Raw genomic sequence first — 219115 nt, 5'->3', positions numbered from 1 at the left:
CTCATTTTTACTTCATAGACATTATAGTGTTCCATTTCAACCATCCATATTTCAGCTTGCGGATAGGTTCTTTTAGCCGTAGCTATTACCGCGGCTGGCACTTGGTCTAAAGGTATATACCAATCGGCAAACAATGAAGCCGAAGTTATAACCGTTAGAATCGCCAAAACACAAATTAATCTTTTCATTTTAATCACCTCCTTAATAAAAAATTAATCGTCCCATTTTTGATATAATAGATTACCGTTAATATCAATATAAAGTTCCATGAAATTACTCATTTTTACTTCATAGACATTATAGTGTTCCATTTCAACCATCCATATTTCAGCTTGCGGATAGGTTCTTTTAGCCGTAGCTATTACCGCGGCTGGCACTTGGTCTAAAGGTATATACCAATCGGCAAACAATGAAGCCGAGCCGATAACCGTTAGAATCGCCAAAACACAAATTAATCTTTTCATTTTAATCACCTCCTTAATAAAAAATTAATCGTCCCATTTTTGATATAATAGATTACCGTTAATATCAATATAAAGTTCCATGAAATTGCTCATTTTTACTTCATAGACATTATAGGCTTCCATTTCAACCATCCATACTTCCGCTTCTGGACAAGTCTTTTTAGCGGTAGCCTTTACAGCCGCTGGCACTTGGTCTAAAGGTATATACCAATCGGCAAACAATGAAGCCGAAGTTATAACCGTTAGAATCGCCAAAACACAAATTAATCTTTTCATTTTAATCATCTCCTCTAAAATTAATCGTCAAAATCTTGTCCTAAAAGATTACCATTAACATCTATATAAAGCTCCATCATATTAGACATTTTTACTTCATAGACATTATAGTATTCCATCTTTACAGCCCATACTTGAGCTTGCGGATAGGTTTGTCTTGCCGTATTAAGAACGACAGCTGGCACTTGGTCTAACGGAATATACCAATCGGCAAATAATGAAGCCGAAGTTATAACCGTTAGAACTACTAAAACGCATATCATTTTTTTTGATACTAATTTAAATTTTTGCATTTGCATTCTCCTCGTCATTTCTGACTATGTTTAATTATTTATTCTATCTACTTACATTATAGGAATTAAAATTAATTTTGTCAAGTATTTTTACAAAAAATTTACTATATTTTTACCTATTTTAGAAAAATTAATAATAATTATAATACATTTAATACATTTTTAGCCGTTAAGAAAAATATTTTTTAATGAATGTAAATCATTTTTACTTTTTAATTATCAATTTTTATATATTTTAATTTTGAAAATATATGATAATATTAAAAATAAAAAAGGTAAAATTATTTATGAGAAAAAAAATTTATTCGTTTATTCCAATTATCGCCGTAGCTTTAATTATAATTTTTTCTTTATATAAAAACAAAGAAGATTATATAAAAAAAACTATAATAATAAGCGACACGATATTAAATATAACGGCGGATACTACAGAAAAAAAATTTAATCAAATTATAAATTCTATAACAAATGAAATTAACAGAATGGACAATATAATAAATCCTTATAATCAAAAAAGCGAAATTGCAATAATAAATAAAAAAAGTTTGCAGGGAATTAAAGAGATTGAAATATCGAAAGAAATCGCTCATATTTTTGAAACGGGATTAAAATATTCTAAAATTAATTCTTCTTTTGATATAACAGTTCGTCCTTTAATAGAACTTTGGGGATTTGGAATAAAAGAAAATCAAACTGTCCCTAAACAATTTGAAATTGATAAAGCTTTAAAAAATGTCGATTATTCAAAATTAAATATAATAACCAATGAGAATAAAATATTATTAAAGCTTGAAAAAAAATTAACTTTCGATTTTGGCGCTTACGGAAAAGGATATATTATAACAAAATTAATTGAAATTTTTGAAAAACAAAATATAAAAAATTATTTAATCGATTATGGCGGAGACACTTATGCAAACGGAGTAAATAAAAAAGGTTCGGATTGGATAATAGCGATAAGAAATCCGAGAAACGATGCCAACGGTTTTTTGGCTTTAATAAAATCAACGAATTCGGCGATATTAACGAGCGGAGATTATGAAAGATATTTTACTGAAAACGGAACAAATTACCATCATTTAATAGACGCTAAAACGGGCTATCCTGCATATAATTCAATTTCGGCTACGATAGTTCATACAAATTCTGAAGAAGCCGATGCATTATCGACTATTGCATTTTTAATGGGAACGAATTTTTTTACAAATGAAAATTTTAAATATAAAGAAGCTTATATAGTATCGCCAAACGGTGAATTATTTACAATCACTAATGAAAATTTTTAAATAATAATTTCCTTTAATTATATTATGATTTTCTTTTTGAAAGCCCAAAGGTAAAAGCTAAAGCGGTTACTAAAACGCAACCTTTAATAAAATCTTGAGTATAATAAGGAACATTAAGCATTGTAAGTCCGTTTATAAGCATTCCTATAAATATTGCTCCGACTATAGTGCCGAAAGGATTTGGTTTTTGCGCTCCCAAAACGGCATAACCAATAAGAGCGGAAGCTATAGCGTCCATTAATAAAGTTCCACCTGAAGAAACATCACCTCTTCCCACTCTTGCTGCAAGGACTATACCAGCAAAACTAGCTACAAATCCAGATATTATATAAGCAAGTATTCTATATTTATAAATATTTACTCCTACAAGTCTCGCCGCTTCGCTGTTTCCTCCTATAGCGTAAAATATTCTTCCGTATCTTGTTAAAGATAAAACTATAAAAACTATTACCGCTATTATAAACATAAACGCTACGGGAATAGGAATAATATCAAATAATCTACCCTGTCCTAAAAATTTAAATCCTTCGTCAAATACTCCTTTAGCCGTCTCTCCATTTGGCAAGCTCATTCCGTTTCCTATGGACCTACCCGCGGAAGGAATGAGTTGCAAACCTTGAACTAAAAACATCATTCCTAAAGTGGTTAATAAATCGGGTATTTTTAATTTAACAATCAATAATCCGTTTATCAAACCTATCATAGCTCCCATAAGCAAACATATAATAATTGCATAATATCCTTTTAATTCCAATATTACCATACAATATGACGAAACCATTACCGAAAGCGAAGCGATAGCTCCAATAGACAAATCCATTCCGTTTACAATTAAAGGAAAAGTCTCTCCAAGCGCAAGTATGGCGTATATCGTTAAACCAAGAAGTATTGATAATAAATTTGAAGGCGTAAGGAATACGGGTCTTGTTATCGAAAAAAATATAAACAATAAAACCATTATTATTAAAAATCCGTATCTTATTGAAAAATGCGTTAAAGTTTTTTTATTCATTTTTTCTCCTTAAAAATTAATTTACAATTCTTTTATATCACAACTTATATAATGCAATAATTTATCTCTGTCTATATTGTCTCCATACTGCTCGAAAACCATTTTCCCCGAATTAAAAATTATTATTCTGTCGGCGACTTCTATAGCCTCGTCCAAATCGGCTACTAAAATTAAAGCCGTTTTATCTTCAATATTCTCTCTTAAATATTTTCCTATATCAAATCTCGAAGCTATATCTACTCCTTGAAAAGGTTCGTCTAATATTATTAAATTATAATTTTGAAAAATCCATCTTGCAACAATAACTTTCTGCTGATTTCCTCCCGATAAACTATCCATTGAATCTTTTATTGAAGAGTATTTTAAAGATAATTTTTTAGCTATATTTATAGACGCTTTATCTTCCAATTTTCTTTTCATTATAAGTTTAGGACTGAATATTTTAAGAAAAGGAATCGTTATATTTTCCGATATGTCGAAATTTGGAAATATTGCATTATTGCTTCTATCTTCGGGTATTAAATGTATTCCGTTATCTACGGCGTCTTTAATTTTTTTATATTCCGATTTTTTGCCGTTAATAAATATTTCTCCGCTTATAGGTTTTCTAATAGAAAATAATGTCTCTCCAAATTCGCTTTTGCCCGCTCCGATTAATCCCGCTATTGCGGTAATTTCTCCTTTGTATAATTTTAAATTAAGAGGATAACCGTTCTTTATAAAAACTAAATCTTTTGTTTCTATTAAAGGTTCTTTATTTATATTCTCTTTAGATTTTGCTTTAATCGTTTTAGGAACAGAGCCTATCATTGCCGTTACTATCTCTCCTACTTTTATAGGCTTTTCCATTATATCCGAAATTTTTCCGTCTCTTATTACGATTAATTTGTCCGCTATTCTTTCTATTTCATGAAGTCTATGCGAAACATACAAAATAGTAACATTCTTTTCTTTTAAACCTTTTAATTTTTCAAATAATATTTCGGTTTCTTTTTCGGATATTGCGGCGGTAGGTTCGTCTAATATAAGAAGTTTAGGATTCGATTTTAAAGCTCTCGCTATTATTATAAGTTGTCTTTCGCTTTGGCTTGTGTAAGAAACTTCTTTATTAAGTATGCTATGTTCTATTCCCATTAAATCGGCTATTTTTTCGGCTTCTTCAATATAATTCTTTTTCTTTATTAAAAAATTTTTTCTGTTAGTTAGCAAATCTTTCAATACCAAATTTTCCGCAACCGTCATATTTTGTATAATTCCTTGATTTATAATTTGATGAACGGTTTGTATTCCCTTATTATAAGCGTCAATCGGGCTTGAAAATTTTACTAACTCGCCTTCTATAAATATCTCTCCGTCATATTTTGTATGATAACCGCATATTATTTTTATTAAAGTAGATTTTCCCGCTCCGTTTGCTCCGACAATAGCCGTAATATCGCCTTTGCTAAAATCAAAAGATATTGATTCTAAAGCTCTTGTAGAACCGAAAGATTTTCCTATATTTTTTAAACTTACTATGGCTTCTTTATTCATAATTTATTTACGGTTTTTTATTTTATAGGCGAATATTTACTAACTATATTTTCTATCTCTTCTATATTATTTATTTTATTTCTATTAACCAAAAATTCTCTTCCAATTTTTAAGCATATACAATCTAATCTCGCTCTTTCATTTAAATCTTCTATTCCCGCTATATCTTTATTTTTAGCGAGTCCTAATGTTCTTCTTATTAAAACGCATCCTGCAAATCCTACAGAATCTTTAAAAATTCTCTCTAAAACCGTTTTAATATATTTTTCAGAATGCTTTTTTCCTTCGGGATATTGCCAATATAAAGGATTCGTATCTTCCAAATGTTTTTTCCATAATTTTTCAAATTTATTTAAAGTTCCCGTTAGCATATATTTAGCCGTTTCAAATAACCATTTTCTAAACTCTATTGAATTTGTCCCCAATCTTTTTTGATGATATTCTTGAGAAATATAAGCCATAAAGAAATTTGCCATAACCTTTCCTACATCGAATCCTATAGGTCCAAAAAATGCAAATTCTGGGTCGATTATATAAGTTTCGTTTTCATTTCCCATAAAGCTTCCCAAATGAAAATCTCCATGCAATAAAGCTTCGGCTTTCGTCATAAATGCGTATTTCATTTCCGCCGCAGCCGTTTTTAATTCTTCGTCTCTTTGGAATTTATTTACTTCTTCTAAATTAAATTTTTCATTGTAAACATTTGTATCCGAATCTTCAAAAGGATTTGTAAAAATAAAATTTTCCGTAAGTTCGCATAAATCTGGATTAATATATTCTACAGCCATAGATTTTTTTGTCTTGCTATCAAGATAATAATCGGAAGTGAAAAATAAAGTTCTCGAAAGAAAATCTGTTAAATCTTCAGCCGCTTTAGGAAACTTTTTGCCTTCTATTATCTCTCCTCTTAAAACTTTATGCCTATTCAAATTTTGCATAATTACTACGCACATCTCTTCAGAAAAGTAATAAATTTCAGGAACTAAATTCGGACATATTTTATATTCTTCTTTAAGCGCTTTTATTTCAATTTTCATTCTGTCTTTTTCTAAAGGATAATTTTCTCCAACGCATCTTAAAAAAGGAACGGATTGTTTTAATATAACTGTTTCTTTATCGTTATTTTCGTTAGTTATGCTATATACAAAGTTTAAATTTCCGTCTCCTATTTCGCTAACATTTAAATTATCAAAACTGCTAAATATTTTTTTCATTTCCGAAATTGATTTTAAATATTCGGGTATAGTTTTTAAAGTTAATTGTTTATATTCCATAAAAAATTCTCCTAAAATATTAATATTTTTTAATTAATTAAAAGCCTTTTTCAAATTCTCTTTATAAGGAGGCTTTATTATTCCTTTTTCGGTTATAAATCCCGTTATAAGTTCGTTTGGCGTCACATCGAAAGCTGGATTTTTCACTTTCACATTTGAAGGAGCGGTTTGAACTCCCGCAAAATTTATAACCTCTTTAGCGTCTCTTTCTTCTATAATTATATCCGCGCCTGTTTTGGCATTCAAATCAAAAGTAGTAGAAGGACAAGCTATATAAAAAGGAATGTTAAAATATTTTGATAATATTGCAACTCCCATAGTGCCTATTTTATTAGCCGCATCGCCGTTTTCAGCAACTCTGTCGCAGCCCGTTATAGCTATATCTATTAAACCTTTAGACATTATAAAAGCCGCCATATTATCGCATATTAAAGTTACATCGATTCCCGATTCAAATAACTCGAAACTTGTTAATCTCGCACCTTGCAAAAGAGGGCGCGTTTCATCGGCATACACTCTTATTTTAATATTTTTTTCTTGCGCTACATACATTGGAGCTAAAGCCGTTCCTATTCCGCTTACGGCAAGCCTTCCTGCATTGCAATGCGTGAGTATTCCGAAGTCGTTTTTCAAAAGCTCAACTCCGTATTCGCCTATTTTTCTGCAAATATTCTCGTCTTCAGAATGTATATTTTTAGCTTCATTTTCAAGGATATTATACAAATCCAAAGAAGAATCGGTTTTTAGAGATTCAATTTTATTTACCATTCTATTTAAAGCGTAACTTAAATTTACCGCCGTAGGTCTCGAAGAGTTAAAATAATCCGCTCTCTCTTTAACGATTTTAAAAAATTCGTTAGTCGGTAAATTTGTTTTTTCTCTTAACTTTATTAAAAGAGAGTAAGCCGCCGCAACTCCTATAGCTGGCGCTCCTCGAACTTTTAATTCTTTTATAGAATTATAAGCTTCTTCTACAGTATTTAATTTTATCTCTTTAACCGTTATCGGAAGCAAAGTTTGGTCTAATATAAATAAATCTTTGCCGTCCCATCTTACTGTTGGTATTTTTGTATTTGACATATTTTTATTTCCTTAAAAATAAATTTATTATTATAAAACAAAATTCTATTTAATCATAGGAATCCATGAAGCCGTCATATTTGTAGTTTTATTAAATTCGGGAAATTTTATCTCCAACTCTTCCATGTTTTTAACTCCCGCTTTTCTTAACATATCTTGCGTAAATAATGTTGGTGTAATAAATATTTCATGAGGTATAGGTTCTCCCGCTACTTTTAAAGCCAAAGCTCTAACGGATAAAGCGCCTATTAATCTTGGACTTGTCGCAGCCGTTGCCGCCCAAGGGCTTCCGTCTTTAATCATTAATTCTATATCTTGAGTGGTTATATCTACGCTATAAACTTTTATTTTATCGGTTAATCCTTCTTCTTCAAGCGCCAATACCACGCCTTTTGCAAATTCGTCAAACGGAGCAAAATAAGCGTTGATTTGAGGATGCGTTTTTAACACAGCTTTAACTTGCTCTGCATTTTTTACTGCAAATGGAGATTCTAAAGTTCCAGAACGAGCGACTTCTTTCATATTTGGAAATCGCTTTTTTAAATCGGTAAAAGCTTCGTCTCTTTTATCAAGCGGAAGTTGTCCTGCAAAATAAATGTATCCTATATTTGCCATCTCATTATAATCTTTAATCATAGCTTCTAACGAAGCCTTTCCGAGAGCGTAATTGTCTTGGGTTATTTGATTAATTTCTGGGTTATTAACATCGACTTCAAAAGCTACAACGGGTATTCCCGCCGCTACAGCGTCCGCCGCTGGTTTTTGAAGAGTTTCAGGCAAACCATGGTCTAAAATTATGCCGTCAACTTTCATATTTATGGCTTGATAAACAAAATCGGCTTGAGCTTGATTATCCATATTCTTGCCTAATACCGTAAGTTTTATTCCCATTAAATCAGCCTGTTTTTGCGCTCCGTCCTGCCACATTTGTAAAAACTCTCCTTCAAGAGCTTGTCTAATAACTGCAAAATGCAGTTTTTTAGAACCGTCAAAAGGCGCTGGCGCTCCTTCTAATTTTGTAACATCGTTTGTATTATTTTTTCCGCAGCCTATTAATAATACGGAAAAAATTATAATAATTAAATGTTTCATTGTTTTAATCTCCTTTTATTTATGAATTTTTTATTTAATTATTTTTAAAAATATTTTTTGCTTCTATAAATCTTTGTAAAGCCGTAAAAGATATTAATATAGAATAAATTAAAGTTATAATATTAATATACTTTTCAAGAATTATCATTAAACTAAACATTATAAAGCCTTCCGTTCTCTCCATAAGTCCCGCTTGATAATAAAAACTTTTTACTCCTTTCTTTTCGCTCATAGCTCCTACGGTTAAAAATATAGTCATAGATATTATTATTGAAGAACATAAAAAAATCAAATAAATTCTTGCATTTTCAAATTTTAAAGCCGCCGATATTATTATAGATATTTCTACAATTCTATCAAAAACAATATCTAATATAGTTCCAAATGAAGAAGAATTATTTGTTAGTCTTGAAAGCTCTCCGTCAACCGCGTCAAAATATCCTGAAATCCATAAAAGAATAACAGAAACTATATTATAATTATAATAAAATAATATTGCGCTAAAAATTCCAATTATAAGAGCGATAAAAGTTATAATATTCGGAGTAAAATGCATTTTATTAAATACATAAGCTCCAAATACAAAGATTTTATTAAAATATTTACGGGCATGAGTGTCAATCATAATTAAAAGTTATAAACTCCTTAATTTGTGATTTATATTTATTTTTTATTGTTTTAAAATTGAATTTTGATTTCTATAATCTCACGGATTATTAATTTTTAATTATGAGGAAACGCGTATTTATCATAGAATAGATTAAATATTTTATAATACTTTATGAAAAATAATTTATTCATAATTTTTCCTAATTAATTTATATATTTTATTATAAATGTAATATATAAAAAAGCAAGCGATTAAACTAAATTTTTTAATTTGTAGATTATAAATATTATAAAATTTTGATAATTCGCCTAAAATTAAATATAATAGTTGAAAATTTTAAATTCTATGTTATAATTAAAAAATCAAAAATTAAAAAAAGGTTTTAACGGGTTCTAAAAATAAATGGAAAAAATTGAAGAAATGAATAATATTGACAATTCTACTACTCAAAAAGAAGAAATTGAAAAAAACGAAGTTGATAACGAGTTTATCAATATTCAAACTGAAAATGCAGAAAATAAAGAAAAATTTGAAATAGACGCCTCCATACTCTCCGATAAAGAAGAGCTTGAAAAAGTAATGGAAGCTATTATATATGTCGAAGGAAATGTTACTATAAGCAGATTGAGAAATCTTTTTAAATGCGAAAATTCGGATATAAGAAATCATATAGAAAATATAAATAATAAATATAGAAGCTCTAAAAGTGCAATCGAAATACTTGAAATTGGCGACAGCGTTATGATGACAATAATTCCTTCAACTTTTGGGACTTTATCTGCAATATACGATAAAAAAAGAAAAAAGAAAATTTCAAAAGCAATGCTTCAAACTCTTTCAATAATAGCTTATAAACAACCATTAACAAAAGCGGAAATTGACGATATAAGACAAAGCGATAGCGGTTATCATTTAAGAGTTTTAATGGATGACGGTTTTATAGCTTGGAAAGGAAGAAAAGATTATTTGGATAAAAGACAAACTTACGGAACTACCGATAAATTTTTAATGCATTTCGGAATAAACACATTGGAAGACCTTCCTAAATTAAGAGAATTAAAAGATTTAGAATTCAATAGATATGAATAACGAAGAGATTAGACTCATAAAGGTTATATTAGAATCGGGATTTGCCAGCAGAAGAAAATGCGAAAAAGCGATATTGTCGGGAAGGGTTAGAGTAAATAATGAAATAATATTAGAGCCAGCTTATAAAGTAAAAGAAAAAGATACCGTTTCATTAGACAGAAAAATCATAGAAAGACAAAATAAAAGATATATGGCTTTATATAAACCTCTCGGAGTTGTAAGCACTACAAAATATTTGCCAGGAAGAAGAATAATTACGGAATTTTTTAAAGGCATAAAAGAGAGATTATTTTATGCGGGAAGATTGGATTCGGAATCTCGAGGAATTATGATTATAACCAACGATGGAGAGTTTGCAAATATTATAACTCATCCTTCTTACGAAATATTAAAAGTTTACGATGTTACGATTAATGGAAAAATAGATTCCGAAAAACTACTTGAAGCAAGCAAAGGAATAACGATTAAAAATATAAATTATTCGACTTTTAAATTCAAAATATTATCTAAAGGCAGAATTCAAAGCAAAATAAGATTAACCATAAACGAAGGAAAAAATAGAGAGATAAGAAAAATATTCGAACATTTGGGTTATAAAGTAATCGATTTGGAGCGAATTTCCGTAGGATGCGTGAATAAATATAGCGAATCTGCGGGAACTTTGGAAGCGGGACATATAAGAGATTTAACCGAAAAAGAAATTGCATTTTTCTTTAATCAAAAAGATAAAAAATTAAAAGAGATAGAAAATATTTTTTCTTCTAAAAATATTGGGAATATTGATAAAGATTATAAAGAAGAAATAAAGATAAATGAAAAGACGAATATTAAAAAACATAATAAATCGAAATTGGCAAAACCAAAAAATCTTAAAAAGAAAATTAAAAAAGCAAATTTTAAATAAATATAATGCAAATTTATCTATTATTCGTTATTTCTTTGAATACAAATAAAGAAAATTTTGAATAAATTTTTATGAATAAATTTAAATTTGTTAAAAAATCGATTTTAACGCCATTGTGTATGCTATAGAATTTCTTTTTCTAAAAACCATAATTGCAAGCCTAAAGCATGACAATACACACTTAAAAAAATTAATTTTAAAAATTTAGTTTCATTAATAAATAAATTTTATTAAAATAGTATAGTTTCGCTATCGTTTGCTATGACAGTAAAGATAAGAATAAACATTTTCATGCTTTTAGCAAAAATGGACACATAGCATAAAAAGTAATTATTTAATACAAATTAAATTTTACTATACGCCATCTATTTTATAATAATAAATAATAATTTAAGTTAACATACTTTATAAATTTATTAATAAAATATTCGATAATAATTTATATATTTAATAAAGGGATTTTTATGAATTCAAACGCTGCAAAAATGGATTACGAGTATATATATTTTTTGCTTGATGATTTTAGCGATTATTTACAAACTTTAAATTATGCCGCATTTACTATAAATAGCTATAATAAAGATTTGAGAGAATATATAAGATTTTTAGAAAAGAGAAATATTGCATTTGAAGAAGCAAATCATTATTCGGTTAGGGATTATTTAAGTTTTCTGCAAAATAAAAAATTAACCAACACAACTATGTCGAGGCATTTATCTTCTATTAAAAAATTTTACAAATATATGTTAAGAAACGGTTATTCGGACAAAACTAAAATAGTTAATATGAGAAACCCAAAGAAAGAAGAGCATGTCGCTAAATTTTTATCAATTAAAGATATGAATAGAGTTCTTACGATAAGAGATAATGAAAATTTTACATTAGTCAGAGATAAAATGATGGCTTTATTTATGTATACGATAGGTTTGAGAGTGTCAGAGCTTGCTTCAATAAAATTAAATATGATAAGAAAAGGCGCAAAAAAATTAAGAATACGAGGAAAAGGTTCAAAGTCTAGAGATATTCCTTTGCTTCCGATTATATATGATAATTGGGACATATATATTAGAATAAGAGAAACCATACTTAAAGAAAACGGAATAAAAAACGATTATCTTTTTATTAATAGATTCGGAAAACCTATAAGCGATAGAAGTATAAGAGTATCAATGAAAAGATTAATGAGAAATTCGCATTTAGCAATAGATTTTTCGCCGCATACTTTAAGACATACTTTTGCAACCCATCTTCTTAATAACGATGCCGAAATAAAAGGCGTTCAGGAATTATTAGGACATAAAAGCATTTCTACAACTCAAAAATATACTCATGTTACAAATGCAAGATTATTTGAAGTTTATAATAAATTTCATCCACATTCGCATCATTAATTTAATATATTCACTAATAAATTAAAATTTCTAATATTATATCGCTTGCTATATTTTATTATATAATATACAATATATCGACATTAAAAAAATTATTTTTTTGGAGGATACAATTATGACTGATAAAAAAATTGATATATTTGAAAATTATCCCGTATATAAATCTTTAATTTCTTTAGCGATGCCAACTATATTGGGCATGCTTGTAAATGTATTTTATAATATGGTTGATACTTTTTTTGTAGGACAGACGGGAGACCCAAATCAAGTAGCCGCAGTTTCTCTAACTATGCCGATTTATTTGCTTTTAATGGCTTTCGGAAATATCTTCGGAATTGGAGGAGCTTCATATATTTCAAGGAATTTGGGAGCTAAACAATTTGATAAAGTAAAGAAAATTTCCGCTTTCGGATTTTACGCGAGTATTATTGTCGGATTTATAAGTATGGCTTTATTTTTAATATTCATGCCTTTTATATTAAAAATATCGGGAGCGAGCGAAAATACTTATCAATTTGCAAAAAATTATTTAATAATTGTTGGAATTGGAGCGCCTTTCGTAGTTAGTCAAATGGCTATGGGACAAATAATTCGTTCTGAAGGAGCTTCAAAAGAGGCAATGATTGGTATGATGATAGGGACGATTGTAAATATAATTTTAGACCCGATAATGATACTTTATATGAATATGGGAGTCGCTGGAGCTGCGCTTGCCACGATAATAGGGAACGCATGTTCTACGATTTATTACGCTTGGCATATTTTAAGAAAAAAATCTTTTCTTTCGATAAGTTTTAAAGATTTTTCTATGCAGTCGGATATATTAAAAAATGTATTCGCTATAGGAATTCCCGTTTCAATAAATAATATTTTAATGAGCGCTTCAAATATTCTTATAAATAATTATGCGGCTGGATTTGGCGATAATGTGGTAGCTGGACTCGGAGTCGCTCAAAGATTATTTACGCTCGTTATTTTAGTTTTTATCGGGTTAGGACAAGGAATACAGCCTTTTATAGGATATAATTTCGCCTCTAAAAATTATAAGAGAATGAACGCTTCTATAAAACTTTCCTGTTTGGTAAGCGTCATAACGGGAATAATTTTACTTATTCTATCTTTTATATTTTCAAATCAGTCGGTTAGACTATTTATAGATAACGAAGAGGTAATAAACTACGGAGTTAAATTTTTAATCGCCTGTTATTCTGTAGCCCCGATTGTAGGATTTCAATTTATATTTATGTCTACTTTTCAAGCTTTGGGAAAGGCTATTCCTTCTTTATTTCTTTCATTGAGCAGGCAGGGAATCGCTTTTATACCCGTTATAATATTAGGAACAAAATTATTTGGCATAAATGGAATTGTGTGGGCGCAACCTATAGCAGATTTAGTTTCGGTTATTTTAGCTTCTTCAATGTATATTTATATTTACAGAAAAATGAAAAAGCAGGGATTAAAAGAAGATAACGGTAAATTAAAAAAAGACGATATTAAAGAAATGGATAAATCTCATAATGATAATATTTCCATTAAAAAAGAACATGCATTTAATGAGACTAATTAAAAAATAATTTTGTTGTTTTTCATTTTACTCTTAATAATATAAATTTTAAACGAGGGGTTAATCCCCTTGTTTTTTATTCTATGTAACAGAATTTTTATTCCATAGCTGAGTAGACTACCCTCAAAAGAGAAGCGGGATTTAACCTAATTTTAAATTTATTAATTTTTTTATTTATAAACTATTGACATATTTAAAAAATATGTTATACTTTATCTATATTGATTGTCAACTATTCGGCAAAGGATTTTTTTAATGTATAGTAATGTATTTTCAAGTGAAATTCGTCAACAGAACAGAACAGAACAGAACAGAACAGAACAGAACAGAACAGAACAGAATTATTACAAAACTTATTTCAATTGCAAAACAAAATCTTGCAAAGTTTATTTCAGTCGTTTAATAGGACTATTATTAGCTATACGAAACAAAATATTATCTTTAATTATTTTAAATTTTTTTATGCAATTTTCTAAATTTCTAAATGCTCATCCCTCAGGGCATAAAGCGAGGGGGTATGCGTTTTCGTCCTTATCAAATACGGGTTTTGATTTTAGGACAACCCCCTTGTTATTTAATTTTAAAATTAAAAAAATATTTTTCGCTTTATTATCGTTTTTTATTTTATTTACAATAAGTTGCGGTAATGAAAATAAAACAAAAAACGAAATATACGAAAGAAACATATCTTATTATGCGGGCGATTGGATTAATAGCGATACGAAAGAAAAAATATTTATTATAAACTCTAACGGTTCTATTATTGTAAACGGAGAAAATATACTTCCAAAGTCCATAAAGAAAAATAGCGAAACAAATTATACTTTTAAGGTAATGCCCGAATGGATTAATAAATCGTCATATACATTTAATATAAACTTTATTAACGATGCCAAAGGTAAAGTTAATGTTGGAAACTTATATTTTGAAATTAATAAAATAAATTAATTATAAATTATCTATAATTCGTAAATTGCAAAGGAATCGGATAATCTTTTTCTTTTATCATATTAATCACGGCTTGTAAATCGTCTTTTTTCGCGCCCGACACTCTAACTTGCTCGTCTTGTATGCTCGCTTGAACTTTTAATTTCATTTCTTTAATATCTTTCACTATAACTTTAGCCAAATCTTTATCTATTCCGCTTACAACTTCGTTTATCTCTCTAACCGAATCTCCCGCCGCTTTTTCTTTTTTCTTCTCTCTCAAACATTTTTGATTTAATCCTCTTTTGATAAATTTTTGAAATAAAATATCTCTAACTTGATTAAGAACAAAGTCTGCTGGAGCGTTTATTGTAATAGTTTTCTCTCCTTTATTTAATTCTATTGTTATATTTTGTCCCTTAAAATCAAATCTGTTATTTATCTCTTTAAGAGCGACATTAACGCAGTCGTCAATTACCTGCATATCTACTTCCGAAACTATATCGAAACTTGGGTCTTTTGCCATAATTATCTCCTTTTGTTTTATATTTTTATTTTAATAATCTTTTATATAATTTTTTATATTCTAAAGCCGTTTTCAAAAGCGAATAATCTTTATTCATAGCGTTATAAATAAGTTTATTCCAAATCTTTTTATTATTATATAAATTAAAAGCCAAATCCATAATATCTACAAAATCCTTAACGGAATAATTATTAAAAACAAATCCCGTAGCTTTATTTACAGATTTATTTCCGCTATAATTTATAACCGTATCTTTAAGTCCGCCAACAGAATGAACTATTGGAAGACTGCCGTATTTCATGCTATAAATTTGATTGAGTCCGCATGGCTCGAATTTGCTCGGCATTAAATACATATCGCTTCCAGCCGTTAATCTATGAGCAAGCGCTTCGTCAAATTCAAATACTACTTTTATATTTTTAGTTCTATTCGCTCTCTTTATAAAATCTTCTTCAAAATTTTTAAAATAATTATCTTTGCTAAATAAGAAAATAAAATTTCCGTCATAAGTTGAAAGTTCAAAAAATGAAGAATATATTAAATCTAATCCTTTTTGCGGGTCGAATCTTGAAATCATAGTTATTAAAGGAAAAGAATTATTTTTTAAGTTAAACTCTCTATATAAAGAATTTCTTATAAGTTTTTTATTTTTTATGCATTCTTCAACAGATTTTATATTTGAATTTATTTCATAATGATATTTTATATATTTATCCGTTTTTGGATTCCAAGATTTATCATTAACTCCGTTTAGTATTCCAAATAATTTTTCCGATTTTTCCGAAAGCAAATTATTAAGCCTAAAACCGTATCCTTCGCTTTGAATTTCTTTTGAATATGACGGACTTACCGTAGTAATTATATCCGATAAAATAATTCCCGCTTTAATAAAACTAACATCGCCGTAAAATTCCAATCTATTATAAACAAAAAATTTCCAAGAAATATTAAGCAAATTATATATATCGACTGAAAAATTTCCTTGATAAGCAAGATTATGAATCGTAAAAACGACTTTTAGATTTTTTAAAGCTTCTTCATTATTATAAACTTCTTTTATATAGAGAGATATTAAAGCCGTTTGCCAATCGTTTAAATGAATTATATCAAATTTAAATTTTTCTTTTTTGTATAAATGAATTAGTAATTGAACTATAGCTTTTGAAAATAAAATAAATCTGCTCGCATTGTCTTTATAATCTTTTCCGTTTTCGGAATATAATCCGTTTCTCTTAAAAAAATTATCCTGCTTAATAAAATAAACCGTAATATTAGAATTTTCAGGATGTTTAATTTTTATAATTTCAACTTCAATATCGTCTTTATTATGTTTTATTTTAAATTTTGCAAATAAGTTTTTTTTGTTTACGAATTTATAATTTTCTTTATAAAGAGGAATCGCCAATGAAGAGTTAATTTTTATTGAGTCGAATGCAATAGGCAAACTTCCCGCAATATCTCCCAATCCTCCCGTTTTTGAAAATGGGAACGCTTCGCTTGATACCATTAATAGTTTCATAAAAACAATAGCTCTAAATTTATTTTTAATTTATAATACTATATTACTATAAAAATAAATAAATGTCTATTATTATTTTTTGTTAATATGTTTTTAAATGTTTATATAAAATAAAAATACCGATAATATTATTTAAGATATAAAAATAATAAAAACATATTTTTTAATTAGAATTGACACTTTTAAGGATTATCAATGTATAATTTCTATCTTTATTCCGTAGCTTTTATATGCTTTTTGCTTGTTATCTTACTTGCAATGAAAATACTTTTCAGAGATAAAAATAAAGTAAAAATAAAAAGAAACACTTTAAAGAAAATAGAGGAATTAAAGAAAAATTTAACCGATAATTTTAAAGATTATAATTCTATGCATCAACTCGCTTTGCTTGAAGATGAAGCGGGAGATTATGAATCCGCTTTAGATATATACGAAAGACTTGTTGAAGTTGGATATTTAAGAGATTTTGAAGAACTTCAAATATGTAAAAGACTCGAAGATAAATACGATAAATTAAACGAAAAAGAAAAAAGTTTTATATATTCTTCAAAAATAATTAAATTAGAACCAGGTAATATTTTTTATATTATAAAAATTGGAACTATATTGGGAGAAAACGGTTATAATTTAGTAGCTTCAAATTATTTCAATAAAGCTTTGCTTTCAAAAAATGAATTTGAATTGGAAAGTCTTAAAGTCGCCGCTTTTTGTTTTTTCAATATTAAAGATTTTAATAAATCGATAATGTTTTTAGAAGAATTTTATAAAAGAATATTAAAGTATTCAAATAGAGATTTAGACGAAATTTATAATATTGAAAAAAGTTTAATATCTATGTATATAATTTCAGATAAACTTAATATTGCAAAATATTTTATAGAAAAACTTTCAATAGAAAAAAATATAAGCGATGATTTTAGATTTTATATTAATAAAACATATTTATTTATTCTTTATAAACTTGGCGATAATGAAAGATTTAAAAGAATTTACGATAGTTTATACGATTTATATTTATCGAAAGGCGTTAATATTAATTATGCCGATTTAATTTTGGATTATTCTTTTTATTCTTATTTTTTAAGAGAAATGGAACTTTCAATAAAATATTTTGAAACTATTGAATCTTTTAATGAAACTAAATTTAATATTTATAATATAAATACGATATTAAAATATTTGTATCAAATTAATAAAGCAAACTATCAATTATCGCTTTTAAGAAATTTAAAAAATTCAAACAATAACAAATATATAAACGATAATTATGAAAAATATATAGATAAAGAAAATATAGAAACTTGGGAAAATTCAATTAATATGTGGGAGCAATCTTTTTTAGATTTGTCTTATATATCAAATTTAATACAAATAGAAAAAACGGTTAATATAGACGGAAGAATATTAGAAGATTTGAAAAATGCAGTCGACTCAAACGAATCTCGTAGCTCGATAAACATTACAAAAAAAGTGGATAAAATATACGATTTGGATATTAACGAATTTAAAAAACTTTGCAAAAATATAATAACTACAAAACTATCTTATATTATAACGCAAGAATACGAAGATAAATTTAACGATACTAATAAAGACGAACTTAATTTTTTAGCTTACGATATTAAAGGCAGTAAGAGAGAGTTAACTTTAATATCATTTAAACGATGGAGAAAAACTTCTATAGGAGAGTTAATGGTTAGAGATTTTTTTATGCTCGTTAATGAAGTTGACGCTAAAAACGGAATATTGATAGTTCCTAACGAATTAAGCAATAGCGCGAAAAGTTATGTTTTCCATAACGACAGAATTATAGTTTACGCTAGAGACCAATTTAATAATCTTTTGAAAGATGAAAAATTATAGATTTAATTTAACTTCGTCCTCGCCCGCGTAACAATATCTACAAACGCATTTATAAATATCATCTCCTATAACTATTCTGTCAATATCTTTTGCTATTCTTTTTGAGTAAATTCCTTTTCTTCCGCAATCGCATTTTCCGAAAACTTTTATATGAATATCGATTAAATCTTCTTCGATTAAATTTGTAACGCTTTCCCAATAATTTCTTTTATAATCCATATCAAGCGAAGCTATATAAAAATCTATATTATTAAAATTTTTTATTAAACTTATAAAATTATTAGTTTCTTTCAAAAAACAAAACTCGTCAATTCCTACAATATCATAATTTGAAATATAATTATAAATATCTTTTTTATTTAAATCTTCTTCAATTATAATATCGATTCTTTTGTCTAAAATAACGGTTTTATCTCTACAAAAATATCCTCTGAAAGACATCGCGGGATAAATAAATAAAATTTTAATATCGCTTTTTTCCATAAGCAAATAATCTAAAGACTTTATTAAATATTTTGATTTTCCTGCAAACATAGGACCTGTTATTAAATAATTCATAAAATAAAAATCCGAAATAATATAGAAATTATAATTTTTAAATTTTATCAAAAAAATAAACTTTTGCAATATAAACAATATAAGAAATTATTTTAAATTGTTAAAATATTTATTTCCTCTTAAAATATCTTCCGATAAAATTCTTTGAGCGTAATTATATTTAAATTATATTTATAAGATAAACTTTCTTTATTTTATAATTTAATTAACTTAAGAATTTTCAAAAACTTGTAATTTTTCTTTAAATAAATCCAAATCGATTTTAAAATTATTTTTATTTCTGTCTTTAATTATTTTATTAAAATAGACGATATTATCTGGATTATTTTCAACATATTCAAAATATTTCATTCCTATAGTTTTGCAAATATTGCGATGACAGTCTTCATAACTTGCATAAGATACTATTCCTAAAACCGAAGTTTCCTTATCGCAGCAAACTAAATTTGTAAGTCCACTTCCCAATACCGATATAATTTTTTTAGCCTTATTAAATATGCAAAACTGCTCTTCCAAAGAATAATCTTCTGGATATATTACTTTATAACCTAACGGAGATAAAATATTTATTAGTTCGTTTTCATTCAAAATATTCCTCGTTTTAACTCTTTTACGGCTTATATAAATTTTATCGTAAAAATGAAAATTATTTTTTGAAAGCAGTTCTTTAGTTAGATTTAAATATTTATCGCATACCCATTTTGGAGGATTTGCAACTGAAATTCCAGGAAATGACGAAAAATATAAATTGTCGCATATTATCTCTTCTTCATCTTCAACTAATATAATTTTTTTCTTATCCAAACTGAATAATTTAAGCCCTTTCAAATAAAATTTAGCTTTACAATGTTTACTTAAAATAATTGTATCTATCTCGTCAAATAATTTAGAATCTTTAAGTAAAAATATCCGAGATAATATTTCATGTATCCAATGTCCGTAATAAACATGCCATTGCGATTTTAAAACGAATATGTTTCCTTTAATTTTTCTTCTTTTTCTGAATTTATAAAATATAAATCTGCCAAACAATTCTTGCGGACTGTAGATTATGTTTAGCGGCAAAACATCTTTTATATAAAATCCGTCTTCCGTAAAAATAAATCCCCAATCGGCAAAAACTCTTCCATTTTCTATTTGACAAATAAATTCTTCTTTTTCTTCGCAATCATATTTTAGAGGAATATATTTTTTATATTTTATTTCTTTAGCCGATACGGATTTATTTTTTAAAGTTTGACTTATTTTTATTCCAAATTTATTTCTTATTTTTGAATGCAATAATTTATTAAATAGAGGCATAGAATAGTCCCCAAATTGCAATGATAAATAGCGAAAGTAAAAAGAGCGATAAATTAAATTTTAAATAATTATTGATTGTAAGATATAGTTGTAGGTTGCGTTGCGTTGCGTTGCGTTGCGTTGCGTTGCGTTGCGTTGCGTTGCGTTCATGAGAATTTATCTCCCGTTAAATAGATTTAATCCGAAAGTTTCTCTCTTCGGTTGTTCGTTTATTCATTATTTAATTAATTTACAGGAATATTATACAATATTTAGAATTTTTGTCAATCATTTTAAGAAAAAAATTATCGAGTTATTATATCGTTAAAATATTTTTCGCCTCTTAAAATATCTTCCGATAAAATTCTTTGAGCGTAATTATATTTATAAGACAAACTTTCTTTACTAACTTCTATTCGGATAATTTTATTATTTTCGTTCGTATAAAAATTATTATAAAATCTTATAATTCCTTCCGTTTTATCTTTATATAAAAGCGAAATTATAGAATTCGTCCAATTAATTTTAGTATTTACGGCTATAAATAACGGAATATTTTCGGGCGGAAATCCGTCTTCCAACTTAAAAGCTCCGTTTCTGCCATTCCATATTAAAAGCGGACTAATAGCGTAAGATTCAAAAAATTCTTTTTTTATATTTTCGTCTACAGAAGAATTATAAATCATTCCCGCCAAATAAGGATATAAATGGTCATGCTTAAAAATTATAATCGCATCGGGATATTTTTGAAGAATTATATTTTTAGTTTCTATTATATCAATTGCAGCCATAACGGAATTTTCCATAGTTTCAAGCAAAACTTTTTTATCTTTTCGATTAATTTTTTCGTAAAATCTTTTATTGTTTTCAAAAATATTAAAATCATTTTTTATATGACTTCCAGCATGCCCCAAAAATGTAAATCCAGAAACGAATACAGGCTCTTCAAAATCGTTATTCTTTATATAATTTTTTATGTTTGTTAGTCCCAAGTTAAATATAATTTCTTCAAATCCAATATTTGGAAATAATTTGTCTAAATTAAAAGTTATTCCGCATTCTTCAAGCGCGATTGTTTTATAGCCAGCGTTTTTCATTAAAAAAGGCAAAGCGGTATTTACCTTGCTTTTTTGTTTTTTCGGATAAATCGGCGAAGTTCCAATTAAACCCGAAAGCCTTGCAAATAAACTTCCGTTCCCATCGTTCGGTCCGACTTTTGACGACTGTAAAGCCCATTCTCTATATTCTTTTGGAAAAGGGTCTTTATCAAACAATTCTAAAAAATGACTATAATCGTAAAATGATTCCATAAAAATTATAAAAACATTTCTTTTATTAGTATAATCGTAAGGCATAATTAAATTTGAAATCTCTCTTTTATTTTGAACTTCTTTTAATAATTCAATCGCATTTTTAACATTATCAATATTTGCAATTACTTTATTATTTTCTCTGTCGAAAGAAATTCTATAACTTATTGAATTTATTATTCCAAATTTATTTACTCTTTCAATATAATTTGGATATATAGAATTAATTTTAACTTCTCTAAAAAACGATAAATAAGTAGTAATTAAAATTATAAAAAATAATATAATTCCTTTTTTCTTATCAATCAAAAATATTTTAATTAATCTATATAAAAAATATATTGAAAATGCAAAAAGCGAAGAAAAATATAATATTGTAGCCGCTATCGTAATTATTTGCATATAAAATGGCAAAACTTCAATTAGCGAAGGATATAAATATTCCATATCTGTAAAAAATATCGGTTTAGTTAAAATAGTTATTCCTAAAGGTTCTATTGTAAAAAATGAAAAAACCGAAACTATAATAAACAAATAAGAGATTACCAATTTTTTATTTGAAAGAAAATAAGAAATTAAAGAAAATAAATAAATATATAATATATCTATAAAACTTATTTTAAATCTGTCAATCGAAAGTGACGGAAGTAAAAATTGAGTTATCGTAAAATATAATATTGAAATAATTATAAAAGAGTTAATATAAAAATTATATAATATTTTTTTAATTTTCAATTCAATCTCCGCAAATTATAAAAGTTAAATATTGATTTTAAATGATAATATATTTTATTTTGTAAATCAAGTAATTTTTAAAAATATTTTAGAGCTATTATTTTGCAAAAAAGACTGCTTTGAATTATTATAAATAAAACTACAACGGATAAAATCATTTTTACTCCTTAAAATTCTTTTAAAAAAATTTAATCACTTTAAATCAATTTCTTTTATTTTTTTAGTCTTCCAATTAATTTGTAAAACAAAAAATATTCATAAAAATTTTTCCTTAAAATTAAAAATATTAGAATTGTTTAATATTATAAATAATTAAAGAATTTTATCAATATAATTTTAAATTTAATATCTTAACTCTGAAATTATAACGCCAGCTAAAGTTAATGCAATGCCTACAATTGCAATAATCGTTATATGTTCTTTCAATACTATTATAGAAACAAATATTGTAATTACGGGAGTTAAATAAACATATATATTTGTTTTAATAACTCCTATCAAATCGGTAGCTTTATTCCATATTATAAAACATATTCCAGAAGCAAATGTAGCCAAGAATATCATATTAAATAAAGTTATAGGATTTGCAAACGCTTTAAAATTAGGGTGAAAATCTAAAAATAGAAAAGACGGAATCATAAATATTATTCCATAAAATATTACTTTTCTTGTGGATAAAATAATATCGTATTTCATATCCGTTATATTTTTTATTATAACCGAATAAAGTCCCCAACCTATGCTTGAGACTATAGCTAAAATATCTCCTAAAGGATTTAATTTAAGTTCGGCTTGTCCGTTAAAACTTAATATAGTAATTCCAATAATAGAAACTATAAAACCTATAAAAAAACTAATATAAGGCTTTTCAATTCTCAATATAAACGAAAATATTCCCGTGAATAATGGAGCTGCGGCGATTATAACGCTTACATTTGAAGCGAGCGAATAACTCATAGCTAAATTTAAAAATAAATTATAAATAGTTATTCCCGTTAATCCCGCGAGAGCAAAATATATTTCTTCTTTTTTATTATTTAATTTTAGTCTTTTAGGTTTAATTATGAGCAATAGAATATATCCCATACAAAATTGCAAAACCAACAATTCAAGCGGATTAAAACTTTCAAGCAGTATTTTTGTAGAAACATATAAAGAAGACCAGAATAAAACGCTTAAAAATGCAAAAGTATGTCCTAAAATTTTATCTCTTTTCATTATATTTTATCCTAATTACTTTTCATTAAATAATTTAGATTATAATGAAATCTTGTTAAATAATTTCTTCCCAAATCTATTGAATCGTAAATCCATCCCCATAAAGCCCATACATAATTAGACATTAATTGTCCTTCGATTATTTCTCTATAAGTTATGTCTTTATATAATTCTATAAATTTATTAATTTGTTCGTCATTTAATTCTAATTCCGCCGTAAAGTTTCCGATTTCCCAAAGTATTGAAGAAAATCCAGAATATTCAAAATCTACAAATTTTATTTCTTTGCCGTTATACATTATATTAGGAAGTTGCAAATCTCTATGGCATAAAACTTGTTTACCCTCGTCCATTTTTCTTGCTATATTAAGCAAAAATTTATGTTCTATTTTTGTAACCAAAATTATATTTGCAAGTTTCTCGTATTTTTTAATTTCTTCTATCATAGATATAACATTAAAATTTTTATAATTATCGTGTGGCATAGAATGAAGTTTTTTCATTTGTTTAATTATTAAAGGAAAAATTGTCTCGTAATTTTTTAAGTCGTCAAAATCTAAAGACCTATAACCTTCTAAATAATCGGTTAATTTTATATCGCTATCGTAAAAATCGCTTTTAGGAACTATATCTTTATCGTATAAAATATTTAAAATTTCTTTTTCCGAAGTTCTGTCTATTATATTTTCAGTTCCTTTGCCAGGAATTCTTATAACCTTATATTCATTTAAAAATTTAATCTTATAATTAATATTTGTTATTCCAGCGAGTCTTTCTATTTTTCCATCGTCACTGCATTGTTGTGCTATCTCTTCGGGAGTTAATAAATTATGATATAAGGCGTCTTTAAACGAATCTATTTCCGTATAAATATCGTCATAATTAAAAGAGTAGAAATTTATTTTATCAATAGCTCTTAATATACAATATTCCCAATATTCTTCATCGCTGCAATTTATTAATTCTTTTTTCAAAATCTTTAAATCTTCTTCATTATCAAATATCGCTATTCCGTCTCCGTATCCGTTTATAGCGTTTGTATCTATATCTATTAATTTAAAATTGCTGTCTATTATATATCCCCAAGAAATTACTCCTTCGGTAATTTGTTGAGATAATAATTGAGAAATATTCGGTTTTATATATTCAATAAAAGATTTGTTTATAAATAAATCTCCGTTCAATATTATAGTTCCTTTTTCTATTTCGTCTATTACAAATTTTAGAGAAGAGCTGCTATTTTTATTTTTATAATCTTTATATACGACTTTTTTAAATCCTAATTTTTCTTTATATTCGTCAAACAATTCATGTTTATAACCCGTAACTACGGTAATATCGTTTATTCCTCCACGATTTAAAAATTTTATCATATTTTCTAAAATGGTTTTTCCTTTAATTTCAAGCAAAGGTTTTGGTTTTAATAAAGTCATAGGAGAGAGTCTCGTTCCCATACCAGCGGCTAATATTATAGCTTTCATTTTAATATCCTCGCTAATTATTAATCGTTATAAGCATATCGTTTAGAAATTGAGCCGCTCTTTTTGAAGCCTGCCCTTCATACATATACGCTTCTTCTTTAGCTTTTAAAATATTATTTTTTAATGTTTCATTATTAATAGAATCTTCTATTATTTGTGAAATATTAGAAAAATTATTTTCATCTAATTTAAAACTTATTTTAGGGATGGTTTCAAAAGTCCAAACTTCCTCGTCTATTTCTATAGCGTCCGTTCCTCTTTTATCGAAAGTAAAACTTGGTATTATTACGGGTTTTTCAAAAAGAAAAGCGTAATCGAATATTACTCCCGAAAAATCTGAAATCATTATATCGGCTTTAGAAAGAGAATAAATATTAACTCTATTGAAATCCCACTCTACATTATTTTTATATTTATATCTGTTTTGAAATTTATCAATAATATCTTTATCCGATATTAAAGATTGAGGATGAGGTCTTATAATAATATTATAATCGGAGTTAACTATATTGTCTAATAACTTTTCGCCAAACCTTCTAAATAAACAATTCATTCCCCAAGAAGGAGCTATAAGAATAGTCTTTTTATTATTATTTTCTTTTGTTATCGTTTCTTTCATTTTTGAAAGTTCGTCCAAATAAGGATTTCCTACCACATATAAATCTTTAATTATAGTATTTCTTTTATTTTCCAATTCTCTAATATCTCTTATTTGATGTTCGCCATTTAAAAATACCGCATCGAAAAAATCTAAAGAATATAAACAATATGTTGAAGTTTCCGCTGACGAATGCGTTATATGAACATATTTCTTAACTCCTTTAGAGCGCTTTAATTGAAATACATCTAAATTCGGAGTCGTCATTAAACAAATATCCGCTTCTATAAAATTTAATTTCGCATAAGCTTTATTTCCCGTTCCTATAAATTCGCTTTTAAGAAAATCGCTTTTTATTTCAAAAATTTTATCGTCATAGCTTGAGCTATAATAAATCGTAGGAATTTCTAAATTTATTAATTCTTCTATGATTGGCTTAAACACATTATAATATCTTTTATCTTCGCCGTAAATTATTATTTTAGCTTTAGAGATATTTTCTTTTTTATTTATTTTATCAGCAAAAGAAAAAGTCTTTAATTTTATTAAAAGCGCTTTCGACAAAAAGAATAAAGTTCCGATTATTCCAAATAATGCCGAAAAAAGCAAACTTCCTGTGCCAGGGTCAATATAGCAAAAAAGACTGCTTTGAATTATTATAAATAAAACTACAATGGATAAAATCATTTCTACTCCTTAAAATTCTTTTAAAAATTTATTAAAAAATTTAATCATTTTAATTCAATTTCCTTTGTTTCTTTAGTTTTCCAATCTACAACAAATTTTTTCCAATTATTAATATCAAAAATATTATCTTTAACATAATAATATTGGTTAAAATTATAGCGATTTGAAAATTGCCCTTCAGGTCTCCAAGAATTAACTCTTATTAAATAAACACCTTTGTTTTTATAATCGTTGGTAATCAATTTATTATTAAACGGATTTTGTATATTCGGTATATGTTTTGTGGCTAAATATGGAGTATCGGCTATTGTCATGAAATTTGTTTCTATTTTGATTTCGCCTCTAGAATTAAAATCTTTATACATTAGTAAAGCGTTATAAGGATTAATAAAATTTATATTTTTATTTGTGGAAGTAGTATTAACTCCAGCCCCATGGTCCGAAACGATTATTATTTTAGTATTATCATAAATATCGTTTTCTTTTAAATAACTTATAAAATTTGTCATACAATTAATAGAAGCAATATTTGCATAAAAATGTCTGACTGAATTATCGTCTTTAAAAATAATCATATCCTTATTATCAACTTCATTTAATTCCAAATGAGGCAAAAAATCCGAAGAAAAGAAAGCAGGTTCATGAGTTATAATATTGTATATAACATTACAATAATTACCGCTTTTCTTTGTATTAAGAAAATAGGGGGTTGATAATAACATAGAATAATATTTTATGCTTGAGTTAATTCTTATGAAAGATGAAGAAGTTAAAAACCATCTTTTATCTCTATAAAAATCAGCTCTAAAATTAATTGGAAGCATTCTAAATATGGAAAATCTTATTATTTTATTTTTTTGTTCTAATTTAGCTAATTCTTCTATATTAAAATTACTATCCAAATTTAGGTAATTATTCAAACTATAATTAAGTATTGAAGAACTATTATAAACTGATATATTAGTATAATCTTTAAATACTTTCTTATATGTATCACCCAATAAGTTTTCATATGGAGGGTCAATCACAGAAGATTTATAATTATACTTTTCTAAAGCCAAAGGAATTGTAAGCAACGCTTCGTTATGGAATTTAGTAATATTATAACCGCCGTCAATACTCATTTCATAAGGTAAATAATCGTATCCGCCATATAATGAGCCAATACTTATGGTTGACTGTGAAAAAGAAACATTATTAGGATAAAATACAAATCCGTCAAAATCTTTTTTATAATTAGTAAATCTCTCAAAAGCGTCAAGCCAATACGAATTAATCGCTCTGTCCAAAACAAATACAAATACATTTTCGCCAGTTTTTGAAATATTAAATATTTTTGTAGTGGAAGGTTTATCGCTCTCTATTTGGCTATCGCTCAATTTATTATGTTCTTTAATTATTTTTGAAATATCAAATATTGAAATGCTTATTAAAACCAATAAAACTATAGAATAAATATTAATTAAAAATATCGCTTTATTCTTTTTAATGATTAAAATAATTATTGAAATTAAAACAACTGCTAAAATAATCGTTAATAATATTTCTTTTAATGAAGCTTTCAATAAATCTGTATTATCAAATACAAAATCCGCGTTAATATTTATATAATTTCCTTTCATTATAAATGTATTTACCAAAACAAAAGAAGCTACGAATATTAATAATAAAGTTAAATAATTTTTTATATTTTCTGAAAATAAAACATAAATAAATAACGGATAAAATAAAAATAATCCCAAACTCATAGATAAATCATTTATTATTAAATCGAAAGGACTTTTAAATTCTGTCGGCGAATTTCCGATTAAAGAACTTGAAATAAATAGCCCCGATAATACGCTTATAACCAAACAGGAACTTATAATCAATAAATTTCTTTTCTCTAAAAAACTATCCGAAAATATTTTTAAAATGTATTTATAACTATTGAATAATATAAATAAAATAAATAATATTATAAGAATATTTATAATATATTTTTTAATAAATAATTTATAATAAACTTCTATTTTTCCTATGTTTTCAATATAATCCTTTAATATTATATTTCCATAAGGACTGCCATTATAGTCAAATTTTATATCTATAATTGAATCGTTATTTAATTTATTCGTATCAACTTTAAGTCCATAAATATCGCTATTTCTAAATATTTTGCTATAAAAATTTAATCGGAATAAATACATCATATTTTTTTCTTGTAATACTTCTTCAAAAGAAAAATCGTATAAATAAGCTTTTCTCTCAATATTTCCTAAAGATAAAAGCAAAATAAAAATAATTGTTAATATTATAAAAAATATATTATAACCTCTTAAAATCTTATATTTATTCACTACAAAGACTTTATATAATTTATATTCTATAAAAATATTTTTTATCAATGAAAATAAACAATTCAATGTCCAATAAAATACTAAACCAGAAGGCGAATTATAAAGCAAAACTAAAAATATTAACGAAACAATATATAACGGCAAACTTTCCTTAAATCTTAATTTTTTGCTATAAACCAAACCAGCTAATAAACTAAATAATGTCATAATAAATGGCAAAATATTAACGCTAATATCTCCAATATTTAATATTCCGTCAGGCTTTGAAAAATCTTTTATAAATAAAAAACTGCCGAGTTGCAAGCCCGAGAGATTATGAATAAAATTATAAGCAGCCAAGAAAAAAGGAATTTGTATAAGCAGTCCTAAAGTTCCTCTGAATGCATAAATTGTTTTATAGCCGTTAATTCTTTGACAAGCTCTAATTAATAAATATCTTTGGTCGCCTTTATAAACCGCTTTTATATTATCAATCATAGGTTTCATTTTTTCTTGAATAGCTCTTTCTTTTGCCTGCCAACTTTCTGCTATATTGTATAAAGGTAAAGAGATAAAATTTATAATTAAACTTAAAAAGAATAAACTTGTAGCATAACCAGATTTGAATACATTATTAAATAAATAAAATACAATTTCTATTATAAACTCTATTGGATAAATTGTTATATTATATAATATGTCGAAAAGAATCATGATTTAACTCCAAAACCATGCTCTTTCAGATTTCTAAATATATAATTAAATTTTGTAATAAAAAATTTAAAATGACAAAACTTGCTATAATTATAGCAATGAGATGAGATGAGATGAGATGAGATGAGATGAGATGAGATGAGATGAGAATTTATTCACCGTTATCATTTTTGTTACCTCAATAATTATTTATTTAATTTATTCTAACATATTTAATAAAAATGTCAATAGTCTAAAACTTATATTTTTCCTATAAAACCTTTTATACGATTAACGGCTTCTTTTAATAAAGGCATATCTTGAGTTAATGCTATTCTAAAATATCCGTCTTCGGCAAACGCTTCTCCAGGAACTACAGCGACTCCAGTTTTATCCAATAATTCTAAAGAAAAATCTAAAGAAGATTTTTTTGAAAATTTATCGTATCCGACAAATAAATAAAAAGCTCCTCTCGGTTCTATAATTTCAAATCCCAATTCGGCTAAATCTTTAGACATAGTCAAAGCTCGCTCTCTATAAGTATCTCTAAACTCGGTAATAACAGGAAATTTTTCTAAAGCGTATTCGGCGATTGCGCAAGATAAAGAAACCATACTTCCGACATTATTAAAACTTGCATTCAAAATATATTTTCTAATTTCTGCAGGCGCTATGCTATAACCGATTCTCCAGCCCGTCATAGAATGCGATTTTGAAAAACCATTTAAAATTATAACTTTATCTTTTATCGATTCGTAGGATGCGAAAGAGATGAAAGGATAAAAAGAAATTGCAGAGTAAATTTCATCAACCATTACAAAAATATTTTTCTTTTCAAAATATTTAACAAGCTCGTCAACCTCTTCCTTTTTTAGCATATATCCCGAAGGATTTCCAGGATTGCTGAAAAGAATCGCTTTAGTTTTATTCGTTAAAACTTTTTCTATAGATTCGGGCTTTATTACAAAATTATCGCTTCTTGTATCCAAATAAACGGCTTTTCCATGAGCTATTTTTATTATCTGTTCATAAGGAGAGAAAAAAGGAGTCGGAAGTATAACCTCGTCATCGGGATTTAATATCGTCTTTAATATTGAAGAAAGTCCTTCCATAGAACCTATATGCATAGTCACGCAATTAGCGTTAGTTTTAGCTTTGTAATATTTATTATAATGTTCGGCTACCAAATTTCTTATTTTCTCGCCGCCGCCCGCATGAGTGTAAGGTAGTTTATGAGTTTTAGCGTATTCGCATGCATATTCAATAAGTTCTTTCGGAGGCTGTAAATCTGGCTCGCCAATCGTAAGCGTTATGCTGTCTTTAATTTTTTCCGCTTTTTCCGTTAAATCTCTTATCAAAGAATAAGGAACCGATATTATATTTTTATTTAAATAACTACTATCCATAATTTATCCTTCTAATTAAAAATTATTTATTTTAAAAATCTATTTTCTTAAATCGTCAACCAATTTTGTTTTATCAGCCGTTTTTTCATCTACATTTTTTATAACTTTCGCGGGATTTCCAACAACAACTTGATTATCGGCGACATCTTCTATAACAACCGCTCCCGCTCCGATTACCGCGTTTTTTCCAATATGAACTCCCTCGATTATAACGGCATTAGCTCCAATAATCACATTATCCTCTACTATCACAGGTTTAGCCGAAGGAGGCTCTATTACTCCCGCCAAAACCGCTCCCGCTCCGATATGGCAATTTTTACCGACTATAGCTCTTCCTCCCAAAACCGCTCCCATATCAATCATAGTTCCCTCGCCTATTTCAGCTCCTATATTTATAATCGCTCCCATCATAATAACGGCATTGTCTCCAATTTTTACTTTATCTCTTATAATCGCGCCAGGCTCAATTCTTGCATTAATATTCAAATAATCTAAAGTCGGAACTCCAGAATTTCTTCTATCGTTTTCCAAATGATAATATTCTATCTTATTTTTATTATTTTCTAAAATTGATTTTATATCTTCGTAATCTCCAATTATAAAATGAAAGTCTCCAAATGAAAAAACTTTAGCGTCAGTTTTTATATTTTCCAAATTTCCTTTTATATAAACTTTAACGGGCGTTTTCTTTTTGGAATTTTTTATATAGGCTATTATATCTTCCGATTTTTCCAACATATTCATTTTTATTCCTTATTTTTATAATTTATTATTTTAAATACTTTATATAGTATCATAATAAATAAAATTATGCAATAGAGTCTAATAAAAAGACATACATTAAATTATAATCTAATATTTAATCAATTTATCTTTATCAAAAATATACTTATCTTTATAATTTTCAATAGAATTATCTCCGTAAATATCGACTCTCACTTTTTTATTTTTATTCATAAATTTTCTAACTTCGTTTAATAAAATATTTTCATCTCCGCTTTTATATAAAATTAGAATATCGATAAAATCGCTCGTTTTATTTTTTTCGTATAATTTATCCATGTAAATTGCAAAACCAATCGCGTTTTTATTTGAATTAAATTTATTAAGAAGTTTATCGTATCGTCCGCCCGAAAGAATTATATCGTTACTTTCTTTAATATAACCTTTGAAAATAATTCCGTTATAATATCCTAATTGACTTTCAATAGAAAAATCAAGTAAAATTTTATCAAAATTATTATAAAGTTCAAAAACGAAAGACAAACTTTTTAATTCTTCGTAAGATTTTTGCATCTTTTTATTTATTATTAAACTTTTCAATTTTTTTAAAATATCTTTATAATTTCCAGAAAGTTCAATAAATGATAAAATATATTTTTTATATTTGCAATCGACATTTTTATTTAATAATTTTTCCAAATCATGCTTATTTTTTAAATATATATTATTAAGAATTTCTATTTTTAAATTTTCTTCTAAATTAATTTCGTCAAAAATGGCGGAGATAAAATCTATATTTGAAATTTCCAAAATATAATTTTTATTTATCGATTTCAAACTTTCTATAGCCATACTTATAATTTCCAAATTAGAATAATTATTTAACTTGCCTATAATTTCTACTCCGACTTGCGGAATTTCTTCGTATTCGTTTGAAACTATTTTATAAATATCTTCTATATAATATATTTTTTGAGTTTCTTTTTCATTGTCTTTAAGAACTTTTTTTACTATCGATAAAGTTACATCGGGGCGAAGAGATTTCAAATTCCCGTTCAAATTCATAAAAGTTAAAATATGTTCCGTTTGAAGAAAATCTTTATTATTATTATATAAATTATAATCTTCAAATTTGCTTAATTTAATTTTTTTGAAACCAAATCTTTCGTATATGTTTATAAGATTCGATACTATAGAATTTTCATTTATTAAATTCGCATTCATTTTTACATTTCGGATATATATTTATAAATTGGATATTTTTTGCATAAAGCGTCAACTTTCTTTGCAACCGAATTAATAATTTTTTCGTTATCGTAATTTGTAAGCGCTTCGTCCATATAATTAACCAATTCTATAATATCTCTTTCTTTTAATCCTCTTGTGGTAATTGCGGGAGTTCCGAGTCTCATTCCGCTTGTAACCATAGGAGATTCGCTATCGTAAGGAATTCCGTTTTTATTTATCGTTATATGCGCTTTATCTAAAACCGTTTCGGCAATTTGTCCCGTAATTCCTTTTGAAGATTTAACATCAACCAATATTAAATGCGTGTCAGTTCCGCCCGAAATGATATTATAATTTTTAGATATAAATTCATTCGCCATAGTTTTAGCGTTATTTAAAACCTGCTTTTGATAATCAATAAATTTTTTATCCAAAGCTTCTTTAAAACACACGGCTTTTGCAGCAATAACATGCATTAAAGGACCGCCTTGAATTCCAGGAAAAATTGTTTTATCTATTTTTTTTGCAAGTTCTTCGTTTGTTGAAATAATATAACCGCCTCTTGGACCTCTTAAAGTTTTATGCGTAGTTCCCGTTACAAAATGAGCGTATTCTACAGGATTAGGATGCAAGCCCGCCGCAACGAGTCCAGCAATATGCGCCATATCGACTAATAAATATGCTTCGACTTCATCTGCAATTTCTCTAAATTTTGCAAAATCAATAAATCTTGGATAAGCGCTTCCGCCTGTCACTATTATTTTAGGGCGATGTTTCAAAGCTAAATCTCTAACTTCGTTATAATCTATTTGCATCGTTTCTCTACTTACGCCGTAATGCTCAAAATTATAAATCTTTCCCGAAAAATTAACTTTCTTTCCATGCGTTAAATGTCCGCCCGCATCCAAAGACAATCCCAAACAAGTATCGCCCGTTTGCAAAATAGACATATAAACTCCCATATTTGCCTGCGAACCAGAATGAGGTTGAACATTTATAAAAGGCGCTTTGAATAATTTTTTCGCTCTATCTATTGCAAGATTTTCTATAACATCCGCTTCGGCGCATCCTCCATAATATCTTTTTGCAGGATAACCTTCCGCATATTTATTTGTAAATATTGAGCCTTGAGCTTCCATAACCGCTCTAGAAACTATATTTTCGCTCGCTATAAGTTCCAATACGGATAACTCTCTTTTATATTCTCTTTTTATTGCTCCAAATATTTCTCTATCGGCATATTTTAAAGGAGTTTCAGAAACATAGTATTTTGTAGTCGCTATTTTTTTTGTATTTTTTGAAACAACTTTCTTTATAGAATTTTTAGCAAGATTACTTTTTTTATTGCTATTTTTATTAATAATTTTTTTAACTGATTTCTTAATTGTAGAAACCGATTTTTTTGATTTAACTTTTTTATTTACAGGCATATTATCTCCTAATTTTTGATAGAAGAATAATATACTAATATTAGTTTTTTTTCAATTACAATTATGATAAATATTTTATGAATAGACGCTATTTTGTAAACATTTTTATATATCTTTCTCTGTATTTATAAGCGAGTAGTTTTTTATTGTATAATTTTGAAAGAGTTTTAATTTCAGTTTCGTCCATATTATCCGTATTTATCGCATATATAAAATTTTCTTCTTCAAAACCTTTAATTATTATATCGATATAAGAGTTAAATTTTTGCTCTAAAAATATTTTAAAGAATATTATTGAAAATGTTAAGACGATAGAATTAACTATAATATAAATAAGTATAAACATATAGAAAGGATAAATAAATTGCTTTCCGCTTATCATAATAAAAAATCCGTTTCCTTGAATAATCGCTGCTTCAAATAATAAATGTTTGCTTTCAAATTCGTCCCAATTATCCGATTGATATTTTAATTCGTTATCGTAATAAAGCAAAGCTATATTTAGAGATTTTGCAAAACTTTCGTATTCAAAACCTTCAGAATTATGCTCTCTATAAAAAGTCGTATCGGCTTCGTATATAATTTCATTTTTTGTATTTTGATAAGATTTAATTATATTATTATCAAATATCCAATTAAGCACCGCATAAATTATAATAAATATAATCGCCATAGCCGCGGATATTATTATTATAAAATGCGAAGATATGCTTGAATAAAAACTTTTCTTATTTTCTAAAACGAATAAATAAAAGAAATATATTATATGCGTTATATAAAATATAAAAAGAAAATGATAACCGCGCGTAAGAAAAGAAGAAATTATATTTTCTTTCAAAAATACTCTATTCAAAGAAAAAAAGTTTAAAGCGTAAAATATTCCAAGTATCGACATCATAAAAGGAATTAAAAAAGTTATTAAATAAAAAAATAATTCTATTCTCGAATATTTTGAAATTCTATAAAAAAATACGCTAACAAAATAAAAAGAACATAGAAATTCTAAAATTATTAAAACTTTCATTATAACTGTATTTGAATTTAATATCATATAAGCTGACATTGATATTATAACTAAAGAAGATATCGCCGCCACTATAAAATCAATATTATATTTGGCTAATTTTTCCACCGTATTTCTCCGCATTTCACTTTATCATATAATTGTCTAATCATTTTATAATCAATTCCTAAAAAAGAAGCGTTATTTGTCAAATTATAAATTGCGCTTAAAAAAATTGGTTGCGTTCTTTCGCTATTGTTTTCACAATAAGGATAAGCGCCTATTATTCTAGATATATTAAATAAAATCGATATTAATTTTGACGAACTTGATAATTCATCGCTTTTTATAGAAAAAGGCAATATGCTTTTTGCGGCAATCGCTATAAAGATTGGGTTTATATTTCCTAAAGTCGATATATTATCTATAGAGTTTTCTATCATCTCTTTTGCTTTATCGCAAAATTCTTTTTGATTATATTTATATTCGTTGTATATCGGAAGAGAAGCAATATAACTTGTATGCATTATATCTCTTATAACTAAAAGTATAGATATATAATTTATTTTTTGATTAATATTAAGTTCAAATTTATCGTCATTAATAAAACTGTCTTTCATTCCGTTAGGTTTTTCCCAAGATAGAGATATAATTTGTTCTATAATATCGCTTCTTAAAAGAGAGTATGTATAAGAAATATAATCTAAAAAAGTATCGTTATTATCCGAATTTTTTATTAATTTTAGTATTGATTCTTTTTGTATTTTATAATCTTCTTCATATCCAGGTATTTTTGAAAGAAAATCAAAATTAAAATTATTTTCTATATATTTTACGAATCCTGAAAATGAATCTTTATCCAAAATCACTTATAATATCCTAAATTATAATTTCGATATAGTTTTATTATTTTTCGGCATAATTTACAAATATTATATAATTTTAAATTTGACTTATTATAAAAAAGATTTAATATATTATATAAAGGAATATATAAATGTCAAAAAGTATTTTGCCGCATGAAGAAATATTAAGAAGTTCTTTTTGGATAAGCAATTTTCTGATTCGAGAAGGCTATCATATAGATTATACTTTAAAAAGTTTATTAGAAATAGATAAATTTTTTAGCGAGAAATTAAATTTAATTTTAGAAAATGACAATAACAGAAATATTATATTTTCAATAAGCGCGTATATAGGCGAAGTTATTAGAATGAAATTTAAAGGCAAATGGGAATTATCTCGCTCAATAGATTTGGACGATGAATCCGTAGCAATAAATTTTAAGAATCATAATAAAGCTTATCCGCTTAATATAACTTTGGAGGTTATACAGAAAAAATATACAATGCGGCAATATTTGAAGGAAAAATTTAATACTGAAATTTGAAAATTTAAAATTTGAATAAAAATTAAAAAGAAGGTTATAAAATGATTTCATTAAAAGAAGTGTCTAAAATAATAGAAAGTTCTTATGTTTTGCTAAACTTAAAAGCTAAAAATAAAGAAGAAGCAATAAGCGAAATGCTGATTTATGCCGAATCGAAAGGCTTGAGAATCAATATCGACAAAACTATAAAATTTATGTATAAAAAAGAAGAAATAATAACAAGCGGTTTAGGTTATGGCGTTGCTTTTCCGCATGTGAGGACAAGCGAGGTTGAAGAAAACGAATTAATATTTGCGGTTTCTAAAAAAGGATTAAATTATTACGCTTTGGATAATAAGCCCGTTCATTTATTAACTATATTTTTAACTCCAATCGGTAAAAATGAAAAATATCTTAATCTGCTTTCTATATTTACAAAAGTCTCAAGATTTAGTATGTATGCGGTTTTACTTTTGGAATCTAAAAGCGAAGAAGAGTTTAAAAGCAAATTATATAAAATGGTAAAAGATATAATGGAGGAAAAATAATTATGCCTAAAACGGTGGCGATAATTCCCGCAAGATACGATTCTTCAAGATTTCCAAAAAAATTAACTTATGAATTATTAGGAAAGCCAATAATAATCGCCGTTTACGATAATGTTAAAGCGGTTTCGGAAATTGACGATGTTATAATAGCGACAGATTCAAAAGAGATAATGGATATATGCTCAAAAAATAACGCCAAAGCTATTATGACTTCAAAATCTCATACTTCGGGAACTTCAAGAATAATTGAAGCTGCAAAAAAAATCGACTGCGATATAATTATAAATGTTCAAGGAGACGAACCTTTAATTAACGAAGAGATACTTTCGCCGATTATAAAATGTTTTGAAGATGAAAAAGTAGATATTGCGACTATAAAATCAAAAATTGAAAACGACAGCCATTTAATAAAAGACGAAAACGCCGTTAAAGTAGTTTGCGATTCCAACGATTATGCGATGTATTTTTCAAGAGCGACAATTCCGCATAAAAGATTTGATAACGATATTGAAGTAAAATATTATAAACATATAGGAGTTTACGCATTTAGAAAAAATATTTTATTAAAAATTGAAAAACTTAAAGAATGCGACTACGAGAAAATAGAAAAACTTGAACAGTTAAGATGGCTTTATAACGGAATGAAAATTAAAGTTTTAGAAACGAATCAATTTATTCATGGAATAGACACGATTGAAGATTTGGAATTTGTGCAGGAATATTTGAGACGACATGCTCAAAGCGAATTAAATAACTAATATTTATATAAGAAAAATTATTAAATAAAGATAATCCTATTAACTAAAAAACTTTTCGATAACAAATTTTTAATATTTATTGATTTTATTTTTTAATTAAGAAATAAAATGAAGTTCTTGATTGTTTTTAAAATAGTTCTTATATTTAAAAAAAATTACGATTGGATATAAAAATATTGTAAAATTATTTTAAATGATATAAAAGAAGTTGATAAAAAGAATAGAAAAGATTTTGTAGGCATCATAGTTTAATATTAATATAACAATGTTAATAAAACTAATGTTAAGAAAACTTATAATTGTTGACGACAACAAAGAATAACCTATATTATATTACGATTTAAATATGGATTGGGAATAAATAAAAAAGACGACACATTTTCATGCATCGTCTTCTTAATTCGTTTTATCTAACTATTAGATTTTATTAATATAAACCTTTTCGCTGTGAAGCACTGAAAATGGAAGATTTAATATAATTTGATTTCCGTTTATAATAAAGCTAAATGTCATCCATGAGCCTTTAATAGTAAGTGTTCCATCAACTCTTTTTCCTACTTCCCATTTATCTTCTTTTCCACTGTCTACATATACTTTATAGAGCGTAACATTATCGCCGTCTAATACAGCTTTAAATTGGTAAGCACCTTTTCCATCGTTATTGTCATATCTGTATTGGCTTATATAACTGCCAGAATATTTAGAAAAAGTTCCCTCCGTTGGTTTAGGCACTTCAGGCGTTACAACTTCTTCAGAAGAACCTTCAGAAAATGAAGGCGCCGTTACTTTTTTCTTACAAGCTACTGATAATAACGCTATTGTCATTATAATAGCAAATAGACATAAAATACCTTTGTTTTTAATCATAATAACTCTCCTCGTTGGATTTAATCCAAACATTTTTTTATTTATTTTCTATACTTAAGATAATAAACTTTTTAAAGAAGTCAACAAATTTTTTTAATTTTAACAAGTATTTAAATGATAAATATCTAAATATTAATTTATAAAATTATGTCTATCGTATAAAATCTAATAAAATATTGATATATTTTCAATTATCTATAGATTAAATTATAAATTTGTATATACTTAATAATATAAGTTATTTTATTTTAAGGAGAATTTTATATTGATAATATTTTTTAAAAATATACTATAGTGATTATAAATAAAATTAATAAAAAAGCGCTCCGTTATAACAGAACGCTTTTATTTTCAACTTAATTATAATTAAAATTAATTTTCTACCCAAATATCAGGCGCAAGAGATTTTATATTGTTATAATCTACTATATCTATTCCTTTATAGTAGAATTTTAAAATATCTTCATAATCTTTTTTTACTTGAGACATTCCATAAGCGCCCCATTGACACATTCCGACTCCATGTCCGCTTCCTTTTCCCGTTATTATAATGCCGTTGTCAATTTTGTTTATCGTAAAATTAAGCGAAGGCACTAATTTTGGCGAGAGAATGCTTCTAAAATCTCTTGAAGAAATATCGTTATCGTCAATTTTTATATTTACGGCTTTGCCAGATTTTGGGTCCATAGTCATTCCTATAGAAGATTTTTCATCCGCATTAACCGAATAATTTGCCAAATCGTTATTGAGTTCTTTATAGCTTAAAGCGTTAGTCCAAGTTTTGATTTGAGCGTTACAGTAAGGACATTGAACGCCTTCCAAATAAGGCACTGCAGTTCCGAAAACATTTTTTGCGCTGTCAGTATGTCCTCCGCATAAAGCGCTAAAATATGTCGCGATAACTTTATTTTTATAAACCGCTATTTCGTATTTTGTTCTGTCAACCGCCTGTTCTACAGTCCAATTAATTTTTTCTTTTCCGTTATAAACTTGATATTTTGTAGTATTGTCAACATCGTAAGGAAGCTCGCCATTATTTTTTAATATATGAAACATAGCGTAAGTTCTCGCCGCAACCGCTTGAGATTTCAAAGCTTCGATTGGCCAATCGGGAGACATTTCATGAGGCAAAACGCCTTTAACATAATCTTCAATATTTAATTCGTTTATCGCTATCATATCGCCTTTATAAGGAATAAATTTTAAAGAACCGTAATATTCTTTTCCGTTTAATATAAATCCGTCCGCTGTTTCAAAAACTATTCCTTCTTTATAAATGCCGACATTATTTACTTTAAGCCCCAATCTATGCTCGACAACCATAACCGTTTCGTTTGTCAATGCCGATACAATTTCGCTTTCGTATTTGTAATTATAAGCTTTATAAGGTCCTTTAATATTAATCGTATAAGGCGCTTTCACATCGGTTAAATGAACTCTTATAGTAGTTGCAAAAACGGATTCGCTCGCAATAAATAAAAAAACTATGATAAGTAAGGATTTAATTATTTTCATAATATCTTAATACTCCAAAAATGATATAAATTTTAATATCAATATCGGAAGATTAATGATTTTTCTTTAAATAATATATCTATTATAAATTATTATTTAAAATATAATTATGGCTTTGCTTTGCTTTGCTTAACAAAATTACAGTATTTTTATTCATTTTTTTATAATACATTATTATTTAACTATAAATACAATAAAATATAACATAGATTAAAAAATATGTCAAGCCTTTATTTGAAAAAATTGATAAAATAGGCAGAAATTAAACAATTCACACAAATAAAACTATTCCATTAAATAAACCTCGCCCTGACGAATAACTTTTTTATTAATAGAATCGTATAAAGTCGAAGGAAGTTTTTTTTCTATTATTCCGCCGTTTATTATTAAATCTACTTTATCTTTAAAAATTTCAACTAATTTATCTCCGTCATATATAATGCCTTGCCCAGAAAGATTTGCTGAAGGAGCGACAATCGGCGAAGTTTCTTTTAGAATAATATTTATATAATAATCTTTTGGAATGCGAATAGCTACGGTTGATTTTAAAAAGCTAAATTTATTTTTTGCGCTTTCGGACATTGGCATAATAAAAGTTAACTCTCCAGGAATATTTTTTTTTATAATATTTGGAATTGGAATATCGCAAAAACTTTTTACCGATTTTTCATCTTTAAGCAAAACTAAAAAAGGTTTATCTCTATCTCTTCCTTTGATTTCATATATTCTGTTTATAGCTTCGTTATTAAAAGCGTTAGCAAGCATTCCATAAACCGTATCGGTTGGAGAGATAACGATTCCGCCGTCTTTAATAACTTTTATAACTTCGTTTGCTGCATATTTCACGCTTTCAATATCATTTTTATTAAGATTGATAATCATTAATTTTTATTGCCTTATTACCGTTGGATGAGTAAATACCGTTGCAAAACCTCTTCTTTTAGCGTTATGCAAAGCCAAAAGAGCGGGCGATATTTCTTTATCTACATTATTTTCAAAATGATAATTTTTCCTGTAAGCCGAATAAGAGATTCCCGCCGAGATTGTATATTTTATAACCATTCCGTTATAATCGAGTTCGTTTTTATTTACGAGTCCTTTTATCTCTTCTACTTTTTCATCGTATAATTTTATATCCATTCTCTTAAAAGCGACTATAAATTCATTATTGCTTAAACGAGCTATTAAATCTTCTTCTCTGCTTGCATTTTTTAAAACTTTTGTAAATTGAAGAATTATCTCTTCCGCCGCCATAATTCCAAATTCGCTTACTATATTATCGAGTCCGTCTATACAAAAACATGATAATATAATCGTGTCCTCATGCCGTACGCTTTCAAAAACCAATTTTTTAAACTGTTTATAAAATTCTTTTTTATTATTTAATCCCGTTTCCAAATCGTAATTAAGCAAATCGTCATATTTCTTTTGAGTTTCTTTATAAGATTTATAATGTTCTTCCGAAACATCTTTAAGATTATTTAATTCTTCAGTAATATCGTTATTTTGCTTAACTAATTTATTATTTTCAATATATAATTTTCTTAATTTTAATATTCCATTAACCGAAGCTATAAATTCCATTTCGTCAAAAGGCGTAAAAATTAAATCGTCAATTCCCAAACTCATAGCTTCTTCTATAAACTCCATTTTTCTATAAGGCGTGCTTAATAAAATAACTGGAATCTCTTTAGTTTTTTCGTCTTTTTTGAAAGTTTCAAGAAGTTGCAATCCTTGAGAATCTCCAATATCCGCGTCAAGTATTATCAAATCTATCGAGCCTTCATTAGCAGCCACTATTCCTTGAGAACGAGATTTTGTTGGAATCGGATTATAATGTCTTTCTTTTAAAATATCTACCACTTTTTCGATAAGTTCGTTTCTATATTCTACGACTAAAATATTTTCATTCATAATAAGCGCTTTTTATAATTTTATTAATTTAAATATCGTAAATAAATGAAATATATTAAATAAAAAATGTAATATTATCATTCCACAAAATTTATTAATTCTCCAATATTTTCTATATGACAAACTATTTTATCTCCCGACTTCATATATTTTGGCGGATTAAAAGACATACCGACTCCGCCAGGCGTTCCCGTAGCTATTATATCGCCCGCTTCTAAAGTCATTCCTTTTGAAATATCGGATACTAAATTATATATATCATGAATCATATATTTTGTATTTGAAGATTGTCTTACTTCTTCGTTTAATATGCTTTTCACTTCCAAATTGAAAATATCTTTTATATCGTCTTTATAAACTATGCATGGTCCCATTGCGCTATAATAATCTAAACTTTTTCCTTTATACCATTGAGAATGTTCTTTTTGTATAGTTCTTGAAGAAATATCGTTAAAAATGCTGTAGCCAAATATATAATCTTTCGCTTTTTTTACCGAAATATCTTTTCCTTTTTTGCCTATTATAATTGCAAGTTCGACTTCATAATCTAAATATTTATCCAAATCGAATCTCGCTTTAATCTTATCGCCAAGTCCTATTATTTCAATCGCTCTTTTAGAAAAATAAACGGGCTTTTTAGAATTATTTTTATCTATAAGTTTATTGCCTTCAATTTCTTTTAAGTGGTCGCTATAATTTACTCCAACGCATATTATATCATGAATAGGTTTTCTTATAGGCGATAATATTTGAATATTTTCTATAGAATAAGCGGGATATTTATTAAAATTTTCGCTTGCATTTTTTAGAGTTTTTAATAAATCTTTATTCATATTTTTTATTAATTTAATCATAGGATTTTCGCCATATTCAAAATCATGTATAATTTCTTTTATGGCAATTACTTTTTTATTGTCCTTGCTTACAATTCCTATAGCTTCCGTATTGTTCCATTCTGTGAAAGAAACGAATTTCATTTTATAAACCTCTATTCATTTACATTAATGTATTATTGTAATAAATTTTAATAAATTTTCAAGTTTAACTTATAATTACATATTGCATTTTTATTTGTAGTAATGTAAGATATTTCAAACAAAATTAATTTTATTTTTATGGAGGCAAACAATGCTATATAACAATACCCTCGAATTAGTGGGAAATACTCCGATTGTTAGATTGGGGAAAATAGAAAAAAAGTTTAATTTAAATGAAAAAATTAAGCTTTTTGGAAAGGTTGAAAAAAACAATCCAATAGGTTCTGTTAAAGATAGACCTGTCAAACAAATGCTGCTTGATTTATTTGAAAGCGGTAAATTAAAAGAAGGTTCTACTATAATCGAGCCGACTTCTGGAAACACGGGAATCGCTATGGCGGCTATAGGTTCTTATTTAAAGCTTAATGTCATAATAGTTATGCCGTCTTCTATGTCGCAAGAGAGAAGAAAGCTTATAAAAGATTATGGCGCTAAATTAGAGCTTGTTGACGGAGGAATGAGCGTTGCGGTAGAGAGAGCGAATCAATTAAATAACGAAATAAAAGATTCGGTTATACCTGGGCAATTTATAAATCAATCTAATGTTAAAGCTCATTATAATTATACCGCTCCCGAAATATTTAACGATATTCCCGATGTTGACTATATAGTCGCTGGAATCGGAACGGGCGGAACTGCAACGGGAATCGGAAAATATATCGTTGATAATAAAAAGCAGACAAAAGTTGTAGGAGTCGAGCCTGAATCTTCTCCTTTGCTTACAAAAGGCAAGGCTTCGCCGCATAAAATTCAAGGAATAGGCGCAAACTTTATCCCTGAAATTTTAGACCAAAAAGTTATAAGCGAGATAATAGATGTTTCTGACGATAACGCTATAAACACGGCGAGAGATATTTGCTTAACGGAAGGCTTGCTTGTCGGAATATCTTCGGGAGCGAGCGTTTACGGAGCTGTGGAATTAAGCAAGAAAATAGAAGTCAATAAAGAAATAAAAATAGTTTCAATTTTGCCTGACACAGGCGAAAGATATACTTGGAGTTAATTTTTTATTCTTATGAAATTAAAAACTTTTAGAGAATTGCCTAATAAAAAAGATATAAAAGATATTGTAAAATATATTAGAGATTATATTTTCCCCGATTTCTTTCGGGAGTCGGGGAATATTAATAACACTAAAAAAAATATATCCAAACTTTATTTAAAAATAGTTTCTAAAAATTCCAATTTGGAAGATTTTATAAAACGGCTGGACGAAATTAAAATAATCTTAAAAAAAGATTTGGAATTCTTTTTTGATTCGGACCCAGCTTGCAAATCTTATGAAGAGATTATTTTAACTTATCCAGGTTTTCGGGCGGTATTTAGTTATAGAATATCTCATATATTTTATAATCAAAAACAATATTTAACGGCAAGAATAATATCGGAATATACGCATTCAAAAACGGGAATAGATATTCACCCTGGAGCTAATATAGGAGAATACTTTTTTATAGACCATGGAACGGGAATAGTTATAGGCGAGACTACTATTATTGGGCATCATGTAAAAATATATCAAGGAGTTACTTTGGGAGCTTTATCTCTAAAAAACGGAAGAGGATTAGAAAATGAAAAGAGACATCCTACGGTTTGCGATAATGTTACTATTTATGCTAACGCTTCAATTTTTGGAGGAAAAACCGTAATAGGCTCTAATGTTATAATTGGAGCAAATTGTATAGTTTTAAAATCCGTAAAAGAAAATGAGAGAGTGACTTTAAGTTAAAACTATAATGAAAATATTGATTTATTTTATAACGCTTTTTATTTTTTCTACTTTCGCTTTTGCATGCGATAATAAAAATAGCAATATAAATTTTAATAAAGAAAATAAGGAAAATAATATGAATAATGATAATATGCCAAATAATCCTAAATATGCTTATTTTTCATCGGGATGCTTTTGGGGAGTGGAATATTGGTTTGAAAAAGCCGAAGGAGTATTTTCAGCGATAAGCGGATATGCAGGCGGACATAAAGCTAACCCGACTTACATAGAAGTTTGCACGGGATTAACGGGACATTTAGAAACCGTTAAAGTCGGATACGATGCCGATAAAACGACTTACGAAGATTTGATAAAATTATTTTTTGAAACGCATAATTTTACCCAAAAAAACGGACAGGGACCGGACATTGGCTCTCAATATTTATCAGCAATTTTTTATCAAAACGAAGAAGAAAAAGAGATTGCCGAAAAGTATATTAATATTTTGAAAGAAAAAGGATTTGATGTAGCGACTACTTTAAGAGAGTTTAAAAATTTTTACGAAGCCGAAGATTATCATCAGGATTATTATTCTAAAAAAGACTCAACTCCTTATTGTCATTTTTATAATAAGATTTTTTAGTAAATATAATAAAATCATTTTGACAAATTAAATTTATTCTGTTATAATATCATTATGAAAGAATTTGAATATTTAGAAAAAAGCAAAAACGAAATTATTACCATTGATAGTTTAAATAAAAAAAACGACTGCTTTATTCGTTATCTTTTTTCTGACGAAGGAAACGAAAATATTGTTTTAGACTTCATTAATGGAGTAATGATTGATTTAAATTTTCAAACTTTTAATAATGTTGTAATTCTTAATCCATTTAACCTTACAAAATATTTGGACGGCAAAGAATCAATTGTTGATGTGAAATGCATTACCGAAGACAATCAAACCGTTATAATTGAAATTCAATTACAAGGAAATCAATATTTTATTCGTAGAAGTCTTTATTATTGGGCAAATAGTTATAGCTCACTTTTAAATAAATCGGAAAATTATACAAAACTTTCGCCCGTGATTAGCATTAATGTTTTAGATTTTGTTTTATTTAACGATATTAAAGATTTTCATTCTTGCTATTTATTGAAAGAAATTAAGCATAATAAAATATTAACCGACCATTGCATGTTGCATTATATCGAATTACCGAAATTTAATTTAAATAACGATAAAGAAAAATTATCAAGTTGGATAAAATTTTTTAAGGGGGAGAATATGTCAAACTTAATAAAAGAGAATAATATTTTTGAAGAAGTTGAGAAGAGATGTAAAAGTTTTATCGATAGCGACCCATTGATAAACGCTTATAGGAAAAAGGAATGGAATGAATATTTTTACAAAGAAGAGTTATCAGGAGCTATAAAAGAAAGAGAATTTTCAATGGCAAAATCAATGAAAACTAAAAACCTGGACATTAACCTTATAAGCGAAATCACTGGCTTAACCATAGACGAAATAAATAAACTTTAATATCTCACTTTTAAAACTTTTAGATTAATTCATTTATTATAATCGTAAAAAATAATTTTAAAAAATATTCAATTAAAATAAATATGCAAAAATAAAGCGCCCTCTGTCCGCAACAAATGAAAGACGCCAAAATTATAGGAAATACAAAGGATTTGAGAATAATATTTTCCATATAAGTAAGAAATATTTGTTTGAAATATCATTTTTGAAATAACTATAATTAGCTAAGTATATTTTTTAATTGAATCCAATTTAAAAATTATACGGGCAAACATAATACTTTTGATATTATTTATTAAATATAAGAATAATTATATTTTTTATCTTCTATGTTTTTCTATTATTTTTTGTATTTTATCGCAGAATATTTCTGAAAATAATTCATTTCCTTTTTTATTTAGATGCAAACCGTCTAAATAATATTCTTTGTAATCTAAATTATTATTTAAAAAATGTTTTCTAAAAATATTAAAAAAATCTATTACATCTATTCTAAATAAATTAGAATATTCTATAATCCAGTCTTTATAATTATTAAGCAGACTTATACTATAGTTAAAGTCTATAAAGTCTTTATAAATATCCGATATATCATCAATATAAAATGGTATAGGAGTAGCTATAATCGGAAGTATTCCGTTAGAAAAAGATTGCTGAATAATTGATACTAAACTTGATTTTATATTTTCAAAACTATTAGATAATAATATATCGTTACTTCCGCCCATTAGGAACATTATATCTGGATTTTCTTTAATGACATCTCGCTCGAATCTGCTTAACATTCCTATAATAGTATCTCCGTTTATTCCCTTATTTGATATTATAAAACCCGTTTTTTCTTGAGATAAATGAGTCCAAGTATCTTTTCTATTTAAGGAATATCCATATGTTATGCTATCTCCTATACAAACTATTTTCATTATATTCTTGTATTCATTCTTTCTTCATAGATTTTAGATAAGCAGCAATGGTCTTCTTCAGAACATCCTTTTTTTTCCATTTCGTTCCAATAACCTAAAGTTATTTTAGAAATAGGTATTTCCACTCCCATAGATTTTGCAAGCTCCGATGCATTTTTTAAATCTTTCTGATGAACAGCCATTCTTGCATTTGCAGTAAAATCATGAGCTATCATTTTTGGCGCCTTGATATTTAGCATATAACTTCCAGCTGCACCATCTTTTATAGCATTAAATAAAGTAGTAGTATCGATACCAGCTTTAGACGCAAATGCCAAACCTTCGGCAACAACCGCAATATTGCATCCAGCTATTATATTATTAGCTAATTTAGCTATCTGTCCATTTCCTGAAGCTCCCATATAAGTAGCTTTAGAACCCATATATAATAGGAAAGGTTCAACTTTATCAAATATTTCTTTATCTCCGCCAGCCATTATAACTAATTTGCCTTCAATAGCTCCGACATCTCCTCCGCTAACGGGAGCATCTATCAAAGCTATTTTTTTAAATTTAGCCTTTTCATAGATTTCTTTTATAACTAAGGGAGAAGTTGAACTCGTGTCCACTATAATGGTATTTTCTTTTGAATTATCTATTATCTCTGATAAAATTTTTTTAACAAGTTCATTGCCAGCTAAAGATATAAATATAATATCGCAGGAATTAGATATTTCTTTAATGTCCGCTGCTATGATTCCTCCTTTATCCGAAAATAGTTTATTTCTTTCTTTAGAAATATCAAAACCTATTACTTCCTTTCCGCTTTTATTCAATAAATTCAAAGCCATAGGAAGTCCCATAATTCCAAGTCCTATAAATCCCAATTTCATAAAATTACTCCTTGTTTATATTATTTTTTATTTGGAATATGTATAGCAATTTTATCAGAAGAGAGGGCAGCCTCAAATATAGCCTCAGATATAGTAGGGTGAGCATGTATAGTAGATATGATATCCTCAATAGTAGCTTCCATTCCTAAAGCCAAAGCACATTCTCCTATTAAGTCAGTAGCTCTCGGACCTAATATATGAACGCCCAAAATATCTTTATATTCTTTTCCTACTAAAAATTTAACGATTCCTTTACCTCCATTCATAATTAATGATTTTCCATTTGCCATAAGAGGAAATTTACCTACATAATATTCTATTTTTTTGGCTTTACATTCTTCTTCAGTTAATCCAACAGAAGAAAATTCTAAATCTGTATAAACGCATGATGGAGCCGTCTTTTGATTATATGAAGTGTGATGTCCCATAGAGTTTTCCGCAGCAACTTCGCCCTGTTTGGACGCTATATGAGCAAGCATAATCTGACCCAAACAATCCCCTATCGCATATACATTCTTAAGATTAGTCTCCATTTTTTCATTTACTTTTATTTTTCCTCTATCATTTTTAATACCTGCAGCATTAAGATTTAAATCTTTAGTATTGGCTATTCTACCTACGGCGACTAATATATTTTCGGCATCGAATATGTCAATTTTACCTTTACTTTCAACTTCAACTTTTTCTCCGTTTATTTTTTTAACTTTAGTATCCGTAAGAATTTTTATTCCAGAATATTCTAAATAAATTTTTAACTGTTCGGAAAGTTCTCCGTCCATTAAAGGCAATATTTTAGGTAAAGCTTCAATAACTGTCACTTTTGTTCCGAATCTGTTAAAAGCGCACGCAAATTCTATGCCTATAACCCCTCCGCCTATAACTATTAAACTTTTAGGAATTTTATTTAAAGATAAAATGCCAGTAGAGTCTATGCAATGAGGATTATTATTAATTCCTTCTATAGGAGGTATAGCAGGTATAGACCCAGAAGCTATTATTATTTTATCCGCCCATACATTTTCTGTTTTACCATCTTTATAAGTTAATTTTATTTTTTCTTTAGATATAAATTCTGCTTTTGCGTTTATAACTTTTATATTATTGACTTTCATAAGCCCAGAAACTCCGTTTACCAACTGATTAACTATTTCTTCTTTTTTATTCTGCACTTTTTGAAAATCTATAGATATATCTTTAACATTAATTCCATATAAAGATGCTTCATTTAAAGTAGAATAGATTTCTGCGGAATGTAGTATAGATTTTGTTGGTATACATCCTATATTTAAACATGTTCCGCCTATTTTATCTTTTTCAATTAAAGTAACTTTAGCTCCAAGCTGAGAAGATCTTATAGCGGCTACATATCCGCCCGGACCTCCGCCTATAACTATAATAGATTTTTCAGACATTTAAATCTCCTTAAAAATAATTTGCATTATATTAATATACTCATAGGTTCTTCTAATATATTTTTTAAAGTAAGCTGAAATTCGGCAGCTACAGAACCATCAATTAACCTATGGTCATAAGTAAGCGATATTCTCATTATATCGTTTTTATATATGTCGCCTTTATCGTTTATATATAACTCTTCATTAATACCGCAAACTCCCAAAATAGCGGCATTGGGCATATTTATAATAGGAGTGAACGATTCTATTTGATACATTCCCATATTTGAAACCGTAAATGTAGAACCGCTGTATTCGTCAATATTTAATCTGTTTTCTCTCGCTTTAATCGCAAGTTCTTTAGCTTGATTAGACAATTCTTCCAAACTTATTTTATCGACATCCTTTATAACGGGAACTATCAAACCATCGTCTAAAGCTACCGCCATACCGATATTTATACGAGCTCTTTTTATAACTTTATCGCCGTCTATGCTAACCAATAAAGCCCTATTAATTTTTAACGCTTTTCCAGTCGCCTTTAATAAAAAATCGTTAACCGAGAATTTTAAATCTCTATTTTCATTAAGTTCTTTTCTAAATTTTAATAGTTTAGAGACATTTATCTTCATTGTCTGGGTAACGCAAGGTATTTCATTATGAGACTTTATCATATTACTTGAAATAGCCTTTCTCATAGCGGATAATTCTTCAACGATATCGCCTTCCATTAAAGCAATATTTGACTTTAATGTAGCCTGGTTAATATTATTTTTATTTGAATAAGATTTTGCATTTAATATATCGTTCTGTATTATTCTTCCACCGGGACCTGTTCCAGTTATATTTGTATAATCAATTGACATTTTTTCAGCGGTTTTTTTTGCCAAAGGAGATATTTTTATTCTGCCGCTATTTTTAGATTTTTCGGCTTTTATATTAAATTCATTTTTTAATCCTTTTGATTCTTCAACTTTTTCTACGGGCTTTTCCATTTTTACAGATTCCGATATTGAAGATTCGTCAATTTTTTCTCCAACATTTCCTATTATGCATAACAATCCTTTTACAGGAATATCTTCTCCTTCCTTTGCCAATATCTTTAATATAACTCCGTCTACTTCGCTTTCTAATTCGTTGGTAAGTTTATCCGTTTTTATTTCAAGAATAACTTCGCCTTTTTTAACGGCATCTCCTTCAGATTTTAACCATTTCTCTACTGTGCCCCATTCCATAGTTAATCCTAATTGGGGCATCCTAACTTCTGTAGCCATTTTAACCTCCTATTTATTTAATAACCTTCTAACGGCATCTATAATATCCTTAACTTGAGGAAAGCCCTCGTCTTCAAGCGCGGGACTAAAAGGCGATACTATATTTAATCCAGCCACTCTATACGCCGGAGAATCAAGCTCATCAAACAATTCTTCAGTTATTTTAGCAGAGATTTCAGCTCCTATTCCGCCTCTCTTTACGCCTTCCTCAACTATTACAACATTATGAGTTTTAGACACAGATGTTTTAATAGCTTCAAAGTCCAAAGGCACTAAAGTTCTTAAATCTAAAATTTCAACATTTATGCCTAATTTTTCAAGCTCTTTAGAGGCATCTAATGCAAAATATACCTGTCTTGACCATGTAATAATAGTTACATCTGTTCCCGCTTTTTTTATATCCGCTTGTCCTAAAGGTATTAAAAAATCTTTTTCATCAGGAACTTCTTCTTTTTTTGCGTATAATAATTTATGCTCCAAGAATACCACGGGGTCGTTGTCTCTTATAGAACTTTTTATAAGTCCTTTAGCATCTTTAGCTGTTGACGGACATACGACTTTAAGCCCAGGTATATGAGTGAATAAAGCTTCCAAGCATTGTGAATGCTGTCCCGCATTTCTTCTTCCTGCTCCCATAGGCGCTCTAAATACTACGGGTATGGTTATTTGTCCTCCTGTCATATATCTTAATTTAGCGGCTTGATTCATTACAGGGTCTAAACAGCAGGTTATAAAATCATTATACATCCATTCAACGACTGGTCTTAAACCTCTCATAGCTGCACCCACCGCTATTCCCGTAAATCCGGCTTCGCTTATAGGAGTATCTATTACTCGCCATTCCCCGAATTCTTCCAAAAAACCTTGAGTAATACCAAAAACGCTACCCATAATTGCCATATCTTCTCCAAGAACTATTACATTCTCATCTCTTATCATCTCTTCATGCAAGCCCTCTCTGATGGCTTTACTTATACTTAAAACGCTCATACTAATACGCTCCTTTCGTTATCTGAACTATATACATCCGTTATAGCTTCTGATTTATCTGGATATTCAGAATTATTTGCAAATTCATAAGCTTTTTCAATTTCTTCTCTTATTTCATCTTCTATCTTTGCTATATCTTTTTCTTCTATTTGATTATTTAGAATATAGTTTCTAAAATTTAGAACTCCGTCTTTTTTAAGTGCTTCTTCTAAATATTCTTTTGGTCTATATGAAGCTGGGTCTCCGCAATAATGTCCTTGTTGCCTAAAAGTTTTACACTCTATAAGTGAAGGTCCTTTTCCGATTCTTGCATATTCCACGGCCTCTTTTACGGCTTCATATACTTCCAATACATCGCTACCATTTACGGTTTTACCAGGAATATCGTAAGCTTTTGCTCTTACAGATATATCTTTTGTATTTGTAACACTATGTATTTCTACAGATACTCCATATTCGTTATTTTCACATATATAAACTACGGGCAATTTCCAAGTAGCGCCCATATTTATAGCTTCGTGAAAGAAACCTTCGTTTGAAGCTCCGTCACCAAAAAAACATAATGTAACATCGTTTGAACCTTTAATTTTAGAATATAAAGCGGAACCCGTAGCCAAAGGTATTCCTCCTCCGACTATTCCGTTAGCTCCTAAAATTCCAAGACTAACATCGACTATATGCATTGAGCCTCCTTTTCCTTTGCAATAACCTGTTTTTTTACCAAATAGCTCCGCCATCATCTTGTCAGTTTTGGCTCCTTTAGCTATACAATGTCCATGCCCTCTATGAGTCGAAGTTATATAATCGCTATCTTTTATAGCATTAATTGAACCTACGGCAACAGGTTCTTGTCCTATGCATAAATGTATATTTCCCGCAAGCATACTTTTAGAGAAACAATAAGCGGCTTTAGTTTCAAACTCTCTTATTCTAAACATTTCCGCATACAATTTTTTTAAAAAATTCTTATCGTATTTCAAAATTACCTCCTTAAAAAACGATATATTTATTTTTAATTATATAAATTTTATTTTAGTTGTCTTTTAAAATATTATCTTTTTTATTGTTAAAAATTATTATCATTAATTTTATATAGATAATTTTTAACAATAAAAACATTAATAATATCAAGGAAAAATGTATATTAACGACTATACTAATATTATAATAATATTAATTATTAAACATATTGTTTAAGGATATTTTATTTTAATATTAAGTGCTTTAGGAATTATATTAGGTTTTAGAATATTGATATTAATAGCTTATAAAAATATAAATATGCTCTTTGATTTTAATATTAATGGAGGTAATTGAAATGATATATTTTTACAATATAGATTCTATAGACCCGTATTATAATCTTGCATTTGAAGAATATATATTAAAAAACTATTTGAAAGATTCTTATTTTTTACTTTGGCAAAATGCAAATACTATTGTTGTAGGATTGCATCAAAATACTATAGAAGAGATAAATAGAGAATTTGCAGATAAAAATAAAATTAACATTGTAAGAAGAACTACAGGAGGCGGTGCGGTATATCATGACCTTGGAAATTTAAATTATTCTTTAATAACCGATTATAATGAAAGAGAGCATATATCAATGAATTTTTTTATTAACCCTATAGTAGAAGCTTTAAAAAATATGGATATTAAAGCAATTTCAAGTGAAAGAAACGATATTTTAATAGATGGTAAAAAAATATCGGGAAGTGCCCAAAGGCTTTACAAAAATAGAATATTGCATCATGGATGCATATTGTTTGATTCCGATTTATCCGTTTTATCTAAATCGTTGAAAGTTAAGCCTGAAAAATTTCAGTCAAAATCGGTAAAATCTGTTAGAAATAGGGTGGCAAATATATCAGATTTTCTTAAAGAGCCTAAAAATATATACGATTTTAAAAATTATATTTTAGATTCTATATCAAGAAATAACGAAATAAAAAATTTAAATCTAACCAAAAAAGACATTGAAAATATTAACAAACTTAAAGAGAATAAATATAAAACATGGGAATGGAATTATGGCAGGTCTCCAAAGTTTAATATAAACAATTCTAAAAAATTTGAAGGTGGAATAGTTGAAGTATATTTATTAGTAGAAAATGGATTTATAGAAACTTGTTCAATATATGGAGATTTTATGGCTCTTAAACCCGTAAGCGACATTACTAATAAATTAATAAAATGTAAATATGATGCAGACGATATAAAAGATATTATATTACAATTTAATATAAAAGACTATTTTGGAAATATATGCATTGACGATATAGTCAAACTTATATCTTGTCTTTAGAATTTATTAATTCTTTTGGCGTTACTCCATATACTCTCTTACAAATTGTTATAAAGGATTTTACATTAGGAAATCCAGCAAGATAAGAACTCTCAATAACGGTTGAATTTGAATTTCTTAAATTATCTATAGCGTAATCTAATCTCACCATATTTAGAAATTGATGGAAAGTATAATTTGTCTTTTCCTTAAAATAACGACAAAAATAATTTGGATTTAGTCCAACTATTTTCGATATTCCAGAAATATTAATATCTTTATCGTAATGATTTCTAACATATTCTAATACTATTTTTATATAAGTCCAATCATTATTATAGCTTCTTATATTGATTTTGTCGTATGGATTTCTATGCAAGCATTTTTTTAATACTTTGTATAATATGCTATATGCTAAATATTTTATTTTAGTTTTGTAAAATATATTATACTCATAATTTATAAATACATTAAATATTTCTTTTAATCTCTTTTTTATAAACTCATATTCTTTAGAGTTATCATTTGATATTTTTATTCTATAATTATCTATATCGGCAAATTCTTTTCTTAAAAAATCATAGGATATATACATAGTCATCATTTCAAAATGGTTTAAATTATCTATATACTTTACAAAATGCGGTTCGGAGCTATTAATAAATAATAAATCTCCGCTTTTGAGTTCTTTTGTAGTTCCGTTTACATTAAAAACTATATTTCCACATAGACAATAACTAAATTCTATGCTTCTATGCCAATGATTTTTATAACTTAAATCAGAATTATTTATATTTTTATAATTTAATATTTTATAGAAATTATCTTTATAATCAATTAATTTATAATAAATCTTCATTATTCATTTAACTACCTTCATCATTACAAAATCTGTTTCTTCATCATATTCTCTTATAATATTTACATTAGAAACTTCACATAAAACAAAATCTAATGTAGCCATTACTATATTTCCTCCTTTTGTTAGGTGTCCACCCACTATAGTTCCGTCTTTCCTTGCCATATGATAATGAATGTGAGAAGCGTAATCTCCGTTTTCTAATCTAAATATAGTACCTTGCATTCCAAGAACTTCCGCTCTTTCATTAACTATTATAGGGTCTCCGTATACTACGCCTAATTTTTTATTTTTATCGCTGTCTATAGGTAAAAGATACGAAGCCTGTCTTAAAAGTCCGAGTCCGCAGGATACAAAAGCGACTTTAAAACCGTTATTTTTAGCTACGATTTCAATGCCTGTCATAATATCGCTTCCTGGTTTAAGCCTTCCAATTGCGACTCTTTTAATCTCGCCTAAAGCGGAATCAAATCTTATTTCATTTTGCATATAATTTTATCTCCTCATATTAAAAATATTATATTTTTATAGCAAAAAATTATCATAATGTATTTCAATCCATAAATAATTACACATTCTTATATTATCTCCTTAATAAATTTGGAAGAAAATAAACTATTTGAGGTATATATGTTAATATAAGTAAAACTGCTATAGATACTATAATAAAAGGTCCTATACTCAAACATATTTCTTTTAATGAAATTTTTGATATGCCACAAGCGACATATAGATTAACTCCAACAGGAGGAGTAAACTGTCCTATAGCCATATTAACTGTCATAATTATTCCAAATACTAAAGGGTCATAATTTATAGCCTTTATAATAGGAAGCAATATAGGAACAAATATATAATAAGCTGAAACGGCGTCTACAAAACACCCCACTATTAATAGCAATATATTTATTAATAATAAAATTAATATAGGATTGCTACTCAAACTTTTAATTAATTCTCCAGCTTGATTAGCTATATTTGCTGTTTGTATAATCCAAGAAAATACACTGGCTGCAGCGACTACTATTAAAACCACTGCGGAAGATTTAGCCGATTCTACCAAAACCTCTTTAAAATTTTTAAAGTTAATTTCTTTATAAATAAATATACCGATTATTAATCCATATACAATTGCAACGGCAGCCGATTCTGTAGGAGTAAAAAAGCCTAAATATATGCCTCCTAATATTATTACAGGCGTCATTAATCCCCAGATAGCATCTTTAAAAGAAATTAGAACTTCTTTAAGAGATGCTCTATTCATTTTAGCTATTTTTAATTTTCTACACATAATTAAACTTACTGTAATTAATCCTATTCCAAATAATATACCAGGAACAATACCTGCCATAAATAAATCTGTTATTGAAATTTCGGCTATAACGCCATATATAACCAATGGTATACTTGGTGGTATTACAATGCCTATAGAACCTGCAGAGGACATTAAAGCAGACGACATTCCAGATGGATAATTATATTTTATCATAGCAGGAATCAATATAACTCCTAAAGAAGCTACAGTAGCGGGACCAGAACCAGAAATAGCGGCAAAAAAACAAGAAGTTATAACCATACAAATAGCTAAACCTGCAGGTAAATGTCCAACTAATTTATTTGCAAAATCTATTAATCTTTTAGATATGCCTGCTTTTTCCATAACTATTCCAGCGGTTATAAAAAATGGTATAGCTAATAATGTAAATTTTGCTATAGATGCATACATAATATCAGATACCAAAGTTAAAGGAACTCCCATAATAATTAAAACTGCAATACTAGACAATCCCAAACTTATAGCTATTGGTACATTAATCATAAGTAATATACCAAAAATTAAAAAAATTAGAACGCCTTCCATAAATTTTATTCTCCATTTACTTAATTTATTTTTTCTTAATTAAATCTATTCCTATTTGAATAAATCTTATTAAAATAATAAATGAACCCGCCGGAACAGATAAGCTAAATAACCATTGTGGCCATCCCAAAGCGGGAGTCATTTGTTTTAATCCTATTTGAGCCTTAACCGTGTTAATGCCTTCATAGCATAAAATACTAAAAAAAATTATGACGGCTATTATAGAGATAAGACTCAAAATTTTGGATATTCTTTTAGGTAAGATGTCCACCAAAATAGATAAACCTAAATGGGCATTATATTTAGCGGCAACCGAAGCTCCTAAAAATACTATCCATACCAATAAATTAACGGTTATCTCTTCTGTAAAAGCCCAAGACATATGTAAAAATTTTCTTGAAACTACATTTCCAAATGTAATGACAGTAATAATAACCATCATAATCGATATAAGTATCTCTTCCGCTTTATCTATAATATTTAATAATTTTTTCATTTTAATAAAATCCTATTTAATTTTAATTAATCTAATTTCTAACGAATAAATCTACTAAATCTTTGCCCATTAGAGGCTCGTATTTTTGATATATTGGTCTAACAGTTTCTCTGAATACAGATATTTGTTCATCCGTTAAATAAGTTACCTGTATAGTAGGCAAAGCTTCTAACTGCTTGAATTGTTTTTCAATAATTTGCCTATTTAAACTTTTTTGCATTTGAGCAGCCTCTAAAGCTGAATCTCTTATTATTTGTTGATATTCAGAACTTAAAGAATCCATTTTCTTTTTATTTATGCCTAAAATTAAAGCATCATAACAATAATTCCATGCCGTTAAATATTTTTGAACTTCCTCTATTTTGGCTGACATCATAACATCCAATGGGTTTTCTTGACCGTCTATAGTATTTTGCTGCAAAGCGGTAAAAACTTCAGACCAATTCATTCCAACAGCATTAGCTCCCAAAATCCTAAACACATCTACAAGCATACCTATATTTGGAACTCTCATTTTTATACCAATCAAATCTTTTGGAGTTAATATAGGTTTTTTATTATTACTAACTTGTCTAAAACCGCTTTCGCCAAATGCCAAACACTCTACGCCTTTTTCTAAAGTTAACTTTTTTATAGCATCTCCCGCCTTTCCACTCAATACAAGTTCAGCTTCGTTTTCATCTTGATAAATCCAAGGTAAAGATATTACACCAAATTTAGTATCTATAGAAGCCCAAATTAGATTAGAATGCCAACTTAAATCTGTAATGCCACTTGAAAGCATCTCTATTCCTTTAGATTGGTTACCACCCGATAGCTGTTCATTTGGATAAACATCAATTATTACTTTACCATCCGTTTTTTCTTTAACAACTTCAGCAAATTTTTTAGCAGAAATTACCCAAGTTGAAGTTTCACTAGTTGTAACACTCATTTTTAATCTAACGGCATCTTTACCTCCTCCAGAACATCCAATATTAATTAATATGGAAAGCAAAGCTATTGTTGTTAGAAAAATCTTTTTCATTTTCTCTCTCCTTTTTAAAATTTTTTTTGATTTTTCGTATTAAATAAAAAATCCTTCAAATTATCGCAAATGCAATAAATACGCCAAAAACCATAACAAGAACCATTTAAAGAATTATAATTTCCGATTTTTGACAAATTATAATTTTTGCTTTCAATGTTTACAAAATCGTAATTAAAAGATTTTACGAAATTGCAATTTTCACCGAATGCAAAATTATAATTTTCATTAACCGAAGAATTATAATTTTTTAGATTATTCTCATTATGATTAAAGCCGTAATTATAGCAAAAGCCATAATCTAAAAGACTTATTATTTCAAAATTATTAAAATTAATTTTTTTAAAAGTTGATTGCCAAGCCTTAAATTTTTTAAGCCCGCAATGAATTACATTAAAAAATAACTGAACTAAATTATATAAAAATTTTGCAAAGAATAAATTTATCTCATGTTGACGGTTGACGGTTGACGGTTGACGGTTGACGGTTGACGGTTGACGGTTGACGGTAACCCAAACTATAAGATAAATATTTTACTATCATAACTCTATCAATAAAATTAATATTTAATTAAATTATACAATATTAAAAAAATTAGTCAATAACAATTTAAATATTTTTTAACTAACTTTTAATTTATACAATAAGTTTAAAAATTAGTCAATAGTTTATTTAAATTTTTTTTCAATATTGATTAATTAATTTAATTTAACAATATTTTATAATATTTAAAAATTTTTGTCAATAATTAATTTAAATATTTATTAACTATTATACAATATTTAAAAATAATGTCAATATAAATTTAAATTATTTATTAATTAACTTTTATTTTAGATATTTTTAACAATTTAATAATACATTTCATACATATTTTTAATTTTATAGAAAAATTATTATTATAACTTTATCAAATCGTCATTTATAGTGATTGAAACGAGCTAAGCAATCCATCTTTAATAAAATTCATTTACTAACTAAACAAAATTTTTAAAGTTAAATTTTTTAAATCTATATTACAATGTCTTACGCTATGTTCCTATGGCAACACTCACAATGATAATATTTTTATAAAATATCAATAAACACAGAAAAATCATTACTTAAATATTCGTCCGATATATTCAAATTATATTTTATATTTAAAGATTTTAGTATTTCTTCTGTCGCTTTTAATATATCTTCTTTTTTGTAATAATAATATTTGTCTCCGTATTTTTCTTTGCCTGAAATATCGAGCAAATTAAAACAGACTCCTTTTCTTGCAGCCGTTAAAAATAATTTAATAGCGTCTTTCAAAAATTTATCGTTATTTCCTAAATTCAAATTAAAAATCCCCGAAGAATATATATAATCGAATTCTTTTTTTATATCGTTTATATCGTTATTATTGAAAAAATCTAACGACATAAATTGCGGATTTATATTTTTAAAAGTTTTCGTTTTCGCTCTTTCAATCATTTCGGGCATTATGTCGATTCCGATATAATAAAGTTTTATATTTTTATTGTCTAAATATTCCGCCAAATTTCCAAGTCCGCAACCGACATCGAGAAGTATTGAAGATTCCATATTAAAATGTTCGATTAAAGCTTTAAATCTCAATTCCTGCGCTTCTTTCGATTCCCAATCCAAAACCTGATATTCTGGTATATTAAAATTTTTTACTCTGTTTATATAATGTTCTATTATTGCAGATTTTTTATTTTTCATTTTTCAACTTTCTAAACATAATTTATATATTGTCTTTTGATTATATTCTTCATTAGCTTTTAATATTATATTAGGGAAATGAATAAAATTCAAAGCGGCTGGCAAAAATTCCGTTTCAAAACAAAAAGCGTTATGTTTATTTAAAATCGCTTCTCTTGTCTTTATGCCGTTAAGCATATTTCCCGAATAAAAATGCATTGCTGGTTTTGTAGTATAAAGCTCCAAACTTATTCCCGTTTTTTCGCTAAATGCTTTCGCTCTCAATTTATTTATATCTTCGCTATCGAATATAAAGCAGTTGTCATAACCTCCAACTTTTTCAATATCCGCTCCAATTTTTTTTGTTTTATTAAAATCGAAAGGAGTATTTTTAGTTTTTAAAATTTCTCCCGTTGAAACATATTCTTCGTTTACGGGCAGATAAAATTTTGAATCTATAAATAAATCATGTTCGTATATTAATCCTTCGCCATTTAAATTCCAATAAGAATGATTCGTTAAATTAATCGGAGTAGGCGAGTCGGCTTTTGCAAAATATTTTATTATTATTTCGTTATCTTCAGTCAAAGAATAAGTAATTTCTATTTTTAAGTTTGCAGGATAACCTTCTTCTCCGTCTTTAGAAAGATAAGAAAATAAAACCGTTCTATCATCCAAATTTTTTGAATCAAATTTTTTAAAAGATATTCCTTCAATTCCGCCATGTAAATGATGTTTATTATTGTCGTTTTTGGCAAGTTTGTAGATTTTATTATTGAGTTTAAACTCTCCGTTTATAATTCTGTTTGCAACTCTGCCAACCGAAGAGCCGATATAATCATGCGCTTTCAAATAAAAATTATAATCATCGCTTCCAAAAGAAATTTGAATTTCGTTATTATTTTTATCTTTCATAAAAACTCCCGAAATTGAAGCGCCAATATCGGTTAATTTTAATATAATTCCGTTTTTATTTTTTAATTCGTATAATAAATATTTTTCGCCAAAATTTTTAATTTGCATAATTTTCCTTTTTTATAATTTTATTTTTAATTTACTTAATTTGTTTAAGTTTAATTATAATTATAAACCGCAATTAGTCAATGAAAACGCTTGACATATTTTCCAACTCATGCTACAATTTATAAAAATTATTAAATTTAATAAACAATAAGGTATAAAAATATGATAAATAACAAATACTGTAAATTTGTTAAGCAAAGCAAAGCAAAGCAAAGCAAAGCAAAGCAAAGCAAAGCAAAGCAAAGCTATTATTATATATTTTAATTTATAATTATTTTAACTTTTTATTTCAAAAATATTTTTTAAATTTAGTTAAATCTTTTTTAACTTTAATCAAATTTAATTTTGATAGCTTATCAAGGAAAATAAAAATTTCTTGTTTAGTTATAAATAACTTAAAATTTTAAGGAGAATAAAAATGAACGAAGTAAATAATACTCAACCCTATCAAAAACAATTAGACGAGGTTTTTTGTAGCTCTTGTGGGAAACCTATTAAAAAAGAAGCCGAAATATGCGTTTTCTGTGGCGTTAGAGTAAAACGATATGGAGGCGAGAATACTTCCGATAAAGATTGGACTACTTGCCTACTTTTATGTCTATTCTTGGGAGCTTTTGGCGGGCATAGATTTTATGTCGGGAAAACGGTAAGCGGTATATTATATTTATTTACTCTTGGCGGATTTATAATCGGAGCGATTATAGATTTAATTTGTATAATTAGCGGAACTTTCAAAGATAATGAAGGTAAACTTATAAAATTAAAAAACGATTAAGATTTTATAAAATTTTTTTAATATATTAATTTTAGGAGAATAAAAATGAACGAGTTAAATAATACTCAACCTTATCAAAAACAATTAGACGAGATTTTTTGTCGCTCTTGCGGGAAGCCTATTAAAAAAGAGGCTGAAATATGCCCTTATTGTGGAGTTAGACAAAAAGCGGATAAAAAGAAAAAATCAAAAAAGAAAATATTTATAATAATAGTTGCATTAATATTTATTTCTATCGTTATAGGAATAATAGCGGGGGAAGAAAATAATAATTCATCAAGTTCGTCTAATTCAAATTCAAAAGAAGATAGAGAGGCAAGAGAAAATTCAAGGATAGTAGAAATGAAAGGAGCTCTATCGGAATTAAAAGATGATTATGATGAGTTTAACCAAACAATATTTTATAGTCAAAAAATATTTACCGCTTATAGAAACGCTAATCATTTTGAATTGAATTTAGCTATATCTACAGATTATAAACTTAAATCGGTTAGCGTTAATTCCTGCATAGTTTATAAAGATACTATACTTGGTATTAGCGAATTGGTATTTTTATACGGAACAAATACTTATAAGTTTAATACGGGCTTTCAATCGTTTGACGCTGGATTAACTCCCGATTGGAAATACTATTCATATTTTGGCAAAACATTAATATTTGAGGAAGAGAAGTTTATTAACTATCTCGAAAATTTTTCTAAAGCAAATACGGCAAAAATTCAATATAGAGGTTTAGGAGGTATGCGAACTGAAAGAACCCTAACAAAAAATGAAAAATTAGGACTACAAGATGTAATTAAAGCGTATAAAAGAATAAAAGAAATTAATAAAGAATACGGTATATAAATTTTTTAAGGAGATTAAAAAATGATTAAAAAATTAAGTTTAATTGGTGGACTAATGATAATGTTATCATTAAGTAGTTTGTATGGACAAGGTGGACGGTTATCTATTCATCTGAATTCAGCACAAGTTCAAAAATTTAATAGTATTACCAATAACTATAAAGTTGAAAAAGATGCATTTGGTAATACATATTCCATTACCTCTAAAATAGATTTAGTTAAAGACATGGCAAACGGTATAATCGATAATAAACTTTTTATATACCCTCAGACTTTGTATGGAACAGTGGACGGTATTGATAATGTTTTAGCTTTTAAGTTAAATATTTTTCAATTAAATACATTTAATACAGGTGCTTTAAATATTAATTATATAATTTTTTCAGATGGTTCTAATTATATAAAATGGGAATTAGGGACATTTGGAGAAACAGGACAATATAAAAACATGGGAAGTTCGTCTTATGTTATAGTTCATAATTTATTTTTACCAATACAATATATAGAAGGGTTATATAACATTTTAAGAACATTAAATGTCCCCCCCTTTTTAGTTCGTATCGGTTCAAGTGTAGGTGGATTTGATAGTAAAATTGAGGGTAGTGCGGTTCAATCGATACGGGATGTTTTAGATATTTATATGCAGATAAAATAAGGCGGTTAAATATATTAGAATTAATAATAATAAAATGTATAATAGCTATACGACATTAATAATAAAAATATATTTACATCAAAAAGGACAGTTTTTATAAATATTTGTTTAATTGAAAGATTATGAATAATAAAATATTTTATTAATAAAAATAAGCTATACAGATTGTAATATTTGTATAGTTTATTTTTATATAATTTGAAAATAATAAATATATTGAATTTTTTATATTATAAATATAGAATATTGCAATATTTTAATTTAGTTTTTATAAGGAATAAAAATGAAAGATTTATTAATTGAAATTTTAGTTGAAGAAATACCCGCGGATTTCGCATATCCTGCAAGTTTGAGTTTTAAGAAAATTATTGAAAATACATTAAAAAATAACGGACTTAATTTTAAATCGATAACTTCTTTTACGACTCCAAGAAGATTGTCTATTTTAGTAGAAGAAGCGGAAGAAAAATCAAAAGACGATATTATAGAATCAAAAGGTCCTTTGCTTGAAAGCGCGATTAAAGACGGAGTTTTAACAAAAGCGGGAGAAGGATTTTTGAAAGCGAATAATATTGAAATTAAAAATATAAAAGATATTGACGAAAAAGAATCTTTTGACAAACCTTACTTAAAAGAATTAAACGGTAAAAAATATATTTATGTCAAAAAAGAAAAAAAAGGAATAGAAACAAAAAAATTATTTGAAGAGAATTTAGAAAATATAATTGCAAATATAGATTTTAAAAAGAAAATGCGTTGGGGCGATAAAGATTTTGCTTTTGTTCGCCCGATAAGAAATGTTGCGGCTTTATTTGGAGGCGAAATTATAAAAACTTCGGTTGCTGGAATTGAAACTAATAATAAAATCACGGGACATAGATTATTATCTCCCGAATTTGTTGAAATAAATAATCCGAAAGATTACGAGGAAATTTTATCGAAAAAACATGTTATAGTTTCGAGAGAAAAAAGATTGGAAAATATAATTAATCAACTTGAAAAAATCGAAAAAGAAAATAATTTTGAAGCCGTATCGAAAAATAAAGTTTCGGAGATTGTAGTCGATTTGGTTGAAGAGCCTTATTTACTTACGGCGGAATTCGATTCTAAATTTTTGGAAGTTCCTAAAGAAGTTTTAACGAGCGAAATGATAGAGCATCAAAAATATTTTCCATTAATGAAAAAAGACGGAGATTTGACTAATATATTCGTCATAACGGCAAATCAGCCGAAAACTCCTCAAATAATCGCGGGAAATATTAGAGTTTTGACGGCGCGACTTTCAGACGGAAGATTTTTGTATCAAGAAGATATTAAAAAAGGAATGGACGAAATGAATACTCGTCTTGCAATGTTAATGTTTAGAAAAGAATTAGGAAGCGTTGCGGATAAAGTAAAGAGGCTTGAGAAAAACGCTGCAAGTTTAATTGAGGCTTTAAATTATAACGAAAATAAAGATAATATTTTAAAAGCAATAAAATATATGAAAGCCGATTTGGTTAGCAATATGGTTTATCAATTTCCTGAACTTCAAGGAATAATGGGTTCTTATTTTGCAAAAGAAATGGGATTAGGCGAAAATATAGCGACTGCGATTAAAGAACAATATAAACCTTTATTTGCAAATGACGATATTCCTTCAAACGATACGGGAAAAGCGATTGCAATTTTAGATAAAATTGACAACATAGTCGCTGGTTTTTATGTCGGCGATATTCCTACTGGTTCGCAGGACCCTAACGCTTTAAGAAGACAAGCGCTTGGAATAATAAATATTTTAGTTAAATCACAAAAACATTTGAGTTTGAAAAAATTAATTGAAGAGACAATTAACTCTATGCCGAAAGAATCGAAAAATAATAAAAGCGAAAATTTGATTAATGATATATTCGACTTTTTTAAATCTCGCTTTGAAAACGATTTGCATTTTTCTAAAGATTCTATTTCGGGAGTTCTTTCAACAGAAATTGACGATATATATGACGCTTATTTGAAAATTTCGGCAATAGACGAATTCAGAAAGAAAAACGAAGAATTATTTTCAAATCTTTTGCTTGTATTTAAGAGAGTAAAAAATATTATAAAAACTTCTAATACATTGATTTTTGAAGAATCTATTTTAGAAGAAAAAGCGGAGAGAGAATTATATAAAATCTATAAAGAAAAAGAAACTCAAATAAAAAAACTTATAGAAAATAAAGAATATCAAAAAACTTTTTCAATGCTTTCAAGTTTATACGAACCTTTAGATAATTTCTTTAAAGAGATTATGGTTATGGTAGATGACGATAAATTAAAAAATAATAGAATCGCTTTGCTTTCTTTGGTTGATAAAATATTTAAAAATATGCTTGATTTTTCAAGTTTGATTAAATAATTTTTATATATCAATCTCAAGCAAAATATTTTGATTAGTGTCAAAATGGTCCGACAAAAAAATATTATAATTTTCTCTCTTTATTACCGAATAAGGTTTAACTCTATTATGTCCGACAATTTGATTATAATTTATCCAAGCGTCTTCAATTAAATCTTCAGTATCCGCCCACAAAAGCCCAGCAAAATTATTAAATCCGCCTCTTCTAAACGAAACAATATTGCAATCTTCTTTATTCGATGCATAAACTTTATTAACTTCTTCCTCTAAATTATTTATCGTTATATTTTCTACATTATATTTTTTCTTTATAAAATCAATCCAACCGTTAGTTATTCCCGCATGAGAGAAAATACAATTATTTTTTATAAATATTATTTTAAATAATTTTTCGTTTTCGTTAAATATTTGATGCATTTCTTTTGCATAAGTTTCTCTGTATCTGCTAGCCGTAGGATAGCCGACAATATATTGAAAATCATGATTTCCAATTAATAATTCTACTTTTTCATTATATTTTTTCTTAAAATCAATTACTTCTTTCAAATTAGAAACAATCTCTTTGTCGGTAAATGTAATCCAACTATCATCGCTATAATCTCCCATAAAAATAATTTTGTCTAAAGAATCAATTTTATCTTTAAGTAATTTTTTCCAGCAATTTTTACCATGCAAATCGCCAATAATTGCTATTTTCATTTTAACTCTCCTTTTTTTATTTTTTAAATTGTTTTCATTTGTGTCGAAACAAAGTGATTCGAAAACGATTTTTCATTTTCGCAATTTCCTCTTTCGAAATTTCCGCAACTACTTTGTCATCTAGACAAAGACTATTGATATTCTTTTCGATAAATTTTTCAATCTTTTTTATCTTTCGGTAAAAACGAATACTATCAAACAAAGAACCAATTATGTATCCTTTTACAACTTTAAACGCTTTGGGTTTAAACCATCTCGGTAAACAGTCGGTTCTACAATATTCCCTAAGATTGTGAACCATGCGTCGTCCGATTATACCAGCTACATAATAGTCGTATACAAATAGAAACAAATCCTCTTTTAAAAGTTTATCTTCATCGAGACATAACGATTCTTCTCGATATTCTTTTGAAATTGCTTCGTACACATCACGACGTGTTATTTCCATTTTCAATCCTCCTTTTTTACTAATATAAAATTTTTAATCTTTTTTAATAAATCTATCAATATTAGTTAACTTTACATCCCTACTTCCGCAATTAGGGCATTTTACTTTTTTAAATAATCTTGCCAAAATTCCGTTATTATCCGAAATAAATAATTTTCCGCAAGTATTACATTTATAAAAATAATCCGTTTTGTCAAATTCATTGTAAAACATAAATATCTCCTTAAAAATAATTTTATTAATATTCAGTCGTTAATAAAATTTATTTGCTTTTTTACTAACGACTAAATATTATATCATAAATTTAATTAATCGGGGTTTTTATAATCTTCGGGTTTCTTTCCGCTTTTATAATAATCGGTTGCATATTTTTGAACCATATCTCCAAACATTTTCATTTGCTCTTCTATATTTTCGTTTCCGTTAAGAACGGACTCGTATATTTTATAGCAAGAAATATTAACCGCTTCTCCCAACGCCGAAGTTAATAAAGTGGCAACTCCTCCGTTTATCAATCCTTTTACTAAAGTTCCAATACCTGGTATGAATGCCAATATATTTACGGCAAGCGTTTTTCCAAGATTCGATATTAATTGTCCTATTATTCCTCCTCCAGCTCCGCCTTTAAGCATATTTTCCAATCCGCCCAAATCGTAAATATATAATATTCTCGCTATCATTCCCATTTGATTTGCAACCAATATCGGAGCGTCTGAAAAAGGAATAGGATTGAAAGGCACGGCAAAAGCTATAGCTATATGTTGAAGTATAGCTCCATGCGCTCTGTTCCATTTTTCATCTAAACTTATTTTTTGAGCCGAAATAAAAGCGTCTCTTAAAATATCGGGAAGTTTCTTTATCGCATCCGAAATTAATCTTTGCAATTCTTTTGTATAGAATTCGTCTTCTACAGTAGAGGACATTTCATAAATATCAATTTCGCCAATCCTTTTATCAATTACTTCTTTTAATTTTTTTCGTTCTTCCTTTGGTTCTAAATCGCATTTTGTAAAAACTATACTTACGGGTAAATTATTTTCTCTGAATTTTTTAATCGTCTCAATATCATAATCGGTTAATCTATTTCCAGAGGCTTGAATACAATACCAAACCAAATTAACGGCTTCTTTTTTCTTAATATCGATAACCTCGTCCTCAAATTGTTTGACTTTGTCTACTTCATAGCCCGGGCTATCGTATAGAATTACGCCCAAATCTTCGCTTTCAAATTTTTCTATTAAAGAAGTGACAGGTTTTCCAATTTCTACTTTTGCCACATCTCGCCCGAAAATCTTATTGATTAGCGAACTTTTCCCAACGCCCGTGCCTCCAGCAAGCAATATGCTCGGTTTTTTCAAGTTGTTTTTCAACTCCTCGAAAGATTTTTGAAGTTTTTCGTTTAATTCTTCAGTATTCATTTGTTTCTCCTTAAAAAATTTTAATTTAATTTAATTATTTTTTTATCAATTTCATTCAAAGCGTTTATAATAATTTTTCTAATTTCGCTCTCAAATTCTTCTTCGCTTATTTTATCTATGATTTTTTGGCTTACTTCGTTTATAAACTCGTTTATTTTGTCAGATTTTTTTATATTGAAAGCTATAAGTGAAATTAAATCGAGCAAACCACTTACTATAGTAAGTGGAGCTAATAATAACATAAGAACTATGTTTCCTATACTTTCAAGCACGCTAGAATCAAAATCAAATGCACTAAATATATATGTAGTATCATCTATGCTTCCATACATATTTAAATTAGATATATCTATATTTTTACTTGCAACAAGAATATCTTCAGTAATTTTATAATATTTTTCAAAATTATCTTTTACATGATTTTGAACTTTTTCTTTTACTACATTAATAAAATATTTTTGTATTTCTTTAGCCAATTTTTCTAAATCTTTGCCTTCTTTTGGAGCGTTAGATTTTGAATTTTCTATATCTTTTTTCAATTTCTCTATTATATGAATAGGAATTCTATTTATAAATATTTCTCTCCAAGATATTAAAATAGCCGCTTTATATTCTTCAATCCCATAAGGTTTTGGAGCTTCAGTCATATAGTCTAATTTTTTGGGAGACGCCGATACCGAAACGACTATAATATCGTTTTTTGCATCTTCTTTTTCTATTTCTTTTTTTATTCTTTCTTTAATTTTTTCTGTAAATTTTTCTCTATCCTCTTTACCCATTTGTTCGGCTTTCGTTAAAGCTACGATTACATTATATTTATCTTTTATAAATTTTGTTATTATCTTTGCATCAAAATCTTCAATTCTATTGCCGCCAGCTTGTATGCAATATGTGACACTATGAAACCAATCTTTAATATCTTTATCAATTCCTTTTTCTTTTAATTTTTTGTTTATAATATCGTCCCATATATCTTCTTTGCCGACTTCCATTCCCCAGCTATCATGTATAATGATTTTCTTTCCGTCTATTTCAGCGGAATATGGGTATATATCTTCTGTTTCAGGTTCGGCATCTCCTACTTTTGCTACCTCTTCGCCGACTAAAGCGTTTACTAAACTACTTTTGCCAGTTCCCGTTTTTCCTAAAATTAATAAGTTTAATATTAATTCATCGTCTAATTTATCTACTATAGCCCAACTTATACTTTCAAAATCTTTATATTTTTCATCATCTCGATTTTCTTTTAAGTCTTCTTTTAATTCAAATATAATTTTTTTCGCTTCTTCTTCGCTTACATCTTTATTAAATACTTTTGCCAAAGATATAGTCATGTGTGTGATTTCTACATATTGATGGGCTGATTGTAAAATACTGAAAATACTACTAAAAGGATTTGCTAATAAACTAATATCAACATCTCCAAGTTTTGATTTGTAGGAGTTAATAATCTCCTCGCACTTCTTTTTTTGTTCTTCTGTCATAATTTTCTCCTTCGCCGTATTTTCTACGACATTATTTATTTTATTTGCTTCTTTATTGCCGTTATCAAAATAATTGGCTATTTTCCAAAATATATCTTTATAATAGGATTGACTCATTAGATTTATTCCTATAGGTAGAAGTATAGCCTTAGCCTTAACGCAATTCATTTTACCAATATTATTAAAAATATTATCAAAAATTTCTCCCGCTTCTTCTTCGGTTATGTTTTTATTAAATACTTCCGCTAAAAGCATGGCAATTTTAACCCATCCAAATTTAGGTAAAAAAATAGGTCTAATTTTAAGAGGAAAATCAATATGTAAATTATATATTTCCTCGCATTTTTTCTTTTGTTCTTCAGTCATAATTTAATCTCCTTAAATAATAAATTATTTATATAAAAATATTTTGAAAACAAAAAGAAATTAATTTTTCTTTTAATAATATTAAATATAGACTTAAAATATTTTTTAGAAAATAAAATATAATATTTATTAAATAAACATAATGTTGAAAAAAATTTAAAGGTTTGCTTTGCTTTGCTTTGCTTTGCTTTGCTTTGCTTTGCTTAACGAATTTACAGTATTCTTAATTATCATATTTAAATCTCATTTTTAATATTTTTGATAATTTATTTTAAAATAATTTTAACATAAATTAAAAAATATATCAACTATATAATTAACTATTTGTATTAATATAAACAGTCCAAGTATTGTCAGGTAATTGATAATAAGTATTATTTATAAGTCTTTGTATATTTCTTCTATATAAAGCCAATTCCACTTCTTTTATATTTGCCATAGTTAATTTTGGGTCCGATAAAATTAAATATTCCGCTATCGTTCTTCTGTCGGTATTTTCTTTTTCCATTATCTCTTTTATATATTTTATTCTCTCTTCTCCATATTGAGTTTTTGGATTTGATATTTCAAATGCAATATACGAAAGATATCCTTTATTATTTTCGCCTATATAAGAATTGGTTTTATATAAATTAATTTCATCTTGATTAAACATACTTCTAATTAAAGCCTCTTTATAATCGGTAGCAATCTCCTCTGAAATATTTGTGCTTACCATAATAAGACTTAAATCTTTTTCGCTCGATAAAGTCGATATTTGATAGGCGCTTTCGTCTATTTGTCTATATCTTCCCAAAACTTGCGCCTCGATTAAAGTTTTTCCTCCCAAAACTCTCATCTCTGGCTCTCTAACAAGTATTAATTTTGAGCAACTTAAAATAAATATAAAAACTATTATAATTAAACTATATAATTTCATTTTTTAATCCCCTACAAATTTTTAATTATTTCCTTCTAAATAAGATATTACATCCGAAAAAGGCATTGGCTCTAAACCGAATTTATCTCCTTCAAAGGCTATAAGTTGTTGTTTATGCTGACTCGCTTTATCCAAATTTTGGTCTCTAAAATAAAAAGTAGTAAATACTTTATTTGCCGAAATGCTAACTTCAACCGCGTTTGCATCATAACCAAATTGAACTATATTCTCAACCGTAGATATTCCAGGGTTAATCGGTCTTATAAGTTCTATTAAAAATTTTGAAAATTCCGTTGACATTTTGCTTATTCCTACAAAGAAAGTCGCGGGTTTTATAGCGCTTAAAGGATTAATTCCAATTCCCGAAATATCGCCCGTAAGATTAACCAATAATTTATCATCGTCTATTTTGCTTCTGTTTTCGGGCGAAAGCAAATACTTAAAATTAATATCGCTTGCCAACATACGCATATCGTATTTTATACTGCTTGCATTAAAACTTCCCAAATCTAAATTAAGCCAAGGCAAATGAATCGCTCCTCTTCTTGGCGCGGTTTCATTAGATATTGACGCTAAAAATAAATTGTCGTCAAATTTTTCGCCTCCAATATATAAAGAAGATTTTAAATCCTGTATTGTAAATCCATGTCCTTGCACTTTAACCGCCGAAGAAAAATCGGTTATTCTTATACTGTCGTCTATAAAAGGAGCTATTTTCAAATAAACTCGTAGCTGCTCAAAAAATAGATTCGGAACTTGACTAACTAAAGGAGTATATCTCGCCGCTGTCGATATTGCTTGATTTGTAGTCGGAGTTAAATCAAAATGATAATCTATATTCGATTTTAAGCCTTTCAATACTATAGACATTTTATCTGAAGAATCCATATTAACAAAAAATTTATCCGTTATAAAATCTCCGTTTGCTATATTGTTTTTTAAATTTCCAATCAAACTTAATAATCCTCCAATTTCAACTCCGAAAGGAAGATATAAATTTTCCGTGTTTAATCCTATTTCATAATTTAAATTTGCATTTTTTATTGTTGGCGTAAAATATCCATCAACGCTAACTTTTAAATTATTAGTAGGACTTTCCAAATTAAATTTTCTTATATTGGCATGCAAATTTTCTCCAAAATTAACATCCGCATCGGCTTGCAAAAAAATATCTTGAAGTTTATATTTTTCTTCAGTCGCGTAAAAAGTGCTATAATTTGTAAAACTTGCAAAAGTATTTTCTAAAGATAAATTATAACCTAAAGCGCTCGTTATACGAACATCGTCATCAAAAGGCAAATTTTCAAGCAATTCTGCAAATTTTGGCGAAAGCCATCTTTTCATTGAATAAGGCGCTATTCTTAAAGTATGGATATTAACGAAACCTTTTTTTAATCCCATTCCTCCCAAATCAAGATGCGATTTAAAATTCAAAAAATTATCCAAATCTAAATTAAGTTCTGAAACTTTAATTCTTTGAGAGAGCAAATCGGCATTTGCTAAAAGTTTTAATTTTGCTTTTGCCGTAGAAGAAACTTCTCCCGATAAATTATAAGAAAAATTATTTACTATAGCGTTAAGGTTTGCGTCAATATCGTTTATCAAATCTCCGAAAATATTTAAATCGGCATTCAAAGAACCTCTTGCAAGTCCTCCGCTTAAATTAGCCAAAGGAAGAGTTTTAAGATTAATATTTAAATCGGTTGGTTCGTCAAATTTTACCTCTCCGTTCATAATTATATCGGAGGAATTCATATATTTTGTAGAAATATTATCGACATAAATAATAGTATCCGATTTTTTATTGGGATTATTTATAGCGGGAGCGATTTCCAAAAGTCCGTTTAACGAAGAGATAACTCTAAAAGTTAAATCGGTATTATTTATCATATATCTATTTAATGCAAAAACTCTATCAATCGTTGTATTATGATTTATTTTTATATCGTCTCTTGAATTTTTATTTTTGTTATAATTATAATTTATTTTTGTAAGAGAGTTTAAATTATTTATAGCTATTAAATTAGACATTGATAAATTTATTTTTTCTAAAGATATATTAACATTATTATCAATATTATTTATAGTTCCCGCAGTTTTATCGGCGTTTGCATTAACTAAACCGCTCATATTCAAACCTAAAGAAGGCATAAATATTGAAGTTAGGCTATTAACTTTTTTCAAATCTATTTTTGCATATAATGTCTCTAAATTAATTCCAATATTATCTGAAAATATTTCCGTTGCGGATGCTATGATTTTCAATATTTCGTCATTTAAAAGTTCCGAAGAAATATTATCTATATAAACGGTTTGATTTGTTATATTATATCTTGCAAGCAAATTGAAAGCCGTTTGCATATCTTCTTTTTTAATTCCGTTATATTTAAAATTTGGCTTTTCTATTTCAAAATCAAATTTTAATTCAATTTCGTCTTTATTATTTTTATTATCAATATTTAAATTAAATAGCGGATTATCTTTAAATAAAGTTTTGCTGTCGTTATAAGTCAAACTATCGCTTATAAAACTTTTTATATCAATATCTTTCAATATTTCGGGAGCGTAAACGCTAATCGCTTTTGATAATTCAAATCTTTTTGTATGAACATCCAAATGCAAATTAAAATTGCTTAAACTTGCGATAAGTCCGTTATTCGGTTGATTTGTTATATAAGAAAAACTATCCGCTTTAAATGACAAATTATTTATTCTTATATTTTCAATATTCGCTTTTAATTTAAGAAAATCCAATTTATGAAAATCGAAAGGCTCTTTATTAGTTTCTTTAATTTTTTCAGAAGGAGGCAAATCGGGCAAATTCCAATTTCCGCTTTCATCCGTAAACATATTAATATATAAATTGTCTATTGAAAATTCTTTTATATTTAATTTTAATAAAAATAAAGAAAATAATGAAAATCTTAATCTCAAATTATCTATAGAAATATTTTCAGCTTCGTTAAATTTTGTAGAATTATAAAGCATAATATCGCTAGCTTGAATATTTGGAAATAAAATAGAATATTTAAAATCTCCAATTTCCAATTTTCTATTCATTGAAGAATAAACAATATTTTCTATTAAATTTTTTACTCTTTCGTTATTAAAATATATTCTCGCTCCGATTATTCCGATTATCAAAACGATTAAAATAATTAAAGGAATATATCTTTTCTTGAATTTTCTTTTAGCGTTATTATTTTTAATTTGATTATTATTAATATTTTCGCCCAAATGATTTTCGGCATTTGTTTCATTTTCTTTTTTTTTCTTTAAATTTTTAAATAAATCTTTTATCTTCATAATTTATAATTATATATTATATTCTTTATAAATAAATTGATATAGTAATTTTTTAATATTCGTTATAATAATCATAATTGTTGCTTTCATCTTCATAATAATAGTAATAATAATCAGAATTATAATCTTCTTCAATCTTATTATTCGTATCGTTAAAATTATTTTCTAAATTTTCTTCAAATTCTTTTTGGCTTTCTTCATTATAGTAATAATAATTATATTCGTCTATATTTTCCGTTTCATCCTTATAATCGTAATATCCGTAATTATAATCCATACTCATTTCATTTGAAACGCTTAAATTGAATTCATAATTTCTCGCTTTTGAGATTCCTTTTTGCCAAGCTTCTTTGGTTAAATCTCTTTCAAAAATTAAATAATATTTTCCTTGAGGCAAACTAAATATATTTTCATCGTCCGTTTGTGGCATCGTTTTTATTTTTCCGTCAATATTATTTGAAACGGATATATTAACCGCTTGAGAATCGATTAAAAAATATTTTAATTTTATGCTTGATTGAATCGGAATATTAAAAGAAAAATAATCTCTATCAAAAGAATAATCTATAGCTCCTTTATAAGTTTTGTTAAATTCTATATTTTGAGCTTCTTCAGGTTTATTGTTAGGCTCGTTTTCCGTATATTTATCATAAGGTTTAGCTATTATATTTAATCGATATGGAATATTTAAAACAGTATTATTTGCCGATAAAACAAAATAATATGAAGAGTAGGGATATAATATTAATTTATCAATCGTCTCTCCGTCTCCCGTATTATTTATATCTTTAATAGTTATCCAATTTCCTTTATAATCGTATAATCTTAAACTTGCGTCAATAGAAGGCACGCCCGAAAGTTCTATTGAAATCGAATAAATATTAAAAGAACCATTTGTAATTTTATAAGCGTCTATTTCCATATTTTTTAAATCTCCCGAAGTTAAAGCGGGATTATAAGTTTGACTATAATATCCTTCTATCGTGTATAATCTATTATCGCTGTTGACTTCAATAATTTGAGCGTTGCCTATTTTATCGTTTGGCTCTTTTTCATCAGTTTCTTTATATTCTCTTTTTTGAAGTATTAAACTATATTCCGTTTTTTCTCTTGATTCTATTGTTATATAATATTTTGGAAGCGTTGAAGAAAGCATATCGTTATGTTGTTCAAAATACATTCCTTTCATAATTTGAATATCTTTATTTAATTTTATCATTTCGTTTGTATTTGAGGCGTTTACAATATAATCAGGTTCGCTTATAACTTTTATAATATTTTTTTCGTTGTCGTATAAAGTCATAGCGATATGAGATTTTGTAGAATTTGAAATATAAAAATCTATAATTTGAGTTTTTTCAATACCAAAATAATAATAATCTTTTTTTCCCGCTTCAATCTCTCCGTTTATCCCGTCTTTTGAAATATATTGAGCCGTTTCAAAACTATAATTTTTTTCGTTTTTATTTTCTAATTGATATTTAACTTTATTGCATGAAACAAATAATATAAAGGTTAATGAGATTATTAATTTTTTATTCATTTTTATTATTATATATTATAAAAATATATATGCAATAAAAAAATATAACTTTTATAAGTTTTGGAATTATAAAATACTTGAAAATAGATAAATTTAATATAATATTTATTTATGTTTATTCTAAAAATGAAATTCAAAGGCGATAAAGTATATATAAAAGTTTCGGGCGGAAGCGTTTTTAGTATTCCAAAAAATGGAGTTTATGAACTCGATATATACGAAGGAATGGAAATCGAATACGAAGAAATTCCGCATATAAGAATGAGAGCTTATGAATCTTCCGCTAAAAAATCAGCCGTCAATATTCTAAAAAGAAGTTTTGTAAGCGAAAATATGCTTAAAGAAAAACTCGCTCAAAAAGGACATAAAAAAAGATTTATAAATTATGCGATTAAATATTGCAGAGATTATGATTTAATAGACGATAAAAGATTTACAAAAATAGCCGTTAATTCGTTAAAGCTAAAAGGAAAAAGCAAAAGATTTATAATAGATTATCTTAAAAAATCCAAAATAAAAAATTCTTTAATAGAAAGAGCCTCAAACTCAATAAGTTATAGAAGCGAAAACAAAGCCTTAAAAAATGCAATAAGAAAATATTATAAAGTTTATGAGGATAAAGAAAATAAAGAAGAATATATTATAAGAACCTTAATGAGAAAAGGTTTTAAATATGACGATATAAAAGATTTACTTGAAAGATATATAAAAAATAAAGAAAAATAATTTTACTTCTTTAATTTGTATTAAATTCTACTTGCAAAATGAACAATTTAAATATATTATTAATAAGCTAAAGTTATTTAATTTTTTAGAATATTGGAGCTATTATGACACATTTAGAATTAAGGGAAAAATTTAAAGAGTTTTTCAAGAGCAAAAAACATGCTATAGAAAAATCTTCTTCCTTAATACCGATAGACGACCCGAATTTATTATTCACTACGGCGGGAATGCTTCAATTTAAACCTTATTATGCGGGAATAAAAAAAGCTCCATATTCGAGAGTAGCCACAATACAAAAATGTTTTAGATTATCCGATTTGGAAAACATAGGAAAAACCGCAAGGCATCATACTTTTTTTGAAATGTTTGGGAATTTCTGTTTTATGAGCGATTATTTTAAAAAAGAAGCGATAGAATTCGCTTGGGAATTTTCAACCGAAGTTATTAATTTGCCTAAAGAAAAAATATATGTTTCCATTTACGAAAAAGATGACGAAGCTTTTGAACTTTGGAATAAACTAATAGGAATTCCAAAAGAAAAAATTGTTAGGCTTGGAAAAAAAGATAATTTCTGGGGACCTGCGGGAGATTCTGGAGCTTGCGGACCTTGTAGCGAACTTTATATTGATATGGGCGAAGAAAAAGGCTGTCATAAAGAGGGCTGTTATGTCGGTTGCGATTGCGAAAGATATTTAGAATTTTGGAATTTGGTTTTCAATGAATTTTTTCAAGATACTGACGGAAAATTATCTCCTCTTCAAAATGTCGGAATCGATACGGGAATGGGACTCGAAAGATTATGCTATATTATGCAAGGAGCGGAAAGCAATTATCAAACCGATGTTATGAAGCCGATTGTAGATTCTATAACAAAAAAATTAAATATAAAATACGAAGATAAAAATAAAACTAAAATAAATTTAATAGCCGACCATTTAAGAGCTTTAGTATTCGTTATAGGAGAAGGATGCATTCCTTCAAACGAAGGCAGAGGTTATGTTTTAAGAAGACTTTTGAGAAGAGCTTTGAAAACGGCAAACGATTTTGGTTATAAAAACGCTTTTCTAAATGAAATTACGGATTCGGTTATAAATGTTTACGGATGCATATACGATAATTTGCCTAAAGAAGAAAATAATATAAAAAGAATTCTAAAAGAAGAAGAAAATAAATTTATAAATACGATATCGGCTGGAATCAATAAACTTTATTCGGTAATGGAAGATTCTAAAGATAAAATTATAAAAGGTTCTGACGCTTTTATGCTTTTCGACACTTATGGATTGCCTTTAGATATAACGGAAGAAGAGGCAAGCGAGCATGGTTTTACGATTGATAAAGAAGGTTTTGAAGAAGCTATGGAATCTCAAAGAAATAGAAGCAGAGGAATTGATAGCGATAAAAAATCTAAATTTGATTATATTGAAAACTTTGAAACTAAATATACGGGCGAAGATTATGATTCTATTATAAACGGAGTCGATGCAAAAATTGTAGCCTTATACGAAAACGGAAATAAAAAGGAAAGCGTTTCAAATTCTAAAGCTATTGTTATAACCAATATTTCGCCTTTTTACGGAGAGATGGGCGGACAAGTCGGAGATACGGGTTATATTGAAAATTCAAAATTAGAAAAAATTAAAATCATTGACGCTCAAAAAAAAGAAAATACGATTATTCATATTGTCGATTGCGAAAATTATTCTTTGAAAGCGGGTGAGGAAATAAAATTATTTGTCGATTTAGATAGAAGAAACTCAATTAGAAAAAATCATACGGCTACTCATATTTTACAAAAAGTATTGGAATTAACTTTAGGTAGTCATATAAATCAAGCGGGAAGTTTCGTCTGCGAAGATTATTTAAGATTTGATTTTACTCATCCCGATTCTATAAACGAAGAAACTTTAATTTCTATAGAAAATCAAGTTAATGAAATAGTATTTAAATCTATGCCCGCTGAAATAAAATTTATGCCAAAAGAAGAAGCTATATCTTCGGGAGCGAAAGCTTTATTCGGAGAAAAATATCCCGATACGGTTAGAATATTAAATATTGGAAACGGTTTTTCTGTGGAACTTTGCGGAGGAAGTCATTTGACAAACACGGCTCAAGTCGGTTATTTTCATATAGTCGGCGAAGGTTCGATTGCAAGCGGAGTTCGTAGAATAGAGGCAATAACGGGAATTAAAGCGGCAAAAGAGGCTACAAATTTGTTTAATAAAGTAAAGAGTTTAACTCATATACTTGGAGCTTCAAAAATAGACGAACTTAATATAAGAGCGGAAAATTTGCAAAATGAAATAAAGAAACTTCAAAAAGAAAATAAGAGTTTAAAAACTTCAGGCTCTTCCTCAAGTTTGTTTATGGAGAATTACGAGGACTTAAACGGAATAAGATTTTACAATTTGGAGTTTAATGAAGATATAAAAGATATAAGATTATACGCGGATACTATAAAAGAAAGAGTAAAGGATTCTGTCTCTATAATGATTAGCAAAATGGATTTGTCAAATTCGATACTTGCTCAAGTTACGGGAAAAGCCTTAAAAAATATATCGGCTAATTCCATAGTAAAAGAGATTATTTCGGCTGCGGGAGGACGAGGAGGCGGAAAAGACGCTTTCGCTCAAGGCTCGATTGAAAATATTGATAAAGCTAAAGAAGAGATAAATAAAATAAAAAATAAATTATTGTAGGATTTTTTAATGAAAAACAATTTTTTTGTATTTGCATTATTTATATTATTTTTAATTTCATGTTCTCAAAAAAATGTGACGCTACGAAGAATCGAAGATATAAATAGAGCGGAAAGAAAATTGGCAAAAAATCCTAAAAACGAAGAGGCGCTTTTGGAAGTTTTAAACGCAGCTCAAAATGGAAATAGAGAAGTGCGAGCGGAAGCTATGTGGGTTTTAAGCAATTTGGAAACTGAAATTGCATATAGCGATTTCTTAAAAGCTAGCGTTGAAGACCCTGATTTTAATGTTCGATGTATTGCCGTTATGGGACTTGGAAAACTCGCGGCAAGCAACCCAGAAGCTATCGACAGCATCAAAAGAGCGATTTCAGACACAGATTTGCAAGTTCAAATGGAAGCCTTAAAAGTTGCGGGAAATATAAACGCTCCCGAACTTTTAAATCCGATTTTAGATAGTTTATCGAGTAAAAATAAATGGGTTAGAATGACTGCTATAGAATCTTTGAAAGATTATAAAGATGCAAAAGTCGATAGAGCTTTAAATTTATTATCTTCGGGAGACTCCGATTATGCGGTAAAATCGATAGCGGAGCAGGTTATAGAATATAGAAAGGGAAACGCGTATGAATAAACAAAAGAATAAAAAAATACTTAAAAGATTATTTATATTTTTTATTATATTAATTATAATATCATGCGCAAATATGAGGAAATCTTATGTCGTTGTCGACAATATTATAAGCAAAGAAAGAAATATTGTTATAGCTTCGTTTACATTTCCTAAAGATATGACTAATCAATATTTTGATAAATTAAAATATTTGAATACGGAAATATACGCCGATTATGTATTAGAAAGTTTTATAAGCAATTTTAACTCTCAAAACGAATTGGTTAAACTTATAACTTTAGAAGAAGCTTTAGGAAAATCGGAATTTTCAAAATTATCAAATCATTCTATATTAGGAGCGGATTATGTCGCGGCTACGGGAACTCTGCCTTCGGGAATATCGGACGAAACCGCGATAGAAAAAATATTTAACGATTATGACGGAATAATGTATGCAAACTCTTATATGTCTTTTTGGTCTCAAAATATTATAGTAGATTTTAGAATTTATGACGCTAACGGAGAATATCTTTGGGTTGACACTTTAAGTGGAAAATCCTACCATATAATAGGCGATACGGGTTCGCCGACAAAACAAACGGCTTATGAAATAGTTATTGCCGATGTCGTAAAATATCAGCAAAGACATGGCGAGGAACTTTACACTATAATAAATCAGGCTATATCCAACGGTATAAGAGGGCTTAAAGAGAGAATTCCTTACGCTTTTAATACCAACGATATTCCTTTTACTCAAAAAACATTTAGTTTGACTAATGAAAATTATTCAAAAAAGGCGGGTATATACTAATGGCTAGAAAAAAATTAGAATTAAATTTTAACGATACGGACGATTTTCATTTTAAAACCTATTTAAGAGGCTATTTAATTGAACTTGAAGACGGAAATTATTTAATAGTAAATGACGATTTGGCTATAAGAGCGAGCGGAAAAACTCCAAAAGAAGCGGCGGAAAATATAAAAGAGCAGTTTATGTTTTTAGCAAATGAAATCGTTTATAAATCAAAATATGCGGCTTTAAGCGAGAGAGAAAGAAAAAAGTTCAATATCATACAATCTATATGCGACATTATATAAATCGTATATAGATTTTTTAATTTAACGGGAATTAATATGATTTTAAACGAAGAGATTAAAAAAAATATTTTAAAAAAATTCCAAAATAAAAAAATTGCAGTTCTTTACGGAGGAATAAGCGAAGAGCGAGAAGTTTCTTTAAGAAGCGGAGAGAATGTTTATAAAGCTCTTACAAGTTTTAACGAAATTAAAGATAATTGCATTTTAATCGATGTTAAAAATCATTATGAGCTTGTGGAAATTCTAAAAAAAGAAAAAGTAGAATATTGTTATAATATTTTGCATGGTTCTTTCGGAGAGGACGGCTCAATTCAAGGGCTTTTAGATTGTCTTAATATAAAATATACGGGAGAGAATACTTTGGTAAGTTCAGTTTGTATGAATAAAGTTTATACTAAAAGAATTTGGCAATCTTCTAAAGTTCCGACTGCGGATTTTATTTTGCTTAAAGATATTGTTAATGAAAATAATAAAATAGATTTTCCTTTAATATTAAAACCTATATCAAACGGTTCAAGCGTTGGAGTTTCTTTGATAAAAACAAAAAAAGAATTTGAAGAAGCTATAAAAAAAATTGAAAAAATTTCGGATTATTTTATCGAGCCTTATATAAAAGGAAAAGAGATAACGGTTGGACTTGTAAGAGAAAATAACGGAATATTTACTTTGCCAATACTTGGAATAAATACTAAAAACGAAATATACGATTATGATGCAAAATACACGCCAGGAAAAACGGAGTTAGAAGTTCCCGCAAAAATAGATAAGAAAACAGAAAAAAAAGTTATTGAAATTTGTTCTTTGGCTTATGAAGTTTTAGGATGCGAAGGACTTTGCAGAATTGACGCTATAATAGACGAAAATAATAAAGTTTATTTAATGGAAGTTAATACGCAAGGCGGAATGACGAACACATCCGATATTCCCGCTATGGCAAAAAGCGTAAATATAGAATTTGAAGATATAGTTTTATATGTTTTGAATTTAAGTTATTAAAATTTAATTAAAAAATAAGGCATAAATTATGAATAAAATAAATAAAATATATATAGGCTATCCGCCTTTTGAAAGCGATAGAGGAGTGGCTCTTTTATCTCAAAATAGACAGTTTCAATGGTTTAAAAGTCCGACTTATATTTATCCTGTAGTTCCCGCGACTGCGGCTACAATGATAAAAAATGCGGGATATGAAGTCGATTTTATTGACGCTATCGCAAGAAATATGAGCGCTTCTCAATGGTATCAATATTTAGATAAAAATACTCCCGATTTATTATTTTTTGAAGTAAAAACTCCCGTAATATATAAGGCTTGGAAAATAATAAACGCCTTAAAAGAAAAATATCCTAAAACTATAGTAGTTATCGGAGGAGACCATATTACGGCGATGCCCGAAGAGACAATGCAAAAATCTAAAGTCGATTATTTATTATGCGGAGGCGATTACGATTTTCTTTTGCTTAATTTAATTGAATATCTTAACGGAAAAAGCGAACTTGAAAAAGGAATATATTATAGAGAAAACGGAAATATAAAAAATACGGGAATGTTTGAATTGAGACATGATTTGAAAACTTTGCCTTTTATCGACAGAGATTTAACTGATTGGAAAAGATACGCTTACGATAACGGAAATTTTAAGAGAATTCCTGGAACTTATATAATGGCTGGACGAGACTGTTGGCATCATCGTTGCACTTTCTGTTCTTGGACGGGAATATATACTAACTTTAGAGTTAGGACGGCGGAAAATGTAGTAGACGAAATAGATTTTTTATACAATAAATATAATATAAAAGAGATAATGGACGATACGGGATGTTTTCCGATAAAGAAATGGCTAAACGATTTTTGCAATATTATGATTGAAAGAAAATTAAATAAAAAAGTAAATATAGATTGCAATATGCGTTTTGGTTCTGTAAACGAAGAAGAATACAGATTAATGAAAAAAGCGGGATTTAGATTTTTATTATTCGGATTAGAATCTGCAAGTCAAATTACATTAGACAAATTGAAAAAAGGAAATAAAGCCGAAGAAATATTAACTTCTTGCAAAGCGGCTTCGGATGCGGGACTTTCTCCTCATATAACCGTTATGTTAGGCTATCCTTGGGAAACGGAAGAAGATATTGAAAAAACTTACGAGCTTACAAAAAAACTTTTGCTTAAAGGATACGCGAAAACAATGCAGGCTACTATAATAATTCCATATCCTGGAACGGAATTATTTAATAATTGCAAAGCGGACAATTTGCTTCTCACGGAAAATTGGGAAGATTACGATATGCGTCAGGCGATAATGAAAACGGAAGTAGGCGAGCAGAAAATAAAAGAATGGATACAGAAACTTTATAATTTGAGTTTTACCCCGAGATTTTTGGCTCATAAAATTTTATCTATAAGAGATTTGGACGATATTAAATATTATTTGAGAGCTTTTAAAAAAGTTTCAAAAGGACATTTGAAAGATTTCGCTTAAATTATCTTATTTTTAATAATATATTCTGGTCTCTTTTTTACTTGATTAAACATATTAGCCAAATATTCGCTTATTACGGATAACGATATTAATTGAACGCCTCCCATAAATAAAATTATTATTATAGTAGACGCCCAACCTCTAACTAATTCTGCAGAAGAAAATAAATATAAATAAAATACTCTTAATGAAAAAATTACGGCTATCAAAATTGATATTATTCCAAAGTATAAAGATATTCTCAAAGGCTTTACTGAAAATGATAATATTCCCGTTAATGCCAATCTCAACATTTTCTTTAAAGTATATTTTGTAGTTCCCGCAATTCTAGATTCTCTTTTATATTCGAAAGCTTTCTGCTCAAATCCCATCCAACTTATCAAACCTCTTATATATTTTGGATTTTCGCTAAAACTTTTATAAGCCTCAATTACTGTTTTATCTATCAATCTAAAATCGCCCGTGTCTACGGGAAATTGAACTTCCGAAAGCAAATTAATTAATCGATAAAATATTGAAGCGGTTAATTTTTTAAATAAACTCTCGCCTTCTCTCGATATTCTTTTTCCGTAAATAATCGGGCATTTGTTTTTTTCGTATTCTTTAATCATATCGGGAATAATTTCAGGCGGGTCTTGTAAATCGGCGTCAATAATAATTGCAATATCGCTTTCGCAGTTATGTATTCCGCAACTAACGGCAGCTTGATGTCCGAAGTTTCTTGAGAATGAAAATAATTTTACTCGATTATCATTTTTATTTAAGTTTTCAATAATCTCTTCGGTTTTATCTTTGCTTCCGTCATTGATAAAAATAAACTCGCATTTATAATTATTTAATTGATTTGCAACATTATTTAATCTTTGATATAAGATTGGTAAAGATTCTTCTTCGTTATAGCAGGGTATAATAAAACTAACTTTTTTCATTTTCATTCCAAAATAATTTATTTATAAGATATTATTGCGATATTCCAACAGTATCTTTTTAAAAATGGGAATACTTTTTTAAAAATATTATCAATCTTTTCTAATCTACAATATAATTTTTCTATATCATGCGCGTCTTTTATTATCTTTTTCCAATATCTTTCTTCATTTGGATTAACTTTATCTATAAAATAATATTTAACAAATATAAAATTAGTAAATAACCAAAAACAATCATATTCAACATTATTAAAATATTTTTTGAATAGTTTTAATTCGCTCATTTTAATAGGATGTTCGTCTTCGGTTCTAACTTCTTTGGCTAATTTTCTATAAATATTAATTGCAGGATTATGCGCTAACGGGTCCATAGAAACGAATTGCCCCCCCCCCCACGCAAAATGCGATGAATTTCTTTTATAGTATCTTCTAGATTAACATGGTGCAAAATATTACCCGCATAAATTACATCGTAAGAATTATCTTCTACGGGTATTTTATCCGACTGACATTTTAATGTTTCTATATTAACATTATGTTTTTTGGCTAATCTCAAAGATAAATTCAACATTTCCAAACTAATATCGCTCGCCGTTACAATAGCGCCTTTTTTAGCAAAATAAACAGACGATTCTCCTAAACCGCAACCTATATCAAGCAGTTTTTTACCTTTCAAATCTCCTAATTTATTTATTATGTATTTATTTTCAGGCGTTGTGCAACTTTCAAAATATTCGTCTACTAATATATTATCTAAATCGGTTTGTTTAGCCCAATTATCGTGAAAATCTTCTTCTTTTTTTAATATCGTTTTATCCATCGTAAAAATCCTTATTAAATTAATCTTCTACTCTAATTAATATTAATTTTTTTGTATAACCGTAATATAGCATCCAATTAGATATATATATGTTTGGCAGTTCCTCGCTATAATTTTTTATATTGTGAGATTCTAAACTTAAATTTTTTATATCCTCTTTTGTTAATATTATTTCGCTATTTCCTAATTTATCAGCTTCAATAAAAAGTTGAAGAAGTTTATAATCCGATTTACCATCTTTATAAAATGAAGATTTAAAATGATTATCATAATCTATATAAACTTGCATCCCCATTATTATAATTAATCCTATAATGATAAAGGAAGATATAGCATTCCATATAGTTTTATTATTTATATTTTTTAATAAAATTAATAATAAAACTATAAATATTAATAAAAATTCTAACAATATATTAGAGGTTGTTAGTTTTATAGCGGAAAATCCAAATATTCCTAAAAGAGCTACAAATAATACAGAGAAACAAATATAATCAATTTTAGATATTTTTTTTAATTTGATAAATTTACTTATTAAGAAAATTATATATATAACGGCAAATAAAATAAGAAATTTTTCAAATATGCCGAAATCTGCAAAAGCGTTTATAATATTATTAATAGGTGAAGAATTATCTACTACTTTTATTTGAGTTTGTCCTCTACCAGAAAATAAAGTTAAAAGAAATGCAATAACTGTTGATATTATAAATAAAATCAAAAAGAAAATTATATATTTTTTAGGTTTAGAAGAATGATTTTCAGCAAATATTTTTTTATCTATGTTTATATAATATATCAAAATAAATAACGATAATCCCGATATAGTAAGAGATGTAGGTTCAATAGTAAAAGTCGCAAAATATATTAAATAAGTAAATATAGAATAATATAAAATTTTATTTCTACCTAAAATAAATTCTTTCTCATAAATGAAATAATATAACATAGGTAACCAAATTAATAATGCTATTCCAGCTGACGCTATATAAGCTGCTAAAAATGTCCAATTGCCTTTAAGTCCTGTAAGACATAGCGTAAATAAAAATGTAGTCAACCAAGTCAATTTATAATTCCTTTTGTTATTTAATATCCATATAAATAAAGAAACGGATATTGATATTAAATAATAATATATTAATATAAAGACAGCATTTGATATTTTTAATGCATAAAAAGGTTCGATACCAAATGATATTAGTATATTTCCAAAAGGTCTCATACTCAATGCTATTAAAATTTCTACAAAATGCCTACCTCTATGCCAAAAATATCCGTAAAAATTATAAATATTATAAAGTCCCCAATTTGAAGAATAGACCCAGTCATCAACAGTTATAATTGTAAATAAATTCGATGATAAAATAATTATTGACAGCAATATAATATAAATATAAAAAGCAATATTTAAAATTTTATTTGTGAAATTAAAATTATTATCATTAAAATCATTTTCTATTAGAATATTTGCTATTTCTATTAAATATGGCGATAACAAATATATACACAATGTAGTCAATATTATAACTGCCAAAATTATAATAAAGTTAATTTTTATTTTCAAAATATAATTAATATTATCAATTTTCTTTTCAATCTCTTTTTTGTCAGAAATAAAATTTCCGTAAGGACTACCTCCCTCGTCCATTTCTGCATTTTTCATATAATCAGGCAAGTTTGATAAATCGGGATAAACTCCGTAAATATCGCTGTTTCTAAAAACTTTATCATAATATCTAATTCTAAAACCATAAATACAGTTTGTTATACTATCATTAGTTAATAAATAATTTTTAAATCCTTCTTCGGTAAAACTGTATATATTTAAATTATTTAATTCTAAAGTTTTAGCAACATTTAATTTGAAGTCGGTTAAATATCCAACTCTCTTTTTAGAACCCAATATTTGTAAAACGACTAAAGCGATAATCGTAACAATCACAAACGGAATATAAATTTTTAGAAATAAATTTTTACTTTTAGATTTCATAGAGTTATCTCCTTGATAGTTAATTTTTGTAGACGCCAAAAGTAGCGTTTAAATGTTTCAAATAATTCTTTAGTTTTGCAATGAAAAAACAGCCAAAAATTATAATAATGGCTTGTATTGTATTGTATTGTATTGTATTGTATTGTAGAATTTACATCCGCTCATTTTTCATGCTCTCCTTTTTCGACAATTACAATCAATTTTTTAATATTATACATGTTTTATAAAAAATGTCAATAGCATAAGTCATTTATATGATAAAAAAACCGATAATATTACAAATGGATAATATGGAATCTCAAATAATTCATAAACCTGTTATGATTAAAGAAGTTTTAAGTTTTATTCCCGAAAATTCAAATATAGTCGTTGATGCAACTTTGGGAGAAGGCGGACATACTAAAGCTATGCTCGATTTGAATCTTGAGGTTTATGGTTTTGAAAGAGATAAAAATATTTTGGAGATAGCGAAAAAAAGATTGGCGGACTATAAAAAATTTTATTATTATAATAACACTTACGATAAAATGATTGATTCGCTTCCAAAAAATATAATTGGAAATGTAGATTTTATTCTTTACGATTTGGGAGTTTCAATGTTTCATTTCAAAAAAGCCGAAAGAGGATTTTCTTTTAACGAAAATAATAAACTCGATATGCGACTTGGAATAAATAAAATAAACGCTTATGAAGTAATTAATAAATACGAAAAAAAAGATTTGGAGAGAATATTTAAAGAATACGGAGAGATAAAAAATTCTCCAAAAATAGCGGACGCGATAATAAAAGAAAGAGAGAAAAAAAATATAGAAACGGCAAAAGAATTGGAAAATATTATATTTCATAATTCTGATAAATCTAAAAAATACGGAAAAATTAATCCCGCTACTTTAATATTTCAAGCTATTAGAATTGAAGTTAATGACGAACTTAATATATTAAAAAAATCTATAGAAAATATAAAAAATATTTTAAAAAAATACGGAGTCGTAGTTATAATAAGCTATCATTCTTTAGAAGACAGAATTGTAAAAAGATTTTTTAAAGATAATGAAAAAACAAAAAATAAAGACGGAATATTTAAACTTTTAAATTCTAAAGTTTTAAAACCGACAAATGAAGAGATAAAATTAAATATTGCAAGCAGAAGCGCTAAATTGAGAGCGGCGCAATTATTATAAATAGAGGTAATCATGAGAAAAAGATTAAAAGAAAATAAAACAAAAATCGAAAATAACGAAATTAAAGAATCAAAAACTTATTCTATAGGTTCGCTTTTTATAGTTATAATATTATTCGTTATAATTATAAGCGTATTTACATTTATAAGAAATATAAAATCGGATGAAATTTTAATGGAACTTTCAAGGCTCGATAAAGAAATCGAAAAACTTGAAAAAGAAGTTAAAGTATTAAACGCTGAAGAAGTTAAATTATCTTCTCCAAATAGATTTATAGAAACTGCGATAATAAACGGATTTAGTTCGGCTGCAAGCGATAACGATATAATTTACTTAAAAATAAAATCGAATTAACATGAAATATTTTAAAGAATTAATTAAAGGTTATAATAATTTTGATTCAAAAAATATAACAAAAGAATGTTTTAATACAAAAATTAAAAATATAGCTTATAATTCAAAATTAATTAAAAAAGATTATATATTTGTTGCGATTAAAGGAACTAAAGACGATGGACATAAATATATTGAAAATGCGATTGAAAATAAAGCGAATATTATAATATACGATTTTCGATTTGATAAAAAAAAAATAAAAGAATTAAAAAATAAATATAATAAAATATTTTTCGTATCCGCTAAAAATCCAAGAGAAACTCTCGCTTTTATTTCGGCAAAATTATTTAACGAACCTACAAAAAAAATAAAAACAATCGCAATAACGGGAACTAACGGAAAAACTACAACGACTTATTTATTAAAATCGGTTTTAGAAAATAATAAAAATAAAACCACTTTAATTGGCACTATAAAAAATATGATTGGCAAAAGAGAGATAAAAACGAATCTCACTACTCCCGAATCTATAGATTTAGAAAATATATTTAATAAATCTCTCAAAAAAAATATTTCTAATATAGTTATGGAAACTTCTTCGCAAGCTTTGGCAATGAATAGATGCGATTATTTGCAATTTGATACGGCGATATGGACGAATATAACAGAGGACCATTTAGATTATCATAAGAATATACGAAATTATTTGAAAGCGAAATTAAAACTTTTCGATTTATTAAAAGAAAGTTGCAAAAAGAAAAAATTAGCTATAGTAAATATCGACACGGATTATTTTAAAGAAATTTCAAATTATATAAAAAAATTAAATTTAAAAATTATAACTTACGGATTAAACGAAAAAGCGGATTATTACGGAAAAATTATATATTTAAACTCAAAATCTACCGAATACGAATTTTATGCAAAAGGAAAATTTATTTCAAAAGTAAAATTGTCGATGCTTGGAAGATTTAATATATTAAATTCTCTATCCGTTTTAGCTTATGCTTGCGAGTATAAATTGGATATAAAAAAAGCGATAAAATCAATAAGCAAAGTTCAAGTTGCGGGAAGATTTGAAATAGTGACAAATGAAAAACATGATTTTATAGTCGCAGTCGATTATTCTCATACTCCCGATAGTTTGAAAAATATTTTAATAGAAGCTAAAAAATTAAATCCAAATAGAGTAATAGTAGTTTTCGGATGCGGAGGCGATAGAGATAGAAAGAAGCGTCCGATAATGGCAAAAATCACGGCAAAATATTCTGATGTTTCAATTCTAACTACAGACAACCAAAGAAACGAAAGCATAGAGCAGATAATGTCGGATATTGAAGTTGGTTTTAAAGGATTAAATTTTAATTATAAAAAAATTATTGACAGAAGAGAAGCAATAAAAGAAGCGATAAGAGAAGCGAAAAAAAACGATATAGTTATAATCGCTGGAAAAGGACATGAAACTTATCAAATATTTCCAAATAGAATTGTAGATTTTGACGATAGAAAAGTAGCGAGAGAATGTTTGAGGGAAATTTATTATAATAAAAAATAATAATTAGCGATATATTTATTCTACTTCATTTTTATTTATTAAATTATTTATCAAAGCTATTTTAATATCTTTACTTCCGCAATTTGGACATTTTAAAAATGGATTTATTATTTTTCTTATATTAAATATTTCTAATATCGGATTAACTTTAATTTTGGAATTAAAAATTTTTCCGCAAGAATTACATTTATAAAAATATGGCGGTTTATTTGGCAACATGAATACTCCTTATAATACATAAAAATAAAGCTATTCCAATTCCCGCAAACGCTCCCGTGATAACTCTTCTAAAATTATTGCTTTCTTTTTTATATAAAAATTGGCACATATAATCTATTGTAGTCGGCGTTATAAAAATTAAAGATAAAATAAAAGCGATAATATAATTTATTTTTAAATTAATAAATATAAAATAAAAAATTATCATTGAAAAAATTATCGAAGAACATCTACAACATAAAGGAAAACAAAAACCTTTTATAAAAAATCCTCTCGAAGCTATTTTATTACAAAGAGGCGCTTTTCCAAAATATTTTATCATACTGATTAATTACCTTGAATTTAAATAGGAAAATATACAACATAATACAACAACTATAACCGCTATTATAATAATTACCATAAAATACTCCCGAAAAATTAATTATAAGCGAACTGATTCCATTCTTTTTCTAAATCAATTCCCATATTAAAAGTTTTATTTATAATATCAATTTCATCTTTCAAATCTTTTTCGTTTATATCGGCGGAATATATATCCGTAATTACATTAAAAATTTCAAATTCTGTTTGTTCTAATATTTTATCAATATTTTTATAAGTTTCATCTTCTAATTGTTGTAATTGCTCTCTGTATTCCGCTCTTCCTTCTTCAAATATTTCTTTAATTTTGGCTACCATTAAACCGTATCGAACATTGAATATATCCATTTTTTGTAATATAAGCATAACTATATTAGTTGTAAGTATAGTTATAATTACTTGCAAAGGGTCGGTAAAAGGTTTTAAAAAAGGAAATTGAACTTCAAGATATTCTATTATAACATTAACGGCAATAGAGGAAATAGTTATTCCTAAAGTATTAACTATTGCATCCGCTTTTTCCGCAGCCGTTCTATTTTTATCTCCTAAAATTTTAATAGAATTTACAAAAGACATAACCACTTCTTTTATCATTATAAATATTTTTTTAACGGTAGCTTTAAGCAAATCTATTATTATATAAAAGAAACTTCTTAAAAAACTTTTTAACGAATTATGAGCAATATTTGAAAACATATTCGATAACTTGCTTTGCATATATTCAATAATTCTCTTAAAGGCTTTTTGCAATTTTATAAAAAAATTATCTAAATCAACATTTCTATTTTTTATGATGCATTTAGTCTCGTAAACTATTGGCGGAATTCCATAATACATAATCTGTCCTGCAAATATTTTTGGAAAAGATGCGGCTGTGCTTTTCATGGCGGTTTTTCCTACGGAATGATATTTTATATTTTTTAGAATAACTCTACTTTCTTCATTCATAGATTTTTCATATTGTTTTTCTAATTTTTCTTTTGCCTCTTTTTTTACTTTGCAATTTTTATCTAAATATCCTGCCTTTTTAAGTGTTTTAATCTTTTTTTCTGATTGTCCCTTTCTACCTTCGTCTATTTTTTCCCACATTTGACATGTGACTTCTGCCATTTGTTCAGGCGTGGCTTTATATGTTATATCTACTCCTTTGTCTTTATCACAATATACCTTCCCATCTTTACCTAAATAAGCTCTAACATCACCTTTTGAAGTATTTGCCGAAGCGTGAATTATTTGAAAATTATCATCGCTATTAATAAATTCTTTCAATTTTTCCACTCCTTTCTCTGTAATATACTCCGAATTATATCGGGCGGCTTCTCTCGATTGAATATGGTCGGCATGCATATCGCTTTTTTGATATTTTTGCCCGTTCTTTTCGTATTCTAAAAATTCGCCTTTTTGTCCCGTTAATTCGTCAGTTAATATTCCATTTTCATCTTTTTTACTTTCTCTATATTTTAATTTTCCTTCTCTATCTAATTTATCTTGGCTTCTATCTTCGGTAAAAAGTTGTTTTTGGGCTTTTTGAGATTCTTCAGCTATTTGATTAAAAATTTCGGAATTTTCATTATTATAAAGCATTTTCCTTATTTCCTCGTTTGAAGAAAGCGGGTCTATATCGTTATCGTATCTAAAATTTATTATTCTATCAAACATTTGGTCGGTGGTTATATACATTTCGCCCGTATTTACGGGTAAATAATTTCTAACAATCTCGCCCGCAAAATCTCTGGCACAATTATTAGCAAGTTGATTTCCTAAATCATTTTTTAATAGCTCTTTCATTTGACTATTGATTTGATTAACCATAGCCAAATATAGTTTTTCTTGTTCTTCAAAAAACTTATCTCGCAAATTTATAACTTCTTTTAAATCGCTCATAATAAATTCTCCTTAAATATTTTATATTTTATTGTTTTCTAAAAATTTCATTTGTTTTTGACATAATAATTTTTGTCCTTCAAGCTCTTTTATATCGTCCTTTGTTAATCTCTTATTTTTTAGTAATTTTGTTAATACGGGCGAAGAATATATATTTGCCGATAATATATAAAACCAGAAAGCGTTTCTTATAAAATTAAAATGCTTTTGGTATATTGTATTATCATAAAGTTTAATATCTGTTTCATATTCTACATTTTCTATAGTTTTAGCTTTCGTATCCGCAATATAAACATTTTTTACGCTTTCGCATTCTAAAAAACTCTGTATTACTTCTATTTGAGGAATAATTTTTAATTTTATATAATCGCTTATTTTTTCTATTATCTCTATGTATAAATCGCATATTCTCATATCCACTTTTTTAATCATTTTGATTTTATTATTTAATTTATCTTTTTTATCTATCACACTATTTTTAAATTCTTCAAGTCTTTCAAGCATTTTTATATTTTGCCTTCTTGTAAATATTGCTGCAAATATACCGCCTTGAAAAAATGTTCTGCAAAATACTTCGTCATTACTCCAATCTATATCCTCTATATAATCTTCAACTTCTTCAAATAATCTTGATGGTATTTTAATAAATATTTTCTTCTTTTCTTCAGAATATTCCGACATATCTTTTATATTCCCAAAGGTTGATAAAAAAGAACCTAATTTTTCCACATTTAATTTTACTCTATTTCCTCTAATTAAATTTAATTCTAATATTTTTCCATTAAATTCGTCTATTGTATTATTTAATTTATAGACAATATCTTCGATTTCTTCTCTCGATTTAATATATTCCTGTTTAGTCTCCTCTACTATTTCTCTTCTTTCATTTTCCCCTGTAAAATTTTTAACTGCATTTGAGGCATTGTCCAAGATATTTTCAAACCAATTAGAAGGCTCTTCTTCGTAGGAATTAAGGTCTACACTGATTATTTCATCATCATCCGAATTTTTTTTTAAAAAGTCAAATAAACCCATAATTATCTCCTTATCTTTTTTTATAATATTTAAATCTACTAAATAATTTAGTTGGTTTATACGCAATAATCATTCCGTCTTTAACTAAAAATTGATGTTTACCGTTTTTAGTTATAATAAAATTGTCTTTTTTGCCTTTTAATTTAAAAGTATCATTTCCTTTGACATATTTTATATTTACTCTATTTTTTCCAGAAATTATAAAAGCGATTAAATTTATAATATATAAAATTGATATTATTAAAATTATAATTAAAAATAGATTATTATTTTTATTATAAATAGTTTGTATAAAATTTATATAATCTGGCTTAAACATAAATATTAATCTTAATATAAACGGTAATACTACAAATATTTTCCTTAAAAATCTCACCATTTTTATACTCCTTTTATTGAATTATTTAAATATAAATTAATATCCGCATTTGAAATATTAAAAATATATTCATAAAGCCAAAAAGATTTATTTTTATTAATAGATAATTTTTTATAAAATGAAATATAATATTTCTTATAAATAAGTAAACATAAAATTTGAAAAAGTTTAAAGTATTGGCTTGGCTTGGCTTGGCTTGGCTTGGCTTGGCTTGGCTTGGCTTGGCTTGTAATAATTCAATTTTCTATTCATAATGATTGAATTATAATGTATTTATTAAAAAATAGCAATAGTTTTATGTAAATATATTAAAAAATTAGAAATTGAAAGATAATAATTATAATATCCAATCGAGTTTTTCTTCGCCTCTTGTAACGCCAACAGGCAAATTTGTAAAATTAGCTTTTTCAACCAAACCTTCTAATCGTTTTATTCCGACTATCTCTATTCTTGAAATTGAAGCGTATCTTATAGCATCTGGACTTGCCATAGCGCTTGTCACGAGCGTTGAATTGACTATATTATAACTTACGGCATAATCGTATAATTGAATAAGCTCTTCGTTAAATATTGGAGCGTAAGATTTTCTGAAAAATATTACTTTTTTAGCGGCATGCAAACCTTTTCCTTCTTTAGCGAATACAATCAAATATTTTTTATTAGTAGTCTTTAAAGAATAAGGAATTAAATTCATACAAGAAACTATTTTTAAAGCGAAATCTGAAAAAGCTTCGTTTTCAAGCCTAAAGAAACTTTTAATTCCTTCGCTATATCGAGATTCTTTATATTCCAATAATTTTTTGCTTACATCTTTATAATTAGAATCTATAATAATAATATTTTCCAATACTTCTATAGCTTTATTTACATTTTTCATTTTATCGTAGCATTCTACCAAAGTGTATAAAATCGCTAATCTCAAATCTCTATCTGGGCTATTGTATTCTATCGCCAAATCTAAAGCCGTTATAGCAAGCTCTATATTATTTAATTCTATATAGCATAAAGCGATTTCATACAAAGATTTTACCGCGTAAAGTTTATCATGAGAAGAAACTCTATAATATTTTATTGCGCTTTTATAATTTCCTCTGCCTTTATAAGCGCGTCCCAAATTATAATTTAATAAAGTGTCTCCTTGATTTTTCCTTATAATATTTTCCATTATAGAAATAGCTTCAATATAATTTTCCATATTTACAAAACAATAAGCCTTATATTTCAAAGCCTCTTTATTTGTTTTATCAATTTCCAAAACATTATCAAAATATTTAAATGCCGTTTCATATTGATGATTTTCATAATATATAATTCCAATTTCCATTGAGACTATAGTTTTATAATTATTATCTAACTTTAATAAAGTAAGAAATTGAGATAAAGCTTCTTCGTTTTTTCCGATTTTACTTAAACATTTTCCAAGAGATAAAACTAATTCGGGAGAATAATATCCTTCGTCTAAAGCATGTCTATATTCCACTATTGCAAAAGGATATTCTTCGGTTTTATAATAACATTCTCCTATCATTGAATGAATTTTTGCTCTCTCTCCTTTTTCGACTTTATTTTTGGAAAGAATATTTCTAAGTTTTTCTATAGCTAAATCGTTTTTTCCTTCGCTTATGAATCTTTTAGCTTTTTCAGTATCCGAAGCGATATACTTAAAAGATTTAGCCAATATCTTTGCCGCTATTAGAAGAAGTATAAAAAATACAGATATAAAAACTATAATATAAACGCCGCTCATAAGTGATTCTTAAAAATTATTTTATTATTACTATACATTATGTTAACATTATTCGGAATTATTTTCAATATATAAAGAAGTTTTATTTTTATTTTATCATATTTTATTTTATAAAATAAATATAATTCTATAGTTTGACTTTACATTAAAAATATATATGTTATACTTTTTAATATTTGAAATTTTAATATTGTATTAAGGGACGATTATGTCAAATATAAGCGTTATTGGAGCTGGCGGTTGGGGACTTGCGCTTGCAAATATTTTTTCTGAAAAGCATAATATAAAAGTCTGGGTTCACAGCGAAAAAAGTTATAAATTATTAAACGAAAATCATAGAAACGATAATTATTTGAAAAATATTGAATTAAATAAAAATATTTTTTTCACTATGGATATTAAAGAAGTCGTAAACGATTCTGAAATTATAATTATAGTAACGCCTTCTTTTGCATTTTATGAAGCTTGTAAAAATATAGAACCTTTTATAAAAAACGAACAAATTTTAATTTCGGCTACAAAAGGACTTGATAGAAAAACGGGAAAAACTATGAGCGAAGTTGCAAGAAGCGTTATCTCGGGCGATTTGAATATATTAACTTTATCGGGACCTTCTCATGCAGAAGAAACTGCAAAAGGAATTCCTACTGCAATAGTAGTCGGAGGCGAAAAAGGAATTTCAGAATATGCGCGAGATATTTTAACCGTTCCGCCAAAATTAAGAATATATAATTCTACCGACCAAAAAGGAGTGGAAATAGGCGGAGCTTTAAAAAATATTATAGCAATCGCAGGAGGAATAGTCGATGGACTTAAACTTGGCGATAATACAAAAGCGGCTTTAATAACAAGAGGATTGCATGAAATAGTAAGATTCGCTTTAAGTAAAGGAGCAAGAATCGACACAATGTATGGACTTTCGGGCATTGGCGATTTGATAGTCACATGTTCAAGCGGATTAAGTAGAAATAATAGATTAGGGCGAGAGCTTGCAAGAGGAAAAAAATACGAAGAAGTTATATCGGAAAGTCATGGACAGGTTGCCGAAGGAGTTTACGCCACAAGAGCGGCTTATGATTATTCTAAAAAAAATAATATATATATGCCGATTACCGAAGCGGTTTATAATGTTTTGTTTAACGATGCTAATATTCGTGAAACATTAAACGATTTAATGAGCAAAGAAGCGAAAAGTGAAGGATTCTTTTAAAATTTATTAGAATGCTTAAAATAGATTATTATGTAAAAAATGTTTTTGTAAAAATAAAGAATAATACGATTAAAAAATCTATTTTATAAAAGTCTTAAACTCTTCAATAAAAGTAGAATCCTGATTATCTTTTATCGTTATCTTTGCCGTATAGACTCCAGCGGGTAAATATTTTCCATTTTTATCTAATCCAGACCATTGGCAAGTTGCTATTTTTTTATTGACAGTTAAATCTTTATTGTCAAGCAAATCTCCAGAAGTAGAATAAATTTCTAATTTTGCATTTATTATCTCTCCGCTTTTTATAGAAACTTTATAAGTCGTGTTTGTTTCTTTTGAATTAAAAGGATTAGGATAATTATAAAAATCTTCTATTCCAGAATTTGGACTTAAAGAACAAGAGTCTATATAAACAATAAAGAAAGCTAAAAAGAAAAATATAACATAATTCTTTTTAGCCATTCTTACAAAATTATTTTTTTTATTCATTGTAATTATTAAATAAAAATTAATCTGTAGTAAATAATATTCTTCCGCAATGGAAACACATTATTATTTGATTCTGTCTTCTAACTTCATTAACCGTCATTTTAGGTATGGCTACATTGCAGGCGCTACATTTATAATTGTCGATTTTTGCCAAAGCCTCGCCCTTGCCTTCTTTAATTCTTTTATAATTTTCCAAAACGGCTACATCTATTTTGCTTAAAATAGTATCTTTATATTTTTTATACTCTTCCAAAACCAAATCCGATTTTTGTTGAGCATGAGTAGAACTGTAAAGCTCATAGGCTTTAATTTGTATATCCGCTCTTTCCAATTCTATTAAGAATTTAATTTGTTTTTCCGCTTCAAATTTTTCGTCTAATTTTTTGAAAGCTTCCAAAACGCTTTGAAGTTCTTCAAAACTTTTTGTTTCCATAACTTTATCAAGTATTTCTTTTTGATTTACCAAGAAGAATATTTGAGATAGATTCAAAAGATAATCTTGCGGATTTTCAAGGTCAGAAAGTATAGCGAACACTAATTTTACGGGCGTTTTTTCGTCAGAATCCGAATCGTAATTAATCTCTTCTTTAAGAAAACCTACGAATATATCGGTTTTTCCGTATCCTTGAATTCTACCATGCGGAACGGCTACTCCGTTTCCAATATTTGTCGTGTATTCGGTTTCTCTCTTTTTTAAAGCGTCAAAAATTGCATCCGCCGATGGAGTTGAAACCGCCGCTATTTTTTCGCTTAAAGTTTTAAATAGCGAATCTTTGTCTTTTGATTCCAAATCTTCAAATACATGTTCTTTTATTATTTTGTCAATTATTTTGAGCATATAATCTCCTATTTAAGTATTTAATTATTATATTATACAATACAAAAAATATCAAATTTTTTATATCGAATTTCAAATCTAAATTCAAGCCGAAGCCTCCAATAAAGCTTTTCTCTCTTCTATAACTTTATCAGCTAAAGGTCCCGTTAACTCTTGATAATGCGAATGTTCCATTTCAAAAGTTCCTCTTCCCGAAGTTGACGCTTTCATTTCTATAGAATAAGTAAGCATTTCCGATAAAGGCACTTCCGCCTTAATCATCTGCACGGTATTAGAAGCCGCATCCATTCCAAGTATTTTCCCCCTTTTCCCCGTAAGTTCGTTCATTATAGAACCCGTAAACTCTTCAGGAACATATACGATAACTTTCATAATTGGCTCTAATAAAACGGGAGAAGCGTTTTTAAATGCCTCTTTTGCCGCCATAGAACCCGCTATTCTAAACGATAATTCATTAGAATCGACATCATGATATTTTCCATCGTAAACTCTCACTTTAATATCAACCATAGGATATTTTCCCAAAGGTCCCTGTTGTAAAGCGTCTTGAATTCCCTTTTCAACTCCAGGAATATATTGTTTTGGTATAGCGCCTCCAAATATATCGTTTACAAATTCGTATCCGCCATCTCTTGGCAAAGGTTCAACTTCTAAATGCACTTCGCCAAATTGTCCGCTTCCGCCCGATTGTTTTTTATGCCTGTATTGAGCCTGCGCTTTCTTTCTTATAGTTTCTCTATATGCAACTCTCGGAACGCTCTGTTCGATTTCCGCTTTAGTTAAGGCAATTACTCTTTCTAACGCCAATTTAACTTGCAAATCTCCCATAGCCTTTATTATAGTTTCTTTAGTTTCGCTGTCGGATTCCACATTAAAAGTTAAATCTTCTTGCGATATAGTATCCAATACTTCCCGAGCTTTAACATCGTTTTTCAATATCTTTATAGCTGTAAAAAATATCGGTTGAGGAATTTTTAAATTTTCAAATTGGAATGGAGAATTCGGCGAGCTTATAGTATCCGCAGTTTTGCAGTCGGATAATTTCGCCAAAACGCCAATATCTCCTGCCGTTATTTCGTCCGTTTCTATTTGTTTTTTTCCTCTTGCCATATATATATGAGCGACTTTTTCTCTTTTTCCTGTCCTTGAATTGTAAATTTCATCGCCGCTTTTTAAACTGCCCGAACGAACTTTAAAAAACGAAATTCTTCCCGCATATTGGTCGATAGTCGTTCTAAATACAAACGCCGCAAAAGGGTCGTTTCCTAATATAGTTCTTTCCGCTTCTTCGTTAGTTATAGGATTTTTTCCTTTAGTTGCAGGAACATAAGAAGGCGAAGGCATATATCTTATTATCGTATCTAAAACCGCTCCCATCCCAATATCTTTTAATGAAGTGCCAAATAATATAGGAACGACTTTATATTGCAATATCGATTTTGTAAGCGCTTCTATATATTCTTCGTCAGAGAATTTATCTCCCGATAAAAATCTTTCGGTTAAAGTGTCGTCAACTTCGCATACCAATTCTTTTAATTTATCTCTTGTCGCTCTGTATTCTTCGTAATATTCTTCGGGAATTTCTTTTTCTACAATATTTCCGTTATCGTCTCTGAAAAAAGCCTTATGATAAATAATATCTATTATGCCTTTAAAATCCTTTCCGTTTCCCATAGGAATTTGAATTGGCACAACGGGAGGCTCTTTAAAATTATGCTCAATTTTTTCAAGCAACTGTTTATGATTAATCATATCCTTATCGATTTTATTGATAAAAATAATTCTAGGTCTTTTAAAATTATTTGCCATCTGCCAATGCTTTTCCGTTTCTATTTGAATTCCAAATTCCGCGTCAATAACGACAATGCAAGATTCTGCGACTCTCAAAGCGGGATTTATCTCTCCGCTAAAATCTCCCGAACCTGGAATATCAAGCAAATTAATTTTATGCTCTTTCCATTCTATAAAGCTTAAAGAAGTGCGAATAGACATATTATGCTTTATCTCTTCGTCCGTATAATCGCTTACGGTTGTTCCTCTTGCAACTTCGCCTTTTTTATCTATGCATTTCGCTCTGAAAAGCAAGGCTTCGTTTAGAGTAGTTTTGCCGCTTCCAACATGCCCTAAAATGGCAACATTGCGGATACTTTCGGGTTTATATACTTTTCCCATAGTCTCTCCTTTTAATACATAAGATTTGTTTAATATTAATGTTTTTACATTTTCTAAAGATGCTTAAAAGATAAGCGGTTTCATAGAAAGCTAAATTATGCATTATGCTTATAGTATAATCAAAAAAATTACAAAAATCAAATTTTTTATTAAATTAATTGCAGAATTTTATATAATTTTTATGTAAAATATATAAAATTATTAATAAAAAAGTAAAAATTAATAATATATCGCTAAAAAATAAAAATTTTATTATAAAATAGATTTATGATACTTGACATTTTTTTATTTTAATTTATAATTTCTCTATGATTATAAAAGTTTTGAGAGCCAACATGAATTCAATTCAATTCAATTCAATTCAATTCAATTCAATTCAATTCAATTCAATTCAATTCAATTCAATTCAATAATTTAATTTTAAAACAAAATTATGTTAACTCATTAAACATTTATTCTTATTCGGGAGAAATTTATGCAAATCGATAATAAAAAAACTATATCGCAAGAATTATTAAACAAATGCAGAAAATTAATTAATAAAAAATTCGATAAAAATAAAATAGAAAAAATCGAAAGCGAAGATAATTTTATCAAAGCCTTAATTGAAGGAGAAAATTTTAATATATTTTACGATATGCTTAAAGAAGAATATTCAAAAAAATTATTTGAAAAAATAGTTAGATACAGATATATGTTAGCATTTTATCCGAATGTTCATCAAAATTTTAAAAGAGAATTATTTTTTAGTATAAAATATGGAACTATTTCAACAATTTTTTGGATTAGAAAAATGATATTTTTTCTTATTACAAAAAGAATTTTCTTGCCAAAAGAAGTAGGAGCTTTTGCATTATTCCATATAATTTCATTAAAACAATACGATGTTAAAAATATTTTTGAAGTAAAAGAAGACGCTACAATATTCGACATTGGCGCTTGGAAAGGCGATACGGCTTATTTCTTTTCAAAAAAATGTTCTAATAAAGCAAGAATATACGCTTTTGAGCCAGACGATTACGCTTTTAAAATATTAGAAAAAATTAAAGATAAATATAAATTAAATAATATAATTACAAAAAATATTTTACTTTCAAACGCCGAAAAAGAAATTGATTTTATTTCAATGATAGAAAATACTCCGACTATAAAGAAAAATGCAATTACGATAGATAAATTTGTCGAAGAAAATAATTTTGAAAAAATAGATTATATAAAAATGGATGTCGAAGGTGCTGAAAAAAATATATTAGAAGGCTCTATAAAAACAATAAAAAAATTCAAGCCATTTTTAGCGATTGCAATTTATCATGGCGGAAAACTTTTTATGGAAGATTTTTACAATATTCCAATATTTATAAAAAATGTTATTAACGAAGATTACGAATATTATATAAGAACTTTTTCGCCTTGGGGCGGAGAGACAATTTTATTTTGCAAGCCTAAAAAAATATAAGGCTACCTCGCTTATAACAAGATAACCTTACATCATTTAGGATTTAAACATGAAAAAACTAATAATATCTTCTTAAAAACTTGCTTTCAATATGGCTTTAATATCGTCTTTATTAAGAACTTTATAACCGCCTTCCATAATTAAAGAACTTTTAACCATACCGTCAAGCATTTCTTCTTTTGCGCCAAGTTCGGTTATATTCATTACAAGCCCGATTTTTTTCATCCAAGCTTCCATTTTAGCCAAACCTTCTTCTGCAATTTCTTTATCAGATTTATTTTCTCCGTTTACATTCCATACATTTATAGCATATCTTTTAAATTTTGCAAGCCCGTAAGGAAGAATATAACGATAATAAGGCATAGAAACCGCAGCAAGCGTCATTCCATGCGTAGCGTCAGTATGAGCGCCAACGCTTTGCCCGAGCATGTGAACTTCCCAATCTTGAGTTTTTCCTTTTGCGACTAATGTATTTAACGCCCAAGTCGCCGTCCACATAATATTGCTTCTTGCTTCATAATCTTTTGGATTTTCAATTGCAATTTCGGAGCTATGAATTAGCGATTTTAAAAGTCCTTCCATAATATAATCGGAAGTGTTATCGTCAGTTCCTGAAAAATATTGCTCTAAAATATGCGACATTATATCGTAAATTCCCGAAACCATTTGATATTTTGGCAAAGTAAAAGTATATTCGGGATTTAATATTGAAAATTTAGGAAATACATTTTCTCCGAAAACATGCCCAATTTTTAATTTTTGAGAATGATTTGTTATAACCGAGCCTCCGTTCATTTCGCTTCCCGTTCCAACCATTGTTAAGACGCAACCTATTGGAATAATTTTAGTTTCTTTATCGACATCTTCAAAACGAATATAATACTTTTCCCAAGCGTCTTCTTTGCAATTTACCGAAACCGAAACGGCTTTAGCATAATCGCAAACCGAACCTCCGCCAACCGCTAAAATGAAATCGGCTTTCGATTTTCTCGCTATGTCCACTCCTTCGTTTAATTTTTCTACCGTAGGATTTGGCATAACTCCCGCGTCTTCAAAAACTTCTTTTCCGTTCTCTTTAAGAATTTTGACAATCTCGTTATAAATTCCGCTCTTTTTAATTGAGCCTCCGCCATAAACAAGCAAAACATTTTTACCGTATTTTGGCAATTCTTTATTAAGTCCTTTAATGGATTCTTTTCCGAAATATAATTTTGTCGGATTACAATAAGTGAAATTTCCAAGCATATTTTTCTCCTTTTTTTTAATTTAATTTTTTAATTTATTGATTTTTAAAATTGCTTTTATTTATTATATCATTGTATTTAATTAAGTGTCAAGTATTTTTAATATTCTATTTCAAAAGTTATATTAATATCTCCTTTGCCAAAAGAGTTTTCCAAATCTTCCGTATTTTTTATATATCCTAATTTAGTATATCTATAACGAGTCGAAAAACTTTTATAAAATATTACCAAACAATTATCGCCAAAAAGCATTATATCGCCTTTATTTATGCTTGCCACATTTTCGCTTGAAGTCGAAAAACTTTTAGAAAAATTATAATATTTTTCATTTCCGTTTAAATCGCTCATAGTTATAGTAATAGGAAATTTTTTTATTAATTCTTTTGTAGTTGAATTATCGTATAAAATCGCTTCGTATTTTTTATTTTTAATCGTTATTATAATATTTTGCATATTATCTCCAAACGCATTACAATTTATAAAAAATAACATAAAAGTTAAAATAAACCGCATGCGATAATTATTTAATATTTTATTTTGCATAATTTTATTTTCCTTTCAAATCAAATTTATAATTTATTTTTAGTATTTCAATTATTATATTAATAACAAACTACTTATTTAAACTAAATCCTTTACTAGAATAATTAGAAAAATAATAAGTTATAAAAATAAATAATCCCATAATTGCCAAATAATCTAAAAAGAAAAATATAATCGCCTCGTCATAATCAAAAAAAGCGTAATCTATAAGAAGAAACATTTTCTCGTATAATCTTCGTTTTACAAAAGAAAATATTCCATAAATTGCAATCGATATTCCTAAAATATTTATCAATATTCTTAAAATAATAGCTTTAATTTTTTTTAATTTCATCATACCAATAAACATTCCCCAATGCATTCCAATATGAGCTGAAATAAAAACGAAAATCCAAGAAGCCGAAAGCATATGAAGTCTGCGATTAAACATTCCGCCTCCATCCAAATTAAGAAAGAATAAAACTTTACGGGAAAACATTATTCCGCTTATCATTAAACCGAGCATGCAAATTATAAGCATAGTATTAATAAAAGTATTCAATATTCTATTAAAGCTATATTTTCCTTTAAATAAACTTTTATACCAATTAAAATTAAGAATATGATGAAGTATAAAGAAAAAGAATAGAGAAAAACCCAAATATTCATGAATCGTATCCCCCGTCCAATGATATGCGGTAAGTAAAAATAATAATATAGTCATAATTATATCTACAAAAATTTTTATTATCTTTTTCATTTTTTCTTTACCTAAATATTTTTATTAAGGCTGATAAAATTTTACATTTTATCAAGCCCTAATAAAAATTAAATTTACAGAAGCCCTATTTTTTTAAGCCAATTTCTTATATCGTTTTCAGAGTTTCTAACCGAACTTCCGCTTATAGCCAAACTTTCAAGTATATTCGCGTTTGGGTATAAAGCTTTTAAATCGTTGACGCTTCTTCCGAGTCTTGAGCCTGCATGCGTGCATAGAAGAGCGATTTTTTTAGAAGAAATATCTCTATTATCGATTAGAAATTTTTTCACGGCTTGAGGATAAGTTCCCCACCAATTTGGAAAAGCGACAATAATCGTATCGTATTGAGATAAATTATTTACATTTCCGTTTAGCTCGGGAAGAAAATCGGTTCTCTGTTCCTCTCTCGCTTGATTAACGCATTGACTATAATCTGTTGGATAAGGATTTTTAACCGTTATCTCAAATATATCCGCTCCCGTTAATCTTTTAGTATTTTCGGCGGCTACTCTAGTATTTCCGCCCCAAGAAAAATAAACTATAAGCGTTTTGCTATTTTGAGCGTTTAGAAAAGCTCCCGTAAAAAATATTAAACTTGTTAAAAATATTATAATTCTTTTTGTCATTTATTTTCTCCTTTTTTTTAATTTTTTTGTTTTTTAATTTTTTTAATTTAAATTTTAATTTTATTTTTTATTTTTCCTCCTTCATTAAAAAATTATTTGTTTAATCCTAAACTTTCAAGCCATCTTTTTATGCTTAATCGATTTGCTCCAAAATTAAATCGTTTTCCTGTTTTAAATATGGCTTTAGGACAACATTTTTGCATATAACGAGGCGCAGGCTCAAGTTCGCTTCCTCCGCTTGTGCAAAAAGGAACTATAATTTTACCGCTAAAATCGTAAGCTTCTAAAAAGCTAAAAATTATATTCGGGGCGTTATACCACCAAATTGGAAAACCTATAATAATAGCGTCAAATGGCGAAATGTCTATTCTATTTGAAATCTCTGGACGAGAGTTTTTGTCTTTGCATTCTATAGTAGAACGGCTTTTATTATCTGTCCAATCTAAATCCGCTTTACTGTAAGGAACTTTTGGGATTATTTCAAATAACTTCGCTCCCGAAACTTCAGCGATATTTTCGGCAACTTCTTTTGTAATTCCGCTTGCGCTAAAATAAGCTACTAATATATTCATTTTCTCTCCTTAAAAATTTTAAAAATAATTTATTAATTTTTAATTATTATAACATTAGAGTTAACTCTATAGTCAATAGTAAAATTTAATTTTTTTTAATTTAATTAATCAATGGTTTGAATTTTAAAATATTAAATAATTTGAAGCAAATACTTTTATTTTATATCTGTTTATACTTGAAAAGTATTGCAAGCTATGATATTATGATTATAAAAACAAGGATGCAAATGGAATTCAGAGCTTTAAAATATTTCTTAATAGCCGCAAGAGAAGGCAGTATAACCAAAGCCGCTAATCGTCTTAATCTAACTCAACCTAATCTTTCAAGGCAAATAAGTTCTCTTGAAAGAGATATTGGCAAAAAACTTTTTATAAGAAGCAATTATAAAATAAAACTTACAAGCGAAGGCGTTTTACTTAAAAAAAGAGCCGAAGAGATAATGGATTTAATAGACAAGACAAGAACGGAGTTTAAATCAAATGACAAAATAATAGCGGGAGACATTTATATAGGAACTGCGGAAACTAAAGCGATAGATTTAATAGCTAAAATAATAAAAGAAATGCAAAACGATTATCCTAATATAATTTATCATATTCATAGCGGAAATTATGGAGATATAACCGACAAACTTGATAACGGATTAATAGATTTTGGAGTTTTGATAGAACCAGCCGATTTGTCTTTATACGATTATATAGAAATACCGACAGAAGAAGTTTGGGGAATATTGGCAAGAAGAGATTCTAAAATTGCTAAAAAGAAATTTATAGAGAAAAAAGATTTACTCAATTTGCCTATTATAGTTCCTAAAACATTGATGCATAATAAATCCGACAATAATAAATTTTTACAATGGTTTAAAGACGATATTGAAAAACTTAATATAGTTCTTACTAAAAACCTCGTTTATAGTTCAATTTTTATGGTAAAAGAAGGAATAGGATATTCTCTTACGATTATCGATATAAATAATAAAGATATTTGTTTTATTCCGTTAAAGCCTAAACTTAAACCAAGAATAAATATAGTTTGGAAAAAAGGACAGATATTTTCTCAAGCGGGAAAAATATTTTTAGATAAACTTTGCGATAAATTAGAAATTAAAAATTAAGTTTATTTTTTCGCGTTTGCAAAATTTGCAAATAAATAAAAAGCCTGACATATTGATAGAGTAATAATTGAATATTCTATATAGAAAATAAGAATATTATAATTAAAAATATTTTTAGGAATCATAAACATAGATTTCCAAAGTTCGCTTTTAATAAAGAAAAATACGCCTAAAGCTAAAAATATAAAAAATAAAAAATTATAAATATAAATTAAATATTTTTTATTCGTTTATTTTATAATTCTAATAATTTTTTTAAATGCCGAATTCGTATGAAGTCCCAAATGCAATGCCGTAAAAATAAATCCCCAAGCTGTTGACGACACATGCAAATCTCTAGCAAACTGCGTTGATATGAAAGGCGAAAATGAAAACACGCTTCCCGACATCATTACCGAACTTATAGCCATTAAAATCATATCGGTAAGCAAAATAAAATCTATTATTGCAAATGATTTTCTTGTCCAATTATATTTTCCTTTGTTAAGCCCGAAATACCAACGAATATTTAATAAATGATGAATTATAAAGAGAGTAAAAAGAACGCATCCTAAAACTCCATGCAAGAATAATCCTCTGCCCGCTCTATAACTCATTAAGTAAATAAATATAAAAAACATTATTATATCTATTAAAATTTTTATCTTTCGTTTCATTATAATTTTTAATTTATCTCTCTTATTCCGTTTTCTTTAAGCCATTCTGAAATTCTTCCTGAAAGTCCTCTGCCTCCCGAATAATTAAATTCAAATCCAAAACCTACATAAGAATCTTTAACTAATTTCGATAAATCAGAAACGCTATCTCCAAACATAGTTCCTCCATGACTGCTAAACGGTATAATAATTTTTCCTTTTAAATCGTATTCTTCAATAAAAGTAAAAACGGGCATAGGCATGGTAGCCCACCAAGTTGGATAACCTAAAAGTATAATATCGTATTGAGCCATATTTTGAACTCTATCTTTTAATTTTGGACGAACATTTTTATTTAAATCTATTTGAGAGACTTCGTAAATATTTCCTCGATAAGGTTTTTCCATGTTTATTTCAAATAAATCGCCTCCCGTTTTTTGCCTTATTATTCTAGCTGCATTTTCGGTATTTCCGCTATAAGAAAAATATGCGATTAATATTTTCGGATTTTGAGGCATTCTTATATTTAAAGAATAAGTTGTCGTTATTGTTTCGTTTATAGCTTGAGAATTTCTAGCTATACGAAATCCTAAATTTCTATCTTTACTCAAAGGATTTGCAGCTGAACGATAGGCGCTTCTTAAATGTTTTGCAAAGTCGTTATAGCTTCCGCCTCTATTTACTCTGAGAGAACCGCTAATTGCTCCAACGGGATTAACCGTATTTATCGTATCGTAATTTCCGTAATAATCAAAACACCATTCTGAAACATTTCCATACATATTATAAATTCCAAATTGATTCGCGGACAAACTATTAACATTAATCGTGTTTCCTCTATAACTACTCGTCACAACGGTTGAATCTCTTCTATTTACATAATTTTCTTCTATTAAATAAGGATAACTGCCATAAAAATTGGCATTTGCGCTCGTTATTTGATTTCCATGATTAAATATTGTAGTCGTCCCAGCTCTCGCCGCATATTCCCATTCCGCTTCCGTTAGGAGTCTGTATCCGTTTGCCGTTCTATTCCATCTTACCGTATTTCCTTCTATAGAATATACGGGAGTTAGTCCTCTTTTTTCGCTTAATTTATTGCAATAATTAACGGCGTCAAACCAAGTTATATTTTCTACAGGTAGATTATCGCCTGAAAAATAGCTCGGATTATTTCCTATTATTTCTCTATAATCTTTTTGAGTCACTTCGTAAGGGTCGATATAAAAAGAATTTATAGTTACCGTATGTTGAGTTTCGTCTCTATTTCTCTGTCTTTCGTTATTCGGACTTCCCATAGTAAAAGTTCCGCCTTTTATTAAAATAAGATTATCCGAAAATTGGGTATAGCTTGGAGTTATATTTATTTCTTTTTCTGTTTTTATAATTTCCATACTTTCTAAAGTTTTTATGTCTCTCTCTGTATTGAAAAAATAAATTCCAAAACCAGCTATTGCAAAAATTAAAACCGCTATTGTTAAAGCAATAATTTTTGTTTTTATCATTGTTTCTCCTTTTTTATTTAATGTTTTAATTATTCAGATTTTAAAATATTAAATAATTTGAAGCAAATACTTTTATTTTATATCCGTTTATACTCAAAAGGCATAACTAAAAAATATTATATTTTTTTAATATATTAAATAAATAAGGTTGCCTGCAGAATTGCAAGACAACCTTTAATTTAAGGACTAAATATAAGAAATTTATATAAAATTAATTTTCTATCTTCCAACTTTATCCGCTAATTCTTTAGGATATCTATCTCCTTGAATTACTATTTTTGAAAGAGCTTCGTTTATATCTTTTAATTCTTCTTCGCTTAATACGACATCGGCGGAAGAAACATTTTCTTTTAATCTGTCTAAACTTCTAGTTCCAGGTATAGGGACTATAAAACTTTTTTGAGCCAATACCCAAGCCAAAGCGACTTGAGATAAAGTTATATTCTTTTTATTGGCAATATCTCTTATAAGTTCAACCAATACCTGATTAGCTTCAAGATTTTCTTTTTTGAATCTTGGAACTATATTTCTAAAATCTCCGCTTTTAAATTCGGCGTCTTTCTTTATGCTTCCCGTTAAAAAACCTCTACCTAAAGGAGCGAAAGGAACAAATCCAATATTCAATTCCTCTAATAAAGGCAATATTTCTTTTTCGGGTTCTCGCCACATCATAGAATATTCGCTTTGAATAGCGGTTAATTTGCAAACGGAATCGGCTTTTCTTATAGTATCAGCTCCTGCTTCCGAAAGTCCCCAATGTTTAACTTTTCCTTCTTTAATCAAATCTTTTATTGTAGAAGCGACTTCTTCAATCGGAGTATTTGTATCCACTCTATGAAGATAATACAAATCTATAGTTTCTAATCGCAATCTTTTAAGCGAACCGTCTATTGATTTTCTTATAACTTCTGGTTTTGAGTTGGGAGTTAAGACTTTTTTATCCGTTTCCAAACCAAATTTTGTGGCTAAATCACATTGTTTTTATAAGGTTTCAAAGCTTCGCCTACAAGCTCTTCGTTAATAAACGGTCCGTAAATTTCCGCAGTATCGAAAAATGTCACGCCCAAATCTATAGCTTTATGAATAAGCGTAATCATCTCTTTTTTATCTGACAGCTCTCCATATCCATGACTCATTCCCATGCATCCGAGTCCTATTGCAGACACTTCCAAATATTTTCCTAAAATTCTTTTTTGCATTTTATTTCTCCTTTGCCATTTGGCATTAATATAATTTATTTAGTTTTTAATTTATTGCATTATTATAACATTGGAGTTAACTCCAGAGTCAATAGTAAAATTTAATTTTTTTAATTTAATTAATTCCGTTTATTATAGTTATTGCGTTTAAAGTTCTCGGATAACCTATATACGGAATGCATTGAGTAACCGCTTCTATAAGTATGTCTTTATCGTTGCCCATAGAAATATTGGCTTTTGCATGGCTTGTCGCTTGAGGCTCTGCTCCGCCTAAAGATATTAACATTATAAAAGTCAAAAGCTCTCTCGTCTTCAAATCCAAACCTTCTCTCGTATAAAAATCTCCAAAACACATTGCCGACAAATAATTTTGAATATGTTTTAAATTTTCTGGAGCGTTTTTATGCATATCTAAAATTATATTTCCAAATATGTTTGTTTGAGCCGATAAACCTTTTTCAAATTTCGTCTCTTCATTTACCGTAGCTTGAGATTTCAAAGGCAGTTTTATATTTTTATCTTTAAAAACTTTATTCGCTTCTTCTAAAACCGTAAATACTCTCGGAAAACCAACATAAGGCGCGCATTGATACAAAGCCTCATTTATTTCTATTGCGCTTGCACCTACATTTAAAGCCGCTTCTACATGTTCCGCTATCATGTTGTTGCCCTGACTTGCCGTAAGAGACACTAAAGTTATAAGTTCTCTTAATTTAGGCTCTAAATTTCCATGATTATAAACTTCTCCGTAAACAAAATTATTAAATATATTTTGCAAATCTTCGTCTTCTTTTGAAACTGCAAAATCTCTCTTCAATAATTCTTTATATTTTTCTTTTGCTTTCATTGTTATTCCTCCAAAATTATTTAATTGATTTTGCAAATTTTTTGAGCATGAAATAATAAGCAAAACCGCAATTACTAAATATTTTATCTTTTTCATTAACAACTCTTTAATTTTATTTTTTAACTACTTCTATTCTAACTTCAAAATCTTCTTGCATATTTGCAAGTTTATCAATATCTTTTAATTCTCCGATTTTAATTAAACTTCGAGAGTATCTAAAGTCTCTGTAAAAAATAGCAAGATTTCCCCAAGGGACATAATAAGAAATATCTCCTTTTTTTGGAGTAAATCCTTCTGGTTCTCCTTGAGCCGATAATTTTTTAGGCAAATAGCTTATTTTTTCGGTAGAATTATAATCTTCAAATTTTAGACTTGCTGGCAATTGAGATAAAAATTCTTTTCCGCTTTGAGTATTTAAAATCTCTCCGTAAATTTCATTTCCTGCAAAAGTCATTTTTATCATAGTTTTTCCTCCAATATCGTTTTGGGCTAAAATAATAATTTGAAATAATATTATAAAGCCTAAAATATAGATTAATTTTTTTAACATAATTTATTTTCCTTCTATTAATTTAATTTTAATATTATAACATTGGAGTTAACTCCAATGTCAATATTAAAATATAATCTAAATCAAATTTTTCTACCGATAAGAAATTTTACGATTTCTACATCGCTATGGCTAAAAAATAAACTTTTTCCCGTATCCATAGATTTTATTTTATCCATGTCGTCTGCAGAAAGTTCAAAATCGAAAATATTAAAGTTTTCAATTATTCTCTCTTTATGAACGCTTTTTGGAATAACTACAACATTTCTTTGTATAAGCCATCTTAATATAACTTGAGCGACAGATTTATTATATTTCTTTCCTATTTCCGACAAAATAGGATTTGTAAACATATCATTTCTACCTTCGGCAAAAGGTCCCCAAGATTCTATTTGCGTTCCGTAATTTTTCATTATCTCGTTATCGTATTCTCTTTGAAAAAATGGATGAGTTTCTATTTGATTAATCGCTGGTTTAATTTTATTATGTTCCGCCAAATCCATTAATCTATCGGGATAAAAATTGCAAACTCCAATCGCTCGGACTTTTTTATTTTCTAACAATTCTTCCATAGCTCGCCATGAACCGTAATAATCTCCGAAAGGTTGATGGATTAAATATAAATCCAAATAATCCAACTGCAATTTTTCCATAGAAACTTCAAAACCTTTTTTAGCGTTTTCGTATCCCGCATTGTTAATCCATAATTTAGTCGTTATAAATAATTCTTTTCTATTTATACCGCTTTCTTTTATCGCATCTCCAACCGCTTTCTCGTTGAAGTATGCAGAAGCGGTGTCGATTAATCTGTAGCCCGTTTCCAAAGCATCCAAAACCGCTCTCTTGCATTCGTCATAATCGGGTATTTGATATACTCCGAAACCTAATATTGGCATTTCCACGCCGTTGTTTAATTTTGCCGTAGGCACGGCTTTACCGAAATTTTGCATTGTAATTTCTCCTTTTGTTTTTATTTATTTTTTATTTTATAGTTTAATTATATCATTGGAGTTAACTCTATAGTCAATATGTAATTTGATTTTTTAATTATTATAATATTTTTATTTTTCCAATTCTCTTAATTTTTTAGCGGGAATTCCAGCGACTAAAGTATTGTCTGGAACATCTTTAGTCACAACCGAACCAGCCGCTATAATCACATTATTGCCTATATTAATTCCTGGCAGTATAACGCAATTTCCTCCAATCCACACATCGTTTCCTATATTAACGGGTTTTGCTTGAGCGAGTTTCATTCTTCTTCCGCTTGCCGTAAGAGGATGCCCAACCGTTGTTATCAAAGTATTCGGTCCTATCATACAATAATCTCCTATATTGACTGTAGCTATATCCAATATTGTAACATTATAATTTGCCACAAAATCTTTTCCCACATGTATATTTTTTCCATAGTCGCAATAAAATCCCGTATTGATATAAGCCTTATCTTTAACCGAGCCTAATAATTCTTTTATCGCTTTAAATTGTTCTTCAAAATTATCCGCTTCTATAGAATTAAATTTTTTACATTTTATTATAGCTTCCGTCTTTCTTTGAGCCACTTCATCGTCAAAAAAAGAATATTCTAAACCCGCTTCTAATTTTTGTAATTCCGTCATATTATTTACTCCTTGATTTTTAATATTTAATAATTTTTTAATTATAACATTGGAGTTAACTCCAGAGTCAATATTAAAGTTTCATTTTTTACTTCTTATTTTTCTTTTTTAATAAATCTTTTTCTCTTTCCACTAAAATTTTTTCGTAATTTTTGATTTTATAATTTATTCTGTCAAAAGTGTTTTGAATTTCTTCAAGCCTTTCTTTTATTACATCTTTTTGAGAAATTAGTAATTGTTTTCTCGCTTCTAATGTCACATCTCCTTTTTTGTAAAGCTTAATATATTCTATTAAAGCCTCTATCGACATTCACGCATTTCGCATACATTTTGAGAATTCTATCCATCCTAAATCCTCTTCGGTATAATTTCTTATTCCCGATTCTGTTCTGTTTACTTCGGGAATTAATCCTATTCTTTCGTAATATCTTAAAGTATCCGCCGAAAGATTTACTTTTTTGCTTACTTCCGCTATAGTCATAATTTTCTCCTTAAAAAATTTTGATTATTAAAATATTTAAAAATTATAAAATATTATTAATTATTATATTATAACATTGGAGTTAACTCCAGAGTCAATAGCAAAATACGACTTTATTTAGATATTTTAATTAATTAGTAATTTGAATTTTATTATACTTGAAAAATATAATTAAAAAATAATTATAAATATTTTCTCAATTCGTTTTCCATTAATTTAATTGTTTTATTTAAAATATTTTCTTCCAAAGGTTTAAAATTTTTGTGTATAGGCTTATTAATATTTCTTTCGCCTTTTAATAAAGTTATTATATTTAAATCTACATCTTCAAAATAACTCATTATTGAGTGAGTCGATTTTGAGCCGTATATAGTTTCTGGCAACTCTGAATAATCTCCGCCTAATTGACTTTCTAATTGAAATAAATAACATGATATATTTGGAAAAATAGTTTTTAGCAAATGAAAATCTATTAAAATTCTTTTTATCATAGCGTTTTCAGTGTAGGCTTTGCATTCTATTCCAATAACAAATTTATTATCTATAAAAACATGTTTATCTACGCTTAAACCGTGATAATAATATTTTTTATTGTCGGTTATATATTTTCTCACTTCTTCGTTTTTAATATTTTTTATATAACTTTCTTTTATAGGAAGTTTAATTTTCTCCGAATTTATTTCTAATCTGTTTGGATTTCCATTTAAATTATTCCAAGCTATTTTTATAATTTCTTCGGTTATATGTTCTTGTAATTTTCCTTTAACGCTTCTTATAACTCCGCCATAAGCTCTATTATTTTGTTTGGAAGCGTCTTTATCTATAACTTTAACTATGCTATTATAATCTTGTATAATATCTTTTACAGAATACATATTTTATTTTTCCTATGAATTGAATAAATCTTTTTCTTTTTTAGATATATTCAAGCAGTCATTTAATCTATCTTCTGCGGTTTTACAATATTCTTCCGATATATCAATTCCTATAAATTTTCTATTTAATTGTTTGGCTACTTTCGTAGTCGTTCCCGCTCCATTAAAAGGGTCAAGAACAATATCGTTTTTGTAAGAAAATAATTTAAGTAATCTTTTAACTAATTCTTCAGGAAACATAGCGTCATGTTTATATTTTTTCATGTTTCTTTCTGGCGCTATACTCCATTTTCCGTAAACCCATTTTTTAAACTCTTCAGAATCTATATCTATATTATTTTTATCGCCTTCTTTTTTTAAAGAATTTTTGCAAAATATTTCTACAAACTCCCAAGAATATTTTAAATAAGGCGAAGAAGGACTTTTCCAACTTCCCCAAGTGCAATATTTACAATTATAATTATTCTTTTCCCAAATTATCTCGCCTTTCCAAATTAAGCCCTCTTTTAAGAAAAAATTACTTATCAAATGATGCGTTGGAATATAATCCGAAAACATAGGCTGAACATTTATAATAATTCTTCCGCTATCTTTCAAAACTCTAACGCATTCTCTAAAAATATTAAATAATTTATTAAAATAATCTTCCCAAATATTCACATCGTTTGTATTCTCGTAATTTATACCAAAATTGTAAGGAGGCGAAGTTAATACTATATCGATGCAATTATCTGGAAATTTTTTTATTAGCTCCAAAGAATCGGTGCAATGAATTTTATTTACAAATTTTTTATTAATTTCATTATTTGTATTTTTGAAATCTTTTTTATAATATTCGTAAGCCAATCTTTTTTTGCTGTTTTGTTTTTTATTTTTTACTCTCTTCTCTTTATTGAAACTTTTAAAAACTATTTTACCGTTGGAGCTTGAAAAAGAATGAATTTTATATAATTCTTCTATAGTTTTTTGTATCAAAGGATTATATTTTATAGTTTCAAGCAATTTTATATCTACTGTGTCGAAATTAAGAATAATATTAGTTTTATCTGCAAAAGTATTTATGCCCGAAGAATTGAGCAAAGGCAAAGCATGATTAATATCGTTTATATTATAAATATTTTCTATTTTTAAGGTTTTATATTCTTGCATTTTAATTCTCTGATTATATTATAAAATTAGTATAAATATAAATTAAGAAAAATTCAATAAATAGAATTTTAGCGTTTTATAAATAATAATTTTTAAATTATATTTGCATGTATAATTTGTCTAATTTATTTTTTTATATTGCTTTACCCCATTAAATAAAGTAACTAGGCTAAATCCATAGCAATGTCAATATTTTTATTAATTTCTATTAGATTTTAAATATAGATTATTATAATTATTTTTATTGCTTTTGAATTAAATCTTGAATAAGTTCTTCTAATCTATCATGTAATTGTTTTATTTGATTGTAAATATAATCCGTTGCATTATCCTTTATTAATCTCGGTTGTGAAATAAAATTATTATAATACTCTTCGTCTTTATGCAATCTTTCTATTTCTTTAAGCAATTCTTTATTGTCAGAATCTTTTTCCCAATATAAAATAGAATTTTTATTAATTATATTTGGTTCAATATTTCTATCGCCGTTCCAAATAGGAATGCATCCCGAATTAAAAGCGTCAAATAATTTTTCCGTTATATAACCGTCTTCTATTACATTTTCAGGGCAAATATTAAATTTAAATTGTTTTAAATATTCTAATTTATTATCGTTAAATTCATTTTTTAAAGAATCGTCATTATGAAGAAATTTACTTGGACAATATATTTTATCTATCTTTGATATATGATTATACATTGTCGCTCTTAAATTATTCGCTCCTCCCCAAGTGGCAATTAACGAAGCAAATTTTGTTTTAGTATATTTAGTTTCGTTTATTTCAATAACTTTTTTATAAATATTATCTTTATTAAGATTGATGCATGCAAAATAATATATCCACAAAGGAATCCTTATATAATTTTCATGTTTTATATGATTCATACCCAATGATAGATTAACATATTTTAAACAATTATCTTTATATTCGGAACGAAAAATATGAGCTTCGCAAGTCCAAAATATTTTTATTTTTGATTTAGATTCGATTATTTTACTTTTTGGACCATATACCGAAAAAACTTCAATATCGCAATCGCCTTGAGTATATGACAATAATAAAAGTTTATTATACTTATTACAAATATTAGTTAATAATTGGAAAAAATTATCTTTTTCAAAATAAGTATAATTAGGATACCACGCATTTGTAATTTTCATGTAAATTGAATTGCTATAAAAATCTTTATGTATTAATTTAAATTCTCTTTTATATTCTATAATGTGTTCTTGCAATTCTTTTTTCAAATCTTCTATTTCTAATATATTATAACATATTTTTCTTAAAAGATATCTTAAATTTCTAAAAGGAATAAACCATAATATTTTATCTAAAAGTTTTTTATAGTCCATAATTATTCCTAAAAACTATAGATATAATTGGTATATTATTTAGTATAGATAATAATACATTTACTACATTAGAACATGTGACAATATCTGCTTGAATTGAATTGAATTGAATTGAATTGAATTGAATTGAATTGAATTGAATTCTTTCAAACATAATTTAGTCTCGTGCCGCCTATTTTTTATTTTATTTTAAATAATTATAACATATTTAATAAAAAATGTCAAATTATTTTTTACCTTTCATAAATAATATTAAAAGCCCGCTTGCTATAAAATTGCTTGCATAAGTTCCTATAACGACTCCGCAAAAGAAAGTAAATGCAAAATCATAAAGTATAGGACCGCCCCAAATCATTATAGAAGCTGCGGCAAGCAAAGTCGATATTCCCGTCATTATAGTTCTTCCAACTACGCTGTTTAAACTTAAATTAACTATATCTTTAAAAGGTTTATTAATATCGGCATTCTCTCTAATTCTATCGAATACTACTATTATATCGTTAATCGTATAACCGATTAGAGTTAAAATTGAAGATAAAACCAAAACAGAAAATTCTTTATTTAAGAAAAGCAAAATTCCAAAAACTATAACCACATTATGTATAAGAGTTATAATCGCTGGCAAAGCGTAACGATGATTAAACCTTATCGCTATATAAATCATTATTATTATCCAAGAAATTATTATAAGTATAAAAGCCAATTTCAAATTATCGGCGGAAACTACTCCGCTTATAATATTGCTTCCAATTAATGAAACTTTATCCTCTCCGTATTTATCGTAAAGAACTTTCATAGCTCTTTCTGATTCTTCGTTTGAACCTCTAAATCTTAAAAGAAATGAATTTATATTTTCTTCGCCTTCAAGTTCCTGTATATTAATTGTCTCTTCGCCAAAATGAGAATACAAAGCTCTTATTTCGGCAATATTTATAACTTGAGGATTGTCAATTTTTACATTTAATTCTACTCCGCCTGCAAAATCTATACTTAAATTAAAATTATCGCTTTTGATTTTTTGAACGAATATAAAAACCGAAGCTATAAAAATTATAGTCGATATTACCGCCGCAATAGGCATAAATTTTACGAACGGAATTTTATTTTTTGTTATAATATTTTCTTTTTTTTCTTTAATAGTATCGTTATTGCTCATTTATAAATCCTTATTAAATCTAAAATATCAAATAAAGAAGAAACCCGCTTTTTTTACAAGTTTTGCTCTTATAATTTCTTCGTAAATATATCTTGTTATAAATACCGCCGTAAATAGATTTATCAAAATACCGAAGAATAATGTAATCGCAAAACTCTGAACTGGACCGCTTCCAAATATCCAAAGTATTAAAGCCACTATTATTGTTGTTATATTCGAGTCAAATATAGTGGCAAAAGCTCTATCATAACCTGAAATAATGGCGTCTGCAATATTTGATTTTATTTTTAATTCTTCTTTTATTCTTTCAAAAATAATTATATTCGCATCAACTGCCATGCCCATAGTGAGAATTAATCCCGCTATTCCAGGCAAAGTTAAAGTAAATCTTAAAGGCGATAAAACCGCTATAACGAGAACAATATTTATAAGCATTGCAATCGTAGCGAGAATTCCCGAAAGCCTATAAGTCGCTATCATAAATAAAGCCACTAATATAAAAGCCATAAATAAAGCCGTAGTTCCCGCTTTAACAGAATCCGCTCCTATTGACTGCCCAACAACCGCTTCCTCTATAACTGTAACATTTAAAGGCAAAGCTCCTTCTTTTAATATTCTTGCCAAATCTTGAGCTTCTTCGATTGTAAATCTTCCCGTAATAACTCCTCTTCCGCCTCTAATTTCTTGATTTATATTTGGAGCGCTTATAACTTTATCGTCCAAAACTATAGCAAGCATTCTATTAACATTTTGAGCTGTTACTAAAGCGAATTGAGTAGAACCTTCGTTATTAAGTTCAAAAGAAACATTTGCCTCGCCAAATTCTCCTCCCGTAACGCTTGCATCGATTAAAGAACTTCCTTCAAGTGAAGGCTCTTTATTTATTATAACGGGAGCGCCTCTAACTCTTCTTCCGAAATCGTCTTTTTCGCTATAAAAATATAATTGTTTTCCATATTCGGGAACTTTTGCAAAATTAGTAAAAACGCCCATAACCATATCGTTGCTATTTATTAAAGCCGTAGCTTGTTCATCAACCAAATTAAAAGTTAAAGCGCCTTGACTTAAAACAACGCTCTTTATTCTATCGGGGTCACGCGCTCCTGGAAGCTCGACTACTACTCTGTCTTCGCCTTGCTTTCTTATTCCTACTTCGCTTACTCCAAATTGGTCTATTCTTCCTCTTAACCTCGATATGAGTCTATCCATAGCCTCGTTTTTCTCTTCGGCGCTTAAAGAAGAAACATTTCTTTCAAGTCTGCTTGCATATTCTTCAAAATCTGCCTGCAAAACTATTCTTATTCCGCCTTGCAAATCTAATCCCATATTAACCGATTCGTTTCTTAATCTTTTATATGATTGAACTTTATCTATTTGTTCTTTTGTATATCCTTCGGTTATCATATCGTCCAGAGATAAATTGCTCTCTTCTTTTTTGTCTTCCGAAGTAAAGAAATACCATCTAACCGTTGGAGCGATAAACCAACCCATAACGGCAAGCCCTATAATTATAAAAGCTAATCTTAAATTATGACTCATATTTTATTCCTATAAATTTTAAATTTAATTATTCTTTTTTATCTTCTTGTTGAGCTTTTTCTAAATCCTCTTTTATTTGATTCTTTTCTTCTTTTGATTTTTTATCTTCTTTTTTTGGAGGATTTAACATATCTTCCGTAACAACTGCCGATATTGAAGATTTAATTATTTCAATTTTTGTATTCTCGCCTACTTTAACTATAGCGACTCTTCCGCCTTCTTTGTCCGAAACATATTCGGCTACAATTCCGCCAGAAACTATAATTTTATCGCCTTTTTTCAAACTAGCTATGCTTTGTTGTAATTTTTGTTGTTGTTTTTTTTGCGGTCTTATTAGTAAAAAATAGAATATGGCAAATATAGCTACCATCATTCCTATAGACATAAAGGGATTTCCTCCCGCGGCTTGTTGTCCGCCTTGAGCGTATAATGTGGCTGTGAACATTCTTTAATTACCTCTTTTATTTAAATATTTTAATGTTATATTATAAAGTATTATTAATAATTGTCAATATTTTTTTATCTATCAATTTAAAAAAAAATTAAAATTTAATTATAAATTTTATAAATAAAACTTGACATACTAAACCATTTAATATAATATATTACTATAAAAAGTAAAATATATATGAGTTTAAATTATGGAACATTACGGTTTATTTGGTATCATACCTCCGCTTTTAGCGATTATTTTAGCATTGGTGACTAAAGAAGTTATAATATCTCTCACTTTGGGAATATTATCGGGAACTTTAATAATAGCGCATGGAAATCCTTTTTTGGCTATTATAATGTTTACCGATAAAGTCGCCGCTATGACGGGCGATTCTTGGAATGTGCGAATATTATTATTCTGCGCTTTGCTCGGAGCTTTCGTTAGTATGCTTTCAAAAACGGGGGCTACAAAATCTTTTGGTTTATGGGCAAGCAAATATTTAAAAACTAAAAAAAGCGTTTTATTATTTACATGGTTTTTCGGACTTATAATATTTATAGACGATTATTTTAATAGTCTTTCTGTTGGAACAGTTATGCGTCCAGCTTGCGATGAGAAAAAAATATCAAGAGCGAAATTATCTTATATATTAGACGCTACGGCGGCTCCCGTTTGCATACTCGCTCCAATTTCAACTTGGGTTGTAACAGTTATGAGTTATATAAGAGATTCTGAAGGTTTCGCATCTCTTAATATGAGCGAATTTATTTTCTTTATAAGAATGATTCCGTATTCTATTTATCCTCTATTGACTTTGGCTTTTGTAGTTTTAATATCGGTTTGGTTAAAAGATTTCGGTCCAATGAAAAGAAGCGAAGATAACGCTCTAAACGGCAAATTATTTGACGAAGAATTATACGGAGCATGTCCTGGAAATTTAGAAACTACTTCTAACGATAAGGCGAAATGGTTTGATATGGTTATAGCTATTTTGATTCTCATAATAGCCTGCATATCAATGTTTCCAATAACTACATATATGGGATTAGTCGGAACTGAAGGAATAGAAACTTTTTCTCAAGCTATTTCAAGTATGAGTATTAGCGATGCTTTTATACAAACTGACGCTTCAAAATCGCTTTTCTATGGAGTTATAATATCTTTAATTATAGTTTATATATATTATTTAGCGAGAAAATTATTAAATATTCGTTCTGCGGGAAATTCTATAATGGAAGGCGTAAAATCTATGGTTCCAGCTTTGATTGTTTTGGCATTGGCTTGGACTATTGGAAATGTAATTAAATCAAGCCCAGAAGACGGCGGACTTGGACTTGCTGCATTTCTTTCTGAAACGGTAAAAGGCGGAGGTTTTCCTCTTTGGCTTTTGCCGGCAATTGGTTATTTGCTTGGATGCGTAATAGCTTTTTCTACGGGAACAAGTTGGGGAACTTTTGCGATAATGATTCCTATAATTATACCTATAGCTACGGGATTAGCGAATGCAAACGGATTTACGGGCGATGCGCTTTTGAATGTTCTTCTTATAAATGTCGGTTCTGTGGTTTCGGGAGCGGTATTTGGAGACCATTGTTCGCCTATATCGGATACTACAATATTGTCGTCTACGGGAAGTAATTGTCCTTTATTAGAACATATAACGACTCAAATACCTTATGCGGGACTTGTGGCAATAGCGTCTTTTATCGGCGTTTTAATAGGCGGAATAAGTTTAAATCCAATATTATCTTTATCGAGCGGATTTATTATTATGTGCATAATGGGACTTTTAGCTCCAAAGTTTTATAATAAATAAGATTTTATTAAAAATTATTTTTTATACTTGACTTTTAATTATCTTCATTATATAATTTATTAAAAAATTAATTAGATTTTATTTTACAATGCCAAATTGAAAGTTGGCGAAGGAGTTATATAAATGTCATCTATTAAACCATTAGCGGATAGAGTTCTATTGAAAGTGTTAGAACAAGAATCAAAAACTTCAAGCGGAATATATATTCCAGAAACGGCAACCGAAAAAACTCAAAAAGCCGAAGTTGTTGAAATAGGCGAAAGCGAAGACATTAAAGTTAAAAAAGGCGACATAGTTATATACGATAAATATGCGGGCATTCAAATTAAAGACGGCGATACGGAATATTTAATCGTTAAAAACGAAGAGATAGTCGCTCTTATAAAAAAATAATTTTTATAAAAACTTTTTGTAGAAATTTAATTTTAAGAACATTCATGTTTTATTGACTGAATGTTCTTTTTTAAATTATTTTTAAGATTAGGTTATAATGAAAAAATATTTATTAATAATTATTATAATGCAAATATTCGCTTCTGTTTTATTTTCTCAAGAATCTTCAAATAAATCTCCCGAATATATTTTTACCTACGATAAAGAAAATAATTTTAATATCGCGGATACAAACGCTATAAACGAAATTTCAATATTGATAGAGAGGCGAGGTTTTCCTTTAGTTAATAGATTAGTTAGATTTACATCTTTAAATCCCGATATTTTTCAATTTGAAATCGAAAAGATTAACAATATAAAAGAATTAGAATTTTCAGAAAATGAAGATAAATCTTATACGAATATTTTTGTCGTTCCTACGGACGAGGACGGAATAGCGCGAGCGAAACTTAATTTAATAAAATCGGGCAATGCTATAGTTTTGATGCATATACTGTATGTCGGCTCTACGGGAAATACGAATATATCTTACGAAGAGTTTGCGTATATAAATATTAAAGATAATTTTTTTCAATCTAAAATTTTAAATGTTGAGGATGAAAGTTTAAATAAAAAATCTTCCGTTATAATAATAGCTACGCTTTTTCCCGCTTTATTTTTAATTTCAATCGCTTTAATATTTATAAGTTATTTTAGGCGAATATATTACGAATACAGAAATATTAAATCAAAAATTGTAATATATACTTTTTTTGGTTTTAGTTCTATTAAAAAACAATTTCTTCCGATGTTAATTTTAATATTTTTAGAGCTTTCAATAATAGGAACTTCAATTATAATAAGCGATTATATTTTTTCTATTATATTATTGGCTTTATTTATAGCGGGCTTTACCGTAAAAAGAGAAAAAATGTATTCTATAGGATTTTTTATTTTATCTTGCATATTCATTACGCATTTATATTTGCAAATATCTATAAATTATTTGGGAATGGATTTTATACTTCAAAATAATATTATAAGCTCTCCCGTTTTTACTCTAATATTATTTTTTATAATCACTTCGTTAACGGGCGGAATATATATTCCCGTTTCAATATTGACTTTATATAAAGTGTCTTTTAATTTAAGCGATTTAAGTTTTATATTAGCTTTAGTAGGAATATTTTTGTCTTCCGTATTTTATATAGTAAAAGTTAAAAAGGATATTCCTTTTTTATACGAACTTGATTTAATAAAAATAAAAGATTAAATTTTTTGACAATAAGAAATTTTTAATATATCATTATTTTAAAACTTTTAAATTATTTATCAGAAAAAATTAACGGTAAAATTATGAATAATAAATATGATATTATAGTTGTAGGCGGCGGACATGCAGGAATAGAAGCCTCTCTATCTTCTGCAAGATTGGGAGCTAAAACTTTATTAATATCAATTAATCTTGATACAATAGGGCAAATGTCATGCAATCCCTCAATCGGAGGAGTTGCAAAAGGAACTATTGCAAAAGAGATTGACGCTTTGGGCGGCGAGATGGGAATTTTAGCCGATAAAACTATGATGCAATTTAGAATGCTTAACAGAAGCAAAGGGCGAGCGGTTTGGGCGCCTAGGGCTCAATCGGATAAATACGCTTATAGAGATGAAGCTACAAAAAGTTTATACTTTCAAAATAATTTAACTTTGCATCAGGATATAGTTAATTCTTTAATAGTTGAAAATAATATTGTAAAAGGATTGAAAACCGAAAGAGGAATAGAATATTTAAGCGATGCGATTATATTAACTACGGGAACATTCTTAAACGGACTCATTCATATAGGCGAATATCAAAAACCAGCGGGAAGAATTGGCGAGCTTCCCGCTATCGGTTTGTCGGATAATTTAAGAGATTTAGGTTTTGAAGTTGGCAGATTAAAAACGGGAACTCCAGCGAGAGTAGATTTTGATTCTATAGATTTGGATATTTTAGAGACTCAATTTGGAGATAATGAAATTGTTCCTTTTTCTTTCTTAAACGATAATATTGAAATTAATCAAACTCCCTGTTATATAACTTATACAAATAAAAATATACATAAACTTATTACGGATAATATTCATTTGTCACCAATGTATAGCGGAGTAATTAAAGGAATAGGTCCTAGATACTGTCCAAGCATTGAAGATAAAGTTGTGAGATTTGCAGATAAAGAAAGGCATCAATTATTTTTAGAGAGAGAAAGCCATAGAACTAAAGAAGTTTATATTAACGGTTTTTCTTCGAGTTTGCCCGAAGAAGTTCAAATTAAAATGATAAGAAGTTTAAAAGGACTTGAAAATGTAAGAATATTAAAGCCAGCTTATGCGATTGAATACGATTATATTAATCCGATTGAATTAAAACCAACTTTAGAAACTAAAAAAATAGAAGGATTATTTTTAGCGGGACAGATAAACGGAACGAGCGGATACGAAGAGGCGGCTTGTCAAGGTTTAATTGCGGGAATAAACGCTTCTTTGAAAATTCAAAAACGAGAGCCTTTTATATTAAATAGGAGCGATGGATATATAGGAGTTTTGATAGACGATTTAACGACAAGAGGAACAAAAGAACCTCATAGAATGTTTACATCTCAAGCGGAACATAGAATGCTTTTAAGACAAGATAACGCTGACGAAAGACTTACCGAACTATCTTATAATATAGGTTTGGCAAGCAAAGAGAGATTGGAAAGAGTTAAAGATAAAAAATTAAAAACTCAAATATTAGTCGACTTTCTAAATAAAAGAACTCTCACACAAAAAGAAACCGAAGAATCGGGATTTATTAAAGAAGCTAAAGAATTTAGAACGATGACATTAGCGTCAATAATAAAGCGTCCCGAATGCAATATAAAAACGGTTTTAAAATTTATCGATAAAGATTATAATAAAAATGTTTTGGAGAATGCGGAAACTTATATAAAATACGAAGGCTATATTTCAAGATACTTAAACGAAATTAAAGATATTGAAAAATACGAGAATATGATTATTCCTAAAGATTTTGATTATTCAACTTTACAAAGCGTGAAGATAGACCAAATAAATAAATTAAAACAATTTAAACCTTATAATATATCGCAGGCTTTAAGAATTCCAGAAATTGATATGTCGGTTGCGCATATTTTAATTCTTGCTATAAATAATTTGAAGAAGAATAAAAAATAATTAGAATATATATTTTTAATAAAATATTTAAAATTATTTTCCAATACAAAAATTTTCAAATATTTCATTTATAACTTCTTCCGCGTCTATCTTTCCGCTTTATTAATAATAAATTAATTTTTTAAAATATCTTTTTCATTATCTCTCTCATAAAATAAGGCAAATCGTCAGGACATCTTGAAGTTATTATATTTTCGCATACCACAACTTTTTCATCTTTGTAATTTGCTTTAGCGTTAATCAAATCGTCAATAATTCCGCTATAACAAGTAGCGTCTTTATTTTCCAAAACATTAGCGGATATTAAAGTTTGCTGTCCATGACATATCGCACCTATTGGAAGAGAATTATCTACAAAATATTTTATTATTTTCTTTACGCTTTTATTTCCTCTTATAGATTCTGGCGCTCTTCCTCCAGGTATAATAAGCAGTTTATAATCTTTTGGATTAACATCGTCAAGACTCAAATTTGCTTTTACCTTAAAGAAATATTCGCCCGATATAATTCCTTTTTTCAAAGCCGCTATATCAACTTTATAACCTTCTTCTATCAATCTAAAATAAGGATAAAATAATTCAGAATCCTCAAAAAAATTTTCGCTTAATATTAAAGCTTTCATAATTAAAATTCTCCTAATTTTTTAAATTATTTATTGTCTTTATTTATCTTCTTCTGGAAGCCAATCAACATTAACTTTATCCTTTTCATGAAAAGGCGCTTTTACGAATAAAGCTTTCCAAGGCTTATCGTAATTATTTTTTATATAATGTTTAGTCGGTGGAGGCAATTGTATAATATCGCCTTCGGAAATTACGATTTTTTCTCCGTCAACATAAATATCAACCTTTCCTTCCAAAGTATAAAAATCTTCTTCCGTATTCTGATGATAATGAGTATTGAAATCTTCGCCTGGCTGTATTATCACCAAACCGACATCGCAATAAGGACCTCTTAATAGATATTTAGGACCAGATATATTATTATTCCTATATTCTATTTCTGATTCGTTTAATTTTTTCATTTTTGTTTACCTCTTTTTTAATTATTTTTTTATTGTTTTTATTATTCTTTATTTTCATTCTCCTACCGCTTTCCACATATGCGTAGTTAAATTTTTATCCGCCAATTCTAATTGAATTTTATAAACATCGTTAAATTTGTTTATAAGATTAGCGTAAACTTTTTGATTATTTTTATCGGGATAATATACGATATCTTTTTTGACGCAAATATCCGCCGCTTCATAAAAATCTTTGTATAAATTTATTCCTACACAAGCGCAAATTGCAGCTCCTAATGCCGTAGCTTCTTTTACTTTAGTAGTTCTAACTTCAAGTTGCAATACATCGGCAAGTATTTGACACCAAACTGAATCATTCGCAGCTCCGCCTGCAAAAGTTAAATAATCTATATTTATATTTGAAAAATTTTCTATAGTCTTTATATTATTATAACTAACAATAGCCGCATTTTCCATTATTGATTTAAATAAAGAATATCTATTAGTTTTATTAGGGTCTATAGTCATATTAATAAAAGAAGGAGCGGCATGTTTCCAAGAAATATAATTCATTTTATCGGAAAATATCGGTATAATCTCATAACAGCCCGCGGGAATATCTTTAGATTTATCCGACAATAATTTATAAGCGTTAGTATTATTCTTTTTTGCTATCTCTTTTAAGTCTTCGCAGAAAGCGTCTCTAAACCATCTTGCAACCAAACCAGGATAAAAAGCTATTCCTTCAGCCTGCCATAAATCGCTTATAGAAGAACAATTTATTCTTATTCTAGCGTCTTTATCAATAATCGGACTCTTCATATTAACTTCCTGCTGCCAGAAAGTTCCGCCCAATATAACGGTATCTTTTTCATTAACCGCGCCGACTCCTATAGTTCCAAGTTGAGCGTCACCTCCGCCCATAACTATTTTTGTTCCTTCTTTAAGTCCCGTTTCTTTGCTCGCTTTATTATTAACCTCTCCCATAATCGTTCCCGATTCCAAAACTTTAGCGTTTGCAAATTTAAAATCCAAATCGGACATTTCAAATATTTTTTTATCAAAATTTCTAGTTTTTAAATTAAAAAGTCCTAATGTAGAACCGTTGCTTGGGTCTATAAATATATCCGCTCCAAGTTCAACGGCTATCCAATCGCTTAACATATTTAAATAACATGCTTTATTATAAATATCTTTATCGTTATTTTTTATCCATAATAATCTTGGAATCGCTCCTAAAGAAAATGTTTGTCCGCTAATATAATAAATATCTTTTTCTAATTCTTTATTTTTTCTTAAATCTATAGTTTCTTGATAAGCTCTCGCGTCTACATTTGAGCAAGCCCAAATAGGTTTTTTATTTTCATCGTATAATACAAAAGCTTCCCTCATACTTGTCGTTGAAATTGCCAATATATCGTTAGGAGAAATTTGTTTTAAAACATCTTTAATGCATTTACAAATAAGTTTCCAATTATTTTCTATATCAAAATCTATACTTCCTTGATATTTTGGATTAACTTTATGAATATATTCTCTTTGAGATTCTATTATTTGATTTCCAGATTTATCAAAAATAATAGCTCTAACGCTTCCCGTTCCCGCATCCAATGATAAAATATATTTCATTTTTATTCCTCCTATTTTTTAGAGCGCCATTTAAAATATTAAACGGCGCTAAAATATTAATTAAATATTAAAAATCATAATTATTAATATTATCTTTTGTGAATACGACTCTTTCAGGCAATATTATTAAACCGTTATTGTCGGCTTCATAATCGTATCCTTGCTCTTTATTAGCGGCTACTTCTACCGAGCCTATTCCAGGAACTTCAATTTTATCTCCTACATTGAAAGTTTTTCCTAAAGCCAATTGATAGGCAATATAAACCGATAATTTTCCTTGAACTACAACATCCCATAATCCGAATTGTTTTATAGTTCCGCTTTCAACATATTGTTTCATAGCGTTAGGAGTAGAAAATCCGACTATAATTACTTTTCCGCCAACTCCTAAATTCTCGGCGGCTTGAGCGGCTGCAGGCAATGCGGTTGAGTCTGGACAAAGAATAGCGTTTATATTCTTATATGTGTTTAAAATATCCGTAGCCGTTTGTAAACTTCTTTGAGGGTCTTGATATCCGTATTGAGTAGTAACTATTTCCCAATTAGAATATTCTCTCTTTATCAAAGCTTTTGCCTCTTCCGTCCATGCATTTTGGTCTGTCACTTCGGGGCTTGAATAGAAAAATGCGACTTTCTTTTTTGCAGTTTTTCCGTCTGGCATTTGGTCTGAAACCATCTTTACCAATAATTCGCCAAGAAGTTTTGGAGTTCCTTGATTAATATAAAAAGAACGGTATGCAGGGTCGACATCGCTATCCCAAGTAAGTATATGAATTCCTTTGGCTCTCGCTCTGTCTAAAGCCTGATTCAAAGCCGTAGGCGATAATGACGAAACTACTATAGCGTTATAATTTTGATTTGCAAAATTATTTATATACTCTATTTGCTTTGAAACATTAGCTTCGTTAGGTCCGTCATATTTAACGGTTATTCCTAATTGTTCTCCCATTTCAAGAGCGCCTCGTCCGCCCGACTCAAAAAAGCCGTTTCCCGTTATTTTAGGGATAAAAGCGATTTTTATATTTTCTCCCTTTGCGGATTCTTTTTTAGAACCCGAACAAGAAAAAATCGCCGTGAGAGTTAATATTAAAATAAAAACCCTCGATAAAATTGTAAAAAGTTTGTTTGAATGATACATATCGTATCCTCCTTAAAATAAAAATTTTTTTAAATAACTTTATTTAAAATTTTGTTATTTAACATAATTAATCTTATCTTTGATATAATTATTTTTGATGTAACCGTTAATATTAATAGTATTCCTACTATTATTTGAGATACATCGCTACTTATACCAATGCTCATAAGTCCTTGTTTTAAGTATCCTATAAAAAAGCATGCTATAACCGTATTAACTATAAAACCGCTTCCTCCATTTATGCTCGCTCCTCCCAATACTACAGAAGTTAAAGTTGGAAGTAAAGCGTCAGAACCCAAATCGCTTCTTGCAGAAGTAAAATAAGAAGTTAATATTATTCCAGAAACGCCCGAACATAAACTTGTAAATATATAAGCTGTAGTTATTGTAAATTTAACCGCTATTCCGCTATACGAAGCGACATCTTTATTAACTCCGACTAAATAATATTGTCTTCCCAATCTCGTTTTATGCAAAATAATCGCAAATATTATTGCAAGAAAAATTATAAAAATTAACGGATAAGGAATTTTTCCTAAACTTCCATAAGCTAAAGTTAAAAAAGAATCTGAAAAACCTGTTATTCCATTATAACCAGCGGCTCCAGAAGAGCCAGCGATTCCTATGGCTATTCCTTTATAAAGAAACATAGTTCCTAAAGTTATAACCAGAGGATTAATATCCGTATTTGAAACTAAAAAACCGTTAATAAGTCCGCATAAAGAAGCACATAACAAAGCTAAAATAATTGCAAGAAAAAATGGCATATTCAAAAAAGTATGAAGCATACCGAAAACTATAGAAGTTAAACCCATAACGGAAGTAATAGATATATCAATTCCACCAGTGACTAAAATTAAAGTAAAAGGTATTGAAACTATTACTATATGCATAAAATCGTTAGACGAATATAAAAGATTGCTTATATTAAGAAAATTTGTATTAACAAATCCTATTATAAATATTTCTAAAATAAGTAGAATAAATAAAATAAATCCCCAATTTTTACAATATTTTATAATCGTATTCTTCATTATTTTGCGCTCCTTGAAATTTTTTCTATTTTGCTTTTTATTCTAACCGAAGAGAATCTCGCTCTCTTTCTCATATCTTCCAAATATTTTCTAACTCTATAATCAGATAAAACTATCGCTATAAGTATCGCTCCCGCTATTGCGTCATTCCAATATGAAGGCACTTTTAAAAAAATAAGAACGCTGTTTATTGTGGTTAAAAATATCGCTCCGATAGTAGAAGAAATTGGAGTTCCTATGCCTCCAGATAAACTAACTCCGCCCAAAACGCTTGAAGCAATAGCCCGCATTTCTTCGCCATTTCCAGCGTTCATTGGTATAAAACTTAATTGAGAAACGAATATAATCGCCGCTATTGAAGCAAAGAAACCAGATATTAAATACGCGAAAAATTTAGTGGCTCTAACGCTTATTCCTAAATTAAAAGCTCCTTCTTCGTTTCCGCCAACCGCATAAAAAGATTTCGTTATAGAAAAAAATCTTAATATAAGCATTGAAATTAATATAATGAAAAATACTATTATAATAAATAAATTGATATTAAATACTTTAATTTGGGCTATAATTTTTATTGATTGCGGAACAGAATCTACCCAACTTCCGCCAGTGATTATTGGCATTAATCCTCTGTAAAGTCCCATAGTTCCTAAAGTCATTATTATTGGCGGAATTCCTATTATCGATATTCCAAATCCGTTTATAACTCCCGCGGATAATCCTACTAATATGGCTACAAAATAAGAAATTTCAGAGTTTATATTTGCAACCATTCCCATACAAACTGCAGATAATCCCATTATAGCTCCTACGGAAACATCGATTCCTTTAGTAATTATTACAAAAGTTTCGCCTACAGAAAGCATTATAAGAATTAAACTTGAAACTAATATTCCAAGCAAATTATTTATTCTTATAAAATCTCTATTAAAAGCTCCGCATAATAAAATTATAAGAGTTAAAATTATAAATACTAAAGTTTCTCTTTTTACAAATAATTCTCTTAATTTATTTTTTAAATAACGCATTATATAACTCCAAAAGAAGCTTGAGTAATAATTTCCATAGAAAAATCTTTTTTATCCAATTCTAAATTTATTTCTCCAGAATGTATTACTATAATTCTATCGCTATTATTAATAACTTCTTCCAAATCGCTTGATATTAAAATAACGGCGACTCCTTTTTTCTTTAAGTTTCTCACTATTTGAAAAACATCCTCTCTCGCTTTAGCGTCAACTCCTCTAGTAGGTTCGTCTAAAATAACGACTTTAGGCTCTGTAGTTAATATTTTTGAAATAACCACTTTCTGCTGATTTCCTCCAGAAAGCATTCTTGAATATTGCTCATCGTTTAAGACTTTTATTTTTAATTCGTCCACATATTTTTTAGAAATTTCTTTTTCTTGCTTTTTATTTAAGAATACTTTTGAAATCTTTTTTAGAATCTCCGAAGATATAGTTTCATAAAAAGGAATATCTAAAAATATGCCATATTTATGTCTGTCTTCGGGTATATAAGAAATTTTTGCTTCTCTGGCGGATTTAGCATCGCAAGGAATTAATTTTTTACCGTCCATTATCACTTCGCCGCTATGATAAGGCTCTAAACCTACTATTGCGGAAGCTAATTCCGTTCTGCCCGCTCCTACTATTCCCGCTATTCCTAATGTTTCGGATTCTCTCACATCAAAAGATATGTCTTTAAAAACTTCGGAAGACAAATTATGAACGGAAAGAATAACTTTGCCTATATCGTATTTTGTATTGCAGTTTTGCGAAACATTATAATCCGAATTTCCAATCATAGCTTTTATTAAATCTATAGGCTCAAAATCGGAAGTATTCCCAGATAATACTATATTGCCATCTCTTAAAACGCTTATTCTGTCTGAAAAATCAAAAATTTCGTTTATTCTATGCGATATAAAAAATACTCCTATATCGTTTTTTAATAAAGGACGAACTATATCGAAAAGAGATTTAACCTCTTTAACAGTTAAAGTGCTTGTAGGTTCGTCCAATATCAAAACTTTAGCGTTTCTGATTAATCCTCTTATTATTTCAACCAGCTGCTGATTAGCTATAGTTAATTTTCCCGCATCATCTCTTAACGAAACTTTAAAACCGATTTTTTCGGCTATGCTCTTTACTTTTTCTATAGTCTCTCCGTTTACTTTTGAAAGCCCTATCGTTATATTTTCCAAAATAGAAAGATAAGGAAATATTTTAGGTTCTTGCGGAACTAAATAAATACCTTCTCTATGAGCTTGATAAGGTCTTGTAAAATTAACTTCTTTGCCAAGATATTTTATCGTCCCATTGCTTGATTGATAAGTTCCCGATATAATCTTCATTAATGTAGATTTTCCCGAACCGTTTCCTCCGAGTATGGCATGAACTTCTCCTTTTGCCAAAGAAATATCCAAACCCTTAAGAACGGGAACTCCGTCAAAAACTTTCCAAATATTATTTAATTCCAACAAGTTTTCCATAAATCATCCTATAATTTTAATGAACCTTTGAATTTTCTATATCTTCTTGAGTTACTTCAAAATATTCTTTTCTTTTAGTTTTATCGTTACACATAGATTCAACTAATTGCAAAGCCTCTTTTACCGATGAATTTTTATGTATAATATGCGCAACTCCAGCGGTTATCGCTTCTGGATAATCGGACTGCCATATATTTCTACCCATATCCACTCCTATCGCTCCGCATTGTATTGAGTTATAACATAATTCTAATACATCTTTATAACTATCTAATTTAGGTCCGCCAGCTACTATTATAGGAACGGTTGTCTTTTTAACCACTTCCTCAAATCCTTCGCAATAATAGGTTTTAACAATATCCGCTCCAAGCTCGGCTGCTAATCTCGATGCATGCGTTAAATATCTTTTTTCTTTTTTGTCTTTCAACGCTTTTCCTACAGCCGTAACTCCCAAAACGGGTAAATCGTATTCCATAGCGTCATTAATTGCATCGGTTAAGTTAAGTATGGTTTGATGCGAATGTTCCGCTCCAACAAACATTGAAACCGCTATAGCCGATGCGTTTAATTTTATTGCATTTTTAGCAGATAAAATTAAACCTTCGTTATCAATATCGCTTTCCAATATTGTATTTCCTCCGCTCGCTCTCAAAACTATTCCTTTCTTAAAATCAGAATCGATTTGGCTCGTCAATATTCCTGGACTTAACATTAAAGAGTCTATATGCGGAATTAATTTTTCCACTTGAACTTTAGGCATTTCCATGCCATGCGCAGCGCCCATAAAATATCCATGGTCTATGGCAAGCATTAAAGCTTTTCCATCTTCCATAACGATTTTTGATAAACGGTTTTTCTTACCGAAACTATAATTATTAAACATTTTAATTCTCCTTAAAAGTAATTTATTAAAAGAGTTAACTCTTATACTATATAGTATATACTAAATAATTACATTTGTCAAGTATTTTTGTAATAAAATTTAATTAATTTTTGTAATATAATTTTATATATATCTATTATTGATTTTTATTTAAACAATGCTATAATATTGAACATAATGCATTACGATAATAAAAAAATAGCCCAAATAGCAAAAATAGCTTTCCTTTACTATAAAAAAAATAAGAATCAGGAAGAAATTTCTAAATTAATGTCCATAGCTCGTCCTACGATTTCAAAATTAATATCCGAAGCGAAAGATTTATCATTGGTAGATTTTAAAATTAAATATCCTTGGAGAGATAAAGAATTAGAAAAACAAATAATAAATAAATTTAATATAAACGAAGCTATCGTTATAGAATGTTTAAATAATTCCGAAGAAGAAGTTATTACCGAAATTGGAATAGCCGCTGCAAATTATTTTTCAAATATAATAGATAAAGTTAAAAATGTTGGAATATCATGGGGGCAGTCTTTATCTTCTATGATAGAACAATTAAATACTAAAAACTCTTCTGTAGTAAATATTATACAAATGATAGGAGCGACAGGATACGAAAATAAAAATTATGACGGACCTTTGCTCGCTCAATATTTATCTAAAAAATTGAACTCTCAATGTTTAATGATTCATGCTCCTTTGGTAGTTGGAAATAAAGAGATTGCAAAATCTTTAATGAACGATAATACGATAAAAAATATTCTTAAAAAAATATCGAATTTAGATATTGCATTTGTGGGAATAGGATGCGTAGAATTAAAAAATAACAGTTTGTATAAAACGGGATATATAAGCGAAGAGGAATTAAATAAAATAAAAAACGAAGGAGCGATTGGAGATATTTGCGCTCATTATTACGATATAAACGGAAAAGAATTAGATATAGATATTAATAACAGAATAATAGGAGCAAAATTATCCGATTTGAAAAAGATAAAAAATGTAGTCGGAGTAGCTTCGGGATTGGTAAAATCAAAAGCGGTTTATTCGGCTTTAATTGGAAAATATTTGAATACTATAATCATAGATTCTGAATTGGCAAAGAGTTTATTGAATTTATAAATAAATTAAATTTCTAAATTTTATTATTAAGAATTATTTTCCTATACAAAAATTTTTAAATATTTCGTTTATAACTTCTTCGGCGTCTATCTTTCCGCTTACATTTCCTAAAATATTATTTAAAATATTCATCTCTTCGGCTACTTCGTCTAAAGAATAATTTTGCTTCGCTTTTTCAATGCATATATCAAGTTGTTTAATTCCGTTTTCCAAATATCCTCTCTCTCTATTATTAACATAGCTTTCTTTATTAAATATTTGAATATCGCTATCTTTAATATAATTTTTCAAGGCAAAAAATAATTCTTCTTTTCCTTCTTCGGTTTTAGCGCTTATATTGATAATAGAATTTTTAAGATTATAATCAAAATTATTTTTTATATCGCTTTTATTAATCAAATAAATTATTTCTTTATCTTTTAATGTTTCTAAAAATTTAATTAAATTAATATCGTCTTCGCTCGCTTTATCGCTTCCGTCAAAAACCGCGATTATTATATTTGATTCGTAAGCGCATTTTTTCGCTCTCTCTATTCCTTCAATTTCAATATCGTTATTTGTTTCTTTGTGAAATCCCGCAGTATCCATTAAATAAAAAGGAATATTTTCTATATAAATATTTTCGCTCAAAAAATCTCTCGTAGTTCCCGCAACTGACGAAACTATTGCTCTGTCTTTTTCTAAAATCATATTAAAAATACTACTTTTGCCCGCGTTTACTTTTCCCAAAATCGCTACTTTTATTCCGTTTATAAGATTTTCTACTTTTTTTGAATTACTTAAAATATTTTCTATATCTTTTTTTATATTATAAAAATTATTAATAAGTTTATCGTAGGAAAAATTTTCGGTTTCGTCTTCGGGAAAATCAATCTCGCCATAAACTAACATAAGAGAGTTTTTTATATTTTCTCTTAATTTGTCTATCTCTCTTGTTAATCTTCCTCTCATTTTATAAACGCTCGCTTCCGCCATAAGTTTATTATTTGAATCTATCAAATCATGCACGGCTTCGGCTTCGCTTATTCCAATTCTTCCATTTATATAAGCTCTATAAGTAAACTCTCCTTTATTTGCAGCTCGCGCTCCGTTTCTTATTATCAAATTAATCAAAGATTCTATAACTACAATACTTCCATGACAAATAAATTCAACCGTATCTTCGGTGGTAAAAGTATTCGGAGATAATGTTGTAAGTAAAATTAACTCGTCTATAGGATTATTATTTTCGTCTTTTATTAACGCGTAATAACTTTTTCTATGTTCAAAATTTTTTATATTATTATTTTCATTATTTGCATAAAAACAAATTTTTGAAGCGATTTCTAAAGATTTACCGCCCGACATTCTAACTACAGCCAATGCGCTTTTTGAGAATGGAGTTGAAAGAGCGACTATAGTGTCTTTTAAATCGTATTCGTTCATTTTAATTTTTAATAATTCCTATAATATCTTTTTTCTTTCTTTTTAATCTCTTTAATTTCTTTAACCGAATTTTCTTTTCTTTTTCTTCAATTTTTAAAGCGTTATATAAATTGCCGTTTTCAATTATATAATCTTTACAAAAATCATAATCTTTTTGCATAGTTTCAATTTTAGGAATTTGTTTTGCAAATTTAACATAGTCGGAGTTTTTAAGCATATTTATTATATAATCGCTTTTTTTAAATTCTTTCTTATCGAATAATTGATTAATTTCGCTCGTTGTCATATCTTCTATATTAAATAAAAATCTTTTTGTTAAATATCTTTTAAATATAAAAGTTAATTCAAAATAATATTCTGCAAATTTATTTTCATTAAAGTAAATTTTATAATCTATATTTTTTAAATCGTTTAAAGCCTCTTCGTCTTCTTTTATAATAGCTTTCTCTTTAAATTTTTTCTTTAAATATTTAATTATAAATAATATTAAAATTATAATCGCAGATAAAACAATTGCAGACATTAAAATAATTATAAAAAAATATTTTGTCATAGGAATAGAAAGAGTAGATTTTAAAGGAGGCAAAATCTCGCCGTCAGAAAAAGAATTAACTAAAATATTAATATCGTCTCCGTTTAATTCTTTGTATTGATTATTATAATTGTAAGAAATCTTAAAAGGAAAAATAACAAATCGTCCAATATCGTAAAAACCGATTCTATATTTTATAATTCTTTCTTTATAATTTCCGATATTTTTTGTTTCGTTTTCAACTTCGATTATTCTCGTTTGACTCGCTCTTTCGTCAAATGAAATATCTTCAAATTTATAATCAATTTCTTTTTTTGAAATAATTTTAACTTCGTAAATTATATTATCTCCTATAGCTATATCCAAAGAAGAAATTTTTGTTTTTGCCAATATTATAGTTTCTTTTTCAATATTATTATTTGAGCAGGAATTAAATAAAGTTAATAAAAATAATAATAAAATTTTAACAAAAATAATTTTTTTTAGTTTTTTCATTGAATTAAATTTATCCTATATAATCGGCTATTTTCTTCATTTTCAATCATTTCAATTTCAAGTTCGTAATACGGTTTATCAAAATAGCTTTCAAATTTATCGCCCCATTCAATCATTGTAATTCCTCTTTCTTTAATTTTATCTTTAAATCCTATATTATTAAGTTCGTCTTCAGAAGAAAGTCTATAAAGGTCGACATGTCTTAATATAGTTTCTTCGTTTTTAAGAATTATATCATATTCGTTTATTAAAGTAAAAGAAGGACTGCTTACAACATCATCGCTTTTAAGTAATTTTGCAAATATTCTAACAAAAGTAGTTTTCCCAAATCCTAAATTTCCTTTCATTATTATCAAATCGCCGTTTTTTAAAATATCGCATAAAAAAGATGCAATTTCTTCTATATTTTCAATATTTGATTTTTTAGTAAAAATATTTTTTTTCATAATGTTATTGATTATATATTTTAAAAAATAAATTATCAAATTAATTTTTAGTAAAAACTATATTTATAAAATATAATTATCTAAAGTATTATTATTCATAGAATTTTATATTGACTTTATAAATTAATTAAATATAATTTGTAAAATTTTAATTCGGAGATATAAAAATGAAAAAGATTATTATTTTTTTACTAATTATTTTAAGCGCTTTCGCTATTTCTTGTAAAAATAAAACTGTTTCGGATTCTATAGTCGTTAATATGGGAGCTGAACCTAAAACTATGGACCCAACTTTAAACTCTATAAGCGTTGTGTCCGTTTATATAATTCATGCTTTTGAAGGTTTAACAAAACTCGATTCAAATAATAATGTTGTTGGAGCGGTTGCTGAAGGTTGGTTTATATCGGATGACGGACTTAAATATACTTTTCATTTGAGAACGAATGCAAAATGGAGCGATGGAAAACCAATTACTGCAAACGATTTTGAATATTCTTGGAAAAGAGCGGTTAACCAAAATGTCGCCGCCGAATACGCTTATATGATGGAAGTTGTTAAAAACGCTAAAGAAATTAACGCGGGAATAATGGATTATAATAATTTAGGAGTTAAGGCTATAGACGATTATACTCTTGAAGTTATTTTAGAAAATCCGACCGCGTATTTTTTAGAGTTTATAGCCTCTACGGGAATTTTTATGCCTGTTCGTAAAGATATTATAGAAACTTATAAAGACGAATGGACTTTAAACCCTGAAACCTATATAGGAAACGGACCTTATAAAATGACTGAAAGACTTGCAGACCAAAAAATAGTTTTTTCCGTTAATACAAATTATTATTCTAAAGAAGAGCAAATTGCAAAAGAGATAACTTTTATTATAATGAGCGACCCAAATACGGCGGTAGCGGGACTTAAAAACGGAACGATTCATTTTTCCGCTTTAGAACCTCCAGCTGCGGAAATAGAAAATCTTAAATCTGAAGGTTATATTGCTGCAAATTACGGCTTGGGAACTTATTATTTAGAATTAAATATAACAAACGAAGCCTTAAAAGACAAAAGAGTTAGACAAGCGCTCGCCCTCGCAATAGACAGAAATTATATAGTTTCAAATGTAACTAAAGGCGGACAAATTCCAGCGGGAGCTTTCGTTCCTACTCAAGTTAGAGGATTAAACGGAACTTTTAGAAGCGAATCGGGAGATTATATAGATATTAATAATTATAAAGAGAATATTAAAAAAGCAAAATCTCTAATGTCAGAAGCGGGTTATCCTAACGGAGAAAATTATCCGATATTAGAATTAAAAGTTTCGCCAGGAATTTATGTTTTAGTAGGCGAAGCAATTCAGCAAATGTGGAAAGATAATTTAAATGTTACAGTTCAATTAATAATAGAAGATTTTCCTATAACTTTGCAATCTTTAATAGAAAAAAATTATCAATTATCAAGAATGGGATGGACGGGCGATTATAACGACCCAATGACAATGCTCGATGTTATGCTTAGTTATGGCGGAATAAATCATAGCGGTTTTGCAAATGCAAATTATGATAGATTAATTTTAATGGCAAAACAATCTCCCGATAATAAAGTGAGAATGGATGCAATGAGACAAGCGGAAAGTATTTTAATGGACGAAATGCCAATAATTCCTCTATATTACAGAGCGGACGCTTTAATGATTAGCCCAAAATTGAAAGGAGTCGTTCTTAATCCTTTAGGAAGGCATAAATTTAATTATTGTTATATAGAATAAAATTTATAATATTTTTATTTTTATAACTTAAAAAAGTATTTGACAGTAATTAATTTTTATTATATAATAGTTGTAAATTAAATAATAAATCTTAAATAAAAAATTAATAGAGGTGCAAAAATGTCAGGACACTCCAAGTGGGCAAGTATTAAACATAAAAAAGCCGCAAACGATTCAAAAAGAGGAAAAATTTGGTCTAAAATAGCAAAAGAAATAACTATTGCCGTGAAAGAGGGAGGAAGCCCTGACCCGTCTCAAAATGCAAGATTGAGAATGGTTATAGTTAAAGCGAAAGGCACAAATATGCCTAACGATAATATAGACAGAGCTATAAAAAGAGGAGTAGGCGGAGGAGACGGCGCTACGATAGAAGAAATATCTTACGAAGGATACGCTCCAGGCGGAGTGGCAATTATAGTGGATGTCGCTACCGATAATAAAAATAGAACCGCTGCGGAAATTAGGTCTATATTCAGTAAAAACGGAGGAAATTTGGCGGAAAACGGAAGCGTTTCTTGGCAATTTAAGAAAAAAGCGATTGTTATGATTCCTTCTGCTGGAAATACGGAAGAAAGTTTAATGGATATAGTTTTGGATGCGGGAGCGGAAGATATAGAACAGGACGGAGAAGTATTTACTATAACGGGACCTATGGAATCTCTCTCTTCAATAGTTGATGCGTTAAAAGAAAAAGGAATAGAACCTGAAAGCGCCGAGATAGTTAGAGTCGCCGACAATAATATGACTATTGCAGAAAATGAAGCTAAAAAAGTTATGAAAATTATTTCTTTATTTGAAGACCATGACGATGTTTCGGCAGTCGCTACTAATTTAGAAATTACCGACAATCTTATAGAAGAATAAAAATAAAATTATAATAAATAAAAATCTATAATGATAACATTAGGAATAGACCCTGGATTTGCAAGATGCGGATACGCTTTTATAGAATCAAAAAATTCAATTTATAGAATAGTAGAATCGGGACTTATCGAAACTTTTAAAGAAATGGAATATAATCAAAGATTAAAAAAAATATATGACGATTTAAATAATTTAATAAAAAAAATAAAACCCGACAATGCGGCTATAGAAGAATTATTTTTTTCAAAGAATTCAACAACCGCTCTAAAAGTTGCTGAAGCGAGAGGAATTATAATACTTGCATTAACCGTAAACAATATTGATTTTAAAGAATATAAACCTAAAGAAGTGAAATCTCAAATAACAGGAAATGGAAACGCCAATAAAAACGCTGTTATAAAAATGATTAATTTATTTACGAATTCAAAAATAATTCAAGACGATACCGCGGACGCTGTGGCAATCGCTTTGGCTCATGCATCAAGAAATAGAATTTTTAAGTAAATAATTTTTTATTTAAACTTTGACAAATTAAAATATAATGTATTTAAGTCAATAATAGAAGAATTAATAAAATAAAAAGCGATTTTCTTAAAAGAGAATTTAATTGAAAGAACATATAACGATTATTGCAATTGTAGGCATTGCATTAACTTTAGCGGGCGTTATAATTTCAGAGTTAAGATATTAAATTTAAAATTATATTGATAAAATTTTTTAATTATTTATAATATTAAACAATTATAACATTTTTAATTTTAAGGAAAAATTTTTATGAATATTTTTTGTTTTACAAATAAAGGCGCAAATTCAAAAATAAATACAGATACGATTTTATTTAATAGCGAGGCAATATCGGGAAATCCTTTAATAATAAACGAACAAAATAATTATAGCCATTTTATAAATTCAATAGAAGGCTCTGCGCTTGGACTTATAGCTGACGGTTTGGGAGATACTTTCGCTTCAAAATTAGCCGTTAAAACTTATAACGAAAATTTTTTAGATTTAATTGAAACAGTCGGAGAACAAGAAATTATAAATTGGATAATGCATAATTTTATTAAACTTGAAGTAAACGCGGCAAGAGAATCGGCAGACGATAAAATTAAAGCTATGTCGGGAGCTTCAATAGCGGGAATATTATATCATAAATTCGCGGGCGTTTTTATTTTTCATGCGGGAGATTCAAAAGTTTTTGCGGTAGATAAAGATAAAGCTATGCAAATAACTAAAGACCATATTAACGGCTACGGTTTAGAAAATTGCGCATGCGCTGGCGGAGGACATTACATTTCAATAGAAGGAGCGAGACGAAATAAAAATCATAATTATTTTATCGCCACAAATTCTATGTGCGAACTTTTATCAAAAAAATATAATTCTGTTGAAGAAGGAATTTTTGATATAATGAAAATTGATAATATAGAAAACTCAATAAACGAATTAAAAAAATTGTCAGAAAATTACAAAGATAATACAACTGCATTGGGATTGATAAATCTATTTTATGTCAACGACAAATATTAATTCTTTTATTAAAAGAAAGTTAAAATTTATCTTACTCTTTGTCATTATTCAATAAAAAACGGTTTATACAATTAAGTATAAACCGCAAATCAAGTGTTTTAGAATTTATATGAAAAATTTTGAAAAAGATTTTTAAACTTTCGGACCAAATCTAAATCCTAATTGAAGCCCAAAGTCAAATGCATTGACTCCAATTCTTTGAGATTTTGGTGCAAAATCTCCGCCCAAATATAAGCCGAAATTCATTCCTATATTATCGGTAAAGAACAAATAATAATCGAAAGTCACTTTCAAATAGCCGATAACTGAAGGAGAGAATAAATCAACTATATCTTGTCTTTTAAGGTCAACCTCAGTTTTTGCTTCTACACCTCCTATAGTAGCAGTTATTTTTGATTTTCCAGCAAGAGGGATTTTAGCTCCTCCTCCAATTCCTATGGCTATCGCTCCTTTGCCAACACCAATATTGAATTTAGGAAGTAGTCCCAATTTGAAACTATGATAGTATTGCCAATAACTAGCTTTAGCTTCTGGTGTGATTGTTTTGTATCCATAACCATACGAATCAAAACTATAGCCCAATTCAGCCAATAGGCTTATTCCGAAACCTTCTTTAACTGAAATCATATAGCCGATTTGAGCGTCAACACCAACATCAGCGCCCATATGAGTGAGATTGTCACTTCCAAACATATCTTTAGTTTCTTTAGTAGGAAGTCCAACATTCAACCCGAAAGGCACATTCAATAAAAACTCGAACCCACTTGCCGCAAATGCCGATACGCTAAAAATCATCGTCATTGCAATTGTTAGAAGAAATTTTTTAATTTTTTTCATTTTGTTATCTCCTTTTATGAAAAATTTTTTATTTATAACAAAATCGGGTTTCTTCTCTCCCGATAAGTTATCGCGATTAATGTATCCGAAAGAAACGGACAAAATTTTAATAATTTTTTCGATTGATTTATTTTTGAAAAGTTTAAACTTATGGTACTGTACTGTACTGTACTGTACTGTTCAACATACTTACAATGTTTTTAAATCTCATATAAATTTTCCATCACTTTTTTTATTTATATTTTAAATTATACAATATCTAAAAAATTTTGTCAATAACAATTTAAATATTTTTTAACTAACTTTTAATTTATACAATAAGTTTAAAAATTAGTCAATAGTTTATTTTAATTTTTTTTTCAATATTGATTAATTTAATTTAACAATATTATAAAGCATTTAAAAATTTTTGTCAACAAAATAATTTAAATATTTATTAACTATTATTATACAATCTTTTAAAATAAAGTCAATATAATTAATTTAAATTTTTTTAATTTATAGAAATTTTTAACATTGATTAAAAAATATATCAATAGTTCAAAATTATAAAAAATCTAATTTTACGGCTTTATAATATTTATTTGACAAATATAATCATTTTAGTATAATTTTTATATTATAAATATTAGGATAATACAATGATAATAGGATACGGTTATGATTCTCATATATTTGAAAAAAACAGAAAATTAATTTTGGCGGGAATAGAAATTCCTTACGAATTAGGATTAAAAGGACATTCCGATGCGGATGTTATCTCGCATGCTTTGATAGATTCTATATTTGGAGCTTTGGCGCTTGGCGATATAGGAAGCCATTTTCCCGATAACGATAATAAATATAAAGATATTTCTTCAATAAAATTATTAGAAGAGACAATTAAATTAATGGAAGAAAAAGAATATATGATTTCAAATACGGATATTACAATTATACTTGAAAAACCAAAATTAAGAGATTATATAGATTCTATGAGAGAAAATTTATCTAAAGCCTTAAAAACTAAAATAGAAAATGTTTCAATAAAAGCTAAAACAAACGAAAGAATGGACGCGATAGGAAGAGGAGAAGGAATAGCCGTTCATTGCGTTTCTTTATTAAAAAAAATTGACGAATAGGAATTAATATGGCAAATAAAATTACTACAAAATATTTACTCGATTTAGTTTCAAGAAGTTTTGCTTTGGCGATTCCTCTTCTTGATAAAAATAAAAAAATAAAAGTCGAAGTTCAATATTTGCTTGCAAGAATAATTGACACTATTGAAGATTCTATGCATGAAATTAAAGATAAAGAAACTTTGATAACGGGATTTATAAATATATTAAAAACTGCAAATATGGAAAATATAGAGAATTTTAAAAAAGTAGTGATAAGCAAAACAATAAACGAAAACGATAAAATTCTTATAGAAAATATAGATATTGTTCTTAAAGTTTTTTTCAATTTTCCTTTGGATATAAGAAATATATCTATATCATACTTAAAAGAAATGGGCTATGGAATGATTTATTATCAAGACCATATAATTTCAAGCTTTGACGACTTAAACGATTACTGCTATTATGTCGCGGGAACTGTCGGATTATATTTAACCGAAATAACAAGGTTATTAGACGGATTAAATTTAGACAAAGAAAAAGCAAAAAGGCTTGGAATATTTTTACAAAAAATTAATATAATAAAAGACGCTAAAATTGATTACAAAGAAAAAAGAATATTCTGGCCCTCTTCTCTTTTCGATAATGAAAATCCCGCTCCTTATTTTGAAGATAAAGCTTATATGGATAAATCGCTTGAAGTTTTAAATAAAATGATAGAAAGCGCAAATAATGAATTTAAATCTTCAATAGAATATATTATGAGCATAGAAAAAAAAGCTCAAGGTTATAGACGATTCTGTTTAGTTTCGGTATTAATGGGACATGAAACCTTAAAACTTCTAAAAAATAATTACGATTTATTTACGGAAAAAACTTTAAAAATATCTAAAAAAACTACTATAGATATAGTTTCAAAAGTAAAATCGGATTTTTATACAAACAAAAAACTTGAAGATATATTAACAAATACTAATTAATCATTGCTATGAAGATAAATTAATTTTGCGCCGCCTCCTCCAAGTCGAGCGGGGGCTTCTGTAGAATATTTTATATAATATTTTCCTTCTGTCGCTATATAATATTCTACCAAATCTTTCAAAACAGAAATTTTATTTTCGCTTCTAAATCCTTTTCCATGTATTATAAGAATTACTTTTAATTTATTTCTTTTAGCTTCAAAAATAAATTTCTTTACGCTATGCAATGCTCTTTCGCGCGTAAGCCCATGCAAATCCAAAGTATCTTGAGGAATTACATTTTTTAAATTAGGTTTAAATTTTGGATATTTTTTTTCAATATTATTAGTATTTTTTATATGATTTGAGCAATCAAGATTTTTAATCGCATTTAAAAATATTTCTTTATCTTTTTCGCTATAATTATTATCTTTATCATAATTATTTTTATTTTTTAAATTATTTTTATTGAGATTAATATTTTTTTTATTTTGATTTACTTTTTGATTTTTAGAATTCTCTTTTAATTTTTTTTGAAATTTATTATTTAAATCTTCAGGAAAATATCCATGCTCTAAATAAAACTCGAATAATTCTTTATCTTTAGAATTCTTATGCGAGTCTTCGGACATATTAAATCCTTAAAATTATGAATTTAATAATTTAAGAAATTCAAAATTATTTTTAGTGGAACTCATTTTATCAATAACTTTTTCTATAATTCCGTATTCGTCAACATTGCCGTTAATACTTTGAGCGTTTCTTATAAGTCGCATTTTAGCAAGCTCTTCATCGCTTAAAAGCAAATCGTCTCTTCGAGTGGAAGAAGAATCTATATCTATCGCTGGGAATAATCTTCTATTTGCAAATTTTCTGTCTAAATGAAGTTCCATATTTCCCGTGCCTTTAAACTCTTCGTAAATATAATCGTCCATTCTACTTCCCGTATCGACTAAAGCGGACGCGATTATTGTCAAAGAACCTCCGTCTTCTATATTACGAGCGGCTCCGAAAAATCTTTTTGGTTTATGCAAAGCGTTTGAATCGACTCCGCCTGTAAGTATCTTTCCGCTTGCTGGAACGGTTAAGTTATAAGCTCTTGAAAGTCTGGTTATAGAATCTAATATAATAACAACATCATGTTTATTTTCAACCAACCGTTTAGCTTTCTCTAAAACCATTTCAGAAACTTGACAATGTTTTTCTGGCGGTTCGTCAAAAGTTGAAGCTATAACTTCAGCTTCTGGAACATTTCTCTTCATATCGGTAACTTCTTCTGGTCTTTCGTCTATAAGAAGTATAAAAAGTTTTATATCGGGATAATTTCTGCAAATAGCGTTTGCAATCTCTTGAAGCATCATAGTTTTTCCCGCTTTTGGAGGCGAGACAATTAAACCTCTCTGTCCTTTTCCTATAGGAGAGACTAAATTTATTATTCGAGTTGAAATTTTATTTGGCGCAAATTCTAAATTTATTCTTTCGTTTGGAAATATCGGCGTTAGCTTATCAAATATAGGTCTTTTATATAAATTCTCTGGCTTATCTCCGTTTACTCTCTCTATTCTTAAAAGTCCAAAAAATTTTTCTGGGCTATTATCTTTAGGAGGACGAACTTCTCCGCCGACTACATCTCCCGTTCTTAATCCGAATAATCTTATTTGAGTTGGAGCTATATATATATCGTCATGCCCCGATAAATAATTTGTATTTTTAGACCTTAAAAAACCAAAACCGTCTGGCAAAACTTCTAAAGTTCCTTCCGCTTCAATTTTTCCGCCCGAGTTAAGATGCGCTCTCAATATTAAATGCATTAATTCCTGACGGCGAACATTAGTATCTCTTCTTACGCCATAGCCGTTTGCAAATTCTAATAATTCTTCAAATGTCAAACCGCTTAATTTATTTATATAAATAATATCTTGAGGTCTTTTTATACTTTGAACCTCTTCATATTCAATATTATTATCTTCCTGCGAAATTGCATTCTCTTCGTTATTAGAAATATTTTCAGTATTAACGGAAATAGCTTTTACGACTTTTTTTCTAACACTCCTAACTTTAACGGGTTTAGCTTCCGTATTATCCGCCGCATTAGCCTCAATATTTTCTTCAATTGTATTTGCTTCGTTTATAGACATAAGCGCTCCTCAATAATAATATACTTTTAAAGCATATAAACATTATATATTTATATTAGATTTATAAATTAGTATTCATTATATTTATTTTTCTATTTTTTTATTTCAGTTTTATTAGACGAACCATCGCAAAGCATAACCACGCACATATCGGCAGCGTCTCCAAATCTTTTATACGACAAAATTTTTCTCACAAAACCGCCGTTTCTATCTAAATATCTTGGGGCAATATCTTTAAATAATTTCCTCAATATAGTTTCGTCTTTTACATATCTTGCTATTATTCTTCTATTATGAATATTATCGGTTTTTGCTCTATAAATAATTTTGTCGGCTAATTGTTTTATAGCTCTGCCCTTTTCTTTAGTAGTTTCTATTTTCTCATATTTTAAAAGAGAAGTTAGCATATTTGAAAGCATAGCTTTTCTATGGGCGCTTGTTCTATTAAATTTTTTAACGCTTACTCTATGTCTCATTTTATTATCCTTAATTTAATTATTTATTTTATATCATTCTTCTCATTCCAAGATGAGCGCCGTATTCTTCAAGTTTTTCTTTAATCTCTTCGATAATCATTTCATTAGCTCCCGTAAGTCTTAATAAATCGCTATCGGATTTTAAAGCCACTTTATCGAGAGTTTTCAAATCGGATGAAATTAAAAAATTAGCGGTTCTTATTGAGAATTCTACTTCTTCAACATGTTTATCTTTCAAAACATCTAAAATAGAATCCTTTGGAGCTTCTTCTAATTTTTCATCATCTTCATTTGCTTCTTCTGGCAACATAAAACAAAGCAAATTATCTTTCAATATTTTAGCTGCCCAAGATAGCGCCTTATCTGGAGCTATATTTCCTTTAGTTTCTATTTCTAAAGTGAGCCTTCCATAATCTATTCTCTGCCCTACTCTTATATCTTCCACATTATAATTTACGCTTACTATAGGAGAATATATAGCGTCTATTACTATAGCGTTAATATCGCTTATCAATTCTGCGGATACTTCGGCTGGCACATAACTATAGCCTCCGTCTATTTGAATATCCATTTCAAAACTATAACCTTCGGATATTGTCGCTATATAATAATCTGGATTATAAACTTTTACTTCAGAGTCGGATTCAACCAAATCTTTAGCCGTTATAATACAAGGACCTTCTTTTTTTACATGAATAGTTTTACTCTCTATATGGTCGGGAAGAGAAACAACGACATTTTTAAGATGCATTATCATAACTATCGTGTCTTCTTTCATACCTTCCACATTTTCAAATTCATTGCTTACATCTTTTATTTTAATAGCCGTGATGGCGTATCCTGGTATCGAAGATAATAATACTCTTCTTAAAGCGTTACCTATAGTAACGGCATATCCTCTTTCAAAAGGTTGAGCTATAAATTTGCCATAATTAGAAGTCAAATCTTTAGCTTCAAAAGTGACTTTATGCGGATGCCTTATAGATTCCAATATTTCTTTTAATGCCATTCTTATAATACCTCTTATGCCGTTTATTTAGAATAATACTCAATTATGAGCTGTTCGTTAATAGGATATTCTATATGCTCTCTTATAGGCAAAGTTACAATTTCGCCCGTTTTATTAGACAAATCTAAACTAAGCCAAGCGGGAACATATTCGCTTTTTAAATCCTCTACTATCTCTTTAACTTGTCCTATAGCGTTTCCTCTATCGGTAATTGAAATTTTATCTCCGACTTTTACGCAATAAGAAGGAATTGTCATTCTCTTGCCATTAACGGAAATAAATCCATGATAGACAAATTGCCTAGCTTGAGACCTGCTTTTAGCAAGTCCTAATCTATAAACGACATTATCCAAACGCAATTCTAATAATCTAAGTAAATTTTCGCCTGAAACCCCGCTTATACGAGTAGCTTCTTGATAGTAATTTCTAAATTGCTTTTCTAAAATACCGTATATTCTTTTAACTTTTTGTTTTTCTCTCATCTGAACGCCGTATTCCGATAATTGTTTCATTTTACGATTAACGGGACCTGGAACTTCTCTTCTTTTAGTTATAGCGCATTTTGCAGTAACGCATCTATCGCCTTTTAACATAAGTTTCATTCGTTCCCTGCGGCATAATCTGCAGCTTGCATCTCTGTATCTTGCCATAATTTATTAACTCCTATTTATAGCGCAATTATATTCTTCTTCTCTTTTTCGGACGACATCCGTTATGAGGCATCGGAGTAACATCTTTAATAAGTTTGACCTTTAAACCCGAAGATTCAACGGCTCTTATAGAACTTTCTCTGCCCATACCAGGACCTTTTACATACACATCAACCTCGCGAACGCCCATTTCAAAAGCTTTTTTAGAAGCTTTTTCGCTTGCAATTTGAGCGGCAAACGGAGTGGATTTTTTACTGCTTTTATAATCTCCATCCAAACCAGCGCTTGCCCATGATAAAGTATTGCCATTACGGTCGGTTATTGTAACTATAGTATTATTAAAACTAGCTTTTATATGCACTATTCCAAAAGCCTCTACCTTTTTATCTCTTTTAACTTTTTTATCTTTTACAGTTTTTTTAACTCTTTGAGTTGCCACTAAATTGTTCCTCCATTAAAATTATTTCTTACCAGGAGCTTTTTTCTTGCCCGCTATAGCTTTTCTGGCTCCTCCGCCTCTTGCATTTCTTGAATTTGTTCTCGTCCTCTGTCCTCTTACGGGAAGCCTCTTAATATGTCGCATTCCTCTATAAGAGTGAATATCTTTTAATCGTTTTATATTATTAAATAATTCCGTTCTCAAATCGCCTTCAACTTTAGTAGTCGATTCTATAGCATCTCTTAAAGCTGTAATTTGAGCGTCAGTCAAATCTTTAGCCTTAACGGAATAATCTATATTAGCCTTATCGCATATTACATGAGCTAAAGTTCTTCCTATTCCGTATATGTCGGTAAGCGCTATCTCTATTCTTTTATTATTTCTTATTTCAACACCCATTAATCGAGCCATTTATTTTCTCCTTATTAAAAACTTCCTTAAAAATTATTTTTGTTTTTGTTTATGTCTTGGATTTTTTTTACATATAACTCTAATAATGCCTTTTCTCTTAACAATTTGGCAATCATTACATCGTTTTTTTATCGAACTTTTTACTTTCATTATAATTATTCTCCGTTTATTTACTTATAACGATAAATTATTCTTCCCTTTGTTAAATCATAGGGAGACATCTCTATAGTCACCTTATCGCCTGGAAGAATACGAATAAAATTCATACGCATTTTCCCAGATATATGAGCCAATATTTTATGCCCGTTTTCAAGCTCAACTCTAAAAGTAGCGTTTGGCAAAGGCTCTACTACAATTCCCTCAACTTCAATAGTTTCTTTTTCAGCCATAATTTACCTTCGCACTTTAGATTTTTTTAATATTCCGTCATAATTATGCATTTGCAAATATGACTCAATTTGTTTTAATAACTCAACAGCAACGCTTACGCTAATCATTACGGAAGTTCCGCCCATTAAATAAACCAATGAATTATTACTTCCCTTAAAAGGAGCAAATATCGGAATCTTCGACATAAGGTCAGGAAATACCGCTATAGCAGCTAAAAATATAGAGCCTCCTATAGTTATTCTTCCCAATACCGTTTTAAGATATTCTGCCGTTTGAGTTCCAGGTCTATAACCCGGTATAAAACCGCCTTGCTTTTTCAAATTTTCCGCTATATCGTCTGGATTAAATTGCACCGAAGTATATACATAAGCGAACATTATAACGAGCAAACAATACAAAATTATATAAGCCCAACTTCCATAAGAGAAAAATCTAAGCAAAGCATCAAGCCATCTCCATTGAATTCCTCTAGTCAAACTCGCTATTTGAGCGGGAATTGCCATTAACGCCGAAGCAAATATTATAGGTATAACTCCAGATGGATTAATCTTAAAAGGTATATGAGTTGATTGAGCGCCAAAAACCTTTCTTCCAACCACTCTTTTAGCGTATTGAACAGGAATCCTTCTCTGTCCGCTTTCTTCATAAACTACGCAAAAAATAACTATGGCAAATATTATAAAGAAAAGAACTATAACTAAAGAATTCAAATATTCGCTATCTTTTTTCTGAATCATATCGTAAACGCCAGCGGGAATACGAGCGACAATTCCAGCAAATATTATAACCGAAATTCCGTTTCCAAGTCCTCTTTCTGTAATTTGGTCTCCAAGCCACATTAAAAACATAGTTCCAGCGGTAGCGGTAGCGACAACTATAAGAACAAAACCTAATCCAGGATTCATATATATCATAGCGCCTTCATTTATGCTCTGAATCCAACTTGCCATAGCAGCCGATTGTATTATACAAAGAACTAAAGCTAAATATCTAACATATTGATTTATTTTCTTTCTTCCGCTTTCTCCTTCTTTTTGCATTCTCTCTAAAGCGGGAATAACTACTCCAAGAAGTTGCATAATAATAGAAGCGGATATATAAGGCATAATTCCCAAAGCTAATATTGAAAATCTAAATAAAGCTCCGCCTGAAAATAAATCCATAATAGTCAAGAGTCCGCCTCCGCCTTGAGCTGAAGATAGAAATTCTAAAAGAGCAGTCGGGTCTATTCCAGGAGTAGGTATATGGCTTCCTATTCTATAAACCAAAATAGCCATAACAGTATATAAAATTCTGTCTCTTAATTCCTGCACTCTAAATATATTAGTTAATGATTTAAACATTTAATTACCCTATTAAGATTTAATATCTTTTTTCTCTCTAACATATTTTTTACGCTCGTTTATTATAACCTTACCGCCCGATTTTTCAATCTTTTCTATAGCCTTTTTACTTGCTATATCAACGGTAATATTAACGGCGTTTTTAACCTCTCCCATAGAGAGAAGTTTTATATAATCTCTTTTAGAAGATAAATAACCCAACTTTAATAAAGTCTCTCGCGATATTTCATTAGAGCCTATAGAATCCAATTCGCCTACATTAATAATATTTACCGACTTTTTAAAAGCCGAATTATTAAAACCGCTTTTTGGAATTCTTCTATGCAAAGGCATCTGTCCACCTTCAAAACCCGCTCTTCTGCTATAACCAGCTCGAGATTGAGCGCCTTTATCTCCTCTTCCTGCCGTGCATCCCCAACCAGAACCTTGTCCGCGTCCTACCCTATGCTTTTTCTTGCTTGAGCCTTTTGGAGCGCTTAATATTTTTGTATTTTCCTGTGCCATTTATACAAACCTCACTTATATTCCACTTTAAGAAGATGCGAAATTTTATTTATCATTCCTTTTATTTGAGGAGTGGCTTCATGCTCGACTATTCTTCTTCTCTTTTTAAATCCCAAAGCTACAACTGTATCTCTTTGAGATTTTTCATACCCTATGGGAGATTTAACTAATTTTATAATAACTTTAGACATTTATTCCACCTTCCCATAAATTTGTTCTATACTAACGCCTCTCTTATTAGCCATCTGCTCTACGGTTTTCAAAGATTTAAGTCCTTCAAAAGCGGCTTTAGCCAAATTCATAGCGTTATTATTTCCAAGAGATTTTGAAAGTATATTTTTAACTCCAACCAATTCAAATACCGCTCTAGCGGGACCGCCTGAAATAACTCCCGTTCCTTTAGATGCTGGTTTCATAATTATTCTACTGCTTCTAAATATTCCAACGGTGTTATGAGGTATAGTCTCGCCTTTCAAATTAACTTCTATCATATTTTTTTTAGCCTGTTCTATAGCTTTTCTAATAGCGTCTGGAACTTCGTTAGCTTTACCATATCCCAATCCTACATGTCCTTTTTTATCTCCCAAAACCATCAAAGCGGCAAATCTAAATCTTCTTCCGCCTTTCATAACTTTAGCGACTCTGTTAAGAGTTATAAGACGCTCTTCATACATATTTTTTTCTTCGTTATGATGATTATTGCTCATTAAAAATCCGCTCCTTAAAATTTTAATCCCGCTTCTCTAGCTCCATCGGCTAAAGATTTTACTTTTCCATGATATATATATCCGTTTCTGTCAAATACGACTTCGTTTATATTTTTATCTTTCGCCCTTGAAGCTAAAGTTTTGCCTATTTCTTTTGCCACATCTATATTTTTACCGCTTTTAATATCTTTTTCTTGCGAAGAAGCGGACGCTAATGTTATGCCTTTGCTATCGTCTACGATTTGAGCCGATATATATTTAAGGCTCTTATAAACCGTAAGTCTTGGACGCTCTGCAGTTCCCTCTATCTTTATGCGAATGCTTCTCTTTCTTCTTTCTCTTTGAGATTTAATCTTTTCTCTTAAACCCATAATTTCTCCCTTATTTAGCGGCTTTTTTGCTTTCTTTATGTTTTATATATTCGCCTTCAAATCTAACGCCTTTTCCTTTATAAGGCTCGACAGGTCTTTTCTTTTTAATATTCATAGCAAGCTCCCCAACTTGTTCTTTATCGTTTCCTTCTATAATAATTTTTGTATCCTTTTCTACAGTAACTTTTATGCCTTCGGGTATTTTCATTTTAACATCGTTTGAAAAACCTAATTGCAGAGTTATAATATTACCCTGAACATTAGAACGATATCCTGTGCCTTCTAATTGCAAAACCTTTTTATAACCCGAATTAACGCCTTCAATCATATTATATATAAGTTTCCATACCAAACCTAATTGAGCGGAATATTTAGCCTTATTTTCTTTAATGGCTTTTTCATTATCGCTTTCAATTTTAGGAGGTTTAATCCAAAGAGCGTTGCCTTCAAGTTCAAATATTATATAATCAAAAAAATCTTTTGTCAACTCCCCTCTTTTGCCTTTAACGGTTATTTTATGTCCGTTAATTTTAACATCGACTCCCGCTGGAATCTGTATAGGTTTATTTGCCAATCTACTCATTATAATATCCTCTCATTACCATACATAGCATAAAACTTCGCCGCCGACATTTTCTTTTCTCGCCTGTTTATCCGTCATAACTCCTTTGCTTGTTGATATTACGGATATTCCAAAACCGTTTTTTACTTGAGGTATTGTATCTACCGAAGTATAAACTCTAAGTCCCGGCGTTGATACTCTTTGTATTCCTTCTATTACAGAACTTCCTTCATAATATTTTAAGTCTATTTCAATACGAAAGAAATTCTTATTCTTTACTTCAACTTTATTAAAGTCGTTAATATAACCTTCTTTCTTCAAAATTTCAAGTATATTTTCCATTTTTTTAGAAAACGGTATAGTCACATTTTCTTTTTTAGCTCTGCAACCGTTTCTGATAACGGTTAAAGCGTCCGCTATAGGGTCATGCACACTCATTTATAATCTCCTTAACTCCAAAAATTACCAACTCGATTTAGTCACGCCTGGAATTAAACCTTTATTAGCTAAATCTCTAAAACATATTCTGCACATTTTATATTGTCTTATATAAGCTCGCGGTCTTCCGCATATAGGACAACGATTATATTGTCTCGTTTTATATTTTTGTTTTTTTGTAGCTTTAACTTTAAGCGCTAATCTAGCCATTATTTATTCTCCTGACTTTTAGGCGCAGCGCGAAACGGCAAACCTACTCTTTCTAATAGAACTCTTGCCATATCGTCATTATCTGCGGTGGTTACTATAGTTATATTTAAGCCTTTTACGGCATCCGTTTTATCAAAACTTATCTCTGGGAATATAATATGCTCTTTTATACCCAAATTATAATTACCGTTTCCATCAAATCCTCTTCTTGGAATTCCTTGAAAGTCTCTAACTCTAGGCAAAGCTATAAATATGAGTCTTTCTAAAAAATCATACATTCTCTCGCCTCTTAAAGTTACTCTGCATCCAATCGGCATTCCCTGTCGCAATTTAAAATTTGCTATGGATTTTTTTGCCCTCGTAATAATCGCTCTCTGCCCCGCTATTTGAGTAAGTTCTTCAACCGCGGAATCGACATATTTTTTATCCGAAACAGCCATGCTTATTCCCATATTGATAATTATCTTTTCTATTTTAGGAACAGCCATAATAGAATTAAGATTCATATCTTTTAACATAGACTGTTTAATTTCTTTTTCGTATCTATCTTTTAATACTGACATAATTATTACCTCTATTTATCAAGAACCTCTCCCGATTTTTTGGAATATCTTTTTAATTTTCCATCTACATTTTTCATACCTATTCTTGAAGCTTTTCCAGATTTATCGACTACCATTACATTTGATATATGTATAGAAGCCTCTCTTTCCACTATGCCGCCTTTTTGGTTTTCTTGAGATTTAGGCATCGTTTTTTTTATCATATTTACATCTTTTACAAGAACTCTGCCCGCTGCTCTATCGATTGAAAGAACTTCGCCTCTTTTTCCGCTATGCTCTCCCGTTATAACCTCAACCGTATCTCCTTTTTTAACTCTATATTTTGTATTGCTTAAATTCAATTTCTTTATCATTATAATTAACCTCTACATACCATTTATATTACTTCAGGAGCAAGCGATACTATTTTCATAAAGCCTTTATCTCTCAACTCTCGCGCTACGGGACCAAATATGCGTTTGCCTCTTGGTTCTTTTTTATCGTCCACTATAACCGCCGCATTCTCGTCAAATCGTATGTATGAACCGTCATTTCTTCTAACTTCTTTTTTTACTCTAACTATAACGGCTTTTACAACTTTTCCTTTTTCTATAGAACAAGTCGGTATAATATCTGTAACGGAACAAACTATTATATCTCCCAAAGTGGCGTATCTGCGTCTGCTTCCGCCCAAAACTTTAATACATTTTAATTTCTTTACGCCGGTATTATCGGCTACATTAAGAGTGGTTGGCGTTTGTATCATATTTACTCTCCTTCAACCGTTTGAGCCATACTCATTTCTGGAGCATGCTTTTCTCTTTTTAGAACGCTCTCTACTTCGCTATCCATAGAATCTTTTTCCACGCGTTCGGCTTTCTTTAATATCTTTATCAATCTAAATTTTTTATCTTTGCTTATAGGTCTGCATTCTATCACTCTAATCAAATCTCCTTCGGCGCATTCGTTCTTTTCATCATGAACTTTATAGCGTTTATTTTTGCTTATCGTTTTGCCGTAAAGAGGATGTTTCTGCCTTATTTCAACTTTGATAACTACCGTTTTATCCATTTTATCAGAAACTACGATTCCTTCAAGCTCTCTTTTATATTTTTTTGTTTTGCTTTCCACAATAATACCCTCTACTATTTTTTAATACCAAGTTCATATTGGCGAATAAAAGTTTTAACTTTAGCTATATCCTTACGAGATTTTTTTAGCTGATGAGTTTGTCTTGCATCGCCTACAACTTTTTCAAATCTATGTTCTTGATATTCCTTCTCTAATTTTAAAAGTTCGCTTTTAAGTTCTTCCAAACCTAACGACTTATAATCTTTATTTTTAGCCATTATATAGCCTCCCTCTTAATAAACTTCGTTTTTATTGGAAGTTTAAATCCAGCCAATCTAAAAGCCGATTGAGCTAATTCTTCGGGAACTCCCGCTATTTCAAATATAACCTTTCCAGGTTTTACAACGGCTACCCAATATTCGACATTTCCTTTGCCCTTTCCCATTCTTGTTTCCGCTGGTTTTTTAGTATAAGGTTTATCGGGAAAAACTTTTATCCACATTTTACCGACTCGTTTTACATGCCTTGAAATCGCTATACGAGCCGCTTCAATCTGTCTATCCGTTAACCATACTGGCTCTAAAGCCATTAAACCGTAATCTCCAAAAGTTAAATTACTTCCTCTTTTAGAGTTTCCTTTCATTCTGCCTCTATGTTGTTTTCTATACTTCGTTCTTGAAGGTTGTAACATTATCTATCTCCTTTAGAACTGATAACTTCGCCTGCGTCATCCTGTTTCTGTTCTCTTTTATCAAGAATTTCGCCTTTATATATCCAAACTTTCACTCCAATTATGCCGAAAGTTGTGGAAGCTTCAGCCGTTCCATAATCTATATTCGCTCTTAAAGTATGCAAAGGCACTGAGCCGTTTTTATATTGTTCCGTTCTTGCTATATCCGCTCCAGCCAATCTGCCCGAACACATGACTTTAATACCTTTAGCACCTTTTTTCATTGCTTGAGTTATAACGCCTTTCATAGCTCTTCTAAAAGCTACGCGCATTTCTAATTGACGAGCTACATTTTGAGCTGCTAAAGTGGCATCTAATTCTGCGTCTTTAATTTCCTTTATAGAAACTTGAACAGGCTTTTTTACCATTTTCTGTATAACATTTTTAACTATTTCGACTCTCTGCCCTTTAGGTCCTATAACTATTCCCGCCCTTGCCGTAGCTATAAAAACATTTATTCTATCGGGAAAACGAACTATCTCTATATTGGATATCGCAGGGTCAAAAGCGTCTTTTTTGCCGCCAATTTTTTTATGCTCTTCTTTTAAAGTTTTATAATAATAATTCATTATATATCGTCTTATAGATAAATCTTCATGCAAACTATCAGCGTAACTTCTACTGTCTTCAAACCATCTACTTGACCAAGTTTTATTTATTCCAAGTCTTAAACCTATAGGACTAACCTTTTGACCCATTTTATACCTCCGCCGTTTTTGGGCTTTCTTCTTTTTTAGCCGCAGATTTTATTTTTTTCTTTTCAGGTTTTTTATCATCGCTTAATACTATAGTAATATGCGAAAGTCTCTTTAATATGGGGTCGGCGCTTCCTCTACTTGCCGCTCTTATTCTTTTAAGCATTGGCGCTTTATCCACAAAAGCCGATTTAACCCATAAAGTATCGGGATTAATATTTCTCGATTGAAATATTGCATTTGCTATTCCGCTTTTAATCGCTTTTCTCAAAACGATAGAAGACATTTGAGGCATTACCGTCAAATTGGCTATCGCATGATTAACATATTCTCCTTTTATAAAAGGAAGCAATCTTGCAATTTTTCTGCGTCCTATACGCAAATAACGAACTCTTACATTATAATCCATAATCTTAAATCCTTACTTTTTAGCAACTTTAGAGGCGCCCGCATGAGAACGAAATGTTCTAGTAGGAGCAAATTCGCCCAATTTATGCCCAATCATATTTTCTTGTATATAAACGGCTACAAAAGTTTTACCGTTATGCACATTTATAGTATAACCTATCATTTCGGGAATAATAGTCGAAGCTCTACTATAAGTTTTTATTTGATGCTTATTATCCCCAGCCTGTATTTTCTTAAATAGATTTTTATCAACAAAAGGTCCTTTTTTAATGGAACGAGACATTATTTTTTACCTCCTCTTTTCTTAATTATTAATCTATCCGAATATTTATTTTTCTTTCTTGTTTTATATCCTTTAGTAGGAACGCCCGTAGGAGAAACTGGATGAGGATTACCTTGTCCGCTCTTGCCTTCGCCTCCTCCATGCGGATGGTCAACTGGATTCATCACTACTCCTCTAACTTTAGGTCTTCTGCCTTTATGCCTTGTAGTTCCCGCTTTTCCATCTGTAATATTAAAATGGTCTAAATTGCCAATCTGTCCTATCGTAGCGTAACAATTTTCTAATATTCTTCTCTCTTCTCCCGAGCGAAGTCTTATTACGCAATAACCTCCGCTTTTAGCCGTTATTTGTGCTCCGCCTCCAGCCGCTCTAACTAACTGTCCGCCTTTGCCAGGAGTTAATTCTATATTATGTATTATAGTTCCCAAAGGAATTTTTCTTAAAGGCAAACTGCAACCTACTCTTACTTTAGCGTTCTCTCCGCTTATAACTTTATCTCCGATGTTTAAACCTAAAGGATAAATTATATATCTTTTCTCTCCGTCCGTATAGTTTAAAAGAGATATATAAGCGCTTCTATTTGGGTCGTATTCTACCGAAATTACTTTAGCCTCTATATCATGTTTATCTCTTCTAAAATCAATAAGTCTAAAAAGTTTTTTATGTCCGCCACCTCTTCGACGCATTGTTATACGACCGTTTGAAGAGCGTCCGCTTATACGCTTTTTGCCATATACCAAAGATTTACAAGGCTCGTTTGTTGTAATATCCGAAAAATCAACTACGGTTCGATAACGCAAACTTGGAGTTGTCGGTTTAAATTTCTTAATAGCCATCGTTATTCCTCAATTATTTTACTATATCTATTTTCTCTTTACCATCAAGAACTATTATCGCTTTCTTATAGCTTCGAGTATATCCTCTCTTGCTCATTCTACGATTTTTCTTTTTAGGCTTAACATTTATTATCTTACAATCAAGCGGATGCACATTAAATATCTTTTCAACCGCTTTCATTAATTCTGATTTATTAGCATCCTGCCTTACTTTAAATACATAATATCTCTTTTCCGTTCCTTTTGGCTCGGTTCTTAAAATATTACTCTTTTCGGTAAGTATAGGTTCAATTAAAAGCGAATACATACTCATAATTTTTAACCCTTAATCCTATTGTTTAATTTAGACAAAGCCGTTTTAGTAAAATACACTTCATCGGCATAATATAAAGGATGAATAGCCATACTATCGGCATTTACAAGTTTCAAATCCTTAATATTTCTCAAAGATAATAATAATTTATTATAATTATCTCCTAAAGCTTCGTCTTTTCCAACCACAAAAGCAACTTTCCTACTTTTAGGTTCTTTAACCTTGCTTATAAAACTTGCCATTCTTTTAGTTTTCGGAGCGTCAAAAGTAAAATCTTCAAAAACCTTAAGAACATTATTGCCATATTTTAAAGATAAAACCGACAACAAAGCTTTTCTTTTAACTTTTTTAGGCAATCTATAACTATAATCTCTCGGTTTTGGAGTATGCGCTTTTCCGCCTCCAACCCATACTGGCGACCTTGTAGAACCCGCTCTCGCTCTTCCCGTTCCTTTCTGTCTCCAAGGCTTTTTACCGCCTCCTGAAACTTCTCCTCTAGTTTTCGTAGAATGAGTTCCCTGCCTTTTATTTGCAAGCTCGTTTTTTATAGCTTCATAAAGCAGATTATTATTGACTTCAGATTTAAAAATCTCATCAACAATTTCTAAATTGCCCGCATTATCTCCGTTTTCATTTAGTATTACTACTTCCATCTTTATTATCCTGCTTAATTATATCCATTATACCATAGAATTCTTTTTTTTGTTAATCTTTTTAACCGCCGAAGTTAATTTTACTATGCTATTAACAGCTCCTGGTATAGCGCCTTTTATCATAATTAAATTATCTTCCGCTCTTATATCGATAACTTTTAAATTCTGTATAGTGGTTAGCGCATTTCCCATATGCCCCGGCATACCTTTACCCTTCCATACTCTCGAAGGATAACTATTGCAGCCTATAGAACCCGCTCTTCTTCTAAAATTAGAGCCATGACTCATAGGTCCGCCGTCATAATTATGCCTTTTCATAACTCCCGCAAAACCTCGTCCTTTACTTAAAGAACTAACATCTATAAAATCGCCCGCTTGAAATATATCGACTTTAAGCTCTTGTCCAACGGAATAAGAACTCGTATTATCGATTCTAAATTCTTTCAAATATTTTTTAGGCTCTAAATTCATTTTTTTAAATTGTCCTATTTGCGGTTTTTTCAAATGCTTTTCTTTTATTGAGCCATAGCCCAACTGAATAGCGCTATAACCGTCTTTCTCATTATCTCTTATCTGCATTACCGTGCATGGCCCGGCTTCTACAACCGTTACTGCTATAGCGTTTCCCGTTTCATCAAAAACCGTAGTCATGCCCAATTTTTTGCCAATTATTCCTACCATCGGCGAATCCTCTATAATGATTTTACTACTTTTTTATATTCAAATATTCTAAATATCAAACTATTACAGATAAATCGTAGTAAAGCTTTATCTTTAATAAACGCTTATTTCAACTGAACATCAACTCCAGCTGGAAGCGCTAATTTTTTTAGAGATTCAGTGGTTTGAGGAGTTACCTCAAAAATATCTATAAGCCTTTTATAGATACGCATCTCAAACTGTTCTCTAGATTTAATATTAACATGCGGGCTTCTTATAACCGTCACCTTTCGTATGCTTGTAGGCAAAGGTATAGGTCCCGACACTCTCGCTCCTGTCTTCTTAACGCTTTCAACTATCGATTGAGCCGATTGGTCAATAAGCTCAATATCAAAGGCTTTTAGTTTAACTCGTATTTTCTGTTCTTTCATAGCTTGAATTACTCGCTTAATCTCATTTATTATAAAGGGCATAATTTTATTTTATACCCTTAAATTAAATCCTTTACTCCAAAATTTTAGTCACAACGCCGTTACCTACGGTTTTACCGCCTTCTCTTATAGCGAATCTCTGTTTCTCTTCCATAGCGATTTGACTTATTAACTCTATAGTTAAATTAGCGTTATCGCCTGGCATTATCATTTGAGAACCTTCAGGTAAATTTATTACTCCCGTAACATCCGTAGTTCTAAAATACATTTGCGGTCTATAACCTGTTACAAAACCGCTATGTCTTCCGCCTTCTTCTTTTTTAAGAATATAAACTTCGGCTTCAAATTTCTTATGAGGCGTTATAGTTCCAGGTTTAGCCAATACCTGTCCTCTTTCAACGGCTTTTCTTTCAATACCTCTTAAAAGACAACCGACATTATAACCAGCGATTCCCACAACCTCTTTCTTAAACATCTCAACGCCTGTGCAAGTAGTTTTTTGAGTATCTCTCAAACCTACTATTTCAACTTCGTCTCCTTTAGTGATTTTACCTCTTTCAATTCTGCCCGTAACAACAGTTCCTCTTCCAGGAATTGAATAAACATCTTCTATTGACATTAAGAAATCTTTATCAACTTCTCTAACAGGGTCTGGAATATAAGTATCTAAAGCGTTTAAAAGGTCTATTATACATTTGCAATCCGCGTCTTCTCTTGGATTTTTTCCAGCTTCTATAGCTTGAATTGCCTTAATTGCGCTTCCTCTAATAATAGGAGTTTTACTTCCATCAAAACCGTAATGGTCTAAAACATCCACAACTTCCGCTTCTACTATTTCAGCCATTTCAGGGTCGTCCAATTTATCGCATTTATTTAAGAATACAACTATATAATTAACGCCTACTTGCCTTGACAAAAGAACATGTTCTTTAGTTTGAGGCATAACTCCGTCTTCCGCTGAAACAACTAAAATCGCTCCATCCATTTGAGCTGCACCCGTTATCATGTTTTTAATATAGTCTGCGTGTCCAGGACAATCCACATGGGCATAGTGCCTGTTATCAGATTCGTATTCGACATGCGAAGTCGCTATTGTTAAAATTTTCGTAGGGTCTCTTCTACCTTGACTTTCGGAAGCTTTAGCAACCGAATCGTAAGCTACTTTTTGAACCGTATCTGGAAACATAGCCGATGATACAGCCGTTATTGCCGATGTTAATGTAGTTTTACCATGGTCAACATGCCCAATAGTTCCAACATTTACATGCACCTTTTTACCGTCATAAGTTCCTGCCATTTTTATCCTCCAATTTATCCCTATTATTTTAGGAATTTTATTTTTTTATTTATTTTAATTTTATTATTTAGCATTACCCATTCTTGCGCCTATAATCTCTTCCGCCACATTTTTAGGCACTTCTTCATAATGAGAGAACTGCATCGTATAGCTTGCCCTTCCTTGCGAAACATTTCTTATACTCGTAGTATAACCGAACATTTCTGCAAGAGGCACTGTGGCGTTTATGGATTTATAACCAGATTTATCCGTAAATCCATGAACTTGTCCTCTCCTTGAAGCCAAATCTCCTATAATATCTCCCATATAATCTTCAGGAGTCATAACCTCAACGCTCATCATAGGCTCTAACAAATAAGGGTCCGCTTTCTTACAACCATCCTTAAAGCCCATGGATGCTGCTATTTTAAATGCCATTTCGGAAGAATCCACAGGGTGAAAAGAGCCGTCAAAAGCGGAAACTATCACATCAAGCATTGGATAATTAGCCAAAACTCCCGTATTCATAGCTTCCAAGCATCCTTTTTCAACCGCAGGTATATATTCTCTCGGAACGACTCCTCCGACTATCTCGTTATTAAATTTAAATCCAGCGTTAGCTTCGTTAGGACCTACTCTCAACCAAACATCGCCATACTGTCCTTTACCGCCCGATTGACGAACAAATTTACCTTGAACTTCAACCGTTTTCTTAATACCTTCTCTATAAGAAACTTGAGGACGCCCAACATTCGCATCAACCTTATATTCTCTCTTCATTCTATCGCATATTATCTCTAAATGCAACTCTCCCATACCAGCGATAATAGTTTGTCCCGTTTCTTCATTAAAGCTAACTCTAAAAGTCGGGTCTTCTTCAGCAAGCCTCGACAAAGCGATTGACATTTTATCTCTATCGCCTTTAGTTTTAGGCTCTATCGCAACATTAATAACAGGTTCAGGAAAATTAATCGCTTCAAGTATTATAGGAGCGTTTTCAGGACATAAAGTATCGCCTGTAGTAGTATCTTTAAGTCCAACCGCAGCCGCTATATCGCCCGAATAAACCGTTTCAATTTCCTCTCTCTTATTAGCATGCATTTGAAGTATTCTTCCAATTCTCTCTCTCTTGCCTTTAGTGGCGTTATAAACATAAGAACCAGCTTCAAGTTTTCCAGAATAAACTCTAAAAAATGCAATTTTTCCAACATGCGGGTCCGTCATTATTTTAAATGCCAAAGCGCTGAATTTTTCATCGTCCGAACTTTTTCTAACTATCTCATGTCCTTCCAAATCAGTTCCTTCTATCTCTCCTCTATCCATTGGGGAAGGTAAATAATCCACAACAGCGTCTATTAAAACCTGTATTCCTTTATTTTTGAAAGCAGTCCCGCAAAACATAGGAAAGAAATCAGCCGATAAAGTAGCCTTTCTTATAAGTTTTTTTATAGTTGGAATATCTATTTCCTCTCCTTCAAAAAACTTATTCATAGCGTCATCGTCATATTCTACTATCGCTTCCAATAATTCATTTCTGTATTTTTCGGCTTCCTCTTTTAATTCGGCTCTAATATCTTTTTCTTCCATTTTCATGCCGTCTTCCGAAGTCCAAATAATTTCTTTCATTTTTACCAAATCGATAACGCCTTCAAAATGACTTTCCGAGCCTATAGGAATAACAACAGGATGACTATTAGCTTTAAGCCTATTTCTCGTCTGTTCCAAAACAGAAAAGAAATTAGCGCCTATTCTATCCATTTTATTTACAAAAATCGCTCTCGGAATTTTATAATTGCTCGCCTGTCTCCAAACCGTTTCGCTTTGAGGCTGAACTCCGCCAACCGAACAAAAAACTCCGACTGCGCTATCTAAAACTCTTAAAGACCTTTCAACCTCCGCCGTAAAGTCAACATGACCAGGAGTATCTATCAAATTAATACGATTGTTATTCCAAAAACATGTCGTTGCCGCCGATGTAATCGTAATTCCTCTTTCTCTTTCTTGTTCCATCCAATCCATCTCTGCTGCGCCTTCATGAACTTCTCCAATTTTATGAGTTTTTCCCGTAAAATATAATATTCTTTCGCTTAAAGTGGTTTTTCCAGCGTCTATATGAGCCATAATGCCGATATTACGAGTATTTTCCAAAGAAATTTGCCTTGCCACTTAATTTTCTCCTAAAATTACCACCTAAAATGAGCGAACGCTTTATTGCCTTCTGCCATTCTATGAACGGTTTCTTTTTGAGCAACCGCTGCGCCTTTACCTTCAATAGCGTCAACTATTTCATTTGATAATCTTTCAATCATACTTTTTCCGCTTCTCTTCCTTGACGCGTTTATTAACCATTTAAATGCCAATGAATTTTGTCTATCGGGACGAACATCAACGGGAACTTGATAAGTAGAACCGCCTACTCTTCTTGATTTTACTTCGACTCTAGGTTTAATATTTCCTATAGCTTCGTTAAAAGCGTCAAGCCCTTCTTTTCCCGTTTTATCTTTAACTAAATCCATAGCTTTATAAAATATATTTTCAGCCTTACTCTTTTTACCGTCATACATAAGTTTATTTATAAATTTACTTATAATATCGCTTCCGTAAATAGGGTCGGCGTTTATCTTTCTTGTTTGCGCTCTTCTTCTTCTTGCCATTTTATATTACTCCATTAAGCTTTAGGTTTTTTAGTTCCATATTTACTTCTGGCTTTCATTCTCTTCTCAACGCCCGTAGCTTCACGACTTCCTCTAACTATATGATAACGACATCCTGGCAAATCCTTAACTCTTCCGCCTCTTATCAAAACGCGGTTATGTTCTTGCAAAGTATGGTCTATACCTGGAATATAAGCCGTAACTTCTATTCCGTTCGTTATTCTAACGCGAGCTATCTTACGCATTGCCGAATTAGGTTTTTTCGGAGTAGTCGTAGTCACGCGAGTGCAAACGCCTTCTCTTTGAGGACATTTCATTAGTGCGGGCGACTTTGTCTTATTCAATATTCGCTTTCTACCTTTCCTTATTAACTGATTAATTGTAGGCATATAATATAAAACCTCTAACCTCTTTATTTTTTAATTATCATTAAATTAATTTTTTATTTTATATAATCTAAAATTATAAAATAAAAATTAATTTAAGTCAAGCCCAAATAATTGGAAATATATTAAATTGCTAATCACTAAATACGAAACGATATCTTTAATATCGAGCAATTAGTATTACTTAAAAATTATACTAAACGCTTTAATCGTTTTAACGAAAGTGAGAAAATTATACAACACTTTAAAAAATTTGTCAAGCGTTTTTTCAATATTTTTTAAATTTTTTTAATAAATTTAGGCTATCAATATGAAAATAAGATAAAAATACTACATTTTAATCATAAATTTAAAAAAACATATATAAAAAATAAATAAAAAACAAAAAATATATTATAAATCATTGGTTGATTATTTAAATAAATATTTATTAAATTAAAAAATTTCTTAATGTAAGAGCTTGCTATTTTTTATTTTATATGTTAGAATATACTAACAATTAAATTGATAATACTTAAATTTTAATAAATTATTGATTTTTGGGATTATTGGGCATGTTTATTTTAGCATGTCCAATAATTAAATTTTTCAATCGGATTAATTAATGAAAAGTAAAAACTATAAGACTAAAAAAATAAAAGAAAAAATAGAAAAAGAAAAAAGTCTGGTTTTTCTTATGATAAAAATATTTTGCAAGTCAAATCATAAAAATAATAATTTATGCAAAGAGTGTATAGAATTATATAATTACGCTTCAATGCAAATTAATAGATGCAGATTTATGGAAACTAAAACTTTTTGTAGCGCTTGTCCTTCGCATTGTTATAAAAAAGATATGCGTGAAAAAATAAGAGAGGTTATGATTTTTTCTGGCAAAAGAATGATTTTTTATCATCCTATATTGACCTTGAAACATATATTTATAATTTTAAAAAGTAAAAGAAAATTAAAAAAACAAAGGAGTAATTAAAATTGAAAGTTGTATTAATAATTTTAGGTTTTATTTCTATGGGAATAGGAATTATCGGAATAGTAGTTCCGATTTTGCCGACTACGCCGTTTTTACTTTTGGCTTCTTTCTTTTTTGCAAAAGGCTCGAAAAGATTTCACGATTGGTTTATCTCTACAAAAATTTACAAAAAATATTTGGAGAGTTTTGTTCAATCAAAAGCTATGACTTTAAAAAATAAATTTACGATACTTTTGCCCGTAAGTTGCATGCTTATAATTACTTTCATATTTGTAAATAATTTGCATGCGAGAATAGTTTTGGTAATTTTGTTTATTGGAAAGTATTTATATTTTTTCACTCAAATAAGAACCATAACGGAAGAGGAAGAGTCGGAGCTTAAAAAGAATAGAGACATTGCAAAAGAAAACGGAAATTTAGAATAATTAAACTAATTAAACGATTAATAAAAAATAAAATAAAGAATAGAAGGATAACAAAATGAAAATAAATAAATTTTTAATAATAAGCGTAATATTTTTAAGTTGTTTTTCAAAATTATATTGCGAGGAAACTAACGGAAACAATAAAAAAGGATTAAAATCTCCTTTGGATAATAGATTTTTTTCGATAGGTTTATTTAGCAGCGCGGATTCTATTAAAACAAGCGTTAATTTGGAATTTGGCTTTAAGTTATTTAAATTCAATAATTTTGAAATGAAAAGCTATACTTCAATAGTAGGCTCAAAAATATACGATGATAATCCTAAAATGTATGAATTGGGTTTTATGGAAAAATTGACTTTCGGCGGAGTTGACGAATATAAAGACAAAATAAGCGTTGGAAGATACGGATTCGCTTTTATAAGTTTTGGCGTTTTATCTTTCGATTACGATAAAAGCGCTAAAGTCTTATTTTCAAAACCTTTTTATTGCGAAGTTGGAGGCGGAGCTGGATTCAATATAAATGTAAACAGGCATGTAGCAATAATTTTAGAATTCGGCGGAGGCTTGCATATCGTAGTCGATGGAAAAAATTTAGGTTATCCTTCAAAAATAAATAAGGCTGGTTTTGGAAGAATAAGTTTAGGAGGAAGATATTATATTAATTAGTTTATATTAAAATAATTATTAACTCGCTCTATCGTTTTTCATTTGATAAATTTTATCTGCAATATTTAAAGTCGATTCTCTATGCGAAACTAAAATTACGGTTCTATTTTCTTTATTGTCTTTTATAGATTTTAATATAATCGCTTCGTTTAAGCTGTCCAAATTGCTTGTCGGCTCGTCTAAAAGTATAAACGGAGCTTTATGCAAAAAACTTCTTGCGATGCTTATTCTCTGTTTCTCTCCTCCAGATAAAGTGTCCCCAAGCTCGCCTACTTCCGTGTCGTAATTTTTAGGCAAAGTCATTATAAAATCATGCAAAGACGCTTTTTTGCAGGCTTCTATCACTTCTTCTCTTGTCGCGTTATAATCGGCAATTTTTATATTGTTTTCTATTGTATCTTTAAATATTGAAGTATCTTGAGTGGCGTAGCTCTCCATATTTCGCAAAGAGTTTGTATTTATTTCTTTTATGTCGGCATTCGATATTTTTAAATCTCCGCTTTTTATATCCCAAAAACGCATTAATAATTTTAATAAAGTAGACTTACCGCTTCCGCTTTTTCCTTTTATTCCTATTATTTTATTCGTTTCTATATTCAAATTATAATCTTTCAATATTTCCTCTCCTCCGTAATCGAAATAAATATTTTTGCATTCGACTCCTTTAAATTTTAAATCTTTTCCGTTGTAAACTTCTTCAACTATAGGCTTTTCTGATAGCAAATTAAGGACTCGCTCGCCGCTTGCAAGCGTTAAAAATAAATTATTCGACAAATTGCTTAAAGCTATAACGGGACCGAAAGAGCTTGCCATAGCTATTACGGGAATTATTATATTTTTAAAATCTCCGTCCTTAACAACTAAATAACTTATTATTAAAATAGCCAAAGTAAATATTAAAATTGCCGAATTTGTTAAACCGCCAATTATTCCTTCATAGTTTTTTAATTTTTTATTTATATTCATTAAATCGTCAGTTTTATTTTCTATTTCTTTATTTCGTTTTTCTCCAAATCCAAATTGCAGAATTTCTTTTATTCCCCATAAACTGTCTAAAAAATAACTGTTTAATTTTCCAAAATTATCTCTATATTCCATTCCGTCTTTTTTTCCATATTTTGAAGAAAAATAAGGAATAAAAAATCCAACCGTCAAATAACCTAAAAATGCGACAATTCCTAAAATTATATTAAAACTTCCAATGAATATTGTCATTATAAGAGAAGTTAAAATTCCTATGGCAATTGGAGATATCGTATGAGCGTAAAATACTTCAAGCAATTCTATATCGCTCGTTATCAAAGCTATTAAATTTCCTTTATCTCTCCCTTCGAGTTTCGCGGGAGAGAGTTTTCTTAAAGCTATAAATATTTTATCTCTTATTAAAGCCAAAAGTTTAAAAGCTATATAATGATTGCTAAGCTGTTCTATATAATGAAAAAATCCTCTCAAAATAGCTATAATAAAAATCAAAATAAATATATTTTTCAAATTGAAATTGGATTCTATAAAATTTATTATTCCGTATCCGCCAAGTATAGTTATAAATATCGCGCATAAAAATCCTAAAACTCCCGTTATAATAGCAAGTATCATAATATGAATAAGAGGCGCTATCAAACCTATAAGTTCCACCATAATTTTAATTCCGCTTCTACGCATTTTCTGTAGCTCCTTTAGTTATGCTTTCAAGTTTAATTTGTTCGTTATAAATATTTGCGTATTCTCCGTTTAATTTTATAAGTTCTTCATGCGAGCCTTCTTCTTTTATAGTTCCATCTTTCAAAAAATAAATTATATCTGAAAATCGACAATTATATAATCTATGCGAAATTAATATTACCGTTTTTGTTTTTGAGATTTCTTTTATTATATTTATAATATTCTCTTCGCTATCGACATCTACATTTGAAGTAGCTTCGTCAAAAATATATATGTCTCCGTCATAAAGTATAGCTCTTGCAATAGCGAGTCTTTGTTTTTGTCCGCCCGATAAATTTGAAGCTTTTTCGGTTATTTTTGTTTGAAGTCCGTTTTCAGATTGTAAAAAATCGTATAATCCTACTCGTTTTAATACTTCATTCATTTTCTCTTCGGTTATATTTTCTCCAGCCATTTTCAAATTTTCGTAAACATTTCCTTCAAATAAATAGCCGTTATGGTCGACTACTACAATTTTTTTATTCAAATCGTTTTTGTCTATTGAAGAAAGTTCTATTTCGCCTATTTTTATAGAACCAGAATAATTTTCGTTTCTTAAAGATATAAGTCCCGCTAATGTGCTTTTGCCAGAACCAGATTGTCCTACTATTGAAATAAAACTTTTTTCTTTTATAGTCATATTTATATTTTTTAAAATAGTTTTATCTTCGTTATATCCGAAATTAAGATTACTTATTATAATGTTTTCGTTTTTAGAATCAATTTTATTTATTCTTTTATCGTCTTCTTTCAAATCAAGTATTTCAAACATTTTCTCGCTTGCAGCGATTCCGTTCATAGCGATATGAAAGAAAGAACCAAGAAGTCTTAAAGGAATAAAAAATTCGGCAGAAAGCATTATAATTGAAAAAGCGCCAGCAAAGTCTATATTTCCGTTTATAAATTCTTTAACCGAAATTATTATTCCAAGCGCAGCTCCTCCGTAAGCTATTATATCCATTACTGTAATAGAATTAAGCTGCATTTTAAGAACATTCATAGTAGCGATTCTAAAATTTTCAGCTTGAATATTCATTTCTTTATTTTTTATTTCATCCGCTTGATATATTTTTAAAGTCGTAAGTCCCTGCAAATTCTCTAAAAATAATTCTCCCAAATTGCTATAGCTTCCCCAATATTTTTTTAATATTTTTTTAGCGATTTTCACTATTAAAATTATAGATATTGGAATTAAAGGAACGCATAAAATAAGTATTAATGACGCTTTTACGCTTATAGTCGATAAAACTGCAAATAAAATAATCGGCGATATGACGCTATAAAAAAACTGTGGCAAATATCTTCCAAAATAAACTTCAAGTTGGTCTACTCCTTCCATAGAAATTTGAACTACTTCGCTTGTTGAAAACTTTTCTCTATAAGAAATTCCAAGATTTAAAAGTTTGGAATAAATTTTTTCTCTTAAAGTTTGCTTTACTTTGCCTGAAGCGCAATAAGACATTTTAGCTATAAGAATATTTGATATAAATCTTAATATTATAACGATTATAATTCCAAAAGAAACTTTTATTATATCGGCGTTTGAAATATTTTTTTCGTAAATTTTTTGCAAAAAATCGGCTAATAAAAATATTGCCGTTATATTAAGCGCAAGATTTATTAATTGAAAGAATACATGAAAACCTATAAATTTTTTAGCGTTTCCCATTAGAGCGATTAATCTTTTATTTATCATATATTTATTTTCCTTAAAAAATATTCAAAATCAAAAAATTAAACTAAAATATATAATATTTTATAACCATATTTAATAATGTCAATAAAAAATTCTTTTATAAAAGAATTGACAAATAATTTATAATTGTTATAATAAATACAACTCCTAGAAAATTTGATAACGCCAACCTAGCTCAGTTGGTAGAGCAACGCATTCGTAATGCGTGGGTCGTGGGTTCGACTCCCATGGTTGGCTTATCTAATTATTTTTGATTAAGATAATAGAGTAAAAAGTTGCATTGACAAATATAAATTTTTATGAAGTGGAAAAAGTGGATTGCTTCACTTCGTTCGCAATGACAAATTGGTAAAGTTGCAATGACGGATTAGTAAAAAAGTTAGTAATGAATTTTATATAAAAAAATAGTTGACTTTTTTTAAAAAGTTTGTTATCTTATTAGTAGATAGTAAAAGGAATTAAAGTTTATAATTTTATGTTCCGATTTATAATATAGTTGGTTGTTGTGAATGTTGAATTGCTTTGCAATGACGGAGAAAAAGGGAAAAAGATTTTATGGCAATGAAATTAAATTTAACAAATGATAATTTTATATTTGGGATTATTTCTAATATAATTTCAAGTTTATTCTATATAATGAAAGCAGAAAGCAGAAAGCAGAAAGCAGAAAGCAGAAAGCAGAAAGCAGAAAGCCTCTTTCTAATTATAACACAAAACAATATTTATGTCAAGAGTTTCGCGAATTTTTTTGCGAAAAAATTTCTATTGCAAATATTAAGTCGAACCTTCGGCTTTTTATTCATAAAAAAAATTCTTATTAAAAGGAGGGGCAATTATGTCTCAAAAAAACAAAATATTTTCAATAATAATTGTAAAATATAAGTCAATCCATCATATATTAAATAAATTTTGTTAAACTCCTCATTGTAAGTAGTTTTTGCTTGCAGTGAGAGTTTGATAAAGTGAGTTAGAAAATTTGAGGGTTTAAGTTGCGGTTTTAAGATTGCGGTTAGAAAAATCTTTTTTTATATTAAGAGGCTTGTCTGAAATGGGCGAGCTTCTTTTTTTGTTGTTTGTTAGTTTAGGGTTTTAGAGGTTTTTATTTATATTAAAAAATTTATATTAAAAAAGTAAAAGGTTTTTATGGATTGTTTGGCTTTTGTCCAACTTGTCGTATTAAATCCATAGCAATGACGATATTTTTATAAAGTAAAAAATTAAATAAATTTAATAAATTTTATAGTTAAGTGAATATAATTCCCGTTGCTTACTTAAAATAAAATTTAAAATTAAAAAATAGAGTTAGTAATTTTAAAATAAATTATCAAATATTTAAAAATACTATTGACTTAATTGTATATATATGTTATTATAAGTATAAGTTTTATATGTTCGTATATAGAATATTATATTAATATAGGAGATATTTTATGGCTGTAAAAGTAGCAATAAACGGTTTCGGACGCATAGGGCGTCTAGTTTTTCAGGCTTTGGTTGAAAGAGGTTTATTAGGCAAAGAGATTGATGTCGTTGGCGTTGTCGATGTCAGCACGGATGCCGAATATTTCGCTTATCAATTAAAATACGATACCGTTCATGGAAGAATGAAAGCCGATATAGGACATGAAGGAGAGGATGTATTGGTTGTTAATGGTTGCAAAATTAAATGCATTCCCGCAGCTCCTTTAAATCAATTGGATAAACTTCCATGGAAAGATTTGGGTGTAGAGTATGTTATAGAGTCTACGGGACTTTATACGGAAAAAGAAAAAGCGCAAGGACATATTTCGGCTGGAGCTAAAAAAGTTATTATAAGCGCTCCTGGTAAAGGCGATTTAAGAACTTTCGTTTACGGAGTTAATCATGAAGAATATAATCCTGCAGAGCATCATGTAGTTTCAAATGCAAGCTGCACTACAAATTGTTTAGCTCCTCTCGTTCATGTTATTCTTAAAGAAGGCATAGGAATAGAAAAAGGATTAATGACAACAATTCACTCTTATACGGCGACTCAAAAAATAGTTGACGGACCTTCTAAAAAAGATTGGAGAGGCGGAAGAGCTGGCGCTTGCAATACTATTCCTTCTACTACGGGAGCGGCTAAAGCGGTTGGAGAAGTTTTGCCAGCAACGAAAGGCAAATTGACGGGAATGAGTTTCAGAGTCGCAACTCCAGATGTTTCGGTTGTGGATTTAACTTTCAGAAGCGAAAAAGACACAAGTATTGAAGAAATTGACGCTTTAATGAAGAAAGCAAGCGAATCCTATTTAAAAAATATTTTAGGATATTGCAATGAAGAATTGGTTTCAAGCGACTTCATACATGATAATAGAAGTTCAATATACGATTCTTTGGCTACTCTTCAAAATAACCTTAAAGGAGAAAAAAGATTCTTCAAAGTAGTTTCTTGGTATGACAACGAATGGGGTTATTCAAACAGAGTAATAGACTTGTTATTATATATGTATAGCAAGAAATAATTTTATTAAGGCTTAAATAAAAAATAAGAGGGCGCATAATTTTTAATTATTGTCGTCCTCTATTTATATTTTATGTAAAAATTCTAAAAGGATAAAAAATGAAAAAGACAGTAAAAGATATAGACATTAAAGGTAAAAAAGTAATAATGAGAGTGGATTTTAATGTTCCTCTCGATAAAGAAACCAACTCTAAAATAACGGATACTACAAGAGTTGACGCGGCTATGCCGACAATAGAGTATATACTCTCTCAAGGAGCTTCGTTAATATTAATGAGCCATTTGGGAAGACCTAAAGGAGAAGTAAATCCTAAATATTCTCTAAAGCCCGTTTACGATTATTTGAAAACAAAACTTCCGAATAATAAAGTTATTTTCGCTAACGATTGCATAGGAGAGGAAGTTAAAAAAACTGCGGGGTCTTTAAATGCGGGAGATGTTTTGCTTTTGGAAAATCTTCGCTATCATGCAGAAGAAGAAAAAAACGATGCAAATTTTTCAAAACAGCTTGCGGATTTGGCGGATGTTTATGTTAATGACGCGTTCGGAACTGCTCACAGGGCGCATGCTTCAACAGCGGGAATTGTAGCGGCTAAACCTTCTATGCCTGCCGTTGCGGGATTTTTAATGGAAAAAGAAATTAAATATTTGGGAGATGCCGTTGCCGAGCCTAAAAGACCTTTTGTAGCAATTATCGGAGGAGCGAAAGTTTCAAGTAAAATTTCCGTTCTTAAAAATCTTCTTAATAAAGTGGACACATTAATCGTAGTCGGAGGAATGGCTTATACATTCTTTAAAGCTAAAGGTTATGAAATAGGAACTTCTTTATGCGAAGACGATTATATTCAAACGGCTAAAGAAATTATGGATAAAGCTAAAGAATTAAATAAAACTCTATATTTGCCAATCGACAATGTTGTAGCGGATAAATTCGATAACGATGCAAACAAAAAAATTGTAGATTGCAACGCTATACCTTCAGGATGGATGGGAATGGATGTCGGAGATAAAACTCTTAAAGAGATTGAAAATATTCTTAAAAGCGCAAAAACTATAGTTTGGAACGGACCTTTGGGAGTATTTGAAATGTCTAACTTTGCAAAAGGAACTTTTGAAACCGCTAAATTTATAGCGAATTCTGGAGCGGTTAGCATAATCGGAGGAGGAGATAGCGTTTCTGCCGTTAATAAATCTGGAGTTGCCGATAAAATGACTCATATATCTACAGGTGGCGGCGCTTCTTTAGAGTTTTTAGAGGGAATAGAATTGCCCGGCATAAAGGTTTTACAAGATAAATAATTTTTAATAATTTTATTTTGTATGATATTTTAGAGAGGCTTTTTTAGTCTCTCTTTTTTATTAATAGATTAAAGTTAATTTGAAAAATTTTGCTTGTTTTCTACCCGCTTCGCTTAGGAGTTGGCTTTTTAGCATAGCTTGTTATCAAAAAAGAATAAGAATTTTTACTTTCTTTAATATTTCTCTACAATTTACATACTCTTATAAAAATTTATATGATTAGCAAGTTCTTCAGGCAAAGGATTTCCCGTTTTTGTAAATTTAAAATATCTATTTTCTAATTCTGTGGCTTTTTTCATTCTAATATTTCTAAATCTATTTGCAATATCGGAGAACATAGGCTGTTTTTCAAGTTCGTCTCTTATATTTTTTGATAAAGGAACTTCTCTAAATAATATATTTCTGTTAACTCTGTTTAATCTCATTATTCCTTTGCTTTCGTATTTTATCCATATAAAATAATCGGATACAAAAACTTCTCTTAAATTATTTCTACATTTTTTAATTTGTATTTTAATTTTTTCTTTTGAATCGTCCGATAAATCTCTATTCTTTTTATAGAATTGAATATAATCGCTATACGAAGATGTTAAAGACATTTGAGTAATATCATTCCAAGCTGGACCTAACATAGTTTTGCATAATTCCCATCTGAAAGCTCCTATAGTTGGAATAGCTAAAGATTCCAAATCCTCCGAAGTAAATATTGGAAATAAAAATCTTCCCGTGCTGTCTTTTTGTCTGCTTGAAAGCTCTTCCCACATTATCGCTCTTGAGCCGAAAGTTGGCATTAATATTATATTTGGCAAAACTTCTTTCATAACCAACTCTTTTGTTATATTTAATTGGCTATTTTTATATAAAACCTCTCTATAAAATGCGGAAAAATCAACTTTCTTTATCGACTCAATTACCGATTCTATAGTCGCTCTTTTTATCAAAGCGTCTTTAAAATCTTTTATCACCATATCGCTATGAATTATAGGAAAATAAACGCTTACCTGTCCATAGCATAATCTTTGAGTAGTTGCAACCATATTCTCTATTTCGTATTCCAATCTTTTTGATTGACTTTCAAAATGCTCTTCCGCTTCTTTATCGCTTATAATTCCTCTTTTTTTCATTTCTCTTAAAGCTTCTTTATAATCTTGTCCGAATCCATTAACGGAAGGCAATTCTTCTTTATCGTATATTTTTTTAAGCCATTCGTCTATATAGAAAACATTAAAATTTTTAGCCTTTGTTTTATCTTCAACTTCGTATAAATCCATTATTTGATTAGGCGTTAATAAACCGTCATCCATATATCCGTAATTTAAAAACATTTTTAATAATTTAGAATCTTTTCCGTCTATAATCAATTTTTTTGCAATTTCTTTAAATACTTCAAAAAATACATTTGTAACCGAACGCCTTATTTTTCTTGCTTCGTCTTCCGTGTCGAATTTATCTTTAAGTTTTCTAAACGCATCCAAACCTTTTAATAATGTTTTAGCTCTTTCTTCTTCTATTCCCGAAATTTCAATAATTCTTTTAGCGGGATTTTTAATCTCTTCTGGAATTTGCTCAGCTCCAATAATAACTTTTACTCTATTAGCGTTTTCAGTTTCGCTTTCGGCATTATCAGATTTTTTTAATAATTTTTTAATTATAGAATCAATTTCTTCTTCGTTTATATTTAAATCTAATTCGTATTCTTCTTTTATTAAATTATAGAATCTTTTTGTTATATTTCCTAAATATTCCGTATATTTTGCCAATACTTCGTTATCTTTTCCTTCTTTTTCAAATTCAAAAGCTATTTTTGAATATTCGTAAAATAAAGATTCTTTTTCGGGCGAATATATAAAAAATATATTTTCTATAGTTTCTGCAAATTCTTTTTTTAGTAAATTTATTATGTCAACTAAATTATTATAAAGCATATTTGCCGCAGATAAACTCATATTTGTATCGTAAGTAAAAAAAGAGTCTTTAATATTTTTAGGCATAGTTAAAAATCTTCTTATATATTCCATTTCAACATTAAGTTTATTATCGTTTTCTTCTTTCGACAAATCTTTATTATAATCGCTCAATTCTTTATGATTCGACTTTACAAAATCTACATCGAAAGAATGCGGAATATAAAAACCCGATTTCGTAGCGCTTTCAAATATTTCTTTTATTTTTAAGAACGATTCCGATTTTAAATGTTTATTCTTGCTATTAATATTGAAATATGCAATTCCCGAATTTGTAGATATTGTTTTTAATTCGTTATTTATATTTTTTATTTTTATATATTCTTCGTAAAATTTAAGCGATAAATATGAAGTGGAATGATACATATTAGTTAAATAAGGTTTATTTTTATTAAAGAAATCTTTAATCTCTTCTTTATTTGAAGTTTTTACAATATATACTTCGTTTTCAGAATTTGATTTTAATGAAAACATATAATTTGAATTTTCTCTATATCCGCCGATTCCTATTATAATATTTCTTGGTATGCTAAATAATTTACAACTATTTTGAATTATATCTTCTTTATTTTCCGTATTAATTAAATCTTTAGAAGATATATAAACATCTATATCTCCTTTTGTAATAACTAGAAGATTTTCTATTTTTTCTCCCTCGTTAAAAATCACGGTATTTGAATTTATTTTTAATAATCCTGTTTCTTCGATTTTTAGACTCATAGCTTTATTCCCACATTTTTACTTAAAAAATTATACAAATAAATTATATATTTTTTTATAAAAATAGATAGTGTATAATTTTGTAAATTTATTTATTATTTAATACTAAAAAATTAATAAAAAAGACACCGCAATTAAGCGATGCCTTTTAATTATTTTATCTATTATTAATTTCAATTATTTTTTAGTAATATCTACAGTCTCTGATTTCCCTTCAAGTTCCATTGTAAATTTCCCTTGAGTATCGCTACTAAAAATAAAAGTCGATTTTGCGCTTTTACCAGAAATGGTATGCGAAGCGGTATAAATTATATCGCTAACTCTTGTTACAGAAGACGAAGGAATTATCGCGTCATCTTTAGCGCCTTTTAAAGTAACAGAACCGTCAGTATTTATTGTAAGTATATTCGTTTCAGTTTTCCCATCTGGTTTTCCCCACCAATTACCCGCATAATAAGATAATGTTCTTTCTTCTGTTCCTGTCTTATTCTTATTATCGCAACTTACTGAAAATAGTATTAAAGAAAATACTACAATAAATAATTTGAATGAAAAAAGATTAGTTAAGAGATAGTGATAGCTTTGTTTTGTTTTGTTTTGTTTTGTTTTGTTTTGTTTTGTCATGAGAATTTACCTCGTTAAACTAGTATATTCCGAAAATTTTCTTTCGGTTTTTATTAATTAGATTATACAATATTAAAAAAATATGTCAATCATTTATTTTAAAAAAATATAAAAAATATTGCTAAAAATCTTAATGTATATTAATATAGTAAGGCTATGTTTGAAACGGAAATAAAACCAAAAATAATATATAGAGAAATAAATTGTAAATCGGCAATAAACAAAATAAAAAATAAATTCGGTTTTTGCAACGATTTAAATATTTATAGAGGTTGTTTGCATAAATGTTATTATTGTTATGCCGTTTATTCGCATAAATATATTAATTCGAGAGATTTTTTCAACGAGATTTTTGTAAAGAAAAATATAGCGGAAGTTTTAGAAAAAGAATTATCTTCAAAAAGTTGGAAAAGAGAAACTATAAATTTGGGAAGCGTAACCGACAGTTATCAGAAAGCGGAAGAAGATTATAAGATAATGCCCGATATATTAAAACTTTTAATAAAATATAAAACTCCAATGTGCATTTCGACAAAAAGCAATTTAATATTGAGGGATTTTGAATTGATAGACAAACTTTCAAATATCGTTCCCGTTAGAATCGCTTCAACTATAACAACCGCTTGCGAAAAATTATCTTCTTTAATCGAGCCAAATGTTATAAGTCCGTTAAAAAGATTTGAAACGCTTAAAGAATTTAAAAAAACTAAAGCGATAGTCGGAGTTCATACAATTCCCATTATGCCTTTTATAACCGAAGACGGATTAGAAAATTTATTTATAAAAACTAAAGAAAATAATTTAGATTATATTATTTGCGAAGTTTTAAATTTAAAAGGAGAATGCAGAAAAATATATTTAAATTTCGTTAGAAAAAATTTCCCGCAAAATTATAAAAAATATCTTTATATTTACAATAATAACGGCGAATTAAAAGAAGAATACAAAAATAAAATTTACAAAAAGATAAAATTTTTAGAGGAAAAATATAATATTAATTACGATTCTAATAATTTTGACAAAGTTTATATTGAAAACGAAACTAATTTATTTAATTATATTTGATTTATTAAATATTTTATTTTCTTAATTTTCTTCCGTTTTTGTCGGTAAATACATCCAATAAAATCATAACTATATCTATTATATACCAAATTCCGAAACCTCCAGCGGTAAGCCAGAATAAAATTCCCGTTCCTATTTTGCCAACATAAAATCTATGAACGGGCAAAAATATTGCAAGAAGTAGAGTCGCAATCCAACTTCTATCTGACATTTCTTACATAAATAATCACCTCCAATAACCTTCGCTTTCTTCTAAAACTTGAGCGTATTTTTTAACTCCAGAGTTTACATTCATAAAACTTTTATTATATCCCGCTTCTCTTAAAAGCGTTAAATCGGCTTGAGTAAATTTCTGATATTTTCCTTTTAATGCTTCGGGAAAAGGTATATATTCTATATTCGATTTTGGATAAACTTCTTTTAACGCTTTTGCAATCTCTAAAAAACTTTCGGCACATCCCGTTCCGCAATTAAATATTCCTCTTATTTTTTCGTTTTCAAAAAAGTAATTATTAACCGAAACTACATCGTCAATATAAATAAAATCTCTTAAAAAAGTTTCGCTTCCTTCAAAAATTTTCATGCTCTCGCCCGATTTTATCTGATTAAATAAATGAAAAGCGACTGACGCCATTCTGCCTTTATGATTTTCCTGCGGTCCATAAACATTGAAATATCTTAATCCGACTACTTGACTGTTAATTTTTTTCTCTTTTGCAAGTTTATTGACATATCTATCAAATTGATATTTTGAAAAAGCGTAAACATTTAAAGGATATTCGTTTTCTTCTTTTTCCGCAAAACCTTTTTCTCCGTTTCCATAAACCGAAGCGCTTGACGCGTAAAATAATCTAATTTTATTTTCTAAACAAATATGCAAAATATTTTTACTCGTCTCATAATTATTTTTCATCATATAATTTCCGTCCATCTCCATAGTGTCGGAACAAGCGCCTTGATGAAAAATTGCATCTATTTTATCTCTACATTTGTTTATAAAATCAATCGAAAATTCTTTATCAATATAATCTTTAAATTTTATTCTATTTAAATTTTTATGTTTTGAACCGTTTTTTAAATCGTCAATTATAATTATATCGTCAATTCCTAAATTATTTAATCCTCTAACGATATTCGAGCCTATAAATCCCGCTCCGCCTGTCACTATAATCATAAAAACTCCTTTATTTAATTATTTATATTTTTATTTATATTTTTTATAGTTTTTGTTGTGGAATAGCCATCGACAAAATCTATTAATATTGTTTCTTTTGCAAACTCTCTTCCAACCACATTTTCTATTTTATAATCTCCGCCTTTAACAAGTATATCGGGTTTAACGATTTTTATCAATTCAAAAGGCGTATCTTCGTTAAATATTGTTATATAATCTATGCATTCTAAAGCGGATAAAACTATCGCTCTGTCTTCTTCGTTATTTATCGGACGATTTTCTCCTTTTAATTTTTTAACCGATAAGTCGCTATTTAATCCTAATATTAATAAATTGCCAAGTTCTCTTGCTTTTTTTAAATATTCCACATGCCCGCGATGAAGTATATCAAAGCATCCGTTTGTAAAAACTATTTTTTGGTTTTCATTTTTTTTATTTCTTATAATATTTAAAACTTCTTTTAATTCTTCAATATTTAATATTTTTTTATTCATATAATTTTTTTAAAAACTCCGCAGTTTCTTTTTGTCCTTTATTTATCGCAATATCTAAAGCGCTCTCTCCGTCTTTATTTTTTAAATTTATATCCGCTCCATTTTCTATTAAAATTTTAACCGTTTCTAAATCGCCAATTCCAGCGGCAAACATAAGAGAAGTTACAAGTTTAAAATTTTTTGCATTAACATCCGCTCCGTTTTCAATCAAATAATTTATTATAGAATGCTCTTTTGTAAGCGAACCGTAAAGCAAAGCGCTAAACATAGGTCTGTCTCTTAAATTAACATCCGCTCCGCAATCTATTAAATATTTTGCAATTTCAATTTGTTTTTCGGCGCATGCAAACATTAAAGCCGTTAATCCCGTTTTACTTCTGCTATTTAAATTTGCTCCGTTTTCAACTAATAATTTTGTCATTTCAAAATATCCTTTTTTGGCGCAAATCATTAATAAAGTAAATCTTGATTCTTCGTCTCTCGCATCTACTAAAGAATTATCTTTTTCTATGCATTGTTTTGCTTTTTCTAAATCGTTATTTTTAATATATTCGACTATATCAAGCATTTTATAGCCTCGTTATTGCCATTTATAAGATTCTACAAACATAGTCGATATTGAAATGCAGGCGATTGCCCAAATTAAAAAGAATATAACATTTTGAATATCAATCATTCCTTTTGTAAAATCCGCAAAATATGTAGTTATTGAAATAGCGTTTAATAATTTGCTCGCTCCCGTAAACATTTCGCTAAGCCAATTTATAATATAAGCGAATATTCCCATTGAAACTCCAAGTATCGCCGCAACCAACTGACTTTTTGAAACGCTTGTCGATATTAATCCAAGTCCTAAAATTGCAGTGCCAAGTAGAAATAATCCCAAATAACCGCTAAATATAACTCCCATATCGGGCTTTCCAAATATCATAAGAAGAATTGGATAAACGAAAGTCATTATAAGCAAAGAAGCGTAAACTACCAAAACCGATAAATATTTTCCGATTACATATTGCAAAGAAGTTATTGGAGCTGTCATTATTAATTCAAAAGTTCCCGAATCTCTCTCTTCGGCAATTAATTTCATGCATAATATTGATAAAAATAATATCGTAAAAAAACCTATATTATACATTGTGTTTTCCATAACGGCTAATCTGCTATAATAAATTTCTATAGTGAAAAAATAACCCGTAAGCGCCAAATAAATAAATCCCAAGATATAATATAAAGGCGACACATAAAAAGATTGAATTTCTCTTGCAAATATAACATAAATATTTTTCATTATTTTTACCTCTTAATTATTTTCTTCTTTTTTATCGTTTAATTCTTCATTTGAATTTTTATCTAAATTTTCGTTTAAATCTTTATTTTCTTCATTGTCCGAATTTTTATTTTCATCTTCTTTTTTATTTGAATCTTTTGAAATAATTTCGTCTTTTATATATTTAGATTTATCAAAATCTTCGCTTTTCTTTTTATCGGTAAAATATATAAAGACTTCTTCTAAACTTCTTTCTTTTGCTCTAATTTCCAAAACTTCAAAATCGCCTTGAACCAAATGCTTAACTATCGAAGCTCTTATATCGTTTCCTCTTTCGCATTCTATTATAATAGAACCGAAATTATCAGTTTCAGCTTGAATAACTCCTTGAACTTCTCTCACGCGAATAAGCGCGTCTTCAACTTTTCCCGCGACTTTTAATTCTATATTGCCTCCTAATATCTCTCTGTCCATCGCTGTTTTTAAGCCTTCAATAGTGTCTTCGGCTATCAGCTCTCCATTGTCTATAATTAAAGCTCTTTCGCATGTATCTTCGACTTCGCTTAATATATGAGTCGACAATATAACGGTTCTAGTTCCGCCTAAACTTTTTATTAAAGAACGAACTTCAATTAATTGATTTGGGTCAAGTCCGCTTGTAGGCTCGTCTAATATTAAAACTTCTGGGTCATGTATTATCGCTTGAGCTATTCCCGTTCTCTGTTTATAACCTTTAGATAAATGTCCTATTATTCTATCTTTATATTTTGTAAGTCCCGTTATTTCAATAGTATTTTCTAAAGCGTTTTTAATATGCTTTCTTTCTATTCCTTTCAATTTTGCGGCAAATTTCAGATAATCGATAACCGTCATTTCGGTATATAAAGAAATATTTTCGGGCATATATCCGATTTTTCTTTTTAATTCTATCGGATTATCGTAAATCTCATAATCGTCCAAATAAACGAATCCGCTTGTCGCGGGCAAATAACCCGTAATAATTCTCATCATAGTGCTTTTTCCCGCTCCGTTTGGTCCTAAAAATCCGACAATTTCGCCTTTGTTTATCGTGTATGAAATTCCTTTTAAAGCCAAATGTTCGCCGTAATATTTAACAATGTTATCGACTCTTATCATTGATAATCCTTAAAATAAAAATATTTAATAGATATAATTGAATAATATAACAGTAAAAAGCAATTTTATCAAGCGTTGAAAATTTAAAAATTCGGTTATTTTAAGAAATAAATTTAACTTTTAAAATATAAAAATTTTGTATTAATTTTGTATCTAAAAAGAAAAATTTAATATATAATAAATAATTTATATAATAAAATTAAGGGCAAGATAAATGATACTCAAAGAGTTAACTCTGCGTTCTTTTAGAAACTATGATGAAAGCGTATTTGATTTTTCTGATAAAATAAATGTTTTATACGGAAATAACGGCTTTGGAAAAACAAATATTTTGGAAGCTATATATATGCTTGGAAACGGAATATCTTTTAGAACTCGTTTAGATAGAGAAATCGTAAAATATAAAAACGATAATTATTTTATAAGAGGAATATTTAGAGAAGATAATTTATCTTACGACACAAATATAGAAATAGTTTATCAAAAAAAATCTAAAAAAGTTTTTATGGACAAAAAAGAAATCTCTTCAAGAAAAGATTTAATTGGAAAAATACTTTATATTATATTTCTTCCAAACGATACCGATTTAGTTATGGGCGAGCCTAAATTGAGAAGAGACTATTTTAATATGCTTATTTCAACAATATCGATTGAATATTTATCTTCTTTGATAAAATATAATAAACTTTTAAAAATGCGAAATATTTGCTTGATAAATAAACCCAACGAAGCTCATATTTACAATGAAGATATAGCGAAACTTTCTTTATATATATCGAAAGAAAATATTAAATATTCAAAAATATTGGAAGATAAAATGAACGAAACTTACGAAACGATATTTAAAAATGAAAATCCTTATTCAATTAAATATTTATCGACTATAGAAAATATTGAAAACGAAAACGATTATATAAAAAAACTTGAAGACACTTTACAAGAGCAAATAAAACTTAAAACGACATATTTTGGAGTGCATAGAGCGGAATATCAATTTTATTATAAAGATTCGCTTTCAAGAAAATTTTCTTCTCAAGGCGAAAAAAGAATGTTTGCGCTTATAATGAAACTTGCAAGCGAAAAAATATTTTTAGAATATAGAAATAAAAAACCTATTCTTTTAATAGACGATGCTATGCTTGAACTTGACAATATAAAAAGAGATAGCATATTGGAATATATAAAAACTTTAGGACAGGTATTTATAACCGTGACTGAAAAAGAAAAAGTGAAAAATTTTGAAAGAGGAAAAATTTTTGATATAGTTAATTGTTAGTTTATAAAAACATAAAAAATTTATGGACTTATTTTATGTTGTGTAGATTGCGTTAAAAATTAATTCTTTTCTTCATTAAAGAAAGTCCTATTACACGCGCATATGTCTAGCAATTATTCTTTCCGTTATCACGAAACTCTACTGAATCAATACACTTTTAATAAAATTTATTTATTAATAGAACTAAATTTTGAAATTAACTTTATTAAATCTGAACTGCCACGCCTTCCACTCTGCATCCCTTTAGTAACGAAAGCTTGCAATGACTAATATGCAAAAAATAACATAAATTTTTACTTTCAAACCAATAAAACTCAATATAAAGAAACTCTCGCTCTCTTTATTTCCGTTCTGTATCTTTTAATTTCCCATTCTATTCTTTTTTGATTCCAGCCCAATATATTAGCCATTTCTTCCGCTATATGTTCAGCCAGCAAAGTTCCGCAGTCGTTTTCGGTTAATATAAATCTTAATCTTCTAATCATAATATCGTCTAAATGCAAAGCATGTTCAACTTCTACAAAATATTTTATTAAACCTCTTGGGATTCTTTCGTCAAGTCCTACATTTACAAGCAGAGAAGAATCGTTTTTGCAGAACTCGTTTAATCGAATCGCCAAATCAACAGAATTAAAATAATTTATAAGAAAATCGATAGTCTCTTTTTTTAATACCCATTCTATTTTTTTATCGATTTTATTATTCATAAATTTGCCAACGCTAAACCATTTATGCGGCTTTCCGTATATTTTTAATAAAGTTTTTACGGCTATTAATGAAGATAAGGTAAAGTTTCCGCCTTCAACCAAAAATAATCTATAATTAGGATGAGAATGAATTTTAATATCTGTAGAATCAACGGGCATCATACCAGATTGAGTCGTTATAATATGATTTTTATTTACTATAGAACTAAAATAAGTATTATATATATCAAGTAAATATTCTATCTCATCGCTTGTAGCGTATATGCAATCTAAATTTCCATTATATTTTTTTATTGTCGGTCCTATAATTAAAGTGTCTTTCCATTTCATTAAAAATACATTCGGTCTATCTTTTATTTTTGGCAAAACTACAGATTTATTAATATGAATAATATCGCTATTGACTATTAAATGAGACGCTTTTATATATTGAACCTTATTATCAAAACTGCCATTTGGAAGAGTTGAGCTTAATTCATGTCCCCAAGCGCCAGCAGAAATTACTATATCTTTAGCGCTCGTTTCGTATATTCTTCCCGTGATTTTATCGGATAAAATAACTTTTTGTATTTCTTTATTATTATATTCAAAAATTTTTACTTCAGCATAATTTAAAATATCCGCTCCGTTTTCTTCCGCTTTTAAAAGAAGTTCCATAACATATCTTGAATCGTCAAGCATTCCTTCGTTATATTCTATTCCAGCTATTACATCGTTATTGATTAAATCGGGCAAACATTCTAAAGCGGAATTTCTGCTATGAGATGTATGTCTTTTTATTTGAGAAAATATTGAAAGTAAATCGTAAAAATTGCTTTTTAATTCTTGTCCGAATATTCCAGATTTTCCATATTCGTATATTGGATATAATATTCCCGTTTGGCTTGCGGAACTTTTATATATTAAATTATTTCTTTCTCTAACTTTATAAATAGTAGAAATTATATTTTTTGTAGTTAAATCGTTATAGCCTCCGTTAAGTATTTTTCCCGTGCGAGAAGAAGCGCCGAAAGAAAAATCATGCTTTTCTAATAAAAGAGTAGAAAGTCCTACTCTTGAAGTCTTAAAAGCTATGGTAGCTCCGATTACTCCGCCGCCTATAATAATTATATCATAACGATTATTACCGATATTAGAAAGTATCTCGTCTCTCGTTTTTCGCATAAACGACTCCTTACTAAAATATAATTAATCTATATATTATTATATACGAAATTATTATAAATACAAATACTTTATTAAATCTCTTAAGTTAAGTCTGTTCTTATCTTTATTCAAAAAAGAGTTAATTTCTTTTAATTTTCCGTATTTATCGATATAATTTCCGCTAAATTCTCCAAGCCCCGCTATCGGAAAAGCTATATAAGAATTATAAGCCAAAGCCGATAAGGTTGGAGTAAATAATATATAATTTCTTTTATTTTTTTGAATGAAAGATATTATCTCTTCGTTATTGTCGTCTAAAGAATCTCCTAAAATAATAAACTTTTTATAATAATTAAAATCTATATTTTCTCCGTTAATATATTTTAATTCTCTTTTTAATTCTTCTATTGAATATTTATTTATATTTGTATAATTATCTTTTATAACATTTGAATCTGTGGCTATACGATTTTTTTTATAATATAATTTTGTTATTCCCAAATAACTTGCTAGTTCGTTAAAAGCTTTTATATCTTCAAGCGGATACAAAGAGGACGCTATAGCCAAATAAGAATTGTCGTTAATATCGCTTATAAATTCTCTATATAATTCTTTAGCTTTTTCAAAATCGTTTTCAACTCCGTTTATTAATGGATATTTTAATTTATCGTTTGAATAATAATCCATTTTTCTTCCATAATCGCATAAACCAAATTTTTTTCCCGAAATTGATTTTATATCGTTTATATTTTCTTTATTATGCAAATATTCTATATCGCATAAAGAATTGCATCCAATACAAAAACTTTGAACGCTTTCTATAGAATTATTATTAGAATTTATTTTATTTTTTCTTTCCGCATAAAACACATTTGTTGGACATAAATCGGTTATTATAGAATTATATCCGTTTATTGTTTTATAATTATCGCATAGTCCGCAATAAATGCATCTGTCATAATCGGCTTTTATATAATCGGGCAAATTAAAAGTTTTAACTATATTTTTTATTTCTTCAATAAATTTATTATCAATAATTTTTTCTTCGTTATTTTCTAAATTATTTTTTTCGTTTATATTATATAAATCAAAATATTTTTTTAACTTGCATTTATAATCTACTTCGCAATTTGAACATATAGGTTTATGGCTATATGATATTGAATTTAAAAGCGATTTTCTATAAGAAATAATCTCTTCATCTTCGCTTATAATATCCATTCCGTTTTCAACTATTTCATTGCATGCATATTTGAAACTATAAGAATCTTCATTTTTTCTTTTTATCTTTACAATACATAATTTGCAATTTAATTTATTTTCTTCCGTTATGAAAGATAAATTTTTATTTTCCGCGTTATTTATATTGTCAAATCGAAAGTCGCATAAATTAGGAATATCTATTTTCAAATACGATAATGCTTTAAGTATCGTCCAACCTTTTTGCGAATATATATCTTTTCCGTCAACAGTAATTTTTATAATCATATAATATCCGTTTTATTTATAAAGCTATATAAAGTAATTTTTTTTTCTATAGCGTATAAAAACTCATAATTAAATTTTTCTATAGTTTGCAATATGCAATTTGTAAGATTTCTTATATATAAACATGAAGAACCTTTTATTATCATATTTAAAGTATTTTTTAAATCTATTAAATCGGAATTATCGGACTTGCCTAAAATTATTTTATTTAAATAATATTCGCATAAATTAAAACCGAAACCGCAAGGCATACATTTTTTGCATGATATATTTTTAGCAAATTGAATTATTTTAAGCGAAACTCTTATAATGCATCTATTCTCGCTTATAAAACATATTCCTCCGTTTCCGATTTTTATATTTAAATTATTAAAGTCGTTATAATCCAAAGAGATATTTAATAAACTTTCAATATCCATTGGCGGATTCAAAAAACCGTTTGTAAATACGCATTTTATATCATAATCTTTAGGCGCATTTCCTGCAATTCTTATAATATCGTTAAATGAATTCGATAATTCAAATTCGTATAAATTAGGAATGTTAATATCTCCAGAAAGCGAAAGCAAAATAGAGCCTTTAAAATTTCCTTCGCCATATTTTTTAAAATTATCTTTTCCAATATGCGTAAAATATCCAAATTGAGTTATAGTTTCCAAATCAAAAATATAATTTTTATTTTCTAAAAATGGAATAGTTATTTTTTCTTTATAATTATCATAATAAGAATTTTCATCGTATATGTTTATGTTAATTTCATTGTTAATATAATAAATATCTTCAATTTCGGCTAAAGCTTTTATTAAAATATTTTTTTCTTCGTTATAATAACTTCTCAATATTATATCGATATTTTTTATATTTAAAATTTTTGATAAAAATATTGCAGAATCTAAAATAAGATAAGGATTATTTTTAAGTAAAAATTTATCTTTGAATACTAGATAATCGATTGAATAACCGTTTATTATTAAAGTTTCTTCGTTTTCTTTTTTAGAAATAATAATATCATAAAGCGATTTTTGATAAGCGTCTCTTGTAAATATCGGATATTCTTTTAAATCTGAAATTATATTATTATAATTTTCAATTTTAATTTTAGAATAAAGAAAGTCTCCGAAATAATCTTTAAATGTTTGAATATTATCTATAATATTTTCGTTATAAAGAACATATCTTTTCATCTTTTTCTTATATGTATCGCTTCTATATATTTAACGATATTATCAAAAGAACAGTTATTAAATTCCATTCCGTTAATTATTACCGAAACTGCATTTTTGCAATTATGCATACATTCTACCTCTTTTAAGAGCATACCGTCAAACGATGGGATTCCAATTTTCAAATCATAATGTTTTCTTATAGATTCTAAAATTGCATAAGAACCTTTCATACAACAATGAAGCCCCACGCATACTTCTATTACCGTTTGCATATTATTTGTTTCCATAAAACCAAAATATAAAAACTCTAAATAAGAGATGAAAATTATTTTAAGAAATATATTATTTCTTTTTATGCCTATTTTTGCGTAAACGCTTTTTTCGTTTATGCGTAGCCATCTTTTGACGAAGTCTTTTTCTTCCTGAAGGCATATACACTCCTGATTTTCTAATTTTAATTTGGATTTTTATTATATCATTTTAATAAATTTATTTCAAGTAAATTTTATAGATATTAATTAAATTTTTTTAAAATAAATCGTTGACATTTTTTTTAAATAATGTATAATTTATCCAATTAATTAATCAATCAAAGAAAAATATAAAAGAAGGAGGAATATTTATGATTAAAAATTTGTTTAATTTATCAAATATTGCATCCTGCAAATTTTATTTTTCTTTCGCTTTTTCTATGATGATGCGCGTTGTTGCGCGCTAATATTCTATTTTAACAATTTTTATATATTTAAAGGCTTTAAGTTGAGATTTTAATTTAAATCTCTTTGGTTCATTAATTTATAATTTTAAAATTTTAAGGAGAAAAACAATGGCAAATTTACCAAACAATAATTTTACGACAAATACTTTATCGCTTCATGCGGGATACGAATACGATAGACAGAGAACTTTAAGCGTTCCAATCTATCAAAGCACGGCTTATAGTTTTGAAAACGCCGAACAAGCTGCGGCTAGGTTCAGTTTAGAGGAATTGGGAAATATATATTCCCGTCTTACCAATCCAACCGTAGATATGCTTGCAAAAAGAATTGCGGCTGTAGAAGGCGGGGCTTTCGGAGTCGCTACTGCAAGCGGAAGTTCGGCTGTATTCTATTCTTTAGTTAATCTTGCGCAAAACGGAGATAATATAGCCTATTCAAATAAAATTTACGGAGGCTCTCAAACTTTGCTCGTTCATGTTTTGAAAAGATTCGGAATAGAAGGAAGAGTTTTTGATATAGACAATTTAAGCAGTCTTGAAAAAATTATAGACGATAAAACTAAAGCTATATTCTTTGAAAGTCTTTCAAATCCTCAAATAGCGATAGCGGATGTTGAAACCATAACTGATATAGCGAAAAAACATAAAATAGTTACAATTTGCGATAACACTGTTGCAACGCCTATATTATTTCGTCCTTTCGATTTCGGAGTAGATGTTTCCGTTCATAGCTTAACTAAATATATAAACGGACATGGAAGCGGACTCGGAGGAGCGGTTATAGAAAGAGAAGGATTAAACGAACTTATTAAGGATAATTCTCGTTATCCAGCTTTTAACACTCCAGATGAAAGTTATCATGGTTTGATTTATGCAAATCTTCCTCTTCCTATTTTTAGTATAAGAATATTAATAGAATGGCTTAGAAATATCGGAGCTTCTTTAAGCCCGCAAAACGCTTGGATTCATTTTCAAGGTTTGGAAACTTTGGAATTGAGAATTCAAAAACATAGCGACAGTGCTTTGGAAATAGCAAAATTTTTGGAATCTCATAAAAAAGTTAAAGAGGTTAACTATCCAGGTTTAACTTCGAGTCCTTATCATAATCTTTTGAAAAAATATTTTAAGGATTCAAGAGCGAGCGGACTTTTAAGTTTCGAGGCTCAAAGTTATGAAGAGGCTAAAAAGATATGCAACAGTTTGACTCTATATTCAATAACGGCGAATATTGGCGATTCAAAATCTTTAGTTATTCATCCAGCTTCAACTACGCATTCTCAATTAAGCGAGTCGGAGTTGAAATCTGCGGGAATAACGCCGAATACAGTTCGTTTGAGCATAGGTTTGGAAACCGTTTCAGACTTGATAGCGGATTTGAAAAAAGCTATTGAAAAGTAAACAAAAAAAATATTTAAGAATTAGTCATTGCGAGATTTAATAAGAATGCATTATAATCAGCTATAAATTGATTTTTTCGACTTTATCTTGCAATGACGATTTATAATTAAATTTTAATTAAACTAAATAAAAAAAGGAGAAAAAATTATGAGCGATATTATAAAAGCTTTAGAAACTTTAAAAGAAAATAAATGGATAGATTTAACTCATAATGTTAATTCATCTATTCCTAAATTCGGCGCTTTTCCAAATTTAAATATTGAAACTCTTTATACGATTGAAAAGGACGGTTTTTTTGTAGGCAGAGTTTCTTTTGTTACTCAATACGGAACGCATATTGACGCTCCGATTCATTTTAGCGAAAATAAAAGAACTTTGGAACAGTTAGGATTAAAGGAATTGGTTTTACCGCTTTTTGTTATAAATAAAGAAAAAGAGGTTGAAAATAATCCAGATTTTATTTTAACCGCCGAAGATATTTTAAATTGGGAGAAAGAAAACGGAAAAATAGAAAAAGATTCTTTTGTAGCGTTTGCAAGCGGTTGGAGTAAGAGATGGGGAAAATCCGATTTCTATAATAAAGATTCAAACGGAGTAGCTCATACGCCAGGTTGGAGTATAGAAGCTTTAGATTTAATTCTAAATAAAAGAGGAGCTTTAGCTATAGGACATGAAACTTTGGATACCGATGCGAGTATAGACATTATAAAAAATAATTTTCTTTTAAGCGAAAAATTTGTTTTAGATACAAATAAATATCAAGTTGAAGTTTTAAATAATCTTAATCTTCTGCCTGCAAAAGGCGGAGTTATTTTTATAGGCGTTCCTAAATTTGATAAACTTCCTGGTTTCCCCGTTAGAGCTTTTGCTATAATTCCTAATTAATAAATGAAAAATAAAAAGAGGTTTCAATAATCGAAGCCTCTTTTTAAAATTTAATAAACTAAAATAAATCAATAATTTTAATATCAATAATTACAAAACATTACTTAAAATAGCAATAGAAATAGAAAATAAATTTATTTAAAAATATCAAAAGATTATTAATTTCTATATTGACAAATAAAGCCTTTTAAGTAAAATATAAAGAATATTAAATTTCTATTTATTAAACGGAATAATTTATATGCATGAAATAATATTTTATAATTCATTAACGAGAAAAAAAGAATTATTTAAACCTATAAACGATAAAAAAGTTGGCATGTATTCTTGCGGTCCCACGGTTTATAATTACGCTCATATAGGAAATTTTAGAGCTTATATTTTTAGCGATTTGGTTAGAAGAGTATTGGAAGATTTTGGCTACGAAGTAAAATTGGCTATGAATTTAACCGATGTTGACGATAAAACTATTAAAAACTCAAAAGAAAATAATATTTCGTTAAACGAATATACAAAAAAATATAAAGACGCTTTTTTTGAAGATATTAAAACTTTGAAAATAAAACCTGCAAATTTTTATCCTTCCGCTACCGAACATATAAAAGAAATGATAGAGATTATAGAATTATTGAAAGAAAACGGACATACTTACGAGGCGGACGGTTCTACTTATTTTAAGATTAGCACATTTAATAAATACGGAGAGCTTGCAAATTTAGATAAACAAGAATTGCTTGAAGGAGCTTCGGGAAGAGTTTCTACTGACGAATACGATAAAGAAAACGCTAGCGATTTTGTTTTATGGAAAGCTTATACTAAAGAAGACGGCGATGTTTATTGGGATTCTCCGTTTGGAAAAGGAAGACCTGGTTGGCATATAGAATGTTCGGCTATGAGCAGTAAATATTTGGGAAAGCATTTCGATATTCACACTGGAGGAATCGACAATAAATTTCCGCACCATGAAAACGAGATTGCTCAAAATGAAGCGGCTTTTAAAGAAAAATTTGTTAATTATTGGCTTCATTGCGAACATTTGGTAGTTGATGGAGAGAAAATGTCAAAATCGAAAGGAAATTTCTACACTTTAAGAGATTTGCTTGATAAAGGTTTATCTCCCGAAGCGATAAGATATTCGCTTATGAGCGCGCATTATAGAAAACAATTAAATTTTACAATCGAAGGAATAAATCAATCTCAAAATGCAATCAACAGAGTTAATGATTTAATTTTTAGATTGAAAGATATTGATAATTCAAACGATAATGAAATAAATAAAAATATATTAAAAGAAATTGAAGAAAGTAATGAAAAATTTTCAGAAGCGATATATAACGATTTGAATATTTCAGAGGCTTTAGGAATATTTTTTACTTTAGTTAAAAATATAAACACTTCTTTTTATTTTATAAATAACGAATCTAGGAATAGAATAATTAAATTTATAGAAAGAGTTAATAATATAATAAACTGCTTTAATATGAAAGGCGAAAGCGAAGTTTCAAATATGTACGAAGAAGAAATTAATAAACTTATTGAAGAGAGAAGCGCCGCTAAAAAAGAAAAAAATTATAAAAAAGCTGATGAAATAAGAAATAATCTTTTGTCTATGGGTATAGAAATAATGGATACTCCTCAAGGGGTTAAATGGAAAAGGAAATAAAATATAAGTAATGGATTTGATAAAGAGAACATTTCAACATATAAAAGGAATAAATCCGAAAAAAGAAAAATTATTATGGGAAGAAGGCGTTTTTGATTGGCAGGACGCTATTGAAAAAATAGATTATTACGCTATGCCTAAAAGCATAAAAGAATCTTTAAAAGAAGAATTGCCCGAATCGATATATAATTTTAATTCTAAAAATTATAATTATTTTATAAAAAAATTTCCTCCTTCAATCATTTATAGATTATATCCTTTGCTTTCAAATGAAACCGTTTTTTTAGATATAGAAACTACGGGAATAAAACCTTCAAACGCTCATATTACTGTTATCGGTTGTTATGACGGAAAAGAAATGAAAGTTTTTGTTCATGGAATAAACGAAAAGGAATTTTTAGATTATATTAAAGATTATTCTATAATTGTTACTTTTAACGGTTCTTGTTTTGATATTCCTTTTTTGGAAAGATATTTTGAAACAAATATAAACTGCGCTCAAATAGATTTGCGTTTTTTACTTAAAGAGCTTGGTTATAGCGGAGGATTAAAAAAGATAGAGCATGATGTCGGGCTTTCTAGAGGAGACGATATGGAAGGAGTAAACGGCTACACGGCGGTTTTGCTTTGGAATTATTATAAAGATACAAAAGATAAAACGGCTATAGATTCTTTAATTCATTATAACCTTTTAGACACAATTAATTTGGAGCATCTTTTATGTCTCGCTTATAATAAATATGCCGATATGTATAAAACTAAACTTTTAGAATATAGAACTTTACCGATTATAGAAAGCTATAAACCGAATAAAAAACTTATAGATTATTTGCATAAAAATCCATACAAATACGCGCCTAAAAGCGAAAGTTAATTAATAAGCTTGTTCTAATATATTTATTATAGATTCTTTACTCATAGCTCTTGGCAATTTATCCATACCGCTATAAGTTAAAGCAAGTTCCGCCACTTTATCGAATTTATTTCTGTCTATATTAAGTTCGTTTAACTTCATTGGTAGATTAATATCTTGTTGTATTCTCTTTATATATTGTCCAGCTTGAATTCCTATTTCTATAGGCGTCATTTCTTTATCGATATTTTCTATAAAATCCGCCAATACATTATATTTTTTAGGAGCGGATGCCATATAATATTCCATAACATAAGGAAGAAGTATAGAGCAAACTATAGATTTATTTACAGAATAAACGCTATTAATCGCTATCGATAAAGCCCTCATAGCTCCGAAATTTCCATTACAAGAAGCGGCTGCGCATGTAATATTCGATATAGCCATATAACCTATATTGTCGACATTTGCACTGTCCGTTATTAATTTATTTATTCCCGATATGCTTGTTTTCATTGCGTATTTTATTAAAGGCTCGTTTATAATATTTAAACTATTGCTCATATAAACATCGAAAGATAATGCAAAAACCGATAATGCGCTGCTTATAGAATATTTTACGGGAACGGTTTCATAAAGAGTCGGGTCTATAATGCAATCTTTAACATAAATATTTGAATCTGCGCATTCTTTATAAACTTCGTCATATTTGTCATATAAATACATTCCTAAAGTCATTTCGGATAAAGAACCTAATATTGTAGGAATTGATATTATAGGCAAAGGTTTATGATATACGGGTTGTCCGTTCACATAATCGGAAGATTCTCCGCTATTTGTTACGACTACGGAAGCTCCTTTAGCGGCATTTTGCACCTTAAAACCGCCAACCGCGACTATGCAATCCGCTTTGCTGTATCTAACTAAATTTGCAATTATATCGGCTGCATCGCTTGAATTAGTAGAAGTTATTTCAGAATAAACCATAGAGTTAATAAAATTATCGTTTAATTTATTTACTATTTGGTCTATCAAACCTATTTGATTAAAAGAATTTCCGTCTGTAGCTATTATAACTCTGCCTCCGTATTTCTTTATAACTTCAGACAAAGAGTCAAGCGAATTAGCGCCGAATATTATTTTAGTCGGTATTTTAAATTCTATTATATCCATTTTCAAAAACAATCTTTATTTATATAATATATTATATTTTCGGAATTTAGATTGTTAATTTTTAATATCATATTGATTTTTTTATCTTTAAAAATTATAATCAAAAATGTTATATAAATTTTTAAGGAGAAATAAATAATGAGAGTTTTACTGAAATCGGAAGAGTATGATAAAGTTCTTCCAAGATTGGCTGCGGAAGTTATAGAAAAAGAAAATATTGACAAATTGGCAATTATAGGAATAAGAAGAAGAGGCGATTATTTGGGAATAAGATTAAAAAAACTTATAGAAGAAAAAGTTAATATAGATTTGCCGATTGGAGCTATAGATATTAATTTATATAGAGACGATTTATCTACGCTTTCGGAATTTCCCGAAATAAAAGAAACCGACATTCCATTTGATATAACGGGAAAAAGTATTTTATTAGTTGACGATGTTCTATATACGGGAAGAACTATAAGAGCGGCTTTGAACGCGTTATTTGATTATGGAAGACCTAAAAGAGTTTCTTTGCTCGTTTTGGTTGATAGATTTGGAAGAGAATTGCCGATATCTTCAAATTATACGGGCTTGGCTTTAAATGTGCCTGAAGACCAATATATCTCCGTTAGAATAAAAGAATTGGAAGGAGAGGATATAGTTCTGTTAAAGGACAGAAATTAATTTATTATTCGCCGAATTTTCTAAAAAGAGCAGAATAAATATCGTAAAATTCCGTTTTAGAAAATTCATTTAAATTATCTTGAGGCAATTTATCGACTATATTTTTAAAATACGAAAATAATTTTCTAAATTTACCAATATCGCTTTCGGATAAAAGCAAATCATGTTTTAAAGAATATTCTTCATTATTAAGTTGGTCTTCGTTTTCAAATAATTTTTCGGCTAAATCCAAATCCATTTGAGTTATCTCGCCGTCAAAATCGTCTTTGCTAACCGATTTATTAACTTGCTCGCTAATTAAAACGGATTCGTTATCGTCTTTATTCAAGCTAAACTCCTCTTCAACTTTAACATTTAAATCAATGTTTTTTTTTTCAGATTCGTATAATTCTTTTTCTTCAGACATTGTATTCTCCTTGACTTTTAAAAGTTCATCATCGTCTATAGAATCGAAAGAATCTACAGATTTTGAATCGTTATTTACATTAAAGTCGTTTTTTTTTAATATGTTTTCGTTATTTATAGAGATAAGTTCAATTCCTTTCTCTTGTTCTTTTCCTAAAATAAAATTTTCTAATATATTAAAATCATTCTCGTCAATTTCTTCAATATCGTTTAAGTTTAATTCTTTTAATATAATGCTGTCATAATCTATCGTATCTTCATAATATTGATTTTTATTTTTTTTTAATATATCGTCTACAATATTTTCTTCTTCTTCGCTTAATTCTCCGCTTATTTCCACTTTATTTGAAAGCATTTCTTTTTTGTATTCGTCCATTAAACTTTTAGCTATATTTTCACTATCTTCAATATCGTCAATCAATTCTAAATCTTCGCCCAAATAAGCTTTATACATTTCCTCTTCTTCAACGCTTAATTTATCGGTTATTTCTAAATTATTTAATGGAAATTCATTTTCAATATTTTCTTCTAAAATTTCTTCTTCAATTATTAAATCGCCCGTATCTTCAATCAAATTTAAATCTTCGCCTAAATAACTTTTATACATTTCCTCTTCTTCGGCGCTTAATTTATAGTTTATTTCTTCTTCAATTATAGGAGCAATATTTTCTTTTGCAATTTCTATATTTTCAATTTTATTCTCAATTATTTCTTCTTGTTTATTCTCTTCTTTAATTTTATTATTTTCTTCTTCGATAGATTTTATATAATCTTCATGTAATTTCTTATATTTATTTATATAATAATTAGTTTTCTCTTCTTCTTTTATATCCTCCGTTATATTTTCAATAATTTCGTTATCGTTTTTTTTTATTTCCTCTTCTTTTGTATCGTTTTCATTTTCAACTAAATTTAAATCTTCGCCTAAATAATTTTTATACATTTCCTCTTCTTCGGCGCTTAATTTATCCGATATATCTAAATCATTTAATGCAGATTTATTTTCAATATTTTCTTGAATTGCTTCTTCAATTACAGGGGCGACATTTTCTTTTGAAGTTTCTATATTTTCAATTTTATTCTCAACTATTTCTTCTTGTTTATTCTCTTCTTTAATTTTATTATTTTCTTCTTCGATAGACTTTATATAATCTTCATGTAACTTCTTATATTTATTTATATAATAATTAGTTTTATCTTCTTCTTTTATATCTTCCGTTATATTTTCAATAATTTCGTTATCGTTTTTTGTTTCCTCTTCTTTTTCTTTAGAAATTAATTTATCATTTAATTCTTCTTGTTTATTCTCTTCTTTAATTTTATTATTTTCTTCTTCAATAGACTTTATATAATCTTCATGCAACTTCTTATATTTATTTATATAATAATCCGTTCTTTTCTGCTCTTCCTCTTCTGCATTTATATTATTATTTATATCGTTTATATTTTCAGAACTATTTTCTATTGGTTGTTCTTCTAAGAAAAAATTATCTTTTCTCATATTTTCATCCGATACTTTTATAATATTTTCTTCATTTTCATTGTTTTTTTTTTCATTATCCATTTCAGAAATCGAAACGGAATAATTTATATCCTCGCTTATATCATTATCTTTAGTTATCAAATCTAATTCGTTTCCTGATAACTCTATTATCTCATCCTCGCTATCGCTTTCGTTAATGTAATTGCTCTCGTCTATATAATCTATACTGTCTATTGAAGGCACAATAACCTCCTTATCGTTATACTCTAAAATTTCATTTTCTTTTTTTAAATTATCCTCTTCTAGTAAATCAATTTCTTTAACTTTATCGTAATCCGATTTTTCAAATTCTTTTTCTATATTATCTAATTCTTCATTATTCTCTATATTAGAATTTTCGGAATTAATTTTATAAATTTCTTCACTCTCGTTATTTTTTTTATTTTCAAAAATGGCATCTTCCAAATTAAAATCATCTATGTCTTCAATACCAATTAAATCGCTATCTTTTAAGGCTACAGTTTCTTCCAAATCTCCATATAAATTATTTTCTTCTTCAGTATATGCATCGTTTAAATTATTTTCATTATCCGCTATATTTTCCGTTTCGTTAATCGCATTATTTTCAATAATTTCATTAATATCAATATTTTCATTTTGTTTATCAACTATTTCGTTTGAATTAATATTATTTATATTTATATATTTATTTATATCATCGTTCTTATCAATCAAAATTGCAGGAAATTCCTTTTCGTTAATTTCAATATTTTTATTTAGCAGATTATCAAGTTTATATTCGTCTATTGAAATATTTTTATCAAAAACGCTCTCAAAATCTTTTTTCATAATTTACTTCTCTTCAAAATTCTTTCTTATGATTGAATATCTATTCGGTATATTAATTATAATATCTTCGGTTATTGGCATATTATAATCAAAGCCTTCGGGCAAATATCCGCCGTCTTTAATTCCGCCCGCAGTTTCTAAAACTTCAGCGAACGATATTCCGTATTTGCAAAAGTATGTTCCAGAATTCATAACCGCTCCTTTAACGGTAATATTAATATACTTTTCTTCCGCATTTGTATTAATCCGAAATATTTTAATTGCAATTCCAAATAAGAATACAAATAAAATAAAACATAAACAAATTAGTCTCTCCCGCATAATTTTAGTATATCATTATTTTAATATAATATCAATTATAAATTTCTTTTCTCAAAAATTATTAAAACTGTCTCGCCATAGATTTTTATATCGCATTTTATATTATTAAAATTTTCCACAAATTTTTTATAATATTCGTATCCCAATTCTACTATTAAATATCCGTTTTCGTTTAATAAATTTCTTTCTATTATTAACGATATTACAGAATTGTAAATTTTTGAATTATAAGGCGGGTCAAAATAAATTATATCAAATTTTTCATTTGTTCTTTTTGCAAAATCTTCGGCGGAGATTCTTTTTATTTTATATTTTTTACTTTCATCTTCAAAAATATTTTTCGCGTTAGTAAATATATTTTTAATAGCTTCTCTGTCTATCTCGATAAAAATGCAATATTTTGCCTCTCTGCTTAAAGCCTCAAAACCTATAGCGCCGCTACCCGAACATAAATCTAAAAATATTTTATCTTTAACTTCGATTATATTAAATAAAGCCTCTCTAACTTTGCTTTGAGTAGGTCTAAAATCTCTTTTCGGAGTAATTATTTTTTTATTTTTTTTATAACCTGAAATAATATGCATAATGAGTAAATTATAATAGAATATTTTTATTTGTCAAAATCTTTGTTTTTTTCTATAAATAAAGCAAGATTAATGGTTCTTTTTTCTTGTTAGAACAAAGAACAGAAATTTTTTCTCGCTTTTCTAAAAGCCTAATAAAACAAAGGCGCTCACTCAATTTGAAAGAATTCCTTTTTAGAATATACAAAATTTTACAAATTTATTAACTTAATTTCTACTTGCTGGTATAAACAAGAAATGACACCAAGTAGTATCGCCTCTATCAGTGAATTTTACATATCTTCCAAATTTAAGATATTTTTTGAATTTATTATTTAAAAACGGTTTAAAAGTATTTTTAATTTTTTATGAACCAAAAAAGCCCTTCTGAAAAATGATTTTCTTCTATATCGGATGCATTACTAATTGGCTTATTTTGTAAATTCAATCTTGAAAATTGATGTAAAGTGCATCCTTTAAAATAGCTTTTTATCATATCAAATGTATATACTCTATGAGCGTTATACTGAATAAAAGATTTGTTCATTATCGGCAAAGATATAAAAATATTTCCTTTCTTTTTTGAAAGATATAATTTAATAAAAATTATGATAACTTTATTAATCCATAAAATTTGAATATGAAATTATTATTTTAAAATTTATTAATTATTATATGAATTATGATAAAATAAATTTGCTTTTTTTATAATAACATTGTATAATTTTTTAATTGATTGGCTCGGATGATGGAATTGGTAGACATAGCAGATTTAAAATCTGCTGGTCCTTGCGACCGTGCCGGTTCGATTCCGGCTCCGAGCAAAAAATAAAATATAAAAATCATTAAAAAAATATGGTAAATAATAGCGATAAAATTTCAAAAAAGAACGGCATTATTTTAGCGATAGGACTTATTATATTCGCTTTAAGTTTTCTTTTTATATTTATGGTTGGAAAAAGTCCCGAAGGTTTTATGGGATTTTTAGCTCCTTTCACAATGTTAGTTGGAATTATATTAATAGTTATAGGATTTTTATATAAAGCGGATTCTTAAATGATATTTGTCAATCCAAAATTTTTATTTATATTATTTGCAATTCCCGTTATAATTTTCTTATATATAAAAACTAGAAAAAATCATTCGTATTCTATAAAACATCCGAGAGTTAGTATGTCTAAAGTTTTAAAATCTAAATACTATGTTAAAGATATCCCTTTCGCTTTAATAATAATCGCTCTTTTTTTAAGTATCATAGCTTTGGCAAGACCCGTTAAAGTTGAGCATTTGTCAGATATAAATGGAGAAGGAATATATATTTCTTTAGTTGTCGATGTTTCGCCTTCAATGATGGCGGAAGATATGAGTCCTACAAGATTAGAAGCTTCAAAAAGAACTATGATTGATTTTATAAAAAAAAGAAATTTCGATAAAATAAGTTTAGTCGCTTTTGCTTTAAGGGCTTCGGTTTTACTTCCCGCGACTTTTGATTATAACGCTTTAGAAAATGAAATTAAAAAAATAGAAATAGACGAAGAAGGTTCGACTTCAATCGGACTTGGAATTGCAACCGCAGTAGATATGTTGAGAAATATTAAAAACGATAACGAAAAAATTATTATACTTTTAACTGACGGAGAAAATAATTCGGGCGAAATTGACCCAAAATTAGCTTCCGAGATAGCGTCAAATTTCAACATAAAAATATATACAATAGGAATTGGAGATGCGGCTGGAAGTAGCGCTTGGGTTACATATAATGACCCCGATTACGGCAGAAGAAGAATAAGAGCGGATTTTACTTTAAACGAAGAAGCTTTAATAAATATCGCATCCTTAACGGGCGGAAAATATTTTAACGCCAAAACGGGAGCGGCGCTTGAAAATGTTTATAACACGATAGACAGAATAGAAAAAAAACCGATATTAGACGATAATTTAATTCAATACAAAGAATTGTATAAACCTTTTATAATAATCGCTTTAATATGTTTATGTTTAAGTATAATCCTTTCAAGCACAAGGTTTTTGATTATACCTTAATAAAAAATAATGCTTGTCTGCGGTAAAAGATAGAAGTTAATTCTTTATTATAAAGAAATTCAAAATTTTCTGTTTCTTTCTAAAAATCGTCATTGCTAGCGATAGCGCGACAAGTCGGTTAGAAGACAATCAATCCGCTATTAAAAAATTTATTAAAGAAATCAAATTTTTAAAATTAAATTTTTTAAATATGCTTTATCGTAATGACAAAAAATTTTAATAACAATATGACTTTTGCTATTTGCCCCTTTACAAGTCTTTTTAAATGACAACGCTTTTTTATATTGAATTTTTAATTATTTATAATATCATAAATTATAATTAATTATTAAATGAAGGATTATATTATGACAGTTCAAGAAGAATATTTTAAAAATTTAAGCGATATTTTAAGAAAGAATTTTAAAAGAAAAGGTTTCGCTTTCAATAGTTTTTCAAATAAAGAAGAAGCTAAAAAATTTGTCTTATCGAAAATAAAAAAAGAAGATATTATTACATTCGGCGGAAGTTCTTCTGTTAATCAAATGGGAATATTGGAAGATTTGAAAGGCTATAAAAATTTTGTCGATAGAAATAAAAAAGAATTAAAAACGGACGCGGAAATAAAGGCTTTTAGTTCAGATGTTTATTTATGTTCGGCAAACGCTATAAGCAAAAACGGAGATGTTATTGAAATAGACGGTTCGGGAAATAGAACGGCTGCGGTTATTTACGGACCTAAAAAAGTATTTTTAATTGTTGGAAAAAATAAATTGGCAAATACCGAAAAAGAAGCTTTGAAAAGAGCGAAAGATATTGCGGCGGCTCAAAATTCAATAAGATTTAAAGTGGATAATCCATGCGCGGTTGGAGATATGATTTGCAAAGATAATTGCGAAATCGATAAAAGAATGTGCGCTTATACGGTTATAATAAATAAATGCCATATAAAAGATAGAATTCATATAATATTTATTAACGAAGAATTGGGATTTTAAAAAAATTTGATTAACAACGGGTTGCAACCCATTGTTTGAAATTGATTTTTATGTCTATTCATAATATAATTTAATCCAATTTAAAAATAAATTTGAAGTAAAAAATAATATAAAGAAAAAAGGATTTTAAAATGAGGTTTAAAAGCGCTTATAATGGAACACTTACAAAAAACGATATAGGAAAAGAAGTAAAATTAGCGGGATGGGTTTTAAGAAGACGAGACCATGGCGGAGTTATATTTGTAGATTTGAGAGACAGAACGGGATTCGCTCAAATAGTTTTTAATCCTCAAGTAAACGAAGAAGCTCATAACAAAGCTCAAGATTTAAGAAGCGAATTCGTTATAAGCGTTGTAGGAAAAGTTAGAGCGAGAAGCGAGGAAATGATTAATCCAAAAATTCCAACGGGCGAAATTGAAGTTATGGTTGAAAAATTAGAATTATTAAATACTTCAGAAACTCCTCCGTTTATGCTTGAAGACGATATAGACACTAACGAAGAGATAAGATTAAAATATAGATATTTAGATTTAAGACGCCCTAAGATATTTAATAATTTATATTATAGATTTTTAATTACAAACGCTTTTAGAAAACATTTGGCGGAAAACGGTTTTATTGATGTTGAAACGCCGATTCTAAATAAAAGCACGCCCGAAGGAGCGAGAGATTTTTTAGTGCCTTCAAGATTATCCGAGGGAGATTTTTACGCCTTGCCTCAATCTCCTCAAATTTTTAAGCAAATACTTATGATAAGCGGATTCGATAGATATTATCAAATAGCGAAATGTTTCAGAGACGAAGATTTGAGAGCGGACAGACAGCCTGAATTTACTCAAGTCGATATTGAAACTTCTTTTTTAAGCACGGATGAATTTTTATCAATAATGGAAAAAGTAATAGCCGATATCGTAAAAGAGGTTTATAATTTTGATTTGCCTTTGCCTTTGCCTCGATTATCTTATAAAGAAGTTATGGAAAATTACGGAAGCGACAAACCCGACACAAGATTTGAATTAAAACTTATAAATGTTGAAGATGCCGTTAGAGGATGCGATTTTGCAGTATTCAAAAACGCTTTGGATAATAAATTTATAATAAGATGTTTAAATGCAAAAGGCGGAGAAAAATTAAGCCGAAAAGATATTGACGATTTTACAAAATATGTTGGAATATTCGGAGCTAAAGGACTCGCTTGGATGAGAGTAACGGAAAACGGATTAGAATCGAATATAGTGAAATTCTTTTCAAAAGAAAATCAAAATAAAATACTTGAAACTACGAAAGCCGAAAAAGGCGATTTATTATTTTTTGTTGCTGATACTCCGAAAATTACTTTTGACGCTTTGGGAAATTTGAGAATTAAAGTAGCCGAAAAATTAAATTTAATCGATAAAGATAAATTAAATTTCTTATGGGTTGTAGAATTTCCTTTATTTGAATACGATTATAAAGAAAAAAGAATTTCTGCGACTCATCACCCTTTTACCGCTCCAGTTCCAGAAGATGTGGAGATACTTGAAAGCGATACTTTGAAAGTTAGAAGCGACACTTACGATTTGGTTTTAAACGGAAATGAAATCGGCGGCGGCGGACAGAGAATTTACGATAGTTCTGTGCAAGCTAAAATATTTAATTTGCTTGGAATATCCGAAGAAAAAGCGAAAGAGAGATTCGGATTCTTGCTTGACGCTTTGAAATATGGCGCTCCTCCAATGTGCGGAATGGCTTTCGGAATAGACAGAGTAGTAATGCTTTTACAAAAACAAGACAGCATAAGAGAAGTTATAGCTTTTCCTAAAACTCAAAAAGGACAATGTTTAATGAGCGGATGTCCTTCCACTGTGGATGAGGAGCAGCTTGAAGAGTTGCATTTGAAAATAGAAGAGTAATAATTTTTATAATAAATTTAAATTGTTATAAATTATAAAAACATAAAATTAAAATTATTTTAATAGTTTTAAATTTTATAATGTTTTTTATATTTCGTTTGAATGCAAAAAATTTTTAAAATATTCAGGATAATCTATTTCAAAATTCATTTTCTCTTTTGTAATAGGATGCATAAATTCTATTTCTTTTGACAAAAGCATTAAGCCTTTATATTTTGAAAAACTTTTAGAATAAATTTTATCGCCCGCAATGGGAAAACCTTTATAAGAGGAGTGAACTCTTATTTGATGCGTTCTTCCCGTTTTTAAATTTATTTCGGCTAAAGTATGATTTTTGAATCTTCTTAAAACTTTTATATAAGTTAAAGCTTCTTTTCCATCCTCTCTAACCGTCATTTTTTTTCTGTATAAATTATGTCGTCCAATCGGTAAATTAATCTCTAAAAAATTTTCTTTTAATATTCCTACTAATATTGCATGATATATTTTTTTTATCGTTCTTTTTTTAAACTGCTCTTGAATAGACGAAACTATATTTGCGTTTTTTCCAACTATTATAAGCCCTGAAGTATCTTTATCGAGTCTATGAATTATGCCCGCTCTGTTTTTATTTCCCGTAAAATCAAAATCTTTTATATTATAAAGCAAACCGTTTACTAAAGTTCCGCTCATTTCAGACACCGAACAATGAACACTCATATTATTAGGCTTATTTATAATAATTAAATATTTATCTTCGTATATTATATTTAAAGAAATATTTTCCGCTTTTGGTTCTTCTTTAGAATTTTCTTTAATAAATTTTTTTTCATTTTCTATAATTATAATGTCGTTTAATTTTAATAAATAAGATAATTTTTTTTTCTGTCCGTTTACTTTTATAGAGTTTAAATAGTTTTTTACTTGAGAGCGCGTTATATTAAGTTTTTCGCTTACAAAAATATCGAGTCTTTTATTTAAATCTTCTTCTCTTTCTGTTTTGAATTCCGTTATTAAAAAACTTTCTTCATCATTTATCATAAAGTTTTATTTTCTTCATTATTTTCAATAGTTTCTTCGGGTTTAGTTTTACTTTCAAAATCTTCTTTAAATAAAATAACTCCGATTGCTATAAAGACAATTCCTATTGTAATTGAAGCGTCTGCAATATTATAATGATATGGAAATCGAATAGTTTCATTAAACCCCATACTTATAAAATCTGTCACATACCCTCTTATAACTCTATCTAGCAAATTTCCGATAGCTCCGCCTAAAACCATAGTAAAACCTATCATTGAAAATTTTTGTTTTTTTGGATTAATATAAAGCATAATGAAAAATATTAAAATCATAGCCGCAGACACTATAATTTTTAAAAGCGTAGGCATAATATTTTTAATAACTTCTGGCAAATTATTCAAAAAACCAAAAGCTACTCCGTAATTTCTCGTATATGCGAAAATTAAAAAATTTCCTATAATTTTTTTAAGATATATTGGTTGTAAATATTTATCTATAAAATATTTTGAAACAATATCCGCTATAAATATTAAAATGGAAATTAAAAAATATATTTTTCTTTCGTTTATCTTGCTTAATATTTTCTTCATAATTTTCTGCCGTTTTATTTTAATTATTTAATTGAATTTAATAATAATTTATATTAATAAAAATTACAATACTTAAATTTGACAAATAAACGAATATTAAATAATTGACTTTTTTAAAATACAAACATAATATAATATTTATGAATAGCGTAGAAAACTTTATTAACAAATTAGAAAACGAAAAAGAATTTACTTTTACTTTAGAGGTAACTCCGCAGGCAAAATCCGATTTAGGATATTTAGTAGAAAAAATAAAATCTTCAAATATAGAAAAATATATTGACGCTTTTATTATTCCCGATTCTCCTTTTGCAAATTTAAAAATCTCGCCAATACTCTCATCTTTGCAATTATCTCAAAGATTAAAAACCGAAAAACCTTTTATAATAACTCAAACTATGAGAGATAAAAATTCAATCGCTTTACAAAACGATTTAATAGGAGCAAATTATTTTGATATAAGAATGGTTTTAGCTTTGACGGGCGACCCTGTGGTTAATGGAAATCAAAAACAGGCTAAAGGCGTATTTGAAGGAAATTCGGAACTTTTAATAAGAATAATTAAAAATTTAAATGAAGGCAAAAGCGCGGGAAATTTTATTTTTAAAGAGCCTCTTAAAAAAATATATCCTTTCTGCTCAATAAATAGTTATTCAAAAAATGACGAAATGCTTAAAGTTAGGCTTTCAAAAAAAACCGCTAGCGGAGTTAAGGCGATATTTACTCAACCTATATACGAAGTTGAAACTTTAAAAAAATTCTTAAATTGGATTAACGAGATGCCATTAAAAGAAATGAAATTAAAAGAAAAACCGATTTTATTTCCAGGATTTTTCCCCGTTTTAAGTTATAAGACGGCTTATTTTATATATTATAAACTTCCAGGCGCTTATATACCTGAAGAATGGCTTAATAAATTAAAAGACGCAAGCGAAAAATCCGCAGAAGAAGAGAAAAAAGTCGCTTTTGAGCTTTCTTCAAATCTATTTAAAGATATGTTAAGCGTTTGTAAGAAAATGCATATAATGAGTATGAATAATTATGATTTCGTTGCCGATTTATTAAAACATATTTAAAAAATAATAAATTATTTAATTCATATTAATTTAGAAAAAATTTTATTAAAATCTTTTTAATAAAAGAAAAATAAAATATTTAATTTAAATACGATAATTTAAAATTAAAATAGTCATGCATATATAAAATATGCATGACTATTGATTATGAAAAGTATTTAACTATTACTGATTAGTAGCAGTTTGTCGCTCGTTCATTAATTGCATAGCTTCTTCATAAGTTATGTAATTAGATTGCGGGTCATACTGTCCGCTTCTCTCTTCTCCGTTTAAGCTCGGGATTGTTAATCTCTGTCCTGGCAATATCAAATCTGGATTATCAGGGTCTCTCAATATATTTCTATTAGCTTCATATATTCTATACCATTGAATAGGATTATTATATATATAACTATAGCCTGCAATTCTCCATAAAGCGTCAGTTAAAGGAACTCTTCTCACTACTATATAATATTGAGGAAGAACGGTTATTTTTCCCGCGGTATTAACGGGTTGTCTTTCTGTTCCGTCTATTATTTGTCCCGTTTCATTTCTTCCCGTATCTCCTATAACGACATCGCCATCTCCCGCTCTTTGAGGTCCTCTTTCCTGTATAGCATTTAAAGATTTATTAGCCTGTTCCATCTTCTCTCTTGCCAAAGCGTTATTATTTTTATTTAATGCGTCTTCCGCGTCCGCTATAAGTTTTGAAATATTTTTATCTTCTTCGCTACCTTTAGTTATATATCCATCGTTAAGCATTTTTTCATATCTTTCTTTTAATTCAGACAAATGTCTTGCATTTTCTTCTCTTACAATAGACAAACTTCTATCGGAAACTATTTTATCCATATTTTTTGAAGCCGTTATCGCCTTATCGCTTGCCGTTTTCGGGTCATTTTGAACAACTTTATTAGCGTCATTTAAAAGAGCGGAAATGCTTTTATCGTTAGCGTCTCCTTTAATTATAGTTTTATCTCCGAGTAAAGTGTCATATTTCTTTTGAGCGTTTGCTATATCATTTTTTGCTTTATTTACCGCATCCGCTTTTGCTTTAGCTTCGGCTTTAGCCTTTGCATCCGCTTCTGCCTTCGCTTTAGCAGCTGCAGCCGCCTTTGCTTTAGCTTCCGCATCTGCTTTTGCCTTCGCCTCAGCTTGAGCTTTATTTAACGCCGATAATGCAGCCGCCACATTCTGCTGAACGCTTGCGAAATTATCATTTTTTAAAGCTTCTTCGGCTTTGCTTAAAGAACTTGCAATTGCTTTGCCATTCGCATCGCCCGCCGTTATAGTTCTTGAATTTAACGCTGCATTATATTTCGCTTTCGCATCTCCAATAGTTTTTGTAGCAGTCGCTCTCTCTCTTCCTAAATAACCTTCTTTTACGCTATTTGCAGAAGCCAAAGCGTTACTGTAAGATTCAAAAACTTTATTAAAATCGTTTGAAGCGATTATAAATTCCTCTTCGCTTTGAGCGGTTTCATCAGGAGAAGGCAGAGAATCTATAGAATTATTGCCTTCGTTAAAATATCTAACGGCTTCGTCATATTTTGCCTTAAATTGATTATCTTTTGAAGCGCCTAATTGATTGATTTCTTTTATCGATTTATCAGCATCATTTTTTGCCTTATTTATTCTTAAATTCATTAATTTATAAAATAAGTCTGTGGTAGTTTTATCTATCGAGTCGGAAGCTTCTTGAGATTTATCATAAGATTTTTGATATTCTCCGTCATTTTGCAAAGTTTCCGCTTCGTCCGTTATTCTTGCAGAATCTTCATAAGTTTGAGCGAATAGAATCGTCCAACTAAAAGATATTAAAGCTATAAAAGATATTACTTTTTTTATATTCATAATTTTTCTCCTTAAATAAATTTATTAAAAATTTTATTAATTATAAAAATGATTATTGTTCTTTTTCTAAAGTTTCTATTTCTTTAACCATATTTTCCAAATTAGCCAATCTCTCTTTAACTTTATTTAAAGCTTCATCGCTTTTATTAAAATCTTCTTTTACTTTATTGTATAAAGTTAAATAAGCTTCTTTGGTATTATATAATTTTTCAACCATAACTTTATAATCTTTCTTTTCGGCATTATAAAGAGAATTTGCTTCGTTATACATAGTTTCGGCTTTGCTATATTCATCGCCATACATAACATCTGCCTTTATCTCTTGAGCGTTTGTAAAAGATTCGTCCATTTGCTTTTTTATAATTTCAGAATAAGGCTCTAATCCTTTATCCAAAACGGCATTATAATTTGTTTCAGCTTCAAGCAATAATTGTTTCGCTTTTTTAGCTTCGTCTTTGTTTTCCTCTTTCATTATAATATCCGCTTCGGCAAAACCTTTTTCCGCTATATCAAAATCGCTTTGAGCAAAAGTTTTAATTTCCTCGTATTTATTAACTTTGTCTCTTAAAGCCGATACTCTTTGATATTCTTTTTTAGGCAATCCGCAAGAGATTGTTATAAAAACTAATATCATAATAAAAATTGTTTTTTTGTTAGAAATCATAATTGGCTCTCCTATTATTTTTTATGTTAAATTAAAACCATAAATTATGCAATAAATAAAATTAAATTAATGATTTATAATTGTTAACATATTATAAAATATAAATAAAGTCAAGCGTTATTTAAATTTTTTTTTAAAAAACTATGAAAAATTGGCTATATTATACAAATTTTTTTAAATTTTTTAAATTTTTTTGTTAAAAAAGCATTGTAATGCTTGACAATTTAAAAATTTTTTATTATAATTATGTTAAACAAAATTAAATTATAAAAGTAGTTTATTTATAGCCATGCTATATTTCTACGAGTAAAATCGTATTAATATAAAAAAAAAATTCAAAGAAAGGATTGGACTTATGGTAAAAATAATTTCAAAACAAGAAGCCTGCGATTTGATTAAAGACGGCTCGGTAGTGATGTTTGGAGGGTTTTTAGCATGGGGTTCTGCATGGGAAATCACCGATTTACTTGCAGACCAAAACAAAGTTAAAAATCTAACGCTCGTTGGAAACGACACAGCTTTTGCCGACAAATCATACGGTAGGCTAATGACCAATCGTCAAGTTTCTAAAGTTATAGTTTCGCATATCGGAACTAACACCGAAACTCAGAAACAAAATACTAACAAAGAAATCGATGTCGAATTGGTGCCACAAGGAACTTTAGCCGAAAGAATAAGAGCGGCTGGAGCTGGTTTGGGAGGAATACTAACTCCTACGGGTATTGGAACTCTCGTTGAAGAGGGCAAGCAAATAATCGAAGTTAAAGGCAAGAAATATATTCTTGAAGAGCCTTTATACGGAGATATAGCGCTTGTTTATGCGGATAAGGCGGATAAATACGGTAATTTATACCACCATGGCGTTACGAGAAACTGGAATATGATAATGCCTATGGCTTGTAAAACCGTTATAGCCGAAGTAAAAGAGATAGTGGACGGAGCTTTAGACCCTGATAATATAACCGTTCCTCGCGTATTTGTAGATTATTTAGTTAAGAGCGATTACGACTATCTAGCTAAAGGGCTTAAAAAGGCTTAAAGGAGGAATTAATCATGGCAGAATTATCAAAAGAACAAATAGTTGAGATTATAGCAAAAAGAGTCGCTAAAGAATTAAAAGACGGCGATTTGGTTAATCTTGGAATAGGAATTCCTACTAAAGTTGCAAACTATTTGCCTGACGGAGTGGAAGTTTTATTGCAATCCGAGAACGGCATGGTTGGAATGGGACCTACTCCCGAAAAAGGAAAAGAAAGCGCTAATATTACTAATGCTGGCGGAGCTTTTGTAACTTTATTAGATGGCGGAGTTTATTTCGATAGTTTCACTTCTTTTACAATCATAAGAGGAGGACATGTTGATGCTACTGTTTTGGGAGCTTTGCAAGTTGACCAAGAGGGAAATTTGGCAAATTGGATGGTTCCAGGCAAATTGGTTCCAGGAATGGGCGGAGCTATGGACTTGGTTGTCGGAGCAAAATTGGTTATTGTCGCTATGGAACATACCGCTAAAGGCGATAAAAAGATATTGAAAAAATGCAATCTTCCTCTCACCGCTAAAAATCAAGTTAATATGATAGTAACGGAAAAAGGAGTAATGAAAGTAACCGATAAGGGATTAGAACTTACGGAAATATTTTCAACTTCAAGCATAGAGGATATAAAGGCAAATACCGAAGCGGATTTAATAATTAATAATCCTAAACAGGTAGATGTTAATACTTTATAAAAAATAATCGTTGCGGGGGCTTTATTAAGTCCTCGCAATAATAAAAAAACAAAAAATTAAAATACAAAAAAGGGAGATAAAAATGAGTAATGTGAAAAAGAAAAGAGGCTTTATTGAAAGTTTGGCTAATGCCTCTACAATGGTGATGCAAAAATTCCTACCTGACGCTTACATTTTTGCCGTTATTCTAACAATTATAGTATTTATCGCTTCTTTAATTGCTACAAAACAAAATTTTATATCTATTGTTGGGCATTGGGGAAAAGGCGTATGGAGTTTGCTTGCATTCAGTATGCAAATGGTTTTAGTATTGGTAACGGGGCATGTTCTTGCATTATCGCCTCCATTCAAAAAACTTCTAGACCATTTATCAAATATTCCAAAAACTCCCGCTCAAGGCATAGCTTTGGTAAGTATAATTTCATATACGGCTTGTATATTGAATTGGGGTTTTGGTTTAATAATTGGCGCAATTTACGCGAAAGAAATAGCTAAAAAAGTTAAGGCAATAGATTATAGACTTTTAATTGCTTCGGCATATTCTGGATTCGTTTTATGGCATGCTGGATTTTCTGGTTCAGTTCCTTTGGTAATAGCTGGCGGCGATTTATCTGCAACAGGAGGTTCATTGACTGAAGCCGTTCCTGTAAGTCATACTCTATTCTCAAGTTATAATATTTTCATAGTAGTTGGAATGTGGATTTTGCTTCCAATTATTAATGTTTTGATGCATCCTAAAAATGAGGAAGATGTATTTGTTATCGACCCAAAATTGATAGAAGATTTAAAAGTTGACGATGTATCTAAAGACGACCCTAATAAATTGCAACCTAAAAGCGGACTTTATTTTTCAGCGGTTTCAAAAGAAGAGTTTGAAAAAATGACTCCTGCAGAAAAATTGGAAAATAGTTGTTTTGTAAACTATATTCTTGCAATATTAGGATTTTCATATATAGTTTATTATTTTGTTAATTCGGCTAAACAAGGCAAATTTGATTTGAATTTAAATATTGTAAATTTAATATTCTTAATGTTTGGGGTTTTATTTCATAGAACGCCAAGAAGTTTAATAGACGCTTTCAGTGAAGCCGCTAAAGGAGCCGCTGGAATAATATTACAATTCCCATTATATGCGGGTATTATGGGAATGATGACGGGAGCTTCTGCAGAAGGCGTTTCTTTGGCAAGCGTAATAAGTAATTTCTTTGTAAATATATCAACTGTTAAAACTTTCCCACTATTCACATTCTTAAGCGCGGGAATAGTTAACTTATTCGTTCCATCAGGAGGAGGACAATGGGTTGTTCAAGGACCTATAATGATGCCTGCAGGATTAGAGATTGGAGTTGACCCTGCAAAAACTGCAATGTGTATAGCTTACGGCGACAGTTGGACAAATATGATTCAGCCGTTTTGGGCTTTGCCTGCGCTCGGCTTGGCTAAACTTGGAGCAAGAGATATTATGGGTTATACTTTAATAGTTCTTATTGTTAGCGGATTAGTCATAGCGGCTGGGGTATTATTCTTATAAAGCAATAATGGTATACCTCCTTTATTGACATTGGTTTTTTGGGGCATGTAGAAATACATGCCCTGATTATTTTAAATGCATAATTTTAAAATAATAAAGCCTGCCGTCCAAAAGAACGACAGGCTCAAATCTTATTATCTACTCTTTTTACTTTTTTAATTTATTTGCTTAACAACATATATTGAACCGTTTTGCCATTTCTAGTTATATTTACATAACCGTTTGCGAATAATTTAACATCGGCTCTATCTCCGCCAGCAAGCAATACATAGCTTCCGCCTTTACAAGCAGGACCAAAACCTTGATAGAATCTTATACCGTCTATTTCCATGTAATAAGGCACTCCGCCTACTTTAGCGATTCCACCGTCTTTATTTATGAAAGTGAATCCGTCAAATTGTCTTAAATTTCCTTTAGGGTCAATTGTCAATCCAGAAATTGGTTTTTCAGGAACTGCTGGTTTTTCAGGAGCTACAGGCTCTGGTTCTGGAGTTGGCGTAGGCTCTGGAGTTGGTTCTGGAGTCGGCGTAGGGTCAACTACTACAGTTGAATCTTCAGCTTCTGAAAAAGATACGGCTTGAGTAGGTTTCTTTTTACAAGCCACTGACATTAATGCCACCATAATGACAACTGCTAATAGATATAAGATACCTTTGTTTTGTTTTGTTTTAGTCATAATAACTCTCCTCGTTGGATTAACCAACATTTTTTTATTTATTTTCTATACTTAAGATAAGAATTATTTTTAAAAAGTCAAGCATTTTTTTTATTTATTTTTAAATCTATTTTTAATTTTTATTAAATAAAATAATAAAAGTAAAACAATAATACTTAAAAGCAATTATTTATAAATTAAAAAGCTTTTATTTTCAATATATCATGTATATGAACTATTCCGATTGGAATTTTGCCTTTATCCGTATCTTCAACTACTACAAGATTAGTTATTTTGCCTTCCATTATATGCAAAGCCTCTCCTATTAAAGTGTCTTCGTATATAACTTTAGGATTTTTATTCATTATATCGGCTACGCTTTTTGATAAAATATTTTCCGCCGATTTATTTTTTATTAAAAGCCTTTTCAAATCTCCATCCACTATTATTCCGCTTAAAATATTATTATCGTCCGTTATTATAGCTATTCCTAATTTGCATTCTATTATTTTAAATAAAGCGTCATATAAAGTGGTTGATAAATTGATTATAGGCAAATTATCTTTATGCATTATAGATTTAACTCTTGCAAGTTGTCTGCCCAAACTTCCGCCAGGATGAAATATTGCAAAGTCTTCGGCTTTAAATCCTCTTAATTCCATTAATGCCGTAGCCAAAGCGTCCGATATTCCTAAAGACGCCGTAGTGCTTACCGTTGGAGCTAATTTAAGAGGACATGCTTCTTCTTTTACATGAGTAAGCAAAGTTATTTTAGCGTTTTTCGATAAAGTAGAATCTTTTTCATTGGTAATCGCTATATAAGAAATATTTTGTCTGCATAACCAATTTACTAATTCTATTATCTCTCTCGATTCTCCGCCTTTTGAATATAATATTAAATAATCATTTTTAGTTATCATTCCGAAATCGCCATGCAAACATTCGTTAGGGTCGACAAAAAAACTTGGCGTTCCCGTTGATGCGAAAGTTGCAGCCGCCTTTCTTGCAATATGTCCGCTTTTGCCAACTCCCGAAGTTATAACTCTGCCTTTAATCTTAAATAATTCATTAACCGCATTTTCAAAATTGCAATCCAAATTTTCGGATAAACTTTTAAGATTTTCGCTTTCAAGAAGTAGAGTAAATTTTCCTCTCTCTATTATATTCATTTTATTCTCTTTTTAATTTTAATCGATTCTATTTCTATATAGTTTACAAAGCTTATTAAATCTCCTGCTAATCCTTCAATAGCTTTGTCTATATATTTTTTATCTTTTAATTTTTTCTTGTATAAATCTATTTTTTTATAGTTAATTACTACAGCCGTTTTCATATCTCACCCCTAAATAAATATATCTTCTATAAAAGATATTTCTCTGCCATTAAGGGTATCGTCTATTAAAACAGCCCCAAAGGAACATTTTTGATTTAAACCTAATCCACTATTAATTAAGTATTCTTCCGCGGTTTCGTATAATTTCTTTTTTTTACGCTCCGATATAGAGTCCGCCGAATATCCAAAACTTCCCTGTCTTCGATATTTTACTTCAATAAACACAATAACAACTCCTTTTGTCATTACTAAATCTATCTCTCCTCGATTCTTTCCTCTAAAATTTCTTTCAAGTAATTTAAATCCAAGTTTTTCGAGATATTTTAAGGCAATTTCTTCTCCTTCATTGCCTATAATTTTATTGTTTTTCATTATTATATTTTAATCTTTATTTAATATTTTTTTGTCTACCTCCTCCAAAAATTTATCGTCTCTATCTATTCCGTTTATAAATATTTGATTATTCTCAACCAAATTCACAACCTCTCCATTTTCTATAATATTTCCGCTATTATCAGAAACTATTTTTATAATAGGTCTTATAGGAAAATTAGTATTCGTGGCAAAAACTAACCCCTTTCTATTGTCATTTAAAATAACGACAGAACCTATAGGATAAACGCTAAATATAGCTACAAAAACTTTAGAAATTGTAGGGTCGTATTTAATTTTCGCTCCATGTATTATATGCCTAACCGCGTCAAATAATAATTTCTTTTCTACATTATTATTATTTTTATTAAAATTTAAACTTTTTTCGTCTATAGCTATTCTTCTATTTTTCATTACCTTTTCCGCTTCATGAGCAACCGCTACAATTTTAGCGTATAAATGTATTTCATTTCCCGATATTCCTCTTGGATAACCTTTGCCGTTAAAATATTCATGATGTTCCAAAGAAATTACGGCAACCTCTTCTTCAAATCTAAAATTGCTTTTCATTAATTTATAACCGTAAACGGTGTGTTTTTTAATTTCGGCATATTCTTCGGGACTATGTTTATATTGTTTATTTAATATTTTTTCAGGAACTTTAACCAAACCTATATCATATAAAATCGCTCCAAGTCCAAGTTTCTTTAATATTCCATCGGATAATTTCATTTGCTTGCCTATAATTAAAGATATTATTGAGACATTTAAAGAACGAACATAATAAAAATCTTCTTTATTAAAATTAAATATGCTTAAAAGTTCTATAAAACTATTTAAATTTCTATTCATTATATCTAAAAGTCCGTCTATAATCTCGTTAAGCTCTTTCATATTTACAAGATTATTATGTCTAAAATTTCCCAAATTATTTTTTGTTTGTTTTATTATATTCAAATAAATATTTTTAAATACTTTATATTCTCTTAAAAATTTTTCAAAATCTTGAACGGAGTTATGAGTGGCGTCTTCGTTTTCCAAATCTTTAATAAAAACTTCGTTTATATCCCATTTTTTTAATCTGTTTATATCTTCGTCCGTTATTTTAATATATTTGCTTATAGCTATAAAATCGTTATCCAAATATATGTCTTTCCTTTCGGCTTGGGATTTAATATCCTGCGTTTTTAATTTAGCAAAATTTTCCATTATTATAACTCTGCCTTTAATTTGTATATATATCTTAATATTATACTAACAGCTTCATAAAGCGAATAAGGAATTTCTTCTCCTATATCTAATTTCATTAAACTTTTTGCCGTATCTTCGTCTGAAACTACGGGAACATTATATTTCTTTGCAAGCTCGACTATTTTTTTAGCAAGCAATTTTTCTCCTTTCGATATAACTATAGGAGCGTTATGAATTTCCCTTTCATATAATAAAGCTATAGCGTTTTCAATATCTTTATTCATTTGTATATTCCATTTTTAATTTTAAATTATCAAAAATTTTAAGCTCTTCGTCAATAATATATTTTGTATCTCTGCATTTTTTATATAAATTTTTATCAAATAATTTTAAAGTTATTAAATATTCGTTTTCAAATCTTTCAATTATAATTTTGCATAATTCTTTATTTTCTTCATTGTCGTAAGCTATAAAACTATATTTATTATTTTTTCTATCTCCGTTTATATATAATAATATTTCTTTTAATTCATTATCTATTATAAAAGGAATCGGAATAAAATAAAAAAGCGAATTATTTTTATCTTTTCTATTAAGCGATAATATTTTTAAAATCATAATTATTATATCTTTATTATATTTATTATCCTTATCTTCAAAATATAATTCGTTATGAAGCATGTCAAAGAGCATAAACCAAACGCTAAAATATCCGTTGGTTTCTATATAATTTTTTAAAAATTCCCTATCGTTTCTTTTTAAATTAAAAATCATGTTTTTTAATATTTCGGCTAATTTATAATTTTTGTTAGAGTTTTTTATTGATAAGTCAAAATTTACGATTTTATTAAAGATATTTCCAAAATTTTTAATCTCTTCTTCTGTGAAATAAATATTATTTTTCATAGCGTTAATAAAAAATTCTTTTTTTTCGTTATTCGGCAAATATTTTAAGACGGTTTCATAGTAAATTATATTTTGATTATTTACTTTTATATTTTTCGACAATAATAAATTTGCTATTTGAGAATTTTCTTTTCCTGCCGAACTTATGTTAACCGAAATACCATTTTTTATATTTTCTTTAGCTTCTTTTACGCTATTTACATTTTTTAAGATTGTTAATATTAATTTATTATTTTCTTTTGAAACCAATGCAAAACCTTTTTCGATTATTTTATCTTTAAATATAGCTATAATTTTATTTCCCATAATATTTACAATAGCTTTATCGTTATCAAGTTTTCTTACAAGCGAAAATTTAACTATATCGCCATTTTTTATAGATTTTGGGCTTTTATTTATTATAGAATTAAAATATTTATTAATATTTATCATAAAAAATCTAAAAAATTATAAAATAAAAGAATCTTTATTATTATCGTTTTTTTTATCTTTATGATTATAAGATTTTATAGGCTCGAAAGAGAATCTATGCATATCGCTTGGACCATATTTTTTAATAGCTTCAAGATGTTCTTTTGTTCCATAACCTTTATTTTTAGAAATTTTATATTTTTGATATTCTTCGGGCAAATTATTCATTATTTCGTCTCTGCAAACTTTAGCCAATATGCTCGCGCAACCAATAGAATAAGATTTTAAATCGCCTTTTATTATTGAAATTTGTTTTATATCAATATCGATTTTCAAAGCGTCTATAAAAAGTATATCGGGCTTTATTTTCAAATTTTTTACAGCGTTAATCATAGCCGATTTTGTGGCATTTAAAATATTAATTTCGTCTATTATTTTTTCTGAAATAGAATAAATTGAATAGGAAATAGATTTTTCAATTATTTTTTTAGAAAGTTCTTCTCTTTTTTTAGCCGTAAGTTTTTTTGAATCTTCTATTCCGTTTATTATATCTTTATTGTCTTTTAAACTTAAAGGCATTATTACCGCAGCGGCTGTAACGGGACCAAATAAGCATCCTCGTCCGACTTCGTCTATACCGCAAATATATTTA

225 protein-coding genes, 2 tRNA genes and 1 pseudogene (1 of these 228 cut by a window edge) are annotated in these 219115 nt (G+C 28.4%); 66 read left to right on the top strand and 162 right to left on the bottom strand.

Going from position 1 to position 219115, the window contains the following annotated elements; all coding sequences use genetic code 11:
* From EPJ79_RS10940 to EPJ79_RS10925, 4 genes are all read right to left on the bottom strand, one after another.
* On the bottom strand, positions 1-188 hold a 188-nt coding region (locus tag EPJ79_RS10940; protein ID WP_147739640.1), incomplete at its 3' end, for a hypothetical protein.
* Between the two features lie 24 nt (positions 189-212).
* Positions 213-464: a PepSY-like domain-containing protein gene (locus EPJ79_RS10935; RefSeq protein WP_147547173.1), complete on the bottom strand. Its 252-nt coding sequence runs from the start codon at positions 462-464 to the stop codon at positions 213-215.
* 24 nt (positions 465-488) lie between these two features.
* The gene (locus EPJ79_RS10930) at positions 489-740 is read right to left on the bottom strand and encodes a PepSY-like domain-containing protein (RefSeq protein ID WP_147739512.1); all 252 of its coding nucleotides are present in this window, start codon (positions 738-740) and stop codon (positions 489-491) included.
* A gap of 20 nt (positions 741-760) precedes the next feature.
* The gene (locus EPJ79_RS10925; protein WP_147737629.1) at positions 761-1033 is read right to left on the bottom strand and encodes a PepSY-like domain-containing protein; all 273 of its coding nucleotides are present in this window, start codon (positions 1031-1033) and stop codon (positions 761-763) included.
* Between the two features lie 287 nt (positions 1034-1320).
* On the opposite strand from EPJ79_RS10925, the gene EPJ79_RS10920 reads away from it, so the two are divergent.
* The gene (locus EPJ79_RS10920; protein ID WP_147739511.1) at positions 1321-2319 is read left to right on the top strand and encodes an FAD:protein FMN transferase; all 999 of its coding nucleotides are present in this window, start codon (positions 1321-1323) and stop codon (positions 2317-2319) included.
* Positions 2320-2341: 22 nt separating this feature from the next.
* Here EPJ79_RS10920 and EPJ79_RS10915 read toward each other — a convergent pair whose 3' ends face one another.
* The 6 genes from EPJ79_RS10915 to EPJ79_RS10890 are packed head-to-tail and all read right to left on the bottom strand — an operon-like array spanning position 2342 to position 8935.
* Positions 2342-3331, bottom strand: coding sequence for an ABC transporter permease (locus EPJ79_RS10915; protein ID WP_147739510.1), 990 nt, complete (start codon positions 3329-3331; stop codon positions 2342-2344).
* A gap of 21 nt (positions 3332-3352) precedes the next feature.
* The gene (locus tag EPJ79_RS10910) at positions 3353-4864 is read right to left on the bottom strand and encodes a sugar ABC transporter ATP-binding protein (RefSeq protein ID WP_242003239.1); all 1512 of its coding nucleotides are present in this window, start codon (positions 4862-4864) and stop codon (positions 3353-3355) included.
* A 17-nt stretch (positions 4865-4881) separates the two neighbouring features.
* Complete coding sequence (gene mtnK, locus EPJ79_RS10905) at positions 4882-6138, bottom strand: S-methyl-5-thioribose kinase (protein WP_147739508.1); 1257 nt, start codon at positions 6136-6138, stop codon at positions 4882-4884.
* 33 nt (positions 6139-6171) lie between these two features.
* Positions 6172-7218, bottom strand: coding sequence for an S-methyl-5-thioribose-1-phosphate isomerase (gene mtnA, locus EPJ79_RS10900; RefSeq protein ID WP_147739507.1), 1047 nt, complete (start codon positions 7216-7218; stop codon positions 6172-6174).
* Between the two features lie 45 nt (positions 7219-7263).
* A complete protein-coding gene (locus tag EPJ79_RS10895) occupies positions 7264-8310 on the bottom strand; it encodes a sugar ABC transporter substrate-binding protein (RefSeq protein WP_147739506.1) in 1047 nt (348 codons plus the stop codon).
* A 34-nt stretch (positions 8311-8344) separates the two neighbouring features.
* Positions 8345-8935 (bottom strand): CDP-alcohol phosphatidyltransferase family protein, encoded by a 591-nt coding sequence (locus tag EPJ79_RS10890; RefSeq protein ID WP_147737623.1) that lies wholly within the window; start codon positions 8933-8935, stop codon positions 8345-8347.
* Between the two features lie 387 nt (positions 8936-9322).
* On the opposite strand from EPJ79_RS10890, the gene scpB reads away from it, so the two are divergent.
* The 6 genes from scpB (at position 9323) to EPJ79_RS10865 (ending at position 14816) form a co-directional block, all read left to right on the top strand.
* On the top strand, positions 9323-10009 hold the full coding sequence (gene scpB, locus EPJ79_RS10885) for an SMC-Scp complex subunit ScpB (protein ID WP_244289105.1): 687 nt from the start codon (positions 9323-9325) through the stop codon (positions 10007-10009).
* Positions 10002-10913 carry a pseudouridine synthase gene (locus EPJ79_RS10880; RefSeq protein WP_147739505.1) on the top strand — a complete coding sequence of 304 codons (912 nt, stop codon included), beginning with the start codon at positions 10002-10004 and terminating at the stop codon, positions 10911-10913. Before scpB ends, EPJ79_RS10880 begins: the two co-directional genes overlap by 8 nt.
* A 464-nt stretch (positions 10914-11377) precedes the next feature.
* The gene (locus EPJ79_RS10875; protein ID WP_147739504.1) at positions 11378-12304 is read left to right on the top strand and encodes a tyrosine-type recombinase/integrase; all 927 of its coding nucleotides are present in this window, start codon (positions 11378-11380) and stop codon (positions 12302-12304) included.
* A gap of 115 nt (positions 12305-12419) precedes the next feature.
* Positions 12420-13871 carry an MATE family efflux transporter gene (locus EPJ79_RS10870; RefSeq protein ID WP_147739503.1) on the top strand — a complete coding sequence of 484 codons (1452 nt, stop codon included), beginning with the start codon at positions 12420-12422 and terminating at the stop codon, positions 13869-13871.
* Positions 13872-14133: 262 nt separating this feature from the next.
* Positions 14134-14271 carry a hypothetical protein gene (locus EPJ79_RS11600; protein ID WP_158634372.1) on the top strand — a complete coding sequence of 46 codons (138 nt, stop codon included), beginning with the start codon at positions 14134-14136 and terminating at the stop codon, positions 14269-14271.
* Between the two features lie 164 nt (positions 14272-14435).
* Positions 14436-14816 carry a hypothetical protein gene (locus EPJ79_RS10865; RefSeq protein WP_158634371.1) on the top strand — a complete coding sequence of 127 codons (381 nt, stop codon included), beginning with the start codon at positions 14436-14438 and terminating at the stop codon, positions 14814-14816.
* A gap of 7 nt (positions 14817-14823) precedes the next feature.
* On the opposite strand, the gene EPJ79_RS10860 is transcribed toward EPJ79_RS10865, so the two are convergent.
* Complete coding sequence (locus EPJ79_RS10860; RefSeq protein ID WP_147527559.1) at positions 14824-15321, bottom strand: YajQ family cyclic di-GMP-binding protein; 498 nt, start codon at positions 15319-15321, stop codon at positions 14824-14826.
* Between the two features lie 25 nt (positions 15322-15346).
* The gene (locus tag EPJ79_RS10855; RefSeq protein ID WP_147739501.1) at positions 15347-16840 is read right to left on the bottom strand and encodes a glycogen synthase; all 1494 of its coding nucleotides are present in this window, start codon (positions 16838-16840) and stop codon (positions 15347-15349) included.
* A 195-nt stretch (positions 16841-17035) separates the two neighbouring features.
* Between EPJ79_RS10855 and EPJ79_RS10850 the strand changes: the two genes are divergently transcribed.
* Positions 17036-18703 (top strand): tetratricopeptide repeat protein, encoded by a 1668-nt coding sequence (locus tag EPJ79_RS10850; RefSeq protein WP_147739500.1) that lies wholly within the window; start codon positions 17036-17038, stop codon positions 18701-18703.
* On the opposite strand, the gene EPJ79_RS10845 is transcribed toward EPJ79_RS10850, so the two are convergent.
* The 13 genes from EPJ79_RS10845 to EPJ79_RS10785 all read right to left on the bottom strand — a co-directional run bounded on the left by EPJ79_RS10845 (position 18698) and on the right by EPJ79_RS10785 (position 36240).
* A complete protein-coding gene (locus EPJ79_RS10845) occupies positions 18698-19261 on the bottom strand; it encodes a thymidine kinase (RefSeq protein WP_147739499.1) in 564 nt (187 codons plus the stop codon). The genes EPJ79_RS10850 and EPJ79_RS10845 overlap by 6 nt on opposite strands.
* Before the next feature lie 210 nt (positions 19262-19471).
* Positions 19472-20563, bottom strand: coding sequence for a glycosyltransferase family 61 protein (locus EPJ79_RS10840; RefSeq protein ID WP_147739498.1), 1092 nt, complete (start codon positions 20561-20563; stop codon positions 19472-19474).
* A 284-nt stretch (positions 20564-20847) separates the two neighbouring features.
* Positions 20848-22581: an alkaline phosphatase family protein gene (locus EPJ79_RS10835; RefSeq protein ID WP_420913212.1), complete on the bottom strand. Its 1734-nt coding sequence runs from the start codon at positions 22579-22581 to the stop codon at positions 20848-20850.
* 348 nt (positions 22582-22929) lie between these two features.
* Entirely contained in the window at positions 22930-23805 is an 876-nt protein-coding gene (locus tag EPJ79_RS10830) for a DMT family transporter (protein ID WP_147739497.1), read from the bottom strand.
* An 11-nt stretch (positions 23806-23816) separates the two neighbouring features.
* Positions 23817-25286: a sugar phosphate nucleotidyltransferase gene (locus EPJ79_RS10825; protein WP_147739496.1), complete on the bottom strand. Its 1470-nt coding sequence runs from the start codon at positions 25284-25286 to the stop codon at positions 23817-23819.
* A 13-nt stretch (positions 25287-25299) separates the two neighbouring features.
* Positions 25300-26571, bottom strand: a complete 1272-nt coding sequence (locus tag EPJ79_RS10820) for a CDP-glycerol glycerophosphotransferase family protein (RefSeq protein WP_147739495.1) — start codon at positions 26569-26571, stop codon at positions 25300-25302.
* Positions 26572-26615: 44 nt separating this feature from the next.
* A complete protein-coding gene (locus EPJ79_RS10815) occupies positions 26616-29603 on the bottom strand; it encodes a YidC/Oxa1 family membrane protein insertase (protein ID WP_147739494.1) in 2988 nt (995 codons plus the stop codon).
* Between the two features lie 239 nt (positions 29604-29842).
* Positions 29843-30988: a pyridoxal phosphate-dependent aminotransferase gene (locus EPJ79_RS10810; RefSeq protein ID WP_147739493.1), complete on the bottom strand. Its 1146-nt coding sequence runs from the start codon at positions 30986-30988 to the stop codon at positions 29843-29845.
* Positions 30989-31027: 39 nt separating this feature from the next.
* Positions 31028-31732, bottom strand: coding sequence for a 2,3,4,5-tetrahydropyridine-2,6-dicarboxylate N-acetyltransferase (dapD, locus tag EPJ79_RS10805; protein WP_147739492.1), 705 nt, complete (start codon positions 31730-31732; stop codon positions 31028-31030).
* A gap of 108 nt (positions 31733-31840) precedes the next feature.
* Positions 31841-32935, bottom strand: a complete 1095-nt coding sequence (locus tag EPJ79_RS10800; RefSeq protein WP_242003561.1) for an ATP phosphoribosyltransferase regulatory subunit — start codon at positions 32933-32935, stop codon at positions 31841-31843.
* A gap of 2 nt (positions 32936-32937) precedes the next feature.
* Entirely contained in the window at positions 32938-34368 is a 1431-nt protein-coding gene (locus tag EPJ79_RS10795; protein ID WP_147739491.1) for a serine hydroxymethyltransferase, read from the bottom strand.
* Between the two features lie 88 nt (positions 34369-34456).
* Entirely contained in the window at positions 34457-35500 is a 1044-nt protein-coding gene (locus tag EPJ79_RS10790) for a hypothetical protein (RefSeq protein WP_147739490.1), read from the bottom strand.
* Positions 35488-36240, bottom strand: coding sequence for a hypothetical protein (locus EPJ79_RS10785; protein WP_021959063.1), 753 nt, complete (start codon positions 36238-36240; stop codon positions 35488-35490). The genes EPJ79_RS10790 and EPJ79_RS10785 overlap by 13 nt, the downstream gene beginning before the upstream one ends.
* A gap of 128 nt (positions 36241-36368) precedes the next feature.
* On the opposite strand from EPJ79_RS10785, the gene EPJ79_RS10780 reads away from it, so the two are divergent.
* The 3 genes from EPJ79_RS10780 to kdsB are packed head-to-tail and all read left to right on the top strand — an operon-like array spanning position 36369 to position 38046.
* Entirely contained in the window at positions 36369-36761 is a 393-nt protein-coding gene (locus tag EPJ79_RS10780; RefSeq protein WP_021959064.1) for a hypothetical protein, read from the top strand.
* Between the two features lie 41 nt (positions 36762-36802).
* On the top strand, positions 36803-37288 hold the full coding sequence (locus EPJ79_RS10775; protein WP_147739489.1) for a PTS sugar transporter subunit IIA: 486 nt from the start codon (positions 36803-36805) through the stop codon (positions 37286-37288).
* A 2-nt stretch (positions 37289-37290) separates the two neighbouring features.
* Positions 37291-38046, top strand: a complete 756-nt coding sequence (gene kdsB, locus EPJ79_RS10770) for a 3-deoxy-manno-octulosonate cytidylyltransferase (RefSeq protein WP_147739488.1) — start codon at positions 37291-37293, stop codon at positions 38044-38046.
* Positions 38047-38463: 417 nt separating this feature from the next.
* On the opposite strand, the gene EPJ79_RS10765 is transcribed toward kdsB, so the two are convergent.
* The 5 genes from EPJ79_RS10765 to EPJ79_RS10745 form a co-directional block, all read right to left on the bottom strand.
* On the bottom strand, positions 38464-38871 hold the full coding sequence (locus EPJ79_RS10765; RefSeq protein ID WP_147739487.1) for a hypothetical protein: 408 nt from the start codon (positions 38869-38871) through the stop codon (positions 38464-38466).
* Positions 38872-39285: 414 nt separating this feature from the next.
* Positions 39286-40428 carry a SpoIID/LytB domain-containing protein gene (locus EPJ79_RS10760; protein ID WP_147562068.1) on the bottom strand — a complete coding sequence of 381 codons (1143 nt, stop codon included), beginning with the start codon at positions 40426-40428 and terminating at the stop codon, positions 39286-39288.
* Between the two features lie 285 nt (positions 40429-40713).
* Entirely contained in the window at positions 40714-41310 is a 597-nt protein-coding gene (locus tag EPJ79_RS10755) for an L-threonylcarbamoyladenylate synthase (RefSeq protein WP_147739486.1), read from the bottom strand.
* Positions 41311-41316: 6 nt separating this feature from the next.
* Entirely contained in the window at positions 41317-42342 is a 1026-nt protein-coding gene (locus EPJ79_RS10750; RefSeq protein WP_021958925.1) for a diguanylate cyclase domain-containing protein, read from the bottom strand.
* A 77-nt stretch (positions 42343-42419) separates the two neighbouring features.
* Positions 42420-43319 (bottom strand): fumarylacetoacetate hydrolase family protein, encoded by a 900-nt coding sequence (locus tag EPJ79_RS10745; RefSeq protein ID WP_147739485.1) that lies wholly within the window; start codon positions 43317-43319, stop codon positions 42420-42422.
* Between the two features lie 151 nt (positions 43320-43470).
* On the opposite strand from EPJ79_RS10745, the gene EPJ79_RS10740 reads away from it, so the two are divergent.
* From EPJ79_RS10740 to EPJ79_RS10725, 4 genes are read left to right on the top strand one after another with little or no spacing between them, the layout of a single operon-like run.
* Positions 43471-44382 carry a PLP-dependent cysteine synthase family protein gene (locus EPJ79_RS10740; RefSeq protein WP_147527517.1) on the top strand — a complete coding sequence of 304 codons (912 nt, stop codon included), beginning with the start codon at positions 43471-43473 and terminating at the stop codon, positions 44380-44382.
* A gap of 12 nt (positions 44383-44394) precedes the next feature.
* The gene (gene epsC, locus EPJ79_RS10735; protein WP_147739484.1) at positions 44395-45108 is read left to right on the top strand and encodes a serine O-acetyltransferase EpsC; all 714 of its coding nucleotides are present in this window, start codon (positions 44395-44397) and stop codon (positions 45106-45108) included.
* 7 nt (positions 45109-45115) lie between these two features.
* Positions 45116-45733, top strand: coding sequence for a peptide-methionine (S)-S-oxide reductase MsrA (gene msrA, locus EPJ79_RS10730; protein WP_147739483.1), 618 nt, complete (start codon positions 45116-45118; stop codon positions 45731-45733).
* Positions 45734-45787: 54 nt separating this feature from the next.
* Positions 45788-46633, top strand: coding sequence for an Rpn family recombination-promoting nuclease/putative transposase (locus EPJ79_RS10725; RefSeq protein WP_147739482.1), 846 nt, complete (start codon positions 45788-45790; stop codon positions 46631-46633).
* 320 nt (positions 46634-46953) lie between these two features.
* Here EPJ79_RS10725 and EPJ79_RS10720 read toward each other — a convergent pair whose 3' ends face one another.
* Genes EPJ79_RS10720 through EPJ79_RS10695 form a run of 6 tightly spaced genes read right to left on the bottom strand, consistent with a single transcriptional unit; the run spans position 46954 to position 53066 of the window.
* A complete protein-coding gene (locus EPJ79_RS10720) occupies positions 46954-47556 on the bottom strand; it encodes a GDSL-type esterase/lipase family protein (protein WP_147739481.1) in 603 nt (200 codons plus the stop codon).
* Positions 47556-48428: an NAD(P)-dependent oxidoreductase gene (locus EPJ79_RS10715; RefSeq protein ID WP_147739480.1), complete on the bottom strand. Its 873-nt coding sequence runs from the start codon at positions 48426-48428 to the stop codon at positions 47556-47558. Before EPJ79_RS10715 ends, EPJ79_RS10720 begins: the two co-directional genes overlap by 1 nt.
* A gap of 20 nt (positions 48429-48448) precedes the next feature.
* Entirely contained in the window at positions 48449-49840 is a 1392-nt protein-coding gene (gene lpdA / locus EPJ79_RS10710) for a dihydrolipoyl dehydrogenase (protein ID WP_147739479.1), read from the bottom strand.
* A gap of 26 nt (positions 49841-49866) precedes the next feature.
* Positions 49867-51096, bottom strand: a complete 1230-nt coding sequence (locus EPJ79_RS10705) for a dihydrolipoamide acetyltransferase family protein (RefSeq protein ID WP_147739478.1) — start codon at positions 51094-51096, stop codon at positions 49867-49869.
* A 9-nt stretch (positions 51097-51105) separates the two neighbouring features.
* Positions 51106-52086 (bottom strand): alpha-ketoacid dehydrogenase subunit beta, encoded by a 981-nt coding sequence (locus tag EPJ79_RS10700; RefSeq protein WP_147739477.1) that lies wholly within the window; start codon positions 52084-52086, stop codon positions 51106-51108.
* The gene (locus EPJ79_RS10695) at positions 52083-53066 is read right to left on the bottom strand and encodes a thiamine pyrophosphate-dependent dehydrogenase E1 component subunit alpha (protein ID WP_244289103.1); all 984 of its coding nucleotides are present in this window, start codon (positions 53064-53066) and stop codon (positions 52083-52085) included. Before EPJ79_RS10695 ends, EPJ79_RS10700 begins: the two co-directional genes overlap by 4 nt.
* Before the next feature lie 338 nt (positions 53067-53404).
* Here EPJ79_RS10695 and EPJ79_RS10690 point away from each other — a divergent pair, with 338 nt between their 5' ends.
* On the top strand, positions 53405-54394 hold the full coding sequence (locus EPJ79_RS10690) for a lipoate--protein ligase (RefSeq protein WP_158634370.1): 990 nt from the start codon (positions 53405-53407) through the stop codon (positions 54392-54394).
* On the opposite strand, the gene EPJ79_RS10685 is transcribed toward EPJ79_RS10690, so the two are convergent.
* The 7 genes from EPJ79_RS10685 to EPJ79_RS10655 all read right to left on the bottom strand — a co-directional run bounded on the left by EPJ79_RS10685 (position 54378) and on the right by EPJ79_RS10655 (position 61331).
* The gene (locus EPJ79_RS10685; protein ID WP_147739475.1) at positions 54378-55232 is read right to left on the bottom strand and encodes an AraC family transcriptional regulator; all 855 of its coding nucleotides are present in this window, start codon (positions 55230-55232) and stop codon (positions 54378-54380) included. The genes EPJ79_RS10690 and EPJ79_RS10685 overlap by 17 nt on opposite strands.
* A gap of 3 nt (positions 55233-55235) precedes the next feature.
* A complete protein-coding gene (locus tag EPJ79_RS10680) occupies positions 55236-55721 on the bottom strand; it encodes a PPC domain-containing DNA-binding protein (protein WP_147739474.1) in 486 nt (161 codons plus the stop codon).
* Between the two features lie 94 nt (positions 55722-55815).
* Positions 55816-57093 carry a TRAP transporter large permease gene (locus EPJ79_RS10675; protein WP_147739473.1) on the bottom strand — a complete coding sequence of 426 codons (1278 nt, stop codon included), beginning with the start codon at positions 57091-57093 and terminating at the stop codon, positions 55816-55818.
* Positions 57094-57118: 25 nt separating this feature from the next.
* Positions 57119-57589, bottom strand: a complete 471-nt coding sequence (locus EPJ79_RS10670; protein WP_147739472.1) for a TRAP transporter small permease — start codon at positions 57587-57589, stop codon at positions 57119-57121.
* A 31-nt stretch (positions 57590-57620) separates the two neighbouring features.
* Complete coding sequence (locus tag EPJ79_RS10665; RefSeq protein ID WP_147739471.1) at positions 57621-58616, bottom strand: DctP family TRAP transporter solute-binding subunit; 996 nt, start codon at positions 58614-58616, stop codon at positions 57621-57623.
* A 1068-nt stretch (positions 58617-59684) separates the two neighbouring features.
* Positions 59685-60329: a class I SAM-dependent methyltransferase gene (locus EPJ79_RS10660; protein ID WP_147739470.1), complete on the bottom strand. Its 645-nt coding sequence runs from the start codon at positions 60327-60329 to the stop codon at positions 59685-59687.
* Positions 60330-60332: 3 nt separating this feature from the next.
* Positions 60333-61331 (bottom strand): aldose epimerase family protein, encoded by a 999-nt coding sequence (locus EPJ79_RS10655; protein ID WP_147739469.1) that lies wholly within the window; start codon positions 61329-61331, stop codon positions 60333-60335.
* Positions 61332-61749: 418 nt separating this feature from the next.
* Between EPJ79_RS10655 and EPJ79_RS10650 the strand changes: the two genes are divergently transcribed.
* The 4 genes from EPJ79_RS10650 to glyS all read left to right on the top strand — a co-directional run bounded on the left by EPJ79_RS10650 (position 61750) and on the right by glyS (position 65983).
* The gene (locus tag EPJ79_RS10650) at positions 61750-62106 is read left to right on the top strand and encodes a TM2 domain-containing protein (RefSeq protein ID WP_147739468.1); all 357 of its coding nucleotides are present in this window, start codon (positions 61750-61752) and stop codon (positions 62104-62106) included.
* A 45-nt stretch (positions 62107-62151) separates the two neighbouring features.
* Positions 62152-62952, top strand: coding sequence for a zinc ribbon domain-containing protein (locus EPJ79_RS10645; protein ID WP_147739467.1), 801 nt, complete (start codon positions 62152-62154; stop codon positions 62950-62952).
* Between the two features lie 21 nt (positions 62953-62973).
* Entirely contained in the window at positions 62974-63606 is a 633-nt protein-coding gene (locus tag EPJ79_RS10640; RefSeq protein WP_147739466.1) for a hypothetical protein, read from the top strand.
* A gap of 283 nt (positions 63607-63889) precedes the next feature.
* Complete coding sequence (gene glyS / locus EPJ79_RS10635; RefSeq protein WP_147739465.1) at positions 63890-65983, top strand: glycine--tRNA ligase subunit beta; 2094 nt, start codon at positions 63890-63892, stop codon at positions 65981-65983.
* 3 nt (positions 65984-65986) lie between these two features.
* Here the strand turns inward: glyS and EPJ79_RS10630 are convergent, their stop codons facing one another.
* The 8 genes from EPJ79_RS10630 to EPJ79_RS10595 all read right to left on the bottom strand — a co-directional run bounded on the left by EPJ79_RS10630 (position 65987) and on the right by EPJ79_RS10595 (position 76166).
* Positions 65987-66682: a metallophosphoesterase gene (locus tag EPJ79_RS10630; RefSeq protein WP_147739464.1), complete on the bottom strand. Its 696-nt coding sequence runs from the start codon at positions 66680-66682 to the stop codon at positions 65987-65989.
* A gap of 34 nt (positions 66683-66716) precedes the next feature.
* Entirely contained in the window at positions 66717-67130 is a 414-nt protein-coding gene (locus EPJ79_RS10625; RefSeq protein WP_147739463.1) for a hypothetical protein, read from the bottom strand.
* Between the two features lie 33 nt (positions 67131-67163).
* On the bottom strand, positions 67164-67343 hold the full coding sequence (locus EPJ79_RS10620; protein WP_147739462.1) for a hydrogenase maturation nickel metallochaperone HypA: 180 nt from the start codon (positions 67341-67343) through the stop codon (positions 67164-67166).
* Between the two features lie 95 nt (positions 67344-67438).
* Positions 67439-68548, bottom strand: coding sequence for a GTPase RsgA (rsgA, locus tag EPJ79_RS10615; RefSeq protein WP_147739461.1), 1110 nt, complete (start codon positions 68546-68548; stop codon positions 67439-67441).
* A 20-nt stretch (positions 68549-68568) separates the two neighbouring features.
* The gene (locus tag EPJ79_RS10610; protein ID WP_147739460.1) at positions 68569-70398 is read right to left on the bottom strand and encodes a GTPase; all 1830 of its coding nucleotides are present in this window, start codon (positions 70396-70398) and stop codon (positions 68569-68571) included.
* A 316-nt stretch (positions 70399-70714) separates the two neighbouring features.
* Positions 70715-71317, bottom strand: coding sequence for a YdbL family probable chaperone protein (locus EPJ79_RS10605; RefSeq protein ID WP_147739459.1), 603 nt, complete (start codon positions 71315-71317; stop codon positions 70715-70717).
* Positions 71318-71338: 21 nt separating this feature from the next.
* Positions 71339-74623 (bottom strand): AsmA family protein, encoded by a 3285-nt coding sequence (locus EPJ79_RS10600; RefSeq protein WP_147739458.1) that lies wholly within the window; start codon positions 74621-74623, stop codon positions 71339-71341.
* Positions 74624-74675: 52 nt separating this feature from the next.
* Entirely contained in the window at positions 74676-76166 is a 1491-nt protein-coding gene (locus EPJ79_RS10595; protein WP_147739457.1) for a peptidase, read from the bottom strand.
* A gap of 126 nt (positions 76167-76292) precedes the next feature.
* Here EPJ79_RS10595 and EPJ79_RS10590 point away from each other — a divergent pair, with 126 nt between their 5' ends.
* The 7 genes from EPJ79_RS10590 to EPJ79_RS10560 all read left to right on the top strand — a co-directional run bounded on the left by EPJ79_RS10590 (position 76293) and on the right by EPJ79_RS10560 (position 83783).
* Positions 76293-76892, top strand: a complete 600-nt coding sequence (locus EPJ79_RS10590; protein WP_147739636.1) for a regulatory protein RecX — start codon at positions 76293-76295, stop codon at positions 76890-76892.
* 104 nt (positions 76893-76996) lie between these two features.
* Positions 76997-79591 (top strand): alanine--tRNA ligase, encoded by a 2595-nt coding sequence (alaS, locus tag EPJ79_RS10585; RefSeq protein WP_147739456.1) that lies wholly within the window; start codon positions 76997-76999, stop codon positions 79589-79591.
* Between the two features lie 9 nt (positions 79592-79600).
* A complete protein-coding gene (locus tag EPJ79_RS10580; protein ID WP_147739455.1) occupies positions 79601-80224 on the top strand; it encodes a HEAT repeat domain-containing protein in 624 nt (207 codons plus the stop codon).
* Positions 80217-81014 (top strand): hypothetical protein, encoded by a 798-nt coding sequence (locus tag EPJ79_RS10575; protein ID WP_147526541.1) that lies wholly within the window; start codon positions 80217-80219, stop codon positions 81012-81014. Before EPJ79_RS10580 ends, EPJ79_RS10575 begins: the two co-directional genes overlap by 8 nt.
* Entirely contained in the window at positions 81014-81301 is a 288-nt protein-coding gene (locus EPJ79_RS10570) for a hypothetical protein (RefSeq protein WP_021958598.1), read from the top strand. Before EPJ79_RS10575 ends, EPJ79_RS10570 begins: the two co-directional genes overlap by 1 nt.
* A 36-nt stretch (positions 81302-81337) precedes the next feature.
* Entirely contained in the window at positions 81338-82297 is a 960-nt protein-coding gene (locus EPJ79_RS10565) for a D-alanine--D-alanine ligase family protein (protein ID WP_147739454.1), read from the top strand.
* A 28-nt stretch (positions 82298-82325) separates the two neighbouring features.
* Entirely contained in the window at positions 82326-83783 is a 1458-nt protein-coding gene (locus EPJ79_RS10560; protein WP_147739453.1) for a B12-binding domain-containing radical SAM protein, read from the top strand.
* Here EPJ79_RS10560 and EPJ79_RS10555 read toward each other — a convergent pair.
* The 4 genes from EPJ79_RS10555 to EPJ79_RS10540 are packed head-to-tail and all read right to left on the bottom strand — an operon-like array spanning position 83780 to position 87522.
* A complete protein-coding gene (locus EPJ79_RS10555; RefSeq protein WP_147739635.1) occupies positions 83780-84712 on the bottom strand; it encodes a glycosyltransferase family 2 protein in 933 nt (310 codons plus the stop codon). The genes EPJ79_RS10560 and EPJ79_RS10555 overlap by 4 nt on opposite strands.
* Positions 84713-84729: 17 nt before the next feature.
* On the bottom strand, positions 84730-85083 hold the full coding sequence (locus EPJ79_RS10550; RefSeq protein ID WP_147739452.1) for a hypothetical protein: 354 nt from the start codon (positions 85081-85083) through the stop codon (positions 84730-84732).
* Positions 85071-85532 carry a class I SAM-dependent methyltransferase gene (locus tag EPJ79_RS10545; RefSeq protein WP_147739451.1) on the bottom strand — a complete coding sequence of 154 codons (462 nt, stop codon included), beginning with the start codon at positions 85530-85532 and terminating at the stop codon, positions 85071-85073. The genes EPJ79_RS10550 and EPJ79_RS10545 overlap by 13 nt, the downstream gene beginning before the upstream one ends.
* A gap of 19 nt (positions 85533-85551) precedes the next feature.
* Positions 85552-87522, bottom strand: coding sequence for a hypothetical protein (locus EPJ79_RS10540; RefSeq protein ID WP_147739450.1), 1971 nt, complete (start codon positions 87520-87522; stop codon positions 85552-85554).
* A gap of 254 nt (positions 87523-87776) precedes the next feature.
* On the opposite strand from EPJ79_RS10540, the gene rsmH reads away from it, so the two are divergent.
* The 3 genes from rsmH to EPJ79_RS10525 are packed head-to-tail and all read left to right on the top strand — an operon-like array spanning position 87777 to position 90594.
* Positions 87777-88703 (top strand): 16S rRNA (cytosine(1402)-N(4))-methyltransferase RsmH, encoded by a 927-nt coding sequence (gene rsmH / locus EPJ79_RS10535; protein WP_420913206.1) that lies wholly within the window; start codon positions 87777-87779, stop codon positions 88701-88703.
* A gap of 12 nt (positions 88704-88715) precedes the next feature.
* On the top strand, positions 88716-89057 hold the full coding sequence (locus tag EPJ79_RS10530) for a hypothetical protein (RefSeq protein ID WP_021957797.1): 342 nt from the start codon (positions 88716-88718) through the stop codon (positions 89055-89057).
* A gap of 1 nt (position 89058) precedes the next feature.
* Entirely contained in the window at positions 89059-90594 is a 1536-nt protein-coding gene (locus EPJ79_RS10525; protein ID WP_147739449.1) for a UDP-N-acetylmuramoyl-L-alanyl-D-glutamate--2,6-diaminopimelate ligase, read from the top strand.
* Positions 90595-90609: 15 nt separating this feature from the next.
* On the opposite strand, the gene EPJ79_RS10520 is transcribed toward EPJ79_RS10525, so the two are convergent.
* From EPJ79_RS10520 to EPJ79_RS10495, 6 genes are all read right to left on the bottom strand, one after another.
* Positions 90610-90813, bottom strand: a complete 204-nt coding sequence (locus EPJ79_RS10520) for a zinc ribbon domain-containing protein (RefSeq protein ID WP_147531299.1) — start codon at positions 90811-90813, stop codon at positions 90610-90612.
* Positions 90800-91135, bottom strand: coding sequence for a DUF2085 domain-containing protein (locus EPJ79_RS10515; RefSeq protein ID WP_147739448.1), 336 nt, complete (start codon positions 91133-91135; stop codon positions 90800-90802). Before EPJ79_RS10515 ends, EPJ79_RS10520 begins: the two co-directional genes overlap by 14 nt.
* A gap of 98 nt (positions 91136-91233) precedes the next feature.
* Positions 91234-93060 (bottom strand): hypothetical protein, encoded by a 1827-nt coding sequence (locus EPJ79_RS10510; RefSeq protein ID WP_147739447.1) that lies wholly within the window; start codon positions 93058-93060, stop codon positions 91234-91236.
* A 21-nt stretch (positions 93061-93081) separates the two neighbouring features.
* Positions 93082-94095 carry a hypothetical protein gene (locus tag EPJ79_RS10505; protein ID WP_147739446.1) on the bottom strand — a complete coding sequence of 338 codons (1014 nt, stop codon included), beginning with the start codon at positions 94093-94095 and terminating at the stop codon, positions 93082-93084.
* Between the two features lie 10 nt (positions 94096-94105).
* Positions 94106-94474, bottom strand: coding sequence for a hypothetical protein (locus EPJ79_RS10500; protein WP_147739445.1), 369 nt, complete (start codon positions 94472-94474; stop codon positions 94106-94108).
* Positions 94475-94811: 337 nt separating this feature from the next.
* Positions 94812-96221, bottom strand: a complete 1410-nt coding sequence (locus EPJ79_RS10495) for a tetratricopeptide repeat protein (protein ID WP_147739444.1) — start codon at positions 96219-96221, stop codon at positions 94812-94814.
* Positions 96222-96429: 208 nt separating this feature from the next.
* Here EPJ79_RS10495 and EPJ79_RS10490 point away from each other — a divergent pair, with 208 nt between their 5' ends.
* Entirely contained in the window at positions 96430-97431 is a 1002-nt protein-coding gene (locus EPJ79_RS10490) for an NAD(P)H-dependent glycerol-3-phosphate dehydrogenase (protein ID WP_147739443.1), read from the top strand.
* A gap of 78 nt (positions 97432-97509) precedes the next feature.
* On the opposite strand, the gene EPJ79_RS10485 is transcribed toward EPJ79_RS10490, so the two are convergent.
* The 3 genes from EPJ79_RS10485 to fusA (EPJ79_RS10475) form a co-directional block, all read right to left on the bottom strand.
* On the bottom strand, positions 97510-97920 hold the full coding sequence (locus EPJ79_RS10485; RefSeq protein ID WP_208745273.1) for a FlgD immunoglobulin-like domain containing protein: 411 nt from the start codon (positions 97918-97920) through the stop codon (positions 97510-97512).
* Positions 97921-97939: 19 nt separating this feature from the next.
* Complete coding sequence (locus EPJ79_RS10480) at positions 97940-98758, bottom strand: PTS sugar transporter subunit IIA (RefSeq protein WP_021957884.1); 819 nt, start codon at positions 98756-98758, stop codon at positions 97940-97942.
* A gap of 84 nt (positions 98759-98842) precedes the next feature.
* Positions 98843-100930 (bottom strand): elongation factor G, encoded by a 2088-nt coding sequence (gene fusA / locus EPJ79_RS10475; protein WP_147739442.1) that lies wholly within the window; start codon positions 100928-100930, stop codon positions 98843-98845.
* A 475-nt stretch (positions 100931-101405) separates the two neighbouring features.
* Here fusA (EPJ79_RS10475) and EPJ79_RS10470 point away from each other — a divergent pair, with 475 nt between their 5' ends.
* Positions 101406-102386, top strand: a complete 981-nt coding sequence (locus tag EPJ79_RS10470; protein ID WP_147739441.1) for an FkbM family methyltransferase — start codon at positions 101406-101408, stop codon at positions 102384-102386.
* A gap of 72 nt (positions 102387-102458) precedes the next feature.
* On the opposite strand, the gene EPJ79_RS10465 is transcribed toward EPJ79_RS10470, so the two are convergent.
* The 5 genes from EPJ79_RS10465 to EPJ79_RS10445 all read right to left on the bottom strand — a co-directional run bounded on the left by EPJ79_RS10465 (position 102459) and on the right by EPJ79_RS10445 (position 106110).
* Positions 102459-103631 carry an iron-containing alcohol dehydrogenase gene (locus tag EPJ79_RS10465; protein WP_147739440.1) on the bottom strand — a complete coding sequence of 391 codons (1173 nt, stop codon included), beginning with the start codon at positions 103629-103631 and terminating at the stop codon, positions 102459-102461.
* A gap of 98 nt (positions 103632-103729) precedes the next feature.
* Positions 103730-104083, bottom strand: coding sequence for a cyclophilin-like fold protein (locus EPJ79_RS10460; RefSeq protein ID WP_244289102.1), 354 nt, complete (start codon positions 104081-104083; stop codon positions 103730-103732).
* Positions 104084-104243: 160 nt separating this feature from the next.
* Positions 104244-104912, bottom strand: coding sequence for a DUF4405 domain-containing protein (locus EPJ79_RS10455; RefSeq protein ID WP_147739439.1), 669 nt, complete (start codon positions 104910-104912; stop codon positions 104244-104246).
* Positions 104913-104986: 74 nt separating this feature from the next.
* Positions 104987-105538, bottom strand: coding sequence for a flavodoxin (locus EPJ79_RS10450; RefSeq protein ID WP_147739438.1), 552 nt, complete (start codon positions 105536-105538; stop codon positions 104987-104989).
* A gap of 92 nt (positions 105539-105630) precedes the next feature.
* On the bottom strand, positions 105631-106110 hold the full coding sequence (locus tag EPJ79_RS10445) for a flavodoxin (protein ID WP_147739437.1): 480 nt from the start codon (positions 106108-106110) through the stop codon (positions 105631-105633).
* 227 nt (positions 106111-106337) lie between these two features.
* Here EPJ79_RS10445 and EPJ79_RS10440 point away from each other — a divergent pair, with 227 nt between their 5' ends.
* The gene (locus EPJ79_RS10440) at positions 106338-107225 is read left to right on the top strand and encodes a LysR family transcriptional regulator (RefSeq protein WP_147739436.1); all 888 of its coding nucleotides are present in this window, start codon (positions 106338-106340) and stop codon (positions 107223-107225) included.
* Positions 107226-107455: 230 nt separating this feature from the next.
* Here the strand turns inward: EPJ79_RS10440 and EPJ79_RS10435 are convergent, their stop codons facing one another.
* The 15 genes and pseudogenes from EPJ79_RS10435 to yajC all read right to left on the bottom strand — a co-directional run bounded on the left by EPJ79_RS10435 (position 107456) and on the right by yajC (position 120579).
* Positions 107456-107881 carry a DUF4405 domain-containing protein gene (locus EPJ79_RS10435; RefSeq protein WP_147739435.1) on the bottom strand — a complete coding sequence of 142 codons (426 nt, stop codon included), beginning with the start codon at positions 107879-107881 and terminating at the stop codon, positions 107456-107458.
* Between the two features lie 8 nt (positions 107882-107889).
* On the bottom strand, positions 107890-109365 hold the full coding sequence (locus tag EPJ79_RS10430; protein ID WP_244289101.1) for a flavodoxin: 1476 nt from the start codon (positions 109363-109365) through the stop codon (positions 107890-107892).
* A 219-nt stretch (positions 109366-109584) separates the two neighbouring features.
* Positions 109585-110316, bottom strand: a complete 732-nt coding sequence (locus EPJ79_RS10425) for an aldo/keto reductase (RefSeq protein ID WP_274596002.1) — start codon at positions 110314-110316, stop codon at positions 109585-109587.
* Positions 110317-110330: 14 nt separating this feature from the next.
* The gene (locus EPJ79_RS12005; protein WP_274596001.1) at positions 110331-110564 is read right to left on the bottom strand and encodes an aldo/keto reductase; all 234 of its coding nucleotides are present in this window, start codon (positions 110562-110564) and stop codon (positions 110331-110333) included.
* Between the two features lie 115 nt (positions 110565-110679).
* On the bottom strand, positions 110680-111507 hold the full coding sequence (locus tag EPJ79_RS10420; RefSeq protein WP_147739434.1) for a carboxymuconolactone decarboxylase family protein: 828 nt from the start codon (positions 111505-111507) through the stop codon (positions 110680-110682).
* A gap of 16 nt (positions 111508-111523) precedes the next feature.
* Positions 111524-111961 (bottom strand): cyclophilin-like fold protein, encoded by a 438-nt coding sequence (locus EPJ79_RS10415; protein WP_147739433.1) that lies wholly within the window; start codon positions 111959-111961, stop codon positions 111524-111526.
* Positions 111962-112044: 83 nt separating this feature from the next.
* Positions 112045-112890 (bottom strand): aldo/keto reductase, encoded by an 846-nt coding sequence (locus EPJ79_RS10410; RefSeq protein WP_147739630.1) that lies wholly within the window; start codon positions 112888-112890, stop codon positions 112045-112047.
* Positions 112891-113022: 132 nt separating this feature from the next.
* Positions 113023-113580: a sugar O-acetyltransferase gene (locus tag EPJ79_RS10405; protein WP_147739432.1), complete on the bottom strand. Its 558-nt coding sequence runs from the start codon at positions 113578-113580 to the stop codon at positions 113023-113025.
* Positions 113581-113668: 88 nt separating this feature from the next.
* Positions 113669-114061, bottom strand: a pseudogene (locus tag EPJ79_RS10400) (MerR family transcriptional regulator).
* A 182-nt stretch (positions 114062-114243) separates the two neighbouring features.
* A complete protein-coding gene (locus EPJ79_RS10395) occupies positions 114244-114936 on the bottom strand; it encodes a restriction endonuclease (RefSeq protein WP_147739431.1) in 693 nt (230 codons plus the stop codon).
* A 12-nt stretch (positions 114937-114948) separates the two neighbouring features.
* Positions 114949-116085, bottom strand: a complete 1137-nt coding sequence (locus EPJ79_RS10390; RefSeq protein ID WP_147739430.1) for a DNA-methyltransferase — start codon at positions 116083-116085, stop codon at positions 114949-114951.
* 241 nt (positions 116086-116326) lie between these two features.
* Complete coding sequence (locus EPJ79_RS10385; protein WP_147739429.1) at positions 116327-117439, bottom strand: glycosyltransferase family 10 domain-containing protein; 1113 nt, start codon at positions 117437-117439, stop codon at positions 116327-116329.
* A 226-nt stretch (positions 117440-117665) separates the two neighbouring features.
* Positions 117666-118595 carry a protein translocase subunit SecF gene (secF, locus tag EPJ79_RS10380; protein WP_147718413.1) on the bottom strand — a complete coding sequence of 310 codons (930 nt, stop codon included), beginning with the start codon at positions 118593-118595 and terminating at the stop codon, positions 117666-117668.
* A gap of 27 nt (positions 118596-118622) precedes the next feature.
* On the bottom strand, positions 118623-120134 hold the full coding sequence (secD, locus tag EPJ79_RS10375; RefSeq protein WP_147559985.1) for a protein translocase subunit SecD: 1512 nt from the start codon (positions 120132-120134) through the stop codon (positions 118623-118625).
* Between the two features lie 28 nt (positions 120135-120162).
* Positions 120163-120579: a preprotein translocase subunit YajC gene (gene yajC, locus EPJ79_RS10370; RefSeq protein ID WP_147739428.1), complete on the bottom strand. Its 417-nt coding sequence runs from the start codon at positions 120577-120579 to the stop codon at positions 120163-120165.
* A gap of 196 nt (positions 120580-120775) precedes the next feature.
* Between yajC and EPJ79_RS10365 the strand changes: the two genes are divergently transcribed.
* The 4 genes from EPJ79_RS10365 (at position 120776) to mnmG (ending at position 125974) form a co-directional block, all read left to right on the top strand.
* Positions 120776-122386 (top strand): Na+/H+ antiporter NhaC family protein, encoded by a 1611-nt coding sequence (locus EPJ79_RS10365; RefSeq protein WP_147739427.1) that lies wholly within the window; start codon positions 120776-120778, stop codon positions 122384-122386.
* 123 nt (positions 122387-122509) lie between these two features.
* Complete coding sequence (locus EPJ79_RS10360; RefSeq protein WP_021957748.1) at positions 122510-122779, top strand: co-chaperone GroES; 270 nt, start codon at positions 122510-122512, stop codon at positions 122777-122779.
* Between the two features lie 97 nt (positions 122780-122876).
* Positions 122877-124031 (top strand): hypothetical protein, encoded by a 1155-nt coding sequence (locus EPJ79_RS10355; RefSeq protein WP_147739426.1) that lies wholly within the window; start codon positions 122877-122879, stop codon positions 124029-124031.
* 83 nt (positions 124032-124114) lie between these two features.
* Entirely contained in the window at positions 124115-125974 is a 1860-nt protein-coding gene (gene mnmG / locus EPJ79_RS10350) for a tRNA uridine-5-carboxymethylaminomethyl(34) synthesis enzyme MnmG (protein WP_147739425.1), read from the top strand.
* A 121-nt stretch (positions 125975-126095) separates the two neighbouring features.
* Here the strand turns inward: mnmG and EPJ79_RS10345 are convergent, their stop codons facing one another.
* From EPJ79_RS10345 to lsrF, 8 genes are all read right to left on the bottom strand, one after another.
* The gene (locus EPJ79_RS10345) at positions 126096-126596 is read right to left on the bottom strand and encodes a type 1 glutamine amidotransferase domain-containing protein (protein WP_147739424.1); all 501 of its coding nucleotides are present in this window, start codon (positions 126594-126596) and stop codon (positions 126096-126098) included.
* Between the two features lie 39 nt (positions 126597-126635).
* Positions 126636-126998, bottom strand: a complete 363-nt coding sequence (locus EPJ79_RS10340; protein WP_021958416.1) for a cupin domain-containing protein — start codon at positions 126996-126998, stop codon at positions 126636-126638.
* A gap of 54 nt (positions 126999-127052) precedes the next feature.
* The gene (lsrK, locus tag EPJ79_RS10335) at positions 127053-128606 is read right to left on the bottom strand and encodes an autoinducer-2 kinase (RefSeq protein ID WP_147739423.1); all 1554 of its coding nucleotides are present in this window, start codon (positions 128604-128606) and stop codon (positions 127053-127055) included.
* Between the two features lie 67 nt (positions 128607-128673).
* The gene (gene lsrB, locus EPJ79_RS10330) at positions 128674-129744 is read right to left on the bottom strand and encodes an autoinducer 2 ABC transporter substrate-binding protein LsrB (protein WP_147739422.1); all 1071 of its coding nucleotides are present in this window, start codon (positions 129742-129744) and stop codon (positions 128674-128676) included.
* A 29-nt stretch (positions 129745-129773) separates the two neighbouring features.
* Complete coding sequence (locus EPJ79_RS10325) at positions 129774-130778, bottom strand: ABC transporter permease (protein ID WP_147739421.1); 1005 nt, start codon at positions 130776-130778, stop codon at positions 129774-129776.
* A complete protein-coding gene (locus EPJ79_RS10320; protein ID WP_147739420.1) occupies positions 130778-131803 on the bottom strand; it encodes an ABC transporter permease subunit in 1026 nt (341 codons plus the stop codon). The genes EPJ79_RS10325 and EPJ79_RS10320 overlap by 1 nt, the downstream gene beginning before the upstream one ends.
* Positions 131803-133269, bottom strand: a complete 1467-nt coding sequence (locus EPJ79_RS10315; protein WP_147739419.1) for a sugar ABC transporter ATP-binding protein — start codon at positions 133267-133269, stop codon at positions 131803-131805. Before EPJ79_RS10315 ends, EPJ79_RS10320 begins: the two co-directional genes overlap by 1 nt.
* A gap of 16 nt (positions 133270-133285) precedes the next feature.
* The gene (gene lsrF / locus EPJ79_RS10310; protein WP_021958422.1) at positions 133286-134152 is read right to left on the bottom strand and encodes a 3-hydroxy-5-phosphonooxypentane-2,4-dione thiolase; all 867 of its coding nucleotides are present in this window, start codon (positions 134150-134152) and stop codon (positions 133286-133288) included.
* A gap of 177 nt (positions 134153-134329) precedes the next feature.
* Here lsrF and EPJ79_RS10305 point away from each other — a divergent pair, with 177 nt between their 5' ends.
* Positions 134330-135277, top strand: a complete 948-nt coding sequence (locus EPJ79_RS10305; protein WP_147739418.1) for a sugar-binding transcriptional regulator — start codon at positions 134330-134332, stop codon at positions 135275-135277.
* Between the two features lie 33 nt (positions 135278-135310).
* On the opposite strand, the gene mnmE is transcribed toward EPJ79_RS10305, so the two are convergent.
* The 3 genes from mnmE to tsaE are packed head-to-tail and all read right to left on the bottom strand — an operon-like array spanning position 135311 to position 138175.
* Positions 135311-136702, bottom strand: a complete 1392-nt coding sequence (gene mnmE / locus EPJ79_RS10300) for a tRNA uridine-5-carboxymethylaminomethyl(34) synthesis GTPase MnmE (protein WP_147739417.1) — start codon at positions 136700-136702, stop codon at positions 135311-135313.
* A 1-nt stretch (position 136703) separates the two neighbouring features.
* Positions 136704-137729, bottom strand: a complete 1026-nt coding sequence (locus EPJ79_RS10295; protein WP_147739416.1) for a hypothetical protein — start codon at positions 137727-137729, stop codon at positions 136704-136706.
* Positions 137726-138175, bottom strand: coding sequence for a tRNA (adenosine(37)-N6)-threonylcarbamoyltransferase complex ATPase subunit type 1 TsaE (gene tsaE / locus EPJ79_RS10290; RefSeq protein ID WP_147739415.1), 450 nt, complete (start codon positions 138173-138175; stop codon positions 137726-137728). Before tsaE ends, EPJ79_RS10295 begins: the two co-directional genes overlap by 4 nt.
* Before the next feature lie 167 nt (positions 138176-138342).
* On the opposite strand from tsaE, the gene EPJ79_RS10285 reads away from it, so the two are divergent.
* The 4 genes from EPJ79_RS10285 to EPJ79_RS10270 all read left to right on the top strand — a co-directional run bounded on the left by EPJ79_RS10285 (position 138343) and on the right by EPJ79_RS10270 (position 142332).
* Positions 138343-139938 (top strand): peptide ABC transporter substrate-binding protein, encoded by a 1596-nt coding sequence (locus EPJ79_RS10285; protein WP_147739414.1) that lies wholly within the window; start codon positions 138343-138345, stop codon positions 139936-139938.
* 120 nt (positions 139939-140058) lie between these two features.
* Entirely contained in the window at positions 140059-140802 is a 744-nt protein-coding gene (locus EPJ79_RS10280) for a YebC/PmpR family DNA-binding transcriptional regulator (protein WP_147530881.1), read from the top strand.
* A gap of 30 nt (positions 140803-140832) precedes the next feature.
* Positions 140833-141306 carry a crossover junction endodeoxyribonuclease RuvC gene (ruvC, locus tag EPJ79_RS10275; RefSeq protein WP_147739413.1) on the top strand — a complete coding sequence of 158 codons (474 nt, stop codon included), beginning with the start codon at positions 140833-140835 and terminating at the stop codon, positions 141304-141306.
* Between the two features lie 270 nt (positions 141307-141576).
* The gene (locus EPJ79_RS10270) at positions 141577-142332 is read left to right on the top strand and encodes a PP2C family serine/threonine-protein phosphatase (RefSeq protein ID WP_147739412.1); all 756 of its coding nucleotides are present in this window, start codon (positions 141577-141579) and stop codon (positions 142330-142332) included.
* Between the two features lie 132 nt (positions 142333-142464).
* On the opposite strand, the gene EPJ79_RS10265 is transcribed toward EPJ79_RS10270, so the two are convergent.
* Positions 142465-143271 carry a PorT family protein gene (locus EPJ79_RS10265; protein WP_244289100.1) on the bottom strand — a complete coding sequence of 269 codons (807 nt, stop codon included), beginning with the start codon at positions 143269-143271 and terminating at the stop codon, positions 142465-142467.
* A 539-nt stretch (positions 143272-143810) separates the two neighbouring features.
* Between EPJ79_RS10265 and ispF the strand changes: the two genes are divergently transcribed.
* Both ispF and EPJ79_RS10255 read left to right on the top strand, forming a co-directional pair.
* Positions 143811-144290 carry a 2-C-methyl-D-erythritol 2,4-cyclodiphosphate synthase gene (ispF, locus tag EPJ79_RS10260; RefSeq protein ID WP_147739411.1) on the top strand — a complete coding sequence of 160 codons (480 nt, stop codon included), beginning with the start codon at positions 143811-143813 and terminating at the stop codon, positions 144288-144290.
* Positions 144291-144298: 8 nt separating this feature from the next.
* A complete protein-coding gene (locus tag EPJ79_RS10255) occupies positions 144299-145252 on the top strand; it encodes a squalene/phytoene synthase family protein (protein ID WP_147739410.1) in 954 nt (317 codons plus the stop codon).
* Here EPJ79_RS10255 and EPJ79_RS10250 read toward each other — a convergent pair.
* From EPJ79_RS10250 to rpsL, 35 genes are all read right to left on the bottom strand, one after another.
* Positions 145249-145863 (bottom strand): Smr/MutS family protein, encoded by a 615-nt coding sequence (locus EPJ79_RS10250; RefSeq protein ID WP_147739409.1) that lies wholly within the window; start codon positions 145861-145863, stop codon positions 145249-145251. The genes EPJ79_RS10255 and EPJ79_RS10250 overlap by 4 nt on opposite strands.
* Positions 145864-145878: 15 nt before the next feature.
* Positions 145879-147369 carry a transcription termination factor Rho gene (gene rho / locus EPJ79_RS10245; RefSeq protein WP_147739408.1) on the bottom strand — a complete coding sequence of 497 codons (1491 nt, stop codon included), beginning with the start codon at positions 147367-147369 and terminating at the stop codon, positions 145879-145881.
* Between the two features lie 92 nt (positions 147370-147461).
* Positions 147462-147845: a 50S ribosomal protein L17 gene (rplQ, locus tag EPJ79_RS10240; protein WP_147531354.1), complete on the bottom strand. Its 384-nt coding sequence runs from the start codon at positions 147843-147845 to the stop codon at positions 147462-147464.
* 28 nt (positions 147846-147873) lie between these two features.
* The gene (locus EPJ79_RS10235; protein WP_147737253.1) at positions 147874-148854 is read right to left on the bottom strand and encodes a DNA-directed RNA polymerase subunit alpha; all 981 of its coding nucleotides are present in this window, start codon (positions 148852-148854) and stop codon (positions 147874-147876) included.
* 23 nt (positions 148855-148877) lie between these two features.
* Positions 148878-149504 (bottom strand): 30S ribosomal protein S4, encoded by a 627-nt coding sequence (rpsD, locus tag EPJ79_RS10230; protein ID WP_021959152.1) that lies wholly within the window; start codon positions 149502-149504, stop codon positions 148878-148880.
* Between the two features lie 28 nt (positions 149505-149532).
* Positions 149533-149943, bottom strand: coding sequence for a 30S ribosomal protein S11 (gene rpsK, locus EPJ79_RS10225; protein WP_021959153.1), 411 nt, complete (start codon positions 149941-149943; stop codon positions 149533-149535).
* Between the two features lie 21 nt (positions 149944-149964).
* Positions 149965-150354 (bottom strand): 30S ribosomal protein S13, encoded by a 390-nt coding sequence (gene rpsM / locus EPJ79_RS10220; RefSeq protein WP_021959154.1) that lies wholly within the window; start codon positions 150352-150354, stop codon positions 149965-149967.
* A 33-nt stretch (positions 150355-150387) separates the two neighbouring features.
* Positions 150388-150504, bottom strand: a complete 117-nt coding sequence (rpmJ, locus tag EPJ79_RS10215) for a 50S ribosomal protein L36 (protein WP_021959155.1) — start codon at positions 150502-150504, stop codon at positions 150388-150390.
* A 20-nt stretch (positions 150505-150524) separates the two neighbouring features.
* Positions 150525-150743: a translation initiation factor IF-1 gene (gene infA / locus EPJ79_RS10210; protein ID WP_021959156.1), complete on the bottom strand. Its 219-nt coding sequence runs from the start codon at positions 150741-150743 to the stop codon at positions 150525-150527.
* 3 nt (positions 150744-150746) lie between these two features.
* Positions 150747-152087, bottom strand: a complete 1341-nt coding sequence (gene secY / locus EPJ79_RS10205) for a preprotein translocase subunit SecY (RefSeq protein WP_147718760.1) — start codon at positions 152085-152087, stop codon at positions 150747-150749.
* A gap of 12 nt (positions 152088-152099) precedes the next feature.
* Positions 152100-152591, bottom strand: a complete 492-nt coding sequence (gene rplO, locus EPJ79_RS10200) for a 50S ribosomal protein L15 (protein ID WP_147526178.1) — start codon at positions 152589-152591, stop codon at positions 152100-152102.
* Between the two features lie 11 nt (positions 152592-152602).
* Positions 152603-152782 carry a 50S ribosomal protein L30 gene (gene rpmD / locus EPJ79_RS10195; RefSeq protein WP_021959159.1) on the bottom strand — a complete coding sequence of 60 codons (180 nt, stop codon included), beginning with the start codon at positions 152780-152782 and terminating at the stop codon, positions 152603-152605.
* On the bottom strand, positions 152783-153265 hold the full coding sequence (gene rpsE / locus EPJ79_RS10190; RefSeq protein ID WP_147739629.1) for a 30S ribosomal protein S5: 483 nt from the start codon (positions 153263-153265) through the stop codon (positions 152783-152785).
* 47 nt (positions 153266-153312) lie between these two features.
* On the bottom strand, positions 153313-153669 hold the full coding sequence (gene rplR / locus EPJ79_RS10185) for a 50S ribosomal protein L18 (protein ID WP_147526179.1): 357 nt from the start codon (positions 153667-153669) through the stop codon (positions 153313-153315).
* A 10-nt stretch (positions 153670-153679) separates the two neighbouring features.
* Entirely contained in the window at positions 153680-154252 is a 573-nt protein-coding gene (gene rplF, locus EPJ79_RS10180; RefSeq protein ID WP_147739407.1) for a 50S ribosomal protein L6, read from the bottom strand.
* Positions 154253-154267: 15 nt separating this feature from the next.
* Positions 154268-154669 carry a 30S ribosomal protein S8 gene (gene rpsH, locus EPJ79_RS10175; RefSeq protein WP_021959163.1) on the bottom strand — a complete coding sequence of 134 codons (402 nt, stop codon included), beginning with the start codon at positions 154667-154669 and terminating at the stop codon, positions 154268-154270.
* Between the two features lie 24 nt (positions 154670-154693).
* Positions 154694-154879 carry a type Z 30S ribosomal protein S14 gene (locus EPJ79_RS10170; RefSeq protein ID WP_008723403.1) on the bottom strand — a complete coding sequence of 62 codons (186 nt, stop codon included), beginning with the start codon at positions 154877-154879 and terminating at the stop codon, positions 154694-154696.
* On the bottom strand, positions 154879-155442 hold the full coding sequence (gene rplE, locus EPJ79_RS10165) for a 50S ribosomal protein L5 (RefSeq protein WP_021959164.1): 564 nt from the start codon (positions 155440-155442) through the stop codon (positions 154879-154881). The genes EPJ79_RS10170 and rplE overlap by 1 nt, the downstream gene beginning before the upstream one ends.
* Before the next feature lie 11 nt (positions 155443-155453).
* Complete coding sequence (gene rplX, locus EPJ79_RS10160; RefSeq protein ID WP_147739406.1) at positions 155454-155795, bottom strand: 50S ribosomal protein L24; 342 nt, start codon at positions 155793-155795, stop codon at positions 155454-155456.
* Between the two features lie 23 nt (positions 155796-155818).
* A complete protein-coding gene (gene rplN, locus EPJ79_RS10155; protein WP_137999275.1) occupies positions 155819-156187 on the bottom strand; it encodes a 50S ribosomal protein L14 in 369 nt (122 codons plus the stop codon).
* 2 nt (positions 156188-156189) lie between these two features.
* Entirely contained in the window at positions 156190-156552 is a 363-nt protein-coding gene (gene rpsQ, locus EPJ79_RS10150) for a 30S ribosomal protein S17 (RefSeq protein ID WP_147739405.1), read from the bottom strand.
* A gap of 14 nt (positions 156553-156566) precedes the next feature.
* The gene (gene rpmC, locus EPJ79_RS10145; RefSeq protein WP_021959168.1) at positions 156567-156770 is read right to left on the bottom strand and encodes a 50S ribosomal protein L29; all 204 of its coding nucleotides are present in this window, start codon (positions 156768-156770) and stop codon (positions 156567-156569) included.
* The gene (gene rplP / locus EPJ79_RS10140; RefSeq protein WP_021959169.1) at positions 156770-157183 is read right to left on the bottom strand and encodes a 50S ribosomal protein L16; all 414 of its coding nucleotides are present in this window, start codon (positions 157181-157183) and stop codon (positions 156770-156772) included. Before rplP ends, rpmC begins: the two co-directional genes overlap by 1 nt.
* The gene (gene rpsC / locus EPJ79_RS10135; RefSeq protein ID WP_021959170.1) at positions 157183-157920 is read right to left on the bottom strand and encodes a 30S ribosomal protein S3; all 738 of its coding nucleotides are present in this window, start codon (positions 157918-157920) and stop codon (positions 157183-157185) included. The genes rplP and rpsC overlap by 1 nt, the downstream gene beginning before the upstream one ends.
* A gap of 1 nt (position 157921) precedes the next feature.
* Positions 157922-158326 (bottom strand): 50S ribosomal protein L22, encoded by a 405-nt coding sequence (rplV, locus tag EPJ79_RS10130; RefSeq protein WP_147531346.1) that lies wholly within the window; start codon positions 158324-158326, stop codon positions 157922-157924.
* A gap of 12 nt (positions 158327-158338) precedes the next feature.
* Positions 158339-158608 carry a 30S ribosomal protein S19 gene (rpsS, locus tag EPJ79_RS10125; RefSeq protein ID WP_021959172.1) on the bottom strand — a complete coding sequence of 90 codons (270 nt, stop codon included), beginning with the start codon at positions 158606-158608 and terminating at the stop codon, positions 158339-158341.
* Positions 158608-159444, bottom strand: coding sequence for a 50S ribosomal protein L2 (gene rplB / locus EPJ79_RS10120; RefSeq protein ID WP_147739404.1), 837 nt, complete (start codon positions 159442-159444; stop codon positions 158608-158610). The genes rpsS and rplB overlap by 1 nt, the downstream gene beginning before the upstream one ends.
* 13 nt (positions 159445-159457) lie before the next feature.
* Positions 159458-159751, bottom strand: a complete 294-nt coding sequence (rplW, locus tag EPJ79_RS10115; protein WP_199748808.1) for a 50S ribosomal protein L23 — start codon at positions 159749-159751, stop codon at positions 159458-159460.
* An 11-nt stretch (positions 159752-159762) separates the two neighbouring features.
* Positions 159763-160410 (bottom strand): 50S ribosomal protein L4, encoded by a 648-nt coding sequence (gene rplD / locus EPJ79_RS10110; RefSeq protein ID WP_147739403.1) that lies wholly within the window; start codon positions 160408-160410, stop codon positions 159763-159765.
* A gap of 27 nt (positions 160411-160437) precedes the next feature.
* Complete coding sequence (gene rplC, locus EPJ79_RS10105; protein ID WP_021959176.1) at positions 160438-161091, bottom strand: 50S ribosomal protein L3; 654 nt, start codon at positions 161089-161091, stop codon at positions 160438-160440.
* Between the two features lie 104 nt (positions 161092-161195).
* Entirely contained in the window at positions 161196-161501 is a 306-nt protein-coding gene (rpsJ, locus tag EPJ79_RS10100) for a 30S ribosomal protein S10 (RefSeq protein WP_147526484.1), read from the bottom strand.
* A 73-nt stretch (positions 161502-161574) separates the two neighbouring features.
* On the bottom strand, positions 161575-162798 hold the full coding sequence (tuf, locus tag EPJ79_RS10095; RefSeq protein WP_021959178.1) for an elongation factor Tu: 1224 nt from the start codon (positions 162796-162798) through the stop codon (positions 161575-161577).
* Between the two features lie 63 nt (positions 162799-162861).
* Positions 162862-164943: an elongation factor G gene (gene fusA, locus EPJ79_RS10090; RefSeq protein ID WP_147739402.1), complete on the bottom strand. Its 2082-nt coding sequence runs from the start codon at positions 164941-164943 to the stop codon at positions 162862-162864.
* 17 nt (positions 164944-164960) lie between these two features.
* A complete protein-coding gene (gene rpsG, locus EPJ79_RS10085; protein ID WP_021959180.1) occupies positions 164961-165431 on the bottom strand; it encodes a 30S ribosomal protein S7 in 471 nt (156 codons plus the stop codon).
* Between the two features lie 14 nt (positions 165432-165445).
* On the bottom strand, positions 165446-165820 hold the full coding sequence (rpsL, locus tag EPJ79_RS10080; protein WP_021959181.1) for a 30S ribosomal protein S12: 375 nt from the start codon (positions 165818-165820) through the stop codon (positions 165446-165448).
* 601 nt (positions 165821-166421) lie between these two features.
* Here rpsL and EPJ79_RS10075 point away from each other — a divergent pair.
* Genes EPJ79_RS10075 through EPJ79_RS10065 form a run of 3 tightly spaced genes read left to right on the top strand, consistent with a single transcriptional unit; the run spans position 166422 to position 167879 of the window.
* Positions 166422-166787 carry a nitrous oxide-stimulated promoter family protein gene (locus tag EPJ79_RS10075; RefSeq protein ID WP_147739401.1) on the top strand — a complete coding sequence of 122 codons (366 nt, stop codon included), beginning with the start codon at positions 166422-166424 and terminating at the stop codon, positions 166785-166787.
* A 2-nt stretch (positions 166788-166789) separates the two neighbouring features.
* On the top strand, positions 166790-167212 hold the full coding sequence (locus EPJ79_RS10070) for a YbaN family protein (protein ID WP_147739400.1): 423 nt from the start codon (positions 166790-166792) through the stop codon (positions 167210-167212).
* A 55-nt stretch (positions 167213-167267) separates the two neighbouring features.
* Entirely contained in the window at positions 167268-167879 is a 612-nt protein-coding gene (locus tag EPJ79_RS10065) for a hypothetical protein (RefSeq protein WP_147739399.1), read from the top strand.
* 18 nt (positions 167880-167897) lie between these two features.
* Here EPJ79_RS10065 and EPJ79_RS10060 read toward each other — a convergent pair whose 3' ends face one another.
* Both EPJ79_RS10060 and EPJ79_RS10055 read right to left on the bottom strand, forming a co-directional pair.
* Positions 167898-169541 (bottom strand): amino acid ABC transporter ATP-binding/permease protein, encoded by a 1644-nt coding sequence (locus tag EPJ79_RS10060; protein WP_147739398.1) that lies wholly within the window; start codon positions 169539-169541, stop codon positions 167898-167900.
* Positions 169534-171276 carry an ABC transporter ATP-binding protein/permease gene (locus EPJ79_RS10055; protein WP_147739397.1) on the bottom strand — a complete coding sequence of 581 codons (1743 nt, stop codon included), beginning with the start codon at positions 171274-171276 and terminating at the stop codon, positions 169534-169536. The genes EPJ79_RS10060 and EPJ79_RS10055 overlap by 8 nt, the downstream gene beginning before the upstream one ends.
* 164 nt (positions 171277-171440) lie before the next feature.
* On the opposite strand from EPJ79_RS10055, the gene EPJ79_RS10050 reads away from it, so the two are divergent.
* The 3 genes from EPJ79_RS10050 to EPJ79_RS10040 all read left to right on the top strand — a co-directional run bounded on the left by EPJ79_RS10050 (position 171441) and on the right by EPJ79_RS10040 (position 175054).
* A tRNA-Thr gene (locus EPJ79_RS10050) sits at positions 171441-171513 on the top strand.
* 1193 nt (positions 171514-172706) lie between these two features.
* Positions 172707-173756 carry a type I glyceraldehyde-3-phosphate dehydrogenase gene (gene gap, locus EPJ79_RS10045; protein WP_147739396.1) on the top strand — a complete coding sequence of 350 codons (1050 nt, stop codon included), beginning with the start codon at positions 172707-172709 and terminating at the stop codon, positions 173754-173756.
* Between the two features lie 98 nt (positions 173757-173854).
* Positions 173855-175054: a phosphoglycerate kinase gene (locus EPJ79_RS10040; protein ID WP_147739395.1), complete on the top strand. Its 1200-nt coding sequence runs from the start codon at positions 173855-173857 to the stop codon at positions 175052-175054.
* A gap of 191 nt (positions 175055-175245) precedes the next feature.
* Here EPJ79_RS10040 and EPJ79_RS10035 read toward each other — a convergent pair whose 3' ends face one another.
* The gene (locus tag EPJ79_RS10035) at positions 175246-177738 is read right to left on the bottom strand and encodes a Crp/Fnr family transcriptional regulator (protein WP_147739394.1); all 2493 of its coding nucleotides are present in this window, start codon (positions 177736-177738) and stop codon (positions 175246-175248) included.
* A gap of 177 nt (positions 177739-177915) precedes the next feature.
* Entirely contained in the window at positions 177916-178362 is a 447-nt protein-coding gene (locus EPJ79_RS10030) for a hypothetical protein (protein WP_147739393.1), read from the bottom strand.
* Positions 178363-178518: 156 nt separating this feature from the next.
* Between EPJ79_RS10030 and EPJ79_RS10025 the strand changes: the two genes are divergently transcribed.
* Positions 178519-179427 carry an SPL family radical SAM protein gene (locus tag EPJ79_RS10025; RefSeq protein WP_147739392.1) on the top strand — a complete coding sequence of 303 codons (909 nt, stop codon included), beginning with the start codon at positions 178519-178521 and terminating at the stop codon, positions 179425-179427.
* 13 nt (positions 179428-179440) lie between these two features.
* Here the strand turns inward: EPJ79_RS10025 and EPJ79_RS10020 are convergent, their stop codons facing one another.
* Genes EPJ79_RS10020 through EPJ79_RS09995 form a run of 6 tightly spaced genes read right to left on the bottom strand, consistent with a single transcriptional unit; the run spans position 179441 to position 183499 of the window.
* Positions 179441-179638, bottom strand: coding sequence for a TM2 domain-containing protein (locus EPJ79_RS10020; RefSeq protein WP_147739391.1), 198 nt, complete (start codon positions 179636-179638; stop codon positions 179441-179443).
* Positions 179639-179653: 15 nt separating this feature from the next.
* Entirely contained in the window at positions 179654-180601 is a 948-nt protein-coding gene (rfaD, locus tag EPJ79_RS10015; RefSeq protein ID WP_147739390.1) for an ADP-glyceromanno-heptose 6-epimerase, read from the bottom strand.
* A gap of 14 nt (positions 180602-180615) precedes the next feature.
* Positions 180616-181095 (bottom strand): D-glycero-beta-D-manno-heptose 1-phosphate adenylyltransferase, encoded by a 480-nt coding sequence (rfaE2, locus tag EPJ79_RS10010; protein WP_147739389.1) that lies wholly within the window; start codon positions 181093-181095, stop codon positions 180616-180618.
* Complete coding sequence (locus EPJ79_RS10005; protein ID WP_147739388.1) at positions 181088-181663, bottom strand: ankyrin repeat domain-containing protein; 576 nt, start codon at positions 181661-181663, stop codon at positions 181088-181090. The genes rfaE2 and EPJ79_RS10005 overlap by 8 nt, the downstream gene beginning before the upstream one ends.
* Positions 181664-181675: 12 nt before the next feature.
* Complete coding sequence (locus EPJ79_RS10000; RefSeq protein WP_147739387.1) at positions 181676-182383, bottom strand: ABC transporter permease; 708 nt, start codon at positions 182381-182383, stop codon at positions 181676-181678.
* A 12-nt stretch (positions 182384-182395) separates the two neighbouring features.
* On the bottom strand, positions 182396-183499 hold the full coding sequence (locus EPJ79_RS09995; protein WP_147739386.1) for an ABC transporter ATP-binding protein: 1104 nt from the start codon (positions 183497-183499) through the stop codon (positions 182396-182398).
* 214 nt (positions 183500-183713) lie between these two features.
* On the opposite strand from EPJ79_RS09995, the gene recF reads away from it, so the two are divergent.
* Entirely contained in the window at positions 183714-184775 is a 1062-nt protein-coding gene (gene recF / locus EPJ79_RS09990) for a DNA replication/repair protein RecF (RefSeq protein WP_147739385.1), read from the top strand.
* A gap of 314 nt (positions 184776-185089) precedes the next feature.
* Here the strand turns inward: recF and EPJ79_RS09985 are convergent, their stop codons facing one another.
* The 4 genes from EPJ79_RS09985 to EPJ79_RS09970 are packed head-to-tail and all read right to left on the bottom strand — an operon-like array spanning position 185090 to position 189569.
* Positions 185090-186646 carry an FAD-dependent oxidoreductase gene (locus tag EPJ79_RS09985; RefSeq protein ID WP_147739384.1) on the bottom strand — a complete coding sequence of 519 codons (1557 nt, stop codon included), beginning with the start codon at positions 186644-186646 and terminating at the stop codon, positions 185090-185092.
* 54 nt (positions 186647-186700) lie between these two features.
* Complete coding sequence (locus tag EPJ79_RS09980; protein ID WP_147739383.1) at positions 186701-188116, bottom strand: ferrodoxin; 1416 nt, start codon at positions 188114-188116, stop codon at positions 186701-186703.
* A complete protein-coding gene (locus tag EPJ79_RS09975; RefSeq protein ID WP_147739382.1) occupies positions 188113-189300 on the bottom strand; it encodes an NADH-ubiquinone oxidoreductase-F iron-sulfur binding region domain-containing protein in 1188 nt (395 codons plus the stop codon). The genes EPJ79_RS09980 and EPJ79_RS09975 overlap by 4 nt, the downstream gene beginning before the upstream one ends.
* Entirely contained in the window at positions 189297-189569 is a 273-nt protein-coding gene (locus EPJ79_RS09970) for an NAD(P)H-dependent oxidoreductase subunit E (protein WP_147527659.1), read from the bottom strand. Before EPJ79_RS09970 ends, EPJ79_RS09975 begins: the two co-directional genes overlap by 4 nt.
* Positions 189570-190108: 539 nt before the next feature.
* On the opposite strand from EPJ79_RS09970, the gene EPJ79_RS09965 reads away from it, so the two are divergent.
* The 4 genes from EPJ79_RS09965 (at position 190109) to EPJ79_RS09950 (ending at position 194820) form a co-directional block, all read left to right on the top strand.
* A complete protein-coding gene (locus tag EPJ79_RS09965; protein WP_147739381.1) occupies positions 190109-191398 on the top strand; it encodes an O-acetylhomoserine aminocarboxypropyltransferase/cysteine synthase family protein in 1290 nt (429 codons plus the stop codon).
* Positions 191399-191545: 147 nt separating this feature from the next.
* Positions 191546-192283 carry a cyclase family protein gene (locus EPJ79_RS09960; protein ID WP_147739380.1) on the top strand — a complete coding sequence of 246 codons (738 nt, stop codon included), beginning with the start codon at positions 191546-191548 and terminating at the stop codon, positions 192281-192283.
* A 241-nt stretch (positions 192284-192524) separates the two neighbouring features.
* Positions 192525-193946 carry a cysteine--tRNA ligase gene (gene cysS, locus EPJ79_RS09955; protein WP_147739379.1) on the top strand — a complete coding sequence of 474 codons (1422 nt, stop codon included), beginning with the start codon at positions 192525-192527 and terminating at the stop codon, positions 193944-193946.
* A gap of 10 nt (positions 193947-193956) precedes the next feature.
* Complete coding sequence (locus EPJ79_RS09950) at positions 193957-194820, top strand: ribonuclease H-like domain-containing protein (RefSeq protein ID WP_147546676.1); 864 nt, start codon at positions 193957-193959, stop codon at positions 194818-194820.
* Here the strand turns inward: EPJ79_RS09950 and EPJ79_RS09945 are convergent, their stop codons facing one another.
* Positions 194821-195972, bottom strand: coding sequence for an iron-containing alcohol dehydrogenase (locus tag EPJ79_RS09945; RefSeq protein WP_147739378.1), 1152 nt, complete (start codon positions 195970-195972; stop codon positions 194821-194823).
* A 138-nt stretch (positions 195973-196110) separates the two neighbouring features.
* Here EPJ79_RS09945 and pyrR point away from each other — a divergent pair, with 138 nt between their 5' ends.
* Positions 196111-196638 (top strand): bifunctional pyr operon transcriptional regulator/uracil phosphoribosyltransferase PyrR, encoded by a 528-nt coding sequence (gene pyrR, locus EPJ79_RS09940; protein ID WP_147527526.1) that lies wholly within the window; start codon positions 196111-196113, stop codon positions 196636-196638.
* Positions 196639-196642: 4 nt separating this feature from the next.
* Here the strand turns inward: pyrR and EPJ79_RS09935 are convergent, their stop codons facing one another.
* The 4 genes from EPJ79_RS09935 to EPJ79_RS09920 form a co-directional block, all read right to left on the bottom strand.
* Positions 196643-199375 (bottom strand): hypothetical protein, encoded by a 2733-nt coding sequence (locus EPJ79_RS09935; RefSeq protein ID WP_147739377.1) that lies wholly within the window; start codon positions 199373-199375, stop codon positions 196643-196645.
* Positions 199376-199378: 3 nt separating this feature from the next.
* Positions 199379-199567, bottom strand: a complete 189-nt coding sequence (locus EPJ79_RS11850) for a hypothetical protein (RefSeq protein WP_244289099.1) — start codon at positions 199565-199567, stop codon at positions 199379-199381.
* A 164-nt stretch (positions 199568-199731) separates the two neighbouring features.
* The gene (gene rsmD / locus EPJ79_RS09925; RefSeq protein ID WP_147739375.1) at positions 199732-200280 is read right to left on the bottom strand and encodes a 16S rRNA (guanine(966)-N(2))-methyltransferase RsmD; all 549 of its coding nucleotides are present in this window, start codon (positions 200278-200280) and stop codon (positions 199732-199734) included.
* Positions 200281-200617: 337 nt separating this feature from the next.
* Positions 200618-200806 (bottom strand): hypothetical protein, encoded by a 189-nt coding sequence (locus EPJ79_RS09920; protein WP_147739374.1) that lies wholly within the window; start codon positions 200804-200806, stop codon positions 200618-200620.
* A gap of 192 nt (positions 200807-200998) precedes the next feature.
* On the opposite strand from EPJ79_RS09920, the gene EPJ79_RS09915 reads away from it, so the two are divergent.
* The 5 genes from EPJ79_RS09915 to aspS all read left to right on the top strand — a co-directional run bounded on the left by EPJ79_RS09915 (position 200999) and on the right by aspS (position 205171).
* A tRNA-Leu gene (locus EPJ79_RS09915) sits at positions 200999-201083 on the top strand.
* A 31-nt stretch (positions 201084-201114) separates the two neighbouring features.
* Entirely contained in the window at positions 201115-201315 is a 201-nt protein-coding gene (locus EPJ79_RS09910; RefSeq protein WP_147527500.1) for a hypothetical protein, read from the top strand.
* Entirely contained in the window at positions 201316-202302 is a 987-nt protein-coding gene (locus tag EPJ79_RS09905; protein WP_147739373.1) for a vWA domain-containing protein, read from the top strand.
* A 347-nt stretch (positions 202303-202649) separates the two neighbouring features.
* On the top strand, positions 202650-203279 hold the full coding sequence (locus EPJ79_RS09900) for a lactate utilization protein (RefSeq protein WP_147739372.1): 630 nt from the start codon (positions 202650-202652) through the stop codon (positions 203277-203279).
* A 131-nt stretch (positions 203280-203410) separates the two neighbouring features.
* A complete protein-coding gene (gene aspS / locus EPJ79_RS09895; RefSeq protein ID WP_147739371.1) occupies positions 203411-205171 on the top strand; it encodes an aspartate--tRNA ligase in 1761 nt (586 codons plus the stop codon).
* Between the two features lie 87 nt (positions 205172-205258).
* Here aspS and EPJ79_RS09890 read toward each other — a convergent pair whose 3' ends face one another.
* Positions 205259-206191 (bottom strand): RluA family pseudouridine synthase, encoded by a 933-nt coding sequence (locus tag EPJ79_RS09890; protein WP_147739370.1) that lies wholly within the window; start codon positions 206189-206191, stop codon positions 205259-205261.
* Entirely contained in the window at positions 206188-206763 is a 576-nt protein-coding gene (lspA, locus tag EPJ79_RS09885) for a signal peptidase II (protein ID WP_147739369.1), read from the bottom strand. Before lspA ends, EPJ79_RS09890 begins: the two co-directional genes overlap by 4 nt.
* A gap of 140 nt (positions 206764-206903) precedes the next feature.
* Here lspA and EPJ79_RS09880 point away from each other — a divergent pair, with 140 nt between their 5' ends.
* Complete coding sequence (locus EPJ79_RS09880; protein WP_147739368.1) at positions 206904-207839, top strand: methylenetetrahydrofolate reductase; 936 nt, start codon at positions 206904-206906, stop codon at positions 207837-207839.
* Positions 207840-208004: 165 nt separating this feature from the next.
* Here the strand turns inward: EPJ79_RS09880 and EPJ79_RS09875 are convergent, their stop codons facing one another.
* On the bottom strand, positions 208005-209672 hold the full coding sequence (locus EPJ79_RS09875; protein WP_147718725.1) for a LysM peptidoglycan-binding domain-containing protein: 1668 nt from the start codon (positions 209670-209672) through the stop codon (positions 208005-208007).
* Between the two features lie 52 nt (positions 209673-209724).
* A complete protein-coding gene (locus tag EPJ79_RS09870; RefSeq protein WP_147526341.1) occupies positions 209725-210336 on the bottom strand; it encodes a hypothetical protein in 612 nt (203 codons plus the stop codon).
* 355 nt (positions 210337-210691) lie between these two features.
* Here EPJ79_RS09870 and EPJ79_RS09865 point away from each other — a divergent pair, with 355 nt between their 5' ends.
* From EPJ79_RS09865 to EPJ79_RS09855, 3 genes are all read left to right on the top strand, one after another.
* Complete coding sequence (locus EPJ79_RS09865) at positions 210692-211375, top strand: CoA transferase subunit A (protein WP_147739367.1); 684 nt, start codon at positions 210692-210694, stop codon at positions 211373-211375.
* Between the two features lie 14 nt (positions 211376-211389).
* Positions 211390-212064 (top strand): 3-oxoacid CoA-transferase subunit B, encoded by a 675-nt coding sequence (locus EPJ79_RS09860; RefSeq protein ID WP_147739366.1) that lies wholly within the window; start codon positions 211390-211392, stop codon positions 212062-212064.
* 82 nt (positions 212065-212146) lie between these two features.
* Positions 212147-213595 carry a short-chain fatty acid transporter gene (locus EPJ79_RS09855; protein ID WP_147739365.1) on the top strand — a complete coding sequence of 483 codons (1449 nt, stop codon included), beginning with the start codon at positions 212147-212149 and terminating at the stop codon, positions 213593-213595.
* A 160-nt stretch (positions 213596-213755) separates the two neighbouring features.
* On the opposite strand, the gene EPJ79_RS11775 is transcribed toward EPJ79_RS09855, so the two are convergent.
* The 8 genes from EPJ79_RS11775 to EPJ79_RS09820 all read right to left on the bottom strand — a co-directional run.
* Complete coding sequence (locus tag EPJ79_RS11775; RefSeq protein WP_147561767.1) at positions 213756-214271, bottom strand: hypothetical protein; 516 nt, start codon at positions 214269-214271, stop codon at positions 213756-213758.
* Positions 214272-214447: 176 nt separating this feature from the next.
* Positions 214448-215419 (bottom strand): KpsF/GutQ family sugar-phosphate isomerase, encoded by a 972-nt coding sequence (locus tag EPJ79_RS09845; protein ID WP_147529157.1) that lies wholly within the window; start codon positions 215417-215419, stop codon positions 214448-214450.
* Positions 215416-215583, bottom strand: coding sequence for a hypothetical protein (locus EPJ79_RS11690; RefSeq protein WP_167497318.1), 168 nt, complete (start codon positions 215581-215583; stop codon positions 215416-215418). Before EPJ79_RS11690 ends, EPJ79_RS09845 begins: the two co-directional genes overlap by 4 nt.
* Before the next feature lie 9 nt (positions 215584-215592).
* Positions 215593-215955, bottom strand: coding sequence for a YraN family protein (locus EPJ79_RS09840; RefSeq protein ID WP_021957838.1), 363 nt, complete (start codon positions 215953-215955; stop codon positions 215593-215595).
* A 9-nt stretch (positions 215956-215964) separates the two neighbouring features.
* Entirely contained in the window at positions 215965-217164 is a 1200-nt protein-coding gene (locus EPJ79_RS09835; RefSeq protein WP_147739364.1) for an HD-GYP domain-containing protein, read from the bottom strand.
* A gap of 2 nt (positions 217165-217166) precedes the next feature.
* On the bottom strand, positions 217167-217430 hold the full coding sequence (locus tag EPJ79_RS09830; protein ID WP_021957840.1) for an EscU/YscU/HrcU family type III secretion system export apparatus switch protein: 264 nt from the start codon (positions 217428-217430) through the stop codon (positions 217167-217169).
* On the bottom strand, positions 217423-218484 hold the full coding sequence (locus EPJ79_RS09825) for a hypothetical protein (RefSeq protein WP_147739363.1): 1062 nt from the start codon (positions 218482-218484) through the stop codon (positions 217423-217425). Before EPJ79_RS09825 ends, EPJ79_RS09830 begins: the two co-directional genes overlap by 8 nt.
* Before the next feature lie 15 nt (positions 218485-218499).
* A protein-coding gene (locus EPJ79_RS09820) for a ribonuclease HII (protein ID WP_147739362.1) crosses the window boundary here: on the bottom strand, positions 218500-219115 show its 3' portion. The gene runs 59 nt beyond the window's last position; the window shows 616 of its 675 coding nt (coding positions 60-675); its start codon lies beyond the right edge, outside the window; the stop codon is at positions 218500-218502.

This window comes from Brachyspira aalborgi, assembly GCF_008016455.1.
GTDB lineage: Bacteria > Spirochaetota > Brachyspiria > Brachyspirales > Brachyspiraceae > Brachyspira > Brachyspira aalborgi.
The sequence above is the reverse complement of the archived record's forward strand: the minus strand, read 5'-3'. Positions and strand labels throughout refer to the sequence as shown.

What these genes read in the sequence shown, in the direction of transcription:
- mnmE (WP_147739417.1), bottom strand. Translation starts at nt 136,702, where the DNA reads ATGAACGAATACGATTTAAAAGACACTATAGTCGCTCTTTCAACTCCA.
- EPJ79_RS10005 (WP_147739388.1), bottom strand. Translation starts at nt 181,663, where the DNA reads ATGCTTGATATAGTCGAATATATTAAAAATAACGATTTAGAAAAAGCA.
- rplW (WP_199748808.1), bottom strand. Translation starts at nt 159,751, where the DNA reads ATGTATTCGCTTTTAATTGAACCTATACTTACCGAAAAGAGTAATATT.
- EPJ79_RS09825 (WP_147739363.1), bottom strand. Translation starts at nt 218,484, where the DNA reads ATGATAAATATTAATAAATATTTTAATTCTATAATAAATAAAAGCCCA.
- rplD (WP_147739403.1), bottom strand. Translation starts at nt 160,410, where the DNA reads ATGGAAGTAGTAATACTAAATGAAAACGGAGATAATGCGGGCAATTTA.
- EPJ79_RS10920 (WP_147739511.1), top strand. Translation starts at nt 1,321, where the DNA reads ATGAGAAAAAAAATTTATTCGTTTATTCCAATTATCGCCGTAGCTTTA.
- EPJ79_RS09985 (WP_147739384.1), bottom strand. Translation starts at nt 186,646, where the DNA reads ATGCGAAAAACGAGAGACGAGATACTTTCTAATATCGGTAATAATCGT.
- EPJ79_RS10450 (WP_147739438.1), bottom strand. Translation starts at nt 105,538, where the DNA reads ATGACAAAAAGAATTATAATATTTTTAACAAGTTTAATATTTTTTACG.
- EPJ79_RS12005 (WP_274596001.1), bottom strand. Translation starts at nt 110,564, where the DNA reads ATGCAAAAAAGAATTTTAGGAAAATATTTGGAAGTGTCTGCAATAGGA.
- EPJ79_RS10630 (WP_147739464.1), bottom strand. Translation starts at nt 66,682, where the DNA reads ATGAAAATAGCAATTATTGGCGATTTGCATGGTAAAAATTGCTGGAAA.
- EPJ79_RS10550 (WP_147739452.1), bottom strand. Translation starts at nt 85,083, where the DNA reads ATGGACCCGTTAGCGCATAATCCTGCAATTAATATTTATAGAAAATTA.
- rpsC (WP_021959170.1), bottom strand. Translation starts at nt 157,920, where the DNA reads ATGGGTCAAAAGGTTAGTCCTATAGGTTTAAGACTTGGAATAAATAAA.
- EPJ79_RS10745 (WP_147739485.1), bottom strand. Translation starts at nt 43,319, where the DNA reads ATGAAATTCGTTTCTTTCACAGAATGGAACAATACGGAAGCTATAGGA.
- EPJ79_RS10440 (WP_147739436.1), top strand. Translation starts at nt 106,338, where the DNA reads ATGGAATTCAGAGCTTTAAAATATTTCTTAATAGCCGCAAGAGAAGGC.
- EPJ79_RS11775 (WP_147561767.1), bottom strand. Translation starts at nt 214,271, where the DNA reads ATGACTAAAACAAAACAAAACAAAGGTATCTTATATCTATTAGCAGTT.
- EPJ79_RS10295 (WP_147739416.1), bottom strand. Translation starts at nt 137,729, where the DNA reads ATGAAAAAACTAAAAAAAATTATTTTTGTTAAAATTTTATTATTATTT.
- EPJ79_RS10270 (WP_147739412.1), top strand. Translation starts at nt 141,577, where the DNA reads ATGAATATTTTTTGTTTTACAAATAAAGGCGCAAATTCAAAAATAAAT.
- EPJ79_RS10855 (WP_147739501.1), bottom strand. Translation starts at nt 16,840, where the DNA reads ATGAAACTATTAATGGTATCAAGCGAAGCGTTCCCATTTTCAAAAACG.
- EPJ79_RS10355 (WP_147739426.1), top strand. Translation starts at nt 122,877, where the DNA reads ATGAAAAAATATTTATTAATAATTATTATAATGCAAATATTCGCTTCT.
- EPJ79_RS10525 (WP_147739449.1), top strand. Translation starts at nt 89,059, where the DNA reads ATGAAATATTTTAAAGAATTAATTAAAGGTTATAATAATTTTGATTCA.
- EPJ79_RS10075 (WP_147739401.1), top strand. Translation starts at nt 166,422, where the DNA reads ATGAAAAGTAAAAACTATAAGACTAAAAAAATAAAAGAAAAAATAGAA.
- EPJ79_RS10235 (WP_147737253.1), bottom strand. Translation starts at nt 148,854, where the DNA reads ATGGCATTAAAAGAAATATTGGAATCTATAAGGCATCCGCATAAAGTC.
- EPJ79_RS10685 (WP_147739475.1), bottom strand. Translation starts at nt 55,232, where the DNA reads ATGAAGATTTATTATAAATTAATTGATTATAAAGATAATTTCTATAAA.
- EPJ79_RS10645 (WP_147739467.1), top strand. Translation starts at nt 62,152, where the DNA reads ATGAACGAGTTAAATAATACTCAACCTTATCAAAAACAATTAGACGAG.
- EPJ79_RS10760 (WP_147562068.1), bottom strand. Translation starts at nt 40,428, where the DNA reads ATGAAAATAATTAAATCCTTACTTATCATAGTTTTTTTATTTATTGCG.
- EPJ79_RS10285 (WP_147739414.1), top strand. Translation starts at nt 138,343, where the DNA reads ATGAAAAAGATTATTATTTTTTTACTAATTATTTTAAGCGCTTTCGCT.
- rfaE2 (WP_147739389.1), bottom strand. Translation starts at nt 181,095, where the DNA reads ATGAATAAAAAAATATTAAATATTGAAGAATTAAAAGAAGTTTTAAAT.
- EPJ79_RS09875 (WP_147718725.1), bottom strand. Translation starts at nt 209,672, where the DNA reads ATGAATATAAAAAAAGTAATATCTTTTATAGCTTTAATATCTTTTAGT.
- EPJ79_RS10395 (WP_147739431.1), bottom strand. Translation starts at nt 114,936, where the DNA reads ATGTATTCTGTAAAAGATATTATACAAGATTATAATAGCATAGTTAAA.
- EPJ79_RS10830 (WP_147739497.1), bottom strand. Translation starts at nt 23,805, where the DNA reads ATGAAAAGAGATAAAATTTTAGGACATACTTTTGCATTTTTAAGCGTT.
- EPJ79_RS10715 (WP_147739480.1), bottom strand. Translation starts at nt 48,428, where the DNA reads ATGAAATTGGGATTTATAGGACTTGGAATTATGGGACTTCCTATGGCT.
- EPJ79_RS09945 (WP_147739378.1), bottom strand. Translation starts at nt 195,972, where the DNA reads ATGGATATAATAGAATTTAAAATACCGACTAAAATAATATTCGGCGCT.
- EPJ79_RS10675 (WP_147739473.1), bottom strand. Translation starts at nt 57,093, where the DNA reads ATGGAAGGCGTTCTAATTTTTTTAATTTTTGGTATATTACTTATGATT.
- EPJ79_RS10560 (WP_147739453.1), top strand. Translation starts at nt 82,326, where the DNA reads ATGAATAAAATAAATAAAATATATATAGGCTATCCGCCTTTTGAAAGC.
- ispF (WP_147739411.1), top strand. Translation starts at nt 143,811, where the DNA reads ATGATAATAGGATACGGTTATGATTCTCATATATTTGAAAAAAACAGA.
- EPJ79_RS10860 (WP_147527559.1), bottom strand. Translation starts at nt 15,321, where the DNA reads ATGGCAAAAGACCCAAGTTTCGATATAGTTTCGGAAGTAGATATGCAG.
- kdsB (WP_147739488.1), top strand. Translation starts at nt 37,291, where the DNA reads ATGCCTAAAACGGTGGCGATAATTCCCGCAAGATACGATTCTTCAAGA.
- EPJ79_RS10755 (WP_147739486.1), bottom strand. Translation starts at nt 41,310, where the DNA reads ATGATTATCAATCTTAATAAAAATGATATTGAAAGCGTGAAATATGCA.
- mtnK (WP_147739508.1), bottom strand. Translation starts at nt 6,138, where the DNA reads ATGGAATATAAACAATTAACTTTAAAAACTATACCCGAATATTTAAAA.
- EPJ79_RS10800 (WP_242003561.1), bottom strand. Translation starts at nt 32,935, where the DNA reads ATGAATGCGAATTTAATAAATGAAAATTCTATAGTATCGAATCTTATA.
- ruvC (WP_147739413.1), top strand. Translation starts at nt 140,833, where the DNA reads ATGATAACATTAGGAATAGACCCTGGATTTGCAAGATGCGGATACGCT.
- EPJ79_RS10530 (WP_021957797.1), top strand. Translation starts at nt 88,716, where the DNA reads ATGAGAAAAAGATTAAAAGAAAATAAAACAAAAATCGAAAATAACGAA.
- rpsS (WP_021959172.1), bottom strand. Translation starts at nt 158,608, where the DNA reads ATGTCTCGTTCCATTAAAAAAGGACCTTTTGTTGATAAAAATCTATTT.
- EPJ79_RS10780 (WP_021959064.1), top strand. Translation starts at nt 36,369, where the DNA reads ATGTCAAAAAGTATTTTGCCGCATGAAGAAATATTAAGAAGTTCTTTT.
- EPJ79_RS10825 (WP_147739496.1), bottom strand. Translation starts at nt 25,286, where the DNA reads ATGAAAGCTATAATATTAGCCGCTGGTATGGGAACGAGACTCTCTCCT.
- EPJ79_RS10510 (WP_147739447.1), bottom strand. Translation starts at nt 93,060, where the DNA reads ATGAGCGATTTAAAAGAAGTTATAAATTTGCGAGATAAGTTTTTTGAA.
- EPJ79_RS10325 (WP_147739421.1), bottom strand. Translation starts at nt 130,778, where the DNA reads ATGAAGAATACGATTATAAAATATTGTAAAAATTGGGGATTTATTTTA.
- EPJ79_RS10610 (WP_147739460.1), bottom strand. Translation starts at nt 70,398, where the DNA reads ATGACTGAAGAACAAAAGAAAAAATGCGAGGAAATATATAATTTACAT.
- lsrF (WP_021958422.1), bottom strand. Translation starts at nt 134,152, where the DNA reads ATGTTTAATAATTATAGTTTCGGTAAGAAAAACCGTTTATCAAAAATC.
- EPJ79_RS09855 (WP_147739365.1), top strand. Translation starts at nt 212,147, where the DNA reads ATGAGTAATGTGAAAAAGAAAAGAGGCTTTATTGAAAGTTTGGCTAAT.
- rplV (WP_147531346.1), bottom strand. Translation starts at nt 158,326, where the DNA reads ATGGATTATAATGTAAGAGTTCGTTATTTGCGTATAGGACGCAGAAAA.
- aspS (WP_147739371.1), top strand. Translation starts at nt 203,411, where the DNA reads ATGAGGTTTAAAAGCGCTTATAATGGAACACTTACAAAAAACGATATA.
- rplX (WP_147739406.1), bottom strand. Translation starts at nt 155,795, where the DNA reads ATGATAAAGAAATTGAATTTAAGCAATACAAAATATAGAGTTAAAAAA.
- EPJ79_RS09935 (WP_147739377.1), bottom strand. Translation starts at nt 199,375, where the DNA reads ATGAAAAAAGATTTTGAGAGCGTTTTTGATAAAAATATTTCAATAGAC.
- EPJ79_RS10820 (WP_147739495.1), bottom strand. Translation starts at nt 26,571, where the DNA reads ATGATTTTATCCATTGTAGTTTTATTTATAATAATTCAAAGCAGTCTT.
- EPJ79_RS10025 (WP_147739392.1), top strand. Translation starts at nt 178,519, where the DNA reads ATGTTTGAAACGGAAATAAAACCAAAAATAATATATAGAGAAATAAAT.
- EPJ79_RS10365 (WP_147739427.1), top strand. Translation starts at nt 120,776, where the DNA reads ATGGAACATTACGGTTTATTTGGTATCATACCTCCGCTTTTAGCGATT.
- EPJ79_RS10495 (WP_147739444.1), bottom strand. Translation starts at nt 96,221, where the DNA reads ATGAGCGGCGTTTATATTATAGTTTTTATATCTGTATTTTTTATACTT.
- dapD (WP_147739492.1), bottom strand. Translation starts at nt 31,732, where the DNA reads ATGAATATGTTGGAAAAATCGGAAGATATAATAGCCTATATAAAAAAT.
- EPJ79_RS10670 (WP_147739472.1), bottom strand. Translation starts at nt 57,589, where the DNA reads ATGAAAAAATTATTAAATATTATAGATAAAGCGGAAGAGATACTTATA.
- rplN (WP_137999275.1), bottom strand. Translation starts at nt 156,187, where the DNA reads ATGATACAAACGCCAACCACTCTTAATGTAGCCGATAATACCGGCGTA.
- EPJ79_RS10700 (WP_147739477.1), bottom strand. Translation starts at nt 52,086, where the DNA reads ATGAGCGTTTTAAGTATAAGTAAAGCCATCAGAGAGGGCTTGCATGAA.
- rpsG (WP_021959180.1), bottom strand. Translation starts at nt 165,431, where the DNA reads ATGGCAAGAAGAAGAAGAGCGCAAACAAGAAAGATAAACGCCGACCCT.
- rplO (WP_147526178.1), bottom strand. Translation starts at nt 152,591, where the DNA reads ATGGCACAGGAAAATACAAAAATATTAAGCGCTCCAAAAGGCTCAAGC.
- recF (WP_147739385.1), top strand. Translation starts at nt 183,714, where the DNA reads ATGATACTCAAAGAGTTAACTCTGCGTTCTTTTAGAAACTATGATGAA.
- rplP (WP_021959169.1), bottom strand. Translation starts at nt 157,183, where the DNA reads ATGTTACAACCTTCAAGAACGAAGTATAGAAAACAACATAGAGGCAGA.
- EPJ79_RS10935 (WP_147547173.1), bottom strand. Translation starts at nt 464, where the DNA reads ATGAAAAGATTAATTTGTGTTTTGGCGATTCTAACGGTTATCGGCTCG.
- rpmC (WP_021959168.1), bottom strand. Translation starts at nt 156,770, where the DNA reads ATGGCTAAAAATAAAGATTATAAGTCGTTAGGTTTGGAAGAACTTAAA.
- EPJ79_RS10465 (WP_147739440.1), bottom strand. Translation starts at nt 103,631, where the DNA reads ATGCTTGGAAATTTCACTTATTGTAATCCGACAAAATTATATTTCGGA.
- epsC (WP_147739484.1), top strand. Translation starts at nt 44,395, where the DNA reads ATGAAATTAAAAACTTTTAGAGAATTGCCTAATAAAAAAGATATAAAA.
- rpsJ (WP_147526484.1), bottom strand. Translation starts at nt 161,501, where the DNA reads ATGAAAGAACAGAAAATACGAGTTAAACTAAAAGCCTTTGATATTGAG.
- EPJ79_RS10565 (WP_147739454.1), top strand. Translation starts at nt 81,338, where the DNA reads ATGATTTTAAACGAAGAGATTAAAAAAAATATTTTAAAAAAATTCCAA.
- EPJ79_RS10875 (WP_147739504.1), top strand. Translation starts at nt 11,378, where the DNA reads ATGAATTCAAACGCTGCAAAAATGGATTACGAGTATATATATTTTTTG.
- EPJ79_RS09870 (WP_147526341.1), bottom strand. Translation starts at nt 210,336, where the DNA reads ATGATTTCTAACAAAAAAACAATTTTTATTATGATATTAGTTTTTATA.
- EPJ79_RS10065 (WP_147739399.1), top strand. Translation starts at nt 167,268, where the DNA reads ATGAAAATAAATAAATTTTTAATAATAAGCGTAATATTTTTAAGTTGT.
- rplC (WP_021959176.1), bottom strand. Translation starts at nt 161,091, where the DNA reads ATGGTAGGAATAATTGGCAAAAAATTGGGCATGACTACGGTTTTTGAT.
- EPJ79_RS10505 (WP_147739446.1), bottom strand. Translation starts at nt 94,095, where the DNA reads ATGGGTTTATTTGACTTTTTAAAAAAAAATTCGGATGATGATGAAATA.
- EPJ79_RS09830 (WP_021957840.1), bottom strand. Translation starts at nt 217,430, where the DNA reads ATGAATAAAGATATTGAAAACGCTATAGCTTTATTATATGAAAGGGAA.
- rplR (WP_147526179.1), bottom strand. Translation starts at nt 153,669, where the DNA reads ATGGGTTTAAGAGAAAAGATTAAATCTCAAAGAGAAAGAAGAAAGAGA.
- EPJ79_RS10360 (WP_021957748.1), top strand. Translation starts at nt 122,510, where the DNA reads ATGTCATCTATTAAACCATTAGCGGATAGAGTTCTATTGAAAGTGTTA.
- EPJ79_RS10555 (WP_147739635.1), bottom strand. Translation starts at nt 84,712, where the DNA reads ATGAAAAAAGTTAGTTTTATTATACCCTGCTATAACGAAGAAGAATCT.
- EPJ79_RS10490 (WP_147739443.1), top strand. Translation starts at nt 96,430, where the DNA reads ATGTCAAATATAAGCGTTATTGGAGCTGGCGGTTGGGGACTTGCGCTT.
- EPJ79_RS10520 (WP_147531299.1), bottom strand. Translation starts at nt 90,813, where the DNA reads ATGTTGCCAAATAAACCGCCATATTTTTATAAATGTAATTCTTGCGGA.
- EPJ79_RS10810 (WP_147739493.1), bottom strand. Translation starts at nt 30,988, where the DNA reads ATGGATAGTAGTTATTTAAATAAAAATATAATATCGGTTCCTTATTCT.
- rpsD (WP_021959152.1), bottom strand. Translation starts at nt 149,504, where the DNA reads ATGGCAAGATACAGAGATGCAAGCTGCAGATTATGCCGCAGGGAACGA.
- EPJ79_RS11600 (WP_158634372.1), top strand. Translation starts at nt 14,134, where the DNA reads ATGTATTTTCAAGTGAAATTCGTCAACAGAACAGAACAGAACAGAACA.
- EPJ79_RS10455 (WP_147739439.1), bottom strand. Translation starts at nt 104,912, where the DNA reads ATGAAAAAGATAATAAAAATTTTTGTAGATATAATTATGACTATATTA.
- EPJ79_RS10590 (WP_147739636.1), top strand. Translation starts at nt 76,293, where the DNA reads ATGAAATTCAAAGGCGATAAAGTATATATAAAAGTTTCGGGCGGAAGC.
- cysS (WP_147739379.1), top strand. Translation starts at nt 192,525, where the DNA reads ATGCATGAAATAATATTTTATAATTCATTAACGAGAAAAAAAGAATTA.
- EPJ79_RS10430 (WP_244289101.1), bottom strand. Translation starts at nt 109,365, where the DNA reads ATGATAAAAACAAAAATTATTGCTTTAACAATAGCGGTTTTAATTTTT.
- tuf (WP_021959178.1), bottom strand. Translation starts at nt 162,798, where the DNA reads ATGGCAGGAACTTATGACGGTAAAAAGGTGCATGTAAATGTTGGAACT.
- EPJ79_RS10170 (WP_008723403.1), bottom strand. Translation starts at nt 154,879, where the DNA reads ATGGCTAGATTAGCGCTTAAAGTTAAAGCTACAAAAAAACAAAAATAT.
- mtnA (WP_147739507.1), bottom strand. Translation starts at nt 7,218, where the DNA reads ATGTCAAATACAAAAATACCAACAGTAAGATGGGACGGCAAAGATTTA.
- EPJ79_RS10725 (WP_147739482.1), top strand. Translation starts at nt 45,788, where the DNA reads ATGAAAGAATTTGAATATTTAGAAAAAAGCAAAAACGAAATTATTACC.
- EPJ79_RS09865 (WP_147739367.1), top strand. Translation starts at nt 210,692, where the DNA reads ATGGTAAAAATAATTTCAAAACAAGAAGCCTGCGATTTGATTAAAGAC.
- EPJ79_RS09910 (WP_147527500.1), top strand. Translation starts at nt 201,115, where the DNA reads ATGGTAAATAATAGCGATAAAATTTCAAAAAAGAACGGCATTATTTTA.
- EPJ79_RS09860 (WP_147739366.1), top strand. Translation starts at nt 211,390, where the DNA reads ATGGCAGAATTATCAAAAGAACAAATAGTTGAGATTATAGCAAAAAGA.
- EPJ79_RS10060 (WP_147739398.1), bottom strand. Translation starts at nt 169,541, where the DNA reads ATGCGTAGAAGCGGAATTAAAATTATGGTGGAACTTATAGGTTTGATA.
- EPJ79_RS10250 (WP_147739409.1), bottom strand. Translation starts at nt 145,863, where the DNA reads ATGTCCGAAGACTCGCATAAGAATTCTAAAGATAAAGAATTATTCGAG.
- EPJ79_RS10690 (WP_158634370.1), top strand. Translation starts at nt 53,405, where the DNA reads ATGATATATTTTTACAATATAGATTCTATAGACCCGTATTATAATCTT.
- EPJ79_RS10750 (WP_021958925.1), bottom strand. Translation starts at nt 42,342, where the DNA reads ATGAATGAAAATATTTTAGTCGTAGAATATAGAAACGAACTTATCGAA.
- EPJ79_RS10445 (WP_147739437.1), bottom strand. Translation starts at nt 106,110, where the DNA reads ATGAATATATTAGTAGCTTATTTTAGCGCAAGCGGAATTACAAAAGAA.
- EPJ79_RS09900 (WP_147739372.1), top strand. Translation starts at nt 202,650, where the DNA reads ATGACAGTTCAAGAAGAATATTTTAAAAATTTAAGCGATATTTTAAGA.
- EPJ79_RS10540 (WP_147739450.1), bottom strand. Translation starts at nt 87,522, where the DNA reads ATGAAATCTAAAAGTAAAAATTTATTTCTAAAAATTTATATTCCGTTT.
- EPJ79_RS10720 (WP_147739481.1), bottom strand. Translation starts at nt 47,556, where the DNA reads ATGAAAATAGTTTGTATAGGAGATAGCATAACATATGGATATTCCTTA.
- rsgA (WP_147739461.1), bottom strand. Translation starts at nt 68,548, where the DNA reads ATGAATACTGAAGAATTAAACGAAAAACTTCAAAAATCTTTCGAGGAG.
- EPJ79_RS10545 (WP_147739451.1), bottom strand. Translation starts at nt 85,532, where the DNA reads ATGGATAAAACGATATTAAAAAAAGAAGAAGATTTTCACGATAATTGG.
- secY (WP_147718760.1), bottom strand. Translation starts at nt 152,087, where the DNA reads ATGTTTAAATCATTAACTAATATATTTAGAGTGCAGGAATTAAGAGAC.
- EPJ79_RS10390 (WP_147739430.1), bottom strand. Translation starts at nt 116,085, where the DNA reads ATGCAAGAATATAAAACCTTAAAAATAGAAAATATTTATAATATAAAC.
- EPJ79_RS10485 (WP_208745273.1), bottom strand. Translation starts at nt 97,920, where the DNA reads ATGAATAAAAAAAATAATTTTGTAAGAATGGCTAAAAAGAATTATGTT.
- lspA (WP_147739369.1), bottom strand. Translation starts at nt 206,763, where the DNA reads ATGAAGAAAATATTAAGCAAGATAAACGAAAGAAAAATATATTTTTTA.
- lsrK (WP_147739423.1), bottom strand. Translation starts at nt 128,606, where the DNA reads ATGAAATATATTTTATCATTGGATGCGGGAACGGGAAGCGTTAGAGCT.
- mnmG (WP_147739425.1), top strand. Translation starts at nt 124,115, where the DNA reads ATGAATAATAAATATGATATTATAGTTGTAGGCGGCGGACATGCAGGA.
- infA (WP_021959156.1), bottom strand. Translation starts at nt 150,743, where the DNA reads ATGGCTGAAAAAGAAACTATTGAAGTTGAGGGAATTGTAGTAGAGCCT.
- EPJ79_RS10500 (WP_147739445.1), bottom strand. Translation starts at nt 94,474, where the DNA reads ATGGTGAGATTTTTAAGGAAAATATTTGTAGTATTACCGTTTATATTA.
- EPJ79_RS10930 (WP_147739512.1), bottom strand. Translation starts at nt 740, where the DNA reads ATGAAAAGATTAATTTGTGTTTTGGCGATTCTAACGGTTATAACTTCG.
- pyrR (WP_147527526.1), top strand. Translation starts at nt 196,111, where the DNA reads ATGAGAGTTTTACTGAAATCGGAAGAGTATGATAAAGTTCTTCCAAGA.
- rplE (WP_021959164.1), bottom strand. Translation starts at nt 155,442, where the DNA reads ATGTCAGTATTAAAAGATAGATACGAAAAAGAAATTAAACAGTCTATG.
- EPJ79_RS10765 (WP_147739487.1), bottom strand. Translation starts at nt 38,871, where the DNA reads ATGACAATAGCGTTATTATCAGTAGCTTGTAAGAAAAAAGTAACGGCG.
- EPJ79_RS10845 (WP_147739499.1), bottom strand. Translation starts at nt 19,261, where the DNA reads ATGAATTATTTAATAACAGGTCCTATGTTTGCAGGAAAATCAAAATAT.
- EPJ79_RS10595 (WP_147739457.1), bottom strand. Translation starts at nt 76,166, where the DNA reads ATGAATAAAAAATTAATAATCTCATTAACCTTTATATTATTTGTTTCA.
- EPJ79_RS10650 (WP_147739468.1), top strand. Translation starts at nt 61,750, where the DNA reads ATGAACGAAGTAAATAATACTCAACCCTATCAAAAACAATTAGACGAG.
- rpmJ (WP_021959155.1), bottom strand. Translation starts at nt 150,504, where the DNA reads ATGAAAGTAAAAAGTTCGATAAAAAAACGATGTAATGATTGCCAAATT.
- EPJ79_RS10255 (WP_147739410.1), top strand. Translation starts at nt 144,299, where the DNA reads ATGGCAAATAAAATTACTACAAAATATTTACTCGATTTAGTTTCAAGA.
- EPJ79_RS09950 (WP_147546676.1), top strand. Translation starts at nt 193,957, where the DNA reads ATGGATTTGATAAAGAGAACATTTCAACATATAAAAGGAATAAATCCG.
- secF (WP_147718413.1), bottom strand. Translation starts at nt 118,595, where the DNA reads ATGAGCAATAACGATACTATTAAAGAAAAAAAAGAAAATATTATAACA.
- rpsH (WP_021959163.1), bottom strand. Translation starts at nt 154,669, where the DNA reads ATGAGTGTGCATGACCCTATAGCGGACGCTTTAACCGTTATCAGAAAC.
- EPJ79_RS10870 (WP_147739503.1), top strand. Translation starts at nt 12,420, where the DNA reads ATGACTGATAAAAAAATTGATATATTTGAAAATTATCCCGTATATAAA.
- EPJ79_RS10035 (WP_147739394.1), bottom strand. Translation starts at nt 177,738, where the DNA reads ATGAGTCTAAAAATCGAAGAAACAGGATTATTAAAAATAAATTCAAAT.
- EPJ79_RS10740 (WP_147527517.1), top strand. Translation starts at nt 43,471, where the DNA reads ATGCTATATAACAATACCCTCGAATTAGTGGGAAATACTCCGATTGTT.
- gap (WP_147739396.1), top strand. Translation starts at nt 172,707, where the DNA reads ATGGCTGTAAAAGTAGCAATAAACGGTTTCGGACGCATAGGGCGTCTA.
- scpB (WP_244289105.1), top strand. Translation starts at nt 9,323, where the DNA reads ATGGAAAAAATTGAAGAAATGAATAATATTGACAATTCTACTACTCAA.
- EPJ79_RS10660 (WP_147739470.1), bottom strand. Translation starts at nt 60,329, where the DNA reads ATGAAAAATAAAAAATCTGCAATAATAGAACATTATATAAACAGAGTA.
- secD (WP_147559985.1), bottom strand. Translation starts at nt 120,134, where the DNA reads ATGAGTCATAATTTAAGATTAGCTTTTATAATTATAGGGCTTGCCGTT.
- EPJ79_RS11690 (WP_167497318.1), bottom strand. Translation starts at nt 215,583, where the DNA reads ATGAAAACGGCTGTAGTAATTAACTATAAAAAAATAGATTTATACAAG.
- EPJ79_RS10775 (WP_147739489.1), top strand. Translation starts at nt 36,803, where the DNA reads ATGATTTCATTAAAAGAAGTGTCTAAAATAATAGAAAGTTCTTATGTT.
- rplF (WP_147739407.1), bottom strand. Translation starts at nt 154,252, where the DNA reads ATGAGTAGATTGGCAAATAAACCTATACAGATTCCAGCGGGAGTCGAT.
- EPJ79_RS11850 (WP_244289099.1), bottom strand. Translation starts at nt 199,567, where the DNA reads ATGAATTCTGGAACATACTTTTGCAAATACGGAATATCGTTCGCTGAA.
- EPJ79_RS10580 (WP_147739455.1), top strand. Translation starts at nt 79,601, where the DNA reads ATGAAAAACAATTTTTTTGTATTTGCATTATTTATATTATTTTTAATT.
- EPJ79_RS09960 (WP_147739380.1), top strand. Translation starts at nt 191,546, where the DNA reads ATGAGCGATATTATAAAAGCTTTAGAAACTTTAAAAGAAAATAAATGG.
- EPJ79_RS10460 (WP_244289102.1), bottom strand. Translation starts at nt 104,083, where the DNA reads ATGCAAAATATTATAATAACGATTAAAAATAAAAAATACGAAGCGATT.
- EPJ79_RS10575 (WP_147526541.1), top strand. Translation starts at nt 80,217, where the DNA reads ATGAATAAACAAAAGAATAAAAAAATACTTAAAAGATTATTTATATTT.
- EPJ79_RS10435 (WP_147739435.1), bottom strand. Translation starts at nt 107,881, where the DNA reads ATGAAACGAAAGATAAAAATTTTAATAGATATAATAATGTTTTTTATA.
- EPJ79_RS09845 (WP_147529157.1), bottom strand. Translation starts at nt 215,419, where the DNA reads ATGAATATAATAGAGAGAGGAAAATTTACTCTACTTCTTGAAAGCGAA.
- EPJ79_RS10895 (WP_147739506.1), bottom strand. Translation starts at nt 8,310, where the DNA reads ATGAAACATTTAATTATTATAATTTTTTCCGTATTATTAATAGGCTGC.
- rsmH (WP_420913206.1), top strand. Translation starts at nt 87,777, where the DNA reads ATGATAAAAAAACCGATAATATTACAAATGGATAATATGGAATCTCAA.
- tsaE (WP_147739415.1), bottom strand. Translation starts at nt 138,175, where the DNA reads ATGAAAAAAAATATTTTTACTAAAAAATCAAATATTGAAAATATAGAA.
- rsmD (WP_147739375.1), bottom strand. Translation starts at nt 200,280, where the DNA reads ATGCATATTATTTCAGGTTATAAAAAAAATAAAAAAATAATTACTCCG.
- EPJ79_RS10420 (WP_147739434.1), bottom strand. Translation starts at nt 111,507, where the DNA reads ATGAAAAAGATAAAATATTTAGTAATTGCGGTTTTGCTTATTATTTCA.
- EPJ79_RS10600 (WP_147739458.1), bottom strand. Translation starts at nt 74,623, where the DNA reads ATGAAGATAAAAGATTTATTTAAAAATTTAAAGAAAAAAAAAGAAAAT.
- rpsM (WP_021959154.1), bottom strand. Translation starts at nt 150,354, where the DNA reads ATGGCTCGATTAATGGGTGTTGAAATAAGAAATAATAAAAGAATAGAG.
- EPJ79_RS09965 (WP_147739381.1), top strand. Translation starts at nt 190,109, where the DNA reads ATGGCAAATTTACCAAACAATAATTTTACGACAAATACTTTATCGCTT.
- EPJ79_RS10795 (WP_147739491.1), bottom strand. Translation starts at nt 34,368, where the DNA reads ATGCCTGTAAATAAAAAAGTTAAATCAAAAAAATCGGTTTCTACAATT.
- lpdA (WP_147739479.1), bottom strand. Translation starts at nt 49,840, where the DNA reads ATGTCTGAAAAATCTATTATAGTTATAGGCGGAGGTCCGGGCGGATAT.
- EPJ79_RS10915 (WP_147739510.1), bottom strand. Translation starts at nt 3,331, where the DNA reads ATGAATAAAAAAACTTTAACGCATTTTTCAATAAGATACGGATTTTTA.
- EPJ79_RS10925 (WP_147737629.1), bottom strand. Translation starts at nt 1,033, where the DNA reads ATGCAAAAATTTAAATTAGTATCAAAAAAAATGATATGCGTTTTAGTA.
- EPJ79_RS10515 (WP_147739448.1), bottom strand. Translation starts at nt 91,135, where the DNA reads ATGATAAAATATTTTGGAAAAGCGCCTCTTTGTAATAAAATAGCTTCG.
- EPJ79_RS09840 (WP_021957838.1), bottom strand. Translation starts at nt 215,955, where the DNA reads ATGAAAAACAATAAAATTATAGGCAATGAAGGAGAAGAAATTGCCTTA.
- fusA (WP_147739442.1), bottom strand. Translation starts at nt 100,930, where the DNA reads ATGGGAAAAGTATATAAACCCGAAAGTATCCGCAATGTTGCCATTTTA.
- EPJ79_RS10705 (WP_147739478.1), bottom strand. Translation starts at nt 51,096, where the DNA reads ATGGCTACAGAAGTTAGGATGCCCCAATTAGGATTAACTATGGAATGG.
- rplQ (WP_147531354.1), bottom strand. Translation starts at nt 147,845, where the DNA reads ATGAGACATAGAGTAAGCGTTAAAAAATTTAATAGAACAAGCGCCCAT.
- rho (WP_147739408.1), bottom strand. Translation starts at nt 147,369, where the DNA reads ATGTCTATAAACGAAGCAAATACAATTGAAGAAAATATTGAGGCTAAT.
- EPJ79_RS10405 (WP_147739432.1), bottom strand. Translation starts at nt 113,580, where the DNA reads ATGACGGAATTACAAAAATTAGAAGCGGGTTTAGAATATTCTTTTTTT.
- EPJ79_RS10605 (WP_147739459.1), bottom strand. Translation starts at nt 71,317, where the DNA reads ATGAAATTATATAGTTTAATTATAATAGTTTTTATATTTATTTTAAGT.
- rplB (WP_147739404.1), bottom strand. Translation starts at nt 159,444, where the DNA reads ATGGCTATTAAGAAATTTAAACCGACAACTCCAAGTTTGCGTTATCGA.
- EPJ79_RS10055 (WP_147739397.1), bottom strand. Translation starts at nt 171,276, where the DNA reads ATGATAAATAAAAGATTAATCGCTCTAATGGGAAACGCTAAAAAATTT.
- EPJ79_RS10345 (WP_147739424.1), bottom strand. Translation starts at nt 126,596, where the DNA reads ATGAAAGCTTTAATATTAAGCGAAAATTTTTTTGAGGATTCTGAATTA.
- yajC (WP_147739428.1), bottom strand. Translation starts at nt 120,579, where the DNA reads ATGTTCACAGCCACATTATACGCTCAAGGCGGACAACAAGCCGCGGGA.
- EPJ79_RS10880 (WP_147739505.1), top strand. Translation starts at nt 10,002, where the DNA reads ATGAATAACGAAGAGATTAGACTCATAAAGGTTATATTAGAATCGGGA.
- EPJ79_RS10280 (WP_147530881.1), top strand. Translation starts at nt 140,059, where the DNA reads ATGTCAGGACACTCCAAGTGGGCAAGTATTAAACATAAAAAAGCCGCA.
- EPJ79_RS09980 (WP_147739383.1), bottom strand. Translation starts at nt 188,116, where the DNA reads ATGATTATAAAAATTACTGTTGACGGAAAAGATATATATTCGCAAAAA.
- EPJ79_RS09890 (WP_147739370.1), bottom strand. Translation starts at nt 206,191, where the DNA reads ATGATAAATGATGAAGAAAGTTTTTTAATAACGGAATTCAAAACAGAA.
- EPJ79_RS09905 (WP_147739373.1), top strand. Translation starts at nt 201,316, where the DNA reads ATGATATTTGTCAATCCAAAATTTTTATTTATATTATTTGCAATTCCC.
- EPJ79_RS10040 (WP_147739395.1), top strand. Translation starts at nt 173,855, where the DNA reads ATGAAAAAGACAGTAAAAGATATAGACATTAAAGGTAAAAAAGTAATA.
- EPJ79_RS09995 (WP_147739386.1), bottom strand. Translation starts at nt 183,499, where the DNA reads ATGATAAGAGTCGATAACATTGTTAAATATTACGGCGAACATTTGGCT.
- EPJ79_RS10625 (WP_147739463.1), bottom strand. Translation starts at nt 67,130, where the DNA reads ATGGAAATAACACGTCGTGATGTGTACGAAGCAATTTCAAAAGAATAT.
- rfaD (WP_147739390.1), bottom strand. Translation starts at nt 180,601, where the DNA reads ATGATTATAGTGACAGGCGGAGCGGGATTTATAGGCTCGAATATCGTT.
- rpmD (WP_021959159.1), bottom strand. Translation starts at nt 152,782, where the DNA reads ATGTCTAAAGTTATTATAAAATTAGTTAAATCTCCCATAGGGTATGAA.
- EPJ79_RS10020 (WP_147739391.1), bottom strand. Translation starts at nt 179,638, where the DNA reads ATGTCAGATAGAAGTTGGATTGCGACTCTACTTCTTGCAATATTTTTG.
- EPJ79_RS09880 (WP_147739368.1), top strand. Translation starts at nt 206,904, where the DNA reads ATGAATAGCGTAGAAAACTTTATTAACAAATTAGAAAACGAAAAAGAA.
- EPJ79_RS10340 (WP_021958416.1), bottom strand. Translation starts at nt 126,998, where the DNA reads ATGAAAAAATTAAACGAATCAGAAATAGAATATAGGAATAATAATATA.
- rpsE (WP_147739629.1), bottom strand. Translation starts at nt 153,265, where the DNA reads ATGTATGAAGAGCGTCTTATAACTCTTAACAGAGTCGCTAAAGTTATG.
- lsrB (WP_147739422.1), bottom strand. Translation starts at nt 129,744, where the DNA reads ATGTATCATTCAAACAAACTTTTTACAATTTTATCGAGGGTTTTTATT.
- EPJ79_RS10000 (WP_147739387.1), bottom strand. Translation starts at nt 182,383, where the DNA reads ATGAAAAATATTTATGTTATATTTGCAAGAGAAATTCAATCTTTTTAT.
- EPJ79_RS10655 (WP_147739469.1), bottom strand. Translation starts at nt 61,331, where the DNA reads ATGCAAATTAAAAATTTTGGCGAAAAATATTTATTATACGAATTAAAA.
- EPJ79_RS10840 (WP_147739498.1), bottom strand. Translation starts at nt 20,563, where the DNA reads ATGCCTCTATTTAATAAATTATTGCATTCAAAAATAAGAAATAAATTT.
- glyS (WP_147739465.1), top strand. Translation starts at nt 63,890, where the DNA reads ATGAAAGATTTATTAATTGAAATTTTAGTTGAAGAAATACCCGCGGAT.
- EPJ79_RS10315 (WP_147739419.1), bottom strand. Translation starts at nt 133,269, where the DNA reads ATGGAAAACTTGTTGGAATTAAATAATATTTGGAAAGTTTTTGACGGA.
- EPJ79_RS10680 (WP_147739474.1), bottom strand. Translation starts at nt 55,721, where the DNA reads ATGCAAAATGAAATAAGATTTGATTCCGCTTTAGGCGAGATTAAAAGA.
- EPJ79_RS10030 (WP_147739393.1), bottom strand. Translation starts at nt 178,362, where the DNA reads ATGACAAAACAAAACAAAACAAAACAAAACAAAACAAAACAAAGCTAT.
- EPJ79_RS10305 (WP_147739418.1), top strand. Translation starts at nt 134,330, where the DNA reads ATGCATTACGATAATAAAAAAATAGCCCAAATAGCAAAAATAGCTTTC.
- alaS (WP_147739456.1), top strand. Translation starts at nt 76,997, where the DNA reads ATGACACATTTAGAATTAAGGGAAAAATTTAAAGAGTTTTTCAAGAGC.
- EPJ79_RS09975 (WP_147739382.1), bottom strand. Translation starts at nt 189,300, where the DNA reads ATGAAAAGATATGTTCTTTATAACGAAAATATTATAGATAATATTCAA.
- EPJ79_RS09920 (WP_147739374.1), bottom strand. Translation starts at nt 200,806, where the DNA reads ATGAACAAATCTTTTATTCAGTATAACGCTCATAGAGTATATACATTT.
- EPJ79_RS10470 (WP_147739441.1), top strand. Translation starts at nt 101,406, where the DNA reads ATGCAAATCGATAATAAAAAAACTATATCGCAAGAATTATTAAACAAA.
- EPJ79_RS10815 (WP_147739494.1), bottom strand. Translation starts at nt 29,603, where the DNA reads ATGATTCTTTTCGACATATTATATAATATAACAATTTATCCAATAGAG.
- EPJ79_RS10910 (WP_242003239.1), bottom strand. Translation starts at nt 4,864, where the DNA reads ATGAATAAAGAAGCCATAGTAAGTTTAAAAAATATAGGAAAATCTTTC.
- EPJ79_RS10890 (WP_147737623.1), bottom strand. Translation starts at nt 8,935, where the DNA reads ATGATTGACACTCATGCCCGTAAATATTTTAATAAAATCTTTGTATTT.
- EPJ79_RS10320 (WP_147739420.1), bottom strand. Translation starts at nt 131,803, where the DNA reads ATGCGTTATTTAAAAAATAAATTAAGAGAATTATTTGTAAAAAGAGAA.
- EPJ79_RS10850 (WP_147739500.1), top strand. Translation starts at nt 17,036, where the DNA reads ATGTATAATTTCTATCTTTATTCCGTAGCTTTTATATGCTTTTTGCTT.
- EPJ79_RS10385 (WP_147739429.1), bottom strand. Translation starts at nt 117,439, where the DNA reads ATGGACTATAAAAAACTTTTAGATAAAATATTATGGTTTATTCCTTTT.
- EPJ79_RS10665 (WP_147739471.1), bottom strand. Translation starts at nt 58,616, where the DNA reads ATGAAAAAGATTTTTCTAACAACAATAGCTTTGCTTTCCATATTAATT.
- EPJ79_RS10570 (WP_021958598.1), top strand. Translation starts at nt 81,014, where the DNA reads ATGGCTAGAAAAAAATTAGAATTAAATTTTAACGATACGGACGATTTT.
- EPJ79_RS09970 (WP_147527659.1), bottom strand. Translation starts at nt 189,569, where the DNA reads ATGGAAACAAATAATATGCAAACGGTAATAGAAGTATGCGTGGGGCTT.
- EPJ79_RS09835 (WP_147739364.1), bottom strand. Translation starts at nt 217,164, where the DNA reads ATGGAAAATTTTGCTAAATTAAAAACGCAGGATATTAAATCCCAAGCC.
- EPJ79_RS10620 (WP_147739462.1), bottom strand. Translation starts at nt 67,343, where the DNA reads ATGTTTTACAATGAATTTGACAAAACGGATTATTTTTATAAATGTAAT.
- rpsL (WP_021959181.1), bottom strand. Translation starts at nt 165,820, where the DNA reads ATGCCTACAATTAATCAGTTAATAAGGAAAGGTAGAAAGCGAATATTG.
- msrA (WP_147739483.1), top strand. Translation starts at nt 45,116, where the DNA reads ATGAAAATATTGATTTATTTTATAACGCTTTTTATTTTTTCTACTTTC.
- EPJ79_RS10640 (WP_147739466.1), top strand. Translation starts at nt 62,974, where the DNA reads ATGATTAAAAAATTAAGTTTAATTGGTGGACTAATGATAATGTTATCA.
- EPJ79_RS10415 (WP_147739433.1), bottom strand. Translation starts at nt 111,961, where the DNA reads ATGTTAAAAAAATTAATCTATATTTTAGGCTTTATAATATTATTTCAA.
- EPJ79_RS10480 (WP_021957884.1), bottom strand. Translation starts at nt 98,758, where the DNA reads ATGCTCAAAATAATTGACAAAATAATAAAAGAACATGTATTTGAAGAT.